Consider the following 230686-nt stretch of genomic DNA (forward strand, 5'->3'; position numbering starts at 1 on the left):
CAACACTTACAACTCATTTCAGATGCTACGCCATGTGGACGGCACGCAGTGGTTATTGTTGATCGCGCAAGCTGGCATATGGGTAATGTTGGTGAAGGGATTAAAAATGTGTCGGTGATACCGTTGCCTCCTTATTCACCAGAACTTAATCCGGTTGAGCAAGTATGGGCATGGATGCGAAACAGAGAGTTATCTAATCGTACTTTTTCAGATTATGACGACATTGTGGAGCAAGTAAGTAGAGCGTGGAATGTGTTTCGTTCAAATATTACTAACGTTAAGCATATGTGCTTTAGAGCATGGACAAATTTGATCACTTAATAAATAGTATTGGTATCAGTATGGTCAGCCAGTAGCGATACTAGTTGCGCATCACTGTAGCCGGTTAACCAGAAAATAATACGGTCTACTTCCTCTTTACTTCGGCCTTTTCGTCGAGCTTTGTTAATATATAAAGGATACACCTTGGCAAACGCCATTTTATAAATTTTCTGATTTTGCATGCTATTCGCCTTTTCCTGAACTGCCATTGTAACTATCCCATACATTAGCTTGCTTGTGCTAGTGTGTTTGTTTGATAATTGCGCTTTGCTGCGCTACTGTTTTGGGTAAATTGGACATATTTGTTGGCATCAGTGGTAAAATGTCAGCGCGTAATTCCTCAGCTAAAAATAAGCTAGGCGGTTGATGAATAAAGAACAAAAGCTCATCACTAATGAAGTGGTTAAAGAGAAGCTTGCAACTATATACCGTGACGAAGGGCGGCGCATATATGCAACTTTGATCCGTTCATTAGGAGACTTTGAGCTTGCTGAGGAAGCGTTACATGATGCTTTTAGCGCTGCGCTTAGCAAGTGGCAATCGCAGGGCATTCCTGAGAAACCGGCGAACTGGCTTGTCTCTACTGGTCGGTTTCAGGCAATCGATCAGTTACGACGCCAACACCGCCATAGAGAAATTGTGGCGCAATTAGCAAACGAAAGTTCTACTAAGGTTGAAATTAGTGATGAGTTTGCTTTATCAAATAGTGTTGATGATGAGTTGATCAGCGATGATCAACTGCGATTGATTTTTACCTGTTGTCACCCGGCAATCGATATTAAAGTTCAAGTGGCACTCACCTTACGTGAAGTCTGTGGCTTAACAACACAAGAGATTGCCAGTGCGTTTTTAACATCTGCATCGACCATGGCGCAACGAATTGTTCGCGGTAAACAAAAAATTCGTGATGCTAATATTCCTTTTCAACTGCCCTCTACAGAACAGTTACACAGCAGAGTTGACGCTGTGCTATCTGTTATTTACTTGGTGTATAACGAAGGTTATTCAGCCTCCTTTGGTGACAGCGTAACCCGTACTGAATTAACCGTTGAAGCCATTCGTTTAGCCCGGCTGCTACAGTCATTAGTAGCTGACACAGAAATAACGGGCTTGCTTGCGTTAATGTTACTTAACGGATCTCGCCATAATGCGCGAACGAATAAAGATGGCGATATCATTATTTTAGCAGAGCAAGACCGCAGTCTATGGGACCAAGCGCTGATCCAAGAGGGAATAGCGTTAGTGCAAAGTGCCACCGCTAAAAGTGAATATGGTTTTTATACGATTCAAGCGGCCATTGCTGCAGTGCATGCTCAGGCGTCAGATGCAAACAATACCGACTGGGAGCAGATTTTGGCTTGGTATTCTTTGTTATTACACGTAGCCCCTTCACCCGTTATTGAGCTTAATAGGACTGTTGCGGTGGCTATGCACCATGGCCCTGAGGCAGCCTTAGTGTTAGTCGAGCAGCTATTACAGCAAAAAGTAATGCAAAAATATCATCTTTGTTATGCCACTTATGCCGAATTTTTAACTCGGGTAGGGCGTAAAAAGGAGGCGCGTGCTGCGCTTGAGCATGCTTTAACGCTTACCAAACAAATCCCTGAGCAGCGAATATTAAAACGTAAATTAGCGGCCTTATAAAATAGTTATAAAATTTTTAAATACCTGTCGATTTTATGTTTTGCCATTCGATTACTACATGAAGTGCTATTTTTATTCATGTAAGAACACAAGGAGTATGCAAAATGAAAGTTATGGTGATAGTTAAAGCAAGCAACAGTTCAGAAAATGGTGAATTACCCGATAAAGCGCTGCTAAGTGCTATGGGTGATTATAATGAGCAGCTCGTTGCGGCGGGGATCATGGCCTCAGGTGATGGCTTAAAACCAAGCAAAGAAGGGGTTCGTGTACGTTTTAGTAATACTGAGCGGATTGTGACCAAAGGACCCTTTGCCGAGACTAATGAACTCGTTGCTGGTTACTGGGTATGGAATGTGGCCTCCATGGATGAAGCGATAGCTTGGGTTAAAAAGTGTCCTAACCCGATGAGTGAAGAGTCAGATATTGAGATCCGACCTTTTTATGAAATGGCTGATTTCGCAGTAGTAGACACCGATGGCAATATTGCTGAGCAAGCGCATAAATTACAACAAAACATTGTAATGCAACAGGCCAAAGCAAGTTGTTATCTGTTTTTTTCAGGGCGATGTGAAGAAGCATTAACTTATTATCAGACCCACCTTAATGCAAAAATAGCTATGATGTTTCGTTTCAGTGATAGCCCAGAGCCTATTCCTGAGGGCGCAATTCCCGCTAATTTTGACGATAAGATAATGCACAGCGAATTTACTGTTGCGGGTATGAAAGTATTGGCAACTGACGGCTGTATCGAGAATCAAGATGATGGGGTTAATTATTCCGGCTTTAATTTAACTCTAACAATTGATTCGGAGCAAACCTTGCGCAGTGTATTTGCTGCTTTAGCCGATGGCGGTCAGGTAAGGATGCCATTGGAGGAGACTTTCTGGTCACCTTTGTATGGTCAAGTCACAGATAAATTCGGTATTGGTTGGATGCTAATGTTACCAAGCCCTGATGGTAACTAATTGATATTAATTTATAAAATAAGCAGGTATTGATATGAAATATGTGGCACTGGTTTATTACGATGAAGCAACAATGCAAAAATTATCGCAACAGCAGTGGGATGCATTGAATCAAGAATGTATTGCCTGTGGTGATTCATTGCGTGAACGCAATTATATGCTGGGAGGGCAGGCGTTACAGCCAACAACAATTGCAACCACATTACGAGTTCGCAGTGGCCAAGTAGAAATAACCGATGGCCCTTTTGCTGAAACTAAAGAGCAACTCGCTGGTTTTTATTTATTAGATGTGAAAGACCTTAATGAAGCGATACACGTTGCCAGTAAAATACCTCCCGCTCGCTATGGCAGTATTGAAATAAGGCCCGTTAGAGAGCTGCAAACAACTGATAATCAGCATAGGTAAACATAAAAGGAGAATTAAAATGAGTTATATTGATGGATTTGTGTGTGCAGTCCCCACACATAGACAAGCTGAATATGCCGAGCATGCTGATAAAGCGGCACAGGTGTTTAAACAATGCGGTGCAATTGAAGTAATTGAAGCTTGGGTATACTTTCTCATCTATGGCAGTTTTAAGGCGATTGTTACACGCTAATTCGCTAATTGAGTGTGCAAAATAAAAAGGGCGCTTAAATAGCGCCCTAATTTTTATGGTTTTTTCTCTTCATCAGGTAATGTGACGTTGAGTTCTAATACCGCTAGGTCATCTTCGTTTTGATCGAATTGAACTTGTACCGCATCAGTATTGATGTTTACGTATTTACGAATAACATCAAGAATATCTTGCTTTAATTGTGGTAAATAATCTGGTGTACCACGCTGTGAGCGCTCATGCGCAACAATGATCTGCAATCGCTCTTTTGCTAGTGACGCAGTGTTTTTCTTTTCTGAGCGGAAGTAGTCAAGTAGTGACACGTTAACCTCCAAATATCCGTTTGAATAAACCTTTCTTCTCTACATCCAAGAAGCGAAAATCAACTGTTTCGCCTAATAAACGATTGATCGCATCAGCATAGGCTTGGCCTGCATCAGATTCAGTGTCAAGAATAACGGGCTGACCTGAGTTTGATGCACTTAACACCGCTTGTGATTCAGGAATAACCCCAAGTAACGGTATAGAAAGAATATCTTGTACATCTTCTACTGATAGCATTTCACCACGTGATACGCGATCTGGGTTGTAGCGAGTCAGTAATAAATGCTCTTTAATATTTTCAAGGCCTTCTTCAGCGCGTTTAGATTTGCTATGCAAAATACCTAAAATGCGGTCTGAATCGCGTACTGAAGAAACTTCAGGATTGGTCGTTACAATTGCTTCATCAGCAAAGTACATTGCCATCATCGCACCGGCTTCAATACCAGCAGGAGAATCACAAACAATGTAATCAAAGTCTTTTTTCAGCTCGTTTAATACACGCTCAACACCTTCACGGGTAAGTGCATCTTTATCACGGGTTTGTGAAGCTGGCAGTAAGAATAACTTTTCAACACGCTTGTCTTTGATCAGTGCTTGATTAAGATTTGCTTCACCATTAATGACGTTAACAAAATCATAAACTACACGACGCTCACAACCCATGATCAAATCAAGGTTACGTAGCCCAATATCAAAGTCAATAATGACTGTTTTATAGCCTTTTAGAGCTAAACCTGTGCCAATAGCAGCACTCGATGTAGTTTTGCCTACACCACCTTTACCTGACGTAACGACAATTACTTTTGCCATAAGATTTATCCTTTAACCAAAGCTGAAATTTCTAATGATTCATTTTTTTGTTGGATTTGTGCCGCGTTGCCCCAGAACTCGCCTTGCAGGGAGTCGCTGATCCAGTAATTGCCATTGATAGAAACAAGTTCCGCTTCTAGTTTTTGACAAAAAATGCGGGCTTCGTTATAACCTTGCGCGCCTGCAATTGCACGGCCGCGTAATGTGCCATAAATATGTACATTGCCATCCGCAATTACTTCTGCACCATGACTTACCGCACCAAAGACAATTAAGTCGCGATCTTTTGCATATACTTGCTGACCAGAGCGCACTGTGCCATTAATCACTTGGGCTGGTAAGTAAACTGTTTTCTCAACAACAGAGGTATTACTTTGTTGTATAACTTGTTCACTCTTAACGTCTTGTGAATAATTTAAAACAGATAGCCCAGCGGCCTTAGCTTGCGCATGTTGCTCATCAGAGCCGTTACATACACCAACAGCATTAAAATTCATTCGTTCTATTAATGATTTTAAGTGCACAAAATCAACAAGACTGTTTTTTATCTCAATTAAATTTACAACAATAGGCGCACCTTCAAAAAAACGAGGGGCTTGGGCTATTTTTGTATAGAGTTGTTCTGCCAAAAGGTTAATATCAGTACTGTAAAGATGTAAAACTGATAACGTAAAAAGATTCCCTTTTAGCTCAAAAGTTTGGTCCGACATACACGCTCTATTGAATTGTATGATCAGAAATCAATTTTAGATAAACGCAGGCTGAATAAGGCCTTAATTGAAATTTCCAATCTAATTTTTCTAACTTATTATAAGTCTCATGTTATAGTGTGCAGCACTGTTAAGCAAGATTTTAAAGGGTCAAAATGCTGACTGCGGTATATAAAAGTAAGAAAAAAGCGGATACCTTCCTTTTTGTAGAAAAAAGAGATGATTTTAGTAAGGTTCCGGAACCTTTAATGGCAATGTTTGGTAAACCACAGTATGTGATGCTAATAAATTTGGCTAAGCGTGTGCAATTAGGCGTGGCTGATTTAGATCAAGTTAAGCAAGCGTTAACAGATAATGGGTTTTACTTGCAATTACCACCACCACAAACAAACTTATTAGCTGAGCACAGAAAACAAAATGGAGTTGATAGTGACTAAACATATAATGACAAAATTGGCTGCAATTTTATGCAGTGCCTGTATTAGTACATCGGCACTGGCCAAGACTCAAGCACAGTTTGATGAATATGTAGCAGGCTTAAAACAAGAAGCCGCGCAAAAAGGCTATGATAGCCAATTAATTGAAGATGCCTTTGCTACAGCACACTTTAAAGAAAAAGTGATTTCAGCAGATAAAAATCAGCCTGAAGTAAAAGAAACCCTCGAAACCTACTTACCTAAACGGGTGCCGCAATGGAAAATTGACCGCGCGCGTAAGCTATACGCTGAAAATAAAGAAATCTTAGAACAAGTGGCTGCTGAGTTTGGTGTACAAGCACGTTTTATTGTTGCTTTGTGGGGCCTTGAAAGTAACTTTGGTAAAATTCAAGGTGGTCACAATGTTATTGCGTCAGTGGTTACACTCGCGTTTGATGGTCGTCGTGAAACCATGTACAAAAATCAATTATGGGCCGCATTGGATATCCTCAAAGAAGGGCATATCACCTTAGACAAATTTAAAGGCTCGTGGGCCGGTGCGATGGGGCAAACGCAATTTATGCCTACCTCATTTAACGCCTACGCGGTTGATTACGACAAAGACGGCCGCAAAGATATTTGGACCACCCAAGCTGATGCCTTTGCATCGATTGCTAATTATTTAAAACAGGCTGGTTGGAATGACGAGCTAACGTGGGGCCGTCAGGTGCAATTACCGGATGGGTTTGATCAAAGCTATGTATTACAACGTGGCACAAAAACACGCACTCAGTGGCTTGAGTATTGGGCTAAATCAGAGCGTTCATTAGCTGATTGGCAGGCACTTGGCCTTCGTAAAATGGACGGCACTGATTTACCTAATGTTGACGTCACAGCAGCGTTAGTTATGCCTGATGACATGGGCGGACGTATGTACTTAGCGTATGACAACTACAAAGCGCTAATGCATTGGAACCGTTCATACTACTTCGCTACCAGTGTTGGTTATTTGTCTGATCGCATTGGTTATCCAGCGATTTAATAGGTGACTAGGCGCTAGGGGAGTTTACTGTAAGCGCGAGTTTATCTCGCGCTTTTGTTTGTTAAACATTAGTGTAAAAGAGCTTTAAGAGAATTATTCACAACGGAGTTTTTCAAGTTAGTTGTCGCCTCAAGTTAAATTTTATGCCGCCCGCATTTCTTCTTTTTTCTCAGGATTCAAATTTACTTCGTTTATCATTGACCAATCTCGTGACTTTCCTGACCAACGACTTGGGTTATTCAATTTAGCAGCATCGTTTACCTGCTGACGCTTGGCTAATATCTCTTTATCTAAACCTGAATGACGTTGATTTGGCGTCACAAATTTTATACCACTGTGTAGGTGCTCATTATTGTACCAATCAACGAATCCGCTTACCCATTCTCTTGCTGCGCTTATATCTTCAAATGCCTTTTCTGGGTATTCTGGGCGATACTTTAACGTTTTAAATAACGACTCAGAGTACGGGTTGTCATTACTTACTGACGGTCGGCTAAATGATGGCACAATGCCTAGCTCCTGTAATGTTGCCAACAATGTCGCGCCTTTCATTGGGCTGCCATTATCTGAGTGCAACGTAACTTGCTCTCGCTTTATTTGCTCTCGACTGCAAATATCCTTCATTAAATCTGCGGCTAATTCACTTAATTGTGTGTCGTGAATTTGCCAACCGACAACCTTTCGACTAAAAATGTCCATCACTAAATATAAGTATAAAAATTGCCCTTTTACGCTCGTTGGTAAATAGGTGATATCCCAGGTATACACTTCATTTGCACGCACTGCCTTCAATGCTCTTGGCTTTTTCATCGGCTTTGCCGGCTTTACTTTTTCTCTATGTGTTAATAAGTTATGTGCCTTCATGACACGATAAAATGAACTTTCAGACGCTATCCATATGCCGTTATCAAGCAGCTTAGGGACTATTTTACTGGCCGGTAAATGCCCATACTCAGTTGAGTTAACCGTATTAATAATACGCTGTCGCTCTAACTCTGTGAGACGGTTTGGTGGCCGTTTTATCGTACTTGTTCGCTTGTCAGTCATATTGTCAGCTTCAATCCAACGTTGAACGGTTCTTACCGTCAGCCCAAGTAACTCACATGCTTTTTCTTTCCTTGCCCCAGAATCCTGCGCGTTTGTAATAAGCTTTATTAATTCATGTCGCTCAGCCAGTGTTGTTAATCGTCCTCGTTGAAACCCCAGAGTGCATCCGCTTTTTTTTTGAGAACAAGCAGAGCGGCTGTTTCAGCTAAGGCCTTATCTTTACGATTCAGTTCTTTTTGCAGCTGTTTTATCTCTTGCTTAAGCTGTTTACTGTCTGATTTAGCTAGTTTCGTTGTAGGTCCTTGGGCAAAATCTTGCTTCCACTGCTTAATATGATGCGGGTAAAGCCCTTTATTACGACAGTATTCATTAATGGCTGTTTCATCTAAATGACCACAGTCAATAATCGCGCTGAGTCTTTCTTCTAAACTCCAGTCTTGTGGTCGTTTTTCTGCTGTCATTTGGCTACCCGTCTGGTGTGTTTCAAGTTGATGTTTTTTTGCGAGTGCTATCCAACGCTGTAACGTTGAATAACCGACACCTAAATCATCTGCAATATCTTCTAAGCGAACATCATCACATTGAGATAATGCTTTTTCAACCGCTTGAACTTTAAATTCTTGTGTAAATCGACGTCTCATTATATCTGCCTCTATTAAAAGTTAGAGGCGACAACTATCCTGACACAGGGGGATGGTGATGTAAGGTTATAGGTAAATATAATCGACTCTCTGTCTTCTTCTGTTAAGTCAATTTCTACTAACTTAGCTGAAGCTTTATCAATCACAGATTTTATATTATTAGATAAACCTTTTATTTGCTCAAAATCTGACTTTTTAACGTATCGATTATGAGCAACTTTATTTCTTAACTTATAAAGCCTTTTCCATTTATCTTTTAGGCTATCTTCCTTTTCATCAATGAGGTCAGAAAAATATTTTTCCCAATTTGATCTAGGGATATATTTTTTAATTAAATCTTGGTCTTTTTCATCAAATTTAGTTTTCGACAAGATTTTGTCCAAATCATCCAAAGAAATATCTCTTTTTTATCAAATAAAACTTGATTCAAATGAATAAAATCAAGCTTGTATAGATCATTTAAATATGGATCAGCCTCATCATAGTTTTCAATTTTTTTCATAAGATCTGGTATCATGGCATCTTCAGACCAATTTACGCCTACATTAATTAGCATGAACTTTGAAATTAATTTACGCATGAGGTTCTCAACCTCATTTATTATTGGGTATGCTTTTTCTGCATAATGCCTTCCGACATCGTCCCAAATTGTATTAACTTTGGTTTTTCCAGGAGAAATTCATTCAACGATACTTTTTACTCTTTCGGATAGCTCTGAGAATTCATCAATTTTTTGGTCATCATCTGATTCTATTGCCAACAAGAAGTATCTTTCGTTTTTGGTACTAACATTATTAGTTTCTACTTTGTATTTAGCAGAAATAATATCTTTTGATCGTGGGGTTCTTTTATAAGCAATCTTCCTACCCGAAATTGTAAGGAGAGCATCGACCTTTAAAAAACTATCGAATGCACTTTTTGAACAACAAAACTGCTCATCATCAGGTACTAGAATCAATACTTCAGTTTTCATTTATTTTCCTAAGTTCTAACAATTTTATAGTGCGCGAAGGGCGGATCTTTCTGCTCAGACCACACTCATATTTATACTTTATATATTTTTAACAAATTAACTAAGATATTACTATCATTAAGTTTTCTAATATCTTTTAAACAAAGCTAAGTGGAATAATATACGCGCGTCGCTTATATCCTTGAATATCTGAGCAAACAACGTTTGACTACTTAATTAGCTATTATCAATAGCCGGGTATTGCTCACAGTCGAACTTAGTTAGAGAACTATGAGTTCAACTAGGCTTTGCTCTGAATATCAAATTTGACACTAACCAAAATAAATCTACATACTGATGCGAATTATTGTGCTGATTTGAGTCAGAAAGTTCTCTTTTCAACCTTTGTTGAAAAAATGTCTTAGAACTGAACTAGCTGGCGTAGTCATTCCAGCACAGAAAAAGCGACTAATAATATCTTTTTTACCGTTTCAGGGGTCACACCTCGAGCTAGTTGTGTCGATGCATTGCTTAGCTGCGCGTCAATATAAGTAGCAACAAATTCCGATGACATGTCCACAGAAAACTCTCCCTTAGTCTTTGAACGCTCTACCCATTTCTTGAAAAAAACTAATCCCTGCTTTTCAAGAAAATCTATTTGCGCTTGTGTTTCTTTTCCCAAATGTACTCGTGATTCGCGCATTTTTATAAAAAGACAGCCATTGGGAGATTCATCATGACAATTAACTGAAGTGGCAAACGATATAAGGTTATCAAGGGCCTCTTTAAATGGAACGTCACTATTTAGCATCTGCTGCACAGGCTCTAACACTTGCTCCTGATACCTAATCAGGACAGCTTTCATCAAGCCATCTTCATTAGAAAATTCACGGTAAAGACCAGGTTTAGATACACCCGATCTTCTGCAAATTTCATTAAGGGATAAATTACCTATATTGTCTTTCCAGTAAGAATCCATTGCCACATCTAAAACATGATCGCGATCTAAGGTCTTTGGACTCCTTCTAACGGGCTTAACTGTATTTGAAATCATTTTGTACCACTCGGTATTTTAATTTGACAGGCTGTTCTTTACGGTTTTTTGTACCGGCTGGTATTTAATTAGGCAAAGCAAATAGGAAAGAATAATGAACGAAACACAAAAAAGCATCGTTATCACAGGTAGTAGCAGTGGATTTGGTCAAAAGTCAGTAAAAGATTTTGCTGATAAAGGCTATCTAGTGTTCGCTACTATGCGCGGCCCTGAAGGCAAAAACGCTGCAGTTAAAGCCGAATTAGAAGCGTATAGCGATTCTATTCAGGTTGTTGATATGGATGTTACTAACGACGATTCTGTCAAAACCGCCATTGCGAGTGTGCTAGATAAAGCGGGAAAAATTGATGTGTTACTAAACAATGCTGGCGTAATGTATCTTGGCATTACAGAAGCATTTAGCATTGATCAAGCTCGCGAGCAGATGGAAACCAACTACTATGGCGCTATGCGTACTATTCTGGCAGTTTTGCCTGCGATGCGTGAAGCTAAGTCTGGCCTGATCATCAATACCTCATCAATGGTTGGCCAAATTTCAGCGCCGTATTTCTCTACTTACGCAGCGACAAAACATGCTTTAGAAGGCTACCTCCAAGGTTTACGCTACGAAGTAGCACCATTCGGCATCGATGTCGCCATCGTACAACCAGGGCCATTCCCTACAGGTCTAAGTGCTTCAGGACAACAACCATCACGCACAGACATACTGGACAGCTACGGTGAATTGGCAAACATTCCTACTGCTATGTTCGAGGAATTCGGTAAATTTATGCAGAGCGATCAAGCGCCTAATCCACAAATGGTGGTAGATGCCTATTTAGCGCTAGCAGACATGCCTAAAGGTAAACGCCCAACACGCACAGCAGTTGGTTTAGTTTGGGGTGTAGATGAAATAAACGCAGCTAAACAACCTATCCAAGATCGTGTTTTGACAGAAATGCAACTAGACAAGGTGCTAGGTGGTGTTGACGTATAATTTTAGTCATCAGGGGGCAAGTTGTTTTGCCCCTTTGCTTATCAAGTTACAATTAAATGTACGATTAAATGAATTATTTATCTGCGAGCTTACAGGAACAACTTATCTATTTATTCACCACAGAGAACACAAAGACGCTTCGCGCTGCACAGAGTAAGAATTTTTGAACTCTTATTCACTTCTTCAATATCTTGTCTTTAAAGTCGAGTACTTTACCGATACCTGAGCCTAGTTTCATTAAGCTTTGCAGTTGTTCAGGGCTTAAGCGTTGTAGTTCTGAAGACCATTTAGTGACAGTTTCGAGTAGATCATGAATTTCATGCATTTGTTGTTGCGCAAACTTTTCATCGTCGTTGGTTGCAGGCTCAAGCAAATTATCTCTGAGTAAACTGAGAGTAGGGTCGATTTCACGCTTTTTACGTTCCTCGAATACGCGGTTTGCCATATCCCAAATAGTACCGGCTGGCGCATAATATTCTTTTCTGTCACCAGGAATATGATGCACTTTTATCAAACGCCACGATTGCAGTTCTTTGATCCCCATGCTGACATTACCACGAGAGATGCTTAAGGCATCGGCTATTTCATTTGCTGTCATAGGCTCTTTAGTGATGATCAATAGCCCACACATTTGCCCTATAGTACGATTGAAGCCCCAACGGCTACCCATCTCACCACAGTGCATTACAAAAGCAAAATTCTTATCTGATAATGTCATTGCTGCTCAAGTTTCAATAAATAATGAAAGCTATGCTAGCACGCTGGAACGCGATAGCAAGATTTTAGAGTAGGATTAACCATTAAGATCTACCGAGGCATAAAATTTTACTACCAAAGTTTGATGTAGATTAATATTTGCTCAGTTATATTAGAGTAAGTTGTATCTTAAACAACAGTGAATACCCCCGATTCTTAATGATAAGACTCTCTCACCAACGAAGGAATAAATATGAAAGCTGCAATTAATACTCAATACAAAGGCCGTTTAGAAATTACAGATTTACCCATCCCAACTGTAGGGGCGAATGATGTGCTGGTAAAAATTGCCGCATGTGGTGTGTGCCACACGGATTTACATGCCTGTCATGGTGATTGGCCAGTAAAGCCTAAAATGCCCTTAGTGCCGGGCCATGAGGGCGTAGGAGTAATCGAACAACTAGGTAGCAATATCACTCATTTACAAGTTGGAGATCGTGTTGGTATCCCGTGGCTATATAGTGCGTGTGGTCATTGTGAATTTTGTTTAGATGGCAAAGAAACCTTATGTCTTTCACAGCATAATACCGGTTATTCAGTTGATGGTGGTTATGCAGAGTATTGCTTAGCGCATGGTGATTATGTGGTTAAAATTCCTGATGGTTTAGGTTTTGCAGAGGCCGCGCCGTTATTTTGTGCTGGTGTTACAACTTATAAGGCTTTAAAAGTATCAGGCGCTAAACCGGGGCAGTGGGTTGCCATTGTTGGCGTAGGTGGTCTTGGTCACTTAGCAGTGCAATATGCAAAAGCCATGGGCTTAAATGTGATTGCCGTTGATACTGGCAAAGAGAAACTAGCTCTAGCAACAGAGTTAGGTGCTGATATCACACTGGACTTTAAAGAATGCGTGCCGAGTGAGGCTATCTTTGAGCAAGTAGGTGGCGCCCATGCCGTGGTGTGTACTGCGGTGTCTAAAGCGGGATTTGAGCAAGCATATAAAAGTGTTCGCCGTGGTGGCAAGTGTGTATTAGTGGGTCTACCCTCAGAGGATATGCCGTTGCCTATTTTTGATACTGTGCTAAATGGCGTGTCAGTCGTGGGTTCTATTGTTGGCACTCGTAAAGACTTACAAGAATGCTTAGAGTTTGCAGCCCAAGGTAAGGTTAAAGCAATAATTGAAGAAAAGCACTTAGAGGATATTAATGACATTTTTGACGATATGCTCAAAGGTGAGATCAATGGCCGTATAGTCGTCACTATGTAAACGTAAAAAAGCGCACAAGCATTTTGTGCGCTTTATTTCATTACTTTAAAGCTTATAACTTAAGGTTAATTTTGCATTGCGTTCTTCGCCTGGCATACCACCCAAAAACATGGCTTTTGAATAATACACTTTATTAAACAGGTTGTTTAAGTTGAGCTGTATACCCCATTTATCGGTGTTGTAACTCAGTGCTGCATCATAAATGGTATAGCTTGGTACATAACCATCAGGAATGCCGAATGATGATGAGTTTGTACTGCGATCATCCACGTATTTAACACCGGCACTTATTTTTAGTGGCTGGGCTAGTTCAAACCACTGAGCACTGTATGTTAACCATGTGCTTGCTGTTACATAAGGCACACCTTTTTGACGTGCAGCAAATGTGCTCACATTTGGATTTTTCTGCTCACGTGCATCTTGATACACACCGTTGATATTGACTTTCCATTGCTCATTTAAATAGGCATTTAAATCAAGCTCTACACCCTTCGTTTTTTCTTCACCATCAAAAAAGCGTTCAGGAATTGTTGGATCGGGTTTTGTGTCATCAAAGGCAGGGTTTGCATACTCTAAGTTAGTTCTTGCGGTATCAAATACAACTAGTGAGGCGAGTAATTGATCGTCAAAGCCTTTCATTCTGATACCTAAGTCAGTGCTGAGTGACTCTGCATCATCGCGGTCGGCCTCATTGCCTGCCACCGAGCCTAAAACGCTATACGCGGTGCGGCCCTTAGAATGGTTAATGAAAATAGACAAGTCATCAGTTGGTTTGTAGGTTGCTCCTAAATTATAGGTTAAGCCGTTATCTGATGTGCTAGCTTGTGGGGTTGCCGCTGCGGCACTGGCACGATATCGCGCATCGACACCTAAGTGTTCATACTTTTGAGTAATTTCGTTATAAGCAACGCCTATTCTCGTCGTAAAAGTATCGTGAATGTAGGCTACATGTTGCAGCCCTAAGCCCCATGCTTGTACTTTCTTATTGTAGTTACTGGTTTTTAGCGGATCGTAATCAGTGAACTGTCCATCACCCCAATTAGGATTACGGATATCTAAAATATAAGGTAAAGCACCTTGATAGCTAATAGCGCCATTTTTATCTTTTAAGGTGTAGTCTTTATCCCAGATAGAGTATTGGGTAAAACGAATATCACGGTCTTCATAGTTGGCATTAACTAAGAATTCGTTTTCTATATCACCTAGGCTAAAGTCATAGCGTAGATCTGCAAAATATTGCCACGACTTTTCATCCGCTTCGACTTGGCGATATTCTTGTCTGCGCGCTGCAAATGGGTAAAGCACATCATCAACTACCAGCGGTGCGCGAGGATCTGCATTGATAACCCCGTTGCGCTGCCAATACACATAGTTATAGGCACCGGTTTGACGGGCAAAACTCGATTCATAATTACGGTATTGTAGTTGTTGATTTAAAAATAAATCATCAGTGAGGTAATAGTTATGAGTCAGCTTAAAGCGCAGCTCTTCACCTTCATTATCTTTTGCCATCGGTGAGATAATACCGCGATGACCAAATTTATACGGGGTTAAGCCATCAGACGCTGCAAGTGAATTAGCGAGTTGTTGGCGCTGTGCATCAGATAATTGCAGCCCTGCAGTGCTTGGATCATTGATTAAATCATCCGCAGTTACTTGGCCGGCGGTTTTACCATTTACCGACTGCGCATTATAAATACGGATAGGGTGGCCAATGGAATCAACTGCAATGGCATCCTTGATATAAGCGGCTGAGATCATGATATCTTGGTGGTCATTGAACACATATTTTAATGCGGTGTAGATTTCATCACGGTCATCTTTTAAATCGCGGTAGCCGTCACTGCGAGCGGTTTTAGCGTTAACTCTATAAGCTAGGTTATCGGTGATTGCATCGTAAGCGCGTAATTAGCCCCACATACCAATGTTAATGGCACCTATGCATAATTTACTCAGCATATTAACCTGAGGTAATTATGAATAAACAGCAAAAAATAAAACACTGGCAAGGCATTTTTGAGCAGCAAAAATCGAGTGGTTTAGCCACCATTCAATTTTGTCGTGATAACAACATTAACGCATCGACTTTCTATGTTTGGCGTAAACGCCTTTCTGATGAAACGGTAAGGGTTAAAAAGCAACAGGTGATCCCGTTTGTTATTCATGAGCAAGCCTTTACGCAACCTTCAATCATTAAACTCACCACACCAAACGGCTATCAAATAGACTTCGAGTCGACATTAGCTAACCAAACGCTAGCCAAATTATTGAGCGTACTGTGACACCTTGCACACACCAAGTTTACTTGGTCACGGGGTTCACCGACATGCGCAAATCAATCAATGGCCTAAGTATTATTGTCAGCGATACCCTATCTCTCGATCCTTTAAGCCAAGCGTGGTTCGTTTTTTGTAATAAACAACGCGATAAATTAAAGATTTTATTTTGGGATACCAACGGTTTTTGGCTCTATTATCGTCGTTTAGAACAAGGACGATTTCAGTGGCCAAAACAGACTAATGAACACACGGCTATGGGCATCGAGCAACGCCAATTACAGTGGTTGCTATCAGGGTTACCGGTCAGTAATCAAACACGGCACCCGACTTTATCGGGGTTATCGGTGATGTAAATTAATCAGATCGTTTTTTTTACTTGAACGATCTTTCCCATGTGTCATGCTATTAAAATGCCAGACACTATTCTCATCACCGAACTACAAAATCAGCTTGCACTTATGCAGGCTAAGCTTGATGCTTTACAAGAAGATAAGGTTGAAATGCAATCGCGGATTGACCACTTGCTTGCTGAGCTTAAGTTAAGTAAATCCCAAAAATACGGTAAAAAAAGTGAAAAAGCCCCACGGGGCACCTTCAATGAAGCGGAGCAGCATAAAACGACTGAGCCGCCTAAACACCATAAGAAAGGCAAACAAACGCTGGCTGAGCACTTTGAACGAGAAGAGGTTGAGCACACCTTAACCGAGTTAACGTGTCAGTGTTGCGGTGAGCAACTACATCAATGTGGTAGTGAAGACAGCGAACAAGTTAAAATTATTCCGGCGAAAGTCAGCGTCATTAAGCACAAACAATTTAAATATGCTTGCAGACATTGCGAGCATGAACAATTGACCAGTAAAATCATCACCGCGCCTAAACCTAAACAACCGATACCGGGGAGTATTGCCAGTCCCGAGGCATTAGCGGCGGTTGTGACAGGCAAATACTGCGATGCCTTACCGCTTTATCGTTTCGTTGAAATACTGGGCCGTGGCGGCCTTGAACTATCGCGCGGAACATTAGCTAATTGGTGTATTAAAGCGGGCCTGCTAATCAGCCCCTTAGTGGCAGCCATGCAACGTCACTTGCTTAATGAGCACAGTTTATGTGCCGATGAAACCCGTACACAAGTCTTAGATGAAGGTGACAATCCTAGCAGCAATTCCTACATGTGGGTTTATCGCAGCAATGAGGTTAGCCATGAGCCTGTCGTGATTTACGATTACCAAGCAGGTCGAAGTCGCGCTTGCGCAAAAGAATTTCTTGCCGGTTATCAAGGCTATTTACAGTGCGACGGTTACCGTGTTTATGACGGTATTGAAGGCATTACCCCTGTTGGTTGTTGGGCACACGCTAGACGCAAATATAACGATGCCTTAAAAGCAGAGTCGAAAAACAAAGGTCGAGCGCATAAAGCCATCAGCTTTATCAGCCAATTATATAAACTGGAAACCCAGGCTAAAAACAAACAGTTATCCCCTCAAGCGCGGTATCAGTTACGACAAGAAAAAGCCTTACCCATATTAATGCACTTTAAAGCGTGGCTTGATGAAGCCGAAGGTAAAGTAACGGCGGGGAGTTATATTGGCAAAGCGATAAAATACACACTTAATCAATGGCCGAAATTAATGCGATATAGTGAAGATGGCGAACTAGGGATTGATAATAATATTACTGAGCGAGATATTCGGCCGTTTACCACTGGTAGGAAAAACTGGCTATTCTCAAAGTCAATTAATGGTGCCCAAGCAAGCGCCACACTCTATAGTATTGTGATGACGTGTCGTGCCAATGACATCAATCCTTATTACTACTTTGTGCATTTATTTAAAACGTTGCCGAATCGAGATGAGGGTGATGATGATTTTACCGACCTAATGCCGTGGAATGTGCAGCTAGACTTCGATTATAGCTAAGCGCACTGCTTAAATGCGCGCTTACATTGCATCTGTACTATCAAATGAAAGCGAGTAGCTGTTCCATTGGCCGACTTCTGCTTGAACTGTGTGCTTGGCATCGAACTGTGGTTTCTTTTCAATTAGATTTATTACACCACCCGCGCTACCCATGCCATATAAACCTGTGGCAGGGCCTTTGAGAACTTCCACAGCTTCAACATTGGTTAGTGAACGAGTTGGATTGAATGTGTTACCAAGTCCTGCACCGCCATACATACCATCATAAGTATAATTTGCACCTAGGCCACGGATCACTAAGTTATCACCAATACCATAGTTATTTCCGGCTTGCGTTACGCCACTAATGTTACGGGCTAAATCTTGTAAGTTATCTACACCTTGTGAATTTATCAGTTCTTGGTCAACCACCACGATTGGTGCCGGTGTTTCCATTAACGACATATCAGACTTAGTGGCTAAACCTGAATTTAGTACAACATGGTTTTGTTTTTGGTAAACCGAGATATGTTCCATGTCAGCTTGCTCTGCAGCTAAAGAGCTGTAAGACGTTAAGCAGGCGAGGGTAAGTAGTGAAAGTTTATGCGTTGTCATAATCGTTATCATTGAATTGTTTTTCGAAATGATAATGTGTTGCATTTGTATTTCAGGTGTTAATTACCTAATAAAGGCAAATTATTAATTTTACTATATATTGCTAACCTTTTGTTTTCACTTGATTCACATTGATGGGCTGTGCAACTTAAGCTTAGTGAGGGGGCATCAGCCCCTCTCAATAATTATTTATAAGTTGTTCCAGCTTTCATGACAAATTCAACATTTTCTAAAAGCGTAATATTCTCTAAAGGGTTGCCTTTAACTGCGATGATATCTGCTGCAAATCCTGGTTTAATTTGCCCTAGTTGGTTTTCAACTTTTAACAGTTTTGCGCCATTGATCGTGGCTGCTTGAATAGCTTGCAATGGTGTCATGCCAAATTCAACCATCCGAGCAAACTGTTTTGCATTATCACCATGGGGGTAAATGGCGGCATCGGTACCAAACACCATATTTACGCCCGCTTTTACTGCGCGGCTAAAGCTATCACGTTGCTTTTTAGAAACTTGGCGCTCTTTTGCGAGGTTTTCTTCAGCAACGCCATTTTGCTCGCCATAGGTTAAGGTATATTCCGTGTTATAAATATCCATTGAAAACCAAGTGCCTTTTTCTTTGGCAAGCTTGATTGCTTCATCATCAACAAAACTAACATGCTCAACACTATCTACACCGGCGACAATCGCTGCTTTTATGCCACTGGTGCCATGTGCATGAGCTGCAACGGTTAAGCCGCGCATATGGGCTTCATCAACAATCGCATTCATTTCGTCTTGGCTATATTGTTGAATACCGACTTTTGTGCCCTTTGAGAACACGCCACCTGTGGCACAAAACTTAATAACATTGGCACCGTATTTGATGTTTTCACGGACTTTTTCGCGCACTGCCCAAGGACCATTGGCAACACCTTCAGCGGTATATTTCATTTCAGGGGGCAGGCGGTTATTATCACAGTGTCCACCAGTGACCCCTAGTGATGGACCGGCAGCCCAAATACGTGGGCCAATAATGTCGCCGGATTCGATACCATCACGCACTGCAATTACGCTATAACCTTCAGCTCCCACGTTACGTAATGTAGTAAATCCAGCCATCAGGGTTTTTTCGGCAAAGTAAGCTGCTTTAATTGCTTTGCGTGGAATTGATTGACCAATGCGCTCGCTGCGCGGTACGGTCGGATCGCTGGTTAAATGCACATGCATATCCATTAAGCCCGGCACAAGCGTAAGCTCGGGAAGTTCAATATGGTGATCACCAGCTTGCAGCTGCGGTGCTTTACCTTTCGTTATTTTAGTAATAATACCTTCATCGATTTGAATCAGTGGAGCATTAATTATCTTGCCATTATTCACATCAAGCATAGCTTTGGCACTAATGTATGTGGTTGCATGGGCGTTAAAAGCACTGACAAATGCTAAGCTGACAGCAGTAGCTAATGATAATTTATTCATTGTTTTTCTAATTGTTGATTATTTAATATGGCAATGTAGCAAGCAGTTTTTCGGCTGTAAACAAAACGCGCTAACTGGCGTATTTTCTTTATTTAAGCAATGGAAAGTCGCATAATCCCTTCACTACTTACACTCAGGGAAAATTATGAATAAATTTAAGGTAACCTTGCTTGTTGCTGGTGTACTCAGCGCATTAGCTGGATGTTCAAATACAACTAATAACAATGAACTTAAGCAATCAGCAGTAACTACGCAAGCGACACAAAACGCAAACCAACAACTAAATACATTGGTAGAGCAGTATTTTGTTGAGTCACTGCAATTTTCCCCACTGTTTGCTACATATATTGGTTACAGTCAATATGACAATCAATTTATAGCACCGATCAGTGAACAAAACAGAGCCACACAACAGGCTTTTTATAAAGATTATCAACAACGTTTAGCTAGTATAAATAAGCAGCAATTAACGGGACAAGCGTTATTGAGTTACGAAATACTCGAACGAGATTTAGCCCTGACAATCGAAGGCTTTCAATTTCCAAGTTATTTACTTCCTATTGATCAAATGTCTGGAGCGCATAATGATTTTGCCGGTTTAGGCTCAGCACAAAGCGCACAACCATTTGAAACTTTTCAAGACTATGAAAACTTCATTAGCCGTGCCCAAGGTTTTGTAACTTGGTTATCATCAGTGCAAGAGGCAATGCGTCAAGGTATAGAGCAGGGGATTGTATTACCAAAAGCACTTGCAGAAAAATTATTACCACAGTTTCAAGCGCACATAGTTACCAGTGCAGAACAATCACTTTTTTATAGCCCGATAAAGCAGCTGCCTGCTAATTTTAGTGCTGAACAAAAACAACAACTCACTAAGCAGTACAGTGCGCTTATCATGGAACAACTAGTACCTGCGTATGCAAAAATGAGTGAGTTTTTAGCCACGACGTATATTCCTAATAGTCGTGAAACAGTCGGCTATAGTGATTTACCTAATGGTAAGGCATGGTATGAATACCAAATAAAGCAAAACACCACCTTGAGTTTATCTGCAGATGAAATTCATGAAATTGGTCTAAAGGAAGTATCGCGTATCCTTAATGAGATGAAAACAGTAAAGGAAACGGTAGGCTTTAAAGGCGATTTAAGCGAATTTTTCACTCATTTACGTGATTCTGATGAGTTTTATTTTGATACGCCAGAGCAATTAATTGCGGCCTATGAAGCCGTAAAGTTAAAGATTGACGCACGTGTGCCTAAATTGTTTAACATAGTGCCAAAAGCTGATTATATTGTGAAGGCGGTGGAAGATTTTCGAGCTGAATCAGCCGCTGGAGCGTCGTATCAATCACCTGCGCCAGATGGCTCTCGACCTGGTATTTTTTATATCAATACCTTCAATTTAAAAGCGCAGCCAAAATTTTTACTCGAAACACTCTCTATTCATGAAGCAGCGCCTGGGCATCATTTTCAAATTGCCTTGCAGCAAGAAGTCGAATCATTACCTGAGTTTCGTAAATTTGGTGGTTACACTGTATTTGCCGAAGGCTGGGCTTTATATGCCGAAAGTTTAGGTAAAGAGTTGGGCTTATTTACCGATCCGTATATGTGGTATGGCCGTTTATCTGATGAACAATTGCGTGCTATGCGCTTAGTGCTTGATACTGGCTTTCATGCCAAAGGTTGGACTCGTCAGCAAGGGATTGACTATATGCTTGCTAATTCCTCAATGGCTTTGAGTGATGTTACCGCAGAAGTTGAGCGTTATATTGCTTGGCCTGGCCAAGCACTGTCTTACAAATTAGGGCAATTTAAAATTCAAGAATTGCGCGATTACTGCAAACAAGTGTTGGGCGATAAATTCGATATTAAAGAATTTCATACGCAAATACTGATTGACGGTGCACTGCCAATGCCAATTCTAGAAGCAAAGATCAAACGTTGGGTTGAAAAGCAGCAATAAGTAGTTAAAACGGCGCGTATTGCTATTGTGCTTTGCGCGCCGTTGTTGATTACGTTAAAATGCGCGCTCAATGGGGCGCTGAGTTTAACTATGTTAGAAAACCAATTTTGGCTTAAAAAATCACTCGAGCAAATGTCACAAAATGAATGGGAAGCCATTTGTGATGGCTGCGGTAAATGTTGTTTGAATACATTAATTGACAGTGAATATGATGATGAATTCACTGTAACAGAGCAACTGCGCGAAGGTGAAGAGCTGCTTTTTACTAGCATTGCTTGCCAGTATTTAGACGAGCAAAGCTGTGGCTGTAGTGATTATGCAAATCGTCAAACTCTGGTGCCAAGTTGTGTCAAATTAACCAAAGAGAACTTAGCAAGTATTTTCTTTATGCCGCCAAGTTGTAGTTATCGACGCTTACATGAAGGGCGAGGGCTGGCCTCATGGCACCCGTTACTTAATAATGGTAGTAAAGAAAAAATGCATCAGCTTGATATTTCAGTGCAAGGTAAAACTGTAAAAGATTGTGATGTAGATTTTGATGACTTTGACTTATATGTTGCTCAATGGCCAATGAAGGATTGCGATTAATGACAGCAAAAATTGGTTTGATCAATCCTAAAAGCCCAAGCAATGTGGGAGCCGTACTGCGTGCCGCTGGATGTTATGGCGCTGAGCAAGTGTTCTTCACTGGTACGCGATATTTAAATGCCCAAAAATTTCATACTGATACTAAAAATGTAGTCCAACGTATTCCTTTAACGAGTGTGACCGACCTAGCATTAGCTAAGCCTGAAGGTGCGACCGTAGTGGTGATTGAATTAATTGAAGGGGCTACGCCATTACCTGAGTTTGTTCATCCTGAAAATGCATTTTATATTTTTGGCCCAGAAGATGGCTCGATCAGTAAAGATGTCCTGAAATGGTGTGATGAAGTTGTCTATATTCCAACTATTGGCTGTATGAATTTAGCTGCAACTTGTAATGTGGTGCTCTATGACCGCCTTGCAAAACTTGGTGGTATAGCAAGCTGTGATGCAACTATCATTCAAAGCCGTGATACAAATAATAAAATGAAGTGGCAAAAAGTGTCGCAATGACACTTTTATGCTGACGGTTAAAATTGATAACTGGCACTGATGATCGGCCCATGGGTGATTGTTTTGTAACTAAAGTAACTGTGATCTGCTTCATCTCCAGTGTTGTAGTCAACATACGTACCTTTGTATAACAAGGAGGCATCCCATTCATCGCTTATATGGTAACTAACACCTAATTTTAAGCTACCGGTTAATTTAGCTGCCAGACCAAAGCCGCCAATATCCCCAGAGGTGCTAAACAGCCAGTTGTTATTAATGGGTTTATCAATTTTAAAACCCAGAATAATATCGATCCAGTCTTCATCTCTATCTACAAGTGCTGTTTGTGGAAAATTGTTTGGTTCAAGGTCAAATTGATATGTATTATCCCAGCGACGAAGGCCTACGTAATTTATCCACTGCCCAACACTTGGACTTGATTGTTTATGAGCGAGAGCCACTTCAAGCACACCTTGCCTAACCCGCGCATTGAATACACCGAGTTTGGCTTGTTGGTGCGACTTACTTAAATCCATATACGCCCAGTCAGCCATGACTCCCCAATTAGATTGGTGAAACGCTTCAAATCGTAGCATAAAGGCGCTATCGAGATTATTTAAAATGGTGACAAAATCTACTGCCAAGGGTGCGTCTACTGTACCAATACTTTAGTCGCCATCAATACTCGTCAACATCAAATAAGGTTCAATTTTATACTGCCACTGATCTGCATAACTATAACTGCTAAACACACATACTATTGCAAACAGCGGGGCAAGTAATTTTTGCTTCATACGAGTTCCTATCTCAAAACACAATTGGCGAATTAAATTATAGCAACCATTTTGCAGCTTGCAGAAAAGAGAACTAATTAATCTAAATTCATTGTCGTGAAAGCAAACTAATAGTGAATTATCACGGGTGTAAATACTTATTCAGGGCTTTAGTATGTAATTATATTCGTGGAACGATCCAAGTAATAATATGTGATCTTCTTTTTAGAGTGTGTAAAATCAATTGCAACTTGTTAATGGAGTGAAAATCACGTGAGTGAAATAAATATAAATAAAAGCTTTGTCACCGAACAGTCGCAGCAAAATAAAAATTACCTGTTACCTTTAACTGCAATGACGACCCTGTTTTTCCTATGGGGATTTATTACCGTTTTAAATGATGTGCTGATCCCACGCTTAAAAGGGGTATTTGAGTTAAGTTATACAGAGGCGATGCTAGTACAGTTTTGCTTCTTTGGGGCTTACTTTATAGTGTCACTTCCTGCTGGCATATTAGTGAATAAATTTGGTTATAAAAATGGGGTACTGAGCGGTCTTATTGTTGCTTCTATCGGTTGTATGTTGTTTTACCCTGCGGTTGTTGTGCATGAGTATTGGTTGTTTTTAACTGCTTTATTTGTACTTGCTGGTGGTATTACCGTTTTGCAAGTCTCTGCTAATCCCTATGTTGCCGCCCTTGGTCCTGAAAAAACAGCGTCCTCACGTTTAAATCTAGCTCAAGCGCTTAATTCATTAGGCACAACAGTTGGTCCATACGTTGGGGGGATTTTATTTTTTGGCGCAGCGGGCTCGCTTACAGCCACCGCAGCCACAGCTGATTCCGTGAAGGTTCCGTATTTAATTTTAGCCGCTGCGTTATTAACCATTGCAGTGGTTTTCGCCTTTTTAAAATTACCGGAAATTAAATCACATAAAGAAGAACTTGATTGTAAAGCAAAAGGGCACTCATTAACCCAAGCACCACATTTAGTGATGGGGGTTGTGGGAATTTTTTGTTATGTAGGTGGCGAAGTGGCCATAGGTAGTTTTTTAGTTAACTTTTTTGGAGAAGCCCATATCGCCGGTTTAGAAGAGCATGCAGCCGCTGCTTTAATTGCTTATTATTGGGGCGGCGCAATGGTAGGGCGGTTTATCGGTTCAGCCTTGTTGCAAAAAATAGCCCCTTCAAAAGCCATTGCATTTAACGCGATTGCGGTCATTGTTTTACTGCTAGTGACTATTTTCACCCAAGGTAATATTGCATTGTATGCGGTGCTATCTATTGGTTTATTTAATTCAATATTATTCCCTACGATCTTCTCAGTGGCAATCCAAGGATTAGGATCATTGACGAGTAAAGGCTCTGGTTGGTTGTGTTTAGCTATAGTGGGTGGAGCATTAATACCGTTAATTCAAGGCGTGGTTGCGGATGTTGTGAATATTCAGATCAGCTTTATCGTGCCAGCATTGTGTTATATTTTTATCGCGTGGTATGGGCTGAATGTTGTCAAGCTTACTAATAAGTGGCAACAAATAGTAAATTAATTGACTGTCAGTTCTATTGCAAAACGCATTTACGATACTGTTAATGCGTTTTGCTGTTTCACTTCCCGCCAACAATTCCCCAGAGTTTAAAGTTAATTCCTGATTTTTCATAAATACAGTAATTTAGCTATTTGCTTCTGAATACGTATTCAATAGCGCGATATTATAAACCTGATGGAACGATCCAGTTTGTCACAGTTTTGTGCGATAAGGTTTTAAATTGATTTTTGTTTTTGATGGTCATAAAGACACATTTTGCAGATTAACCTGCACTGATCAGTCGCGTGTATATTATTCAGTTTTGCAGGATTTATCATGCTTTTGTCGTGTTTTTGTCCGTAATATAGCGACTATTACCGAATAAATAAGACAAAGAGCCTTATTTTTGCTAAAAGTAACTTGCTAACAATAATAAAAAAATAGGTATGTAATGCAAAGCTCGCTTAAATTTACCACTAAGGTAACTATTGCTGCGTCAGTTGTACTTGTGTTGGTGCTCGGGTTATTTACAGTCAATAACTTTATTTCAATGCGCACACAAACACAGCAGCAACTGTCTTTGGTATTACAAGAAAGTTCGCAATCAGTTTCTCAAAATATTGCTAATTGGCTCAACAATAAACTCGCCATAGTGAAGTCGGTGGCGAAAACCCATCAACAAAATGATACTAAGGTTTTAACGCTCAGCCAGCTAAACACGGCAGAAATGGCGGGCGAGTTTAAAAATACCTACATAGGCAAGCCTGATGGAACATTTGTACTTAATGACCAAACTCCAAACTGTGGTGCTACCTGCTGATTACGATGCAACAACCCGGCCTTGGTATAAATTAGTTGAAAACAAAACCACCACAGCTTTTACCACCCCTTACATTGATGTAACCACCAATGAACTGACTATCTCTGCGGTCGCGCCGATTTTAAATAATGGCAGTTTTAGTGGTGTCGCGGGGGCTGATATTGATATGGAAACAATCACTAAAATAGTCAATGAGATTGATTTTTTAGGGTTTGGTTATGGGTTTTTACTCGACAGTAATGGCCGTATCTTAAGTCACCCTAATACTGATTTTAATGATAAGAACATGGCGAGTTTGTTTGGTAAAAGTTTGCCATTAAAGCCTGAGTTCGTTGAGCTTGAATTTAACAACGATGACCATTTAGTCTCATTCACGCGTATTAAAGGTATTGAGAATGTTGATTGGTATTTAGGGGTTGTGATCAACAAAGATATTGCGTTTTCATCGGTAGCTTCATTTCGAAATATGGCTGCAATCTATATGTTGATAGGGATTATCGCGATTATTCTGATGATGCAATTTTCACTACGTTACTTAATGCGGCCAATGCAGCGTTTAAGCGATGCAATTAAAGATATTGCAGAAGGTGAAGGGGACTTAACTCGTCGTTTAGACATTGAAAATAATGACGAATTTGGTGAGCTATCACGCTATTTTAATGCTTTTATAGATAAAATTCACACCTCTATCGACCAGGTTAAAACCACTACCGTGGAACTAGAGCGTTCAGTGGAAAGTTTAGTTGAGCAAACGCAGTCAACATTAAGTATGTATAGCGATCAAACAAAACGTACAGACAGTGTTGCCACAGCCATTAATGAGTTGTCATCCAGTGCAGTGGAAATTTCCAGCAGCGCGAGCCATGCATCCTCGCTTGCAACCGATGCCAATACACAGTCGGAGCAAAGCCAAGGCTCGTTAAACGATAATATTAATGCCATCGGTGTGCTTTCTAAAAATATGCGCCAAGCACAGGACATTATTAGTCATGTCGCTGAGCACTCGGCAAGTATCGGCCAGGTACTTGAGGTGATCAAAGGAGTGAGTGAACAAACTAATTTACTTGCACTAAATGCTGCGATTGAAGCTGCACGTGCGGGAGAAGCTGGGCGCGGGTTTGCCGTCGTTGCAGATGAAGTAAGGCAACTGGCTCATCGTACTCAACAATCAACACAAGAGATTGAAAACACAGTCAGTCAATTACAACAGGGCTCTGCCAGTGCTGTTAAGGTGATGAAAGACAGTTTAGTAGAAAGCGACAATAGCGTAAAACAAGCACATGTCGCTGGCGATAAAATGGCGGCAGTAACAACGGCAATTAAAGCCATTGATGACGTAAATCATGGTGTTGCCAATGCAACGACAGAGCAGAATGAGGTTATTCAATCATTAGATAACGATATTCATACAATAAGTGAGTTATCACAACAAGGTCAGCTAAACTTAAACAATACCTTGGCAGAATGTACGCGCTTAAAACAGCAATTTGATGAGCTTGAGAAAATGGTACTACGCTTTAAAGTATAAATGATAACTATGGCCATGATTTTGGCCATCAAATACTTATATTACGCCTAATGAAAGGGCTAGTATACGCTGTTTTGAGTAATGACTAATAGGTGAATAAATGAATAATAACACTCAGCTTATCTATGTTTATGACCCAATGTGTAGCTGGTGTTGAGGCTTTAAAGCATGTTGGCAAAGAATTCAAGCGGCGTTAGCTGATGAGCTTGAGATCATTTATAAAGTTGGTGGGCTTGCCGCTGATTCAGATCAGCCAATGCCGGAAGATATGCAACTCTTTTTACAGAAAACTTGGCGGCGTATTGCCGCTGAAACAGGGGCTGATTTTAATTTTGATTTTTGGACTCATTGCCAGCCTCGTCGCAGCACATACCCTGCTTGTAGGGCGGTGATCGCCGCGCGACAATATAATAAAGAACAAGCAATGTTTGAAGCCATTCAAAAGGGCTATTACTTGCAGGCACAAAATCCTTCCGATATAAGTACGCTGGTACGTTTTGCGCAGCAACTGGATATAGACAGCAGCGCATTTTTAAGCTTGTTGCAAAGTGCACAACTTGAACAGCAGTTTCAACAAGAGCTAGTGTATGTACAGCAACTTCCAGCGCAAGGTTTTCCTTCATTAATACTGCTACATAAGCAGCAGTATTATGCTATTGCTATAAATTATACTGATGCGGAACAGGTCATAGCTCGCATTCGTAGTGTACTTGCCTTGTAAAAATCCCCCTAATTACCTCATCAGATAGTACTTTCAGCTCTGCCAACTTACCTAGCTAACACTGCTTTATACTTTGCAATTGGTGTTATTTATTGCCTTTGTCATAAAACAGACTTTTTAGCGCAACACCTTTGTCATTTTTCACCTATAGAATCTCGGTCATTGATAAAAGCAACTAGCAAATCCGCTAATTTAACGAGTAAAGGTGTATGCGATGAAAGGCGTTAAACCATTGATATTAGCTAGTATTGTTGCCATGAGTGCGACAGTGCAAGCAAATGATCTAAATAAGGTTATCGATAAAAGCAGTGAAATTAATCAATCAGCTGCGCAATCACAAACAAAAATAGACAAGATTGCAGATTCAATGCAAGGGCGTTTACAACAGTTTAAAACTCTCAATAAAGAAATTGATGGTTTAACTGTTTATAACGCGCAACTAAGCAAACAGCTTAGTAATCAAATCAGTGAAATGGAAGCTATTAACCAATCAATGGATCAGGTTTCTATTATTGAGCGTCAAATTACCCCATTAATGTTACGCATGATCACTGGCCTTGAGCAATTTGTTGCGCTTGATGTGCCATTTTTAACGGACGAGCGTGAAAAGCGTATCGCATCTTTAAAAGACATGATGAATCGTGCTGACATTAATTCAAGTGAAAAATTCCGCCGTGTTTTAGAAGCCTATCAAGTTGAAGTTGATTACGGCCGCACTATCGAAGCGTATACCGCGTTATTAAATGTTGATGGTAAAGAGCGTGAAGTAGACTTTTTACGCATTGGTCGTTTAGAGCTAATTTACCTTACTCGCGATGGTAAAAAAGCGGGCACATGGGACGCAACCAGCAAACAGTTTGTTGCCCTTGATGATTCAACCATCAGCCAAATTAGTAAAGGTTTACGTATTGCACGTAAGCAACTTGCCCCAGATATGTTAACACTGCCAGTACACGCTGCGGAATAAGAGGTTAAAATGAAACTTTTCACAAAAATGACCAAAATTGCTTTATTAAGCGCCACACTGGGCTTTGTTGGTAATAGCGTTGCCGCAGATGCAATGGATTTAGACTCACTATTAAAAACCCTTGAGCAAGGCAAATCAGCGCAATCTGCACAAAACAAACAACGTGAGCAAGAATTTGCAGCTCGTCAAAATGAACAAGTCCAGACTCTAAAAGACACGCAAGCTAAGCGCAATCAAATGCTTAGCGAGTCAGAGCGGTTAGAAACTCAATTTGAAGAAAACGAGATCAAACTGGCTAACCTGACTGATACATTATCTAAGCGCATGGGCTCATTAAAAGAGTTATTTGGTGTGCTACAGCAAGTGGCTGGTGATTCAAGTAATAAATTTGCTACCTCAGTGGTGTCTGCACAGATACCAGGACGTGGTGCATTTATGGATGACTTGGCGCAAAAAATGGGTTCGACGTCGCAACTTGCGTCAATCGAAGACATCGAGAAAGTGTGGTTTGAATTACAACGTGAAATGACTGAGCAAGGCAAAGTATCACGCTTTACTACCGATGTGATTGTTGAAGGCGGTAACAAAGCGAAGCAGGAAGTGGTTCGTGTTGGTGCGTTTAACCTAATTTCACAAGGTAAATACCTTGAGTACAACACCACAACAAACACAATTAGTGAACTGACTCGTCAGCCGGTTGGTCGTTACACGTCAACAGCCAGTGATTTACAACAGGCAAGTTCTGGTACGGTGCAATTTGCACTTGACCCAACCGGTGGCTCTATCCTTGGTTTATTAGTTCAAGCTCCTGATACTACAGAGCAAGTTCATCAAGGTGGCGCAGTAGGTTATGTGATTTTAGGTGTTGGTTTACTGGCATTACTTATCGCAATTGAGCGCTTTATCTCACTGATGTTGATGGGAGGCAAAATTCGTCGTCAACTTAAAGATGCTGTGCCGCGTGATGACAACCCACTTGGTCGTGTAATGAAAGTCAAAGATCAATATACAGATGTCGCTTATGACACGCTTGAACTTAAATTAAGCGAAGCGATTTTACGTGAAATGCCAAAAATCACGCGTAACTTAACGCTTATCAAAATTATCTCAGTGGTTGCCCCGCTGCTCGGTCTACTGGGTACAGTGACCGGTATGATCAATACCTTCCAAGCAATTACTCTATTTGGTACTGGTGACCCTAAATTAATGGCTGGTGGTATTTCGCAAGCACTTGTAACAACGGTTCTAGGTCTGGTTGTGGCTATACCGACGGTATTTTTATACACCTTACTTAATACTCGTTCAAAGAACTTACTGCTTATTTTACAAGAGCAAAGTGCGGGTATTATCGCTGAGCGTAGCGAAAAGGGAGCGTAACCCATGGTGCTATTGATTGACTCAATCAATGCTATCCGTGATTTTCTCGACACTGGTGGCCAAGTTCTCTTGGTCATCGGAGTGTTAATCTTCGCGATGTGGTTATTGATACTCGAGCGATTTATTTATTTCTTTAATGGTTTTCGTCGTTACAAACATGCAGTGAAAAGTAGTTGGACTTCTCGAGCAGAGCGTAATAGCTGGAATGCCGAGCAAATTCGCCAAGCGACGATTTCTCGCGCTGGGATGAAGTTAAATAGCAATTTAGCGTTGATCAATGTGATGGTTGCTTTATGTCCTTTGCTTGGTCTACTCGGTACGGTAACAGGGATGATAGAAGTATTTGATGTGATGGCAATTACTGGAACGGGCAGTGCACGTTCAATGGCATCAGGTGTATCTAAAGCGACTATTCCAACTATGGCCGGTATGGTCGGTGCGCTATCGGGTGTATTTGCTTCAACTTACTTACAGCGTAAAGCGAAACGTGAAGTGGCATTACTTGAAGACAGCATGGTTTTAGACCATTAAACAACAATTTTAGTATGTGGCGACAGCCACATACAATTAGGAGAATAAAATGAGAGCCCCATTAGGAAGCCTTTTTCAAGAAGATGAAGCAGAAGAAATTAACATGACGCCTATGCTTGATGTTGTCTTCATTATGCTTATTTTCTTCATCGTTACAGCCTCTTTTGTAAAAGAAGCAGGTATTGATGTGAACCGCCCTGAAGCCGCAACCGCGGTTAAAAAAGAACGCGCTAATATTTTAGTGGCGATCTCTGACAAAGGGGAAATTTGGATCAACAAACGTCAAATAGATGTACGTGCAGTACAAGCGAATATTGAGCGTTTAAAAGCAGAGAACCCGCAAGGTAGTGTGGTTATCCAAGCGGATAAAAAAGCCACTACAGACACCTTAATCAAAGTAATGGATGCTGCACGCGCTGCGGGTGTGTTTGATGTGTCTATTGCGGCTCAAGAAGCGTAAGGGTTAACAATGCGTTATTTAGTAGCATTAATTGTAGCCGGTGTCGTCACCTTTATGCTGTTTTTAGGCATGCAGGCGCTGATCACCGGCGGTGAAGGGGCAATGACAGAGCCTGCTAAAGGTAATGTGCTTGATTTTGTACGTCTGAAAAAAGAAGAAACTGTACAAAAGAAAGAACGTAAACCACAAAAGCCACCAACACCAAAAGAGCCGCCACCGCCAATGGAGTCACCGCAAATGCAAAACAGTGATCCTAATGCAGCAGCGTCTAATTTTGACTTTGGTGCCAGTGTGGATGCGGATGTAAGTCTCAGTGGCGGGCTGGCACTTGATTCAAGTGATGGTGAATACCTACCGATTGTGAAGGTCGCGCCAGTTTACCCGCGCAGAGCTTTATCGCGTGGTATTGAAGGGTATGTGATTGTTGAGTTCACAGTAACCAAGCAAGGCACAGTGCGTGACGCCAAAGTGGTGAGAGCTGAACCTGAATCATTGTTTGACCAAGCCGCTATTGATGCAGCACTTAAATTTAAATATAAACCACGCGTGATCGATGGTGAAGCCGTTGAAGTTGCGGGTGTACAGAATAAAATTTCTTTCCAAATTAACGGCTAGAAACAGAGGAGTGCGATTATGAAATTATTAAAAACAGCATTAGTGTGTACTTTTGCTATAGGCACCAGTGTTGCGCTGCCAAGTTTAGTCTCTATGTTGCCTGGTGTCACTCTTGCGAGCGTTTATGCGCAAGAGCAAAAAACCACCAAGGTACCGGCACTGCGTGAAAAAGTGTATAGCCAATTAGCTCGCGCACAAAAGTTAGCTGATGATGGCGACGCTAAAGCAGGGCTTGAGGCGCTTGATAGCATCAAAGAACGTTCTTCTAGTATGAATTCCTATGAAATCGCCATGATGCATAATTTTTATGGCTTCATTTATTACAACGAAAATGATTTGTCTAAGGCGATTGCAGCATTTGAGAAAGTGATAGCAGAAGAGGGTATTCCTGAAACGTTACGTTTAAGTACCACCTTTAGCTTAGCGCAACTTGCGATGGCTAATAGTGACTATAATAAAGTTATTGATTTTTTAGCACAGTGGGATGCTATCAACACTAAGCCTAAAACTGATGCGTATTATGTACTTAAATCGCAAGCGTATTATCAGTTAAAAGATTACCAAAAAGGCATTGATAATATTAATTTAGCGATTGCCCAAAGCGATAGCGAAGGCAAACAGCCAAAAGAAAACTGGTTAGTATTACAGCGTGCTATGTATTACTCGCTTAACCAGACCGACAATGTTGTTGCTGTGTTAGAACGTATGGTTAAGCTTTATAACAAGCCAGAATACTGGGTGCAACTTGGTGGTATGTATGGTGAAACAGGGAAAGAAAAACAACAGTTAGCAGTACTTGAAGCCGCTTATCAGCAAGGTTTTTTGACCTCTAAATCAGATTTACGCCAACTTGCCCAAGTGTATTTATATAACGGTTTAGCGTTTAAAGCGGCTGATGTGATGAGTAAAGCGATTGAGGCAGGCGTTGCGGAAAAGTCAGCGAAAAATTACGCTTTTATCGCTGAAGCCATGATACAAGCAAAAGAAGATGAAAAATCTGTTAGTTATTTTGCAAAAGCGGCCGATCTTTCCAGCCATGGCAAGTATGAACAGCGTATGGCCGAAGTGTATGTGAATCTTGAAAAGTACGAAGATGCAGCAGATGCTGCGCGTAAAGCGCTTGATAAAGGCTCGCTTGATTTTGAATCAAACGCCTATGTTGCATTAGGCATGGCACAGTATAGTTTACAAAATTTTGATGCGTCTATTTTAGCATTCGAACAAGCTGAGAAACATAAAAAATCACAGCGACTCGCCGAGCAATGGATCAAATATGTGAAGCGTGAAAAGTTACACGCTGAAACATTGCGTACCGCATTGTTATAAGTAAATGTGGGGCTAAAAAGCGCCATATTAACTGCAACGATTTAATTACAAAACCCGTTTTATAATCGCAACACCAAAACCGCCCTAGGGCGGTTTTTTTCGTTTAAATTTATCCTAACAGTTTGTTATTTAAATAAATTAGATTGTCATGTTATGTTTATTAAAATGTAACTGTATTGTCATACACCTCCCGTATTGTAGTCCTCGTTGAAAAACTCAAGTGACCTTAAAGCATGGCTTGCGTGTTTTAAGGTGACTTGGGTTTTTACTTAATGCGCTAATAAAATAATTAAATATCTTAACGGAGTGAACAATGAAATTATCTGGTTTATTTAAGATCAGCCTTTTGGCTTCTGCAATTACACTCGCTGGTTGTGGCGGTGGTGATATTAATATTAATGTTGAAGAAACAGTAGCACCACCTACACCACCAGTGCCAACTGATCTTCCAGGTGAATATAGTCAAAGTCTTTCTACTGAAGCTTCAGCTGCCTTGGGTCGTGAAGTAAAAGTGCAAGTGCTTTCAGGTGAAATCACTGAAGATACGACATTAACGACGGATGCATTTTGGGCATTAGATGGCGCTGTGTTTGTAGGTAAAGATAAAGCAGATAGCGCAACCCTTACCATTGAACCTGGAGCCGTTATTTTTGGTAACAATGGGTCTGATTACTTAGTCGTAAGCCGTGATTCTAAAATTGAAGCGACAGGGACCAAAAGCGACCCTATCATTTTCACATCAAAACAAGATGTAATGGGCGAAACAACAGCCTCTGGACAATGGGGCGGCATGGTTTTACTTGGGAATGGTATTTCAAATAAATGCCCTGCTGAAGGTGATTGTGCACTGCAAGTTGAAGGTGTGGAAGCAGGTGCGGTATTTGGCGGTACTGATAATGCGGATAGCTCTGGTACGTTAAAATATGTTGTTGTTAAAAACGCTGGTTACGAGCTTTCAACCGGTAATGAGCTAAACGGTATTACCTTTGGTGCCGTAGGTTCAGGTACTACCGTTGATTACTTGCAAGTACATAATAACTCTGATGACGGTGTTGAGTTTTTCGGTGGTGCAGTTAACTTAAAGCATGTTGTTTTAACGAGCATCGACGATGACAGTATTGATTGGGATAACGGTTATCAAGGTAAAATGCAGTTTGTGTATGTTGAGCAAGATAAAAATTCGACTGATGCTAACCGCGGTATTGAAGCCGATAACGATGGTAAAACGCCATCAAAAGAGCCTAAGTCTTTGCCTATTATTTCAAACTTAACCATTATTGGTAATAACTTTAAAGGTGAAGATGAAGCCGAAGGCATTTACCTGCGTGAAGGTACCGGCTTACATTTATATAATTCAGTGATCACAGGCTCTGATGAAATGGGCGAGTGCTTAGAATTAGAAGGTATTGCGCTGGATGATAACGGAGATGCATTATTCTCTGATAGTGAAACCGTTAATAATGCTAATGATGGCACTATTTTGATGCAAAACACCTTTATGTCATGTACCAATGGTGAGAATTTTAAAGATCCAAAAGGTGCTGACGGTTCTACGTTGCTTGCGCTTGAGTCTTGGTTTAGTCAACAAACAGGTAATGTGATCAACGACAAGCCTATGCTTGGTGTGAATGGTCAACCAATTGCTGGTTCGCCACTACTAGGTGCAGGACAAGATGTTGCTAATACGGTTGATGCCTTCTTTGATACGGTTGATTTTGTCGGTGCTCTAAATGATTCTGACGATTGGCGTGAAGGTTGGGCATTTGGTTATGGTGGTGGAGAAGTGACAGCACCTGCTGCAGTTGCTGGTTGTCCTGCAGGTACTACTTCAATTTCACCAGCGGATAACGTAACGACAACATGTGAAATATCTGGCCGTATAACGTCAGACTTAACATTAACAGCGGGTAACTTATACGCAGTTGATGGCGCTGTTTTTGTTGGTAATGATAATGCTGACTCTGCAACTCTAACTGTCGAGCCTGGCGTTACTGTTTATGGTCGTAACGGTAAAGATTATATTGTCATTAGCCGTGGCTCTAAAATTGAAGCCAACGGTACTAAAGATAAGCCTATTTCATTTACTTCAAGTCAAGATGTTGCTGGTCAAGCAACGGCAGCAGGTCAATGGGGCGGTTTAGTACTACTAGGTAATGCGCCATCTAATAAATGTCCAGAAACAGGCGAGTGTGCGCTACAAGTTGAAGGTGTTGAAGCCGGTGCTGTTTTTGGTGGTACTGACACTGCAGATAATTCTGGAACATTACGTTATGTTCGCGTTATGAATGGCGGCTACTTACTGTCACCTGGTAATGAAATTAACGGTATTACGTTTGGTGCTGTGGGTTCTGGTACTACTGTAGAGTATTTACAAGTTCATCAAAATGCTGATGACGGTGTTGAGTTCTTTGGTGGTAATGTGCAGGCTAAATACCTTGTGCTAACTAGTATTCAAGATGACAGCATCGATTGGGATAATGGTTTCCAAGGTAAGCTTCAGCACATCCTTGTTAAGCAAGCTGCAGATAACTCAGATGCTAACCGTGGTATAGAAGCCGATAATGACGGTAAAACACCATCTAAAATGCCTAAATCAAATCCAATGATTGCTAACTTAACCATTATTGGTAATACCTTTAAAGGTGAAGATGACGGTGAAGGCATGTACTTCCGTGAGGGAACGGGTGCGCAAATCTATAACACGATTGTAACAGGCCCAGTAGGCATGGGTGAGTGTCTAGAGGTTGAAGGTATTCCAGTAGATGAAAATGGTGCACCAATATTTACTGAAAGTGAAACAGTTAAAAATGCACAAGATGGCACCTTAACGATTAAGTCATCGGTTATCGCCTGTTCTGAGAACTTCAAAGACCCAAGTGGTGTTGATTTTAGCGTAGAAAACTGGTGGACAGCGACGTTAGGTAACTTAGTAGCATCAGGACAAACTGACGTAGTTAATGGTATCTATACTATTGATATAACAACTCCTACAGATGTAAACGCTGTAGATAGCTTCTTCGATACTACATCACATATTGGTGCTGTATCGAGTGATAATGACTGGACAGCTGGCTGGACAGTAGGTCTGGAATAACACAGTAAGAATGGGTGCTAGCACATAGTACTAGCACCTTTTTTAACACTTTCTGTAACTTATTTCAGATAGAGGTAAACATGAAACAGTTTTCTAAAAAGTTTTGCTTATCCACACTTTCCGCAGCAATTTTATGTAGTTTAAGCGTTTCAGCACATGCTGCTGAAGCCGAAGATGAGGCTGTACTTGAGGAGGTTGTGGTTAGCGCAAGTCGTTTAAAAGGCACTGCAACAGCCGTGCTTGAAGAGCGAAAACAACAAGCATTTGTTGCCGATATTATGGGTGCTGACCAAATATCCCGTAGTGGCGATAGTGATGCGGCATCTGCGTTACGCCGTGTAACGGGTTTAACTTTAGTCGATGGTAAATTTATTTATGTACGTGGTTTAGGTGAGCGCTATTCAAGTACTCAGTTAAATGGTGCAGCAGTGCCAAGTCCTGATCCGACCCGCTCAGTCACCCCGCTTGATTTATTTCCATCAGGAATTATTGAAAGTTTGTCTGTGCAAAAGTCTTATTCTCCTTCTATGCCAGCCTCTTTTGGTGGTGGTAATGTGGATATACGCTTAAAAAGCATTCCAGACCAATTTGTTTTTGATGTATCAGGTCAGCTTGGTTATAACACCAATAACTTTGATGATGGCATTGAGTACAATGGCGGCTCGAATGACTGGTATGGTGTTGATGATGGCACCCGTGAAATACCAGATTCAATCATGGATATTTATAACTCTGGGCAATCATTAGATGATCTCACACCAGAGCAAAGTCGTGCTTTAGCACTTGATTTAAACCGTGATTATGACCCGCAAGCAACAAGTGTAAACCCCAATACTAAGTTTACAGCAACACTGGGTAATAGTTTTGAGTCAGGTGATTGGCGTTACGGCTTTTTATCAGCGGTTAGCTATGATAACAAATATTTTGTTGGCGAAGAGTACCAAGGCGAAGACTTCCGTTTAGGTGAGAACAGTGCTGCTATGGTGCGTGGTTACGATAAAATCATTGCCACTGAGCATAATGTGAAAATGTCTGGAATGGTAAACTTTGGTATTGAGTATAATAATGCTCATCGCATTGACCTTAGTACGCTGATTTTACGCGACACCGAAGATAAAATTCGTGATCGTCTAGGTATTGATGAGAATAATAACCAGTCTGATAATAAGCGTATTCGTTCTTACGATGTAAGGTATGAAGAGAGAGAGTTAATAGTAAACCAAATCAAAGGCATGCATACATTCGATTTTCTTAACTATGCAGGTTTTGATTGGAAATACTCAAACGGCCGCTCAAACCGTTATGCACCAGGAAATATGCAGACGCGGTTCATTGTAAATGATGCAAACGAAGATGGTAATTATGATTTAGTTAATGAAATCGCATTAACCAATGCCACAACGGCTGCTCGTTATACATTCCAAGACCTTAATGATGAAGTAGAAAACTACGGGTTTAATTTTACTTTTCCAATCATGTTAGATGGTTTGGATATAGAATTAAAATCAGGTGCTGATTATGTCTCTAAAGAGCGCTCGGCTTCGAATCGTCGCTTTGACATAAACACTCGCGCATTTAAAGACCTTGATTTAAATGGCAATGAGCTGAATACGATTCTTTCTGATGATGCAATAGCTAACGCAGAACTAAATCTACCCATACTTAATGATACAACGTTTGCAGGTGATGATTACCGCTCAGCACAAAAAACAGATGCTTATTATTTTGAAGCTGATTTTTTCTTCAATAATAAATGGCGTTTGACAGGTGGCTTACGTTGGGAAGATTTCAGGCAAGTGTCAGTGCCACTTGACCCGTTTACTGGTGGCTTAGACCCTTCAATCGATTATGATGATTTAGGTAACTTAGCGTTTCAAGAAGATGATATTTATGGTGCGCTTGCATTCACTTATATTCAGGACGACCAAACACAATGGCGTTTAAGCTACGGTGAAACGGTTGTACGTCCTGATTTACGTGAGATATCTGAATCTACTTACATTGATCCGTTAACTGAATATCCTGTTGGCGGTACGCCTGGATTACGTACAACGCAAATCAAAAATTACGATTTCCGCTGGGAAAACTACTTTGATACTGGTGAAAACTTCTCTGTTGGTCTGTTTTATAAAGACATGATCGATCCAATTGAGTCGGTGCAATCTCCTTCTCAAGATGGACCGCCACTTGTACGTATTGCCAATGCTGAAGATGGCTATGTTGCCGGCGTTGAGTTTGATTATCTTAAAGATTTCACTTTCTTAGGTGGTTTTTGGCAAGATGTATTTATGAGTGGTAATGTTACACTCAGTGATTCTGAGATAAACCTAGACCGTCAAGCTATTGTTGATCAAACTGGTGTATCTGCGGCGATCACTAATACTAAACGTCGTTTAACGGGACATTCTAAATATGTTGTGAATATGCAGCTTGGCTATGATGCACCATCAGGTGAACATGCTGCAACATTGGTTTATAACGTATTTGGTGAGCGTATTATTATCCCTGGTATAGAAGGGCAAGATGATTGGATGGAACAGCCATTCCACTCAGTTGATTTGAATTATACTTACTACCCTGATTTTAACTCAAGTATTAAGTTTAAAGTGCTTAATATTTTGGGGCAAAAATCAGAAATTGAATCTGCTGGTACGCTAACTCGCTCAAAAGAAAAAGGGACTGAGTTCTCTGTTGAGTACAAATATCAGTTCTAATTCAAAATAGCCTAGGAAGGCGAATATAAAAACTTACAATAATTGCCCTACCTTGTGTAGGGCTTTTTTTGTGCCGTTATTAATTTCAGAATTAAAAAAAGCATATGAAATAATTTTAAGTTAGCTGTTATTGACTAGTTTTGCAGGGTATAGGGTGCTAGATTAACTGTTCTAAAAATTAAATCTCACGCAATGAATTTTAATTTTTAATGAATTAGGTATTTCTTATGACTCAAACAGTGGAACAAACAATGAAAAAAGTAGGATTAGTCGGATGGCGGGGCATGGTTGGCTCTGTATTACTAGAGCGTATGCAACAAGAAAATGATTTTGCTCATATCGACACCACTTTTTTTACCACCTCGCAAACAGGTCAGCTTGGCCCCGATTTAGCAGGTCCTGCAAAGCCATTACTAGATGCAATGGATTTTGACTCACTGGCAAAAATGGACATTATCATTACTTGTCAAGGTGGGGATTACACCAAAGCTGTGTACCCACAATTACGTGAAGCAGGTTGGGACGGCTATTGGATTGATGCAGCGTCTGCTCTTCGTATGAGCGACGACAGTATTATTGTACTAGACCCTGTCAATAAAGATGTGATTGAACAAGGCCTTGAGCAAGGCGTTAAAACGTATGTGGGTGGTAACTGCACAGTTTCATTGATGTTATTAGCGCTGGGTGGTTTATTTGAGCAAGATTTGATTGAGTGGGTTAGCCCAATGACTTATCAAGCAGCCTCAGGTGCCGGTGCTCGCAATATGAAAGAGCTGATCGCGCAAATGGGCTCTATCCACGCAAGTGTGGCTGACAAATTAGCCGATCCGCAAGCGGCTATTTTAGAAATTGATAAACTCGTCACACAGCAAATAGCGTCAAGCGATTTACCACAAGATCAATTTGGCGTGCCACTTGCGGGCAGCTTGATCCCTTGGATTGATGTACCAATGCCATCAGGTCAATCAAAAGAAGAATGGAAAGCGCAAGTTGAAGCAAATAAAATTTTAGGTTCATCTAAACAGCCGGTGCCAATTGATGGTTTATGTGTGCGTATTGGCGCAATGCGTTGTCACTCACAAGCGATGACCATTAAACTACGTGAAGATATCAGTGTTGAAAAAATTGAACAAATCTTAGCGTCACACAATGAGTGGGTTAAAGTTATCCCGAATGAGCGTGATATTACGGCTACAGATTTAACTCCAGTTAAAGTCACTGGCACGTTAAGTATTCCGGTAGGGCGTATTCGTAAATTAGCAATGGGCCCTAAATACATTAGTGCGTTCACCGTTGGTGACCAATTATTATGGGGTGCTGCAGAGCCACTTCGCCGCATGTTACGTATTATTGTTGACGGCCAAGGTTAAGATTTTTTGATTATTAAAGCGGGTGTTATGAGTTTATAGCGCTCATAAAACTGTTTTGAGTTTATAAAAGCACTGAATGCGATTGCGTTTAGTGCTTTTTTTTATTGATTGGCTGTCTTAGCTTGGTAACTGCACCGCTACAAAGTGATTTTACTCGGCGACTGTAAGCACATCACAAATACCTGATCCAAAGGGGGTTTAAGGATTTTAGTGGTTTTGAAATCATTTTCTTGCTGCCAATGCTTTTCGCGCCTATATTAATAGAAAAGTTGGGGCGTACTGAATGAATATTTCAAGAAAACTTAAGTTATCGTTTGCGTTAGCAATCGTGTTACCACTATTAATTATTGCTTCACTGGTTATTACTCAAACTCGAAATCAAGCACTCGATAACTTTGAAATGCTCAGCGACCGCGAAGCAAGTCAAGTTGATAATGCTATGCAGATGTTTTTCTCTGAGATTGAAAAAAACGTCGACTTTTTAGCCTCTCATCCAGATGTTGTATCCGCACAAAAAGATGTCAAAACCTATGTTTCATCGAATTCAGCTACGCAGCTTATGCATACTCAAGGCACTAGCACGGAAGCTAATGCTTATCAGCTATTTAATCACTTTGGTGAAACTCACTCTGGGCTTGCTTATATTTATATGGGCAATGAGCAAGGCGGCTATATTCAGTGGCCAGAGGGGGAAGTAAATGCCAAGTATGATCCTCGCCAAAGACCTTGGTACACGGCTGCTAAGCAAGCCAATGGCAATGCTATTCGCACCAACGCCTATTATTGGGAAATAGATGACACTGTCATTGTCTCAACAGTCAAAGCAATTAAAAATAACGGGCAAATAGTGGGTGTGCAGGGCATGGATGTGTCTTTGCAAGGACTTACCGATATTATCGCAAATATAAAACTTGGCGAAACCGGTTATCTGATGCTGGCAGAAGACAGTGGCAATATTTTAGTTGACCCTAAACACGACAATTATCGCTTTAAACAGTTAGGTGAAGTTGCAAATGGCACATACAAAGTATTGGCAAATAACCGCGATGGCCAATTTGAACTTAATTTAAATGACACCGTTTATTTAGTAAATATTTTCAGCTCGAATAAACTTGGCTGGAAATACATTGCCTTGGTTGAAAAATCTGAAGTGATGGGACCAGTTAACACGATGACATAGACCATTTTGGGGCTCAGCCTATTATTGATTGTGGTTTTTATCGCGATTGCCAGTTACATCTCTAAATTAATTGCCGGTCCAATCGTTGAAGTGAGCGATGGCCTAACTGAAATTTCACAAGGTGGCGGTGATTTAACCAAGCGATTAGTGATCAAAACCAAAGATGAAACGGCAAAACTTGCCAATAGTTTTAATTTATTTTTAAACCTGATTGCGGAGCTGGTTACGCAAATCAACGAGTGCGCTAAAGATGTCTCTGATGCATCGCAGCAGACCTCGTCACAAGCAGGGCAGTTAACAGGGGCAACTTCACAACAGCAACAAGCACTGGAAATGGCTGCCACGGCAATTAACGAAATGGCTGCGACCGCCAATGAAGTGTCGGCAAGTTGTGCTAATGCTGCTGATCTTGCAATGCAAACGCAACAAGCGTCAGAGCTTGGTCAATCGGTGATCACACAAACAGTGCAAAGTGTTGAGCAACTTTCTGTGGTGATCACCAAAGCCAGTGCTGATATTTCGCAGCTTGACGCTGAAAGTGAAAACATCATGTCGATTTTGAATGTTATTCGCGGTATTTCAGAACAAACAAACTTACTTGCGCTCAATGCCGCCATTGAAGCTGCAAGGGCTGGAGAGCATGGCAGAGGCTTTGCAGTTGTAGCCGATGAAGTACGCGCATTATCGCAACGTACTGCTGAATCAACGCAAGAGATTGCATCACAACTTGATAAGCTACGTAGTATGTCTGCGCAAGTGTCCAATGAAATGAACCGCAGTCTTGAAAGCACCCATAAAACAGTGGAGCTATCGCACTCGGCGCAGCAACAGTTTGCTGAGATCACCACATCGATTGCAACTATCAGTGATTTAAACACACAAATAGCGACCGCAGCTGAAGAGCAACAACATGTCGCGGAAGACATTAATCGTAATGTTACAGAGATAAAAAATGTTGCTGATGATGTCAGTGATATTGCTAATGCGACTCATGAAAATGGCGATAAAATGAATCGACTTTCGTCAGTATTAACCGAGTTGGTAGGCAGATTTAAAGTGTAACTAATAGGCCAGCTAAGCTGGCCTATTTTTAGTGACTTATGAACGTTGATTTTTAATCAATTGTGTAAGCTCTGTAACTTGCGCTTTGAGCTCATTAATTTGCCCTTGGGTTGCGGGCAGAGAATCAATATCAGCTTGCTCTTCTCGGGCATTGCGATGCTCTTCTGACATCACCTCAAGAATTGCACCTACCATCATGTTTAAAAACACAAACGCTGTTAAGAATATAAATGTAAGATAGTAAATCCAGCTCAGTTTATAGACCGCCATGGTTTCGTACATGACATCGGTCCAATCCTCAAAGGTTGCAATCCTAAACAAAGTCAGCATTGAGATTGATACATCACCCCATAGAAATGGGTTTATATCAGCAAATAACATACTGCCCATCGCGGCATAAATATAGAAGATCACAAACATTAACAAGGCGATATAACCCATTTGTGGAATGGCTTTTAATAATGAGTTAACCAGTAAACGCAGTTCTGGGATCATCGAGACTAATCGTAGTACACGGAATATACGCAGTAAGCGAGCTATAAATATGGTTGATCCCGCAGCAGGGTATAAGCTACCTACAACGATAATGAAATCAAAAATATTCCAGCCTTTGCTAAAAAAGTCTTTGAGACCTTTGCTTGCTACATAGCGAATAATAAGTTCGATTAAGAAAAACACGGTTATGCCAACATCCATCCAATGCAACGCAAACTCTACAGTTGGGTGTAATGAATAGGTATGCGCACCAACGGTCAGTGCTGAGACAACAATAACGGCAATAACAAATGATTGAAATATTTTACTTTTATCGATACGCTGGAACAGCTCTTGTAACTGCGACAACATCATAATGAGCCCTTAACGGTTAGTGATATAAAACGTCTGCAATATACAGTAAAATCACCAAGGATGAATTACTTTTCCAGTTAAAAATGTAAGGAATTTTTAATGCTTTTTAATAAGCTAAAATATGTCATCGGTGCTGTGATAGCACTTTTCTTAACCGCTTGTAGTACCGATGCGCGATATCACGAAATTCAATCTGCCCGACTAGGAGAATGTAGTTACATGGCAGATAAAGAGTACCATGAATGCGTAAAACGCCAGCAAGATAGCTACGACGAATATAAAAAGAGCAGAACAACTGAGCACGCAGAAAAAAATGACTAAAACAGAAAAGCAATTGGACAAAGCACTTCGTAAAGCTCTAACCATAGCTTGTGAAAATATAAAAGATCAGTGTACTGGTTTTAGTCACTTGACCCATGCCGTTAATCTAAAAAAAATACATGACAGCTTGCATGTGAGTTGTTTTTTTATCGATGAACTATCACTGTCAGAGGCGACTGAACAGCAACAATTACCCGCTATTGAAAATGAGATCAAAGCACAGCTTTCAGCCATTAACATTAAGTCACCGACAATAAGCTTTTGAGCGAACTTACTTATGATTAGCGTATTTTCAAATTTATCTAACAAGCAGAAACAATACAGTTTAATTGCTGACAATTACCTTAGCTGCATATTAGATGGTAATGGTCAAGGGTTTGATTTTCAGATATCGGGTAGTGCCAGTGAGATAAATACGCATCTAGTATCAATTTTAACTACTAATGAACGACAAGCTATTGTTATTAGCTTTGTTTGATTTGGTATAGCGTTCACATGCAGCTATAATCCAACAAAATAGTAAAAGAGATCCATTATGGCAGTACCTACTCGTTCGCAAATTACTCCGGGCACCGAAGTCAACATTGTTTTAAAAGAAGATCAACGTAGCGGCACATTAACACAGGGAGTTGTTGAGCGCCTTTTGACTAAATCACCTAATCACCCCCATGGCATTAAAGTGCAATTAGAAGACGGCCAAGTAGGGCGAGTGAAAGAGATCCTGTCATGAGCGCACTTTCATCTAGCGAGTTTTGGCAATTAGTAACGGTGGAAGATCGAACCGCGGAGCCTGAGTCGGTAAGCGAACGATTAAAAGCGTTATTAAGCGACTTGACTGACGAGCAGCTGATTGAGTTTGATAAGCAATTTAGCCTTTGTATGCGCCAAAGTTATACCTGGGAATTATTTGGTGCGGCATTTGTAATGGCTGGCTGTAATGATGATTATGGCTTTTCAGAATTTCGCTGTTGGTTGATTTCTCGTGGTGAGGCCGCTTTTAAAGCCGCACTTGATAATGCCGATTCTCTAGCTGATTGTACTCCTGTTTATCATTTAAATGAGCAGCCTTATCCGTATTTAGATGAATACGACTTAATCGCGGGTTTATTGTACGAAGAGCGAAACGAAGACGAATTGCCGTTTGTACCGTCAGGCCTTGAACAGCCACAAGGTAAACGCTTTAAAGATAAGCCTAAATTTTTAAAGTTGGCTTACCCGCAACTTTTTGCTAAGTATTGGCAGTAATACGTGATTTTATTCAATAGCTTAGATAAGTGTTTAGGTTATTGATGTTATTTTAATTATTGTAGTTATGCTATGCTGATGTTACACACCATGAATAGTTAGGTTTTTAATGCGTTATAGTGAAGTACTATTGTATGCCGTTTGCTTATGTATGAGCGCGTTAGGCAACGCTAAAACTGAGTTGCCCAGTAATAAAAGTCAGTTTATTTCTTTGTTGAATAGCAAAGTGGGCAACTATCAATTAGTGGCCGGTGCTGCGGAGCAATGCGCGCCTGGGTCGCTGGCATGGCTTGATGACAGTAATCCTGATCTGGGCTTTAAACTTGGCAATAGCATCATCTTTAATGCCCTGCATAATGGTACGCAAACCAATAAAGTGGCAAACTTTTGTTTAGTGACCACTAAATATAAATATACAACGCAAAGCATCATTTTATCGCTGCGCCATACGCGTTGTGAAAACGACAGCGATAACCTTGATACGAGTCAGACCCTGCGATTTATTGCTGATAGCCGCCTACACTATAGCGTAGAAGACAGCGATACCGTTTGTCAGTTTGAGTTACAGCGCTAGCAACACGCTATCTTCGGCAAGTGTTGCCAGCGGGTTGTATAGTGGGGCGATAAAAAAGTGCGCTTCATATGCCATTGGTTAGTTTGTTGCTGACTGGCAAGCGTTAAGCTATCTGTACCGTAACGTTTGTTGACCGCATCTAAACAGGTCATCAAGTTAATATTATCTGTTTTTTGATTAAATAAATCTTGTTGCTGAAACTGCGCAGTGCTTATCTCTAATGCCCCAACCCCACATTTATAATACCGTACACCCACTTGATACAGTTGCTCGAAAATAGCGGTTACGGCATTAGCAAAAATAGTACTGTCGGCACTCGCGTGAGGGAGTTCATAAATAAGCGATTGCTTTGTGTAATGTTGCTCATGGGGTGAGCTGGCAATAAACAGCAATAATCGCTTAGTGACTGAGTGTTGGGCGCGTAGCTTACGTGCAACAATCATGGCATGACTCACTAACGCTGTTTTTAAAGCAATAGGGCAGCTTAACCTAGTTGCAAAACTGCGGGTTGAAAATATCTCCCGCTTATTGTGCTTCACGTCATCCCAGTTTAAGGTTGGGCGGCCATTTAACTCATCAACTGTACGGGCAAGTACCACACTAAATAAGCGCTTCATATGGGATGGGGATTGCTGGGCTAAATCGAGTGCACTGTTAATATTCATTAGTTTTAATTTTTTAGCCAAACGCCTCCCAACTCCCCAAATATCGCCTACATCCATGGCTGCTAATATTGTCGTACGCGATTGTTCGTCATCAATCACGGCCACCCCATTAAAGCCACTGAGTTTTTTTGCGGCATGATTTGCGGCTTTAGCCAATGTTGGCGTAGGACCGAAGCCAACTCCAACGGGTAGTTTAGTTTCGCGCCACACAGTACGGCGAATTAACTGGCCGTACTGGTGCCAGTCATTAATGAGTGGGGTAAAGCCGTTAAAGTGCAAAAACGCTTCATCAATCGAGTACACAAACTGATTATCACAAAAGCGACTGATGATATTCATCATTTTATCGCTCAAGTCGGCATACAGCTCATAGTTAGATGAGCAAATAACCACATTATGTTTGGCTAATAAATGTTTAACCTTAAAATAAGGCTGAAACTTAGGGATATTGAGCCGTCGTGCAATAGGGCATATTGCACAGATACAGCCGTCGTTGTTAGTTAGTACCACAACCGGCTTAGTACGCAAAGCAGGGTTAAACACTTTCTCGGCGCTGGCATAAAATGCCACTGCATCCACTAAGGCATACATTGATGTAACTCAGGATTTGCACGGTGTAACCGGATAGAAAGGGTGACAACGCCTTCTAGTTGAAATTCATCTTCTTGGGTTAATTGCACTGGACCATATAAGGGGGATGCCGACAGTAAGCGTGCATTGGTTTTATCAAGCAGTTTACAGACAAATAAACCATTTAAATTAGCCACGATCACATCATTATTTTTGGCATCGACAGCGCGATCGACCAAGAGTAAGTCACCGTCAAAAATCCCTACACCTTGCATTGACTCACCAGAGGCAACCCCAATAAAGGTGGCATCGGGGTGTTTAATCAATAATTGGTCGAGGGATAACCCCAGCTCTTTGTACTGCGCGGCAGGTGATTCAAAGCCACAAATACCCGCTTCGATATAAATAGGAATAACAAGCATAAATAATTAACCAAACATATACACTGTATAAGTGTACAGTATATGTGTTTTAGTTAACTTATGCCAAGTAATGGATCTGCGATCACTGCATATTTTTAATCATTTTTTGAGCTGTATCTAAAAAGTCATTGATTTGTTGAGGATTTAAGTTTTTGCACATTTGCTCATTCACATGCTGTTCGGCGTTTAATAGTTTGTCATAAAGAGCATGACCTTCAGCGGTAAACGATAAGATAAAGCATCGCTTATCGTGCTCACTGGCATCTTTGTCAATCAGTTTTAATGTAATTAGCTCTTTAACTAAGCGTGCTATTTGCGCCTTGTCGCGCTGGGTTTGATTCACAATATCGTTAGCAGTGCAGTGAGTTGTCGCAGCAATAATATGCAGGCAACGCACATGCATCGCGTTTAACCCAAGCTCACCTGCATTAATGGCTTCGCGTATGGTAACGCGATAATTTTGCATTAAAGCAAATAATGTATTGGCCAATGAAGAGTTCATAATAAATCCATAATGGTTGACAATGTCAATTAAATTGCCATAGTTGATTTTATCAACCAATGGGGCGTTGTGCAATTAAACAATGAATTAATCGTATGAGGAGACAAAAATGACGAGAAGAGTACGTCGTGCAACTGTGATCAGCATAGCAGATATAGCCCCGCATTTAAGACGTTTGGTGGTTGGATCTGATGAGTTTTATGATTTTCCAGCGGATCAACTCGGTGCTTATGTAAAAGTATTACTGCCGCATTATGGTAAAGATGAGGTCGAAATTGACCTTAAAGCTACTAATCCTGCACCTAAACGCTCATATACGATTAGAGCGATAGATAATATTAACCATACAATTACCCTTGATTTTGTGGTTAATCAACATAAGGGTATAGCAACTAATTGGGCTAAACAGGCCAAACCTGGCGATAAGTTAGCTATTGCAGGACCGGGTCCTAAAAAGTTAACTGATTTTAGTCAGTCTCAGTATTTAATGATTGCTGACTTAACCTCTGTGAACGCAATTAATGGGTATTTGCAGCAACTACCGGCAAGTGCCGCTGTTGATGTGATCATCCATGTTGCTGACTCACAAGATATCATCACACTAGATACCATAGAGGCACATACTAAGCACCGTATTAAGTGGCTGGTTACAACCAAGCCACAAATAGCGTTAGTGGAACAAGTCACGGATTATTTAAATCAGTACACTGACACGCCATTAATTTTTATGGGGCTTGAAGGTTCACTGGTGCGCACAATCCAAAGTATTGCAAAAGAGCAGTTTGCTGTGCCGAGTGCAAAAATAGTGTGTTCTGCGTATTGGAAGCGTGGCATTGATGCGGATGGTAAACCAGCGCCTTAGTGATAACGCTAATAAGTTGCGATGACTACCGTGATGAATTCGAGTGCATACCCATGAGAGGAAGTATACTTAAACAAAATAAGCGTCTCACAGCATTTATTTTAAATAAGTATACTTAGGTATGCACTCAGGTTTGGTTATCGAGCGTTAAAGAGTGTTATAACTTAAACGGCTCGCTTGTAAATTTATGGTTTTGTGTTTCTTTTTGAAGCTCTTTTTGCAGCTCTGCAAGCACTTTAGTTGGCTGCCAGTTACCTTTAAACACCCATTGCTCTAATGAGGGTTCTGTAAACTGTGTGTGTTGAGCTTGGGTTATATTGGTTGCTAGCCAAGGAAACTTGATTGGGCTCTGGTTGGCATAAAAGTAATAACGGGCGCCATAATAGTTGGCACGATTACGTGAGACATCGTCATAGGTTTTCTTAAAAATAGCCTTATCAGCCATACGCTCAGAAAACTGATTGTTGAATAAATAAAACTGCGCATCATAGTGATGACGACCAAGCCAAAAGTTTTCTACACCGTCAAATGTACTGCTTGCGACCACTAGTTTTTGTTCCGAGTCCAGTTCACCGTCATGCCACAAGGTTGCCGTTTGTTTCAGGTTGAAAAACGTTGAGTGCTCGATAAGCGCTGCACCACGTGGGCAAACCATATCCGTTGCCCCAGTGAATGAGCAATAAGAGTGGTAATAAAGGCCATTTTCTTTATTCCATAAGCTTAACGTATCAGCACCATCGGCGGTAATATCACATTGATGCAATATGATCCGTGTGGCGTTTTCAAAACCGCGAATAGCAAACTGATGATCATGGGTGTTATGTAAGCGACCATAATTATTGGTAACACTAAGATTAACAATATTAATATCGCTACCTGCTATATTGATCACTGCCGCGCCCCAATCACTGTCGTGATTTTCACGCCAGTTGTTACGCAGCTGCGCATATTCGATACGGGTATCGCTAAGCGAACTGCCAACTAAACTGAGGTTATTACGGGTGATGTACAGTTTTTCTTGGTATAACCCTGGAGCAATCAAGATAATTACAGATTTAAATTGGCTGCTGGCATCAATAGCACTTTGAATTGTTTTAAACGCTGTTGGCTGTTTTTTATCTACATACAAGATGTTGCTTGATTCAGTGCCAATGGGTGGCGTTGCCGCTATTGCTGCTGTCACTAAGTGAGCGCAGGCAATCATTAAACTAAGATACACAATAAACTGTTTTCTCATCGTCAAAGCTAACCCTTTATTGTCTGTTTGATTGTTGCAGTGTCAATTTCGACAATAGCCCCACGCTTTTGGATCACTTGGGCAGCCAGTAAATTACCCGCTTGCGCACATTGTGCTATGGACTTATCTGTGAGCCACTGCGCTAAAAAACCAGCATTAAATGAATCACCCGCAGCAGTGGTATCAACGACGTTTGCTATTTTTACAGTGCTAAACAGCTCAACTGAAATAGAGTTATCTGGGTGTTTTTTACTGTACTGACAACCATCTTCCCCGAGTTTTACAATGACTTCATGAGCGCCTTGTTGGTGCAAACGTTCGGTACATTGTGCAACACTGCTGTCTCCCCATAATTGTGCTTCGTCATCAAAGGTCACTAATGCTAAATCTGCCAGCGCATAGGCTTTATTATTAGCAAGGTGGCAGTGCATTTTGCTTGTCCATAGTGATGGGCGGTAGTTGCTGTCATAAATAATCATGATCCCTTGCTGTTTTAGCTGTGCTAGATGGCTGAGCAAGGTATGGCAATCTTGCTCAGGTAAAATTGCTAATGAGATCCCTGATAAATAAATAGCGTCAACTTCAGCAAGGTTAGTAAGTACTTTAGTAAAGTCAGCATGTTGCACTAAGTATTTAGCCGCTGAGTCACTGCGCCAATACTGAAAAGTTCGCTCGCCAGAAGCATCATTTTGGATCATATACAAACCCGGTTGTTTGTTATGACTGAGCAGCACATTATCGGTATTAATATGATGAGCTTGCCATTTATCGATTAATGCGCGGCTTAAGGGATCAGTACCCATAGCACTGACGTAATTGACATTTACCTCATTGGCTGCGAGTTTTTTTAAGTAAATGGCGGTATTCATGCTATCGCCGCCATAATTTTGTTGCATAGCAGTAAATGGTTGGCCGCTTAGCTCAACCATACACTCGCCAATAATTGCGATGGACTTAGGGGTCATTTATAAGGTCACTCCTTTTTTCCAAATCGCGACTTCACGAATATCGTTTATTTCATTGCAAGTTGGTTTACCGTTAACAATATCAACTAATAACTGCACGAATTCGCCGTGCACTTGTTCCATTGTGACATCGTTAATTAATACACCTGCATCAAAGTCAATCCAGCGCTTTTTCTTATTAGCAAGCTCTGAATTTGTGGCAATTTTTAACGTTGGCACAAAGCCACCATAAGGCGTACCGCGGCCAGTGGTAAATAACACCATATGACAACCAGCCGCACCGAGCGCGCTGGTGGCGATAGGGTCGTTACCTGGCGCATCCAAGAGGTTTAACCCTGGCACTTGTAAGCGCTCGCCATAATGTAATACCGCTTGTACTTTGCTGGTGCCAGCTTTTTGCGTACAACCCAATGATTTATCTTCTAAGGTGGTGATACCGCCTTTTTTATTGCCCGGTGATGGGTTTTCATAAATAGGTTGATTATGCGCTTTGTAATAACCTTTAAAGTTATTCACCATGCTAACTAATTTATTAAAGGTCTCTTCGTCTTTACAACGCGACATTAATAGGGTTTCAGCACCAAACATTTCAGGTACTTCGGTCAGTACTGTGGTACCACCTTGGGCAATTAAATAATCAGAAAAATAACCTAACATGGGGTTAGCAGTGATCCCCGATAGGCCATCACTACCACCACATTCAAGGCCAAATTTCACCTCTGATAATGTGCCTGGTTGGCGTTTATCTTGTTTTACTTGCGCATAAATTTGTTCAAGTAAAGCCACGCCTTCTTCAATTTCATCGTCAGCTTGTTGGGTGATCAAAAATTTAATTCGGCTGTCATCGTAATCACCTAAACCATCACGAAAGGCAGGTAATTGGTTGTTTTCACAGCCTAAGCCAACGACTAAAGCACCACCGGCATTAGGGTGCAGTGCCATGTTTTGTAGCAGTATCCGTGTTGTGTCTAAATCATCGCCTAGTTGAGAGCAGCCAAATTGGTGAGGGAACGCATAAATGCCATCTATCTCTAACTGCGGGTTACGTTGTTTAAACTCTTTGATCATTTGATTGATCATGCCATTAACGCAGCCTACTGTAGGGATCAACCAAATTTCATTACGAATACCGACTTCGCCATTTTGACGACGGTAAATATTAACAGCAGGTGAGGGCGTTGCTTCACTTTGCTCAATAAACTCAGGAATATATTGATAATCTAACTCATCATTAAGCGTGGTTTTAACGCAGTGGGTATGCACCCAACCGCCTTTTTGTATATTCTCTAGAGCAAAGCCTATCGGCGCACCGTATTTAATAACGTTTTCTTGTTTATTAATATCACGTAGCGCTACTTTATGGCCTTTATCGATGTTCTCATTGACTAAGAGCTCTTCGTTATCAACGGGCAGTATTTCACCGGCACTGATATTGCGCATTGCAATAGCAACATCATCGGTTGGATGTAATTTTATTAGTGCTTTCATGTTATTGGCCTAATTGTTTAGTAAGCGTAGCGGCAACACCGTCGGTGAGCATAGTACGTAGGTGAGTTGTAACGGTGGCAGTTAATTCAGGAAGTTCATTTAAATCACTTTCCCAATGCCATTTTGCACCTAACACTTGTTCTACAAGGGCTGTTAATGACAATGCATTGTTATCAAAGTCATGCCAAAGGGTATTAAATAATTCTAACCATTGTGGTGCGTCACTCAATTCAATCGGTTGGTCATTACGTAGGCCTTTATACATTAAAATTTGCCCTGCAATAGCCAATGCCATCATATTTGGCACCGCGTTATTAGTTGCTACATAAGTGTGTAACTGCGGCAAAATACGAGTTTTAAACTTAGTCATACTGTTAAGCGAAATAGACAGTAATAAATGGCAAATATACGGATTTCTAAAACGGTTTAGTACATCATTGGCAAAGCGCTTTAATTCATCTTCCGGTAAATCAAGAGTAGGAATAATCTCTGCAAAAATTAACTGGGTTAAGTATTTTTCAAACAAAGGATCAGCCAGCGCCTCGCCCACTGAATCGATGTTTGCCATATAAGCCAGCGGCACTAGTGCGGTATGAGCACCATTTAAAATCCCCACTTTTTGTTGTTTATAGGGTGATATATCATCAACAATTTTTATATTTAGGTCACTGTCTTGTAAGCAGAGTAATTCTGCTAGATGCTGCGGCCCTTGAATAACAAATAAATGGAAGTACTCAGCAGTCACCATAAAGTTATCTAAATAACCGAGTGACTCTTGCAGTTGTTGATGCTCATCACGTGGAAATCCAGTGACAATGCGGTCAACTAAGCTTGAACAAAAGTGGTTAGCCTCACTAAGCCAGTTTGAAAACGCTTCAGGTAGTTGCCAAAGCTGGCAGTATTGAAATACGATTTCTTTGAGTTTCTCGCCGTTATAGTCAATTAGCTCGCAAGGGATGATCACCATGCCGCTGTCTGTTGAGCCATTAAAATGATTAAAGCGATGAAACAACCATTGGGTTAATTTAGCTGGAAATGCTTTAGCAGGTGAGTCATTGAGTTTATCTGTATCAATGTACTCAATACCGGCTTCCGTGGTATTTGAAAAAATAATTTTCAGATCAGGATTTTCTGCCAACGCCATATAACGAGGGAAGTCTTTATAAACTGGAATTTCTTCATTGATTGAGCTGATAATACGGTGATCTGCTACGGTTTCACCTTGCTCATTTAAGCCGCGAATAATGGTGGTATACAAGCCATCTTGAACATTAAGTAAAGGAATTGCGTCGTAATCGATAGGACGAATAACTGCAACACCGGCATTTAGATCACTTGTTTCATTGAGTTTATCAATTTGCCAATCGATAAATGCACGCAAGAAATTTCCTTCACCGTATTGCATTATTTTTGTTGGGTATTTGTTTTTATTAAAGTTTTTTCTATTTAGTGCTTGCATAATATGAACCTATAAACGTGATATGGGCTGATTGATTTTTACATCTTAGCTATATTTGCCACCGGTGGCAAATAATATTTGACAAATTGCCACCGGTAGCGAAGAATGGGTGTTAACAAGTTTGGTTAATTCGATTTACATTGAATTAGTAATTAAGCAATAAATAAATTTACAGGAACTTAAAATGACAGCCACTTTATTTGATCTTACTTCAAAAACAGCGTTGGTGACCGGTGCAAGCCGTGGACTAGGGCAACAAATCGCAGTGGGCTTAGCAGCTGCTGGCGCCAAGGTTATTTGCAGTAGTAGTAAAGAGCACGGCTGCCAAGCAACGTGTCATATGATCAAAGAGCGCGGTGGTGAGGCGTATGATTATGCAGCAGATTTAAGTAATGCGGATTCAGTGAATGCCTTAGCAGCTACAGCCTTAGCTAATCATGGCGGTATTGATATTTTGGTTAATGTTGGCGGCACAATATTTCGCAGCCCTGCGGTAGATTATCCGTATGATCAATGGCAGAACGTGATGAAAGTAAATCTCGATGCTAGCTTTTTATTAGCACAAGCTGTAGCGCCAAATATGATCAAACAAGGCTTTGGCAAAATAGTTAATATTGCTTCAATGCTTTCATACAGCGGCGGTATGACAGTGCCAGCTTATACAGCAAGCAAACATGCGGTAGCGGGTTTAACTAAAGCATTAGCAAATGAGTGGGCTCAGCACAATATTCAAGTTAATGCTATTGCCCCTGGTTATTTTAGAACCGATAACACCCAAGCCTTACAAGATGATGCCACCCGTAATAGCGAAATTGAAAAACGCATTCCTGCAGGGCGTTGGGGTGAAGCAGAAGACTTAATTGGTTCAGCCATCTTTTTATCATCAACAGCCAGTGACTATGTCAATGGCCATATTCTTGCTGTTGATGGTGGCTGGTTAGCACGATAATTTTTAATTTTAGGTAGCAAGTTATGAGTACAGAAATAGAGTCACGTTACGCTGTCGGGCCAAATGAAGTTAAAGGCTATGACACACAACAATTAAGAGATGAGTTTTTGGTCGAGAAACTCATGCAAGAGAATAAAGTTTATTGGCTATACACTCATTATGAGCGGTTTATGGTCGGCAGCGCAGTACCAACAAGTACGCCTCTGACACTAGAGACGGTAGATAATTTAAAAGCCGCAAACTTTTTAGCTGGCCGTGAACTTGGGGTCATTAATGTCGGTGGCAGTGGCACTGTAACTGCCGATGGCCAACAGTTTGAGCTTGGCTATAAAGATGCCTTGTATTTAGGTAAAGATACCAATGATGTGGTATTTAAAAGTGATGACAGTAATCATCCAGCGAAATTTTACCTTAATTCTGCACCAGCTCATCACAAATACCCAAACAAGTTAGTAACTCGCGATGATGCCAATGTATTGCATTTAGGTGCGCTTGAAACCTCCAATGAGCGCGATATTAATCAAATGCTGATCAATACCGTGGTGCAAACATGCCAATTGCAAATGGGCTTAACCGAGTTAAAGCCGGGGAGTGTCTGGAATACCATGCCTGCTCATCAGCATGATCGTCGTAACGAAGTGTATTTTTACTTTGAACTTCCGAAGCAGCAAGCTGTGTGTCACTTTATGGGCGAACCGAGTGAAACTCGCCACCTCTGGGTACATAACGAGCAAGCCGTGGTGTCGCCGCCATGGTCAATTCACTCTGGTGCTGGCACACAAAACTATAGCTTTATCTGGGGTATGGCAGGTGAAAACCTTGACTACGACGATATGGATAAATATCAACCGAGCGAGCTGAGATAATCAGCTCATTTGAGATCAAATAGCGATAAGAAGAAATAATAATGAATAGAAATCTTCTCATAAAGATAATGCTGGTTTTTTCGTTATTTTTGCTTAGTAGCTGTAGCGATGATAAAAAAACGCTGCGACTGACCATGGCGCATACACTCGATACTCGCCATGTGGTGCATCAAGCAATGGAATATATGGCCGAACGTTTGGCGTTTTATTCAAATGGCACAATGGAAATTGTTATTTATCCAGGTGGCCAACTAGGATCAGAGCGTGAACTTATTGAATTACTGCAAATAGGCAGTTTATCCATCACTAAAGTATCGGCAAGTCCACTCGAGGGCTTTGTACCAGAGATGAAAGTATTTGGTATTCCGTATTTGTTTCGTGATAGCGAGCATTTTTGGCGGGTGCTAAAAAGTGACTTGGGCACTGAGTTACTTAATAAAGTAGCTACAGCAAGGCTCAAAGGCTTAGGTTATTACGATGCGGGCAGTCGTAGTTTTTACACTACCAATGGTGCGATTAATACCCCGGATGATTTAATCGGTAAAAAAATACGGGTATTAAATAGCCCAACAGCAGTCGCTACAGTACAAGCGTTAGGCGGCGCAGCTGCACCGATTGCATGGGGTGAATTATATGCCGCATTGCAACAAGGGGTCGTGGATGGCGCAGAGAATAATCCGCCAAGCTATTACCTATCTCGTCATTATGAAATTGCTAAATATTATTCACTGGACGAACACACTTTCGTGCCAGACGTTATTTTAGCAAGTCTAGATGTGTGGAATTCGCTCAATAGTGAACAACAGCAGTGGTTAACCCAAGCCATGGCTGATTCTGTAGAGTATCAACGTTCACTGTGGCAAAACGCATCCGATGAAGCACTTAAAGCGGTGATTGCTGAGGGCGTACAGGTGACCTACCCAGATAAGCAAGCGTTTCAAGATAAAGTGGCTGATTTTCATGCTTCGTTCGCTAATACAGCGGTTGCAGAGCATATTAAAAAAATAAAAAGCATGTAGAGGCACACAATGCGACAACTAAACACACACTTAAATCGCATCATCGAGCGATTACTGATTTTAGCCATGGTAGCGATTGTAACCGTTGTCTGTTGGCAAGTATTTTCACGGTTTATTTTACGTGCACCCAGCTCATACACAGAAGAGTTAGCCCGCTTTTTACTGATTTGGATCGGAGTGTTAGGCGCGTCCTATGCGTATCGCACCAAAGCCCATTTAGGGCTTGATCTTTTTTATCAGAAAATGATCCCATCACTTAGGTATAAATGCTCCTTTGTGATTGAAATTTGCGTGTTATTCACTGCATTGAGCATCTTGGTTTATGGTGGTAGTCGTTTAATGATGTTGAGCTTTGAGTTAGAACAAACGTCAGCAGCATTAGGTATTAACATGGGTTACGTGTATATCGTGTTACCGCTAAGTGGGGTGCTGATTGTAATAAACTGCATCGAAAACTTAGTTAATTACACACAGCAAACATTCAAGGAGCAAGCATAATGGATTTAACTGCAATTGTATTAATCGTTTGTTTTTTTGTATTGTTATTTATCAATGTGCCTATTTCTTTGTGTATTGCGCTGTCAACTTTAGCGGCGCTGTTAATGCATATCGATTTCACACCAGCCACCACTACCATCGCCCAACAAATGGCAGGGGGTATTGATAGCTTTGCATTACTCGCCATTCCGTTTTTTATTCTATCAGGTTTGATAATGGGCCAAGGCGGCATTGCTAAACGGCTAATTGAATGTGCGATGGCGATGATCGGCTTTTTACCTGGCGGTTTAGCACTGGTGAATGTTATGTCGTGTATGTTATTTGGGGCAATTTCAGGCTCGGCCGTTGCGGCAACCTCAGCGATTGGTAGCTTTATGGTGCCTGAAATGAAAAAACATGGCTACAGTGCCAGTTTTGCGGCGGCAGTGACTGCCAGTGCAGCCACCACAGGTATGCTAATACCACCGAGTAATATTCTAATTATCTATGCAATTGCCAGCGGTGGGGTGTCGATTGCTGCTTTGTTTATTGCCGGTTACTTACCGGGGATTTTAGTCGGGCTGGCACTGATGATTGTTTGTGCAATCTACTCGATTAAAAATAATTACCCAGTAACCGCACGTTTACCATTTAAGATTGTGCTTGAAAAAATACTCGCTGCTTTACCGAGTTTATTGCTTATTTTTATTGTTATTGGCGGCATTATTGGTGGCGTATTTACGGCAACCGAAGCCGGGGCTATTGCGGTTATTTATGCGTTAGTGCTGTCGGTGTTTATTTATCGTGAAATAAACCCTGCTGAGTTACCAGCTTTGCTTTTAAAAGCATGTGAAACAACGGCCATCGTTATGTTGATTATTGCGGCATCGTCGGGCATGTCATGGTTATTGTCATACACGCACATTCCGCAACTGGTCAGTGAGTTCTTTTTAACGCTCAGTGATAATCCATTATTAATTTTACTGCTGATCAACCTGATATTGATTTTGGTTGGGGCGTTTATTGATATGACACCTGCTGTGTTGATATTTACGCCGATATTTTTACCGGTAGCTGAGCAGTTTGGTATGTCACCAATTCAATTTGGTATTATGATTGTGCTTAACTTATCAATTGGCTTAGTGTCGCCGCCGGTAGGCAGTGTATTGTTTGTCAGTTGTGCGGTGGCAAAAACATCACTGCATAAAATCATCAAGCCAATGTTACCACTGTATGGCGTGATGTTTTTGGTGTTAATGCTGGTGACCTATGTGCCGGCAATTAGTGAAACGTTACCTCGCTTATTTGGGCTAATAGAGTAACATTAACTGAAATTGAAAACGGCACTAAATGGAACTAAATTAGTTCCATTTTACTTTTATAATCAGACTATTCTTATTCCTTAACCGGAACACTGTTAAGGGATTAACTATCTAGATGTACAGGTTATTTACTTTCATTGAGAGAACCGCTGACTAGAGACTTTTATGAACCTAGGGTTAGTGTTAAACTTTGATTACATCCTAAAACAGGAACTTTTATGTCAGTAACGATTAATGATGTGGCGAAATTGTCCGGTGTGTCGAAACGCACTGTATCGCGCGTGATCAACCGCTCTGGGGCAGTTGGCGAGGCTACCCGTGAGCGGGTTTTACAAATAATAAAAGAAGTTGGCTTCTCACCAGATAAACAAGCGCGTGGCTTAGCATCTAGTCGTTCTTACTTATTAGGTTTGATCTACGATAACCCCGATGCACTGTACATTGACCAAGTTCAACGTGGTGCATTAAGTGTGTGCTCCGAGTTGGGGTATGAGCTGGTTGTACATCCAAGTTACTCTAAAAGCGCTGAATTTATTGATGATTGTTTGTCATTTATCTCGCGTTCTAAACTCGATGGTGTCATTATTTTGCCACCGGTATCAGAAAATAAAGAACTTGCCGCTGCTATTCGCGATGCGGGTTGTCCTTATGTGCGTTTAGCATCCGTTGATTTAGATGATGCTGACAACATTGTTGTCTCTGATGAGCGCGCGGCGATGAAAGAAATGGCCAGCTACTTAGTTGAGCTTGGTCATAAAGACATTGGTTTTATCTCTGGTCCGCAAGTGTATCGTTCATCAATTGAGCGTTTGGCGGGCTTTTTGGCCGAGTTACAAGTGTGCAATGTGCAATTGCCCGCGCATCGTATTGTCGAAGGTAAAAACAGTTACGAAAGTGGTATTGAGTGTGCTATGAGTTTATTAAGCACCGAGCCGCGCCCAACAGCCATTGTTGCTAATAATGATGAAATGGCCGCAGGGGTGTTACGTGTTGCTAATAACCTGAATATCAAAGTACCGGATGAGCTTTCGGTTGCAGGCTTTGATGATAACATTTTGGCTTCACGGATTATTCCATCGTTAACCACCATTCGCAGGCCTGTGCAGAATATGGCGTGCTTAGCGGTGCAAAAGTTAATTAATAAAAGTCAGTCAACTCAAAGCGAACGTGTAAAGCTTGATGAAGTGATCACTCCCTATTTAGTGAAGCGCGAATCTACTAATAGATGCGTTAAATAGCATAGATAAACCCCCTTAACCTCTTGCTTGCAGAGATACAATACGCCTTACTGACAGTAGGGCGTTTACTTTTTGTAATGTCTCGGACACATTTTGAGTGGTGCAAGTCCTGCCACGTTTGACTCTAATATCAATTCAAAAACTTTAACTTTATGATGCCTTCAATCTGATGTTCATTGTTTAAAAGTTAGGACAATGAGATGGATAAAAAAATACCCTTGCTGTGCGGGGCAAGGGTATTGGTAACTATCAAATTGTTTCAAAGCAGCACTTGGCTGCTCTCATTACAATTATTGAATGGTAATTTCATCCAATGTGATAGTGGCTTCACTTTCCGTTCTGATAGTGATGAATGAAGTATCAGTGGCTACCAATCCATCGACTGTATAAGTTTGACCAGGGATGAGTTCTTCAAGTTTTACTGAATAAAACTTTGATGATCCGCCATGGATTGAATTTGCGCTGCCAGAGGTATTATTATCAACATATATCTGGAAGCTCTTGGCGGTATTACCTGTTACATCTGCCACTGTAAAGCTCACTTGATAGCTGTTACTCAAATCAAGTAAGCCCGTCGTGCTTGCATCTGCTGAGGTTGTACTTACAGTTGGTGTAGTATTCGCAATACTAATACGCGCACCGGTCATGGTTAATTGCCCTGCAGATACTTCCACAGTGCCAGTAACACGGTGGAAAAGTGGGGTACCTGAGCCTGCTACGCCAGATAAATCACGGTAACTATTGCTAAAAAATTCGTCAGTATTCGCTGCTGAGAAGTTTTCAGTAAATGGTAAACCAAGAGGCTGTTGTACTGGCGGCCTAAGGGATCCCCAGAAATAATCATTAAGTTTCAATTACATCACTCACATCCATATTTTTCCAATCGAGTTGCACTACCACCTGTACGAAATAGGCTAGTCCTGCCAAATAATCTCGCCGTCGCAGTTTAATGGACTGTTTTTTGAAGTATCGCAGCCCAACAAATGCCCATGACACTACTCGTCTTTTTTTGGTTGAATTAGCTTGAAAAGCGCCTGTCTTTCCTGCTTTGTCTATCACTGCCCCCAGCATCATTGAGAACCAATGAGCCAGTGTGGCAAGCAGCAACAGTATGTCTAATCGATAGAGTTTGTTTGTCCTGTGCAGATCTGAGCCTAAGCCGAACCTAACACTTTTTTGATCTCGAAATCCTGCTTCTATCTGCATTCTCATACCATATAATTTGAGTACTTTTTCGAGAAAGTGGTGCCTCTTTGGAAGAGAAGAAACGAGTAGCCAAGGCTCCTTATAACCACGTTTTTTATCTCTTTTTAATAACTTATGTCCCTTGCCAACCAGCACTGCATGAGTTTGATATTTTGCACTTTTGGTCAACTCGGTCGCGCCAAGATACTGGCTCTTACGTTGATTGCTCTTGAATAGTGACTGGCATGGAACAAACTCATCGCTGCCCTGCGTTTTCAAATGTGCCGTACCTCGAACCCGGCTGATATAATGCCAGCTATTGTTCCGCACGGCTTTGAGCCAGGGAACTTTAAAGCCCGCATCCGTCACAATGACGGGGCGGCAATCACTCGGCAAGATCAGTTTGAGCATCTTTAAGAACCGTTTTTGAACTTTTGGGCAATGATACTGAAAACTGAATGCACTTTCCTGATACAGGGTCAAAGAACGACCTTCACTGGCAATGCTGGCACGCAGAATACAGTATTTGGTTTGTGTATCTGCATGACTCCAATCAACCAAAATGACGGGATGCTTTTCAGTGACCACAAAACGGCTTAAGCGAACATAAACCGATGTCGACTCACGCAAAAGCTCGTGGTTATTGAGTAGTCGATCAATACGTTTAATATCATGTTTTTCAGTTGTTTTTGAATCCAAATTGCGACCAATAGATGTCAAGGTGCATTGCTGACAGTGCAAAAGAGATTTAACGGCAGCGACTAGAGTATTAAATCTGGCTTTATGAATAGAGTTAGGGGTGACAGCGCGGAGCATATTGTGCAAAATAGTAGACGCATTCATGGTGTTTAGTTCTGTTGTTTTTAAGCGATTCATAAGATCACAAAACACCATGAATGTTCCCTCACTACCCATATTTTTTAACACTATTAGTTCATTGATATATAAAGGCTAATTTTGGGGATACTTTAGACTGGCGGCTCAGTTGGCGTATCAATCTCTGGAATATCCAAATTGCTTTGATCAATTTTACCAATACCTGCATGGGCAATCACATGGGCTTTAACATCCATAACTGGCGTCAAAGTATACTCATAAGGTGCTTGGTAAGAGCTGGTTGGCGTTATGCCCGAAGCTGTTACTTCTGCTGCCACATCACCATCAGCCACATCGCCCCAGCTCACGCCTTCACCTAAGTAATTACCCGAAGTATTCCAATAACCAATTACTTTTGAGTAAAAAGATACCACAGGGTTTTTAGTATTTTCAAAGTAGTTATTCTCAATATGTAGCTCTGCACCCATTCGAGAGTTAATCGCGCTAGAGGTGATATTGTTATAATAGTTGTTGAAGAGATGACCTTGACCAAATCTAAATAACGGAACTCGCGATACAATGTTTTCAAACCGGTTATGGTGAAAGGTAATATGGCGATTCTTGTTGCTACTTGAGTCATCATCACTGTGACCATGTAGCGATGTTTTCCAACTATCATGTAAATAGTTATACGAGATAGTGATGTTTTCAGCTCCTGATTTAGAATCGATTAAACCATCGTAATAGTCTTGATCAACATTTAACGATGAATAGAGCTCGTTATGATCGATCCAGATATTCGCGGTTGGTTTATTTTCATCACCTTCTATCGAAATACCATCTTTACCGCCGGTAAGTACTTCGTGGATTTTTAAGTTTTGAATAATGATGTTATTAGCACGGCGAATAGCAATGCCGATACCACTTAGCTCACCACGATCTGCTACACCGATGATGGAGATATTATCCATATCTTTAATTTCGATGGAAGAATTGTCACCGCCGCTGTTCGCATCAGTAATGACACCATCCACATAAATAGTCACTGGAACACCAGATGATTTTGCTTGTGCTAAAGCCGATTTAAGCGCTGTGCCATTATCGACCGTTACCACAGTGCCTCCTGCGCCACCGGTTAGGTTAAAATTATAACCAGCAAAACCCAGGTTATTATTCACCGGTGTTATTGCAACTGGCTCATCGGGTAATACTGGGATGGCAAGTGGTTCAGGTGTCCAACCTTGGCCATCGTTAAAGCTGGCAAAAATAGCGTTACGGTCAAGTAAGTTAATCACGTCGCCGTCTTGCATAATGTAACCGCCAACACGAGCACTTAAATCAAGGGCATTACCTGCTAAGTCCATGCTGCCATACTCGCGCCAGCCACTGGTAGCAGTTGCAACTTCAGGGTTTGGAGCCGGTTGATCATTCACCCCTTGCACTGCCCAACCTGAGGTTGCAATGTGAGTGTCAAACTTATTATTGATAAGCGTAATGTTATCAAAATATGTATCGCTGCCACCACTGCGTGCAATATAGGTTGAGTTATCAAGCACATCATTACCAATTGGGCCTGGGCCATGGGTAAAACTACTGTTTAAGAAGATAAACCCAGGATCAGTCGCCACTGGTACGCGTGCTTGTAATACATAACCTCCAGAGGTGTCTTTTGTTGGATCATTATCTTTAGAGTCACCAATAGTGCGAATTTCGCTATTTTCAAATAACGCAGTAACTGGATAGCCCCAAATAAAGTCAACATTACCAGCGACTAAGCTGTTATAGAACCAGCTATAACCTTTCAGTAATAGGGTATCTTGTTCGCTGATAAAGCTGGCATTATTAGCCACTAAACGACCATTACTATTAAAGTAAATCGTTTCAGCTTGGTTTGAATCAACCTTGTTACGCAAGTGAGTATTTTTTAATGTTAGGTTGTTGAGGGTCAACATATCGGCACCTTCAACTAAAAATACACCACGACCGCCACCCGGTGTGCCAGAACCTACAGGCGCACTGCCACCAGAACCACCATTAAGTGTTTCGTAGTTTTCGTACTGAATAACAGTATTGTCTTGGCTTTGCCCTTGTATGGTTACGTTATTTTTATTGCGTAAGAACAGCAACTCATTATAGATACCATCTTTTATAGAAATAGTGGTTTGTTCGTCTTTGCCAAGGCTTGCCATCGCAAAGTTGAGGGCACCTTGCACGGTTCTAAAGTCAGCAACACCATCGTCATCAACCAATAGTTGGTTGCCCGCTGGTGCATTGACTTTAGTGGTGAACGTCCATTGGCTATTATCACCTAAGCCGACAAAGTCAGTTCCGTTTAATTGTGCGCCTATTACCACATCATCACCAATGACAACACGATAGGTATGGCCATATTCAAGTACATTATTATGTGGCTTGATCGTTAAAGTATTACCTTCAAGGCTAAGCGGGAAGTAATACACAAAGCGCAGTCTATCTTGGCCTGTGTAGCCAATTACATCGACATTTTTACCCACTTTGAGGGTATCAACTAGGGTGTTGTCGTTTTGTTTATAAATACGTACTTCACCTAAACTGCCAAAGGTAGGGGCATTATCAAAAGTGATAGATAACTGAGTGTCAACAAATTGATTATCGCTAGCAATCGCTGGCATTACTTTAGTTGTTAAGTCACCGTAGACAGTAGTTGGCATTACAAAGCCTTCTGCAACAGATACTTTAATAGTACGCGTAATACTTGGATCTGAATCTGATACAAACGTGACTATTGCGTCACCTGCAGCAATCGGCGTTAGGGTGATTATATTCGCATCGATGCTTACACTTAGCACTGCATCATTACTTGACGTGACAGTGTAGGTATCAGCTGTGATGCCATCGTTTTTGATTGCTGTGACATTGATCACAAGTGGGTCCATAGTGGTACTGGTATCCCAAGCTGGCTCTTTATAATCAAGGGTTAGCTGAATTGGTTTGATGCTTGGGTCGCCCACTTTTACATCATCAATTTCAAACGATCGATTGTTCGTAAACACCCCAATCAAACCACGCGCGGTATAGCTGGTATCACTAGCAGTGCCCATTATTTCACCGTTTAAGTATACGGTTAGTTGATCATCAATCATCTCAAAGCGAGTGGTGTACCAAACGCCATCTTCTGTAGCACCTTTTTCACCGAGTAAAATGGGTGATTTTGTTTGCACTGGACGCGCAATTGAGCCTTCGCTACTCACGGCAACTTCCACTTGGGTACTGCTTGATGAGTTTTGCACATTTAAGCCACCAGCGTACCAGTTACCGGCATTTAAATAGCGTGCCATTAAGTAAATTTGCTTATTGGCCGTGGTGCTATTTTGGCGTGGACGGATTTTCGCTTCAACAAAGTAGTTACCTGTAGTCGGCACGTTAGCCATCGCTTCTTCAGTGGCTAAAATCAGCTCACCACCAGCACCACCTGCTGTGTAACGCATCATGCTATTGCCCATAATGTCGAGTACATCAAACTCACCCATTGGGGCTTCAGTGTTATCTGGCTTGGCTAAAATTTGCCAATTAGTTAAATCACCATTGGCAAAGTCATCACAAAAATACAGCTCTGGCGCATCTGCGCAGCTAAATACTGATGGATCTTTAACATACTCAACTCTGAGGTTATTGATAACCACAGTGCCACCTGTTTCAGTACGTAGCTGTAAAAATGAATTTTTAGTCGCAAGTTGACCTGGGACTGTTAAAGTTTGGCCAGCAGTAAGCGAGTTGATTAATTCATTATAAAAGCGAGAGTCATTACCATGGATTGATTTAGAGCTGCTTGATGAGTTGTTATCCACATAGATTTGGAATTTATTATCCCCTTCAGGGTCGCTCACACTGACGATATCCATCACCACTTGATACGGACGAGACAAATCTAAAGCACCACTGGTGGTGGTATCTGTTGCGGCGGTTTCAATACCTGGCGTAGTATTACCTAATGTGAAACGACCACCATCGAGCTCTAAACCGGTATCAATCACAGTGACTGAGCCACCCGTTTTGCTAAACATGGGTATTTCATCGCCGTTAGCATCAATAATTTTTTGATGATCAACAGAGAAAATATCCGCAGTAAGCGCGGTAAAGTCAGTGGTGATTGGTAATTCTACTGTTGGGATCTCACCCTCTACAGGAGGGTCAATGGGTGGCTCAACAGGTGGTTCAACATCTGGCACATCCGTAGCGACAGTTTCAATGGTTAAGTTATCAATGACAATCATTGCCGCTGAATCAGTGCGTATTTGGAAATATGAATTTTTAATCTCAGGATTTAAAATACCGCGGGCATCGACATGAGTCAGATCTGGGCCAGTATTTACATCTTCGCCTGGAATGTAGGTATATGAAAACCGTTGACCTGCAGGGGTGTTGGTTTCGTTTATGTCTTTACCATAAAACTTTGAAGCACCGCCATGCACTGAATTACTTTGGCTGGCGGTATTATTATCAACATACAACGAAAGGCCACCGGCTCCATTGTGAGAAATAACATCAAAGCTGATGGTAAATCCTTCGCTTAAATTATAAATCCCCACACCTGAGGTATCAGCCGCTGTTGATTCTTTACCAGGCAGGGTATTACCGATGGTAATACGGTCGCCTTCGAGAATTAGTTGGCCTGCAATGTCGTCAATTTCTGCGCTACCACCGCTTTTAAAATACAATGGGCTGCTGCCTTGCTCATCAGATAAGCTTTTATAGCTTGATGAGAAAAAAGTTTCAGTGTCAGTATCAAATTCTTCAATTAGGGCTAAGCCTGCTTGCTCTGCGAGATCGTTAAGCTTTATGAGCTCTTCTTGCGCTTGCTGCTCGGAGAACACTAAAATATTGTTTTTAGCATCATCATTACTATCACAAGTAAGCACCAGTGTTGCCAATTCTGCCGGATCGCTGGTGGCACAAACGCTGTAAGTATTATTAACCGTATTGTGGGAGCGAGAAATAATATACTCAGTGGTAGCAGACTCACCTTCACCAGATGTTAATGCAAGTACACGATTACCGAATAAAAATGTATAACTACCGGTTGTAGTCTCACTGCCATCTACAACATGACTAAAAATACCTGCAAGGTTTGCTTCATCGTCTGGTGTTAACACTAACTGTGCAATGCTTGCTTCACTGCCTTGTACTAGTGGGTTGTAAATGGTGCCGGTAAAATCAGCAGTATTAAATGCTAAAGGCTGAGTGCTGTTGTATTGCTTAAAAATAAAATCGACAAAGTGCACAATAGCTTGATCAGCTGGAATTAAAGTACTGTTGGCTGAGCCTGCATCAGCGAGCCATGCATTAACGTTAGCCTCAAATTCATCGCTGCTGAAATAATCAGTCACTGTTTGACCTTCACTAAGCGTCATTTGAGCTGCCTGCGCAGCTTGCGCGCTAATGGTGATGCCATTACTAGGATCGCCATCAACATCGAGTGACTGCAATAAACGTAAGCTATTTATAACAGCAGGGTGAAACACGGTATCTGTTGAAAATAAAGCCAGTGGAGTAAGTACGTTGGCAGCGGAAACTGTAGGGAAGGTAAGTGCACCGATAGAGAAATCGATAGCTTCACCTCTAAAATAATCGAACTGACCTTCAGCATTCGTTACACCATTGCTGACCGACGGACTATTGTAAGTTAAACCGGCAACTGGACTGTCAACAAACACCCCTTGAATAGGTGGCAACGGTGCTTCTTTGACATTAACTGAACTTTCTTCACCGCAGCCTGCTAAGATCAAGCTGATCAGCAAACACGATGGTATTTTTATTGTATTATTCATGCATCCCTCCAAGGATGAAAGCGTGTTTTCTACGCGTTAATTGTGTGTGGTATTAATAAGTTAGTTTTTTATTATTAGTAAAATTTATAGTTCATACCCAACTGGAACGTACGGCCATAATCTTCTCGTTGGTAGAGAATTTCACCACCGGCTAAATCATTCCCTTTGAAGTAACGTAAATCCGCTTCATCGGTTAAGTTAATCGCGTCAAAGTACACGCTGAGGCTGTTCGTAAAGTCATATTTCACTTTCATATCAAAGGTTAAGATATCGTCTTGGTATATATCAGCCCATGACTTACAGGTGTGGGGGTCTGATACGGAAGCTGATACGGGACAAGAGCCAACCTCTTCAAGAATATCTGAGCGATAATTACTAATTAGGCGGAACGAGAAAGTCTCATTTTCCCAACCAACAGCAACATTACCGGTGATATCTGCTTGGCCAGGTAACTGCATTTTGTCTTGACGAATAGTGGCGTCGAGTTCGGCTTCGCTTTTTACAAAGGTCATATTACTTTGCCAAAATAAGCCATTTTCGAAGAATTGGTTGTAACTGAGCTCTACACCGTACACAGTGGCTTTATCACCATTGAGGGTGATATCAACCTGATTGAGAGCTAGATCTTGAGGAATAGCAAAATCAGACACTTGGTTTACAGGTAAAGTAAGCGGTAGCTCATCGATGCTCATTTGAATACCGGTGACATCCACGATGAAGTTATCAATATTTTTATAAAATACCGCCGCTTCCATAAATAACTCTTTGGATGGATACCAGCCAAATGAGGCATCAAAGTTATCTGAGGTCATGGCCACTAAATTTGGGTTACCTACTTGTAGCGCATTGTCAGGCCCTAAAATATAGCCTTGTAAATCAATGGCACTTTGCCCGTCAGGAGTGCTGTAGCATTCGTTGGTTGTTGGATCACATAAGCTAATATCACTATCAAAACGTGCAAAACCACGGGCTTGTTTAAATGAAGGGCGAGTATAACTAGTCCAAAGTGACGTACGCACTAACATTTCAGGATTCGGTTCGTAGCGTATATGCATACTTGGAAAAAATTCACTGTAGGTAATGGATGCTTCTGGTAAAGGCACCGAAATATCTAAGGTGTGATCTCCGCCAAAATTCCAATCATCATTTGATAATGACATATAACCGGTTGATGAAAATTCGGTATGTGCATAGCGAACACCGGTAATAACACTTACCTGCTCTGATAGCTGCAGCTCAGCCATAATATAGGCTGCGTAGGTATCTTCGTATAAGGTATAGTCTTCTTTAGTGCTGTCGATTGACACCTCGCCACCGGTGGCACTGTCGCGTGTAATTTTTGTTGAGTCAACCATGTACTCAAGGTCTTCGTTGCTAACAAAAGGGTAGGTAAATAAGCCACCCTCAGGCACCGCGAAGTTATAATCAGTCACATTTGAGTTGGCGACGGTAATACAGGTTTCATCTGTGCCACAGTCCAGTGGATTTATTGCATAGCTCCAGCGATCTTTATCACGAAAGTGTTCGCGTTCGTTATAAGTGCCACCAATTTTAATGAAATTCAGGTACTCAAAATCAAAGTCTTTTTGTAAGTTTAACTTGATACTCGTGACTTCGTCTGTTCGGACACTGTCTTCCATAAATAAGTTGTCGTATTCCATATTTGATAAATCGCTGATATCACCATCGGCTTCACCGGCAAAAACATCATTATCTGGATCTAACGCAAAACCACCTAAGGCAGCTGCTTCTTCAGGAGTAAGCACTTTCGCAACAATATTATTTTTACTACCTTGACCGTAGACAATATTTTCGCGCTCACGAAATTGCACGCGGCGATCACCCACAGATTTATCATCTGTTTTAGAATACGCGTATTCATAATCTACACGTAAAGTATCGGTAATATAGTTTTCACCACCGATGCTGTAATTGGTTGTAGTCGTTTCACCTTCTTGAATGAAAAATTGGTTGTAAATATCGATATCAGACAGTGCAAACTCTTTTGTATCAGCATTTACATAGATAATCTCATCTGCTTGGTCGCCATTATAAAAGTTATAAAACTCTCTTTGGGCAACGTCATTATCGGTGTAATTTGAGTAGTTACCACGAATGTAATAAAAACTGTCTGCGGTTGGTTTAAACTCAACATTAAGTGTTGCAGTGGTACGTTCTCTGTCGGCTATTTCACGGCGGTTTTCGAGTTGCGCGGGGATCAAAATTTCTGGCGCGACACTGAGTTCTTCTTCGCTTAGACCAATTCCCCCTTGTAAAAAGTTTAATTCGCGAGTGCTATGATGGCGTACTTCATCTACTTGGGTTTTTCTATCTTCATAGGATAGAGCAAAACCAACCCCTATTTTCTCGTCTAAAAATAGTTGTGTGCCATCAATGCTAAATTTAGGCGATTGCTCTTCACGTAATTCACTGTATGAATCTTGAAGCTTCATTTTTAATGTGTTTTTGCCACGATCATACGCAGAGATGGCTTTTACGTTGACTGCACCACCAATTGAATTGAGGTTCATATCTGGGGTAAGGGTTTTAAATACTTCAATGGCACCGAGTGAATCACTGGTGATGCCATCAAGGCCAATTTTACGGTCATCACCTGCGCCAGACAGTTCTGCACCATTCATGCTCACTGATACGAATTTAGGGCCTAAACCACGCACGGCAATGTATTTTCCTTCACCTTCACTGCGTTCAAGTGTCACACCTGGGATTCGACGCAGTGATTCTGCAACATTTTGGTCAACAAAGTTTCCCATGTCATCCGTGGCAATCACTGAGCTAAATGCTTTTGCATCGCGCTCCATAGCACGTGCTTTTAAATCTGCTTGATAAACGCCTGTTACAGCAATGATTTCAATATCATCTTCAGCTTCTACGTTTTTTTTATCTGCTGTTATTTCGGCGTTTGTTGTTGGTTTGTCACTTTCTAGCTTTGGCTGTACAGGATCAGCTGTTTGCGCATAAAGTGGCATAGCTACCATTAATGCTGCTGCGATCGTGCTTAATCTCATGCTCTTCATCTTTGTTCCTTTTCCAGGCTTTTAATTGTGTGTGCAAGATATGCGATTCCCGTTGATTCAAACCCCAGTTTGCCACCGGTGGCAAAATGGGATAACATGAAGTTAACACTGTATTAATGAAACTGTCAATTTACATATTGACAATTTTTATTTTAACCAGCATTAAAAACGAAATAGCCAAGGAACATTATGCAAGTTCTGAAGAATAATAATTTAAACTATCTCAATATCGTATTAATAAGCATCATTACTGTGTTGACGATTTTTGTTTCGACTAATTTATACGCTGTACAAGTTAACACGCCATTGGCTTTTCCAACTGCAAAAGGATTTGGTAAATACGCGACCGGCGGCGTTGATGGCACCGTTTATAGAGTGACTACATTAGAAGATAACGTTGAAAAGCCACAACCAGGCAGCCTTCGCTATGCAATTGTGCAAAAGCATCCTCGCACTGTCGTATTTGCGGTATCGGGTGTGATCAAATTGGCAGGGGAGCTTAAAATATCACACGGTAATATAACCATCGCTGGGCAAAGCTCGCCAGGTGGGATTGCTATTGTCGGGGCTCCGGTTACGGTATCTGCCGCTGATAATGTGATTATTCGTTATTTGCGCTTTCGCTTAGGTACATTTGGTTATGCTGATGATTCATTAACGGTGCGTAACAGTGAGAATGTCATTATTGACCATTGTTCATTGAGTTGGTCCGTGGATGAAACTGCGAGCTTTTATAATAATCGTAATTTCACACTACAAAACTCAATGATTTCGCACAGTTTAAGCCATTCAATTCACCCAAAAGGGGATCATGGTTATGGTGGTATTTGGGGCGGCGTAAATGCCAGCTTTATTAATAATATAATTGCCAATCATGCCAGTAGAACACCAAGGATCAATGGTCATCGGCTTAAATCACCGTACCCACAAAATGAAGAGTTTGTTGAGCTTATCAATAATATTATTTTTAACTGGGGGCATAATAATGTGTATGGATCTGAAAATGGTCGTTTTAACCTGATCAATAATTACTACAAGCCAGGTAAAGCAAGTAAGAGAATGCAGTTTGCTGATATTTGGTACTCACCACAGATCAAAGAAAATCAAGCCTATATTATGGGGAATGTACTTGAGAACAATCCACAACTTACTGAGCATAATTACTTAGGTGTAAATTATCGCAAAGCAGTTAAAGCAAAACGCACCATCAGTAATGAGAATAGTCAGTGGTTAAGTGATAAAGCAATCATTACATCACCTATGCAAACAACGCTGGTTTATGTTAGTGCTGAGCAGGCATTTACTGATGCCATTAAGGGGCAAGATATAGGTGCAAGTCGCAATGCACATGGTTATTTCCATGACAGTATTGATACGCTTGTTTATCAACAGCTCACTGATAGTGTCGCGATAAAGAAAAATGGTTTGATTGATCATGAGTTTGAGCTAATTGGTAATTGGGATGCATATAAACAGGAATTTACAGGTGCTCCCGCAATCGTTGATGCTAATGAAGATGGTGTTGCGGATGATTGGTTCAAACAGCATCAGGTGCAATTAAAAAATGCAACTACAGCGCAGGTTTTGCAGCAGTACTTAAATTCGCTTAGCGACTAACAAAGAAAGCCTTGATGACTTAAAATAACCATTAACTCATCAAGGCTTTAATTTTAACAACAATAATGATCAACGAGTTTTAGCTAATTGTGCTGTTAAAAAGTCATCAATAACACTGGTCGTAGGCGTTAACCACGGCTGGAATAACCAAAATGAATGCGGCGCATCATCGAACTGGTAAACTTCACTGGGTATATGCAACGCTTGTAACTTTTGTATTGCGCTGTCTCGACCTGCACGAAAGCGTGGCACTGAGCTATTAATGAAAAGTGTCGCAGGCGCGTTTTTATCAATATAGAAAATAGGCGATGCGTCGCGCCAACGCTGTGGGATAGTTTCATACCTACCTCCCAACCACTTGCTGGCTGATGTGACGGCCTTGGCTGGGTTGTTTTCAAAGGGCAGTGCTTCAGGGGACGTGAAGTCACTTAAGCCATCTATATTGATCAGCGCTTGGACCTTAAATCGCTTGGAGTTAGTGTCTCTGCTATCAACAATTCCGCCGCTGTAGGCTAACAGCGCGGCTAATTGGCCACCTGCAGAGCCGCCCGATAAAGCAATCTTAGTGCTGTCTATATTATACTGATCAGCATTATTTTTAAGCCAATAAAACGCATCAACTAAATCCTCAACTGCTGTAGGATAAGGCGCTTCCTCGCTGAGGCGGTAACTGGGCGCAGCAACAATATAACCACGGTCTACCAGCGCAATTGCAAGTGCTGTCATTAATGCGGGGGTGCCTGATTGCCAACCACCCCCGTGGATCAATATGATCAAAGGCGCTGTTTGCGTTTGCTGCTTTTGCTGATAAATATCTAAAGTCTGTGCACTGGTTTTAGTTTGCTTGTAAACCAGTGCTTTATGAGCGATGACAGAGTCAGGAAGTGTCGTTGCGGGCACCTGCATGTGTGGATAGTGTTTGATTAGTTTTTTATAAGTATTTTCAACGGTGTAATCAGCTGCTATGCATGGCTGAACACATAGCAATAATACGGCAAAAAAGTTCAACTTTTGATATTTAAACATATTCATTTAATCCAAGGTGTCGTAACGGGCATAGTCAAAATCGGCATAGCTGCTAGCGCCAGGAGTGTGCGACAGGCTAAATAAGCCTAACTTAGCACCTACCCAGCGGCCTTTTTTAGCTTGGAAGTGTTCACCAATAATTTGAAACTCAGCACTTGCAGCGGTTCTATAACTAAAAATGGCTGTGGCGCCTGGTTGTAGAACGACTTTTAGTTCAAGATAGGGTTGTGTCAGTGGTTGTTGCTCTACGATACTTTCTTTACAGCCTTTTCTCGCATTAAAACAGTGCACATAGACTAGCTGTTGTTCGCCAGTAGAAGATGTTTTGATACCCATCCATGCATAGTCTTCACCAAATAAAATTAGCCCTGAGGAACTAGCTAAGCTTGTTTTGTTGACCTGCAATGTGGTCGTAAAAGCAAATTGCTCTGCGGGAATTTTTTGTAGTAACAAAGAAGGCGTTGACCATAAATTAGTACTATTTTGGGCTGTAATTGGCTGCGAGTATAAGCGTAAAAACCCGGGGTTGTCTGTCAGTGAATACCAGCTGCTACTTGGATTTGCATTCCATTGCCATAACAAATTTAATTCAGGGCTGTTGAATTCATCATTTTTCACTATGCTGGTGGGCTGTGGGTTAATTTTGCTTCTAGGTTTAGTGTGCTGTAAAACCGGTTGCCCAGTTCCATTACCATTTTTATCTATGCCTATGATTGGCCAATCATTGTCCCAGCGCATAGGTTGTAAATGGGTGATTCGACCATACGCTTGTTTGCTTTGAAAGTGAATAAACCAGTCCTCATCAAATTGGGTGTGAACCCACGCACCTTGATGAGGACCGTTGATCACTGAATTACCTTGCGCCATTACTACTTTGGCTTCATAGGGACCGGTAATTTTTTTTGCTCTAAATACCGATTGCCAACCTAAATCTACCCCACCCGCAGGCGCAAAAATATAGTAGTAACCGTTACGTTTATAAAATTTAGGACCTTCAATGGTGCGATATCCAGGGTAATTTTTACCATCGACAATGTGTGTAAATTTATCACTGACCCAACTTGCGTCATCTTTCATTTCACGCAGCGTTAGTACATTATTAAAGCCAGCACGGCTTTTTGCCCATGCATGTACTAAGTACGCTTTGCCGTTGTCATCCCATAAAGGTGCCGGGTCGATCAATCCTTTACCCGCTAAAATAAGCTGTGGGGTTGACCAAGTTCCAGCAGGATCATCTGTTGTGGTTACATAAATACCAAAATCAGGATCAGGGTAAAAAATCCAAAATTTATTATCATGAAAACGGATTGTCGGCGCCCATACTCCATTGCCATGTTGTACTTGTGCAAAGTGCTCTTGTGGCAGTTGTATCGGCAGCGCATAATTTATTAATTGCCAGTTTACTAAATCGGTAGAGTGTAAAATAGGCAAGCCAGGTGCAGAGTTGAAGCTAGATGCTGTCATGTAATAATCGCCATTAACAGCGACTACATCCGGGTCGGAATAATCGGCATGCAAGATTGGGTTTTTATATTCGCCATTACCAAGATCTGCTTGCCACGGGCTTTGAGTGTGTGTTGACGATAGTAATTTCGACTCTTTTGCATAACCTAGGCTGCTACTTAAGCAAGCGAGAAAAAGTGCTAAATAGAAATAGTATTTGTTGCTTAGCATCGGTTATTTCTCCATTTCTAAACTAGCAAGAATAAAAGGGCCGACTGCTTTAGGATCGTTCGCGCGTACATTTTCACTGATGTAATAAGCAAAGCTGCCATCTCGATATGGATTTGCGCCAAGTCCTGCTACTTCACATACTTGTTGGATTGATAAGGTATTATCTTTTTCACGTTTAATAAAGTTGCTAACTACAGCATTAAAGGTATTTTTTGCAATCACTTGGTAGCTATCAGACAAGTAACCTTGATTAACAGCTCTTGCAATCGCATAGCTGAGCATAGCACTGCCTGACGACTCTAAATAATTGCCGCGTAATTCACCTTTATCTGTAACTTGATACCATACACCGGAGTCAGAACGCAGCTTTAACATGTTATCTATCAATGTATTAAAGCGCTGTGATAGCCACGCTTTTTTAGGCTGATCATTCGGTAGTTGATCTAATACATCAACCATTGCCATGGCGTACCAACCGATAGAGCGCGACCAATGATTAGGTGATTGTCCGGTTTTTTTATCAGCCCAACGCTGTTGTTTAGATTCATCCCAGCCATGTACAGGTAGAGAGGTGTCACTGCGATAAGTATGTTGTTCAATTAATTCAAACTGTTTTATAACATCATCATACTGATCTACTGTCCCAAAGCGGCGGATATATTCGGCATAAAAGGGGGCTGCCATATATAAACCATCAAGCCACATTTGCGAGGTATAGCGTTTTTTATGCCAAAAGCCACCATCAATTGTGCGAGGTTGTAATTTGAACTGTGCATATAAAGTATCGAGAGCAAGGCGATATTTACGGTCTTTTGTTTCATCAAACATAAAAAACAGTAACTTGCCGGCATTGAGCATGTCGAGATTATATTTACTCATTACGTAGGTTTTAATACTGCCATCTTCCATTACTAAAGCGTCTACATATTCTTTAATGTAATTGAAATAGCGTTGCTTTGGTTGATGCTGATAGAGCTTGGCAAATGACATTAACACTAAGCCATGGGTGTAGTCCCAGCGCGGTTCAGTGCGCCAATCAATGGTGTACGCCTGTGGATTACGAGTCATCTCAGAGTTAGCCATTTGCACGGCATAGCTCGGTGAGTTGTTATTATTTTGTGCAGACACATTCATTATTGAGCAGAGTAAGCAGCAGATAAAAAATGAAAAAATATTTTTATTTGCGCTGTTTTTATTGGTGTTAAGTATACGCATCATAAATCCTTATGAGCTAGTGTGCTGATGTTGTTGAAGGGAAGTGAGTGTTAGCCGGTAAGCAAAAATGCGCTGGACCTTGCTTACCGGCAGGCTGTTCTATGACTGGTTAGTTGTTACCAGCTAGAAGCTTAGCTACTTCAAGGCTTGCTAGAATGAAGGGACCATTTCCTTTAGGATCATTTTTGCTGACCGGCTCGCTCATATAATAGTGATAACTACCATCACGGCCAAAACCAAGGCCTGCAACATAGCATTGGTTAGTCATACTTACCGTGCCATCACTATGTACTAATGTAAATTGGTTAAGTAAACCTTGATACGCTGCAAGCGCGGTGTCTTGATAATCAGCATCGATATAGCCATTATTAAGTGCTTTTGCATAAAAGTAAGCGAACATTGCTGTTGCAGTTGACTCTTGGTAGTTACCTAAAGACGTTGGTTTGTCTAAAACTTGCCACCATGTGCCGGTATCAGTATCTTGAACTTTGGCGATATCAGTGGCCAACTCTTTTACCATGGCGAGTAAGGTATCGCGTTGCTCTGTGTTTTTTGCTGGGATGTAATCGAGTACATCAACCACCGCCATAGCGAGCCAACCCATACCACGGCCCCAAAACTCTGCGGAAACACCGGTTTGTTTATTCGCCCATGTTTGCTGTTTAGATTCATCCCAACCGTGATAGTACAACCCTGTTTTTGGATCGCGTAGTGCTTCCCGAGTGAGCTTAAATTCGTTTACCACCTCAGCGAAGGTTTCTTGTTGCTGGTGGCCTGTTTCAAATAAGCTGGCATATTGGGCTAAAAAAGGCATACCCATATAAACTCCATCTAGCCACACTTGATGTTGATATTTGTTTTTGTGCCAAAATGCGCCTTGTGATGTTCGTGGCTGTAACTGTAATTGTGCGCGCAAAGCTTTTGCAGCCAATAAGTATTGTTGCTGCTGGGTATCTTGGTATAGCTGAATAAGGTTGCGACCGGGTGGAATATTATCAATATTAAAATTGCTTTGTTTATAGGCGCTGATTTTCCCTTGCTGATCAATAAAGCTGCCAGTAACTTGGGCAATTACATCCTTATAAGCTTGCTCATCAGTTGCCAGCCCCAATTGATAATAGGCATAAGGTTGTAAACCAATAATGTCGTATTCAAACTTTGGGCTGCGCTTACGGTTAGCATCCCAGCCATTGGCATGGTAGCCTAGTGTTTTTCTTTTCAGCTCTGAATCGGCAAGGGCGCGGGCCCATTCAAGGGCTAATTTATCATTAAGCGGTTGCGTCGTTTTTTTTGCTGTAACTGTGGTGTGCAAAGTAATGCGTGGTTTAATTGTCAACCTTTCAGCTTGTTGATCAAGGTACTCAATAAAGCTTTCTTTATCGTTGATACCACTTTCCGGCTGCCACACTGAGGCAAAATAGTAATCTGCATGTTGTATACTTTGCCCTTTTGGTTTTAGTACTGCAAGGTAGTTATTTTTATCTTGGCGTACGTCAATAACATCGCCTTTTTTAAAGAAAACCGCCATACCTAAAGCTGATTTATCTAAACTTTGATTGCCCCAACTGGCAATATAACTGTAGCCATAATTACTCATTGCATCGAGATCACCTTGAATAAACTCAGTCTCAGGGTGTTTGACCACACCGGCCACTAAATTAGACAAGTCTTTATCAGTGCTCAGTTCTACATGTGCTAAACGTGAGCCGCCATGCATACTAATGTTTGCGGTTAAATCTTGCTGTTGGTAACTGTTTTGCCAGCCTTGATACTCAATTTGAATACTGGCGCGTAAATCACCATTTTCAATAATCCGTGCTGTGCGCTGGGTCACATCAGCGACATGTTCCAGCTCATCATTACTACCTAGCAAACCAAATCCGCCTGCACCTAAAGACTTGCCCACTTTGAGAATGTCCATTCCCCAATCTTGTTTGTCATGATAAGAGTCATAACCATCAAGGCCAACAGTATGTAAAACAGGGGCTGCGGTTAATTTACCAAAAATGTCAAAGCCATTGCGCCAATCAAGGTAAAAACGATAACCCACTTTATCTGACTCAATACCTGGGCCTTCGTAACGGATCCAATTTGAATGATCGGTGTAATAATCTGGTGGCGTTAACTCATCAACATTTTTAAATTCACCGCCTACATACTCTTTTTTACCTGTGCCAACTTGGTGTTTTGGCGGACGAGAATGAGGCTGCCATTGACCACCTTGTTTATGGGCAAGATCAGCTTGAACACGTTTTGTTTGTGCTGTGATTACTGGTTTACTTTGCTGTGTTATGGTGACTTCAATCGGTGTATCATTTAAATCGACAATAAAATACACACCATCAAGTTTACCGTCTGAGTTAATATCTACTGCTTGGCTAGGTAACACTTGCTGCGCTGTTTTTACAGTTAAAGCCGCGGTTTGGCTAAGGCCTAAATCGTAATAGCTAAGATAGATTGGCTCATCAGGGCGCTTAAATGAAGATGGATTAACAATGTCTACTTTAGCAACTAGTGCGCTACTGAGTGAATTTGTCTCACTTGCTTGCAATGGTGTTTTAAGGTCAGCTTGTTCTTGGCAGGCAGCCAGTAAAAGGCTAGAGCCTAGAGCTGTTCCCATCATAATGCGCTTTGATAACAGTGATGTTTTTAAAGTCATGGTGTGTCCTCAATGGTTGAGCCACTTAAATTAAGTGGCTCTATTATTGTTATTTATCGAGATTATATGCTTTTTTCACTAGCCCATAGGTTAGTTGATAAGCCAGTGTCTGCGCAGTACTTTCACTAATTTGATGATTAGCTACCAATTCAGCCAAGTAACGGCAGTCAACGCGGCGTGCAACATCATGGCGAGCGGGGATAGATAAAAATGCACGGGTATCGTCATTAAAACCAACTGTATTGTAAAAACCTGCTGTTTCCGTTGTTTGTTGTCTAAAACGTAGCATACCTGCTGGGCTGTCATGGAACCACCAAGCTGGGCCTAATTTAAGGCTAGGGTAGTGACCTGCTAGTGGCGCAAGTTCACGACTATAGGTAGTTTCATCTAACGTAAATAAGATGATTTTAAGATCCGGGTGATTCCCGTATTTACTTAATAGTGGTTTTAACGCATTAACGTATTCAGTTTGGCTTGGAATATCACAGCCTTTATCACGGCCAAATTGATCAAATACCGCTTGGTTATGATTACGATGGGCACCAGGGTGAATTTGCATCACTAAGCCGTCTTTAATGCTCATACCTGCAAGCTCAGTAAGCATTTGGCCTCGGAATAACTCTTGCTCTTGCTCAGATGAATTGCCTATTCGGCATTTTTCAAATAATGCTTCACACTCAGCTGTAGATAAGTCAGCAGTTAATGCAGTAGGGTGGCCATGATCGGTTGCCGTTGCACGCCCTTCAACACGGAAGTAATCACGACGTATTTGAATTGCTGCTAAATAACCTTGCCAAGTTGATGTATCTTGGCCGGTTATCTCACCAAGTTTAATTACGTTGTCGATAAAATCTTCGCGGCTAGCATCAACAACATCATCAGGTCTAAAGGTGGTGATCACACGTTTTGCCATTGCAGAGCCTGCAATTGCGCGGTGATGTGGTAACTGATCTAGCGCACCTTCAGTTGTGGCTATTAGTTCAATATTAAAGCGGTCCATCAATGCATGCGGCGTAAACTCGGGTGTTGCTAATGCGGCAGTAATTTTTTGATAGTAGTGTTGTGCATTTTCAGCGCATAGTTTTTCAGTAAAACCAAATACATCACTAAATACCGCATCAAGCCAATAGCCGCTTGGCGTGCCAGCATAGAGATGATAGTTATCAGCAAAAATTTGCCATACTTTTTCAGGCTTAGCTGCTTTAGAGCGAGCCATATCGCCTTGCAGACCATGCTCTGGCACGCCTAAATCAGTCATTGGGATACCTTGACTGTAGAGCATTCTAAACACATAGTGATCGGGTTTTATAAATAGCTCGGTGGCATTGCCGAAGTTTTCATTTTCATTAAACCAACGAGGATCAGTGTGACCGTGCGGACTAATAATCGGTAAGTCTTTAATTGATTCGTATAACTTTCTAGCGATTGCAACGACGCTAGGATCGCTTGAAAACAAACGATCTGGGTGCAATTCTAAAGGTTCAATATTGCTAGACATGGAAGGTTCCTTAACTGTTCTTTTTACTGTTAGCCACCGGTGGCATTTAAAGGTGAATTACACTGACATCGCGTGGCAGTCAATATATGTATTAGTTGCTATTAAGAACCTGAAGACAGGCTTGGGTTATTTTTTCATAGTCTTTATTTTGCACCCATTGTGGTTGTGCAACCCAAGTTCCACCCACCGCCATCACATTATTAAGCGCTAAATAGTCTTTGAAATTTTGCTCATTAATCCCGCCTGTTGGGCAAAAGCGAATATCAGCAAATACGCTGCTTACTGCTTTTAAAAACTGCTCACCACCACACAAAGAAGCAGGAAACAATTTTTGCTCAGTAAAGCCATATTCTTTAGCAAGTAAAATATCTGCGGTGTTTGAAACACCCGGCACAACAGGCACAGAGGATTGACAAAGAGCATCGAGTAACCGTGGTGATATAGCAGGCGTAACAATAAAATCACTGCCTGCGGCAAGACTTTTTGCAAGTAACGCTTGATCAGTAATCGTGCCGGCACCAACGCATAAATCGGGTAGTGCTTTTTTAATCGCGATTAATGCGTCAAGTGACGCTGGCGTGCGCAGCACAACTTCCACTAATTGGATACCCGCCTTATGCATCGCGGTCGCAATAGCGACACCTTCTTCACTACTATTTGCTTGTATTATAGGCAGTATTGGTTGCGTGCCTAATAATGTTGAAAACGCGTTCATACATCGGTTCCTATCATGATTGCTGTAATTGCGCCATTGTCAGTGGCTGCTTGTTTAAAGTGACATTATCTAAACTCATATTATTTACATGAGCTACGATTGACTGACTGCCTACTTGGTCAAAATGGCAGTTTTTAAAATGAATATCGTTAATTGGTGCGCGTTCAAAGCCATTAAGATAAAACGCTTTACTAAGCACATTTTTACAATGTAAATTTTCAATTTGAATATCACGAACTGTCGGATCGAATTGTCCCGCATCGCCTTCTTCATAATAGAAGTTGATCACAACAGCGTTTTTAACGGTACCAACGTCAACATTACGAATGCGGATATGCTCGATCAAACCGCCACGTACTGAGTTAGTTTTGATACGAATAGCGCGCTCTAGATGCGGGCTGTCCATAGTGCAATTTTGCACAAAGACATTGTTTACACCACCTGATATTTCGCTACCAATAACCACTCCACCGTGGCCTTCTTTCATATGGCAGTTTTCAATAACAATGTTTTGTGAGGGGATACCGACACGTCTTCCGTCTGCATTTCGCCCTGATTTAATTGCGATACAGTCATCACCGGTATCAAATACACAGTTTTTAATATGTACATGATCGCAGCTCTCAGGGTCACAACCATCAGAGTTTGGCCCGTGGCTTGAAAAATTAACCTTATCAACCGTAACACTTTGGCATAAAACCGGATTCACTAACCAAAATGGCGAGTTTTTAATTGTTACACCTTGGATTAAAATATTTTTACATTTATACGGTTGAATAAAAGGGGGGCGTAAATAGGCGCCGGTACTGTATATACGTTCGCTTACCGGCACACCAGCTTCGGCATCAACCATCAACTTATTACGTGCTTCACGCTGGTGCAATACTTTACCTTGGCTATCTTTAATTAAATCCCAATGGCCTTCTTTGTGTGGACCTTTCCAAGGCCACCATGTTTGGTTATCGCCATTACCTTGTAGTGTTCCTTTACCTGTGATGGCAATGTTTTCTTGCTCATAAGCATAAATCAGTGGTGAGTATCCCATCATTTCTAAGCCTTCCCAGCGAGTAAATACTTCGGGTAAGTAATGAGTAGGATCAGTACTGAAACTTAATATTGCATTATCAGCCAAGTGTAAATTTACGTTAGAAAGTAAATGAATGGCACCGGTCAAGTAGGTACCATTTGGAATATAGACCTGACCACCTCCTTGTGCGTGGCAGGCTTCAATGGCGCCTTTAATTGCTTGCGTACAATCATATTGTCCATTTTCTTTAGCGCCAAAGTCTTTAATATTAAATTGCTTAGCAGGGAAGGTCGGGACCACAATGTTGGCTTTTATTTGTTCAGCCATTTGCCAATCATCTGCGCTAATTGGCGCTTCAAATACATTGAGTAAAGGTGCTGACTGACAGCCCATTAAAGTTGCTGTTACCAAAGTGCTAGAAGCTAAGGCTTTGAGAAAATAGCGTCGTTGATTATTCATCTTGTATCCTGCTGCTGTAAATTGGAATTATTATAATAAGCTAACATTAGCAGTTTTTGCCACCGGTGGCAATGGGGTTTTGAATTTTTTAATCGATATTTTATTTCCTAAATTCGGATAATAAGTGCAATTTCTCAGATTAGATGGCCAGCTGTTATAATTCGGCCATTTTCTCGCCAAAGGAAATTGCTTTAATGAAATATAAACAGCTGACACAAGAAGAAAGATACCAGATTTACGCGTTAATAAAAGCAGGAAATAACCAAAAGCAGATAGCTGAAGAACTAACTCGTTCACCGTCATCTATTTCTAGAGAGCTAAAACGCAATAAAGGACTTAAAGGCTATCGGCCTAACCAAGCCAATAACTTTGCTGAACAAAGACGTAAGTCATCTTTCAAAGCAAGTAAGTTAACAGAGGACGTCACTCACTGGATTAATAAATTGTTGCATGACGGACTTTCCCCTGAGCAAGTGGCAGGCCGCTTAGCTTTAGAGAAACAGGTCGTTTTACATCATGAAACAATTTATCAATATATTTACAGAGACAAGGCTCGTGGTGGCAAGCTACATAAGACACTCACTCGTGCATGTAAAAAGTATAAAAAACGCTATGGAAGCTATGATAAACGTGGACAGATAGTTAATCGAGTCAGCATTGATGAACGCCCAAGTATTGTGGATTCAAAGTCTAGGATTGGTGATTGGGAGGGCGATACAGTGATAGGTAAAGGGCGTAAAAATGCGCTTGTCACAATGGTTGAACGTAAAACGTTATATACAGTCGTTCACAGAATTGAAAGCAAGCATGCGAAAATAACAGCCGATGCGCTGATCACGTGTATGACACCATATAAAGGTAAGGTTATTACCGTGACGTTAGATAATGGAAAAGAGTTTGCTCACCATGAGCATGTTGCACAAAAATTAGAAGCTGATGTGTATTTCGCTCATCCCTATTCATCATGGGAGCGGGGCATAAATGAGAATACCAACGGCTTACTTAGACGCTTCTTCCCCAAGGGAACTGACTTTATGGCGCTAAGTGAAGCAGAGATACAGGCGGCAGTTGATAAGCTCAACCATCGGCCAAGAAAAACAAGAGGGTATAAAACCCCTCATGAATTATTTACGGGGCAATCAGAAGTTCTGGTGGCTGCATAATGATTGCACTTAATACTTGAATTCAAGTTTAAGTGATAGATGCACATTATCGAAAATAATCGGTGGTAAAAACCACCGATTATACAGGGAGGGGAGTATTGAAAAACAAAAAGAGTTACTAGAACGAGCCTCTTAATCCAAATATAAACTGACGGCCAGTTGAATCGCCCCGTGTTTGCCAGAGACTCAATAACTTGAGAAACTGGAACTATGAAAAAATCAAATCGCTATACATCAGAATTTCGTGAACGTGCAATTAGGCTTGTTACCACACAACAGCATGAATACCCTTCTCTTTGGGCTGCGCTAGTATCGATTTCAGATAAACTGGGATGTACCCCAGAAACACTTAGAGCATGGGTCAAGAAATCTCAAGCTCAACCGTCTAAACCCTCTTCTAATACGCAATCAACTGAAGAACGCCTTGCCGTCTTAGAGCGCGAGAATAAAGAGCTCAAGCGAACGAATGATATCCTGAGGCAAGCTGCCGCTTTTTTCGCCCAAGCGGAGCTCGACCGCAAACAGAAGTAATAGTGGATTTTATTGATGCTTGCAGAGAGCATTACGGTGTCGAGTCAATTTGCAAGGAATTGCCGATTGCACCATCAACGTATTATTCTCATAAACAGATACAAAGAGAGCCTGAGCGACTGTCTAACCGCAAAAAGCGTGATGCTGAGCTGATAATACTCATTCGCGAAGTGTGGGAGGATAATATGTCAGTTTATGGTGCAAGAAAAATATGGAAGCAGCTACAGCTTGACGACCATCAAGTCGCCCGCTGTACAGTCGAACGATTGATGCGAGTTATGGGAATTCAAGGTGTTCGTCGGGGTAAAGCACATAAGACAACGATACCTGACGAGCAACAAGATAAGCCACTTGATTTAGTTAATCGTCAATTTACTGCTGAGCAGCCAAATCAACTTTGGGTAGCTGACATCACCTATGTTGCCACATGGAGTGGGTTTGTTTATGTCGCTTTCGTGATAGATGTTTTTTCACGATACATTGTAGGTTGGCGTGTATCAACGACAATGCACACAGAGCTTATTCTTGATGCGTTAGAGCAAGCTATTTGGCATCGTGGCAACCCCGAAGGGTTAATTCACCACAGCGACAGAGGCAGCCAATATTTGTCTATACGATACACTGAGCGACTTGCTGAAGCTGGAATTCAAGCGTCTGTAGGCAGTGTGGGTGACTCTTATGACAATGCATTGGCTGAAACAATAAATGGATTATTTAAAACAGAGATTATTCGCAGAAATGGCCCGTGGAAGAATGTTGATGCTGTTGAATACGCAACGTTAGAGTGGGTCAATTGGTTTAATAATCAACGCTTATTATCTTCAATTGGGTATATTTCACCAGCTCAATATGAAACAGACTACTATGATAATTTAAACGAGTCAGGTAAAGTGGCCTGACTTAAACAAACTGGTCTCCGATGAACTCGGGGCGATTCAAGTTGATAAGTTTTCATAAGGGCGTTTAGTGTAAATATCATTCCATTGGTCCTGTGATGCGTCTGTTAAATTTACAGCTTCAAAGTTGATGCTTAAATTTTCACTTATGTTATATCTGCTTGAGAAGTTCAGCTTAGCTTTAGCGTCGTAACCTCGAATAAAAGTTGATTCATCAGCATATTCACTGAGGTACTGTTTATTATACTCGCCTCTGCAATTATATGAGAAGCGGGCAGACCATTTATCGACCTCGTAGTACAGTGTCAAATTATAGGTATTTTTAGATGTTTCTTCTTCAACAAGGTTAAGTTGTGTGCCATAGAAGGGATCTTCTATATCACGAGTATAATCAATGTAAGTATAATTAGCTTGCAGGCCTAAATTATCAAACGGTTCAGGCAAAAAGCTAAATGGTTGTTGGTAGATAAATTCAGCCCCCCACATGTTTTCAGGTGGAGTATTGGTAAGCTGTGTTACTTGCCAAGTGATAGTGCTTGGATCTTGTTCACCAATATCTATGCCTAACTCATCAAGTTGTGCTTGTGTTAGCACTTGATCTGAAGACTCTTTTGTTAAGCCAGAAATATCTTTAAAGAAAAATGAGGCTCCAAGTAATGACTCTTCATCAAAATACCATTCTAAACCAACATCATATTGTTTTGATTTATAAGGTTCTAATGTTGGTCCTGCGCCCATTTTTATTTCCGCACTTGGGTCTTCAGCATCCGGTACGTTAACACTAATTGCTGAACTTAAATCTGACAGTTTAGGTCGCGTAATTGCATGAGAGTAACTAAAACGTGCAATTAAATCTTCAGTTAAGTCATAAGCTAAATTTAAAGATGGTAAGAAATCATCGCCTTTACTGACAGTTGTCCGCCAGCCATAACCATTGTCATAGTTAGCGCCATCACCAAACCCTGCAGTGTAACCATCTTTATAAATATGATCTAAATTAACAATTTTGCTGGTGTTTTTATTATCTATATAGCGTACACCGATATTACCGCGTAATTCTCGGGCAAAAATTTCATTTATAAAATCAAGTTGTAAATATGCAGATGTTACTTCTTCTTTAATATAATATGCACGTTTATATTCTTCTTTTGCTTCAAAAAATGAAGCGTTACCAAATGCACTCATCGCAGCATTATAATCTGGGGTTAGCCATGTATTCGTGCCTAAAGTTGAGCTACCTGGTACGTCAACATTATTTCCAAATGCGACTCCCAGCTGGTCTAAATCAGTAGCAAATAAGCTACCATTTGTAAGAGCGGGATCTAAATCTACAACTTGTGTTTCAGCACTTTTACCACTGGTTTTATTTGTTTCTTTATCTAAAGTTTTCCATGCATTTCTAAAATCATGTTGCTCTGTAATGAATGAGCGTTTACCAACACCAAATTTAAGTGTCATCTCAGAACTAAATTGGTACGCCAAGTCGACTTTAAAAGAACTATTTTCACTGTCAATAGTTTGCGCACGATTACGTGTTAACCCCATAGAGTAATTATTTGCATCCATCATTTGTTGTTGAATTTGCTCTTTGCTGTATGTACCACCAGGTGATTGGCCAGCTGCGAAAGCAAATGACGGCATATTTGAAGTTATACTGCCATTACCAATGGCAACGCCACCGGTATTGTTTATAAGTGATAAAGGATCAATATTAGCATCATAGCTGTAAGCAACTGTTGAGCCCTCACTATCTAAAGCAAAAGTACGTGTGTAAGGAATGTCTAGGGTTGATTTTCCTTTACCTGCTAAGAAAGTAAGGGTCAACTCGTCGTTAATAAACCAATCGCCAGTTAACGTAATTTGATCAAATTGAGATTCAGATTTATCTTCCCTGGCTTCTGAACGGATCACTGCATTAGAAAATGAACCTGCAACAATGGTATTATTTTCATCTGTATAAATGTTTTCAGGCACAATGTTTTTTTGATCTCGTAATAAAACAGAGTACTGATACTCTTCCATAGTAGTATCTAAATCGGCATGAAGAACATCTAAATTAAACGATAAATTATCAGTTGGTGCATATTGAAATGCCGCCGTTGCGCCTAAACGCTTTTGATCTTTAGAAAATACAGAGTAACGTGGGATACGCGGTAAGTATAAGCCATCCAGATTATCGTCAGTATAGTTACCATTTTCCATGAGGATAGTTTTTGGGCTAGCAGTTAAATAATTAGTTCCGCCGGGTTGATTAACGGGTAGTCCATCAGCCGAATATTTCGGATTATTTACTGTCCAACGCACAGTTGTAGGACCTTCGCTTTGTACAGTCCCTCCTGAATATGCAACAGAGAATAATGCACCGAAAGTATTATCCCAATTTTGGCTTACCATAAAAGACGCGCGTGGCGCTAAATCTTCAGAAATCTCGTTGTAACGCCCATTTACACTATAAGCGCCTTTAAAACCGTCATATTGAAAAGGTCGTGCTGTTTGTAAATTTACATTACCTGCGATACCACCATCTTCCAGTTCAGCTGCTGCTGTTTTATTAATATCTATTTGTGTGAATAATTCAGATGCGAACACATTGTAATCAAAAGCACGTGAGGTATTAGAGCCACCAGCACCATCTGTTGCTGCGCCTGCTGAAGCTGATTCCATACCGTTAATTGTGGTTTTAACATAGCGGGCACCTAAACCTCGTACTGTGATCTGTCGGCCTTCACCGGCATCTTCTTCAATTGAGATGCCAGGTACACGAGCAAGAGAGTCAGCTACATTTAAATCAGGGAATTTACCAATGTCTTCTGCAATGATGGTTTCACGGGTGCCTACGGCTTCACGCTTAGACATCAACGCAGCATTGATACTGCCTCGGTAACCTTTAACTTCGATTACTTCAAGTTGGTCGTCTGAATTTGTTTCTTGTTGTGGCGCTGCGTATGCGATAGCACTGCTAAATGCACCACCTAGAATTAAATAGGACATTAATTTGTTGAGTTTAAAATTGTGTGTGCTGGTTGTCATAGTGGTTCCACATTCTACTTATTGTTATGCAGTTAACATGACTGAAAATCTTGTTTTTGTCATGCACTTGTTTCTCGATTCTAATTGTACCTAAGCTCATAATCCATAATGGGAAAAACAACGAGTGAAGCAGTAGAAAAATAGTGACGAATTATTTTGCTACCGGTGGCACGAATGAAAAAATATAGTGTTCCTAGGTCAATGTCAAACTAAAAAAATAACATTAATCACCTTTATTTTACATTTTCAGCTAAGCCAAAAGCATTGTTTGGTGCAACTTGATAGATAAGTGTATTGATTTAAAAGGTTATTTGCCACCGGTGGCAAGTGGGATTTAAAAGAAAAATATTTTTTGTTTTTTTAGCAAATAAAAAAAACAGCTTAATCAAATAAAGTGATTAAGCTGTTAACCTTAGGGGGCTGTCTCTTGATCACAAGTCGAGTTCCTTCATAAAAGCATAGGACTCGACTAAAAATACCAACTTCACCCAGCCGTCCCACATGGCTTTTGTGCCAACACGCCCTGTTCGTTTACTATCGTGCCAACCTCCCAATTTGGCTATCGCATAATATGCCCACTTTAACGACGGGGCTTTCTTCGGCAGTGCAGCCTGCTGATTTGTCGCTTTAAAGAGTAATTTCCAACTTAATGTGTCTAAATAGACTTCGCAGCTGATTTTTTCTGCTTCTTCTCTATTTTGAGCAAGCTCCCTTAATTGTAAGAGTCTGACCGCTATAAATGCCTCTATTACTGCTGCCTTTTTTAGATTGTCTAAATGCTGCATGCGTAATTTCTCGACTTCTGTTCCTTCCGTTTTCCAAATCTTATGGAACTCTTCTATACGCCACCGTAACTCGTAATAACGCGCTATTTTTCTTGCTTCTACTGCATTTGTAACCGACTCTGTTGTATACAGTAACCACTGTAATTTATTCTTGTTGTCGTTATTTTGTTCCGTGCATACCACGAGGGTCAGCGGGGCTTCTTTTTCACCTTTTGCTCTTTGTGGTTTTTTCAATTTAATCGATGTAAAGCTTACATCTATATGGGCTGTTCGTGCTTTTCTCCCGCCTCTTTGTTGAATATCTATTTCATACTGACCTGCGGGAGTGAGTGTCGGTAAAATATCTTCTAATTTATGATATTCACCTACAAGACGACGATTGTCTTTTGCTCTGACAATAAAGCGGTGTTCATTTTGTATTTGGTAATCAAGGTATTCATACATGTCCGCTTCGCGGTCACATACGTCTATTACATTACTTAAATCACCAAGGCGCTCTTTAACTTCTTCAACATTATTTTGCCATTTGTAGCTTTCTTTTAGCTCTCTATCACGGCATTGCAGCGTATTTTGTTTACCCGTTTGTTTCTTCTCTCTATACCAGTAATGTTGGTATGCAAGCCCTATTGCTTTTTCTTCATTTGCATCGAGCATCAGTGTTGAGTGAGCGTATAAAGTGCGACCTTTAGAGCTGCGCTTTTCATCAGATGCCGAATTGACCTCACCTAATTCATCACATACTGAATGTTTATAGCTCAGCCCTGTTGTATCTTGAAGAGCGAGCACGAGTGGTCGCTCTCTAACGATATTGTCAGTATGGGCAAACCCAGCTTGCGCAATGTCATCAGCAGAAATATTATCGTTACGGATAAAGCGATATGCGCCTTCAATACTTGCAGGGTCTGGACAAGATGACATTAAGGACTTACCGGCATTACTTGCCAAAGAAGCGGCTATCTTTACAAGGCGTTTAGTTCGGCGAGGATCGTTAAGCTTAGCTTTACTGAAAATAAGTTGCGCCCATTCGAGAGATTCATTGCTTACCATATTCATGACCTAATTTTTTTGTTTATTAGATCATGAATATAAGAAAATAGAAACTTCTGTATAAGAGACAGCCTTAGGGGGAATTAGCATTGAAAAGAGTTTTATAGGTTATAGCGGATACCCAAGAAGAACTGGCGGCCGGTATGGTTATATTCACGCGGTAAATCTAACGTACCATCGCCTGTGGTATAAAGGCGTTCATATTCATCTGTGAGATTTATTGCTTCAAATGTCATAGTGACATTCTCATTGATGTTATAAAAAGCCGATAGATCGAAGTGCGTTGGTCCTGTTGTTGCTTCTTCTGCGTTACCATTGTTACCTGTGTAATCAGTAATATAGTTATCACGAGTATTCATTGAGGCACGTATGCCATAGTCTTCTACTTCATAATACAAGGTGAAGTTATATGAATTTTCAGACAACCCTGTAATTTCTCCTGCAGAAACATAGGTATAGTTAGATACAAGGCCGGTATTTTTCAAGAACCCAGGTAAGAACGAAAAAGGCTGTTGGTAAATAAGCTCAAGCCCTTTAATAACGGTACCATCACCATTAACCGGTACATAATGAGTGTATGGGGTAGTGCGTGGATCTAATGCACTTGATGGGTCATACTGCGGATCATTATCTATAAAGGGTAAGTAGGCTGGATCGACTAACTTTTCTTCTGTGTCACTGGTTATAAACGAGCCAATGTCTTTATAAAACACAGTTGCTGCAAGTAATGACTCTTCCTCAAAATACCATTCAACACCAAAGTCTGTATTGGTAGAGGTAAATGGGTCTAAAAATGGGTTACCTGCACTCACAGTACCATTTAAATAAGAAAACGAAGGATTGCCGGGATTGAGCGAACTTAAACTTGGCCGTGTCATGGTTTTAGACAAACCGAGCCTTACAATCACATCGTCTGTTGCATCAAGGGCTAAATTCAGTACTGGTAGAACATTATCGTAGCTATTTTCGATTGTTACTGGATCTGTTTGAATAAAACCTGTTGATGTTGTTTCAGTTTTAACATAACGCACACCGGCATTGGTGCGTAACAACATATCAGAAATTTCATATTCAAAATTTGTCTCGATATACGCTGCCATGGTTTCTTCTTCAACTTTCCAGCTTTGTGCGCTGCGCGGTATCCATTCTTTTACTAACAATTGTGAGTTTATGGCATCAAAATCAGCGACTAGAAACGGCGATAATGTACCATCGTAACCTGTGCCAAAATCATCATATGGCATAAGTTGAGAAAATCCAGCTGCGGAATCTTGATCAGGAAAGCCATTTATTTGGGACTCATCATAGCTAACAGTTCTATCATTATAAGCAATACCGCCTTTTATATTCATCATGTCCATTTGATATGACAAATCAACCTTCGCTGTATCGTTTTCTCTTAATACGTCGGTGGCACGCAAGCGGCCATCCGCTAAATCAAACGAATTTGCATCTAAGGTGTCGTAATCATAATCCATAACGGCAGTATTATTTGCGGTACCAAAATCCATCGACACTCTATGTGGCGTGTTGTTAGTCATGTTATAACGATATTGCTCAGAGCGGGCATCAGATTCAGCTGTGCCGACCATGGCATCTAAGGTTAGGTAGTCAGATAAATGATACTTGCCTGAGAGGACATATTGTTGGAACTTTGTTTTTGAAATCTGTTGACGGCTTTCTACGCGAGATTTTACACCATTAAATGTCGCTGCTTGGATTTGTTTACCGTTATCAGCAACTGTAATTGATTCAGGGGTAATTTCGCTGAATGTATTTCTAAACATCTCGAAAAAGTTGTACATGGTACGGTCATTATCGAGTGTCGAATGTAATGTATCTAAGGTAAGAACGAGATCATCATTTGGGGCATATTGTAAAGATCCGGTAAAACCTAAGCGGTCTTGTTCATTCCCAAAAAAATCAGGACGAGGCAGGCGAGGGGTATATAAACAGTTTACTGGATCTACGCTTTGCCCTTCAAATTCACAATTACCGGTGTTGGGTGTGCCAATTACTTCAGTATTAGCAGTATCTGCGTATATACCGCCACCATCAAGTACCGGCGTAGTCCAGCGTACCGTACCAAAACCTTCTTGACGTACGGTTCGTTCAGATTTGGCAACAGAAAATAAAGCGCCAATAGTATCATCAGCAAATGTGTTACTGACCATAAACACCATGCGTGGGTCTACTTGTTCTGTTAGGTCGTTGTAACCTGCTTGCGCGGATGCTGCAACATGAAAACCGGTTGAATCAAAAGGCCGTGCAGAATACATATCAACAGTACCGGCAATGCCGCCTTCTTCGGTAGCCGCGGTTGGCGTTTTTTGAATATCAACACGATTAAATAATTCAGAAGCAAATATATTAAAGTCAAAAGCACGACCCCCATTTACACCACCGCCAGAATCTGTGCCATCAGTACTTGCGGGCACTTCCATACCGTTTAAAGTCGTACGTGTAAATGCAGGACCTAAACCACGTAAGGTAATTTGGCGTCCTTCGCCACCTTCGCGGGAAATAGCAACACCAGGAATACGCTGTAATGATTCAGCAATATTCAGATCAGGAAACTTACCAATATCTTCGGCAGCAATAGACTCTGTGGTATTTACTTCAAAACGCTTAGTAGCGAGAGACTTGTTTAGCGATGATCTAAAACCGGTTACTTGAATTAACTCAATGTCAGTTTCGGCTTTAGTTGTTGCATTTTCTTGTTCATCAGCCGCCATTGCATAAGAGGTAGTGCCCAACAGTAGTGCGCTGATCAAGCAATTGAGGGGCTTTAAAGCGAATTTATTTGTTGTCTTCATTGTGTGTGTTCCTCGATATTACAGTCATGTTGTTCTGTTAATGTCAGTGCTGTTTTTATTTTTAACGCTAATTTTTTGTTTGCTTGTATTCATCAAATTATTGCTAGCTCCTGCTGTATAGCTGCACCATAGAGGCCAAAAGTATTCCTTTAAACAATGACGCTGGTTGCTCGCTTTTATAGTTCGTTTTATTTAACTAGCTTGATGATTGCTAAAGCCAAAATTGCGTTTTAATAAATACGCGATTAATTTCTTTATTCTCCATTTCATAAAAATTCTGCTGATACAGCAACGTATCGTTAATCTAAAGTAATGAAATAAAAATAACTTTAACCATCTGAATTTAATCATTAAAAGTTAAATTACAACATCCTGTTTATTTTATTACATTACTTTGCTACCGGTGGCATAAATTTCAAGTTAGCTGTTCTAAATTACAATGTCAAACATTAAAAGTTACATATTTAATGTATTTTTTACATATTCATTGGTGAAAAAAGAGACGAGCTTAAAGCTTAAAATTTAATTAACGTTGATTTATATAACGTTATTGCCACCGGTGGCGGTTGGTGTTATGTTTAAAAAATGGCTAGCTCTACCGATATTTATTTCTAATAAAAAATATAACCGATGACTAGCTAACCGTTAATTATTCAAACACAATAGAGCGATAGATATGGCTAAATTATTAATAACAATACTTATCATGGTGAGTTTTTCGTGTATGTCGGCTACAGATAAAACACAGGTTTTTATGGCAGGGGATTCAACCATGTCAATTAAAGAAATTAAAGATTACCCAGAAACTGGCTGGGGAATGCCGTTTAGCATCTTTTTCAATGAATCAGTAAGCGTGATTAATTTAGCTAAAAATGGCCGTAGCACAGGGACATTTATTAAAGAAGGGCTATGGCAACAGATCACAACAGACCTAAAAGTGGGTGATTACGTTATTATCCAGTTTGGCCATAATGACCAGTCAAAAGAAAAAGGCGATCGCTATACGCCTCCACAGCAATATAAACAAAATTTGCTGAATTTTATTGCTGATGTACGCGCTAAAAAAGCCAAAGCGATCTTAATGACGCCAGTAACAAGACGTTATTTTGACGATGCTGGCAATATTAAAGAAACTCACCCAATTTACTCTGATTTAGTTCGTGAAGTAGCGGCACAAAGTGGCGTTGATTTCATTGATATGGATCGGGTAACCCAGCAGTACTTTCAAAGCCTTGGTGAGCTCAACTCCCGCTTACGTTTTATGCAACTTGAGGAAAATGCACACCCTAATTATCCAAAAGGTGTAAATGATAATACCCATTTTAATGAGCTTGGTGCGCGTGAAGTTGCGCAACTGGTTTTAGCTGAACTACGTAAGCTCAATCACCCATTAGTAAATATGTTACGTACTCCAGATCCTAAACATTTAAGATAACAAACTTCCCTTAAACTTTAGCCACCATTTACGCTTAGTGAACTGGTGGTATTTTTGTTTCTTTGCGACTTATTTATAGCCTTTATTAACAATCTCTATTTATAGCCAACTAATTTCGTATAACATATTCTTCTATTAGCTGAATCTAGCATTGAATTGTGCCTCGTGGAGTCCCATAACTAAGTGATGATTTAAATAAATTTATCAGACTCTGATAGGAGTATGTATGGCTGAGTTATCTGCAATTCCTTTTTCTTTACTTGAGCTAAGCCCAATGAAAGAACACCAAAGCGTGTCACAAACACTCGCTAACAGCGTAGCATATGCTCAAAAAGCAGATGAGTTAGGTTTCAAGCGTTTTTGGATGGCAGAGCACCATAATATGCTAGGTATTGTTTGCGCCGCTACGTCAGTATTAATCGGCCATATAGCTGGGAAAACAAATAATATTCGCGTTGGTGCTGGCGGAGTCATGTTACCCAATCATCCGCCATTGGTCGTTGCTGAACAATTTGGTACATTAGAAAGCCTTTACCCTGGGCGCATTGATTTAGGGCTGGGTCGTGCACCGGGTAGTGATCATATTACCAGTCGTGCACTAAGGCGGGATGAACGTCGCGCTGAAAACTTTGCTGATGAAGTGACAGAGCTACAAACGTTACTTGGCCCTTATGATGGTAGCTACCCGGTTCGGGCGATCCCAGGTGAAAACACCAATGTACCAATATGGTTATTAGGTTCAAGCTTATACAGTGCAAAGCTTGCGGCAGAAAGAGGCTTACCTTATGCCTTTGCAGGGCACTTTGCGCCGCGTTTTGTTTATGATGCGATTGCATTGTATCGTCGTGAATTTAAACCATCTAAAGTGTTAGCTAAGCCACATGTCATGTTAGGACTCCCTGTTGTAACAGCAGATACTGATGAACACGCACAATTTTTAGCAACCACCTCAAAACAACGTATTTTAGCCTTATTACGTGGTGATCCCTTATGGTTAAAACCACCTGTGCAAACAATGGATGGCTTGTGGAGTGCGCAAGAGCAAGCACAGGTTGAAAACTTTTTAGGACTGTCGGTAATCGGTAGCCCAATCACAGTTGCCCATAAACTTAGTATGATTGCTAAAGAGCTAAACGTAGATGAATTTATCTTTACCAATGATTTATATGAAAGTGAAGATAGACATCGTGCCCTTGAAATCCTAATGGCGATAAAATAAATGTTCATTCAAAAAAGTTGCTCTCGTTAACTAAAATTAAGCAACGGCTCATATTGCTATTGCTATCCTACCTTTACCAACTAGAGCAAACGCTCTAGTTGGGTGCTATATTTTTAAAGACCCTATAGAAATAGACAACTTAATTAATTAAGTTAATTCGTCGTTTTTGTTCGGTTTTATTAATCACTGTGATTTATACAATCAATTTTAACGTTTGAATAAAATTCATTAAAATAAAGGCATAAACCCAGTTACTCATCAAAAGGAAGGCCGGCAATGAAACCTCAAGACTCAACAACCACGCAATCTTTCAATAAAACGGCATTGATTGCAGAGGGTGGGGGGCAACGAGGAATATTTACAGCGGGTGTACTGGATGCATGGCTTGAACACAATTATGATCCATTCGATTTATTTATTGGCACCTCAGCCGGCTCGCAAAATTTAACCAGTTTTTTAGCACGACAAAAAGGTTATGCAAAACGCCTTATAAGAGGCTTATCAAGGCATAAACGATTTTTTCAATTAGGCAGAGGTCTACTTGGAAAAAGTATTGTTGATCTTGATTGGTACTTTGATAAAACCACCGAGTTTAATCGTGCTATTGATTTCAAAACGGCTAAAACAAGTTTAGGTGCAAGAGAGTTATTGATCACAGCGACTAATGCAAGAGATAGAAAGCCTTACTTTTTAACGCCAACTGGTGAAGATAAACAATGGCGAGCATTATTAAAAGCCTCAAGTGCATTACCGTTTTTATATAAGCAAGGTGTTAGCTTAACGCCTTGGCTTGATAAAGTTGCTGCCAATGAAGAGTTTGCGAGCCTACAAAGTACAGCTGTAACAGATGATTTCTTTCTAGATGGTGGCCTTGCTGCACCTCTGCCTGTTATTGAGGCTTATAATCGTGGTGCGCGAAAAATTGTCGTTATTCGTACAGTTGATGCCTGCCTACCCATTCAATCTGCTTGGGTTAATAAGCTAAAAGCGTTTGTGTGTGCATCAGGTTATTGCCCTAAAACTATTGACTATTTACTACAGCATGAGCAAGCATATTTAGATGAATTAAACTTTATGGCAAACCCACCAGAGGATCTTGAACTAATCCAAATATTTGCGGGCAGCAAACTACATAGCAAATTATTAGGCAGCACAGACAGTGACTTACGCCATGATTATAAATTAGGCTTGGCGGCAGGTAATAGCTATTTAACCCAGCAATATTCGTCTCATCAAACAACTCAACCGTGTTACGGATAATAAAGCCGTAACACAATGGTTAACGGGCGCTTTCTACGATTTCAGCGCGCCGATAATTACTAATTGCAGCACCTGCTAAAACAAATACCAGAGCAACAACAACAGACCACGAAAAACTAATTTGTTCAGCAAAAACCAACATGACTGTAGAGAGTAACGGCGTTAAAAAGCTTAATGACGCAAGTAGTGATTTATTACCTCGTTTTAATGCACTATCCCATAAGTAAAATGCGCCGCCTACAGGGCCCATTCCTAGTAGTATAACGCCGATACTTTCAGCACTTGAAAAATTCAACTGAGTTGGCTCAAAATACAAGTGTGCTAACAACGCCAAGAGTGCTACATAAAGTGAAAGCCAGCCTATATCGTCCACATGATTATCAAAGCGTGTCATCAAAAATGAATAGCTTGACCACAATAGTGCGCAACTAGCCGCGAATAAATAGCCTAATGAGTTTTGGCTACTAATGTTGATCCCGCTGCCATAGGTTATCAACAATACAATGCCAATAAAACCGACGAACCCTCCGATGATTGCATTTATTCTAGAGCATGAGTTAGCAATAAACACACCTAGTAGCAACGGCCATAAATACACAATTAGGCTAACTTCAATAAGTGGAGCATATTTTAACGCCATAAAATAGCAAAAGTGAAAACCAAATAGACCAATAATACCTATGATTGTTTGTGTTTTACTCAGTGAGGGAGGGGTAAAAAGAGGCTGCTTAGTGAGTACCCTCTTTATAAATAACAATAAAAACGACACAGCAAAGCACATAAACAGTAGCTGAAAAGCAGGTATCGACTTTGTTAAATTCCCCAGTAGTGCTAATGCACCCCATAAAAAAATAGCTAATACACCAAAAGTTGTTGCCATCACGCATATATCAGTTAAAGAGCAGGGAATTAGTATATCAAGCTATTGCCTGTTAATTTGTGATAAATAGCATTTTTGCAACTTAAATAGAGATTTAATACAGCCAACCCTTGCTAATTTATATCAGCTAGATAAAGTAGTGACTAAATAATTATTCTAAATTTAAGAATTAGTATTCTCTCTATATTTAACAACAATAAAAGGGCAAACATGTTTGATTTGATCGTAGGCAGGATAAATAATCTGCTTTGGGGCGAAGGGCAAATACTGATCTACATTTTACTATTCACCGGTATTTGGTTTTCAGTACGTTTAAAACTAATTCAAATTTTTAAATTTAAACACATGTTCAGTCTGCTCAAAGGCAGTAGCCAATGTGATAAAAACGACATTAGTTCGTTTCAAGCATTGTGTACCGGATTAAGTGCTCGGGTTGGCACGGGTAATTTAGCTGGCGTTGCTGTGGCAATATCATTAGGTGGCAGCGGCGCGATATTTTGGATGTGGGTGATTGCCATATTAGGCATGGCCACAGGGTTTGCCGAAAGCGTACTTGGCCAAGTGTATAAAGTACGCGATAGCCAAGGCGAATTTAGAGGCGGCCCCGCTTATTATATTCAACAAGGAATAGGCAGTCGCAGCCTCGCTATCGCCTTCGCTCTATGCTTATTTTTAGGATATGGCTTTACGTTCAGCGCAATGCAAACCAACACCATAACCGATGCGCTTAATTTCGCTTTTGAAATACTGTAGTGGTCAACTAATTTAGGACACCTGATAAGAGGTTTTTGTTAAAGTAGCGTTTCTCTTTTTCTAGCGGTGTTAAATAATCATTAAAACGGTGTGGTCTCACTGACTGATAATAGCCCCAAATATAATCAATAATGGCAGTCCGAGCTTCAGCAATATTCTCATAACCGCCCTTTGGCATCCATTCTGTTTTAAAGCTCCTGAAGAACCTTTCAGTTGGCGCGTTGTCCCAACAGTTACCTTTTCGGCTCATGCTCTGCTTCATGCCATTACAACTTGCCACGGATTCAGCAAACTTCTTGCTAGTGTAATGGGTGCCTTGATCAGAGTGAAACAACACCCCACTTGGCTTTAAGCGCGACTGATACGCCATCTGCAGCGCTTTGGTTGTCAGCATACTGTCAGGCGAATCTGATACAGCAAAGCCAACAATACGACGAGCATATAAATCTAAAACGATAGCTAGGTAGCACCAGCCGCCTTTAATGCGAACATAAGTGACATCACCTGTCCAGACATGATTGGGCGATGTGGGGCTAAAGTTACGGTTCAGTATGTTGTCATGAGCTTTGTGTTCTTCATCACAGTGCTTGTATTTATGCGTCTTTAACTGACAGCTTTTAAGCCCCATGCTGCTCATAAGTTTACCTACCATATAACGGGTCAGCTTGATGCCGTGTTCATTCATTAGTATAGCGGCAATGCTGCGAGCGCCTGCTGAGCGCTTTGAGTCGTTAAATATTTGGCGGACTAATGCTTTAGTTTTGACGGCTTCAAGGCTGATGGGCTTGGGCTTTAGTCCATAGTAGTAACTGCTCCTCAATACCCCAAACAACTTGCATAAAAGGCTTTTACTGGCCTGTTTGTCTTGCTCTGCAAGCTTGCTTATCAGCGATAGCCGTTCAGGCTGTCCAAGGCCAGCAGAGCAGAAGCCTTTTTTAATATGTCGCGCTCCATAGTCAGCCGCTTAACCTGCTTACGCAATTCTTGAAGCTCGCGCTGTTCATCCGTTAAAGCGTTGCCGACTTTAGGCGCTTGGCCACTCATTTCTTGACGGTACTGACTTAGCCATTTCTGCAGGGTAGATTTGCCAATACCCAGTGAGCTTGCCACATCAGGTATGGTGCGGTTGTGATCAGTGACTAAGCTAATCGCTTCTAATTTAAATTCTCGGGTATATTGGTTGCGTTTGTTGGTCATACTATTTTCCTTCTTTGGGTTAGTATAGCCTCTTAGCAGTTGTCCAATTTAATTATGCCACTACATACCGACATTTTATTCAGGAATAGTAATCACTGTTCTTGCAGGTTCAATTATTCTTGGCGGCTTTAAAGCGATAGCCCGCTTTGCTGAGCGAGTGGTGCCTATTATGGGCATTATATTTGTACTGGCTGCAGTGATTATTACCTTGATTAACGTCACCCAAGTACCCGCTATGTTAAAGGATATATTCTTATCTGCTTTTGGCCTGCAAGAGGCGGGAGCTGGCGCAATGGGCGCAGCGATAAAAAATGGTATTCAACGTGGCCTTTATTCAAATGAGGCTGGCGCGGGCAGTGTACCGCATGCATCAGCCAGTGCGTCGCCTATTCCAAATCACCCAGTTACTCAAGGGTATATTCAAATGCTTGGGGTGTTTTTTGATACCATCGTGTTGTGTAGTTGTACCGCGGTGATCATCTTACTGGCTGATGTAGATATTAGCGGTGAGATGGAAGGCATTCGTTTAACACAAGCGGCAATGACCGCGCATTTAGCACAAGGTGGTGTGTATTTTGTTGCCGCAGCTATCAGCTTATTTGCTTTTACTTCAGTGGTTGCCAACTATGCCTACGCCGAAAGTAATCTACATTTGTTTAAGCTCGATAATAAACTAGGGCGTGGTATTTACACACTTTTATACTTATCAATGATGATGTGGGGCGCATCTGCCACATTAAAAGAAGTATGGGACTTAGCCGATATTGCCCTTGGTTTAATGACAGTCGTCAATGTAATTGCCATAATATTGCTCACCCCGACTATTTTAAATGTCACAGACGATTATAATAGGCAACGAGCCCAAGGGATTGAACCTGAATTTAATGCAAAAAATGTGCTTGTGCAAGGTAAAACCGAGCAGGGAATTTGGCACTAAATATAACGATTAAAGTGAATGTTTTTGCATAAATATTCACTTTGCCAATGATTAAAAATAATGAAGTATTTTCATGATTGATATTTATGCAGGTAACACTGCAGCAAAAATAATAACTGAGCAGGGCTTTACCCCCGACCTTTTTAGCAGCTTTTTAGGGGCATCCGGTGGCCCTAAATGGTTTACTTTATTTGGTTTAGATAAGTATATTTTTGGTGAGTTTTTTAAACACCGATCATCACCACTGAATTTGATCGGCTCGTCGGCGGGAGCATTTAGAGCAGCGTGTTTTTCACAACATGATCCCGTTGCCGCCATTTCACGTTTAGCTAAATCGTATAGTGAAACGCGTTACTCGAGTAATAAACCAACACCGCAAGAAATAACCACTAAAGCCCGTGCGTTACTCGAAGAGGTGTTTGGCAATAATGGCGTGACAGAGATAATCAACAACCCCATTTTTAAAGCACATTTTATTGTCGCAAAATCAAATGGCTTAGTAGCAAGTGAACTCAAAGCATTACAGCTATTGGGCCTGAGCAAAAGTTATTTAACCAATCGCGTAAACCGGCGCTTTTTAAATAAACAATACGAACGCTTTATTTTTCAAGCGCCTAATAGTGATTTAGCCCTTGAAGACAGCTATCAATTTAAAACTACACAGCTAGATTTAAACAAAGATAATTTAAAAGATGCGTTATTAGCCTCTGGCTCAATCCCGCTAGTTATGCAAGGTATAAAAAATATTACCGGCGCGCCAGCGGGCATGTATCGCGATGGCGGCATTGTTGATTACCATTTTGATTTAAAAATTAACAACCCAGGTTTAATTTTATACCCGCATTTTAATAGCGAACCAAAAGCAGGGTGGTTTGATAAAAGCTTAAAACGTAAAGTCGCTTCACAAAACTACGACAACGTAGTAATGATCACCCCATCAAAACAATTCATCGCCGGCTTACCTTACGGAAAAATCCCCGACAGAAACGACTTCACTGATCTCGACGCCGACACGCGAATTAAATATTGGCGAACCGTGTTTAGCGAAACTGAAAAATTAGCTGACGCGTTTGATAAAAACTTATCAAACCAGAAAATTGATTTGAAAATAATTGACAGTTTAAGGATATGAATTATTTTTTATTACGGCTTACTGTAACAACCCATAAATTACGTTATGTTAAATGGTGTGAAATAAATTAAAGTGGGCGTAATCACACGAACTAGCCCACTTATAGAAGGTTTTTTAGGGTTAATTTAGCTCAGAATCTACCCAGAATTTAGTGCCTTTTAACACGGCCTGCAGTGCGAGGCCACTTTCGGTTAAAGAATAAACGGTTACTTGATCGGCAATGGCTTCGGCAACTACGGCGCCACCTTTATCTTGATACTTTGCAGCGGCATCGGCATTACCACCGAAGGCCCAACCATGTTCAATAAAACGGTTTAACGCGGCTTGATTATGAAAAACCATCACTACATTAAAATCTTTAACGCCTAATCCTAACCCTAAACCGGCTTCACCCATATTCATATAGGTCGATTTACCGGTTAAGTTATTTTTTACCACACCATAGCCGCCGCCAAAGCTGGCTAAAACAACATTGACATTGGCATTATCAAATACGGCATAGCCTGCAGAATTAGCAATTTGTTGTTTAACATCTGGTTTTTCTTTGTATAATTTACTCAGTGTATCCGCTCGCATATTTTGCACTAGATTACGCTTTTCAGTTGGCGAAGCACTACCTGTTGTAGCACAACCAGACAGTACTAATGTGAGTGCGACTAAACTTAAAACAATTAATTTTTTCATATGCTTTCCTTAAACCAACAACATTGCTTTGCTATTATCTAATTAGCTTCACAATTATAGAACCGCTAAGTCCAATACTAGACAGTATCGGACTTTATAGTTAAACTGTAACTACTTTATTTTATTAGAAATAACTATATTATGCTTGTTGCTTTGGTCGATACATTAAAACAATTACGGTATCAAATTGCCCATCTTGAAGATGATACATTGCAATCAGAATACCCAGAACTTGCCTCCTTTATACAGCAAGTTGGCTTGACTGTCGCTGAATCTAAGCAAGAATTAGTATTTTTGTACCAATTTTTATATGTATATGGTCGAAAATCAGAAGCAACCTATAACCGTTTCCGTAACGAACTCGAGCGCTTTTATTTATGGTCTTGGTTAGTTGCTGAAAAGTCAGTATTTGAATTAAAGCGTGAAGACATCGAAGCCTATGTTGATTTTATGGTTGAACCCGATAAACGCTGGACCATGACTTCGGTGCAATGGCGTTATAAAGATGAGCAAGGGATCCGTAGATTAAACGAAAATTGGCGCCCTTTTATGCTCAAAGAATCGATTGCCAGCCAGCAAACTTTAGCAGCTATGTTCACAGCACTTAATGTTTTTTATAAGTTTGCTATTTTAGAAGAAAAAACCTTTGCTAACTTTGTACCGGTTGTTAAAAAGAACAGCCCTTATTTAGTTGTGCAATCACAAATAAAAATTCCTGATACCTTAAGCGATATTCAATGGGAATATGTATTTGGTGTCACCCGTGATAAATGTGAGCAAGTTCCAGATCTAGAACGTAATTTATTTACTTTAGCCTGTTTAAAAGGCCTTTATTTACGGATCTCAGAACTATCAGAGCGGCCACAATGGTCGCCTGTTATGTCTCATTTTTGGCAAGATAATGATGGCTTTTGGTTTTTAAGGATCATGGGTAAAGGAAATAAATTACGCGATGTCACACTCAGTGAAGATTTTGTAACTTATTTAAAACGTTATAGATTATATCGAGGGTTGCCAGCCCTGCCCCGTGTTGATGAGGCTGAACCATTGGTACATAAAATTCGCGGCCAAGGTGGTATGACTGTTCGACAAATTCGCCGTTTAGTACAACAAAGTTTTGATTTAGCAAAACAATCTTTACTTGATGATGGTTTTACGGATGATGCCGAGCAACTAGAATCCGCGACTGCGCATTGGCTAAGACATACTGGTGCAACCCATGATGCACAAACTCGCCCTTTAAAACATTTATCGGAAGATTTAGGGCATGCAAAAATTGCCACTACCGATCAAATATATATTCAAACCAATATCAAAGAGCGTGCAAAATCTGGGCTTAAAAGGAAAGTTTAAATGGAATATATTGTATTAGCCGTTGTGGGTTTAGCATTTTTAATTTACTCATTATCTATGCATCAACTCGAGCGAGCAGAAATTACCGGACCTATGTTTTTTGTTATTATCGGTGCGTTGCTCGGGATTTTTCTCCCAAGTAAAACGGCTCATTTAACCAGAGACTTAGATCATTTATTACCTTTAATAGAATTAACACTGAGCATATTTTTATTTACTGATGCTGCAAAAACCAAACTGACGGTTTTAAAACACAGCTTTCAATACCCTAGCCTATTACTTTTTGTTGCTTTACCACTTACCTTGTTTGCTGGAATTATTATTGCGAGTTTAATGTTTACACAGCTCACACTTATTCAAGCAGCACTGGTGGCAATAATATTAACGCCGACAGATGCGGCGCTTAGTAAAGGATTATTAAATAGCAGTGCGGTGCCTGAAAAAATTCGCGAAGGGATCAATACTGAAAGTGGCTTAAACGATGGTTTATGTGTGCCGATATTTTTAGTCTTGATGTTGTTAGCAAAAGAGCCGGCATCTGCATTTTCGGTTTATGATACTATCCTTGTTTTTGCACGTGAATTAGGCGTGGCTATTCTGGTTGCAATTGCTGCGATGGGATTGATCATTCCCGCGATTAAATTTGCAATGCAACGTCATTATTTCTCAAATAACACGAGCCCATTTTTAGTGGTTGGCATGGCAATGGCCATTTTTTCGATTGCACAAAGTTTACATAGCAGTGGTTTTATTGCGGTGTTTGTTGCTGGATTAATTTTTGATAGATTTACTGATCTGACTTTACGCTTAAAACTCGTTGAAGATAGTGAGCACATAGCTGACTTTACTGGTTTGTTGATCTGGTGTTTATTTGGTTTTGTGTGCAGCTATTTAGTTCTGCCAGAATTGTCATGGGCACTTGTTGTATTTGCATTACTCAGTACAACGCTGATTAGAATTATCCCTGTGATGTTGTCATTACAATTTACTAAATTAAAAATGAAAGAACGTTTTACTTTTGCATGGTTTGGTCCGCGAGGTTTAGCGTCAATCGTGTTTACTTTGATGGTGATCGATAGCAGCATCGAAAATAAATACCTTATAGCTACAATTGCTATGACCACTATTTTATTTAGTGTTTTTATTCATGGTATGAGTACTAAGCCTATTGCTGATAGTTATTTAAAATAAAAATCACATTCTAAAAAAATGCCGCACTTCTTTTTAAAAGAGTACGGCATTTTTATTTATATTAAATTAACTGTTATGAGATCAGCTTATCGGCTAGCAGTTCTATCGGGTGTTTAGGTTTGAATTTCTCATAGCGTTTAACTTGGCTACGACAAGAAAATCCTGTTGCTAATAATTGCTCAGGTTTATTTTTTTCTACAACACCCTGCCAACTCATTTCATATAATGCCCGCGAGTTATTTTGGTTTTGCGCTTCATGGCCATAAGTACCCGCCATGCCACAACAACCGGTTGCCGTAGTATTAAGTGTTAAACCTAAATCTGAAAAAATTGTTTGCCAAACATTTGCCGCTTTTGGTAATGCGGTTGTTTCAGTACAGTGGCTTAACAAAGTAAACGTTGCATCGCTAGTTACTTTATCTGCCAGCGGTTTAAACGATTGTGTTGCTAACCATTCATGGGCAAGTAACACTTCAAACTCACCACGGTCATTTTCTAATATAGAATTATATTCATCTCGGTAACACATGACTAATGATGCATCTAAACCTACCAAAGGGGCATTTATTTCTGACAATGAATTTAAAAACGCAGCGGCATTTTTAGCGGTAATTTTAAATTCATGCAAAAAGCCTTTTACGTGTTGCGGCTTCCCGTTTGGTAAAAATGGTAATAGAATTGGCTTTTTACCCAGAGCGGAAATGACCTGTATAAAACTTTCTACCAATTCAGCTTCGTAAAAACTGGTAAACGGATCTTGCACAATCAACACATAATCATTTTGTTGTTCGGGTGTAAGTGCGCGTAGTTGTTGAAAATTAAATTGATGTTGTTTCTTGATACGCTTTTTAAGTGAAGGCGTACTAAGCAGTGGTGTATCAACATAGCCAACCGTTTTTTTGATCAACGCGCCAACAATTTTAGTCTTGACTATTGGGTTTATTATTTTTGAAAACTTTGCCATAACAGGTGCGCTGTTTTCAATATTACCGACTAAATAATCTTTTAGTGGACGTGCATAATAACTGTGATAATAATTTAAAAAGCGTGAGCGAAAAGTTGGTACATCTACTTTAATTGGGCAGGCTGTTGTACATGCTTTACATGCCAAGCATTCATCCATAGATTCTTTTACTTCGTGAGAAAAATCGTATATGCCTTTTTTCTTATCGCGGCTGTGTTGGTAACGCTCCCACCAGGTGATCACTTCACCTTTGTTGAGTTCTTTTTCTACATCTAATAAATCTATATTTTTAGTTTGTTGTAAACGTAACCATTCGCGCATTAAACTCGCGCGGCCTTTTGGTGAATAGCGGCGATCACCCGTGACTTTATAAGATGGACACATTGGTGATTTTTCGTCGTAGTTAAAGCAAATACCATTACCATTACAGGTCATTGCATTGTTAAAACTGGTTTTTATATCGACTGAGATTTGCTTATCAAACCACGCACGCTTTTGATCATCAACGCTAACTAGTGAGTCATCACTATCGATAGGTGTACATATTTTACCTGGGTTGATGCGATTGTTTGGATCAAATGCAGCCTTTATACGGCGTAATTGATTGAACAAATGCTCCCCAAAAAACTCAGGGCCGTATTCGCTACGATAGCCTTTACCATGTTCACCCCACATTAGGCCGCCGTATTTAGCCGTCAGTTTTACAACGGAATCGGAGATCACACGCAATAATTTTTCTTGTTCTGGGTCGCACATATCCAGTGCTGGGCGTACATGTAATACGCCTGCATCAACATGGCCAAACATACCATATTGCAAGTTATGGCTATCGAGTAAGGCTCTAAATTCAACGATGAAATCAGCAAGATTTTCCGGAGGAACTGCGGTGTCTTCCGCAAACGCCAGTGGTTTTTGTGTGCCTTTTACATTACCTAATAAGCCAACTGACTTTTTACGCATGCCGTAAATTTTTAAGATGTCTGCTTTATCGCTGGTAAGCTGATAGCCAATCACGCCATTTTTTTGTTGTGCTACGCAATCATCGAGTAATTTACATAAGCTTTCAACTTTGTCTTTTATGTCGTCAACTGACACCGCATTAAACTCAACCATATTGAGCCCTTGCATGTCTTTATTTGCAACATCGGTTATTAAGTCCGATACTGAATGCCAAACGATATCTTGGCGTGCAAGGTTAAGCACTTTACTATCAACGGTTTCAACAGACGTTGCCCGTGCAACAACTAAAAATGGTGAATGGCGCAGTGCAGAATCAAAGCTATCGTACTTAATATTGATCAAGGTTTTAAATTCAGCAATAGGCGTAATATTAAGTTTTGCTTCGGTGACGATACCAAGTGAGCCTTCTGAGCCTGTTATTAGCCGACTCATATCAAAAGTTTGTAAGTCTTCACTTAGTGTGTGTTCTAGGTCATAGCCCGTTAAGAACCGATTTAAACGTGGAAACTTGGCTAAAATCGCATCTCGATCTGATAAGCAAATATCTAAAACCGTAGCGTATAGTTTTCCGATTGTGGTGTCTTGCTCGGCGATGAGTTTGGCTTTTTCAATCTCAATCGGGCTGGTCGACATTGGTGTACCATCAATTAAGTAGGTTGTTAGGCCTAAAACATGGTCACTGGTTTTGCCATACACTAATGAACCTTGCCCGGATGCATCTGTATTAACCATGCCACCAATGGTTGCGCGGTTACTGGTTGATAAGTCAGGTGCAAAAAAGAAACCGTACGGGCGTAAAAAGTCATTAAGTTGATCTTTAATAACCCCTGTTTGTACACGAACCCAGCCTTCTTCAGCGTTTATTTCGAGAATTTCTCGCATGTAACGCGATAAATCAACAACAATACCCGGTGTTAAAGACTGACCGTTGGTTCCGGTACCACCGCCGCGAGGGCCAAAAGTTAACGATAAAAAAGGGTCTTGAGCTGCAGTTTGCAGGGCAATTTGAATGTCTTTTTCGGTTCTTGGAAAAATAACACCTTGCGGTAATTGTTGGTAAATACTGTTGTCGGTTGATGCGGTTAGACGAGTGCCGTAACTTGCATCTGTATCGCCAGTAAACCCTTGTTTAGTTATTGTTTTTAGGTAACTTGCGACTAACTCGGTCGCGGCATCTTGTTGGCTTATTGTTGCTATCATGACGGTGATAAATTAAGGCATTTGTTAGATTATATCATGCTAAAGCGCAATAGAAATTGAAGATTTCACAGTTTGTAACACTCTTTTTGTCGTAATAAGAACCAGATTATCTATACTGATGTTAGTAAGCTTAATTGCACGGAACTTTTAAAATGAAAAAATGTTTATTATTATTTATTGGCAGCCTATGTATGTTGCTGGGATTATTTTTTGCGCTTGTGCCTGGTCCGTCACTGATATTTTTTATTGCGGGGTTAATGTGCTTTTCATTTTATTATCCAAAAGCACGCTATTATCTGGCACTATGTCAAAAAGCCTTGACTAAATCATGTGCATTTTTAGATAAAAAACTCGCCCGCTAAACTTGTTTAAAATTAATTGCGTAAACAAAAATGCCAGCAAATAAGCTGGCATTTTTCATCTTAATCGTGGCTTGTTACTTTGCTAATTTTTTAGCAAGGTATAACCATGTTTCGATTACTGTATCTGGATTTAGTGAAACAGAATCAATGCCCTGCTCTACTAACCAGGCTGCAAAGTCTTCATGATCTGAAGGACCTTGACCACAAATACCTACATACTTTCCTTTGGCTTTGGCTGTTTGAATAGCCATAGAAAGTAACTTTTTGATCGCAGGGTTACGTTCATCAAATAAATGAGCGATTAAACCGGAGTCACGATCAAGACCGAGTGTTAACTGAGTTAAATCGTTTGAACCAATTGAGAAGCCATCAAAGTACTCTAAGAACTCTTCTGCAAGTAGTGCATTTGATGGCAGTTCACACATCATGATTACTTTTAAGCCGTTGTCGCCACGTTTAAGGCCATGCTCTTCAAGTAATTCAATAACGCGTTTACCTTCTTCAAGGGTACGTACGAACGGGATCATGATCTCAATGTTGGTCATATCCATTTGGTTACGTACGCGTTTTATTGCTTCACACTCAAGCGCGAAACAATCACGGAAATCTTCCGAGATATAACGTGCAGCACCACGGAAACCAATCATTGGGTTTTCTTCTTCTGGCTCATATTGTTGGCCGCCAACTAAGTTAGCGTATTCGTTTGATTTAAAATCAGACATACGAACAATAACGCGCTCAGGCGCAAATGCACAACCGAGTGTTGCAATACCTTCAACCAGTTTTGAAATATAGAACTCAACCGGTGATTCGTAACCGGCCATCATTTCTGTGATCTCTGCTTTTAATGCATCAGTTTGTGCATCAAAATTTAATAATGCTTTAGGATGCACACCAATCATACGGTTGATGATAAATTCAACACGGGCTAAACCAACACCTGCGTGTGGTAAACGTGCAAAATCAAACGCGCGATCAGGGTTACCCACGTTCATCATAACTTTCATTGGTAGTTCAGGCATTTTATCTACACGAGAAGTGAGGATTTCAAAGTCTAGAATACCTTCGTAAATGAAACCGGTATCGCCTTCGGCACATGATACGGTAACTTCTTGGCCAGCTTTAATTAAATCAGTTGCGTTGCCACAACCAACTACCGCCGGAATGCCTAATTCACGGGCAATGATTGCTGCGTGACATGTACGACCACCACGATTAGTAACAATCGCTGCAGCGCGTTTCATGATAGGCTCCCAATCTGGATCTGTCATATCAGTAACTAAGATATCGCCAACTTGAACTTGGTCCATTTCACTGATCGAATTAAGTACACGTACTGTACCTGAACCAATCTTGTGACCAATCGCGCGACCTTCGACAACAACATTACTGCTGCCATTTAATTGGAAGCGTTCCATAACATTGGTATCTTCGTTTGAGCGAACTGTTTCTGGGCGTGCTTGTACGATGTAAAGTTTGCCATCGTTACCGTCTTTCGCCCATTCGATATCCATGGCACGGCCATAGTGTTTTTCGATGATCACAGCTTGCTTAGCAAGTTCTTCAACTTCTGCATCTGTGATTGAGAATTTGTTAGAAAGCGCAGTGTCCACATCCACAATTTCAACTTGTTTACCATGTGCTTCATCAGCTGAGTAAATCATTTGAATAGCTTTAGAGCCAATATTGCGACGTACTACCGACGGCTTACCTTTTGCAAGTGTTGGTTTATGAACATAAAATTCATCAGGGTTAACCGCACCCTGTACAACCATTTCACCTAGTCCATAGCTTGATGTAACAAATACCACATCTTCAAAGCCTGATTCAGTATCGATACTGAACATTACCCCTGATGCTGATTTGTCAGAGCGAACCATACGCTGAATACCCGCAGATAATGCAACACCACGGTGATCATAACCTTGGTGTACGCGGTATGAAATTGCGCGGTCGTTAAATAATGAAGCGAATACATGTTTGATGGCAACCATGACAGAGTCAATACCACGAACATTTAGGAAGGTTTCTTGCTGACCTGCAAACGATGCATCTGGCATGTCTTCAGCAGTTGCTGATGAACGAACGGCGAATGATACATCAGCTGTTGCATCACCGTGGAGTTGGCTGTATGCATCGCGGATTGCTTGATCTAAATTAGGTTGGAATGGTGTGTCGATGATCCATTGGCGGATATCAGCACCTACTTTGGCTAGTGTGTTTACATCATCAACATCAAGAGTGTCGAGAATGTCATGAATTTTTGCATTGAGTCCTGATTGATCTAGAAACTCATTAAAGGCGTCGGCGGTTGTAGCAAAACCACCTGGCACTTGTACACCAGCGTTAGCTAGGTTAGAAATCATTTCACCAAGTGAGGCATTCTTGCCACCAACTCGTGGAACATCTTGCATACCAAGCTCTTGATACCAGAGAACGTATTCTTGCACGGGTCTTTCTCCAAAAAACAAATTGTCGTATTAACTGTGAGAGTTAAGAAAGAAAACCTTCTAAAAAGGTCACCTTCATTCTACACTGGTAACAGACCTTACGTAAACCGTAAGGACCCCATTTTACTCTATAACGTAATAAAAAGGTTAATATGAGAACTGCATTTTATATTTCTGACGGTACTGCCATTACTTCTGAAGTATTTGGCCATGCGACTTTGTCTTTATTTCCCGTCGAATTTAACCATAAAACTATTCCATTTGTTGAAACTGAAGCAAAAGCTAACGAAGTAAAAGCATTGATCAATGCAACATCACAACGTGAAGGTGAAAAACCATTGGTTTTTTTTACGTTTGTTAATCATAGCCTAAGTGAAATCATTCGCTCATCTAATGCTGTGAGTTATGATTTTTTGACCACTTTTAGTGATAAAATCCAAGACGAGCTTAAAGTTGCACCGGTACCTAAAGTACACCGAACACATTCAATGCATGAGAAAAGTTATGATTTTAGAATTGATGCGGTTAACTATGCATTGACAAATGATGACGGTGCAAACATCAAAAATTACGCAGAGGCTGATATTATTTTAGTGGGTGTAAGTCGCAGTGGTAAAACACCGACGAGTTTATACCTTGCTTTACAATACGGTATTAAAGCAGCTAATTATCCGCTTACAGAAGATGACCTAGAAACGGGCAAGTTACCTGCTTGTTTAACTTCATATAAGCAAAAACTATTTGGCCTGACAATTGACCCACTACGGCTGGCTGATATTCGCCAACGTCGTATGGCAAACTCTAAATATGCATCGCTAAAACAGTGCCGTATTGAAGTACGTGAAGTTGAAATGCTGTATAAAAAACATAAACTCCCTTACTTAAATTCAACACACCATTCTGTTGAAGAAATTTCAGCAAAAATCATTTCTGATACAGGTTTAGAGCGCCGTAAGTACTAACTTCTGCTGTTTTTAAATAATATCGGACATTAAAAAAGCCGCAGTTGCGGCTTTTTATTAATGCGGGTTACTTATTTACTTACGTGCGTCTTTTAATAAGTCTGCCACTAAGAAGCCAAGCTCTAATACTTGGTCTGCATTTAAGCGTGGGTCACACTGCGTGCGGTAACGTTGTGCTAAATCATCGTCTGACAACCCATAAGCACCACCGGTACATTCAGTGACATGTTGACCAGTCATTTCTAAATGTACACCACCGGCGTATGAACCCTCGGCTTTATGTACAGCAAAAAACTGACTGATCTCACGTAGAATATTGTCAAAGCTACGGGTTTTATATCCTGAAGTGGCTTTTTCAGTATTACCGTGCATTGGATCAGAGCTCCAAATTACTTTACGGCCTTCCTGTTGTACTTTTCGTACTAGCGCTGGTAGCTTTTCTGGCAATACATCAGCACCCATGCGTGTAATTAACGTTAAACGACCAGGGATGTTATCTGGGTTTACTGCATCAATTAAACGAATTAGTTCGTCTGGGTCCATACCTGGGCCAACTTTAACCCCTATTGGGTTTTTAATGCCTTTGAAAAACTCAATGTGGGCATGATCAAGCTGACGAGTACGTTCACCAATCCAAACAAAGTGCGCAGAACAATCATACCAATCACCCGATAAGTGGTCTCGACGTGTTAGTGCTTCTTCATAACCGAGTAATAAAGCTTCGTGAGAAGTATATAGATCAGTTTCTTTCAAGCTTGGCGCAATTGTCGAGTTGATCCCGCACACTTCCATAAACTCTAGGGCGTCTTGAATTTTGTCAGCTAACTGCTGGTATTTCTCTTTTAGTGGATTTGCAGCCACAAAGCCCATATTCCAACGGTTAACTTGGTGTAAATCAGCAAGTCCCCCTTGTGCAAATGCACGCAATAAGTTTAATGTTGCAGCACTGTGATGATACGCTGTCATTAAACGTTGAGGATCTGGAATACGCGCTTCTTCAGTAAATTCAAAGCTGTTTACAATATCGCCGCGATATGAAGGCAATGAAACGCCATCAATCGTTTCCAAATCTGCTGAGCGCGGTTTTGCATATTGGCCAGCCATTCGCGCAATCTTAACGACAGGACACTTACCGCCATAGGTAAGTACAACCGCCATTTGTAAAATGGTTTTAAAGGTGTCACGAATATTAGCAGCATTAAAGTCACTAAATGATTCAGCACAATCGCCACCTTGAAGTAAAAATGCACGCCCTTCGCACACATCTTCAAGTTGTTTAAACAAACTACGTGTCTCTTCAGCAAAAACTAAAGGTGGCGCACTTTTTAATTGGCTTTCTACGCTTTTAAGCGCTTGTTGATCTGGGTACTGTGGTTGCTGAAGTATTGGGAGCTCTCTCCAGCTATTTGGGTTCCACGACTGCATGTTCTTTCCTCATTCCTACGTTTACCTGTTAGGTGAAAATTAACGTATGCGGCCCCCCTGTTCAAGGACTATATTCGCTAATTATCAATTATTTAGTTATGAGATAAATATTATTGAAATTCGCTGATCAGTAATCTGTTTTTATCATTTTATTTCCAGTTGGAAATTACTTATAAATCATTAATTTTAAACAGATAAACTACTTTCCCTGATTATACAGAGCATGCCTTACCAAGCATGCATCATTACACACATGTGAAGAACACATCATACTTGAATAATTGAAAGGTGTACCCTAAACTTTACAGTTAATTATAAAAATTATAAGTTATCAAGTAGCTTGTTTTTATTTTATGTGCTAAGAGCTAGCGTTAAGTATCCTCAGGGCAAACTCTTTTGCTAAGGAGGTACTTAATTAATGAACGGAATATTTGGTTAGAGCATAGCTAACAGATGATCTAAAATGGAGTTAGCCATAATTGTTGTTTGACATAGCAGCACTTTTAAACCTCCCCTAATTGCCGTTAAATTTTTAATCATCGTTCCAACTTAGTTATGCTGTAGGTCAGAACTTAATAAACTAAAGAATGAATATGATCTTCATCCATCCCAAATTGTAATAATTAGATTTTGTAATGTTTCTATTTGGTACTAAATTTCTGTTACTACCCTAGCAACTCTTAAATTACAAACTGCTCTTGGATATTTTGCAGGGAGCAGTGATAAAGTAAAGCTGTTACATTGTGTCTTTAGTCGTAGTAATTCGCTCATCACTATACTCAAGTGCCAGGAATAAGCCCGAAGATACTTTAAGTTATAGAGGCTATGTAACTTAATATAATTTCGCAAGACCGTTTTAATTGATTGGTAGAGGTTTTACATCCAATGTGTCATTTAATTACCTTAGCTAATGCCAAAACACTAGAGATTTGCTTAATGTGCAATGCACTTAACTCAAAAGAAGAACAAATTAATACGCCTACAAACTATAGAAACAAACACATAAAAGAACACATCATACTTTATATACTTATAGTTTAAACTTAGCCCCGAGATAAAATTAGCTAAATATAGCCAAAAGGATGTGCGGTGATTAAATATAGAAAATATTTTTCACTATGGTAGACTAGCTGTATCAAATTAGTATGATGTGTTCTTATGGTAACTAAAGTACAAATTCGCAGTCAGTTCGACTTACTTAGTGATTTAACAAACTTATTTATTGATGATCTTAAATCCTGTGGCTACAAAAAGGCTGAATATTATCAATTACCTGATATTGAAAGTCGGGATGAAAAAGTGATTCCCCAATCTATCAGTGTTAAAAAAATAACTGGCGATGAAGCCCACAGAGCAATATTAAATTCGTTTACAGATATATATAAAAAAACTGACCTCAGTAGTCGTGTTTTAAAGCGCCACCCAGGTCTATTGGTTATTGATAATGCAGATCAAAGACAACTCGTTGCGCGGATTCAACAATTAAATAAAGCAAAAGCTTCATTTAAAGATTGTATTTTAGCAATCGATAATAATGATGCTCGCTTTGAAGCTGTACACAATGCGATTCCAAATTTAATAACACTAGCAGCATATCGCAAAGTGCACTTTGAAATTGACTCCCCTTTTTCAGTTCGCTTTACTTGGATGCATAAGCATGCGACCAAAACGCTGACTAAAAAAATGGCTCTCGCCATGCTCGAAAAATCCGCAGGTTACTCTAATCCTCGGATGATAGACCAACACAGCTGGCAAGCCCTTGTTGCTCAAGAACAATCAAGAGTTGCAAGTTTAGGTGATAAAGAAAAGTTAAGAATTCGCCGGCCAACTCGCGTAAGCCCTCAAGTGAATGTTAGATATACAGCACAAAACCGTTATCATGTAAGTGCAGCATTGCCCTTTATTTTGATTAATCCTGAACCAGATGTAAAACTCGGCACTTTGTCAGATTATCAAAAACCTGAAAGCCACCCGCGAAAACGTGAATATGATTTTCTTGTTGATAGGCTTTATTTAGAACAAGTTGATAAGTGATTATGTTAAAAAGGCCGCTATATAGCGGCCTTTTGGTAAATTATACTAGCGTGAATTAAAATCAATCTTCTACAATAGCTTCAATTTTATCTTCATCAATTAAGACAGCATTCTCAACAATACGTTTTCCACCTTGGATCTCAATTCGTTTGTTATGCTTGTTCAACGTTAGTATTTCATCGCAGAACTGATCAGATGGATGCATTTCATAGGTATAGTCAACAATGTTACCTGTTTTATCATCTTTAACATTAGTGATGCTGTATTCTGAAATTGCACCTTTCTCAATTAAATCTTTCATTGTTGTTGTCATATCACGACGCAGTGCTTTTAATTTATTTTCTGTAATATCATCGGTCGAATATATTGAACCATATTTTTCCATAATAGAAAGTAATCTAAAATGATATGTTTTACCTGGTGCAGCATAGCGCCATAAATGATAAAGGCGAAGCATCATCCAACGAGATAATCCGCGTTTTAATTCTTGTGCACTATTGAAGTAATAACCTTTGTATTCAAGATTATCGATCATGTTATGCACAAACGCATTCAAACATGCCACACATTTTACGTTCCCGCCCTGCCCTTTCTTCCCACTAAAGTGAAGAGATGACAAAAAGTTCATGTTTGATTCGTAAAATGAATCATCGATATCTGTATTTTTTGTATCTGTCGCAGAATATTTAAAAGATAACTTCGAACCTTGTAATGCTTCTAATGCTTCTTTGATTTGCGGGTAAGGCATCGATTGCCCAACAGCCTTAAGTTCCTGAGCTAATTCGTTCATCGAAAAAACCACAGCATATTGAATACCGGACTTAAAATTAATTTTTACGATTTTACCTTTTGATGCTAAACGAATAAGAGCACGTTCAACTTTTTCTTCGCGATCTGATGGCCAAACTAAATATTCAACATCCTCACCATCTTTGCGGCTACTGACTACAGCAGGTGTAATTTTAATTTCACCATCATATAAAATTCCATCAACTTTCTCTGATATTTTCCGAGTGATGATGGTTTTTTTTGGTGCTTCTTCTAAAGGTAATTTTTTATGACCTGAGCGAACAAAGCGTCCCCATAAATCATAATGATTAAATGTATTTGAATAGGCTCGTAAACCATGCGCTGCATTTTCTATTGATACACGTACATCTTTATTATCTGTAAATAATGCGAGACTTTCGTTATCAATTGCACTTTCCACCCCGTGGATCTGGCCCCGTAATGTATCGGGCAAGTTATCTACCGAGATGTTGACCTTTCGGTTCATTGTTCTTATTTCCAAATTTGTTGCGACAGTTAATAACAACACATTAAACTGTAAAAGTTAAATGTTTAAGTTAGTATAAACTTGATCTGAGTTTAAAATATATTTTCAGATCACTTTTTTACTAACATAGCATGATCTTTGACGTTTTGAGATCACTTTTTTACTAACTGAGGGGTTATAAGTCTAATTTTTACTAACTCAACTAAAATATTGTCCGTCTTTTTTCATTTTTTACGATTAAACACACGACATAATTATGTTTTTTCTTACTAGGCTGTGGATAATCAGCAGATCAGTTAGCATAGATCTGATCTATACCTACTACAGATCAGATCTATACTAATTAAAGCCACTATATTTACAGATAGATGGTGGATAACATCTTAATTTACTTAGTAAAAAACTGATCTAAACGACACTTTTTGTGCATAATACTGTGCTCAAGCTGTGTATAACTCAATTATTAAATTTCCGGTAAGTAAAATAGTGATCTGCCAGTAACTAAAGATCTGATCTTAACCAAGTATAAACCTGATCCACTTTTTTTACTATTGTTTATATATTTCATGAGGTTATATTCATATTTTAGCCCCTTAACCTTTACTACCTTATATATCTAACCACCTTTAAACTTCTTTATTTATACTAAGCGATATTAAGTCTTCAATAGGTTTTTTTAATGTCTTGTTATTAAAAGTGATGTCGTCATAAATAGTTGTTTACAGTAATTTGAATGGACATTATACTAAATGCCTAACTTTGAGGAAGAAAGTATGTCAATTCATAATAATGCGCTCTCCACCTATCGGCTTTTAAAAGCAACTGCAGAAGTAGCAGAAAAATCATTAGCAGGACGTATTCAGCATTATCGTGCCCATTTAAAATCAGAAGAAAAAGAACTACGCACCTATACCCAAAAGGCAGCAGCTGATCTGTTAGGCTGTAACAACCGCACTTTAAAACGCCGACATGACAATGGCGATTTTGACGAGTTAAATATCAAACGCGGTGCTAATGGTCATTATGCGTATACCCTAGTTAATATCTTTGCAATGGCAGATATCATGGATATTCAGCCAGATCATCGCAATGTTGACGATAAATTACAGGTTATTGTGATCAATTCGTTAAAAGGCGGCTGTGGTAAAACCACCAGTATGGTAAATATTGCAGCTGCGTTAGCAACTACAAATATTAAGCGTTACCGCATCGGTATTATCGATTTAGATCCACAAGGCTCTTCTTCAAGTTTTTTCCCACCTAGCGAACCTGAACCAATTACGGTTGGTGATTTAATGCGTGATTGTATTGATTTAGATGCGGATGAAACCTGGCAACAACTTGTTACGAATGCTTTTTTACCTACGCATATTCCAAATATCCGAATATTACCTTCTGGTATGGATGATTTTTATTTTGAGCATGAAACAGCGACCTTGTTAAAAGATAGCTCAAGTTATGATGTTACTTGTCATTATCATAAATTACTCGAAAAAGTCATTGAGCCCGTCAAAGACCAATTTGATATTATCTTAATTGATACAGCTCCTTCTCTTAACTTCATGTTTTATAACGCTTTAATGGCTTCTACTGCCATGCTAATTCCTGTTCATCCAGAAGCTGTAGACTTTGATGCGAACAATAAATATCTTAAACGCTTAGGTGAAATTTATCACACAGTGGCTTCTTTAGGCCATGAAGGCTGGGACTTTATGCAGTTTTTAGTCACTAATTACGTTAAAGGTAACCACTCACAACGTGACATTGTTAAAGATGTTCGTAGTGCATTTGGTCGTCAAGTGATGAGTTACCCTATTAACCATAGTTCAGCTATTACAGCCAGTTCATCATCATTTAACACCATATTTGATCAAAAAACATCGGATAGTCTTGCCAGTCGTGAGTCTTTACTGCGCGCACAAGAAAATATTAAGGATGTTGTCGATGAACTTGAAATGTTGATCCGCTCAAATTGGCTTTCAACCCAATCTCAATTGAATGAACCTAAGTAAGGTAGTTAACAAAAAATGGCTAAAAAACGTAAAAATGACACCAGCTTAGATCCTTTTGCAACTTCAATTGGTAGTAGTAGCTTAGATGAATTACTGGAGCAAGCCAGTGCTGGTGATGTGATCAAAATGCCTGCACCGAGTGATCCAACTCGCCAGATCACCCTTATTTGTAAAGTGATCCCTCATGCAGAAATTGAAAGTAGTACGAAGGTCTATGCTAAAAATCGTCGTGTTCAAATATTACTGAATGAAAAATCAGTTGCTGATATCCTTCCTGCTATCAGCGAGGATGGACGCAACCAACACCCTGCCCTGTGTTGGGATAAAGGTGACGAAACACTCGTACTGGCAGGCTCACGTCGCCGTATGGCCTGTATTTTAGGTCAAGCTGATTATATGGTGTTGAGTTCAACTGATTTCACCGAGCAAGATGCTAAGATTTTAGCTATTTCATCGGATCAATATATCGCTCCAAGCTTATGGGAACTCGGCCAAGCTTACCAACAGACTAAAGATGAGTTAGTTGAGCAAGGCAAAAAAGGCTCTTACCGCGAAGTAGCTGCGATTGAAGGCGTATCTCATACAGCCATTGCCGATGCAATTAAAGCGTACGAGAAGCTTCCTGCAACAGTGCTTTCGCTCTACCCAACCGCGAACCATGTTGGCCGTGAAGTTGCTAAAAAATTGATTGCAGCTAAAGAGCGAGACGAACATGCCTTTAATCAGCTGGTTAATCATTTAACGCATGATCAAAGTTTAGAAGAAATTACTGGCGATGATAAGCGTGCAATGGCGATCACTAAGCTACTTACTGCTGAGCCACAATCAGCACAACGCCGCGAAGCATTGTTAGAAAATGACTATATCAGCGTACAACGCAACTTAAAAAGTGGTGATGTTTCCATTAAAATTGACAATAAAGTGATGACTGACAAGCGCTTAGAGCAGTTAACTAAGCTTTTGAATGCTTTTAATTAGTTGATAAAAATCTGATCTAAGGGTGCTATCAAGTTAGTAATAATCTGATCTCAACCCTCATTTTGTTAGTAAAATAATGATCTGAAATGTTTAAAGCAGAGCGTTTTTAACGTGCAGATCATTTTTTTACTAACTTACTCCCCTTATTTTCGCTTTTTGCAAGTTGATAGCTCTTTGCTTAGTAAAAATATGATCTGTAAAGCCCCCTTATTTCTAGTGAGTTGTTTATAACTTGTGTGTTAGTTGTTGGTTAATTGTGATTAACTACAAATCTACTCAGTTATCTATGCCGAGATCATTTTTTTACTAAGCTGGCAGCTCCAACCAGTCCGATTAAACATATTAATGCTTTAGCTCAGTGAAGATAAATCATATACTGGTAAAATTATTTTTGATTTTTACTGCCTTGAGCAATATGTCTGCTAACTTATCTAAGAATGACTTACTCGCTATTTTTGAAGAGATAAAACAAGAACAAGCGACTCAATTCCCTTTATCTGAACGGTTTATTAAGCAACTGTTTAAACCGCATGTGCTCAGTAAAGCAAAAGAGTATGTTGCGAACGGTCAGATTAATTGGTTAGAACATAATCATGATTTTTCCGTGATTGATGCGTCGATGTTCGGTAACCAAGGCAGCACGTTTACCCAGCATATTGAAATCAGAAAATTAGCTAATGGCTTTGCAGTTGACCGCCATTGCTCATGTGATGCCAAAACTAATTGCCGTCATTTAGCTGCAGTGCTATTGAAGCTGAAAATAGATCACTCAGGTGATTATGGCCAAGATTACATAATGAATGATTGGTTTGAAGAGCTAACAACACTTAAGCAAACCCAGTCAGCAGAAGCTAAAAATGTACTATTATTTGTACTTGATGTAGAAAACAATCGGGTTATCTTAACACCTAAAATTGCCGCATTTTCTATTGACCATAATTATACCCTTGGCCGCAATTTAACTGACCAACAGCTCAATAGCTTTGTTACCCCAACAGATTTGCTTGAAACGGATTTTCGTTTGTACAGTTGGATTCGTTCGCAAAATGCTCTAGGTAACTTAGAGCTTAAAGGGCAATGGGGTTTTAATGCATTACAACAGTTACTGAGTTCTCAGCGTTTATTCTTTGGCCGCTCTCGTCAAGCAATTAAAGCTGATAGCGCAGAGGATCTTAGTTTTTCATGGTCGCATAAAAACGATCTTACGCAATTAAATGTTCGCATAAGTAGCAGAGAATCATGGTTGTTACTGAAAACCACCCCGCCTACTTATCTTGATACTGAACAATTGCGGATCGGTCGTTTACGTACACCATTGAGCGGCGAAGAAGTTGCGCATATACGTTCTATTCCTGCAATTCATACCGCCAACTTTGACCGAGTGTATAAACAATTAGCGGCTAATTTTGGCGATGGCGTTATCCCTCATTATCAACAATCAGAACGAAAAAGAATAAAGCGTGTTGCCGATGCATCAGCTGTTGTTGAAGTTAGTAATAGTAATAATGATTTAAAACTAATACTTAACTTCAATTATCAAGATCAGCATTATGCTCCTAATGCGGCTCCTGCGCATCTGCTTAATGCCTCGCTTGAGAATACAGTGAATACTGAGCTTACAAACTTAGGTTTTACGCTATGTAAAGGGGCTTTACAGAATGAGTTTATATTTAATAAACAATCAGTTATTCATCAGCATTGGTTTAAATATGAAGTTATTCCAAGCCTTAAACAGCGTGGTTGGAAAGTAACAGACAAAAAATTAGTCGTTAAAAAAGCAATCAGTAGCGTTAATTTAGAGGTTAAGCGCGGTAAAGGCCATCAAATAGTTAGTAAAATATTGATCCCAGGAGTCAAGGCTGCATCAGTACTTGCTAACGATAATCCTGAGTTTGAATCGTTAAATCGCCAAAGCGAGCACTTTTACTATTATGCCAATGGTAAAAATTTTGCTGTGATCAGCAAAGCTGCTTTTGATGCCTTAGTCGATTTTAAGCAACGCTTTGAGTTTGTGAAAACCCGCGACGAATTGTTAATGCCGCTATCTTTCTTAGTGCATTTAATTGATTACAGTAGTTTAGAAGTTACCTTAGTTGATGATAACTTAGAATCTTACCTCGCGGAGCTGACTAGCGATAATAATACAGAGGTTACGCAGTTACATGGCTTAAATGACGGTGTGCAATTGCGTGAATACCAACAGCAAGGTGTGCAGTGGTTGCAGTTTTTAAAGCGTCATCAACTGGGGGGGATTTTGGCTGATGATATGGGGTTAGGTAAAACCCTGCAAGTAATTGCATTTTTAGCAAATGCACGACAACGGGAACAAGTTGGCCCTACTTTAATAGTCTGCCCGACGAGTCTTGTTAGTAATTGGCAAAATGAAATGAACAAATTTGCCAGTAGTATTAAAGTTACCACTATTTTTGGTTCTGCCCGTGTGGAGCAATTACAGCATCTAGCTCAGGCTGATTGTATTTTGACAACTTACCCACTGTTAAAGCGTGATATTGCTTATTATGCGCCGTTATACTTTGAAAACATTATTCTTGATGAAGCACAATATATTAAGAACGACAGCGCGCAAGTAACCCGTTTAGTTAAACGTTTAAACGCACAATTTAATCTTTGTTTAAGCGGTACACCAATTGAAAATAACTTGTTTGAGTTAAAATCATTGCTTGATTTTGCTATGCCTTCATTACTTGGCTCGCAAACTCACTTTAAAGAACATTTTCAAACACCGATTGAGCGAGATGCTGATGTACAGCGCGCTAATGAACTTAAATCATTAATTTTACCTTTTATTTTGCGTCGCACTAAAGCCGAAGTTGCCCAGGAACTGCCTCCTAAAACGGAGTTAATCAAAGAGTTTGAATTTGAAGCCGAGCAGAAAGAGCTTTATCAAAGCATTACTCACTCCCTAGAAGAGAAAATGGTTGATTTGTTTGCCTCGCAAGGCGCGCAAAAAAGCAAGCTAATGTTTTTAGAAGCACTCCTGAAATTACGACAAATATGCTGTCATCCACGTTTAATTGATGAAACTACAGCGGCCAGAAGTGCAAAGCTTGATTGGTTAAGTAAGCATTTACCGGTAATGTTAGATGAAGATCGTAATATCATTATTTTTAGCCAGTTTACTTCAGCCCTCGATATTATTGCTGAACAATTAACTGAACTAGATATCAACTTCAGCCTATTGACTGGGCAAACAAGGCATCGCGATAAAGTGATAGCTGAATTTACTAGTGGTCAAACTTCTGTATTTTTGATCAGCTTAAAAGCCGGTGGAACAGGTCTTAACCTGACCCAAGCTGATACCGTGATCCATTTTGATCCGTGGTGGAACCCCGCAGTTGAAAAACAAGCCACAGATCGCGCATATCGCATTGGTCAAACTAACCCCGTGTTTGTTTATAAATTAATTATGGCAAATTCAATCGAGCAAAAAGTATTTAAAATGCAGCAACATAAGCAAGCCCTTGTAGATGCATTATTTACTGAAAAATCAATGACTTTCACTAAGTTTGATGAAGAGCAAATGCTATCTTTAATTAAAAATTAGAATAATCTGTAAAAAAATCTATTTCTTTTTGAACTAAATTTAATTACCTACGTCTATTATTATGCTTGTTGTTAAATTGCAGTTTGCACAGGCATCATGTTGATTTCCCATTTGGTTACTAAATTTAGTAATGATTGAGCCAGCCCACTTTGAGCTGGCTTTTTTTATACCTACAAAAAAAATGATCTTTTTTGAAATTATTTTTGAACTAAATTAAATCACCCACGTCTACTAATATGCTTGTTGTTAAATTGCAGTTTGCACAGGCATCATGTTGATTTCCCATTTGATTGCTAAATTTAGTAATGATTGAGCCAGCTCACTTTGAGCTGGCTTTTTTTATGCCCGCAAAAAATGATCTTTTTTGAAATTATTTTTGAACTAAATTTAATTCCCCGCGTCTACTATTATGCTTGTTGTTAAATTGCAGTTTTCACAAGCATCATGTTGATTTCCCATTTGGTTACTAAATTTAGTAATGATTGAGCCAGCCCACTTTGAGCTGGCTTTTTTATGCCTGCCTTGTAATAACACGTAATATTTATTTAATCATTTTGTCGCTAAAATACTATTGTCAGTAGTAATAATTGCTTATCTGCTTGTTTTGCAAAATAAATGTTAATTTTTTGTGTTTTTTCTTCTTTTGTTTGTGTCTATTGTTATAAAATCATAGTAATATCAACGATTAGACATGTACCTAATTATTTAAGGGTATTGAAAATGGCTTATTTATTAAATAAAGATTCAAATGAATGTTGCTTTTTATATGCGCACCATAGCTTTGGCCGTTTTCAGTACTCGGTTGATACTTTAGTTAATGATCTGAGTGTATCTAAAATCCACGCCATCATTGAATGGCTAAACGGGAAATGGTACATCAGGGATTTAAGCCTCAATGGGACTTGGTTAAATCATAAGCGATTGCAAAAAGATAGTGCTGAAGAATTACACATCGGCGACAAAATTTATTTTGCAGGTAACTCTCAAGTTACTTATGTGGTTAAGGACTTAAGCGCGCCCGTTGATCAACTGGTCAAATTGGACGCTCAGCAAAAAAAAACCACAGAAACTATCGTACTTAATAATTATCACTTATTACCGGCTGAGCAACCTGAATGGGCCATTATTTATCAGCCAAACAGTGGCCAGTGGTATCTTGAATCATTGCATGATGATGAATTTACCACGCGTGAAATGCTCCAAGATAATAGTGTAATTAGCGTTGCTAATGAACAATGGGTTTTTCTTTCCAGCCATTTGGAAGTTGACACCCAAGTGAGCAGTGTGCCGCAGCTGTATATTAATGAGTTAGATTTCATTTTTAATTTAAGCTTAGATGAAGAAACCTCAGAGCTAAAAATCCATCATCATAATAAGGACGTTGATTTACATGTTCGCTGTCATCATTACCTGACCTTAAACTTGGCCAGATACCGTGCTGCGGATGCTAAAAAAGGCGTGTTGCCGGCGAATCAAGGCTGGGTCAATACAGAGCAATTAGTGAAAGATTTAGGTGTTGATATGCGCTATTTAAATATTCAAATCCATCGCGCTAGAAAGCAATTTTCAGAGGTTTTGACTAATGTTCATGATGCTGAAAATATAATTGAAAGGCAACTGCGAAAAGTGCGTTTTGCTGGCGCATCCTTTATGATCTATAAAGGGTGCGAATTAGAGAGTACCTCGGATGTCGCTAGAACAAGAAAAAACAGTATTACAATTTAACAAAGTAACAGCCAACTACAAATTAATAAAGTTACTTAGTCAAGGAGGAATGGGATGTGTTTATTTAGCTGAAGACATCCGTTTAAAACGCTATGTGGCGATCAAGTTCTTAAAATTAACTGAGTCTACAGCACAGCTTAGCGATCCTTTAGTTGAAGCTCAGCTACTTGCTCGGCTCAATCACCCTAATATAGTGCAAATTCATGATGTATTGCTGTACGACAAGCAAATTTGCATTGTCATGGAATATTTAAAAGGCAAAACCTTACAACAATTTCAGCATCAACATATTACGACCTTATCTGAAAAGCTAGCTCTACTGGCGCAATTATGTGATGGCTTAGTACATGCTCATTCAGAGGGAGTGATGCATTGTGATTTAAAGCCTGCAAATATCTTAATAGATAAGCAAAAACTAAAAATTACCGACTTTGGCATAGCGACACTACAAAGTGACCCTGCTAATCAGCAAACTGAGATACCAAGTTTTGGCAGTGCCAGTGCGATGTCGCCAGAGCTGCTAAATAAACAACCATTAGATTTTCGCAGTGATCTATTCTCTTTTGGCATGCTTGCTTTTCAATTTATCAGTGGCCGTCATCCATTTGGAAATGGCTCATCACAAGCTATCGCACACAACATTAGCAATACTAAAGCTATGGATGCCTACGAGATCACGCCTAAGTTACCTAATGAGCTATGTGATTTGCTTAATCAGTTATTGCAGCGTAAAAAAGAGCGTCGCCCTGCTGATGCCGCCACAACTGCCCGTAAACTGAAAAATGTGATAATAGCGCTAACACAGCAAGAAATTTTGGCACAAGCCACGCTACCAATTGAACAGCTAGCCAAACCGAAAAAAACAGCTATCTAGCGGGTTTTATATTCGCTATGATAAGTTGTCTTTTTGTTATTGAGTTTTATTTATGTCTATACAGTTACTTACCAATATTGATTGGCTCAATGTTGGTATCGGATTTTTAGTAGGTGGGACATTTTTAGGAATTGCTTTTAGCCAAACACGTGCACGCCTGACTCGGCAATTAAATGAGCTAGAGCAGCAACAAACTCTGTTACAAACGCAATTAACCCAGCAGCAACAACAGCATATGTCACTTATAGATGAACACGACCTACTAGTGCAAAGCTATCAAGAGCAACGCGACGAAACTCAGCATTTTAAAACCCGCTTTAGCGAACAAGAAAAGCAAAGCCAGCAATATAATCACTATTGGCGTAAGTCTGAAGCTGAGTTAACTTCATTACGTGCTGAGTTCAATGCTCGAGATGTTGAACTCAGTAGTATGCGTACTATGCTTGAGCAAAAGCAAGCACATTATGAGCAGCAGTTACAGCATATTAAAGAAAGCAAAGAGCAGCTTAAAAAAGAGTTTGAAAATCTTGCGAATCAAATTCTCGAAGAAAAATCGCAAAAATTTAAAACGTTAAATCAAGAAAGCATCGAGCAGTTATTAAAACCAGTGCAAGGTGAGCTAAAAGGCTTTCGCGATAAAATGGAATCAATCCACGTTGAAGATCTAAAACAACGTGCGGCTCTAAAAACTGAATTACTGCATTTGCAAGCGAAAAGCCAAGCAATCACCGAACAAGCTGACAAGCTCAGTAATGCACTACAAGGGCAAAAGAAAACCCAAGGTAATTGGGGCGAATTAATGCTTGAAAACGTGTTAGACAGCGCTGGACTGCGTGCTGGTAGTGATTACAAACGTGAGGTGTCGTTCAACACCGAAGATGGTCGCTTGCGTCCCGATGTGGTGGTGTATTTACCACAAGGTCGCCACTTAGTGATTGATGCAAAAACTTCGCTAAACGCTTACACTCGTTACGTAAATGCCGATAATGAACTAGAGGCTCAACAAGCCATTAAAGAGCACGTTGATGCCGTAAAAGCACGTATTAATGAACTGGCGAGTAAATCATATGATCGCTTACCTGGGCTTAACAGCCCTGAAGTGGTGATCATGTTTGTACCGATAGAATCCGCTTTTGTCGAAGCCCTTAAATACCAAAGCGATATTTACCAACAAGCGATAGAGAAGAACATTTTGGTGGCCACACCTACTACCCTCTTAACCAGCTTGAACATTGTTAAACAGTTATGGCGCTTTGAAGAGCAGACTAAATACTCAAAAGAGTTGGCTAATCGCGCGGAGCGTTTTTATAGCAAGCTCAACGGCTTTTTAACCAGTATGGAAGGCGTTGGTAAGCAGTTAGATAAAGCCAAAGAAAGTTACGATAAAGCGTTTTCGCAGTTATATCGCGGTAAAGGCAACCTAATAAAACAAGCCTCAGAGTTTAAAGAGTTGGGTGTATCAGTACAAAAAGAACTACCCGCCGAAACGTTAGAACGGGCGCAATTAGAGTTAGATGAATAAGGAAATTGTATGCAGATCATTCGTGGTAAAGAGTTCACCGCAGCAAAAGCGTGGGGAGCAAAAGATATTGCTAATATGAATGGCATCACTACCCGCTTACATTGGACTGATAAACCTTATAAGTGGCATATCAATGATGGCGAAGAAGTGTTTGTGGTGCTTGATGGAGCCGTTGAAATGTTTTACAAACAGGATGGCGAGACGCATTCAGCGGTATTGCAAAGTGGTGATATATTTTATGCCTCGGTCGGCACTGAGCACGTAGCTCATCCTGTTGGTGAAGCCCGTATTTTAGTGATTGAAACGCAAGGCAGTGTTTAAGGAAAACACATTATGAACATTGCTATTTATATTTACGATGATGCCGAAGTGCTGGATTTTTCAGGCCCATTTGAAGTGTTTAGCACGGCAAAGCGCTTAGCAGACAATAATTGGCAGGTATTTTTTGTGGCAGAGCATGCCGGGCCGATAATTGCACGTGCAGGTTTTAGTGTAAACCCCCATTATAGTTTTGCTGATCACCCCGCGATTGATTTACTCATTGTTGTCGGTGGTATACATACACATGAGCTTGAAAAACCAGCCGTAATAAACTGGATCCGAGAAACCGCTGGTGCCGCTAGTAAAGTTGCCTCGGTGTGTACTGGCGCTTTTTTACTGGCCAAAGCGGGTTTACTCGATGGTTTAACAGTGACTACGCATTGGGAAGATCAAGCCGATCTTGCTGCAATGTTCCCAAGTCTAAATGTGATCGCGAATAAGCGTTGGCTGTCACAAGGTAAACTTACCACCTCTGGCGGTATTTCTGCGGGAATTGATATGAGCTTAGCGCTAGTTGCAGAACTAATAAGCCCAGCACACGCAGAGCTTACAGCAAAGCAAATGGAATATCAGTGGCATAAAAATGCTTAAAGCCGCTGTTGAATAAATTCGTGCATGTAATCACGTAAACAAACCGCTTTTTTACTAAGTAAACGGCCGCTTGGCCAGATAGCATAAATTTCGCGGTTATGGCTTTGCCATTGTGGCAGCACCCTGACAAATTCTCCCGTTGCCAGTTCGTTTATAATTTCAAATCGAGGTAATAAGCCGACCCCTTGGTGATCAGCGACTTGGTATTTTACAAAGCTTGTGTCGTTATAAATACTATTAAAGCGGCACATATGTGTATAACTTGCGCGTGTTTTTATATTGGTTAATGGCCATTTATTTCTCAGCGTTGTACCAATTAAACGATGTTGTTTAAGATCGCTTGGCTCATTGAGCACAGAGGCATTGGTTAAATAGCTTGGGGTAGCCACTAAAATAGAATCGGCTTGTCCGAGCTTCTTTTGTTGCAATAGTGAATCTGCTTGTGGGCCTATTCTTAATGCTAAATCCGCTTGGCTTTTAATAATGTCTTCAAGCTGGTTATTTAAAATCAGCTCTAGTTGTATATCAGGGTATTGTTTGCAAAACGACAACCACATTGGCTTTAAAAAACCATGGCAAATATTAAGTGGCGCAAGTACTTTGAGTTTTCCGCTCAGTTGCTCTTTTTGCTGATTGAGTTGATGGCTGGTTTGTTCAAATTGCTCAACTAAGTTTGCGTAACTTTGATAGTAAACCTGCCCTTGCTGGGTGAGTGTGCATTGGCGCGCCGAGCGGTGTAGTAACTTTTCGCCAAGGCGTGACTCCAGACGCTGTAAGCGCCGCGTAACGGTTGCCGCAGGCAAAGATAAATACTCCCCCGCTTGAGATAAGCCACCTTGTTGCACTATATGCACAAACAACACGATATCATCTAACATAATTCCACTTTTGTAATTTAAGTTTGATTAAAGCTTTGTATTTAACGTTTTTGTAAGTCTATATCATAGTCGCTAGGTTTTCAGTAAAGGGTGACAATATGTTTTCAGCACTAGATTGGCTAGCAGCGATTGTGATTGGAATTGGCGCAACCGCGATACTTGATTTATGGGCACTACTACTAGGCAAGTTTGGTATTAGCTCTTTAAACTTTTGCATGGTAGGACGCTGGCTATGCTTTATGCGCTATGGCAAGTGGCAACACCTTGCTATTAATAAAGCCGCTGCGCAACCGAATGAATGCGCAATTGGTTGGTTTAGTCATTATTTTATCGGGGTTATTTTTGCCCTGCTATTTTTATTACTGATGCCAAGTAGCTGGTTAGCTGCGCCGAGCTTAGCCCCAGCCCTGTTGTTTGGACTGCTGAGTGTTGCTATGCCCTTTTTTGTTATGCAGCCTGCCCTTGGGCTTGGCATTGCTGCGGCTAAAACGCTCGCACCAATGGCTGCACGCGTAAAAAGTATTTTATCGCATGCTGTGTTTGGCGTGGGGTTGTATCTCAGTGCAATGGTGTTATTACAGTTTTAAGGAGGCGCTATGCATGCAGAATATTGGTTAAACCGTTGGCAAAGCAATGACATTGGTTTTCATGACGGTAAAGTAAACCCTAGTTTAGATCGTTATTTTACTAACTTAAATTTACCAGTCAGTAGTCGTGTGTTTGTTCCTTTGTGTGGCAAAACAGTTGACATTCACTATTTGCTTAATAAGGACATGTACGTTGTGGGTGTTGAGCTCAGCGAGCTGGCTATTCGGCAGTTATTTATTGAGTTAGCGCTTACACCAAAAGTAACCAAGCACGGTTTGCTCACTGCGTATCAGGCTCAGGGGATCTGTATTTGGGTAGGAGATGTCTTTGCTTTAACTGCAGATCATTTAGGTCATATTGATGCAATTTATGCTCGCGGAGCATTAGTGGCGCTGCCCTTCGCTATTCGTAATCAATATGCCCAGCACATAATTACCTTAAGTAATGCTGCGCCGCAATTATTAATCACCTGTGTGTATGACCAATCGCAGCGCAGTGGCACACCTTATAGTGTTCCTGCTGCTGAGGTACAAGGTATTTATGCAAAGCACTACAGCTTAAACATGCTCAGCTGTGAAAAATTAAGCCAAGGTATTAAAGGCGTTACCCCTGCAAGCATTGTGGTTTGGCTGATGAACCCTAGCCCTTAATAAATGCACTTTAGCTGTGCATTTTTGTGGCTAGTTAATTGCGATTTGTGCATGCATTATAATAACCACGTAGATCAATTAAGGGTTATTATGTTGCAAAAACCAAATGTTTTCTTTTTATCCCATGGCGGTGGGCCATTACCGCTGCTTGGTGAACCAAGCCATAAAGAGATGGTGACTTGTTTGCAATCAGTCGCGGCTAAAATCACTAAGCCTAGTGCGATTTTAATGATCAGTGCTCATTTTGAAGCAGATCCTATTGCAATTACAGCCTCAGCAACACCAAAGTTGATTTATGATTACTATGGCTTTCCCGAGCAGGCGTATCAACTTACTTACCCGTGCGCTGGCGAACCAAAGCTTGCTGAACAAGTACAGCAGGCCTTACAAAGTAACGGTATTACTGCAAACCTTGATACCCAGCGTGGCTTTGATCATGGCATGTTTGTACCATTAAAAATCATGTTTCCTGAGGCCGATATTCCATGTGTACAAATTTCGTTAAACTCGAGCCTTGATCCCGCAATGCACCTTAAAATTGGCCAAGTGTTGCAACAAATAGACTATGAAAATTTATTGATCATTGGCTCCGGTTTTACCTTTCATAATATGCAGGCTTTTTTTGCTAAACAAACAACCGCTATGCAAAAGCTCAACCAAAGCTTTGAGCAATGGTTAATTGATACTTTAGCAAATCCTAAGCTTGCAGAGCCTGAGCGCACGCAACGTTTAACTAACTGGAAACTAGCGTCAGGGGCACAATTTTGTCACCCTCGGGAAGAGCATTTACTGCCTTTGCATGTATGTTACGGCGCGGCACAACGCCGATGCGAAAGCGTATACGAGCTAGAAATTTCAGGCAAAAAGGCCAGTATGTACCTGTGGCAGTAACTTTACTTGTAGGGTTTTGGGTTTAACCCTATGCTTATTGCGACAAACGTTCAGATCTTAAAAGTAATTTTTGCTAAAGTGTTGCTAATGCGACCTGTAAATAAATACACGCTCGCTAACCCCTTTTAGGATCACTACATGAAATTACTTAAAACCTCTGGGCTGGTTTTGTCGGTACTGGCTGGGCTGTCACTGTTTGGCTGCTCTGTAACACCTGATTCTACGGCTACTACAACAATGACACAAATTAGCAATCCACTGTCGCTTGAACAAATCTATAAAGATAAATATTTCAAGGCACAGCGTAGCACTTACTTTAAATGGCTTGATGATGGCACCGGCTATACAGTGCTTGAAGAGCGTAAAAGCGAAAAAAATAAAGAAGACGATGCTGAAAAAACCAAAGCTGATGACGAAAAAGAGCACGGTGTAAAAGGCAACGATATCGTATTTTACAACGCTGATGGCACGGGCCGTAAAGTACTGGTTGAGTTTGAAAAACTACTGCCAGAAGGCGCAGACGAGCCATTTGCAATTGAAAGCTACCAATGGTCGAAAGACGGCAAATGGTTAATGGTATTTACCAATAGTGAGCAAGTATGGCGTTCACGTAGTCGCGGTGATTTTTGGTTACTTAATCTTGAAACCAATCAACTACAGCAACTTGGTGGTAGCGATGTTGAAGCTAAAAAGCTGATGTTTGCTAAGTTCTCGCCAGACAGCTCAAAAATTGCCTACGTGCTTGACAACAACATATATATGCAATCGGTTGGCAGCAACACAGTAACAGCACTGACAACCGATGGCAGCGCTACTATTGTTAACGGCAATTTTGATTGGGTGTACGAAGAAGAATTCACTATTGCAGATGGCTTTCGTTGGAGCCCTGATAATAAATCAATTGCCTATTGGCAGCTTGATACTAGTGGCGTTAAATACTTCACTATGATCAACAATACCGATGATCTTTACCCTACTTTAAAAGAGTTTCCTTACCCAAAAGCCGGTGAAACTAACTCAGCAGTACGTGTTGGTGTGGTAAGCATAGCCGACAAACAAACGCGCTGGGCTGCGCTTGAAGGCGATAACCGTGATCGTTATATTCCTCGTATTAGCTGGGCAGGTACCGGTAAGGAATTAATGATCCAAGACCTAAACCGCCCGCAAAACCATAACAAGGTTTGGTTATTCGATTGGCAAAAACAGCAATTAACTAAAATTCTAGAAGATAAAGACGACGCCTTTATCGAATGGTTTTATAAAGCTAACTGGTCAAAAGACGGCAAATTCTTTATTTGGCACAGCGAGCGCGATGGCTGGCGTCATCTTTATCGTGTATCGCGCGATGGCAAAACCATTATCGATTTAACCCCAGGCGATTATGATATTGTAGATATGCTGGCGTTAAACGAAGATAAAAACGTGATGTACTTTACCGCCTCTCCTGAAAACCCGGGCCAGCGCTATTTATACAGCACCCCGCTTGATGGCAGCAGCAAGCCTGTACGTGTAACACCTGAAGAATTTGAAGGCTCAAACAGCTATTACATGTCTAAAGATACCTCTTGGGCAATGCACACTTACTCTAAGTTCGGTATGCCAGCAAGCAAAGAGATCATTAAAGTGAGCAGCCACAGTAATGTTAAAACCTTAGTTGAAAATAACGAGCTGAAAGAAAAGCTGGCTGAGCAAAGCTTACCTAGCCATGAGTTTTTTAAAGTGAATGCGAGCGACGGCACCGAGCTTGATGGCTACATTATGTTCCCTAAAAACATGGATAAAAGTAAAAAATACCCGATTGTTTTTTACGTATACGGTGAACCGTGGGGCTCAACGGTACAAGACCGCTGGGAAGGTAACAGTTACTTGTATAAATCATTGCTAACACAAAAAGGCTTTATTGTGGCATCGGTTGATAACCGAGGCACACGCGCACCAAAAGGCCGTGATTGGCGCAAATCGATTTATAAAAAAATTGGCTCTATCACAGTGCAAGACCAAGTCGATGCACTAGATGCCATGGCAAAACGTTGGGATGTAATAGACACCGACCGCGTAGGCGTGTGGGGCCACTCAGGGGGCGGCAGCTCAACCCTTAATTTATTGTTCCGCCATGGTGATAAATTTAAAGTGGGTATTGCTTCTGCACCGGTGCCAGATATTCGTTTATACGACACTATTTACCAAGAACGTTATGCGGGTAACCCCAATACCGACCCTGAGAGCTACGATAATACCTCGCCGATTACCTTTGCTAAAAACCTAACCGGTAAGCTATTGCTTATTCATGGCACGGGGGATGATAACGTGCATTACCAAGGCTCAGAGCGTTTAATTGACGAGCTGGTTAAACACAACAAACAGTTCGAGTTTTTCTCCTACCCGAATCGCTCACACAGCCTACGTGAAGGCAAAGGCACCGCCCTGCACTATCACACTATGATGGCCGAGTTTTTTGAGAAGAACTTATTGAATAAGTAATCATTCAAAAAATGAAGTTAGATACTAAAAAGCCACACGTTAGCCGTTGTTAGCGTGTGGCTTTTTTAATCAAAATGTAAGAGGGGTTTACAAAAACTAGTTGAAAGGGAAAAGGCTCAAGGGGAAAGGTTTTGAGCCAGTACAAGTAGTTAATCCCAAGCACCCCTTTAACTTTCTAGGTTTCATTTTTAAATGATTTTATTTTGCACTGACTAAGAATTTCATCAACAGTATCCATTATTACATTAGTAGGCACCAATTCATCCTGTCCATTAGAAGCTTTTAGTGCATTTAATGAAATTGTGAACAGCCCCTCGTCGCTAGCTGATGACCAAAAGCCTATTAAGTTATCATGCTCATTAAACGTAGCTTTCCAAAGTGATAACTTTGCAGCGCGTTGCTCCCAAATATGGTTTTTAGAGTGTAATAAAGCAACTGTATGATGAAGCTCCTCTTCCCACATTTTTTCATATTTTTTGTGTGAGTATTCCACAATTTCAATCTTCGATGCTTCTTTAGCTGGGGTTTTAAATAAAATAGAGTTGTGCTCAGGCCTTATAACCCCCGCAGTAACGGTTATTATTTTATGCTCATCTATAAGCTGAAAATCATACTTGATGTCATTATTATATTTTTTCTCATTGATTGTGACTTCTTGGCCCCCTATAGACGATATTTCGCAAAACATTGTTGATTGGGTACGACCATAAACAGTCAATGGAGTCAGCAATAAAATTAAACTAATAAAACTACATTTTGAAATATTGTGTATCACTAAACTATCCTTTTAAACACTTAGCATAAAGCTAAAGTTGAAATAAGCTATAAAGCTGACGTTTATCTTAATTATTACCTAAAACTATACGGAAAGAACACCGCGTTTAATCGATTTTTTACTCCAATTTCTATAAAAGCTTTCACATTTCCTTCTAGATAAATTTATAAATGGATTACAGGGCTCTTTAACAAGAACGTTATGCGGATAACCCCAATAACGACCCATTGACGAGCTGGTTAAACACAACAAACAGTTCGAGTTTTTCTCATACCCGAATCGCTCACACAGCCTACGTGAAGGCAAAGGCACCGCCCTGCACTACCACACTATGATGGCCGAGTTTTTTGAAAAGAACTTATTGAGTCAGTAGTTTGATTAGTTAGTTTGTAAGCGTCTAGCAAAATGCACCTGCCAGTCACTCGTCAAAATGATTAAGCTATTTCCGAATTTCAATGAGGAGATAGCCATGAGAAAAACACGCAGCCTTGAACAATGGCGCAGTATTATTGAAGAACAACAAGCCAGCGATTTAACTATCACTGACTATTGCCAGCAACATGTTTTATCAAAAACAAGCTTCTATGCCGCACGAAGTAAGCTTAATGAATCATCAGGCAGCTTTGTTCGCGCTAAAGTAGCTAAACACGTTGACGTCACCGAACACCAACTGTCGATTACCCTCGAAGTCGGAAAAGTAAACGTCAGTTTGCCTCCCACAACGCCTGCATCTTATCTAGGCCAATTACTACGCGAGCTTGCCTGATGAAAATGTTTGTTGAACCAAAGTGTATTTACTTACACCGCGATGCTGTGGATTTTCGAAAATCCATTGATGGTCTGGTCGCAATCGTTGAGGGTGAGCTTGAACGTGATGCCTATACTGGCGCTTTATTTTTATTTTGCAACAAAGCGAAGGATAAACTCAAGCTGGTTTACTGGGATAAAACGGGGTTTGCTTTGTGGTACAAGCGATTAGGTGCGACAAGAAGTCGCTTTGTTTACTGTTGAACTTTGATTCAACCCTTCGTATTGCCGAAGGTTTCCTATTTCGATATGCGTCACTAGCAATGGTGGGGTGTGAAGCTCGAAAGACAATGTAGCCTTAAGTTCAATAGTGATGTTGAACAAACTGCAAGCATCATGCGGTTGGGCCCTAGGAATTAATGGTATGTGTAATTAACTGAACAGTTGTAACTGTCGTCATTGTAAACAAGCTAAAGATGCTGACAAGCTTGAACCAAAAGGTGTGGTGGACAAGTTAACATGCTCTAGTCTCATGTTACGCAATTTAATGTGCCCCCGGCGGATTGACTGACACTAACCCATTATGTGAATAAAGCGGAACTTGGTAAGCCCGTATGCTCCCTCGTTGAGGTAGTTTCTTCGTAAGAATGAATGACGGGCATGCGGGTAAAGGACGATGGAGAAAGCGAATGCCTTGCTGTAATGGCAAAGATAGATGTATTGATGTAATGGTCAACAAATTCTGTAGAGATTCTAAGCGGCATTTTTTAATTCATTATATTTCTGATGTGGCGTCATATAATTAAGCGTAGAATGCCTACGTTTGTAATTGTAAAACTGAATATAATTGTCCACCTCACTTATAACTGAATGATGATTTATAAATGACAGGCGATTCAGTCGCTCTGTTTTTAAACTTCTAAAAAATCGCTCCATTACTGCATTATCCCAACAATTACCTCGACGACTCATACTTTGCGTTATAGTTAGTTGTGATAACCGAGCTCTAAACGAGGCCGCAGAATACTGACACCCCTGATCGGAATGAAACATCAGTTGATTAAGAACCGGCTGTTGACGCTTAATAGCATTATTCAATGCTGCTATAGCCAATTCAGCATTTGGGCTTGTTGATAAGGCATACCCTACAACTTCCCTCGTTGATAAGTCTAACACACAGGCCAAGTAGCTCCACCCTTGATGGTTCCTGATATAGGTAATATCACCGACCCAATGCGTGTTATGTGAATCAGGGTTAAACTCTCGTTTTAAGAGGTTCTGTGCGTACTTATGTTCATCACCTGAGTTAGGGTAGTAATGTTTTTTCTTCGGCCTGATGGCTTTTATATTCAACTTTTTCATCAGTGCCGCTGTTTTATATATTCCAATCGTATGATTTAACGCATTCAGTTCAACGTTCACTCTGCGTCTACCATACGTATAACCAGAATCGTCAGCGATAGATTTAATTAACTCCAGCAGTGCCTGCTCTGACTTATTTGGCGCGACGGGCGCATAGTAATAACTACTTGTACTGACTTCTAAAGCACGACACAACTCAGATACCGTATAGCTTGGGGTCGCTTTCTTCAACGCTTTAATTACTTTAAATTTTGATTGTCGCGAATGAAGAAAGCGGTGGCTTTTTTTAATATATCATTATCCCTTAAAGCTCGCTGTAGCTGCTTCTCTAGCAATTGAATACGTTGCTGTTCTGGTGTGAGTGCTTGTACATTTCCCGGGCTCTTACCATCTAGCTCAGATAGATATTGTTGCTTCCAACGTGATACTGCTGACTTTCCTGCGCCAGACATCTCTTCAATTTGCTTATTGGTATAACCTTCTTCTACCATTAATTTGGCATATTCAAGTTTTTGTTGTGCACTGAGTGTTACTTTTGATTTTCTGGTCATAGTGATACCTTTTGGGTTTAGCTCATTTTACGCTATAAACCTGTCCAGTTTCATTAGACCATTACATGAACGTGACATCATGCGAAAGCATAGCCCACTTCCATCGAGTGGTTAATCACAAGAAATTTGTAATAAGATTTTAGCTTAGGAATGCAAATGAATTGCTCTTATGAACAATGTGCACCTATAAACGAAGCGCAATGCTGGTCTAACATCGATTGGAAGGCTGCAAAGCGCTACGTAGGATCATTGCAAGCGCGTATTGTGAAAGCAGTAAAGCAAGGGAGAAAAGGGAAAGTTAAAAGCCTGCAATGGTTATTGACTCATTCCTTTTATGCGAAAGCCCTTGCGGTTAAACAAGTAACGGAGAACAAAGGGCGTAAAACGTCTGGTGTTGATGGCGAAACATGGCAAAGTGCTACTAAAAAATGGCGAGCAATCTCATCGCTCAAACGCTCTGGATACAAGGCAAGTCCATTAAGGCGAGTCTTTATTCCAAAGTCGAATGGGCAGAAAAGACCTCTCGGTATCCCCACAATGCTGGATCGTGGGATGCAAGCACTATATTTGCTAGCCGTTGAGCCAGAAGTGGAGACAAACAGTGACGGCAATTCTTTTGGTTTTCGAAAACAAAGGTCTTGTGCTGATGCGATCGAACAATGCTTCAAAGTATTGTGTCGCAAACGTGCGGGAGAATGGGTGCTTGATGCGGACATTAAAGGTTGCTTCGATAATATCAGCCATGAGTGGATGCTAAAGCACTTAAACATCGACAAACCAATCCTTTCACAGTGGCTGAATGCTGGCTTTATGGAGTCTGGTAAGGTATATCCAACACTTGCAGGAACACCGCAAGGAGGAATAATCTCGCCGACGTTAATGAATATGGTATTGAATCAACTGCAAGGAACAATTGAAGAAGCTTCTGGTGTTAAAAGAGGTAAGCACCGTGAAATTCGTTCTAATGTTAAGAGAGTCTCTGTAATCAGATATGCCGATGATTTTGTTGTAACGGCTCATTCTCAAGCGTTTTTGGTAGATACAATATTGCCTTGTATTAATGAATTTATGTCCCAACGTGGTTTGGCATTATCGCCAGAAAAAACGCACGTTAGGCATATATCAGAGGGTTTTGATTTTCTTGGTCAAAATCTCAGAAAGTATAATGGCAAATTATTGGTCAAACCCAGTAGCAAAAGCGTTCTACATCTGATGAATAAGTTGAGACTTACGATCACCAAATATCGCTCTAGTCGACAAGACAGGCTAATCTTTCAGCTTAATCCAATATTAAGAGGTTGGTGCAATTATCACCGACACAGTGTCGCAAAGGAAGTATTTTGCAAGATTGACTCTGATATATGGTTGCTACTCTGGAAATGGGCATGTCGTAGACATCCTAGAAAAGGAAAATACTGGATTAGGGCTAGATACTTCCACTCTGTTGGGGCGCGTAATTGGACATTCTGCACCGGTGATAAACAAATAGGCTTATTTCGGTTAGCAGCAATGCCGATTGTGCGACATCCAAAGATCAATTCCGATGCAAACCCTTACGATCCGACACATGAAACTTACTTTGAATCTCGGCTTGATGTGTTAGTAAATTCTCGCAACAAAGAACGTCTGCATAGATTATTATCACGTCAAAATGGTGAGTGTTTGTATTGCAAAGAAAAAATAACGGCTAAAACTGGTTGGAATATTCACCGCCTAGTACCTTTATATTTAGGTGGTGATAATAAAGCGAGTAATACCGTGGTTGTTCATCCTTATTGCCATAACAGCATTCATAGGAGTCAAAATACTGCTGCGCCATCCTACATGGCGTTATAACGACTTGAGCGGTATGCGGGGAAACTCGCACGTACCGTTCTTAGAGGGCTGGGCTCGAGTAATCGGGTCTGGCTACTCGACAAAAGCAAACGTTCAAATGGCCAACCAAAGCCAGTCTGCAAGAATTTGAGCTCAGTCCAGAGCAACTGGATTGGTTGTTGTCGGGATATGATGTGCTTGGTCATGAAGAGTTGCGGTATAAATCGATGATCTAATCGATCATATTGGCAGTAAATGATCGTTGCCACACCGTTTGTTTTATCTTTGCGTCAAGCAAGAAAACACCGTCAAATTCTGTTAAATTGCGAACATGAAAATTGATGCACACTCACTTCCTGACGACCCAGAACAACTCAAGCGCATGTTGCTTGAGTTGCAACAGCATATGGATGAAAAGTTAGCTGAAAAAGACGCGCAAATTCACGAATTGCTACAAGCTTATAACGCGAAATTAGCCAAAGAGTACGCCAAAAAATCTGAAAAGATGCCGGGTGCAGGCGAAGTATTCAATGAAGCAGAAGATATTCTCGATGAACATGATAAAGCGCTATTGGCCACATCGGCCTCAGTAAAGAAAGAAAAAGCCAAACCGAAACGCCGGCCACTGCCAGCGCAGTTGCCGCGAATTGAGGTGGTTGTTGACCTCGAAGAGGATGACAAAATGTGTGATTGCTGTCAAAGCCCCCTTCACAAAATGGGTGAAAGCAGCAGTGAAGCACTCGAGTTTGTGCCAGCGCATATCAAAGTAATCAAAACCATTCGCCCTAAATATACGTGCCGTCACTGTGAGCGTGAAGGCATTGAAAGTGTGGTAAAAACCGCCCTTATGCCCGCAACAGCCATTCCAAAAAGCATCGCAACGCCCAGCTTGCTGAGCCAAATAATCATGTGTAAATACCAGTTTGGCTTACCACTTTATCGCCAAGAAACCATGTTAGGCGATATTGGTATTGAGTTGAGCAGACAAACCATGTCGAGCTGGATGTTGCGCTGCGCAGACCTGTTGTCCCCTCTGTATCAACGCTTAAAAGACGTGTTGCTATCTCAACCGGTTATTCACGGCGATGAAACCCCGTTAAACGTCATTAATGCAGATAAAGCAACCAGCTATATGTGGCTGTATTGTTGCGGCGATGATAAACCGAGTAAAGGCACCAATATTGTCTTGTTTGATTACCATAACAGTCGCGCAGGCCAATGTGCGGTTGATTTCCTTGATGGTTACGAAGGCTACATGCACGTCGACGGCTACAAGGCTTACGAGCAAACGAATGCAACACTGGTTGCGTGCTTAGCCCATATGCGCCGTAAATTCATCGAGGCTAAAGGCAATAATAAAAAAACCGTCAAAGCAGATGTAGCACTAAACCTTATTCGCAAGCTCTACGGTATTGAGCAAGCCATCAAAGATAAATCGCACGATGAAAAATTCAAGATTAGGCAGAGAAAAGCCAAACCAATCGTTGATGAATTGTATCAATGGTTACTCAAGCATAAAGATAAAATCCCACCAAAAATGGCGTTAGGTGAAGCAATTACCTATGCGATAAATCAGTTTGAGAAATTCAGGCGTTACCTTGATGATGGCAGGCTCAGTATTGATAATAACCGTGCAGAGCGAGCTATAAAACCGTTCGTAATAGGGCGAAAAAACTGGTTGTTCTCAAATACCTGCAATGGTGCTCATGCCAGCGCTATACTTTATAGTCTTGTTGAAACCGCAAAGGCAAATGACCTTGTGGTGCATGACTATATCTCTACTTGCTTACAGCGCCTTGCTGAGCAGCCAGATAACCTTGAGCCACTGTTACCTTGGAATATTAAGCAAAGCTAGGTGTCGTTAGCTATACGCTTACGTTAGTTTAAATACTAAAAAGCCACAGACTAACAAATAGTCTGTGGCTTTTTTAATCAAAATGTAACGGGGTGAATCGCCCCGTGTTTGCCAGAGACTCAATAACTTGAGAAACTGGAACTATGAAAAAATCAAATCGCTATACATCAGAATTTCGTGAACGTGCAATTAGGCTTGTTACCACACAACAGCATGAATACCCTTCTCTTTGGGCTGCGCTAGTATCGATTTCAGATAAACTGGGATGTACCCCAGAAACACTTAGAGCATGGGTCAAGAAATCTCAAGCTCAACCGTCTAAACCCTCTTCTAATACGCAATCAACTGAAGAACGCCTTGCCGTCTTAGAGCGCGAGAATAAAGAGCTCAAGCGAACGAATGATATCCTGAGGCAAGCTGCCGCTTTTTTCGCCCAAGCGGAGCTCGACCGCAAACAGAAGTAATAGTGGATTTTATTGATGCTTGCAGAGAGCATTACGGTGTCGAGTCAATTTGCAAGGAATTGCCGATTGCACCATCAACGTATTATTCTCATAAACAGATACAAAGAGAGCCTGAGCGACTGTCTAACCGCAAAAAGCGTGATGCTGAGCTGATAATACTCATTCGCGAAGTGTGGGAGGATAATATGTCAGTTTATGGTGCAAGAAAAATATGGAAGCAGCTACAGCTTGACGACCATCAAGTCGCCCGCTGTACAGTCGAACGATTGATGCGAGTTATGGGAATTCAAGGTGTTCGTCGGGGTAAAGCACATAAGACAACGATACCTGACGAGCAACAAGATAAGCCACTTGATTTAGTTAATCGTCAATTTACTGCTGAGCAGCCAAATCAACTTTGGGTAGCTGACATCACCTATGTTGCCACATGGAGTGGGTTTGTTTATGTCGCTTTCGTGATAGATGTTTTTTCACGATACATTGTAGGTTGGCGTGTATCAACGACAATGCACACAGAGCTTATTCTTGATGCGTTAGAGCAAGCTATTTGGCATCGTGGCAACCCCGAAGGGTTAATTCACCACAGCGACAGAGGCAGCCAATATTTGTCTATACGATACACTGAGCGACTTGCTGAAGCTGGAATTCAAGCGTCTGTAGGCAGTGTGGGTGACTCTTATGACAATGCATTGGCTGAAACAATAAATGGATTATTTAAAACAGAGATTATTCGCAGAAATGGCCCGTGGAAGAATGTTGATGCTGTTGAATACGCAACGTTAGAGTGGGTCAATTGGTTTAATAATCAACGCTTATTATCTTCAATTGGGTATATTTCACCAGCTCAATATGAAACAGACTACTATGATAATTTAAACGAGTCAGGTAAAGTGGCCTGACTTAAACAAACTGGTCTCCGATGAACTCGGGGCGATTCAGGGGTTTACAGCTGGGTTTAAAGGATAACCTTGAGAAAGGAAGTCTCATGTCCTTATACTAAACCTAAATAACAAGAACCTGAGTAAAATTTACTGGAAGATGACTTTGGTCTTTTGCTTTCTTAAGTAGTATTAATTTAGCTATCAGCAGAGCTATTTAATAATTTACTATCCTCTTTTAGACTTTCTATATGCTTAAGCATAATACCTTCCATTAAAGGGGTTATAGCTGCATTAGCGTCTTTGTACCAAGGTTTATCATTTTGAGACATATTTAGATCGAATGTAAAATTAGCCATAAGATAATATTTTTCATTCAATTGCGTTGCAAAAACGTATTTTTTCTTTGTTTCGTTAGAACGAATCTCTGTATATTTTATCCACTCAATATTATTAAATGTACATTCATCAAATTGAGATATTTCAGGGAAACCTGAATTTAATAAGTTAGACTCTATGTGATGTTGCTTTTCTTCGTCTGAAAATGGTGTAGCTCGGCGAGCAGAATGAGCTTCTATTTCATTGATGAGCTCAGTATTATGCCCTTTAAAATATTTACCTATTGAAGAGGAATTATAATAGTCGTTATATTCTTTTAGAATGGCATGGCCGAGTTCTTTAGCGCTAGTGACTGGAGATGCGAGCTTTCCAATAGTAATATTGAGCCGCAGGCTTCCCAACTCATCTGACATCGGAGTTCGCATTAGAGGCCAATAAAACCAATAGGACTCATGAATTGGAATATATTTAGAATGTCGAATCTGACTGTAGTTAGTTTCAAACCAATTTGCTGCTGTAAAAGGATAATTTACAATTTTTGTTTTAGGTTGTTTCAACGGATTACAAACTGGAAGAGCAACGGTCAATTTAAGCTCTTCGTCTAGGTAATAATGCTCTTTTTGAATATTGTTAAAATCAGGGCCCCCGCGATAACCGCGGAGTATTTTTTTCATTAGCATTTAAGTATCCTTCTCAATACAACCACTCTAAGTATTTTTTTCTATATAATTTAGTACGTCTTGTGCTCTTCGATGATTACCAGCTAAACGCAATTGAGTATGGTAAGACTCTAGTCCCAAATAAGGTAATGTATGGGGGCTGGTTAATTCTGTTCCTAAAAACGTTAGGCCCATAAACTTTAAGCTGCGTATTAAACTACTGGGAGATAGATTATTTTGTCCCGCCATATTAGGTACTACATCAAAGGGGTTACTATTAGCTTGATGTACCAACATTCCCAATCGCGCAGCTGCGGATTTTAATCGCGGAAGGTATGCTCCAGGTGAGTGAACGGCTACTTGTTGAGAAGTTAGTCTAATAGTATGAGTTCTAGCAAACTCTTCAAGTGCCGCAGTAAAAATAATAGCACCTTGGCTGTGTACTACCCATTTTATTTTCTTTCCTTGTTGCTGAGATTGAAAAAAGATGGCCGCTAAATGTTGTGCATTTTGTGATTTAGTTCCTTTGCGTTTATCAAATATGCATTCAACAACGTCATACAGCATGCGATCAGTCGGATTGTGGAATAAAGTGTATGTATCAAAACTATCTTTAGGGTAAGCCACATCTAAGTGAGCGCCCATTAACCAAGCCGCTTTATTTAGATTATTCTGCATCCCATTCACAGCTGCATGATGATTAGAAACCTGAGTGGCTCCAGAACCTGATAATCCCCATGAGTCTTTATTCTGCTGTAACTCATCACTATCCCAAGCCCCATTAAACCGACCACCTTGGCGTTTTACATTGTATAACATGTTTCGTTCTAGGCTTGCTCTTGGCTTTGGTCCAGTGGCACTAACATCGAAATATATATCGTGAATTACCACTTGGTTATCTGCTGTAATTTTAAAGTCTATTAGATAATGATATGACTTGAATTGGTCTCTAGAACGAAATAAGCGCTTAAATGGCAGCGTGCTGTGCTTAACTGAACTACAACTATTTGGGTTTTTGCAAACAAAAGTAATTTCTTTAATCACTTTTTGTTGGTCAAATTGATTTAAATTAGCCAGCATAGCTAAGGCTTGTTGCGTGATCAAAATTCGAGTACTTTTTAGATCTACTGGGTCATAAGCTAAGTTATTTGAGCTATCGTCTCGTCTAGCCCAATATGGTTAAAAGCGGATGCTTTTCCGGAATGTTTCCAAGTCATAATGTTCTTCCTTTTACATTTATCGGGACGGATGATATCTATTCGAAAGCTTTTAGTCTAGTGTGTTTTTAGGATAATATATTTACCAAGAACGTTATGCGGGTAACCTAAATACCGATACTGAGATTTACGATAATACCTCGCCGATTATTACCTTTGCTAAAAACCTAACCGGTAAGCTATTGCTTATTCACGGCACAGGCGATGATAACGTGCATTACCAAGGCTCAAAACGCTTAATTGACGAGCTTGTAAAGCATAGCAATTTTCTCATACCCTAACCGCTCACATAGCTTACGTGAAGGCAAAGGCACCACCTTGCATTACCATACTATGATGGCAGAGTTTTTTGAAAAGCACTTATTAAGCCAATAGCTCAGTAAGTTAGTTTAGAGACTAAAAAGCCACATACTAACAAATAGTCTGTGGCTTTTTTAATCAAAATGTAACGGGGGTTTACATAACGCAATTGCGAGAGAAAAGTTCCAAGGTAAAACTATTGTAGGCGTAAGCTAGTTCGGGCGAATTTAAAATTATGATGCTTTGTAAAGTGCGCCAGCTTCGGCGCACTTAATTAGTCTTATCGCCTTAGATTTTAGCGCGAATACCAAATGCAACACTTCGTCCAGGTAATGGGGTTAGTTGTCGCAAGAAGCTTTGATGAGGACGAGCGTCTTCATCAGTAAGGTTATCAATATTAATATATACTTCACTTTCGTAGCCTAATAGATTTTGGGTCACTGAAAAATAAGCGCCTAATAAGTGATATTGTTGGGAAGCAAATTCACCTTTTGCGACTTTATCTTGTGCACCATGATGCACATAATCTAATGAAGCTGATAGCTGATCATACTGCCAATGCACCGCTAACCCTTGGCTATCGGCTGGCGTGCGCGGCATACTATCACCTTCTAAGTTACGTCGATAATATTCGGCTTCTTGATCAGGTTTTGGGTCAAAAAAGTTTTCTATAGTAAAAGGGTCATAGGTACCATCAAATTGATACACAGGGGTATTTTCTGTTGCATCGGCAAAAGCGCTAAAGGTGAAATCCCCTGCGGTTTTGGTCGCTAATGTATAACTTAATTCCACCTCAAAACCGGTGTTTTCTGTATCTGCTTGGCGCCACTCTTTTACAAACACACCACCACGATTGACCCCTGTATTACCTAAGTAAATGAAGTTCTCGTATTGATTTTCATACCAATTAGCTGTTATAGAAAAATCAGCAAAGCTAATCCCAGTACCAAATTCAGTTGCTTTATTTACTTCCATTTCAAGTTGAGCATTGCCTTGCTCTTCAATCAATAAGGCAAAATGTGGATTGCTAGCATATAGCTCGTTTACCGCAGGAGCACGCTCTGCATGAGTGTAACTGCTTGATACCCACCAACCCGTTAGAATATCAAAGCGCATAGAGGCGACATAATTGTGTAAATTAAATTCTCTGTCTGCGATAGCTGATCCCTGGCCGCGTCCTGGCTCATAGGTAGCTGGAAAGCTTGGTTCATATTCCACTTTTTCGTAACGGGCGCCAAGTTGAGCTGATAACGGCCCATAATTAGCATTTTGTAAAATATAAGCCGCACGTCGATCGCTGTTTATATCGGGTAAGTAATTATCTACGCCCCCGCCTTGGTGTTTACTGCCTTCTAATGCTAGCCCTATCATGCCAGTTAATTCAGATGAAGATTGATAATTAAGTGTAGGATTGAGTTGCCAATTAGAGAGCTCAAATGTATTAACAGATCGCTCTGCTAAGCTTTCATCATCTAATTGATTAGTATAACGGGCTGTGATCTCACCATGGTTTAAAAAGGAGTTATTTTTAAACTCTTTTGAGTAAAGTGCATCAAAACGATATTGATCAGAGTTAATTCTAATTTTTCCCGTTTCTGCCAGCTGATCAGTACCTTTTGAAGTTAAGTGCATAAAGCCGGGAATACCACGATTTGCACGTGTATAACCAAATGAAAAACCAAGCAACTGCTCGTTTGCAAATACTTGACTGCCGCCAAAAGTAAAGCTTGTTTGGTAATTACTTGAGTTCTCTACTTTTCCTTGCAAATTATCAGAACGGTGTTCAATAATTTGCTGATCTAAAGGCGTTACATCAACATATTTAGTGCCGTTATATTCCCATTGTGGTTGACCTAATACCACTTGGCATTGCGCTTGTAATTGACTACTTAAAACTAACTCTGACCAATCATTACATGCTGGATCTTTGGCGTTTTTAGGGACCTTAAAATCCCCTCTTTCACGATGCAGTAAATTTACATTATAAGCAAAGCCTTGCTCTTGTCCTTGAAAGCGGCCTAGTAATGCCGTGCCTGTATTATAACCAGACTGTATTTCTATTTGATCGGTATAATTATGTGCACTATGCTGTAAAGGAATGCGGCCATCATCCACATCAACCAGTCCAGCCATCGCTTCGCCGCCATAAGCAACTGTTGCAGCTGCACCTTTTAATACAGTAATTCGATCAGCAAAAAAAGGCTCTATCGGCACTAGTTGGTCATCACTTACAGATGACATATCTCGAACAGGTAAACCGTTAGAGCTTATCATTACCCGCTGTCCGCCTAGACCGCGAATTTGTGGGCGCCCAGCTGATGCGCCAAAATAACTACTACTGACACCCGATATCTGCGATAAGGTATCACCTAAGGTGGGTGCCTTTTGTTGTTGGAGTAACTCTCCGGTTAACTCTGTTTTACTCATTTGCAGTGTATTTACAGGAGAATATTGTTTTGTTAATGGATTAACTTCAATTCGTTCAATCTCATTAGCATTAACACATGTACCGATAGCTAACGGCAGTAAAGCAATTTTTAAATTTCATACCTTTCATCTTCATTATGTTACAACATAACAATTATAGCGAGAGAAACGTTCCTAAAACAATACTTACTGTTGAATAAATTGCATTAAATCAATTTGAAAATTTAACCGCTGAAAAAATGCCTTTAAAATTAAAGAGTAAATTTAGCAGAGCAAGTGTTTAATAAAAAATTAAATGAGAGTTTATGACAGCTTTAACTGCAAGGTGTAAAGTGAACTAATCCAACCCTGCCAGACTTACTCGAGCAATAAAACCGTTCGTAATAGGAATAAAATTATGATCTCTATGTTTTTAGAGCTATTTACTGTTAATTCTTATGATTGGTAGCTCTTTTGAGCCACCAATCGTCGTGCTAAGCATTAAATTTTAAATGCACCAACAGATTTTAGTAGCTCAGAAGCTTGCTCTGCTAGTGAATCAATTTGCGCGGTATTTTCACTGATCCGAGCCAGTGATGACTGCGAAAGTTCCTCTGTTGCGGTTAAGTTTCTGGTTATATCCTTAGTTACACTTGATTGTTCTTGTGAAGCGGTCGCTATTTGTATTGCCATTTGTGTTGTCACATCAATAGACTGTCCACTTTGCTCAAGTAGGCTGGCTAGTTGGTATACTTTTTCAATTGTTGTCGCAGAGATTTCACTGCAGCTATCAATGTTATTTACCGCCGTAGTGGTGAGTTTTTGTAAATCAACAATAGTAGTGCGAATGCCTTCTGTTGATTTTTGGGTTTTCATTGATAATTCACGCACTTCATCAGCTACAACAGCAAAGCCTCGGCCTTGCTCCCCTGCCCTAGCGGCTTCAATCGCTGCATTTAAGGCTAATAGGTTGGTTTGCTCTGCAATAGCTTCAATGGCGTTAATAATGTCGTCAATCTGCTGGCTCTGTTGCTTTAAGGTAGCCATGATCTTATTGCTTTGGGTCAACTGATCATTCAATGAACTCATTGATTCGCTTGCACCTGAAGATAAAGCCATTGCTTGCGAAACAGAATCTTTGGTTAACTCTGATTGTTCACTACTTTTTTGGGTGTTATTTGATATTTCGTCAGAGCTGTAAGTAAACTCTGTTGCAGCTGTAACCGCTTGCTCAAGTTCGTTAGCTTGTTTACGAATATCATTACCTGTTTGAGTTATTTCTATATTGGCTGATTGCGCTAAGTCTACCAATTGATTGGTTCTTGATTTAATATTTTGCATTAACGCCTGCAAAATACTCACAAACTGATTAAAGCTTTCAGACACTTGGCCTACTTCATCATGGCTATGAATTGTTAAACGCTGAGTTAAATCGGCATCACCTTTTGCAATATTATTCAAAGCTTTGGCAACATCAGCGAGTGGTTTTAATAAATAATGGCCAAGCCAAATAATCAGTAAAATACTCACAACTATGGCCATTAAGCTCAGTGCTAACTGTGTTCCGATCAGTTCGTAAATTGGTTTATTTAATTGTGCGCGTTTAATGACGCTTACGGTATAAAGCTGTGTTTTTGGAATTTTTTCTGACCAAACTACAATAGGCTCTTTTAAATCTAGCTCTTTAGCACTCACTGACGCAGAAGTTATACGCTGTACAACTTTAGATGTTAAGCCTTCGTCGGTCGCAGGTTGGTTAAGTTTTGCAATATTTTTATGGGCAAAAAAGTTTCCTTGTTCATTAATAATAAAGGCTTCACCTTGATTAGGTAACTTAAGTCGCTTGAGGTTATTAAGGATATCAGTCATTTCTATATCAGCGCCAAGCACTACTTGCTCGCCTAAAAATGTTGTCACAACACCTAGAGATACCACTGTTTTACCGGTTGCGGCTGCGACTGATGGGTTAGCCATAAAAATATCACCGGGTTGTAGTGTTGCGTTTTTGTACCAACCCCATACACGAGGGTCATTATTACCTTCAGGTAAAGTGACTCGGTCAGCATTGATTTGCGAGCCATCTTTAAATGCGATAAAAACATTGTCAAACACGCCACCTTGTTTCATTTGATTTAAAGCAGAGTAGGCCTCCTCTTGTGTTTTTACTTGCTCAATCGATTTGAGAATACTTTCTTTTGTTTCCAACCAATCGGTGACGTATTGGTTATAGGCATCAGTTGCTGATAGTACTCGTTCATTAACGGCTTTTTCCATACTGTTAAAACTTAATAGCATGGAAATAAACACGATTAACAAGCAGCTTAGCGTTAGTGTAACACCAGTAAATAAAGCAAATTTTTTATTCAGAGAGAGCGATTTAAACATATTTAGGTACAACTTGTTGTGTTGATTTTAGGTATATTTTTATTTAATAGTTAGACTACCTTATGGGTTACCTACAATAATGCGCGTTGCACTAAAATACAACATTAATTCTACCTGAATGGCTTCAGTCGGCCAATGAATTAAACAATTATTGCTGCTTGTTTATCCCGTAATGTGACTTTAAATTTCAATTCTAAATTCTAAATAAGCTGGGAATATAAGCTATTTAAAAAACGTAAAACTCTTAACTCAACAACCTTTCTACCCACTTTAAAACTAGGCGTGTATCTCGGGTTTGAAAGCGCTGTTTATTGGGTATGTAGTAGCAAAACTCAGATTCAACTGTTTGAGTATTAAAGCTTTTAAGTAATTCAGTATTTAATAGCCGTTGCACAAGAGTGACTGAGCAAAATACCAGTCCTGAGCCTGCCATGGCTTCTTGAATGCCAAACAGCTCTTGGTCAAAGGTTTTGATAATAAATAACGCAGGATCTAAGTTGTTTTGAGTAAGCCATTGTTTAAGTGGTGGCTCGCTCAGGGCGTTGTTTTTCCATTTTGTGGTATACAGCGTAACAGGGCCATTTTGCCAAGGGGTATCTGCTGCTTTGTATGAGCCGAATACGTTAAATTGCTCAGTTTTTATAATGTCGTCGGCGTTTATATTGTGCTGCTGGCCAAAGCGAATAGGTAAGGTGTGCAATTGTTTATCAACGGCTTCACTGGTTGATATATCTACCTCAAGATTAGGCTGGTTTATAGATAATTCCTGCAATGCGGGAATTAAGCGCAGGGCGGCCAGTGACGAGGTGGTGGTTATTTTAACGGTTGCGCCTGTGGCTTCAACTTGAGCCAGCGCTTGCTCGATGCGGTTAAAGCCGTCACTTGTGGCCGCACTTAAATACTCACCGGTTGGCGTGAGGGTTATTTTTCTAACTTGGCGGTAAAACAAATCCACATTTAAACGGTTTTCAAGGTTATTTATATGGTGCGAAATCGCGGTTGGTGTGATCGATAGTTCATCGGCCGCGGCTTTAAAACTGCCTAAACGCGCCGCCGATTCAAAGGCTTTAAGCGTTTGTAGTGATACTTGCATAAAGTAGCATTCGCAACTAATAAGAATAATTATAGATGAGTATAACTTATTTATAGTTGAGGTTAACTCGTTTGTGAAAAGCTATTGTTAGTTAGATGATTGCCTCACATTCACTACGAGGATAAACATCATGACACCCTACTGCATATAGATGCAAGCGTAAGAGCCGCAAAAAACGACAACCCAAGCCACGATTCAATCTCTAAAAATATTGCTAAGTGTTTTATAGAGAGCGTTACGCAGCACCAAGCTATAGATGAGTATATTTATCGCGATGTAGGTGTGAACCCGCCGCCTTTTATTACCCAAGACTGGATAGGCGCGGTATTTACCCCAGAGAATAAAAAAACTGCAGAGCAAAAACAGTTACTGGCCCTGTCAGACACATTAATCGCTGAAATTGCAGCCGCTGATATTATTGTGATTTCCTCGCCTATGTATAACTACGGTATGCCAGCGCAGCTAAAGGCGTGGTTTGATCAAGTAGTGAGGGTCAATAAAACCTTTGATTTTGATCTTTCCCGTGGTGACTTTCCGCTACAGCCTTTGCTCAGTTGTAAAACATTGGTTGTGATCACCTCAACTGGTGAGTTTGGTTTTGAGCAAGGCGGCATACGTGAGCATATGAGTCACTTAGTGCCGCATTTACGCACTTTAAGCAAATATTTAGGCGTGAGTACAATTTATGAAATTGCCTCCGAGTATCAAGAGTTTGCTGATGCTCGCCATCAACAATCACTGGAAAATGCTTATAGGCAAGCGGCAGAGCTTGCTGAGCACCTTAGCTCTGTTACTTAACGGCTCCCTGAAATTGCGCTAAATCTAGTTTTGTTACGGCTATATCTTCTTTATTAACTGCGTAGCTTATCCATAAGCTGTTTTGCCAAATATAGCTTTTTGGGTAGCTGTAACCAATACGTTTATATTTACCTTGGTATTGCATGGCCGGTAGAGTGTGTTGGTCTCGTAATATATAAGCGTGGTCAAAGGTGTAGCCGTCTTGGCTTAAGCTTACAACTAACGGTAGGCGGGTTTTATTACCGGTTGGATTATTAACTATATAGGCCATGCCATTTGGCAAATTACCTGCACTTTGTTTTGCTCTTGAGTCTGGTATATTGGTGGTGATTGCATCTGTCCACGTGGCTCCTTGGTCATGGCTACTGGCGGCTAAAATTTTATAACTGCCGCCTTGATCTCGAAAGGTCATAACCACATCGTTTGCTTTATTAACAAACCAGCTAGGCTCTAGCTCATCGCTAACGTGTTTACTAAAAGGTCGGTTGTTAAACTTACCTGCTTGCCAACCCGAAATCGCCAATGGATCATCAGTATAAAAAGGGCTTGCCACCAATCCTGGTTGATGGTGAACCGCTGTGATAACTCGGCCGCTGGGTAAGGCTTTTAAATCTTGTTCAATAACGCCTTTTAGCGGTGTGCCTGCTTTATTTAAAACCGGTTTAAAGTCACTCCAATTAATACCATCTTGGCTTAAAGCGTATTCAACATAGCCTACTTTTGGGCTAGCATCTTTAGGCCAAACATTGATAAAGGCGACTAAGGTTTTTGAATCACTCCACCACCCGCCACTAGTGACTATTGCATTTTCTCGTGTTGGTGCGAGTAATTGAGCTGTTTGCCAAGCTTGGCCATCTTCACTTTGGCTATATAAAACATGAGTATTTGGGCCATCTTCGTCTTTTTTTGAGGATTGCCATTGGCAATATAAGCGCCCTTTAAATGCAAATAGCACTGCGCCATGGTTGTACTGAGCCTTGCCTTTTATGGCTTTAAATACCTCAAAGTGCTCAGTATTGTTAGCTTTTGAAAGTCCCAGCGTAGAGGGCTTAGTGATATCGATTAATCCCTCTTCCATTTTAAAGGCGGGAGCCGTTGAATTATCGGTTGCTATCACTGAGTGCGACAAACCGCTTAGTATCAATACGGCTGTACACTTTACAAAATAGGGAGTCATATCAAAGTACCTAAAGGCTAAGTTATCGTTATTATGAGGTAATTATCGTTTTGTATTATTTTTTATACTAGCAAGTCCTCAACTGCGCGGCTACTGGGTTTGCATAAACAGAGTTTAGACATTAGTCGGTTGTATTGTTTTTATTCAAAACGTAATGGGGGTTTACAAAAGTGAGTTTAGTTTGCGTGTTGCAAATGCAAAAATTTATATTTTTAATGATAAGCTAACAACCACGCGGCGGCCGAATTCTTCTGCTTTGAGTAATGAACTGGCGTCGTCAGTTTTTGCTGTACGGGTCAGGGTTTCGTTGGTGGCATTAAATAGATCTAAGCGAAGGCTGGCATTTGCTGAGTAAAACCAGCTAAAGCTTAAATCTGTGCTGGTGTAGTCTTCAACATAACTACTGGCATTATTACTAATGTCGCGTTGCTCCAAAAAGTCACTACGGTAATTAATATTAAATGCAGCTTGCCATTTTTTATCACTGACTAAAAAGCGCAGGTTACCTGTCCAGTCAGAGACTCCTTCTACTTTAAAGTGATTACCAGCTGAGGTGCTTACATCTGCTTTGTTGATATGGGTGATGCTTGCTGATAATTGGCTTTGTAGAAACCATCGGCTATATATCGGTAACTGCCACTGACTACTGGCTTGTAAGCCTTTTATCTTGGCTTTGCCATCGTTAGTACGTTGCAATGAGTTATATTGCAGGCCTTGATAATTTAAGCTTGCTGTTTGCTCAACAATAAAGTTATTCATGTGGTGATTAAAGCCCAGCAATTGTGCGCTTACGCTTTGTTGTTGCCAGTTAACAGAGAGCGTACTGGTATTGGCTATAACCGGTTGCAAATTGGGGTTACCAAGCTCTGCATAAGGTAAACCACCTGAGTTTATATGCAGTTTTGGGTTTAAATCTGAGTAATTTGGCCGATTTAAAGCGCGGTTAAAGCCCGCCCGCCATTGCCAAAATTGCGAAGGCTGCCATTTTAAATTAACGGACGGTAACCAAGTGTTATCTTTATTGCTGCTATTGATGGGCGCTAATTCCCCTGTTGTTGCAAGCTGTGAGCCTTTTGTTTCACTTAATGTATTGCTGTATCGCAAGCCTGTGCTTAACGTTACTTGCTCAAATTGCCACTTTGAAGAGATGTATCCTTCCTTTGATACAAAGCTTACTTTGTAACTATTTAATCGGTCACTATCGCTCATTTCAGCGAACGATAAATCAATATCATAAAGTTGAAAAAGGTCACTTTTTGGGATTAGCCAAGGCTGTAAATCTGCGTTCATAAACTCAGCTGAAAATTTATTAGTGATTGGTTCAAGCCAACGACCATCTAGATCTGGTAGTTGCTCTAAAGCTAAGGGCGATAAACTTATATCTTTGCGGGTGTAGTCATAATGTTGGGTTGAATGTAAAAAGCCGATATCCAGCGCTTGTAAGCCCCAATAATTTTCACGACTCCAATGACTATCAATGCCCCACTCGTCCACTTCATTAAGCACATTAATAGTGCGTTTGCTCATTTGATTAATATGTGAGTAGCTACTTACCAACCCTAGGTTGCCTGCAAAATTAAAGCTATCAACCGATGTATTTTGTAAAACAACGTCTGCCTGCATAGGCGAAATAGCCCCATGAACGCGAGAGATAGGTTCTTTGGTTTTACTGTTTGCTGTACTGCTACTGTAAAATGGCGAAAGCGTTAAGGGTAAATGCGCACTTGGTTGCCAGTTAGCATCAACTTGTATGGTTTGGTTGGCATAATATAAGTTGGATTCTTCACGGCTAGTTTTGGCATTTACATCGTTAAATACAAATTGGTTTAGGCTATTATTTCCATCGTTAACCTGTGCTTGAGCTGACTGACTTTGTGGGTTAATTGAAATACGGTGCTCATCAAACGAAAAGTCAGTATCTGATCTAAACCACAGAGTATTAAGCTTTAAACGCTCAGTAGCTTGCCAGGCTAAAGCGCCATAATATGTTGCGCGAGTGCGATCTTCGTTTTCTATGGTCAGTGCTAAGCCATCTGTAGGCACCAAGATGTTTTTATTAATATCAGGCCATTGGTAAGGCTGCGGTGCGCCGCCATTTTCTCCCCAGTGCCAGGTTTCAAACTGAAACTGACGTTGCAGACGGTTTTCATAGTTCATTTTTACCATCACAGCTAAGTCACCATCTGCTGTTTTGGCATTGCCTGTTAATCCAAAGCTTGGTTGAAGGTTTTGTTCACCTTCAAGCGCAGCGGTGGTGAGCATAACTTGTAGGTTATTGTCTTGATAAGCAAGGGGGTCATCGCTGAGCAAGTTAACTGTAGCGCCTACTGCACCACTAGGAAGGCTTGAGTTTGTGGTTTTATACACCGCGATATTTGAAAATAACCCTGCGCTAAATATATCAAAGCGATGTTGTTGCCCATATTGGTTTGAATTTCGAACGTTTTCGGTATTTGCAAGGCGATGACCATTAAATAGCGTTAATTGATACTCAGCACCCAATCCCATCGCATTAATATTGAGGGCTTCACCGCGATCGCGGGTAATGCTTATGCCGGGTACTGCTTGTAGTGCCTCGGCAAGATTTTCAGCTGGCAGTTGATTGAGCATTGCGCCTATTGCTATTTCGCTTTGCCCTACATAGTTACTCTTTATTTGTTGGGCGTAGTTAATTGCTTGTTGGTAATTGTGGTTATAGGCATCACCATTGGATGGTGTAGGTAATGACTCGGTTACTATTACTTCTTCAAGCACTGGAGTATTGTTAGTTTCGGGTATTGATATTGCCGGTGCTGGTACTGATGTTGCGGTTTGAAAAATAACGATGCCAGAAGCGGTTTTTTGCCAGCTTAATTGCCTAGGAGTCAGCCATAAATCAAGAGTTTGCTCAAGTGTGGTTTGAGTACTGGGCTCAACGGTTAAGCCTGCTAGTAATGAGGTATTGTATATTATCGCAGTTGAAAACCGTTTAGATAGGTCAGTTAATTGTTGTATCAAACTGGCTTGTGCGGCCTGTGTAGGAATAGAAAAAATAAAAAGTGCTACACATAAAAAACTGCTTATACGTAACATTTATGAACAGCCCTGCTATTTTATTAAAACTATAGTGTGCAGAATATAAATGAATAATTTATGACAAAGCCTGTTAACTGCAAAAATATGTTTAAGCTAGTTTGTCTCTGTTTTTTGGGGGGCTTGATTAGGGCGAAGCATTAACCTTCATTTTTTGTTTGAAACCGAGTAAATAAAGGACATTTAAATGCTCTTGGAGAAAACCAGATATATGCTCACCTCCTCTCCTATTGTTGGGGGAAACGGCTAGTTAAGTATTTTAATAAAATGGTTTGTGACAATAAGTTATTAATTGATTCTCTGAACAGGCAAGGCATGCACGTCAGATAAATGCTTATGAGAATGTACTTTTTGCATATTTTTCCAATGTGTAGGTGTACAGCCTACCATTCGACTAAACGCCGCTGAAAATTTACTTGGGTTACTATACCCCATTTTTCCTGCTACATGTGTTACGGGAAAACCTTTTGATAGAAGTTGCTTGGCTTCGCCCATTTTCATTTTCAGTAAATATTTATAAGGTGTGAGCCCTGTACTATTCTCTAATGCTTTGGAGAACCGCCGAATTCCCATGCCAAGTAAATCAGCTAATTGCTCAGTTTTAATATCATTTTTAACTTGTTTTTTTATATAGTTATCTAAGTAATTAATCTGGCGGTGACTAAGGCATAGCTCCTGTCGTGTCTTGAAGGTATTAACCGATAGTTCAACAATTCGCTTGAGAATTATAGCAACACCTTCATGGATGAATTTTGAGCACTTCGCTTCGTTTTGCACACATTGCCAAAGAGCAAGTATCACTGAGGTTATCATTTCATCTTCTACAACATTAGAACGATAAATTTGATTCTCTGGCTGACAAAAATGACAGAATCGCTCTGTATCGATAGCGATGCCTAGCATTTTTACATCTGGAGAGCTAAATGTACCACTCTCATGAGGCGCAGTTATAAGAACTTCTCCTTGTTTCCAGCGCCAAGAAAGTTTTCCATATTTCACTATACCACCACCATTAAGACAAATAGCTATCTTGAGGTACGTACCTGTAATCATTTCCCCCGTCATAGCATGAAATGATGAACACATAAAAATAATACTGTCATCATCAACGCTAACAGTAGATGGCAAAGCTGCATTCTCTGAAAGGCTTGCCAATATTTTACTTCCGGTATTCATAACACCTCGTTTGAAAGAATAATATATTTCCCAAAATGGAGCTAAAAAACATTTTGGAGCGGTATTTATTTGGTTGGTATTTAGAATTTGTCTCATTCTTATTAAATACGAGTAACCTAACTATGCCATACAAGTTATCGCGCAGTACTTTTTTATTTCGAACAACGGCATTGGGAATGATGTTTACCTCTTCATTAGCCATGGCCGCAGCCCAAGAATATGATATAGACACAATAAAAAAGCAACAGCACCAAAACAAAGCTTCAGAGCCGTCGATGGAAAACATCGTTGTTACAGGAACTAAACGCAATACAAACTTATTAAAAACTGACGTTTCAGTCACACTTATTGATTCGACAATAATTGATGAAGCCCGAGTCCGTGATTTTACTCGTATCGATGATTTAGTTCCTAATGTACAGTTTAGTGAGTCAGGTCAAACAGGTAGTGTATACATCACTATTCGAGGTGTTGAGTCTAACCCGTTCATAGTTAACCGCGCTGCTGTTTACATTGATGGTATTCCATTTAGAGAGTTGAGCAATTCTGTATTGAGTCAAGTGAACTCTATAGAAGTGCTTCGAGGACCTCAAGGAACACTTTACGGTGCAAACTCTGAGTCCGGTCTTATTATTGTCAATACAAAAACCCCATCAGAAGTTGTCGAGCAGAATTATCGTGTGTCGATGTTAGATTATTCATCAGGGCAGGGCTACAAAGGAACGGGCTTCATTGGTGGACCGCTAGTTCAGGGGGAATTAAATGGTTCACTTTCATTCAGTACGTCGTCTGAAGACGCATATATAAAGAACATCGCGACCTCGACGGGAGAAAGCGGCAGTATCAGAGAAGACTTTGTGCAAGGGCGCATTAATTGGACGCCATCTGACACACTGACAGTTAATGCAACGACTTACTTGTTAGAGGAAGATGCGCCCGGCTTGTTTGTACAGCAATATGTACCGTTAAACATAAGTTTATACAATAAGCTATATGCGGACAGTATGAATGGGGGACGCCGACTCGATGAATGGACCACATTTGAAGATTCGCCTAAGTATACTTCGTCTGATGAGTTCGTTGTAGGGGTTAGTGTGACTAACAATACTGATATCGGAGCTATAGATTTAGCTGCTTCATATCGCTCCAGAAAAGAAGATTCAAAAGGGTTAGATTTCGACTTTACAGCAGCTCCCTATGTCTCTGGGCGAGAAGAAAAAAACGAGGACTATAACAATATTGAACTTCGCTTTACCTCTTTGGAAAATGGCACCTTTGATTACATTGTAGGTATCTCATATTATGAGGAATCTGTAGAAAATACCAAATCTACTTTTATGGGCAGTGGCGATTTAAACAGTTATCTGGCTGCACCAATGCAATACAAAGAAGGTAAAGATAAAAGTATCTTTGGATCAGTTAATTGGTATGTCACAGATAAATTAAAGTTTGGTGCCGGTATACGTTATGATAATGCTCAGCGCTCGGCAGTGCAGACAGCTGGGTATCTTGATCTTGGTTTAGGCACTATTACGCATTACCAAGATGCTGATTTAACGAAAAGTTTCAACAACTGGTTGCCCAGACTATCAGCTCTTTATCAGCTCAACCCGCATTTGTCATTTCATGCATCTGTATCTAAAGGTTACATTCCGGGAGGGTTTAATCTTACAGCTATTCAGGACGATATTGTGGATGACAGTGTTTTGTCATATGAAAGTGAAACGCTTACCAGTCACGAATTGGGTTATAAATGGCTATCTGGAGATAGAAACTGGCGATCGTCTGGTGCTGTCTTTTATATCTCGTCTGATAATTGGCAGGAACTGCAAGTAGCAACTGATGCAAATGGCCGTCCTGTGAGTTCAGACTATATAGGTTCAGAAGCATCAATTACCAGTAAAGGAGTTGAGTTCGAAGTAAGCTGGCATCCTAGTGAGGCATTTTCTCTCAATAGTCATTTGGGGTATGTCGATGCAGAGTATGACGATCTTCAGACTAGTGAAACATTTAATGCAGCAGGTCTTGCTGTTCAATTTGTACCCCAATACGACGCAGGTCTTGCTGCTCGTTATAGTTGGGAAAACGATTTCTATATCAGAGCAGAAGCCAATTTCACTGGCAAAACGTCACTACGAGCTAAGGGCGATATTATTCAAGGGGCTGTTACAACATTAGGGTTCCAGCTTGGTTATGATAATGGCAAGATGGCGCTGCGTGTGTTTGGCGAAAACCTTACTGGTGAAAGGCGAGCAAGTGGGTTGGCAGTTGAAAATATGGCATTTGGTACAGACGGCCTATTTTACAGCCCCTTGGATAAACCACGTATAATAGGATTAGAAGCTGAGATTTGGTTTTAAGTTTTTAATATTATTTTGTATTTGCTGACGGAGTTTAAGTAAATGTGCGCAGTTATTTTTATATGTCTTTAGGGGGAGTTGCTGTAAATTCTTTTGCTTTGAATTTTTTGGATATTCAAAGCAAATTTTTCAATTATTAACCGTAAAAAGAATACGTTCCAGTTATTATAAGAAGTATGAAGCTAGATTTATCAGAAAATAAAGTGAAATCTCTCTGCGATTATTCTATTTAAATTCCAGCTTTGGATCAGCTGACAATACAATACTGTCGTTATATTGATTGAGTTCAAGTTGATTCAACTGTGCTATTAAAGACGCTGCTCCAAGCACATCCGCAGTTTTAAAGCGACCGCTGACGCGCAGGTCCGCATCCACATTACTCAGAACTAGTGGTTTGTCGGTATAGCGATTAAGTTGAAAAATAGCATCGTTAATGGTCACATTCTCTAAATCAAGCCAGCCTAATTGCCAATCTGGTTGCTGTTCTTTAAAAGTCGTTACAATAATTTGCTTGGCATCAACGCGGGCGCGCTGTCCTTTTACTAATTCTACTCGTTGTGAGTTATCGCGGGTGGTTACCGCCACTTTGCCATGAAATACATCAATCGTTGTTCCACTTAGGGTTTTGTCAATATTAAACGCGGTGCCTAGCACGCTAACTGTTGCGTTACCGGTATCAATGGTAAATGGGCGTTGCTCATCGCGCTGCACTGCAAAGTAGGCCTCTCCTTTGCTTAAGATGGCTTGTCTGGTTTTATCATTTTCATGAAATTGCAGGTTAGTGTGCGTATTTAATGCAACTTCAGAGCCGTCCGACAAGGTAATATCGGTTGCTTTGGTCGCTGTAAATTGCTGTGTGGCAATGAAAGTTGCTGTTGTTGGGCTAACCTCAGGACTTAATGTTGCCACCCCGACTACCGCCATGATTATACTCGCCGCAAGCGCGCTGCCCCAGAGCCAAAAGTTAGTATGGGTGTTGGCTTTTATGTGTGTTGGCGCTGCGATTTTAGTGGACGTATCTAGCATTTTAAGTGCTTCGGTAAGTGCTGCATCTTGCCAAATCGCTTGCTTGAGTGGATCTTTATTTTCATCGTCATGTTTGGATGAGGTGACCATGTTATTTCTCTATCTATCTCTATTATTAATATAACGACTTAACGTTCATTAAGGGGACAATTAGTCGGCAATAAATTCGCTGATTGCGTCTTTGAGCATATCCATCGCGCGGGAAATATGCTTTTTTACCGCCTCTTCTGATAACCCTAAGCTTTGCGCTATTTGTTGACGGCTTTCGCCATGTAAGCGGCGACGAATAAACACATCACGGCGCAGTGCTGACATTTGCGTGAGCACTTGCTGGTATAAGCGCAAACGTTGTTCCTGCTCAAGTAAATTCTCAAGTGACAGCGCATTACTTTCAGGTTCGTGCTCTAAGCTCTCGGGAGATTTATTTTGCTCTCGATGATGATCAATCACTAAATGTTTTGCCATGCGATAGCCATACGCTAACGGGTTATCAATATGCGCCGAACATTCAATTTTTAATGCTTTCATCAGCAATTTTTGAAATAAATCATCGGCATCGGCCTGCTCACCGACAGCCCGACGAAAAAAGCTTTTTAGTGCATCTTGGTTGGCAATAAAGCACTTAACGAGGGGTCTATTTTGTTGACCTTGTGCGTTTATTAGCGATGGCGGCGTTTGAGTTTGAGGCATCAGTTCTCATCATTATCTATAACATTACATTTTTAATAGACGCTCATACTAGAGCAAAGGTGACACCTTTTTTATGATGATTTAATGACACTTTTATGATTGCAGTGTCGCAAAACCGACACAAAAACTTCATCGAATAAATACGTCCCCTATTAATTTTTTGCAGCGTCATTAGGAGCGAAATCAATTTAAAGTCGTAATACATACAACAGGAACAACATGATGACTAAGCGAATTTTTACCCTATCACCTTTAGCATTGGCACTAAGTGCGTTATTTGTCGCGCCAAGTTACGCGCAAGACGCTGAAAATGAAGAGCAAGCGATGGAGCAAATCGTCGTAACGGGTAGTTATATTAAAAGTTTAGAAAAAGCGATTGACCTAAAGCGGACAAACATTGGTTTTTCAGATTCGATTGTCGCTTCAGACATCGCTGATTTTCCTGAACAAAACCTTGCTGAAGCATTGCAGCGTATGCCTGGTGTGACGATTGAGCGAAATAAAGGCTTAGGTCAAAAGGTGAATGTACGTAGTTTGCCGAGTGAGTTTACTTTTGTATCGATTAATAACCTTGCTACGGCATCCGGTAGTGGCGGTCGTGATGTTGAATTTGATATTTTTGCGTCGGAAATTATTCAAAGTGTTACGGTAAAAAAATCCCCCACTGCTGCGGATGAAGAAGGCGGTATTGCAGGCTCGGTTGCGATTACCACAGCACGACCATTTGATTATGAAGGACGTAAGTTAGTCACATCAGTTGAAGGGGCTTATAATGATATTTCTGAGCAGACTGATCCTAAATTAGCATTTTTAGCCAGTGACACATTGGGTGATTGGGGCGCACTTGCCTCTTTTGCTTATTCGCAGCGCACTAACCGTACCGATAGTAATTCTGGCATTAACTTTCGTCCGCTTTCTCGTTGGTTAGAAAAGTCAGGCTCATCACAATGGCAAGCCGATCAAGCGGCAGACGTTTTAGAGCGTGATACAGGTATTAGCATTAACGATCGTTTGGATAGCGATGAAACTAGCCGCGTAGTGTTTATAGATAAAGTGGGCGACCGTGCTTATCTTACCGAGCAAGAAAAATGGGGAGCAACGTTATCATTGCAATATAAACCAAGCAGTGAGTTTAGTTTAACGTTTGATGGTTTATTAGGTAACTTTGATGATCACGAAGATGAATACGATGCGGCGGCTTATACAGCATCAAGTATTAGTTCGTTAGAGCGTGTTAATCAATACGACAGTTCAACCCTTAGCGATTACGGCATCACTGTATTAACTGACGTTGATTATGCGGCTACACAGCATGAATTTTTAAGTAAAGAAAACAGCAGTGATACTGACTATCAGCAATTTAGCATTGCGATGGACTGGTTAGTGGGTGAGTGGGATGTGTATGGTTTAATCGGCTACAGTGGCGCAGATAAAACAACCGAGACGACCAACTTAAAGCACACGGCTTATCGTGCAACACGTTCACGTTATACCAGTACCGGCGCAGAAACTATCCCAAGTGATAACCCAGATACTTTTGATATGTATAACTCACCAGAGGCTTATTTATTTGATTATAACGAAGTAAACCTTGAGGCTATTTCTGATGATAAATACGCAGCGCAATTGGATTTTTCACGTCAGTTAAATTTAGAGTTTTTCCCTGCGTTAAGTAAAGTACAGTTTGGTGCTCGTTATACAGATAAGTCAAAACAACGCGACTACGGTACAAACCGCGTAACGGGCCCATCAGCGGGCGACTCGTCTTGGGTCGGCACGCGTACCCTTGCTGACAGCCAGCTTAGCAGTATTTCAGATCTTGTTAATGGCGGTGAGTACTTGTCTGAGGTGTCTTCTAAGCAAGATTGGAGTCAAATTTCAAATAGCTATGCCCGCGACCAACTGAGATATACAGGTTTTGCCGTTGATTTTGAACCCGATCAATACTACCAAGTAGAAGAAAAAACCACGGCCATTTACGCTATGGCTGATTTTGCGTTTGATATCGGTGATATGCCAGCAACCTTGAATACCGGTGTACGCTACATCGAGACGGACGTAAATTCATCGGGCTATCACCAAGTACAAAATGATGATGGTTCAACGGATTACACCTCAGCGCCAGTATCAAAAAGTGGTAACTACTCGGATGTATTACCTAGTGTTAACTTTACCCTTGAGCTTAACGATGACTTAGTACTGCGTGCTGCGGCTTCAGAAACATTAATGCGCCCTGCCCTTACCGATATTGCTTATAAACGCACAGTGAGCTTAAACGAGTTTAAATACCGCGATGGTAATCCAGACTTAAAACCCACTTATGCTGAACAATGGGAAGTGGGCCTAGAGTGGTATTTAGAAGAAGGCGGTTTATTGGCGGTTTCTTATTTTGAAAAAGAAATTGAAGGCGTAGTACGTGAGTCACTTACCGGCGTTGTGGAAGGCGTAACAAAATACAACGATAACGGCACGGTGGATGGTGTGTACGACTTTGATGTTTATCAAAAAGTGAATGCTGAAGGGTCGTATGATGTTAGCGGTATTGAATTTATTGCGCAAATCCCATTTGTTCGTTTTAGTAGTATGTTAGAAGGTTTTGGTGTTAACGCTAACTACACTACGTTAGATAACTCATTAACTGGAGCTTCTGATTTAGGCATTCCAACGCCGCCAGAAGGTCTTGCCGATGAAACTTACAATCTGACTTTTTATTATGAGAATGAAAGCTTTGATGCGCGTATTTCATATAACTACAAAGATAAATACGTAGAGTACATTGAGCGTGATATGTACCCAGTTTACCGTGATGCCTACGGCCAAACAGATGTATCACTGGGCTACAATATTAATGATTCAGTAAAAGTGACGCTTGAGGGCATTAATATCACTGGCGAAGAAACCAAAGGCTATACTTTAGATCCTGCATTCCCGACTATGTATGAGTTTTCAGGACGTCGAGTATCGCTAGGTTTAAGAGCTATTTTTTAACGGGTTCAATGTATAAAAACCGGAAGCTTAATGCTTTCGGTTTTTTTGTTTTAAATGTGATAACAGGGCATTTCTATGAAGTTATTTCTACCTTTAATACTGTGTATATTTAGTACAACATTACATGCTGATCCACTAAGTAATACGCAAATTGCCTTTGTCCCCGACATTCATTTTCATGATATTTATGGCGATTTTTCAGCTGAAGGATTTAACGGTATTGAGCTTAATAAAGGGGCTAAGCCCGTTAGTATTCGTAGCATGCAGGCGCAAATTCACTCCACGCGATTATTTAATGAAAACTATTTTGCATTAATAGCCACTTTAGATGATATTGCCGCCAAAGGAGTAAAGTTAGTTGCTCTACCCGGTGATTTTACCGATGACGGTCAGGGCGTTCATTTAAATGGTTTAAAAGTTATTTTAGCGGATTACGCTAAAAAATATGACATGCGATTTTTTGCTACCCCCGGTAATCATGATCCGGTTAGGCCATTTAAAAGTGCTGGCGGAAAGTCGGACTTTTTGGGCTCTGACGGGCAACAAGTGGGGATTTATTCAACCGATCATCCACGTTGTAAAGAGGATGCTAAAGATAATGATGCGTTAGTATGCAGCGATAAAATCGCTCATGCTGGTTATCAAGAAATTGTAGATATAATGGCGCCATTTGGTTTGCAGCCAGATAACCGCGATTTGCTGTGGGAAACACCATTTGGCAAGCAGGCGTTGCTCACTGATCGCAGTTATACCCAATGCTCGCAGAATGACCAATCACGTTGTAAGCAAGTACCCGATACCAGCTATTTAGTTGAACCTGTTGCAGGACTTTGGTTATTGGCTATTGATGCGAACGTGTATATCCCAAAACTGGAAAATGGCCATTTGATCTTTCAAGGCTCGGGCAATGCAGGCTATAACAAAGTGCTGACTGAAAAGCCTTATTTATTAAAGTGGATCACACAAGTAGTGCAAAGGGCAAAAGCACAAGGTAAAACCTTGGTTGCGTTTAGCCATTTTCCGATGGGAGAGTTTTACGATGGCCAAACGCAGTCGATTAAATCACTGTTTGGTGATACGGCTTTTCAGTTAGCTAGAGAGCCTAGTCGTGATACTCGAAAATTACTCGCTGAAACTGGTTTGAAACTGCACATTGGCGGGCATATGCACATGAACGACACATCGGTCATTGAGAGCGAGCATAACACCCTATTTAATATTCAAGCACCTTCTATCGCGGCATACCGCCCTGCTTATAAGTTAGTCACACTTAATAAACAGTTAGCAAAGGTGGATACGATTACGATTGATAACGTTGCCCAGTTTGACCAACTGTTTAGCGCCTATCAAAAAGAGTATGACTATCTAAACAAAAATGCCCCAGAGCAGCTGTGGAATAACCGTATTTTGACAGCCAAAAGCTACCACAGTTACAGCAAAATGCACTTACAAGCTTTGGCGAAGTGGCGGTTTATTCCTCGTGAGTGGCCACAAGGCTTTCGTGAGCAAGTATTGAATATGTCGTTATTAGAGATCACGGCTCTGTTTAACAATGATAGCCAGCTATCTAAAGTACAGCGCCAAGGCTTAAAGGCTAAAACAGTGCTCGATTTTATCGCTGACTTTTACTTAGTGCGCAATGCTGGCTCACTTGCCTTTACTGATATTACAAACAAAACCCAGCAAACATATCAAGCTATGGCTAAGTTATTAAATAACAATACAAAGTGCGCAGCTAGCAACGACAATAAAGGTAAAAACATTTGTCAGCTAAAATCAGCCCTAACTCAAGCATTCAGTATCTACGATAATCTCAGTCATGCCCTGCCCGATCAGTGCTTGATTATTGATATGTCAGAAAATAAGTCGTTGCAAAACTGTGCTACGGATACTGTATCGCCATAACTCCGGTTTTAATCATTTGTATTATGTAATGGGGGTTTACAGTTAAATGGTTAGGTGTAAAGTTATTAAAGGAGGTGTGTGTCGATTTTGGTGAAATTGTGTCGGCTCAGCCAAATATTAATGCATAGCGTAATTTAAAGCGCTAAATTTCATATCAACAGTTCTGAATCTAAGTGTTGATAAGGAGTTTAAAATGAAAGTAATAAAAAAACATTCATTGCATTAAGTTTATTAAACCAGAACACGGTCGTAGCCTTGCACATGATGATAAACTAAAGCCGCTGTTAAAAATTTAGATAGTTAAATACTTTTTTATTTGAATTCAATAGTGAACATTCAAGAGTGAATAAGCTTTAACTTGATATGACAGATTCGATAATTAACGAGCTCGTTCATTCATAGTCTACTTTGATGTAAACCTATGGTGCACACAAAATCAGGGAACCTTTCGAGAACAGCTAAGCATAAGTATCTACACTTTTGGTCAATGCAGGGTTCATGGCTTTGCCTTGTAATTTTTGTAAGTCGGTCAGTACATCGCGAAAATTTTCTGTCGACTGGCCTGTACTTTCTCGATAGGCAATTCTATTTTGGTAATAGTCGATGAAATTTATTTTTTCATCCTGCACAGCTTCCATCTGCGCCTTAGTATTTGATGTTAGATCAATACCATCAGCTGGGAACACAATATAGCCTAAGGGAACCTCCCCTGCTTTCACCAATTGATTATATTCTCGGCGCGACATATTGGTAAAATCGTAAACGTTGTTGGTGTCTTGCTCGTTTGTAGCTTGAAGCGCTGCGGGGAGTTGCTGCGCTTTATTGCCGCTGCTTGGCAATTCATTGCCTGAGGTGCTAACACGTTTATTCTCGCTAAGTGGCGCTAACGCTGAATTTGATTGGACTTGCATTATGACTCCCTGGTGTCTATCCGTGATTTTTCAGTTTGTATCTATAGCAAAGCAAGGGGTATGCCAGTGACGCAGTAACGTTGATTTCTTGATGTTACACAACGCAAGGTAATTCAACAAAATATGAAAAATAATCGCGCCTAAGTGTGCCTATAAAAAAGCGCGAGAATATTAACCCTCGCGCTTAAGTTATACATTATTTTTGCTTTAATTAAATATCAAAGCGGTCGGCGTTCATTACTTTAACCCATGCATTTACAAAGTCTTGCACAAAACGCTGTTTGTTATCGTCTTGAGCGTAAAACTCGGCAAGGGGTCGTAAAATAGAGTTAGAGCCAAATACTAAATCTACGCGGGTTGCGGTCCATTTAGTATTACCAGAGCTGCGTTCAACTATATTGTAGGTACTTTTGCTTGCCGGTTCCCAGCGATAGTTCATATCCGTAAGGTTAACAAAAAAGTCATTTGTTAAAGCACCTACATTGTCGGTGAACACACCATGTTGGCTACTTGCATGATTAGTGCCTAGCACACGCATGCCGCCAAGCAGTACGGTAACTTCGGGTGCAGTTAAGCCCATTAATTGGCTGCGCTCTAAAAGTAACTCTTCGGCTGATACAACATAGTCTTGCTTTTGCCAATTTCTAAAACCGTCATGAATTGGTTCAAGTACATCGAACGACTCTGCATCGGTCATTTCGTCCGTTGCATCACCGCGCCCTGGTGCAAATGGAACTGTTATATCAACGCCTGCCACTTTTGCAGCCTGCTCAACGGCTGCAGTACCACCAAGGACGATTAAATCGGCTAAACTAACTGGTTTGCTTAAGCCTGCTTGAACTGTTTCAAGTGCGCTTAATACTTTTGCCAAGCGCTCAGGCTCGTTACCTTGCCAATCTTTTTGTGGGGCTAGACGAATGCGTGCGCCATTGGCACCACCACGGTGATCTGAACCACGATAAGTACGCGCGCTGTCCCATGCGGTGCTGATCAAATCACTGGCGCTGACGCCACAATTCAATAGCTTAGCTTTTAGCTCACTAATTTCAGAGTCAGATAAGGTGTAATCTACGCTTGGGATCGGATCTTGCCAGATCAGATCTTCGCTTGGTATATCTGCACCTAAATAACGTGATTTAGGGCCTAAATCGCGGTGCGTAAGCTTAAACCAAGCGCGCGCAAAGACATCACTAAAATATTCAAAGTCATTATAAAAACGTTCGATAATTTTGCGATAGCTTGGGTCCATCTTCATTGCCATATCGGCATCGGTCATAATCGGGTTTAAGCGAATTGATGGATCTTCAACATCAACCGGTTTATCTTCCTCTTTAATGTTTACCGGTTCCCACTGGTTTGCACCCGCTGGACTTTTGGTAAGCTCCCATTCGTAATTAAGCAAAAGGTGGCAATAGCCGTTATCCCACTTAGTTGGGTGGGTTGTCCACGCGCCTTCAATGCCTGATGTCATAGTATCGCGGCCGATACCGCGCGTTTTATGGTTGTTCCAGCCAAGGCCTTGCTCGGAGACGTCTGCTGCTTCTGGCTCAGGGCCTAAGTTCTCTTCGCTACCATTACCATGGGTTTTACCTACAGTGTGACCACCTACCGTCAGTGCTGCGGTTTCTTCGTCATCCATCGCCATACGGGCAAAAGTTTCGCGTACTTGTGCTGCGGTTTTTAGTGGATCTGGCTGGCCGTTCACGCCTTCCGGGTTAACGTAAATTAAGCCCATTTGCACTGCAGCTAACGGGTTTTCCATGGTGTCTGGTTTTGCTACGTTGTCATAGCGTTCATCACTTGGCGCAAGCCATTGTTTTTCAGCGCCCCAATAAACGTCTTTTTCTGGATGCCAAATATCTTCGCGACCGCCGGCAAAACCAAAGGTTTTTAGCCCCATGGATTCATATGCCATATTGCCAGCTAAAATGATTAAATCAGCCCACGATAATTTGTTGCCGTATTTTTTCTTGATTGGCCAAAGTAAGCGGCGTGCTTTATCGAGGTTGGCGTTATCTGGCCATGAATTTAGCGGAGCAAAACGTTGGTTGCCTGTACCGCCACCACCACGTCCATCGGCTAATCGGTAAGAACCTGCTGAGTGCCAAGCCATGCGGATCATCAAGCCACCATAATGACCCCAGTCAGCAGGCCACCAATCTTGACTCGACGTCATCAGGTTTTTTAAATCGGTTTTGACTGCTTCAAGGTCTAACTTTTTAAACTCTTCAGCGTAATTAAAGTCATCGCCGTACGGATTAGTTTTTGTGTCGTGTTGATGAAGAATGTCGAAATTTAACGCATTCGGCCACCAATCAGTATTTGATTTAGACGATTGTGTGTTACTACCGTGCATAATTGGGCATTTACCCACACCTGAATTGCTCATTTTTAGCTCCTTTATCGGAATATAAAACTCGGTCTATAAATCGCTATGTTGAAAAGCTTAGTTCATAACAATTAACTTACTACTGAATGTAATACTTTGATTGATAAACCTTGTTGAAGTTCATCCCTTGTACCAATATAGAATATTAACGATAAAAAACTAGATCTAGATCAATACTTTAAAACGATTGCAGCTATCAATAAATCAGATGCCCCCTTTAAAAACTGTAAAAAAGGTACACATCAAATGAGTCGCCTAGGCTCTTTATTATTAATGAAGTTAGTTTATTTTTTGTAAGCAAAGTAACAAATTAATATTCGAAATTTTTTCATAAAGCTACTAAAAAGGCTAAATTCACCTTTTATTTGAATCAATTATCTAAGCAGTGTGGCCTATAACCTACGGTTATGATCAGGCTCTTTTTTGTTAATTGTCTTATTAACTTTTATTGTGCACTGTGTGAAATGCAATCAACTTACAAACTATAACCATTAAAAACATAAGTCGTTAGGGGAATAATATGTATGCATTTCATCAAACAAAATATCAGTTAAATAAAATTAGTTTATGTTTATTATCTGCGTTAAGCGTTATGTCTTTACCAGCAGTTGCTGAGCAAGGTAATCAGGTAAATGTGAAAGAAACTGAGGCTTCAAACCAACGTACTAAAGTAGATGAGGATGTTGAAGTAATTAGTGTCGTAGGCTCTATGATTAAGGGAGCTGATATCAGTGGGGCATTACCCGTTTCTATTATTGATTCTAAAGATATTGATGCAATTGGTGCAACTTCAGGGAGTGAATTATTTGCATCGATCCCTAGTAACGGCACAGTTAGTTTTAATGGTAATGATGTTGTTAGTGGTGTTTACGCCTCTCGTGGTGATGTTGCGTCAATAAATTTACGCAGCATTGGTACGGGAAATACCTTAGTGCTTTTAAATGGTCGTCGTTTGGTTCAGCATCCAGGTTCTCAAACTGAAAATTCAGTACCTGTTACTACCGTTAATGTAAACTCTATTCCAGTTATGGGAGTTGGTGCCGTTGAGGTTTTACATGACGGGGCTGCTGCTATTTATGGATCTGATGCTGTTGCTGGTGTTGTAAATACACAAATGCGTGAAGATTTTAGTGGTTTTCAATTTGATATGCAGTATGGCCAAGCTGAAAATACAGAGCGTGAAAAACTCAATCTTAATGGTTTAGCTGGGTGGGATTTAAATGATGGCATGACCAATGTAACGGCTTCGGTTAATTATTATTACGGCTCAGAGGTAATGGCGTCAGAGACTAAGTACTCGGCTAATTCTGATCTGCGCCCTTTTCTTGATGGAACTCGTTGGGAAGGCGATTCAAATTTTCGCAATTCATCGACAACAACTCCTTGGGGGCGCTTTGATGCGAGTCAATCTGTAGATGATTTGACTAGTTCGGCTGGGCGTTTTCATATCGAAGGCGTTGATGCCAGTGACTCTGATCAGCAGTGTGTATTATCTAATGGTTTATGCGTCGATAGTGGGGCGATATCAAGTGACACACAATCATATAATACGAATGCCAGCCGTACTTTGATCCCTGAAACCGAACGTCTTAACTCATTTATATTTATTAATCACGATTTAGGAAATGATACTGAGTTATACAGTGAGCTTGGTTATTATAAAGCAGAATCAAACTCTCAACGTGGTGAGACTGCGACACTAACCTCAGCCCCTGTTACAATTTCAAGTTCTGCATATTGGAATCCATTAGGTTCAGGAGTTAATCAGCTAAGCGGTTACGATATTCCAAGTGAAGGTCTTGACGTTGTTATCGATGCATATCGCGTTGTTGACGCGGGAGTGCGAAAAATTAATGTAGAAAATACTTCATATCGCTTTCTAGGAGGTGCACGAGGTGATATTGATAATTGGAGTTGGGATAGTGCCGCTTTATATTCTGCAGCTAAAACAGTTGATAACACTGGTAATCGTATTAGTTTAAGTTTGTTTCAGGATAGCGTAAACAAACAGGATAGCACGGCGTATAACCCATTCTGTAATGCGCAGTGTAACTCACAAGAAACAGCTTTTTAATCGATACCTCACGTACAGGTGAAACAGAATTAGGCCTTATTGATTTTAAAATATCAACACCTGCTTTATTTTCTTTACCGGGTGGAGATGTTGGTATTGCAATGGGGGCTGAATGGCGCTACGAAAGTTTTGAAAATAAGTATGATGATCGATTAAATGGTGCCATAACATACACCGATGATATAACAGGCGCTAACTATGCGTCAGATATCATGGGCTCCAGTGGTCAACCTAATTCCGATGGTTCACGCAATGTAGCTTCAGCATTTGTAGAATTTGCGGGAGCGTTGATCAGTCCTGAAATGGATATTCCACTTGTTGAGCGCTTAGACTTTCAAATTGCAGGTCGTTTTGAGCAATATAATGATGTAGGTAGTGTCTTTAAACCTAAAGCTGTTTTAAGTTGGTATCCGGTTAACAGTTTACATTTTAGGGCATCATATTCTGAAGGTTTTCGCGCTCCTAACTTAGAGCAGCTCCACACTGCGAGCACAACTCGAGTAAATTATCCTACTGATTACTATCGTTGCCAAGCGCAAATTAACAAAGGTGAATTAAGTAGCTTAAGTGAATGCAGCGGTAATGATAGCGTATCTAATATTCGTTATGGTAATCCTGATTTGAAGCCTGAAAACGATTATAACTATGGTTTAGGTCTGGTTTATTCTCCAGAAATGATTGATAACCTTACCTTAACTGCCGATTATTGGCGTATTGAGCAAGAAGATTTAATCGGTATTCGTTCGTATCAGAATATTGCAGATCTTGACTATTACTACCGTTTAAATGGTAGCAGTAACGAAAATGTGATCCGATCTGCTGCGACGGCCGATGATGTGGCATTCTTCAGCGGTTCAGGACTTGAAGCTGTAGGTGATATGACCGAAGTAATAGGTTTATTTGAGAATCTAGATTCACGTGTTACGGAAGGGCTTGATTTAAGTGTTAATTACCGAATTTATGATACGCAATTTGGTGATTTCGATTTTAAATTAAACGCTGCAAAATTGCTTAAAGCGTACCAAAGTGTTGATGAAGAGTCAGCTAAGTTAGCAGAACTTGGGCTTGCATTAGAGGATGTAGGTGATTTGATGCAAATGGATGGTAGGCCTGAATGGCAAGCAACAGGCACGCTTTCTTGGAGTTACGAAAATTGGGGAGCAGGATTATATGGTAAGTATGTTGGGGATTTTTATGATACCAGTGCAATACAGAATGAGACTGGCGAATTTTGGCATGTAAACAGCTGGACGACATTCAACCTTTATGGTCAATACACCTATGATTCAGGTTCGTTAGAGGGAACGAGAGTACGTCTAGGAATGCGTAATCTCTTTGACAAAGAGCCACCACTTGCAGATGAAACATATGGCTACAATGCGAGCTTACATGATGCTGAAGGGCGTTATGTATATGTTAGTTTAAGTATGAACTTTGATTAAATAATCATTAGTGAATTTTATTCTGAGCAGCTTAGGTTGCTCTGCTTTTTTTATACAAAGTAGGATTGAGTAATGCCAATTACTAAATTAACAGCACTTGTAGTTGTTGTGGCAGCCCTTGTTGGCTGTAGTCGTGAAAGTACATCGATAGATCTAATGATCACCGGCAATACTATTTACCAAGGTGCAAGCCAAGCCCCAATTAAGGGCGTGATTGGCATTGATAATGGTAAGATTGTATTTATTGGTGAGCAAGCACCAGTAAATATAAGAGCAGAAAAAGTGATTGATGCTCAGGATCTTATAGTTGCCCCTGGATTTATTGACCCACACACACACGCTTGTAGTGATTTTGCAGATGATGGCGTACTTAATTTAAACGCCAATTATACAACGCAAGGTGTGAGCACTGTTTTTTGTAATGTAGATGGCGGTGGTGATATTGACGTTGCGAATACTTTTGCGCAATACGAAGAGCAAGGTATAGGAACCAATGTGGGATTATATATTGGCCATGGTTCAGTGCGTACTGCAGTGATGGGCCGTACAAATCGTGCGCCAACGTCTGCAGAGCTTTCACAAATGAAGGGTATAGTTGAGCAAGCTATGTTAGCGGGCGCACTTGGTTTGTCTACAGGGCTTTATTATGTGCCGGGTAATTACGCAACAACGAATGAAGTGATCGAACTTGCAAAGGTGGCAGCCCGTTATGGAGGTGTTTATGACAGCCACATTCGTGATGAAAGCTCTTATAGTGTTGGTTTAGTTGGGGCGATCAAAGAAGTGATCACCATCGGTGAGCAAGCAAAACTTCCAGTGCATGTTGCTCATATTAAAGCCCTTGGTGTTGATGTTTGGGGGGAAAGTACGCAAGTTATTAATTTGATTAATAAAGCCCGCGACAACGGTATTGATGTTACTGCTGATCAATACCCTTGGCGTGCTTCGGGTACCAGTATTGCGGGTAGCTTAATGCCGCGTGAAACGTTAGCAGGAACAAAAGCTGAGTATATTGCGCGGATACAAGACGAGGGTCAATGGCCGTTACTCAAAGCCGCAATGCAAGAGAACTTACGTCGTCGCGGTGGTGCTGATTCATTATTAATAAGCGATCCTACCCGCCCAGAATTACGCGGTAAAACATTATTAGAAATAGCCACTATGTGGGGTATATCACCTATTGATGCAGCACGCAAAATTGTCATTTCTGGGAATGCACGGGTGGCTAGTTTTAATATGTCAGAACAAGATATTCAGGCTTATATGTTACAGCCTTGGGTAATGACATCTTCTGATGGAAGTCCTGGTCATCCACGAAAATATGCGTCGTTTCCGAAAAAGTACCATGAGTTTGTAAAACAAAAAAAATGGTTAACAACAGGAGAGTTTATTAATAGTAGTAGCACTTTAACCGCAAAAACCTTTGGTTTAACTGATCGAGGTGAACTCAACGTTGACTATATCGCCGATATTGTTATTTTTGATGAGAACAAATTTACACCAAAAGCAGATTACATTCATCCTGAAGAGCTAAGCGAAGGTGTACGTTGGATGGTTGTTAACGGTGAACTGGTTATTTCCGATGGTAAGTTGACTAATACTCTTCCTGGTCAAGCGATCCGTCATTCTCAAGCAAAGGCAAGTAAGTAATGAAAACCCTTCTTTTATCTTTTAAACATTGTTTTTTCTGTGTTGTCTCATTGTTCAGCATTGCAGTGGATGCAGCGCCTCAAGTAGACACCATTTTTGATACATCAGTAACATTTGATCCAACAATTACTGAACCTGAAAGTTTCTTAGGCCATCGCCTTGGTGACCAAATGACACGTAATGACCGTATGATTGCATATTTTCAAGAGCTCGCTGCTCAGTCAGATCGCGTAAAATATGAAGTGATAGCGTATAGTAACGAACGTCGACCTATTGTTACTCTTACTATTACATCGGCTAATAATCATAAAAATTTAGCCCAGCTACAAATGCGACATATGAGCTTACAACAAGGTGCAACTCCCGAACTTACAGATATGCCAGTGGTTAGCTGGATCAATTTTGGTGTTCACGGTGGTGAAGTGAGTTCAAACGACTCTGCGTTGCCTATTGCCTATCATTTAGCTGCAGCACAGGGTGAAAAAATTGATAAGTTATTAGATAATAGTGTAATTTTACTTACTGCTAGTATGAATCCAGACGGTAATAGCCGTGAGGCAACATGGAATCTTAAATATTCTTCACAAATCAGTGTGAGTGACCCTAACCATGCACTGCATGGATCACCATGGCCCTCAGGAAGAACAAATCATTATTGGTTTGATTTAAATCGCCAGTGGATGTTGCAACAACAACCAGAGCCTGTTGGTTGGGTAAATAAGTTTCATCAGTGGCGGCCAAACATAGTGGCTGATTTTCATGAAATGCGTTCATATAAATCATTTTATTTCCATCCAGGTGCCCCAGACCGTGTTCACCCGATTATAAATAAACAGGCAATGACGCTGTTAAGTGAAGTTGTACAAGGCCCTCGAGACTTTTTGGATAGCGAAGCTCGTGCTTATTTTAACGAAGAAGCCTACGATAATTTTTATTTGGGTAAAGGTGCAACCTATCCGCACTTATACGGTAGTTTAGGTATCCTGTTTGAACAAGCAAGTTCGGCTGGTTTGCTTTCTACACCGCGTGGCATTCTGTCGTTTCGTGATAATATTCGCACTTACTATCATGTGGGTTTAGCTTTATTAAATAATGCAGTTGATAAAAAAACTGAGTTACTTAGCTTTCAACAGCGCTTTTTTTCTCAGACTAAAGAGCAAGCAGAGGATGATAAAGTAAAAGCGTACGTTTTTGCGGCACCTGAAGATCCTGCACGGATGTTCCATTTCTTACAGTTACTTGAGCGAAACAAAATTAGTGTTAGGTCATTACAAAAAGACTTAAAAGCCAACGGTACGCAATTTTTTGCTGATAAAGCGTATATCGTAGAAACAGCGCAAGCTAGTTACCCTATGGTGAAAGGATTATTTTCAAAAGTTACAGAATTTGAAAATAATACTTTTTATGATGTATCTGGCTGGACTATGCCACTTGCTTTTGGTTTGAAATATGAGCCACTTACGCGTCGAAATTATAAAGTAGGCAACCCTATTAAAGTTACTTTCCCTAGTCAACCTGATGTCCCTATAGCTAAAGTGGCTTATGTGTTTGAATGGAGCAACTACTATGCGCCAAAAGTGTTATACCAACTATTAACACAAGGTTATCGCCCTCGAATTGCAAATAATGAATTCCAAGCCAATACAGATCAGGGCCTGCAAACTTTTCAACGTGGTAGTGTAGTGGTATCAACTGGTTGGCAAGGGGGGGGCAATAATACTGAGCTACACCAAATAATGAATAATGCAGCAAAAAATGAGGGGATTCCTGTATTTACCTTAAACAGTGCTAATACGCAAAGTACTGGCATGGACTTGGGCAGCAATAATATTGAATCTGTTAGTTTACCTAAAATATTATTAGTTGTAGGTCCTGGCATGTCTCAGTACCAAGCCGGTGAAGTATGGCACTTGCTTGATCAGCGTATGGGCATGCCCGTTGTATTACTTGAAAAGTGGCGTTTAAACAGTGTTAAATTATCTGATTATACGCACTTAGTAATGGCTGATGGTACGTATTCAGACATGACTGCAGGACTTACAGAAAAAGTAACAACATGGGTTAAATCGGGTGGCACATTTGTTGGTATAGGCGATGGTGCTAAATGGGCTGGTAAAAAATTACTCAACCTGAATACCGTAACCATGAAGAAAGGTAAAAGCTCTGCTCAATCACGAATTGATTACGCGTCAAAAGCACATGTTGAAGCGCAAGATATTATTGGTGGCGCGATAATGGCCGGTGATCTCGATATCACTCACCCATTAGGCTATGGTTATAGTCGTCGAGAAATTGCTAGTCATCGCAGTGGGTTACTTGCCTTCGAACCACCAAAAAATCCCTATGCAACAATAATTAAAATTGCTAAACAACCTTTATTAACAGGTTTCACATCTGCTGAAAATCAACAGCAACTAGCAGGTAATGCAATGCTAGTTGGGCAACGTTTAGGGCAAGGAAGTGTCATAGTGTTTACTGATGACCCTAATTTTAGAGGTTATTTTTACGGTACAGAAAAGCTATTTATGAATAGTCTTTTTTTCTCAAAATTATTTACTAACCCGCGCTCGTTAGCGGCAGAATAAAAATAAATGCCTCATTAATATATTCCATTAGTGGGGCTTTTTTGTGTTGTAGCAGGTAATTCCTGACCTTCCTTATAGCAAATGTAAATTAAAAAGATTACACACTATGATAATTAATAAAAATGTCTTGGCGTTTGGTATCTTACTTTGCGGCTTATGTATGGCTTTGTATGTCAATTTGTTTACGCAGCAAACTTGGTTAGAACAATCTTATTTATACGATACTTATAGCACTGAATCTGGACAAAGTGCTTATATCTATAAAGGGAAAGAGATAGTAATAAAAAATGTAGTTCCATATGCTGAATCCCCAATAAATCAGGCCTCATTATCAAAAAGTCAAGGTACGCCAAGTTTATCTGAGCAGTGGGTTAAAAAAAATGATGGGCAACTTTTATTACTTAAGCCGGCTTTTCATTATGGTTTTTGGTCATTGTTACCGGCATTAATTACTATTATTTTATGTTTGTTAACCAAAGAACCTTTGACTGCTTTATTTAGCGGAATTGTTGTTGGTGCGTTTATGTTAGGTGAATATGACCTTACCGATAAAGTGCTGATCCCAAACCTTGCGAGTGAAGGAGCAGCAGCTTTATTGTTACTTTATTTGTGGTTATTAGGCGGATTACTTGGTATTTGGTCCAAAACAGGGGCAGCACAAGCTTTTGCAAATTTTATGACTCGTTATTTTGTTAGAGGGCAACGTTCGGCAAAGTTTATATCATGGTTCTTAGGTGTGTTGTTTTTTCAAGGTGGCACTATGAGTACAACACTTGTAGGCACCACAGTACGGCCGTTGGCAGATAAAGCAAAAGTTAGTCATGAAGAAATGAGTTATATTGTTGATTCTACGGCCTCCCCTATTGCATCTATTCTAGCATTTAACGCTTGGCCGGCTTATGTTCAGGCACTTATTTTTGTCCCTGGGGTATCATTTTTAGCCACTGAATCAGATAGAATTAAGTTTTTCTTTAGCAGTATTCCATTAAGCTTTTACAGTATTCTAGCCGTACTTGGTACTTTATTGTTGAGCCTAAATATAACTCGTTTTTCAGGTAAACGAATTCGTCAAGCTCATCTGCGAGCACAAGAAACCGGTCAATTAGATGCCCCTGAAGCCAAACCATTAAGTGCAAAAGAACTACGCGGTACAAATATACCTGATGGTTATAAACCTCATGTTTTAGAGTTTTTACTTCCTTTATTGACTTTGATCACAATAGCGGTGATGACATTTATTTATTCTGGTACTCCAGAGGTTAATTGGGCATTTGGTGTGGCGTTGTTAATGTCGGCGTTGATAGCTTTAGCTAAAGGAATGTCCCTTGATAATTTAATAGAGGGCCTAGGAACTGGCTTAAAAGGGGTTGTGGTTGCATCGGTTATTTTAATGTTAGCAGTCATTATTGGCAGTATAAGCAAGCAAATAGGTGGTGGTTTATATTTAGTTTCATTGTTGGGTGAGCAGTTACCGTTTTGGTTATTACCTGTTATTTTACAACTTATTACCGTCATTATTGCATTTTCAACTGGGACAAGTTGGGGAACATACGCTATTGCATTTCCACTGGCAATGCCGCTGGCATGGGCTATGTGCCAATCACAAGAGCTAGCTAATCCGGAATTATTTATGATGGTGTGCTTCGCGGCAGTGCTCAATGGCAGCGTATATGGAGATCAATGTTCGCCTATTTCAGACACGACTATCCTAAGTGCAATGACAACTGGCTGTGACTTAATGGATCACGTTAAGTCTCAGCTTGTACCTGCATCTTTGGCTGCGGGAGCTGCAGCAATTATGTGGACTGCACTTGTTTATTTTGCCGCCTAAACTTTGTCATTGAAGAGTTGTTGAACTATGCGCTTACGACATATTGAAATATTTCATGCGATTTACACCACTGGCTCAATTACCAACGCAGCAAAAATACTGCATGTTTCTCAACCATCAGTTAGTAAAGTGCTATCACATGCTGAGATGCAATTAGGCTTTAAGTTATTTGAACGAATAAAAGGACGACTGATCCCAACTGATGAAGCAAACATGCTGTTTGATGAAGTAAATAAAATTTATTTGCAGATGCGAACGATAAAAAGTACCGCTGAAAACATCAAAAAGTCGGAGTTTGGCAATATTAATCTCAGTGTCACTCCTGCGCTCGGTTTTGAAGCTCTGCCTAGTGCGATTGCTCTGTATCATAGCTGTTACCCCAACGTAAACTTTAATGTGCAAACAGTGCATAATAATGAAGTATTACAAGCATTACTAGAGCATAAATGCGATATCGCTGTGTTGTTTTCTCCCAGTAAGTTGCCCGGTGTAAAGTCCATCGAGTTGGCTCGATCAGAACTTGTTATTGTCTACCCCAAAACTCGTTTCCCTGATGCCCCTGCCCAACTTGCTTTTGACGACTTAATCGATTATGAATTTATAGATATTAGTGATAGTGGCCCATTAGCTAATTTGCTGTGGGGCCGTATGATGGAAGAAAACATCATATTAAACTCAACTATAAAGGTGCACACCTACTTTATTGCAGTAAGGCTGGTAGCGCAAGGTGTTGGAATTTGTATTGTTGATAAGTATACGGCAATGGGTAACTTGTCTGATAATGTTGCTATTGCTTCATTTGATCCTCCGCTTTATTTTAATGTTAATGCTCTGCACTTAGAAAATAGAACATTATCGAATCCAGCAAGTATCTTTTTAGAGCAATTAACGCTATGTATTTAAAGTGATTTAGCTTTTCATATAGCCTCAGGTTATAGGCTTTCTAATTCTTCTTACTATCTTTGTAGTGTTGATCTTATATGCTCAGTGAAACCTTATTATTCTTTGAATCTTAGTGAGCTATTATGAAAATTACCCCTCCTTATTTGTTATTTATTGGTGATGCTACAGATCAGCTATCAATCAAAATGGCGCAAAGCGCTGCATATTGGCGACCTAAATTGTGCATTGGCGAGATGAGTGTCGCTGGATGTACAGTGACCACAGGATTAACGCAGCATACCATTAGCGATGCGGCTAAATTGGGTGCAAAAACATTTGTTTTAGGATTTGCTAATAGCGGTGGAATACTTGATAAAAAGTGGTTGCCGTTTATTTTAGAAGCACTAGAGCAAGGTATGGACATTGTAAGCGGTTTGCATGAAAAACTAATCAATTTCGATGAAATTGTTAGCAAAGCAAAACAATGTAATCGCCAACTTTTTGATATTCGACATCCTACCAGTCAGTTTGCAACAGGTACTGGACGTAAACGTTCTGGGAAACGGTTATTAACGGTTGGTACCGATTGCTCTGTTGGTAAAATGTACACAACATTGAGCCTTGAGCAAGCAATGTTAGAAAAAGGTATGGATGTTAATTTTCGAGCAACTGGGCAGTGTGGTATTTTAGTTGCTGGTACTGGAATTGCAATTGACTGTGTGGTTGCAGATTTTATTTCAGGGGCTGTAGAGACATTATCCCCCGACGCTGATGAACAACATTGGGATGTTATTGAGGGGCAAGGGTCATTATCACATCCTGCGTTTGCGGGGGTGAGTTTAGGTCTGTTGCATGGCTCTCAACCTGATGCTTTGGTAATTTGCCATGCGTTAAACCGCAGCCATATGCGTGGATTGCCAAATACCTCTTTTCCAAGCATAGAAACAACTATAGAGCTGAATTTAGCCGCAGCAAAGTTAACTAACCCTAATGCTCGTATAGTTGGAATTTCAGTTAATACTTCTAGCGTGAGTGTTACTAGAGGGCGTGAAATTTGTGCACAATTAAGCGAGCAATTTGGTTTACCTTGTGTTGACCCTGTGCGTGATGGTACAGCATTGATAGTGGAAAACTTATAATGGCTAACGGTTTCTTACCTGTAACAGAACGGATAGAGCTTGTTAAAGTTTTTCATCAGCCATTACCGTTAAAAGCGATTTTTCGTATCGCTCGCGGTGCAAAAACACAAGCGGATGTTGTTACTGTGTTACTCAGTGACGGCCTGAACTATGGGTGGTCTGAAGCCGTCCCCTATTCTCGTTATAATGAATCGGTGAGCAGTGTGATTTTGCAAATAGAACAGCTTGCAAACTATCAAAGCACTGATTTTGTAAATCACGTGATGAGCATGCCTGCAGGTGCTGCGCGAAATGCATTAGACTGTGCACTATGGGATCTAAAAGCAAAACAACAAAACAAGACCGTCGCAGAGTTATTACAAAAAAATACGACCCCTTGCGTATGTGCGCAAACCTTGAGTATTGATACTCCTCAGGCAATGGCTGATGCAGTAAAAGCCTTGAACAATCCTCCATTAGTGAAGGTGAAGTTAGATAATCAGGATATCCTGAAAAAAATGGCTGCAATATCAAATGCAGCTCCACACAGCCAATTTATTGTTGATGCTAATGAAGGCTGGAGTTTTCAAGATCTTGTAAGCTGTTGTGAGCAACTCAAACAATTAAATGTCGTCTTAATTGAACAGCCTTTACCTGTTGGAGAAGATCACAATTTGCTAAATTTTGACTCTCCAATACCTTTATGTGCAGATGAGTCGTGTCATACTCGTGCTGATTTGCCTTATCTTAAAGGCCGTTATCAGGTAATTAATATTAAGCTAGACAAAACAGGGGGGCTCACTGAGGCTAATAATTTAGCAAAAGAGGCTAAGCAGCATGGCTTTGAGCTAATGTTAGGTTGTATGGTGGGTAGCTCTTTAGCTATGGCCCCGTTATCACTCTTGAGCGGCGAAGCAAAATATGTTGATTTAGATGGCCCGCTGTTAATAAAAACGGATCGAGCCGGTGGTTTTGAATTTAATGCAGGTATTATGCAGCCGTTAAATCTTCAATTATGGGGAGGAAAAAACAATAAAACATTAGATTCAATATTAAGCCAGATGAAATAATTTTTTAAACTGTAAAGGGACTTTACAGTTTAATTATTCCTCTCGAAGTACTGCAACTTCACTTCAATAAGATATTCTGAATATATGTTAATTCGTGTAGGAATTGCATGAATTAGACCTAAGTGTGGGAATAATAAATAAATTTAGCTATGTATTAAATAGCGTTGTTTATATATGCTACTGTTCTCAGTTAACGCTAAGGAAGCACGCTATGTACAAACTATTTTATTACCCGCTTAACGCCAGTATGGCGCCGCACTTTATTCTTGAAGAACTGCAAACCGATTTTGAATTAATTTTAGTGGATAGAAAAAACGAGGCTCATAAAGCAGCCAGTTATTTATCCTTGAACCCCGCTGGGCGAATACCTACATTATTGGACGCTCAACAAGTCGTTTTTGAAAGTGCCGCTATCTGTATTCATCTTGCTGAAGCACATCCTGCTAAGATGCTTATTCCGCAAATAGGTGAGCATAATCGAGCTGCGTGCTTGCAATGGATGATGTATCTAACGAATACCTTGCAAGCTGAGCTCATGGTGTACTTTTATCCGCAGCGCCATAGTATCGATAGCAGTCATATCAGTGCCATTGTCGCTGCACAAGAAAAGCGAATTACCGACATATTTGCTTTACTGGATGCCCAGCTGGAAAATCAAACATTCTTAGTTGGTGAGCAACTTAGCATCTGCGATTTTTACTTGTTTATGCTTGCGATATGGGCGGATGAACTAAAACTACCACCGCTTTCTTTTGAGTACCTCAATAAGTATTTACGCCGCTTAGCTAAGCGAGAGTCGATTATTAAGGTGTGTAAAAAAGAAAATCTCAGTTTGGTTGATTATCAATAATAGGAATTACAATGAAAGTTTATGGAAGAACAACCTCGTTTAATGTGCAAAAAGTACTCTGGTTTCTGGATGAGCTGGGCATGAGTTATCAGCATATTGAAGTGGGTGGTCGTTTTGGTGGTCTTGATAGCGATGACTTTTTAGCATTGAACCCGTTGCAAAAAGTGCCGGTACTTGTGGATGGCGATAATGTTATTTGGGAGTCACACAGCATATTGCGCTATTTGGCGGCAAGTTATGGTACTACAGACTGGTATTATGCATCGGCCTATCAGCGTTCGTTATATGAGCGTTGGATGGATTGGTCACAGGTGATTTTTCAACCTGCTTTCATGGCCACATTTTGGGGCTATTACCGCAAAGCGCAAAACAACCGTTGTATGGAGCAAATCACTCAGGACTTACAAACCTGTGAACAATGCTTACAGATAATTGAGCAGCAACTAAGCCATGCTCCCTATCTTGCCGGTGGTAAAATCACTTTGGCTGATATTTGTGTAGGAGCAATTTTGTATCGTCTAACATCTCAGGGATTAGCAATAACATTGCCGGAGCGAGTGACTCAGTGGTTTGAATTACTAAAAACCAGAGCGGGCTATCAAAAATGGATTATGAGTGATTTTACTGAGCTCCAAGGTCGTGAAGATTTTTAGTGCAGCATTTAAAGCTGTCAATTAGAACAAAAATTAAATAAGGATTAGGGTGAAATATTTACTACTGATAGCGGCGTTATTTTTTACGTTTAGCAGCGTTGCTGAGCAGCCGTTTAAAATCCCCAGAAGCTCTGTGGTTAAACTTACCGATCAACAAAGCAAACTTAGCTACCCAGTATTTATTAAACTACCGCGCAGTTACAGCCGTAATAAAGATAAAACATACCCAGTGGTTTACTTACTTGATGGCTCTTATGCGTTTCAAGTAGCATCGGGGGCTACTCGTTTTGCTATGAACAGTGGCGCCATGGACGAAGCAATACTCGTTGCTATTGGTTATTCGCAAGGCTCTAAAGGTTCATCAAGCCGTATTAGAGATTACACCCCAAGTAAAGCAAAAGATTGGCAGCTCGAGACAGGAAAAGCCGCGCAACATATCGCTTTTATTGCTGATGTGGTGTTTGAACATATCAAAGCTAACTACCGAATTAACCCAAAACAACGTACTTTAGTGGGAAACTCTCTTGGCGGTTTATTTGCGGCTCATGTGCTTTTTACTCAACCCAATATGTTTGAAAGTTACATTATTGGTAGCCCGTCGGTGTGGTTTGATAATGAGCGCATACTATCTCAGCCGATTACCACAGCTAAACAAGACGTTAGGGTTTACTTATCAGTAGGTAGCAAAGAAACCCCTGAATTTGGCGAAGGGCAAGATATGGTAACGGGTGCGAACAAACTTGCTGAAAAAATACGGCAAAGTAATGATGAGCAGGTGCAGTTGGAGTTTTCTATAATTGATGGCGCAAAACATGCGACGGCATTTCCAACCACGCTGATCCAAGGTTTAGATTGGCTTTATGCAAAATAGCGCAGACATTAAAAAGCCCACTGATAAATTAATATCAGTGGGCTTTTAATACGTTAAAACGTATTAACTAAAACAATCGTTTAGATACAAACGATGTTTTCAGCTTGTGGGCCTTTTTGACCTTGAGTAACAGTAAACTGTACACGTTGGCCTTCAGCTAGCGTTTTGAAGCCGTCACCGCTGATAGCGCTGAAATGAGCGAAAACGTCAGGACCTGACTCTTGCTCGATAAAACCAAAACCTTTAGCTTCGTTGAAAAATTTAACTGTACCAGTTGTAGTAGTAGACATAATAGATATCCTAGATATTAATAAAAGTGTGCCTAAAATCAGGCGGTTTAGCTGAAAAAACAAGTATTTAACTGAGGATAACGCGATGAATTATTACTAATAACAACGTGGTACGTACAAATAAACAGAATTTCTTTCAAACTTATAGTGCATTAACGGGTTATTACTAACCCATTAATTAAAAATTAGATGCAAACGATATTTTCAGCTTGCGGGCCTTTTTGACCTTGAGTAACAGTAAACTGTACACGTTGGCCTTCTGCTAGCGTTTTGAAGCCGTCACCGCTGATAGCGCTGAAATGAGCGAAAACGTCAGCGCCAGACTCTTGTTCAATAAAACCAAAACCTTTAGCTTCGTTAAACCATTTTACTGAACCAGTTGTTGTAGTAGACATAATAAAATCCTAATAATTAATAAAAAATTCGCCTTTAAATAGGCAATTTAGCAGGAAGAAAACAAGTATTTAACTGAGGATAACGCGAAGGATTATTACTAATAACAACGTGGTACGTACAAATAAACAGGGCTTTCTATCAACCCGATGCCGAGCAGGATAACAGTAAGCTAAACAGGATAACAAGCTTTATTTATTTTTCTTTTTTACACAAGCATCGCTAAGCGTAGTTTAAAGTAAGATTTAAATTAGTGTGGTTATATTGAAACGCGACTTACAATGCAAGGCTCGCAGCTTAGTATTCAGGCTGCGAACCTTGTAATAAACGCGGTATGTTTACTCAGCAATAGCGATGGCTATTTCTACCTCATTAGCATTTTTATAGTACTCAAAATCGCTGGTATAAGTTCGCGTGTAACGACAATCATCTGAGCTGAAGTATTGCCAAATTTCGCCCCATAAATCAATTATGGCATCGGGCATTTCACCCTCACCAGTAAAAACTAAGTAACGTCCAGCAGTTGTTGTAACCTTAACTGCATCACGTGTATGAGTTGATTGAGCATCAGAACAGGCAATCACATCAAAATCACCTGTTACATCGCTTTCATAATTGGTGTATACGCCATACACATGGCTGTTTTTAGTGAGCTCTGCGGTGTATTTATCAGCAAACCGTTGCCAAAGATCTGCGATTTTTGCTGTGCCAGTATTCATTTCATTGGCATTGCAGGTTCTTACTTTTAAACCGGTTAAAGTCTTACTTGCTAGCTGTTTTACTTCCATAGTGACTGCCCTCTTATTTATGACCGCTACTAACTTAACAGAAAAACGAGCAACAACTAAATACAATGTGCTTCTTAACGCTGTGAAGTAACTAAATATTGCTTTAACTAGCCTATTAGGTAGCCACGATGTTGAGCATCTAGCAAGCTTACTATTCATTTTCTGTAATGCCGTGTAATGAATATGTTTGTTGATGAAGTGGTAGTTTTATTAGCGACAGTAGAATTTTTGACAGGTTATATCGGGTACTTCATTGATGCCGCCTGTCAGCTGTGGCTGAGCTGCAAATATCACAATCAATACTGAAAAGGATAAACAGATGTCAAATTTTAAAAGTCGTGCTGATTTTCTTCGCAACAACCCTAGTGCAAGTGCATTTGCTGCATTAGCCGATGCAACTAAACAACAAAAAAATGTCACTGATAGCGCCATAACGCTCAAGCCTGGCCAATTAGCGGGGAAAAAAGTAGTGGTGATTGGCTCCGGGGTTGGTGGTTTAACTGCGGCGTATGAAATATTGGCGCAACAATCGGGTGCAACCGTAACGGTGCTTGAAGCATTAAATCGTACGGGAGGGCGCTGTTTAAGTTTACGCACCGGCGATGTTTTAACCGAAGATGCAGATAGTGATTTGTTTAATTCAACCCCAGGTGAATCACAGGTGGTTAGGTTTAAACGTCCTATTGGTGATAGCGAACCTTACCTCAATGCAGGGCCTGGCCGTATTCCGAGTAGCCATAAACGGTTGTTATCATATTTGAAAAAGTTTTCGGTCGATGTCGAAGTCTATGTGATGAACAGTCAATCCAATCTAGTGCAAAAAGACAGCAGCTTTAATGGCAGCTCTGTTGTTTATCGTCGCCTTGATAATAATACTCGCGGTTGGTTAGCTGAAATGGTGTATGCCAATGCAGAAGAGCTGTTAAAAAAACCGAGTCTAAATATTAATCCTGATCAGTTTGAAGAGCGGGTCGATGCATTAAAAAGTTTAATGATTGATTTTGGTGAACTTGATATCGCAGGTAATTATCAAGTTACGCCTGGCAGCGAAGGATTTGAAAATGGTAAAACTCGCGCTGGCTACAGCGTATTACCGGGGGTTGCAGCAGGTAATACGCTGAGGCGTTGAGTTTTGATAGCTTGCTGGAGGCACGCTTTTGGGAAGGCACCCGGTTTTATCAACCCGCTGACTTCTTATGGCAACCAACCTTGTTTCAGCCTGTAGGGGGCATGGATCAAGTGCAGCACGCTTTTGCACAACACGTTGCAGCGCTTGGTGGAGACATTCACTTAAATAGCCCTGTTAAGTCTATTGATTGGGACGAGGCAACAAAACAATTCAAAATTACCGTATCGCAAGTGGGCACGGAGGCATTAATTGAATACCAAGCAGATTATTGTATTTGCAATGCGGCAATGCCATTTTTGAGTAAGATGCTGACTGACAAATTGCAAAATAATAGTGCCAGTAGTGGTTTTGAAAGCCGCTTTAAAGATGCCCTAAACGCCGTGTTTGTTGGCCAGTTTGAGCCTACTCAAGCACCCGGTTATACCCCTAGTGAGAATGGCTATATATCACATTTTCTTGCAAGTACTTCGAAAGTAGGCTGGCAAGCAGATCGCAATTTGTGGCAAGGAAGCCCAATTACTACCGTCCATGATGACGACTTACAGACGAAAGTGATGGCCGTACCAAGCTCGGAGCAAGGTGTAGTTCCCATCTTTGGTGGCATCTCTTGGACAAATGATGAAATTCAGCAAATTTGGTATCCATCTACCGGCTATCAAGATGAAAAAGGAGTGCTAACGGGGGCATATAACTTTGACAAAGTAGCCTCTGATTGGGGCAAGTTGTCAGTAACAGAGCGTTTAGCTAAAGCCCGTAATGGTGCTGCAAAGTTTAACCAGCAATTTGCAGAGGGGCTGCAAGACGGGTTAGCAATTGCTTGGCAAAACATGCCCCATATAAAAGGCGGCTGGGCATATTGGCAAGCGGTTGGCGATGCTGATTATGCAACCAAACAATTTAATGCGATAGCGCAAGGCTCTGGAGTTTACCTTGGCGATGGCACTCTCAGTGATGCTTGCTTCTTTGTGGTTGGCGATCAGATCTCGTCGCTGCCAGGCTGGCAAGAAGGTGCGATTGCTGCGGCATTAAATGCAATTAGCCGGATCGCCAGACCTGATGTCGAAATAGCGCACTTAGCTAACTTACCTGATACTCGTTTAATGGTGCAGGGTATTTAAGAGGTTATTATTTTGGGGAGTTAGCACTCCCCTATTCCATTGCTTATAAAGAGGAGCCAATTACAGCCCTGCTTTTATCACTTCAAGCACGTTACTGATCCGCTTTGTTAAAGGGCGATTACGATGCTGGCAAACATAAATAGATTCGCTGATCGGGTGTTGTAATGAATGAACGCTGATCAAGTGTGGTTTACTAAATGCGCGCACCGCATGCGCAGGTAACACCGTAAAACCTAAACCAAGGCTTACAGGCTCAAGAATTAAATTTATCTGATTTGAAAAACCAGTGCGTTGTATCTGATTAATGTGTTCAAACTCAGGGTAGTTTTCACTGAGTAATAGCTGCGCGTGGTGGTTTGCATCTGGGTGAGCAATAAAACCTAGCTTACATAGTGTTTGCCAATCTGGTGTATCGCTGTCTTTTGGAGTGATGAGTAACAGTGCTTCTTGGCCGATCTTATGGCTGACAACCTCATTGAGCGTTGGAGCTTGAGTTAAAAATCCTAAATCAGCATTATGACTTGCCACTGCTTGCTCAACACTGTGATTGGGAGCAAACCGATAATCAATTGTCAGTGCTTGGTGTTGGGCTTGTAAGTTAAGTAACTGCTCATAGAATTTAAGCCCACAACTACCTGGTGATTGTACTTTTACGATACCGCTATATGGAGAATCGTTCTGCAATTCTTGCTCTAAAAACTGCCACTGTTTAAGTAGTTGGCTGCCATTTTGATACAAGCTTTGCCCTTGCGCAGTGAGCGTAAATTGTTTGCCGTGGCGCTCTAATAGTGGTTTGCCAAGTTGTTGCTCCAGTTTTTTGATATGTTGGCTAACCCCTGATTGGGTCATAAACAAACGTTCACTAGTACGGGTAAAGTGATTTACTTCAACTAACGTGCAAAAAGTGTTTAGCCAAACGGGATTATCATAACAAAGTGTACTCATTATCATATTTAATGATAATTTTACTTAATGCATTGTTGTTCGTAAAGTGGCCACTCTAATAAATATTGGTGAGTAGGAGCATAGGTTATGAGCAACGTTTATCCACGTAATTTTTCACACATTGGTATTTCAGTGCCAAATCTTGAAAAAGCCGTTGAGTTTTATTCTCAAGTTTTAGGTTGGTATGTAATTATGAAACCAACCGAAATAGTTGAAGACGATAGCGCAATTGGGCAAATGTGTACTGACGTATTTGGTGCCAACTGGGATAAATTTCGGATCGCGCATTTATCAACTGGCGACCGAATTGGTGTGGAGCTGTTTGAATTTAAAAACCAACAAAGTCCAGACGATAACTTTGAGTATTGGAAAACCGGCGTGTTCCACTTCTGTGTGCAAGACCCTCATCTAGAAGAACTTGCTGAGCGCATTGTTGCAGCCGGTGGTAAAAAGCGTATGGCAGAGCCGCGTTATTATTACCCAGACGAAAAGCCCTACCGCATGATTTATATGGAAGACCCGTTTGGCAATATCCTAGAGATATACAGTCACAGTTATGAGCTTATTTATAGCGAAGGTGCGTACTAAGCTCTACCGTCAAATAAACGTCTGGGCACGCAGTCGTTAATACCGCGTGCACAATTAGAACTTTATTGATTTTAGTCGACATGATAATAACGGCGTTGATGCTCATCTCTACGCCCTTTTGAAAATGCCGATACGCGCTTTAAATAACCAATCACGCGGGTGCCGTGATCTATATTATCACTATGGCATTGTTCGCACTGTAAGCGAGTAACTTTATCTATGTGTTCGCAATCATTACAAATAGTGCATTTAACGTTAATGCAAAAATAGTTACACCCAGTATTTGCGGCTACATTCAGTAGCTTTTCGTATTGCTGTGCATCCAATGATTCGCTAAGGTTTAAGTGCAGTGCTGAGCCACCATCAAGGTATTGAATAATTTCTTTGCCATGTAATATAAACTTATCTAAGTGATTGATGTTGTCATCCTCAACAACATAGAAATATGAATTATAGCAATCGCGGTTTACTTGGTAGCCATCATCTTTATCCCATTTCGCGTTTTTTATACCGAGATTTTCAGCAGGCACAAATTCGGTGTTAAATAAATAACCATACTGCTTTTTGGCCTTTTTATTTAAACTGTATATAGTATGTAGGCGTTCACTTACAAATTTTTTATAAACTGTATTATTACCTACAGTTATACCTCTAAATTCAGCGGCTTCTGCCATGCCATTAATACCAATGGTTAAAAATTGCTTATCCATATTAATAAAACCGGCATCGTAGACACTTAAAATATGGCTGTCTAAATAGTCTTGCATGAGTGCGCGATAGGCGACTTGATAGCGTTGGATTTTTTCTATTTCTTGCGCTAGATCTCGGCTATCTTGCTCTAGTCGGTTCATATTTAAGGTGATCACATTAATTGAACCCGTTGAGATCCCGCCTGCTCCTAGCGTATATGAAAATTGATTGTCACTCATCTCATTACGTAATCTGCAGCATGATGCGAGTGAATCAGGGTCATCACTCACATACATGAAAAATGAATTTCCTTTACTTAGTTGAGCTGCGCAAAATTGTTTAAATTGAGGATCTTGAAATTGTTGATTTTGAGTAAGTAATGCGGCTGTTACTACCGGGAACGTCAGTACGGCTTTTTCGCGCTCTGCGCCAAACCAATCCATAAAATAGCTTTGTAACGCATTGATACTATTATAGGCAGGGCGAGTACCATCAGGGAACACAAAGTCACCAAATAAAGCCGAAAAATATGGCTGGTCGTACAATGAAATATTCCAAAAAACACTTTGATAACCTCGTGCAGCGGCTGGCTGGTTAAGGGCATACACAACATGTTGCAAGTGATTAGCGATCTCTTTTGGATACTCAGTCAAGTAATTATCGCCGTAGTCACGACGAGCAAAATGATCAAAGTAAGTTAAGAATTCAACGGTGGCAATAGCGCCTGCAAATTGTGCGCTAACGGCAAAAACTAAATTGACAAATGAACCGCAAAATGACGACAGATGTTTAGGCGCTTTTGACTCTCCGCCTAGCTGGGTTAGACCATCAAGTAAAAAAGGATACAGTGTGATTGAGGCGCAGTATGGCTTTAGGCTAGTTTCATCATGTACGTAAATCTCATGTTCATTGATCTGACGCTGATACTCGTGCGCGAGTTGTTGACCAAATAATGAGGTTATTTTGTCAGTCATGACTTGGCGATTAATTTGGATCAACATATCTTTGCTGATCTCGGCCTCTAAGGTGGCGATATTTTTACTGCTTACATTTGCATTACTATCGAATATTGAACCATCGGCAGCATTAGCTGCATTTAGATAATTGTGTATAAATGATACTTTTTGTTGTAACTGCAGTGGGGTTAATTTCAACATGATTAATCCTTAATAAATAAATGGTTAAGTTGTTCTTTAGACGCAATGTCAATGAAGCGTTGATTACTGTTGCGACTTGCTAATCCACCTACTTCGCTGCGCCATGGGCCGGTTTTTAAATAATCTAGGTGTGCTTTGATGGTATCGCTAACATCTTCTTCACCCGTGTATAAACAGGTTTTAAAGCCTGCTGTCTGGCATTGAGACAATAACAAGCAAAGTTGTTGGGGCTGCCACTCACCACCAAAAAACACCACACAGGTAATTAAGGTTTCATACTGATCAAGCAACTCGGCTAGCCTTGTTGCTGTTAAGGGCATACCGTGTTGTGGGTTCCAAATATATGGGCTGTGACAGCCTTTGCAGCCTATTTGACAGCCAGTTACCGTTAGCGCCAGAGATATTTCCTCAGGCACTTCTTGAAACACAATATCGGGTGGTAAAATATTAAACATACTATATATGGTGTTTTTTTGGTTAGTTGTGTCAATATATGGTATTTTGGTGTTTTTGAACAATACCACTGAGGGGGTATTTTGTAGGCAAAGTGCGTCTAAATAGATAAACCAGTCTGATAATTTTTGGCTAGAAACGAGGGATTGATAATGTTCAATTCGCGGTATGTTAAAAGCTCTAGGGCGTGTTGACCTTTCATGATTAATTTTACAGCAGTATGTTTGATATTTAGACAAGGTAGAGCCTATGTAACGCAGTATAAATTCCAAACATGCGCTGCCCAAAGGGTTCTTCCTAGGGGCGATTAACTCTTTGTTGCCTACATGGATGTAGGTAAGGGGCGTGAGCAGGACGCGGAAGCTTTGCTCGATTTTTACTTAGCCGACTAGGTTACAAACCTCGCGCCGCGATTAAATCGGCCCTAGATTGAACAAATTTCAATCTACAAAGGTCAACACGCCCTAGTGAAAAGAGTTTTGGAAAAATAAAAACCGACTCAGTTGAGTCGGTTTGTTACTTGGGAAGCTTTAAAGTTAGTTTGGTAGTAATTCAATCGGGTTATCTTGGCGATCGAACACCACATAACGGGCAATATTTTGACCAGAAGTAACATCATTGGTCATTTTATTTAAGTAAGGGTCGGCATCTTCAGTGCTAGGTGGTTGGCCTTTTACACCAGAAAGGCTTGAAATAAATACAAAATCCCATTCTTTTGAGATGTTGTCTGCTTCCTTTATTAGCGACTCATAACTGACGATTTCGTTAGGCAATTTATCCACACACATGGTAGGAGTAATCGTGCCTTTGGCATTTTTTTTGCTTTTATTTGGGTTTGATAATTCAGTTTTAGCAAATAAAAACAATAACCGCTGTGGATCTGGCTGTTCTTTAGCGTAACTAAGTAAATCTTTAAATTGGGTGATCATAACGGCTCCAATATTTGGGTTATACACCTATTGTATGGGTATTAGGTATGCTTACTATCCCTCTAAATAGGTAGTTATAGCAAAAAGTTACATACAGCCACCGCAACTTCCACAGCGCCAATCTTGCTCGTCAATTGCTTGATAAAACCAGCGCATATTTTCCTCTGTAACGGCTATATTATGATTAACAAACACTTCAGCTAACCAGTCTGCATTAGCGATGATCCAGTCATCTTCGGCTTTGCCTTCGCAATATTCGGGATCATCATCAAAAATAGGATCGTAAACTCCCCAGGTGCCCATATCATTATTGAGTTGCTTATCGGGTAAGATAATAGCTGTGTCTTGGTAGCTAACGATCCAATGACCAAGGCACAATGAGTGGCCCTGCTTACTCCATTTGGCTTGAAAAGGATTACTCATTAGCTGCCTCCATTATTGAATAAGCGGTGACTCATTCGCTTTAAAGGTAAAACCTTTAATACAGGCTTCGTCGGCAAGTAATTGTATATATTGCGCAATCGCTTTGTGCCGTACCTTTTCGTTTAGATAATCAGTAATTTTTTGTTGTACGTATTCATAGGGTAGCGCTTCACCCTCTATTTTCCGAGCAATCTTCACGATGTGGTGGCCGTAGCGTGTTTCAACAGGGTAGTTAATAAGGCCTTGCTTGGCTGCAAAAATAGCGCGTTCAAACTCTGGTACTGTTTGACCTGAACTAATTTGCCCTAAATTGCCGCCTTGCTCTTTTGATGGACAGGCTGATAATGATTTTACAAATTGGCTAAATTGGCTCGGGTTTTCTGCCAGTTGTAATAGCACCTGTTTAGCCTGCTCTTTACTTTCTTCTCGTTGCTCTAAATCTTTTGGATCAGAGGCAATTAAAATATGGTTCACCTCAACAATTGGACTTGAATGAAACTTTTGTTGGTTTGCGCTAAAGTAGCGACGACACTCTTCATTACTGGCTTTGGGAATTGCGACTTCTAAATCGATTAAACGAGCGATGTACTCTTCGTTTTCATCATTTGCCTCGATTATGTTCAGTTCACTGGCTCGTTGTTTAAAAAGTTCAGCGATGATCAGTGCTTCAGTGGCTTGGATCATCGCTTCGCGGCGGGTTGCGGCTGGATGATATTGAATTTCAGCATCGATTAATTGAGTTGGAATTTTTACTTTATTAACTAAAACATCTGGTGTATTTAATAAGCTCATAAAAGGCCCCTTAAAGTGCACATAAACACGATTTATGAAAAGTAAGATAGAACCGTTTAAGCGCTCTATCTTACAATTTATGGCTATTATTTGTTTCGAACCACTTGATAGTTACGTTTTATATATCCTACCGGTACACTCCAAATATGCACTAAGCGACTGAAAGGAAATATAATTAGTAGGGTAAGCCCGAAAAATATGTGTGCTTTATAAATAAAGCCAACTGAGGATATTGCTGCAGTTGCTTGTTGCAGATCAAAAGTGACAATATTTTGCGCCCAGCTCATCATTTTTAGCATTTCGCTGCCATCTAAGTGTGAGAATGAGAACAAAATACTGATCAAGCCTAAGATTAGCTGAATATAAAGGCCAACTAAAATTAGGATATCCATAGTTGAGCTGCTTGCTCTTACCCGAGGGTTTGTTAAACGACGAATAAGTAAAATGGTTAAGCCATAAAAACAAACTAAGCCGAAAAAGCCACCTAAACCCATCGCAATTTTTTGCTTTAATGCTGCTGTGACATTTAAAAAGTCCCACACTTGGTGAGGTGTTAAGAGTCCCACAAAATGGCCCATGAGCACCATGATGATACCAATATGAAAAGGCCTTGAACCTTTTTTCAGCTGTTTACTTTCTAGCAATTGACTGGAGCCTGTTTTCCACGTGTACTGCTCACGGTCATAACGAACCAAGCAGCCTATAAATAAAACGGCGGCGGCAATATAGGGATAGATCCCAAATAAAAGTGTGTCTAAGTAGCTCATAAATTACCCCTTATTTGGTTATGTGGATTACTGTTGGCTGCTGCATCAACAAACGAAATAGGCAGCTCATTGCTACGATTTTGCTCAACGGATGGACGATTTTGTGTGGTTGGGCAACCACCATTGACAGCATCGCCGCCAAAGGTTACCGCTTCCTCTTCCCACACTTTATCAATAGCTTCTTTGGTGTCATCGCGTTTTTCATCGGCAATCTGCTGATGTATTTCTGTTAATTCCACTTCAACACCGCTAAGCGCGAGAACTGCAGAAAATACTGCTTGGTAGTTGTTTTCACGCTTTTGTAAGCGAGCGGTTAACAATGCCATGATATGAGCAACATCTTGCAACCAGCCCGCTTGAGTATCTACAGGCTGAGTGGCAACAAACTCTAAATATAAAGGCACATAGTCAGGGAGTTCACGTACGCTAATATTTAAGCCAGCAAGTTTATATTGGGCAATTAAGTCAATCATTGCTTGACCTCGATCGCGAGACTCACCATGAACATGCTCAAAAAATAATAGAGAAAGTGAACGGCCACGTTCAAATAAGCCGTCATACTCTGCTTGCCAATCAAGTAAGTCCATTGATAAACGGGTCTCAATAAAATCTCTTAACTGTGCTTTTATATCCTCTGGTAAACGATTTTCATCTGCAACTAGGGCTAAAAAATCAGCTTTGTGCTCATGTAATTGCTCACTGGGATAATCTATGAATCGTGATAATAATCGTAAAATCATAATATTAATCCTGTACTTCAATAGGAATGACTTGGCGAACGCCTTGGCTTTTAGCGCCAAATAAGTTGCTTTCACTACTGCCATTACTACAGCCATTACCAAAGGTGAAACCGCAACTATTCTTCATGTCGTAGGCATCAGCAGCATAGGCTTTATGGCTGGTTGGGATCACAAAACGATCTTCGTAGTTAGCTAGTGCCATAATTTGGTACATGTCTTCCACTTGTGCTTGTGTTAGACCGACTTGTTTAAGTACGGCTAAGTCTTCCACACCGTCCACTTGCTCTGAACGTTTGTATGCACGCATTGCAAGCATACGTTCAAGGGCCGTTATAACGGGTGCTTCTTCACCTGCGGTGAGTAAGTTTGCTAAGTACTTAATAGGAATTCGCAACGATTTAAGATCAGGGATCACGCCATTTACACCAATATGCCCTTGTGTTGCAGCACTTTGGATTGGGCTAAGGGGTGGGATATACCACACCATAGGTAGTGTTCTGTATTCAGGATGCAGTGGGAGTGCCACTTTCCATTGCATCGCCATTTTGTAAATTGGCGACTGCATTGCAGAATCTAACCAGTTTTGTGGGATCCCTTCTTTACGTGCCGCGGCTTGTACATCAGGATCATGTGGATCAAGAAAAATGTCGCACTGAGCTTGATATAAGTCTTGTTCGTTTTCAACCGATGCGGCTTCTTCAATCCGGTCTGCGTCATACAGCATGACCCCAAGGTAACGTATACGGCCTACACAGGTTTCTGAACACACCGTTGGCTGACCACTTTCGATACGTGGATAACAGAAAATACATTTTTCTGATTTGCCAGTTTTCCAGTTGTAGTAGATTTTTTTGTAAGGACAACCACTGACACACATCCGCCAGCCGCGGCATTTGTCTTGGTCAATCAGTACGATGCCATCTTCTTCACGTTTGTAAATTGCACCACTTGGGCACGATGCAACACATGCGGGGTTTAAGCAATGTTCACATAAACGAGGCAGATACATCATGAAGGTTTTTTCAAACTGACCATAAATATCAGCTTGAATATTGTCGAAGTTTTTATCGCGACGACGCTCTTCAAATTCAGTCCCTAAGATCTCCTCCCAGTTTGGACCCCAGTTTATTTTTTCCATCCGCTGACCCGTTATTAACGAGCGTGGACGTGCCACTGGCTGATGTTTACTTTCACCTGCGGTGTGCAGGTGTTGATAATCAAAATCAAATGGTTCGTAGTAATCATCTATTTCTGGCAAATCTGGGTTGGCAAAAATATTGGCTAAAATACGGTGCTTTCCGCCTTGCTTTGGAGTTATTTTACCGCTTTTATGCCGCTGCCAACCGCCATTCCACTTCTCTTGGTTTTCCCATTCTTTTGGATAACCTACCCCAGGTTTACTTTCAACATTATTAAACCAAGCATATTCAACCCCTTCACGCGAGGTCCAAACGTTTTTACAGGTGACTGAGCAAGTGTGACAACCGATACATTTATCAAGGTTTAACACCATGCCTATTTGCGCTCTTACTTTCATACTGTGCCCCTTACTCGGTATCTAACCAATCAACTTTGCTCATTTTACGAATAACAACAAACTCATCACGATTACAGCCGACGGTACCGTAATAGTTAAAACCATAAGATTGCTGCGCGTAACCACCTATCATATGAGTCGGTTTCATGACTGCACGAGTCACTGAGTTATGAATACCACCTCGGGTTTGCGTTGTCTCAGCTCCAGGAATATTAACGATCCGCTCTTGAGCGTGATACATCATACTCATACCTTCTGGTACTCGTTGTGATACAACGGCACGTGCGACAAGCGCACCATTAACATTAAAAGCTTCGATCCAATCGTTATCTTTAATATCCGCTTTTTTAGCATCCGTTTCTGATATCCATACAATGGGTCCACCGCGAGACAGTGTTAGCATCAAGAGGTTGTCAGAGTAAGTACTATGAATACCCCACTTTTGGTGTGGTGTGATCCAGTTCAGTGCAATTTCTTTATTACCATTTGGCTTTTTATTCATAATCGGCTGAACGGTTTTTAAGTTAATCGGGGGTTTGTACACACACATTGACTCGCCAAAATCGCGCATCCATTCATGGTCTTGATAAAACTGCTGACGACCCGTCACAGTGCGCCATGGGATCTGCTCATGAACATTGGTATACCCTGCGTTATAAGATACATGCTCATCTTCAAGACCAGACCAAGTCGGTGACGAAATAATTTTGCGCGGCTGCGCTTGAATGTCACGAAAACGAATTTTCTCTTCTTCTTTCGGACGGGCTAAATGAGTGTGGTCAATACCAGTAAACTCGCCCAGTGCTTGCCATGCTTTTACAGCTACTTGGCCGTTAGTTTCAGGCGCTAACGATAAGATAACTTCAGCGGCATCAATGGCAGTTTGAATTTTTGGACGAGCATTGGCATCGCCATCAGTACGTGCGCGTTTATTTAACTCACCCAAGAATGCAACTTCGTTTTTAGTATCCCAGTTAATACCTTTACCGCCATTACCTTGTTTTTCAAGAAGTGGTCCTAAAGAGGTAAAACGTTCGTACAAGTTTGGGTAATCACGTTCAACTTCAACAAAGTTTGGTGCGGTTTGACCCGGTATTAACTCACACTCACCTTTCCACCACTGTTTTACACCAAATGGTTGGGCAATTTCGGCTGGCGTGTCATGCAATATGGGTACTGAAACAAGGTCTTTTTCTTTCCCTAAATGGCCATCACATAGTTTTGAGAACGCATCTGCAATCCCTTTGAAAATATCCCAGTCAGAACGTGCTTCCCAAGCCGGATCAACGGCTTTTGACAGCGGGTGAATAAATGGGTGCATATCTGAGGTGTTCATATCATCTTTTTCATACCAAGTTGCCGTTGGTAGAACGATGTCTGAATATAAGCAAGTAGTCGACATTCTGAAGTCAAGGGTTACCACTAAATCAAGTTTGCCCTCAACTGCTTCATCTTGCCATTTTACATCCTCAGGTTTAATGCCATCACTTTCGCCTAAATCTTTACCGAGTAGTCCGTGTTTAGTGCCTAGTAAGTGACGTAGCATGTACTCATGCCCTTTACCTGATGAACCCAATAAGTTTGAACGCCAAATAAACATATTACGCGGGAAATTTTCTGGCTCGTCAGGCTCTTCACAGGCAAATTTTAAAGCTCCTGATTTGAGGTTTTTCACTACATAATCTTTCGCAGATAACCCTTCTTTAGCCGCCGTTTTACATAACTCTAACGGGTTAACGTTAAATTGTGGTGCTGATGGTAGCCAGCCCATTTTCTCTGCGCGAACGTTAAAATCAATAATGGAACCTTGCCATTTTTCTTTGTTGGCTACAGGCGATAAGATTTCATCCATACGTAGTTTTTCATAACGCCACTGGTTTGAGTGGTTATAAAAGAACGACGTCCCGTTCATATGACGAGGTGGCTTTTGCCAATCAAGGCCAAATGCTAATGGTTGCCAGCCTGTCTGCGGACGTAACTTTTCTTGGCCTACATAGTGAGCCCAGCCGCCGCCAGATTGCCCGATACAACCGCACATCATCAGCATGTTAATGATGCCGCGATAGCTCATGTCCATGTGATACCAGTGATTTAAGCCTGCGCCCACAATGATCATTGAACGACCACGGGTTTTATCTGCAGTTTGTGCAAACTCACGAGCAATTTGAATCACATCACCGCGAGGAACGCCGGTAATTTGTTCTTGCCAAGCTGGTGTATAAGGAATGTCATCATCGTAACTGGTTGCCACGTTTGGATCGTCATAACCGTTGTCTACTCCGTAATTTGCTACGGTTAAGTCATATACGGTGGTCACGAGTACTTGGCTGCCATTTTTTAACGTGATACGTTTGGCTGGTACTTTACGTGGTAAGATATCGTCATGGCTGGTATTTTGGAAATATCCAAACTCATGCTCACCCCCCCCAAAATATGGGAAGTTAACCGCAACTATTTCGTCATGATTGGTTTTTAAACTGACTTGCAGTTTAACATCAGCACCTGAATGACCATCAAGCTGTTTGATATTCCATTTACCCTTTTCACCCCAACGATAGCCTACAGAGCCCGTTGGTGATACCAATTGGTTATCAATTTCATTAAGCGCAATGGTTTTCCATTCAGGATTATTTTCTTGTTGTAAGTCATCGGCTAAATCTGAGGCACGTAAAAAACGACCTTGATTTAATTGACCTTGCTCGTTTTCATCAAGCATAACCAACATGGGGAAGTCAGTGGTGGTGCGCACATACTCACTGAAGTAGTCGCTGTGGCCGTCAACATGGAACTCTTTTAAAATAACATGCGCAAAGGCCATTGCCAGTGCTGAGTCAGTGCCTTGCTTAGGCGATAACCAGTGATCGGTCAGTTTTGACAACTCAGAGTAATCTGAAGTAATAGCAACTACTTTCGTGCCTTTATAACGTACTTCCGTTAAAAAGTGAGCATCCGGTGTTCTTGTTTGTGGAACGTTTGAGCCCCAGGCTAAAATATAATTTGAATTATACCAATCGGCTGATTCAGGTACGTCGGTTTGTTCACCCCAAATTTGTGGTGATGCCGGTGGTAAGTCGCAATACCAATCATAGAAACTCAGGCAGTTGCCACCCATTAATGATAAGTAACGTGCGCCTGCTGCGTACGACACCATTGACATCGCTGGAATTGGGGAAAAACCAACGACTCTATCTGGGCCGTGTTTCTTCGTGGTATAAATATTGGCAGCGGCGATAATTTCGTTTACTTCTTGCCAGTCAGCGCGAACAAAGCCACCTAAGCCACGTTGCTGCTTATATTCTTGAGTTTTTGTTGAGTCTTCAACAATTGATGCCCATGCAAGTACTGGGTCGCTATGTTGTTGTTTGGCAGCGCGCCAAAGTCTGATTAAACGTTTACGTACTTTTGGATGTTTGAGTCGATTCGCACTATAAATATACCAAGAGTAGCTTGCGCCACGCGGACAGCCACGAGGTTCATGATTTGGTAAATCTGGGCGGGTACGCGGGTAATCGGTTTGTTGGGTTTCCCAAGTAACTAGGCCATCTTTTACGTAGATTTTCCAGCTACAACTACCGGTACAGTTAACCCCATGCGTTGAACGGACTATTTTATCGTATTGCCAGCGGCGGCGATAACTGTCTTCCCATTTGCGATCTTCATTGGTGGTAACCCCATGGTTGCCTGCAAAGGCTTTTTTTTCAGTTTTGAAAAACTGTAATTTATCTAAAAAGTGACTCATTTTTCACTCCAACATTGCAATTTCGTAGGCTATTTAGCTCGGTGACGATGAGCCAAAAGTACGTTCGTTTTAAAACGATAATAAGCAGTGTAAGGAATTAATTGTTGATATGGATCAAGGTAGAAAAGTTACAGGCTGGCCAAGGGATTAGCTAATACCTACAATGAGGTATATCGGTATTGTTCATGCCCTTTATACTGGCTGGGTAGCGCTTTGTAGGTCAGTAAAAAAGTTGTTTTTAATGCATTAAAGATATTTTTGGGTAGTTACTAATTTTGGGTGTCGCAATGTTTAAAAAAGTAAGTCGGTCAGTCGTTTTTCGTATTTCAGTGATGATGATAAGCGTTATTCTGATGGCATTCACCAGTATTTTTTCATCTATGTATATGTCACAGCTCAGTGAATTTGATGGCGCCGCAATAAACTTATCTGGCTCAATGCGGATGAAAAGCTACCAGCTGACTACAGAAGTGGCTTTGTATCAGCAAACTAAACAACAGAACCATCACCAAACAGTGTTAACTTTGATTGATGAGTTTGAACACTCGTTTAATAACCCTTTATTACAAAAAGACTTTTCATCAGATCAACTCACAGAACAAAAGTATGATTACAGCCAAATAAAGGCGCAATGGCAAACAATTGTCAAACCTTTGATACTGAACTCATTAACGCAAGAGAGTGTTAGTCCGGTGATTGCTCCATTGACAAACTTTGTCACGTCTTTGGATAATTTAGTGCTGGGTTATCAAAGCATTTTTGAAAAACGCTTGACAACATTAAGGTTGATTCAAATATCGACATTATTTGTCACGTTATTATTTGTTTGTTTATCTTTATATTCGATACATCAACATATCGCATTGCCTTTAAAAGAGCTGACCGATGTGGCGCGTAAATCATCAAGGGGAGATTTAACCCAGCGTTTTACTGTTATTTGTGAAGATGAGTTGGGATTGTTGGCAACTACTTTTAATAATTATAACCAGCGTATTGCTCGTATTTATGGTGATTTGGAGCAACGGGTTGAAAGAAAAACCCAAGAGCTCAAACGCAGTAATCAAATACTTACTTTACTCTATCAGGTTGCCCAAGAAGTGAATGAATCCCGTGCGGGAGAGTTAAATTATAATCGCGTGATCCATCAAGTAAGCGAAGTAAGTGGTTTAAGTAATATTGATTTATGTTTACTGACTCCCGAAGGTGATGTGCCTTATCAACACATACTCACTGAAACTGGCCGTACTCAGTCGCAAAATTGTGAACATAAAGAGTGTGGTGAGTGTTTATCGGGAGAAACTGCAATTGTTACTTTAGTAGATCAACATCAAGTACTACAGCATCGGTATGTTATTGAGAAAAGTGGCTTACATTATGGAATCATTGTGGTCACTCTTGAACCAGAATCAAAAATACAATTGTGGCAACAGCAGTTATTAAAAAGTGTCGCTGAACAACTTGCGTTGGCATTGAGTATGCGTAATCAAAGAGATCAACAACGTCGTATTACTTTACTTAACGAGCGCTCAATTATTGCTCGTGAATTGCATGATTCACTCGCGCAGTCGTTATCTTATTTAAAAATCCAAGTAACTTGTATTCAACGAGCAATTAACGACTATCCTGAAGACGCTAAACTCACATCCCCAGTCACAGAGCTCAAAGAAGGGCTAAACTCCGCCTATCGTCAACTACGTGAGTTGTTAACTACTTTTAGATTACATATTGACAGTGAAGGATTAGAGTGCGCAGTTTTACAAACAATCCAAACATTAGCAAAACGCAGTGATATTGATATTAGTTTAAATTATAAAACAGCGCATATCCCGTTTACACCTAATGAAGAAATTCACTTATTACAGATCACTAAAGAGGCATTACAAAATGCTATCACTCACTCACAGGGTACTGAGATATTTATTCATTTTATTGAACAAGACGATCAGCAAGTGAAAGTTGTGATTGCTGATAATGGAATTGGAATAGATGATAAACAACAAGAATTGAATCATTATGGCACGATAATTATGCAAGAGCGAAGTCACTCTCTCGGTGGTGAATTCTTATTAGTTAATCGTCCTGAGGGGGGCGCACAAGTTACATTTAGCTTTTACCCTCAGTATCTCAATAAAGCAGAGCGAAAAATGCCAAGTGAGGTATGACTTGGCAGTTTTGTCGTGCAGTGAATTTGACCTGACTAGAGATTAAAGTGGTTTTAAGGATTGTAAAACTCGCCTTCTTTACGCAGATAAAACCACCAGTTTATAAATAAACATACTGTATAGAAAATAGTAAAACTAATCAGTGCGGCTTCAGGTGTGGTTGCACTTATTTGTTCACCTAAAACGCTTGGAATGTAAAATGCGCCGTAAGCCGCTATTGCCGAAGTCCAACTTAATACGTGGCCTGCTTGCTCTTTAGGGAAGACCACTGCAATTGTTTTAAATGTTGAGCCATTAGCAATTCCAGTTGCTGAAAATAAGATTAGAAATAGGCTGAAAAATTCTAAAAAATATTCTTCAGGGTTAGCGCTGTGAAAAGCCAGTTGCATGTAATGAGACGCGCCCAATGTACTTAGCACCATAACGATACAACAAGCTTGGGTCACAAAAGCTCCACCAAATTGATCGCCTAACCAACCACCCAGTGGGCGAATAAGCGCGCCAATAAAAGCCCCCATCCATGCATACATCAAAGCACTTGGGCCGTTTGTATTAACTGTAGTGTGCGTCATTACGCCATCAACCATGATGTGTTGATAGCCAAAAATCACTTTAATCGCGAATGGAAATGCAGCCGCAAAGCCAATAAATGAGCCAAAGGTCATAGTATATATAATACCCATTACCCAAGTATGTTTGTTGTTAAAAATAGTGTACTGCTTGCTTAAGCTGCGATTTACTGTACCTGGAAGTGATTTTAAACAAAATAAAGTGGCTAAAATTACAAATGTCAACACAATTTCTTTAGGAATATCTATATCTGCACCGTTGGCGTGAGCTGGCAGTATGAGCCATAAGCCCCAAGCAGCCCAAAAAAGACTGATCAACAACATGAGGGAAATTAGACTAAATGCTTTGAGCGGGCTAGCTAAATATGGCGATACATCTTTGCTATTAATGTCAGTCATTCCAAACCAACATAAAAATGTTATCGGCACTAAAAAAAGCACCCAAATATAGCTCGCATTTTGAATATACGTATCGCTACCTTCGGGCAGTTTACCAAGCAATGTGCCTGAGGCATTTATTAACTGTAGCGGTTCACCTGCAAACACCGCACTACTCATAACCAATGGTACTATGAGTTGCATTGCCGTCACGCCAAAATTACTTAACCCTGCATTTAAACCCAGTGCTAAACCTTGCCGTTTTTTAGGAAAGAAAAAGCTGATATTGGACATTGATGACGTGAAGTTACCACCGCCAATTCCCGATAATAATGCCATCAATTGAAATACCCACAGCGATGTGTTTTTATCTTGTAACGCCACTCCAGTGCCGATAGCAGGTATTATTAATAATGCCGTGGTAAAAAAAATTGTGTAGCGGCCACCGCATAATTGGATAAAAAAGCTACTGGGAATTCTTAGCGTCGCGCCGCTAAAACCAGCAATAGCGATTAAACTAAACAGTTGCTCATAACTAAAATAAAAGCCTAAATTGAGCATCTGAACAGTAATAACGCCCCAATACATCCACACTGAAAAACCACAAAATAAACTACTTATAGAGATCCATAAGTTTCTATTTGCTATTTTTTCTCCATTTTGGCGCCAAAAGGAGTCATCTTCAGGGTCCCACTTGTCTATATCACGCATTATAGAGTCGCTGTATGCTAAATTAGTTATGGCAAAATATCGCTTTTAAGCGGTACATTCACAATAGACTCAATGCAGTAGCTAAAAGTACCTATAAATATAGATGTTGAAGCTATATATGAACGATGTATTAATTTATATTATTAATTAATTACTTACGTTGTTTATCAACGCCACAGGCTACCCATTAGTGAGTAGCTTGTGGCGTTGAGCAGAAATAGTGAAGAACTGTTAAGCTATCATTTTATGATATACATCAACTAAGCTGAGTGATTTAATCGTCATCATTCACAATACTTAGCCGAGTTAGTAAAGGAGCAAGATGAATACTTCTATCGCACAAGAAAATGTGACTACAGTGATGTTAGTGGACGATCATCCATTATTTCGCAAAGGGTTGAACCAATTAATTGAGCTGGAAGATGAGCTGCAAGTAATAAGCGAACACAGTAATGGTAAAGATGCCATAACTGCAGCGTTGGAACTTGATCCTGACATTATTATTTTAGATTTGAATATGCAAGGCATGGATGGTCTTGAAACAGTAAAGGAGCTTCGAAACCAAGGTGTTAGCTCTCGTGTTATTATGTTAAGTGTGTCAGATAATGACGAAGATGTGATCTCTGCTATTACTAATGGTGCCGATGGTTATCTGCTTAAAGATATGGAACCTGAAGACATTGTTGAGCATATTAAGCAAGCAGCCACTGGGCGAATGGCTATTAGTGAATGTTTAACTCATACACTCGCTACCGCACTTAGAAAACCAAATCGCAAACCTGAGAACCCCTTGTCGGGACTAACAAGCAGAGAGCTCGAGATTTTAAAACTGATCGCTAAAGGGTTAAGCAATAAATTAATAGCGCGGGAGCTGGATATTTCTGATGGCACAGTAAAAGTACATGTGAAGCATTTATTGAAAAAACTCAATTTCCGTTCACGGGTAGAAGCTGCCGTGTGGATGGTTGATCAACAACATTAGAGGTGAGTATGGATTGTGGTTGTGATGCATTAAAAACACCGCTTTTAGCATTTGACGATGCACTAGCAAAATTATTAGCAACGGCAACAGCTGTAGCTGAACAACAAACTATAAAAGTGCAAGATGCATTGGGACGAGTATTGGCCGCTGACGTGGTATCAAATTTTAATATTCCTCCTTACGCTAATTCGGCGATGGACGGCTATGCATGCAATCATCAAGACCTGAATGATTTTAATCAACTAGAAGTCGTCACTACCTCATTAGCTGGACACCCAAGTAAACAAGCACTTAGCACTGGTCAATGTGCTCGTATCATGACGGGTGCAATGATGCCCAAAGGTGCCGACACTGTCATAATGCAAGAGCAAGTAAATCGAGATGGTGAGTACATTAGTTTACAAGCTCAAGTAAAAGCAGGGGCTAATGTACGTGTGCAAGGCGAAGATATTGCCGCTGGTAATGTGGTGCTTAGTAAAGGTCATGTAATACAAGCGCGCGATATTGGTTTGTTGTGCGCTATTGGCGTGCCTAAAGTCAGCGTGTTACGTCAACTTAAAGTCGCACTTATTTCAACCGGGGATGAGCTAGTTGAACCGGGTAATGCGCTTAAAGAGGGGCAAATTTTTGATTCAAACCGCCAGTTAGTTATGGCGATGTTAGCTCCAATGGGGGTGGATATCCGCGATTTTGGCATTATCGCTGATCAGCGTGAAGCTATTGCCAATGCGATTACTCAAGCGACAGAATGGGCCGATGTATTGATCACCTCAGGTGGTGTATCGGTCGGTGATGCTGATTATGTAAAGGAGATCCTCAGTGAATTGGGGGATATAAACTTTTGGAAACTTGCTATAAAACCGGGTAAACCGTTTGCCTTTGGGCAAGTTGGTAAGTGTGCCTTTTTAGGCTTGCCAGGTAATCCTGTATCTGCGGCTATTACCTTTGACCGATTAGGTATTCCTTTTATTAAGCTACGCCAAGGGCATCAGATTATGGGTGAAATAGCGATTAAAGCTATTGCACAAGCGGACTTTAAAAAGCGCCCTGGACGCACTGAATTTCAACGCGGTATTGCTACGCAAACGGCTGATGGACAATGGTATGTTGAAAGCGCTGGGTTGCAAGGCTCGGGTATTTTATCGGCATTAAGCCGTGCAAATTGTCATGTCATTCTACCAGCTGAAAGTGACGGTGTATTGGCCTCGCAGCAGGTTGAAATTATTCATTATAAGTATTTGTAACTGTCGACAGCACATACGTTTACGCATGTGCTTGGTTTGAATTTATTAACGTAGTAAACGGTTTGTGTTTGAGGTTTAAATTAATAATTCCATCGCTAATTTTTTGTAATTCATCATCAAGATGTGACACATAAATCATCGGTATCGCATACTCATGTTTTAACTCTGCTAAGTAATTTAAAATAACCACTTTGTGATTATGATCTATGCCGGTCAGTGGTTCGTCAAACATCAGATAACGCGGCTGGCTACTGAGTGCTCGTGCAATAGCCACTCGTTGTTTTTCTCCTCCTGATAAGTTGGCCGGTCGGCGACTCAGTAAATGGCCAACATCTAAGGTTTCGATTACTCGCTCAAATTCAAATCCTGGTAAAGCGCGTTTGTTACCTTTAAATTGAATGTTTTGCGCGACGCTTAAATGGGCAAATAATCGTGCATCTTGAAATACGAAGCCAATATTACGCTCGCTGGCGTGGACAAACTTTTTTTGTTGGCTGTGTTGCCATTGTTGCTGGGCAAATTCAACATTGCCGTGGACATGTTGCTCAAGCCCCGCAATGATCCGCAGTAAGGTGGTTTTACCGCAACCCGAATCGCCTTTGATCCCTAAACAGGTGATTCCGTCAGGCGTTTTGAGCTGATAACTCAAGGTCTGCACTGGCAAGGTGAGTTGGCAATCAACATTTAGCATAATCTTGCTCTTTACGTTTGAGAATATTGATCATCACCAAGGTGATTACCGCAAATATTAGCAGCGCTGCAGAAAGGTTATAGGCTTTGGCATAATCCATAGTCTCTACTGCGTCAAAAATAGCCACAGACAACACTTGGGTTTCGCCTGGGATGTTACCGCCGATCATTAAAATAACTCCAAACTCACCTACCGTATGTGCAAAACACAATAACGCTGCACTGATAATACCGTGCTTACATAAAGGTAATGTTACCTGAAAAAATGCCTGTGCGGGGCTTGCTCCCAAAGAATGAGCGGCATCGAGAACTTTATTATCAAACTGTGCAAACGCGGTTTGCAGTGGCTGCATTGCAAACGGTAATGAATAAAACAGTGAACCTAATAAAATACCAGAAAACGAAAAGGCCAGTTGCTGACCAGTTAAAACTTCAAATTGATGGCCAAGAATAGTTGTTGGCGCAAAAGCTATTAATAAATAAAAGCCTAATACTGTGGGTGGCAACACTATAGGCAGTGTGACCAAAGACTCAATCAACCGTGATACTAAAGAGCGACTATTATTAAGCCACCATGCTAGAGGGATGCAGAGCACCATAAGTATACTGCTGGTTAACAGCGCCAGTTTAAAAGTGATCCAAAAGGCCATCAGCTCGGTACTGCCAAAACTCATTGGCTAACCCCTTGATAACCTGCCTGGCTAATGATCAGTTGCGCATTGGGCGTTGCTAAATAACGCATAAATACGAGTGCGGCGTCGCTCTGTTGCTGGCGGTTTAATACCGCAACAGCCTGAGCGACTTGGTAACGCTCATCCAGTAGCTGAAATTGCGCCGCAGGAATATGTTGTTCAAGTATATGACTATACGCAACAATGCCTAAATCGACAGTTTGTAATCGGGTAAACTGAAAGGCTTGAGCGATATTACTCCCTTTTATTTGCTGGCAGTGACTCAAAGCTTGTTGATCTGCAATCACTTCTTTCGCAGCAATACCATATGGCGCATAGGCTGGATTAGCAATCGCGATACGGCATTTACTTGGCAACGTTGTTAGCTGATGGGCGTAACTAGGATCTGTTTTGGCACTATAAAACGCGACTCTACCATAGGCGTACAGCTCGCTACTGCTGGCAATCCCCTGCTCTAGCAATTGTTGTGGGCGTAATTGGTCTGCGGCAAAAAACAAATCAAACGGCGCACCTTTGATAATTTGTTGATAAAGCACTCCCGTTGATGCACTCGAAACTGTTATTGAGTAGGTGTGTTGGCGCTTAAAATCGTCAACAAGGGTCGCTAAAGTCGTTTTAAAATTACTGGCCACAGCAAGACGTAGCGGTTGTTCTTGGCTATAAACAAGGTAACTTGGAAAACTAATTAGTAGGCAACAAAGCCACAACATCGCTTTGTTCATTATTGTTCCCAACGCGCTTTAGCGGCAACATCGCTTGGATTTGCATCAAGCCAAACTTGTTGGCCGTTTTGGTTTTCTTTTTTCCAAAATGGCGCTTCACTTTTTAAGTAGTCCATTACATATTCGCAGCAGCTAAACGCATCGCCTCGGTGTATAGCACTGACGCCAACATAAACAATTTGGCTGTTTAAGCCGAGCTCACCAACACGGTGGATCACGTCAATATGATCCACTGCAAATCGAGTTTTAGCACGGCTGCAAATATCCGCTAAGATCTTTTCGGTCATCGCAGGGTAATGTTCTAAAAATAGCTTACTGACATTTTGCCCGTGATTAATGTCGCGCACTAAGCCAACAAAGTTAACAATTGCCCCGCTTTGTGGGCTTTTTTGTCGTAATTGATTGGTAAGCTCACCTAGATCAAAGTCTTCAGTGCATACTTTGATCATTCTAACCTCCCGTAACCGGCGGAAAAAAAGCGACTTCATCGCCTTCATTGATAGATGCTTGTTCTTGCGCCATGGCTTGGTTTACGGCAACTAAGGCATGTTGGGTTGTTAAAAACTCTTGCCAGTTAGCGCCTTTTTCAGCCAATAATTGGCGTAAACTGGCAACATCAAGTGGATTATTAATGGCTAATTGCAATCGTCGGCAGTCTAACAACTCTGCTAAACGGCCAAAAAATAGTAAAGTGATCATAGCTACTCCAAAACACCTTACACTTCACATATTGATCGCTGCTGCAAAGTGCTGGTGTACATATTATTAATGGTCTGTATTGATGAAATGACCTGATTTTCCGCCTTGTTTTTCAATTACTTGAATATTGCCAATGTGCATGCGAGAGTCTACTGCTTTGCACATATCAAAAATGGTTAATGCTGCAATTGAAGCCGCAGTTAACGCTTCCATTTCGACCCCTGTTTGGCCAGTGAGTTTTGCTAATGCAGTTATATCAACGCGACAGGCTTGTTCATCTAAACTAAAGTCTATCGCTACTTTTGATAACATTAATGGATGACAAAGAGGAATTAAATCAGCACATTTTTTTGCCGCTTGAATACCCGCAATTCGTGCTACTTGCAGTACGTCACCTTTTTTGTGCTCATTATTCTTTAACAACTCAAATGCCGCAGTCGACATAGTAATACTTGCATTAGCAACGGCTTGGCGACAGCTGGCTGGTTTATCACTAACATCAATCATGCTTGCTTTGCCATGTTGATCAACATGAGTAAGCATTAGGCGCTCCTTGTTGTGCATTTATCAGCGAGTGATTTTTTTACATGAGGAACAAAGTTACATGGCCCGTGGAGACAATTTAATTGTTCTTTTAAAATACCTTCCCACGCTGTTTTACAGGCATTGGTTGAGCCTGGCATAGCAAAGATAATGACTTGATTAGCAAGCCCTGCCAATGCTCTTGATTGAATGGTGGAAGTACCTATTTGTTCATAGGAAATGGCTCTAAATAATTCACCAAACCCTGCAACTTCTTTATCAAATAGTGGTGTAAGAGCCTCTGGCGTTGAATCGCGTTGAGTAAACCCAGTGCCGCCAGTAACTAAAATGGCTTGTACATCATCGCTGGCAATCCACTTTGAGACAATAGCGCGAATTTTATAGACATCATCAATTACAATGGCTTTATCAGCTAGATGGTGGCCGCTTTGAGTTAGTCCTTCTACTAAAGCTTGGCCAGAGGTATCGGTTTCTTCTGTACGGGTATCCGATACAGTTAAAACCGCAATATTAAGAGGGGTAAATACTTTGTCTTTTAAGTGGGACATACGAGCTCCGAGAATATGTGATAACGGTTAACGCACTGCATGCGTGTGATTATTTGTTACTGTGTTAATAACGGCATCCCATTGTTGTGGGGTGTTGGTATTGCACAAACGATTTGGTTCAGGATGGAGCAGTTGTTCGGCTTCAATAAAACATAGCATACCTTTGATTGAGTAATTTCCATCACTGCTAAGTTGTTGTTCAATATAAGTCCTTAATGAATTGTTAACAACAATAATGCAAGGTAAAAAAGACTGCGAGTAATACACCGAGCGTCTTGTGTTGGCTGCATAAGTCTGTAAGTGGATTATTGCTGCACTCTCTAGTAACGGCATATCAACGGGGATAACCGTCAATAAACAGTGTTCAGGAAGTTGTTGTAATACAGCATCAATGCCTGCTAAGGGGCCTTTATGCTTGAATCGATCGTTAATACCTTGATGATGATTACGACTGATCAACACATGTTGACATAGGCTTGCCCGTAAACGCTGTAGCATGTGCTGTAACAACGTATGTTGATGCCACATCAAGTCGGCTTTATCTACGCCCATACGGGAAGATTGCCCGCCAGCTAAAACGACGCCAAAATGTTCCATATTAGCCTCCTAGCATGGCTAGATCAGTGGTTGCTCCTGAATAACCTTGATGTAGAAAATGTGAGCCTGTTTTATGCGTTAAAAACTGACTAATGGCGTCATCGAGATGTTGTTCATTATTAGCATCAATAAATGGGCGTAACCCATAGCCTGTATCACCAAATAAGCATAAATGTAGTTTTCCCTGTGAGGAAACGCGTAGCCGATTGCAGGTGGCGCAAAAGTCTTTGCTATAGGGGGCAATAAAACCGACCTTGCCAATGGCTTGACTGTGACTAAATTCACGTGCAGGACCAGCATTTTTTGCTCGTAGAGTTTCAACCCAGCCAGCAGATAATAAACCTCTGCCAACTTCTTCGGCGCTGACATGGTTAACATTAAAATAATCACCGTTGTCGGCCGTTTGCATTAGTTCAATAAATCTAAGAGTAAGAGGTTTGTGCTTAGCCCAATTTATTAACTGCTCAAGCTGCTGATAATTATATTGTTTAAGTAAAACTGTGTTGACTTTAACCTGTTTTATACCGATGCTGATTGCATCATCTATGCCTTGCAAGATGGCATCGAGATTATTACGGCCGATAATGGCTTGCATCATCCGTGGATCTAAACTATCGCAGCTGACGTTAATGGTATCAAGCCCTGCTGATTGCCAACTTTTTATATGTCGTGATAACTGATAGCCGTTGGTGGTAAGCGCGACTTTATCAATACCTGGGGTGTTTTTTACCAACTCAATAATTTCACTTAGATCACGTCGTAACGCAGGCTCTCCACCCGTAATTCGTACTTTATTTACGCCGTGCCGAGCAAATGATTTAACAATTGCGGCAATTTCATCTAATGATAAATAATGTGCCTTATGGTCACACTTAAAGCCATCAGGCAGGCAATAGTTACAACGATAGTTGCATAAATCTGTGATTGATAGGCGTAAATAGCTAAAGCTACGCCCTTGAGGGTCTAGTAACATTGTCAACACCTTTCCAAATAGAGGGAGGCTTAAAAATTTCTTTTTAAACCCGGTGGCTCAGCCACGGCTTATTTACCATGTTATCAACGAAGGCAAACGAGCTCGGAGTTGTCTTAATAGTTAAAATAATATGAGGCTTAGCTTAAATACACTATACAACTGGGTGAGTAGCTTGATACTGCACGACTACCTATATTGAGGTATTTTTATTTTATAGTATTGATCTTTATTACTATTTTAGTATTTTTGAGACGTGATAAAAACTTAACAAAATAGCGAAAGAATGATCAACATCAATAATTACTAGATCGTATTACAAGGTGTATTGAATTTATAAATAAACAGCCGTATAACCCAATTGAATTATCTATAATGAGTCTTACCATGACTAAACAGCACACTGGATCTGCCAAGCAACTTGATGATGCACAAACATTACGCTATTGCCGCCATATTTTATTGCCGCAAATTGATTTTGCTGGCCAAGAAGCGCTCTTAAACGCAAAAATATTGATAGTTGGTTTAGGCGGCCTTGGTAGTAGTTGTGTACCCTACTTAGCCAGTTCTGGCGTTGGCCAGTTAACTTTAGTTGATTTTGATACGATTGAAGTCACTAATTTACAACGCCAAGTGATTTATCAAGAATCGCAATTGCAGCAAAATAAAGCTTTGGCAGCCAAAGCATTTATTGCAGGCTTAAATAGTCAGTGCCAAGTTAATGCGATTGCTCGTAAACTCACGGATGATGAGCGTGAAGAGTTCGTTAAAAGTCATGATGTGGTGATCGATTGCACTGATAACTTAACCATTCGTCAGCAACTTAATCAAAGCTGTTTTAATCATAAAACCCCTTTAGTGTCTGGTGCTGCTATTCGCTTTGAAGGTCAAGTTACCAGCTTTAATTATGCGCCAAATACTCCATGTTACAGCTGTTATGCTCGAGGGTTTGGTGAACAACAGTTGAGTTGTGTTGAAGCGGGAATTTTTGCCCCTGTGGTGGGGGTTGTTGGCGCGATGCAAGCGCTGGAAGCACTGAAAATTATAACTGCAGTGGGCGAGCCATTATTTGGTATATTGCTCTTCATTGATGGCCTTACATCGCAGCAGCAACAGTTTTATTATCATCATGATAAAAATTGTCCAGTATGTGGCTGATTAAATAACTCGTTCAAGCTTACATAATGTAAGCTTGAACGAGTTATGAAGCTTAAAAAAATTACATGCTTTGCATACCTGCAATTTGATGCCAGTAGCCATTACACTCTTTAGCGTTATCTAGGGCCATAGGGTAATGGCCGTCTTCATTAGCGCGAAAACGGTCAATCATAATCAAGGTTTGCTCTGATTCAGGGCTGAGTCTTACTACATCAACTAAGCCTTGCATTGCTGGCTGTTCATTAATTAAATTATATCTTTGCCCTGATTGTGTTTGAATCCCATTGACGACAAATATTTGTTGCTGATCTTGGGTGGTTACTTGGCGGCCTGTAGGGTAATCGATGCAGCATAGTTGGCAATCATCTTTTGCTCTATCAAGGGAGCGAGCTGTAAAACACCGAGATGAGTAGGCCAAAGGTAAATGACCATAGCTAAATACTTCAATCTCTAATGGTAAGTTTTTGACTAATTCACTGCGTCGAATTGTGGCCAGCCAGTCTCTAGATAACTCCACGGGCATAACCCAACGTTTCATTCCTAAGTTATGCAGCAATGCCACTGTTTCTCCGTTATAGCAGTTAATGGCTGCACCGGTTACAAATGGCACTTGGTGTTTTGATAAATGTTCAACAGCAGCAAGATCATTTGCTTCAACAGTAAAACCTAAATTATCGCAATAGCGCCTAAGCATAAATAAGTCAGATTGTGTTTCTAATAAGGTCATCGTTGATAGGCATACTTCTTTACCTGCTTTTTTTAACTGATGAGCAATATGTAGCCAATCTTTTAATTTTAACTCGCGGCGTTTTGCGCACACTGTTTCGCCTAAATAAATAATATCTGCGCTGCTATCGGCGGCTTGTTCGTAAAATGCCTCTACTTTTGCTTTCGGCCAATAGTATAGAATAGGCCCTAGTGCATATTTCATCTTCTCGCTCCTACTTCCATTTTTTATGATAGGCACCCAGAGTAGTCTGCGAGCCTTCACTGTATGATGTTAAGCATTGACGCATTGCATCATTGGCTGAAAATTCCGTCGGTTGGCGGATACAATTATCAATTGCACTTCGCCAAGTCTTGCTAATATCGCGAACATAAGTGGGGCTACGTTGGCGTCCTTCAATTTTGATTGCTTTAATACCTAAGCTGTATAACTCAGGCAATAATTCCATACTATTTAAACTAGTTGGCTCTTCAAGCACGTGATAAAGATCATCATCAACACTAAAACGCCCTTTACATAATGTGGGATAACCAGCATTTTCATTTTCAGCAAAGCGGTCGATTAGCACCCCATTCAAACGGCTTTCTAAGACCGTTTCTTGCTGATGTTGAAGAGTTTGATAATCAACAAACTTTGCTGGAGAGCAAACGCCGGCTGTATTGGGTGATTCGCCAGTTAAGTAAGAAGATAAATAACAACGCCCTTCAGCCATAATACATAAGCAAATACTTCAAGCTCCACATCGCAGCTGCGTGCGAGCTGCCTGATCTGATGAATCGATAGCACCCGTGGCAATACAACTCGGGTAACATTAAATTGATTTTTTAAAAATGCGATAGCACCCACGTTAGTAGCAGATACTTGCACAGATGCATGTAGTTCCTTATCTGGATAATATTTTGCACAGTAGGCCAGTACTGATAGATCGGCAACGATTAACACATCAGCGCCTAGCTGCACCGCTTTATCAACAGCGCTTTGCCAGCGTTGTGATTGTTCTGGGTGAGCAAAAGTATTAATCGCAATGTGCAAACGTTTATGCCGACTGTGCACATATTCAACGGCAGCGTGCAGTTGCTGGTCTGAAAAGTTTAAACCTGCAAAATTGCGTGCATTAGTTTGGTCGTTAAACCCTATGTACACCGCATCGGCACCATTATCTATAGCTGTTTTCAGCGATTTTAAACTCCCCGCAGGGCATAAAAGTTCCATTGGCAGCTCCTTTGAAAATGAATGCTAAGCATAGTTTTAGATGTTAAAAAAACTTTGATCTAGATTAATTTTTACAACATGATGCCACCCCTTACCTAGCAATTGTCATTTCACAAAAAAATGATATCCCAAAAGAAATAGCACTAAGAATCTTAGTGGTAATTTTGCATTAGCAGAGCATTAATTGATTTAGAATAAAGTGAAACGTCTGAAGCAGCGCTAATTTAGCAGTACTTAGTATAAGGATTAAATAATGATCATGTATTTCAATAAGTATAAGGAACAGGCAATAACAACAGTTGTTAGCAATATACCCCGCTGTGCCGCTCACCTTTTAAAGCTATTACCTAGCTCCCTTACGAATACTAGCTTAACGCAATTACTCAATCGCATCTTTAGAGACGAGTTAGCCAATGGCCAGCTTGATTACTTACAAAAAAAATGGCTCAAGCTTGAGATCAGTGATTTACAACATTGCTGGTTTATTAGTCGCAATCAACAGGGCTTTATTGTGCAATCTCAAGCACAACAGAGTGTCACCTTTACTGGAAAATTTAATGATTTTAGTTTGCTAGCCGCAGGTGAAGCAGATCCAGATATGTTGTTCTTTAATCGTCGTTTGCACATAAGTGGTGAAACGGAACTAGGCTTATTGATCAAGTCAACTCTGGAAAACCTTGAAGTTGAGCGACTACCAATAGCAATAAACTTTATTAATCAACAGCACAGTCGTTTATTGCAAAAATATGGCGGACTCAATAAACTTAAAAACCGCTAGGTATATATACTCACTCTTGGTACCAAGTAAAAATATTGCATAACCACATAGTGAATAGATGGTTATGCATAAAGATTCACAGCCTATTTACTGACATGAACCACAGCAAAAATCTTTACCATGTGCTGGTGTCTCGGTTTTTCGCTCAACAAACAATACATTATTTTCTAAATGAATATGCTCATGTAAATCGTCTTGTAACTCTTTTAATCCACTGTAGAGTAATCTCCACGTACCGCAAACGCCCTCAGGTAAGTTTAAATTGTTGGTCAGCTCATTTATTTTGTTAATTTCATTTTCATGTTGCTGGTGCTCTTCTTCCATAACTGAAATAGGGCCGCTAGGATAAATGCCTTGCGATAACATAGGAAAAAGAATTTGTTCTTCCTTCATCATATGGCTTTCAAGCTCTTGCAGCATATTATCAAGGTGGATAGCTAAACCAGTAGGGACATTTTCGTGATCACTATGAGCCTCTTCAACACGCATCGCTAAATGTTTTAATTCAGGTAGTTGCTCGCGATGGCGCTGATGAAAGCGTGTGTAAATGTGTTCTATCAATTCTTGGGGAGACGCATCTCGCCATTGCTGTTCAGCAAGGTGTACACGTTCGTTTAAATTATTCATAAGGTAACTCCTATTAACTAACTTCAAACTAACCATCGTTATGTCACGGTTAATACTTTTACTGTTGTTGCTAACTGCAACAACTAAGCCAAGTTCTACCCCCTTGTGATTATTGACTCTGCAAGGTGACAAGGTACTATCAACCCAATTAATTAAGGGTATTTTTAACCCATAAAGTCAATTTAACCATGTTACAAGAAAGCCTTTTAGCAGATATGCTCACCGAGCAGCCTGCAGCAATTCGTTTGCAAAATGTAGTTAACACATTGCGCCGTCATTTTCATTGCGGTGCAGTGGTGTTACTGAAATTAGATAATGACGCACTTCAACCGATAGCTATGCAAGGACTGGTTAAAGAAGCGCTTGGCCGTCGTTTCATGGTCACTCAACATCCACGATTAGCCTCTTTATTGGCTTCGCGTAGCGCTATCAGATTTGCATATGACTCTTCATTACCCGATCCCTATGATGGTCTTCTTTTCGAGAAACCAGGTAACGCGCTAGCAGTTCATGACTGTATGGGGATTAGCCTGTATTTAGAAAATAAATGCTGGGGCGTACTGACATTAGATGCACTACAGCCTGGAACCTTTAGCGACGATGCAATACTTGAGTTACAGACGTTCAGTTTATTTGTTGAAACCGCTATTCGTATTGGCCAGTTAGAACAAAATGTCAGAGCATTACGACAAGGGCAGCAACATGTTATACCTCAAGCGGGAAGATGCGAAGGCAATGACTCAGAAATTATAGGCCAAAGTAAAGTCATTAACGATGTATTGAAAGAGTTGCGAGTCGTTGCAAGTGCCGATTTACCAGTGCTATTACTAGGTGAAACCGGTGTCGGTAAAGAGCTGTTTGCTCGCCAATTGCATTTGTTATCCCAGCGCAGCGATAAAGCGCTTATTTATGTTAACTGTGCAGCGTTACCTGAGTCACTCGCTGAAAGTGAGCTTTTTGGCCATGTAAAAGGCGCCTTTTCCGGTGCAACTGGAGACCGTGCTGGACGTTTTGAAGCTGCTCATGGCGGTACTTTGTTTTTAGATGAGGTAGGAGAATTACCTTTATCCATACAGGCTAAACTGCTTCGTGTATTACAAAATGGTGAAATTCAACGACTAGGTTCAGACAAATACCGTAAAGTGGATGTACGATTAATCACAGCAACTAACCGTAACTTGCGTCAACAGGTTGGTAATGAAACCTTCAGGGCTGATTTATATCACCGTCTGTCAGTATATCCCTTACTAATCCCACCACTGCGTGAACGCGATGAAGATATCTCTATTTTGGCAGGTTACTTTCTTGAGCTTAACCGGACTCGTTTAGGGCTTCGCGCACTGCGTTTATCGCCAGAGTCAGAACTCGCCATACAACAATATCAGTGGCCAGGTAATGTGCGTGAATTAGAGCATGCAATAAGCCGTGCCGCAATAAAACTGCTTAGTCATGGCGTTGAGAAAACAGATATCGCAACGATTGAACCGCAAATGTTAGATTTAGATGTACAATTACCACTTTCCAATGCTGCAACAATCAATGAGACTGACGTTGTCAATGCGTTAACTACACGCCATATTTCAATGAAAGAAGCGGTGAACTATACACAACGAAAAATGATCACCGCCGCATTAAGTCGTCATAATAATCGCTGGAGCAAAGCTGCTAAAGATTTGCAATTAGACGCTAGCAATTTACACAAAATGGCAGATCGACTCGGGATGAAATAATGACTGCTTTGCTGAGGACCTTGTTTTGGCGCATACTCGCATTACTGTTTATATTATTAGCAATTATCGGTATAGTTTTACCTGTTATGCCAACGGTTCCGTTTCTAATTGCTGCTCTATGGGCTGCTAATAAAGGTTGGCCACAACTTGAGAGCTACTTAATAAATCACCCTAAATATGGAGCAGACATAAAAGCCTGGCGTGATAATAAAGTGATCAAGCCTCGCTCTAAAATAATCGCTTTAACAATGATAGCAACTGGCTATGGCGCGTTATGGTGGTTTTTTCCGCAATTGCCATATTGGTTAAAAGGAGGAGTTGCTGGCATATTAATAATTGTCAGCGGTTGGTTAGTAACACGCCCTAGTTTTGTAACTAACGATAATAAAAGCCCCTCATGATAACTTATGCTTTAACTGCTGACTCATTTTATGTGCCCAGCCAGCAGCTAAATATTATCTCCTAACTTAACCTGGGTTACCGTCTGCACGTGGTGTAGTTAATACATTAAAATAAACAACCACATAAATACCATAAGCCAAAACCCAAGTTAATGTGCTAAACATAAGCCATTGACTGGTCATCTCGGGAACTAACCAAGTTAAGAGTACGCGCATTAACACAGCTAAAATAACCAATAAAAAAGCACCCGACATAATTAATTTAGGCTGAAGTGGACGACCACTGTGCCCCAAAGATACACGAGCTATCATACTGAGGATCATACCGCCCATAGCGCCCACTGTTAGTGCGTGCATAGCAATACTTTGGGTCAATTGAAATCCGGCATAATGCAGTGCAAATAACGCCATACCAATCGGAATAAACCAGTAAGCGATATGCAGTGACCATAATAAAGGAACCCGCCAAGTGACCCATATTTTCCACCGCGCTCCTCGAATACCAGCCGCTAATGCAGCAACAGCAAATAAAAATGCCATAACCGAGTTAGGTAAATGAATATGAAGATTCAAAAAGTGAACGACAAAAATAAACCATAAACTCATTAGCGCGATACGCTCTAGCCATAAAATAGGCTGCACTTTAGCGGTCATGGTGCCATTGGCAGTAAACATTGGCATCACTCGCCCGCCAATAATTGCCATTAATATAGTTACCAAAAATACCGTATTATAAGCACCCAGCAGTTGCATATTATAGTGTTGAAAATGTAAACCATAATGCATTTGCAAGTTACAAACAGTCAGTAACAATAAAATTGGTATAAAGAATAAATTTCGAGTTTGCTTTACCTTCAATACCATGCGTCCAAATAAAAAAGCGGCAACAGGTAAAAGACTGATATCAACTGCAACAACTAACCACCAAGGCAGTTGACTACCAAACAAAAAGCAAAGTCTCGCTGCTGCCCATAAAACACACAAGATCAATAAGGTGTTACCATGGGGTGCTCTAAGTCCAGTCCAGTTTTGCACGGCGGTAAGTAAAAACCCCAATACAATAGCAACCACAAAGCCAAATAACATTTCATGACTGTGCCAAAATATACTATTGCCATACACCGGTAAGCTGATTTTTCCAGCGAGTGTTAAACCCCACAACAAAATAGCTAATGCACTAAAGCCTGCCCCCAATAAAAACAGCGGTCTAAAAGCTTGACGTAAGATAGGAGTTAACTGATCTTCTTTTTGTCTGTCTGTGATTTGCATCGTGGTTACTACTTAATTATCAACGTATCTCTTTGCAATATATCTTGTCTTTACTGGAAAATCGACTCATTTTGCTTCGCAAACAAGCTATTACCTCTTCGTTGTTACTATTGTTTTTTAACTGCAAATAATTACTCATTAATTGGTAGACCCCTCCCCTTTACAAGGCTTTTCACAGCCATAAACACTACCCTTAAAGTGGCATTATCTAGGTGTTTTCGTAATTTATAGCCTCCTGATAGTAAAGCATTTTATTACGCATAATAGTAAAGTTTGCCTATCTGATTTAATAGATCTAACTGGAGGTCTTTCATGAATAAACCCCTGTCTGTTACAGGTGGTCAACGCAACCGGGCACTTGTTGCTTCAACATTGGCATTCACGCTGTGTTTTGCGGTTTGGACCATATTTTCAATCATCGGTATTCAAATAAAGGTTGATTTTAACTTAACGGATACTCAATTAGGTTTATTGATGGCAACACCGATATTAACGGGTTCTATTAGTCGACTATTCTTAGGTATTTGGACTGACCGCTATGGCGGCCGTAAAGTGTTGGGTATTTTGATGCTGCTAACCGCAGTGTGCGTATATTTACTCACATTTGCTAATAGCTACATTATGTTGCTAATAGCTGCACTGGGGATTGGCCTTGCCGGTGGCTCATTTATTGTTGGTGTTACTTATACTGCCGCTTGGTTTAGTGATGCAAAAGAAAAACAGGGTACAGCATTGGGCATTTTCGGTGCTGGTAATGTTGGCTCCGCTATTACCAATTTTTGTGCACCGTTTTTATTAATTGCCTTAGGTTGGCAAGGGACCGCACAAATATATGCCACCGTATTAGCTATTGCTGGGGCTATGTTTCTGGTTCTTGCAAAAGAAGATCCATTAAAAGAAAACCGTAAACAGCTACAACAACAAGGTTTTTGGGAGCAGTTATCCCCGCTGGGCGATATTCGCGTTTGGCGCTTCTCACTTTATTACTTTTTTGTGTTTGGTGCTTTTGTGTCACTCGCCTTATGGCTGCCACATTACCTTATCGGGGTGTACGATCTTGATATAAAAACCGCCGGTATGATCGCGGCATTATATACAATCCCAGCTTCATTGTTTCGTATTTTAGGCGGTTGGATGTCTGATAAATACGGCGCTCGTAAAGTGATGTATTGGACATTTATAGCATCAGTTATTTGTACTTTCTTACTCAGTTATCCAAGTACAGAATATGCAGTTAAAGGTGTGCACCAAACTTATAACTTCCATTTAGAAATAACCTTGGCTGGATTTGTCTTTCTTACTTTTGCCTTAGGCTTTTTCATGTCCTTAGGTAAAGCCGCTGTCTTCAAACATATTCCTGTTTATTATCCTAAAAATGTCGGAGCAGTCGGTGGTGTTGTTGGTATGATCGGCGGTATTGGTGGATTCTTACTACCTTTAACGTTCGGTATGCTTAATGATGTTATAGGTGTGTGGCAAAGTAGCTTTATGTTGTTATTTGTGATTTCTGTCACTGCGCTTGCGTGGATGCACTTTGCTATTGTGAAGGCTGAACGAGTTGAATACCGCGAAGACAGACAAGAGCGAGATTTACCTGAATTTTCTACTCCGAACTCAATGGTATTGGATGATTGGCGTCCTGAAGATAAAAGCTTTTGGGATGCAAAAGGTAAGCGCATTGCAACACGTAATCTTTGGATTTCGATTCCGTGTTTATTCTTAGCATTTGCGGTGTGGACCATCTGGAGTATTTTAGTGGTTAAAATGCCTAGCCTTGGTTTCCCTTATAGTTCCAATGAATTGTTTTGGTTAGCAGCCTTACCTGCGTTATCTGGTGCTACTTTTAGAATATTCTACAGCTTTATGGTGCCGATATTCGGTGGCCGCCGCTGGACGGCAATCTCAACAGCATCACTATTATTGCCGTGTATTTGGATTGGTTTCGCAGTGCAAGATACTAATACATCTTATATGGTGATGTTGATCCTTGCATTATTATGTGGTTTTGGTGGTGGTAACTTCTCATCAAGCATGTCTAACATTAGCTTCTTTTATCCGCAAAAAGAGAAAGGTGGTGCATTAGGAATGAATGCAGGCCTTGGTAACTTAGGTGTTTCGGGTATGCAATTATTGGCACCTTTGATCATCGCTGCGAGTGCTTTTGGTGGTATGGGAGGTGATCCTCTGGTTATTCAAGAGGGCGCGAATGCAGGCCAGCAAGTGTGGTTGCAAAATGCAGCTTTCCTGTGGATCCCATTTATTATCATCGCTTCCGTAGCTGCTTGGTTTGGAATGAATGATATTTCATCAGCAAAAGCCTCATTTAGTGATCAAGCCATTATTTTCAAGCGCCCTCATAACTGGATCATGTGTATTCTCTATCTAGGCACTTTTGGTAGTTTTATCGGTTTTGCGGCAGGTTTTCCTTTGTTATCAGGTATGCTATTTCCGCAAGTTGACCCTACCGCTTATGCCTTCCTTGGGCCGTTAGTTGGCGCATTGACGCGTCCCGTTGGTGGCATTGTTGCTGATAAATTAGGTGGCGCAAGAGTTACTTTTTGGAACTTCCTACTGATGATTATCGGTGTTGTTGGCGTCATGTATTTCTTACCTGAGGCCGGCTCTGAGGGGGACTTTTGGGGCTTCTTTGGTGCATTTATATTGCTGTTTATTGCAACTGGTATTGGCAATGGCTCGACCTTCAGAATGGTCCCAGTGATTTTCTTAAACCAACGTAAACGTGAACTTGGTGATACCGATGAAGCAATCAAGCAGGGCAATAAAGAATCGGCAGCAGTTATTGGATTTATTTCAGCTTTTGCAGCCTATGGTGGATTCTTTATCCCGAAAGCATACGGTTCGTCTATTAGTATGACAGGTAGTGTTTCAGCGGCGCTGATTGCTTTTATTGTTTTTTATGCTGTTTGCAGCGTCATTACATGGTGGTTCTACTCACGCAGCAAAGCACTAGATCCTTGTTAAATGCCATTTAACAAATCTACCAAATCCCGGTTATGCATCAATGCTAATCGGGATTTTTATTTTTACAATCGTACATCACACAATCTGTAAATGCCCTTTACAGTATAAAAGCTGGCCAGTTTTTATTCATCACGATAAGATGAGTTTACTTAAAATAATAAGAACTAAAATGAATGTTAACTTGAATTCAAGTATTAAGTGCAATCATTATGCAGCCACCAGAACTTCTGATTGCCCCGTAAATAATTCATGAGGGGTTTTATACCCTCTTGTTTTTCTTGGCCGATGGTTGAGCTTATCAACTGCCGCCTGTATCTCTGCTTCACTTAGCGCCATAAAGTCAGTTCCCTTGGGGAAGAAGCGTCTAAGTAAGCCGTTGGTATTCTCATTTATGCCCCGCTCTGTAATGGTCTAATGAAACTGGACAGGTTTATAGCGTAAAATGAGCTAAACCCAAAAGGTATCACTATGACCAGAAAATCAAAAGTAACACTCAGTGCACAACAAAAACTTGAATATGCCAAATTAATGGTAGAAGAAGGTTATACCAATAAGCAAATTGAAGAGATGTCTGGCGCAGGAAAGTCAGCAGTATCACGTTGGAAGCAACAATATCTATCTGAGCTAGATGGTAAGAGCCCGGGAAATGTACAAGCACTCACACCAGAACAGCAACGTATTCAATTGCTAGAGAAGCAGCTACAGCGAGCTTTAAGGGATAATGATATATTAAAAAAAGCCACCGCTTTCTTCATTCGCGACAATCAAAATTTAAAGTAATTAAAGCGTTGAAGAAAGCGACCCCAAGCTATACGGTATCTGAGTTGTGTCGTGCTTTAGAAGTCAGTACAAGTAGTTATTACTATGCGCCCGTCGCGCCAAATAAGTCAGAGCAGGCACTGCTGGAGTTAATTAAATCTATCGCTGACGATTCTGGTTATACGTATGGTAGACGCAGAGTGAACGTTGAACTGAATGCGTTAAATCATACGATTGGAATATATAAAACAGCGGCACTGATGAAAAAGTTGAATATAAAAGCCATCAGGCCGAAGAAAAAACATTACTACCCTAACTCAGGTGATGAACATAAGTACGCACAGAACCTCTTAAAACGAGAGTTTAACCCTGATTCACATAACACGCATTGGGTCGGTGATATTACCTATATCAGGAACCATCAAGGGTGGAGCTACTTGGCCTGTGTGTTAGACTTATCAACGAGGGAAGTTGTAGGGTATGCCTTATCAACAAGCCCAAATGCTGAATTGGCTATAGCAGCATTGAATAATGCTATTAAGCGTCAACAGCCGGTTCTTAATCAACTGATGTTTCATTCCGATCAGGGGTGTCAGTATTCTGCGGCCTCGTTTAGAGCTCGGTTATCACAACTAACTATAACGCAAAGTATGAGTCGTCGAGGTAATTGTTGGGATAATGCAGTAATGGAGCGATTTTTTAGAAGTTTAAAAACAGAGCGACTGAATCGCCTGTCATTTATAAATCATCATTCAGTTATAAGTGAGGTGGACAATTATATTCAGTTTTACAATTACAAACGTAGGCATTCTACGCTTAATTATATGACGCCACATCAGAAATATAATGAATTAAAAAATGCCGCTTAGAATCTCTACAGAATTTGTTGACCATTACACTCCCATGATGAATAGGGATGAGCGAAATACACATCAGCTTCTAATTTTTGTGCAACATGCTCATGGTGAGCAAACTCTTTTCCATTATCTAACGTCACGGTAATAACCTTACCTTTATATGGTGTCATACACGTGATCAGCGCATCGGCTGTTATTTTCGCATGCTTGCTTTCAATTCTGTGAACGACTGTATATAACGTTTTACGTTCAACCATTGTGACAAGCGCATTTTTACGCCCTTTACCTATCACTGTATCGCCCTCCCAATCACCAATCCTAGACTTTGAATCCACAATACTTGGGCGTTCATCAATGCTGACTCGATTAACTATCTGTCCACGTTTATCATAGCTTCCATAGCGTTTTTTATACTTTTTACATGCACGAGTGAGTGTCTTATGTAGCTTGCCACCACGAGCCTTGTCTCTGTAAATATATTGATAAATTGTTTCATGATGTAAAACGACCTGTTTCTCTAAAGCTAAGCGGCCTGCCACTTGCTCAGGGGAAAGTCCGTCATGCAACAATTTATTAATCCAGTGAGTGACGTCCTCTGTTAACTTACTTGCTTTGAAAGATGACTTACGTCTTTGTTCAGCAAAGTTATTGGCTTGGTTAGGCCGATAGCCTTTAAGTCCTTTATTGCGTTTTAGCTCTCTAGAAATAGATGACGGTGAACGAGTTAGTTCTTCAGCTATCTGCTTTTGGTTATTTCCTGCTTTTATTAACGCGTAAATCTGGTATCTTTCTTCTTGTGTCAGCTGTTTATATTTCATTAAAGCAATTTCCTTTGGCGAGAAAATGGCCGAATTATAACAGCTGGCCATCTAATCTGAGAAATTGCACTTATTATCCGAATTTAGGTAAATAAAACCAACGCATTAATTTATTTTTTAGCCTTTAGCAGCGGCTTTAGTATCATGGGTATTGAACTGTTAGGTGGGCGAATTTTAGCGCCATTTTTTGGCAGTAGTGTGCATATTTGGGGCAGTATTATTACGGTGTTTATGCTTAGTTTATCGTTTGGCTATCTGCTTGGTGGTAAGTTATCAATTAAACGCCCTTCGTTAACTAAATACGGCTTAATATTTTTATTGGCGAGTGTTATGGTGGTGCCCATTGCATTGTTTGCAGAGCCGATAATGGCGTTTATTTTTACTCACATTGAAGATAGCCGCTATGGCTCATTGCTAGCTTCTACCGCGTTATTTTTTATTCCAACGATCATCCTTGGCATGATCTCTCCTTATTCAGTACGTTTATTAGTGACCGATAGCGAACACAGCGGCCAAGTTGCGGGTGGTTTATATTTTGTCAGCACCTTAGGCAGTGCGCTCGGCACTATTATTACCTCGTTTTATATGGTGCTCGCGTTTGATGTGAATACCATTATTTTAGGCTTCGCCACTACCTTGGGGTTCCTAGGTTTGCTGGCGATTGTAGTCAATCAATTAACTAACAAGGAGAGTAAACATGTTTAAGTGGGTTATGGCTGTCTTATTGTTAACGGCTTTTAGTGCTTACGCTGACGTTATTCACCAAGAGCGTTCGCTTTATCGTAATATTTTGGTGGAAGAAAACGGTGATTTACGTTGTTTAAAGTTTGACGAAAAAACCCGTAGCAGTAGCCAAAGCTGCATGTATAAAAGCAAGCCTCAAAAGTTAGTGTTTAACTATACTAAGCTTACCTTTGCCAGTTTGTTGATGATAGATAATCCGCAAAATGTACTGATTATAGGCCTTGGCGGTGGCTCTTTATCAAATATGATCCATGAGCTATACCCTGCTGCTAACATTGAAAATGTTGAAATAGACCCTGCGGTGATCAAGGTCGCGCGTGATTATTTTGATTTTAAAGAAACTGATAAAGTGACTTCAAAAGTTCAAGATGGGCGTATTTTTATAAAACGCGCCGCACTTAAGCAGCAGCAATATGATTGGATTATTCTCGATGCCTTTAATGGTGATTACATCCCAGAGCACTTACTGACGAAAGAGTTTTTTGAGGAAGTAAAAAGCGTGCTCTCGCCTAATGGTATTGTGGCCGCTAATACGTTTTCATCAAGTAAGCTGTATGAACATGAATCGGCAACTTATCATGCTGTATTTGGTGACTTCATTAATGTTATCACTGAAAAAAACAGTAACCGCATTATTTTGGCTGGCTTTGATAACATGCCAACAGAGCAAAGTATTACTGAGCGTGTAAAAAAATTACGTCCGTTATTGTCCCCTTATGATGTGGATATTAAAGCGATTAGTAAAGGTATGCAGTCCACCAAAAATAATCAAGACTGGCCAAGTGACACTAAAATTCTGACTGATCAATACTCTCCTGCTAACCTACTTAATTTTTAAATTCGCTACTTAATGGCCAGCTTGCTGGCTATTAAAAATCCAAGAAAAATTTATTTAAATCAAATTATTATATATTACATGCCTGCTTAGAACGGCCCCTTTTGGAAAGTAAGTACATAAACGCAATATTTACTTAGCATGCTAACTACTGTAAACTAGTTAGCATGCTAAATAAATGGAATATGTTATGACTTCACCAATGCCTTTTCATGAAACGTTAGATTTAACCCTATGCGGCAATATGGGCCGCGTACATCGTTTGTGCCGAGAAGCGATCACTGCAGCAGTTGAGCCATTAGGTTTAACACAATCGCGTTGGATTGCGATGATCCACATAAACCATCTGTCAGAGGGGGCAACGCAACAACAGTTAGCCCACAGTTTAGGGATTGAAATGCCTTCACTAACTCGCACGGTTAAACAGCTTGAGCAGCAACAGCTAATTACTCGACGCGTAGATGAGGACGATAAACGCAGTAGAAAAATTTATTTTACTGAGCAAGGTCAGCAATTGCTGAGTACACTTAAAGTGTTGATCGTCGATGTTAAGCAGCAACTGTATGCGGGACTGACCACAGCGCAATTAGATACGATGGCGTATGGACTAGTACAAATGGAAGAGAATGCGCGCCGTTGTTTAACACTTTTAAGCCAAGAGAAATAAAGAATGACACCAGATCAAAAATTTGCCCGCTATGTAAAAATATCATTAGTTGGGTTTATCTTATTATTTGCCTATTTTGTAGTGGCTGATATGTATTTACCGGTGACGCCACAAGCGCGAGTTTATCACCCGGTTGTACAAGTAACGCCGCAAGTTAGTGGCCGTGTTAATCAAGTGTTGGTGAACAATAATCAAGCGGTAAACAAAGGCGAGAGATTATTTTTAATTGAAGCGGCACCATTTCAATTAGCGGTTGAGCAAGCACAACTGGCTTTTGCCGATGCGCAGTTACAAAACCAGCGCTTAGATAGCAGTGTTAAGGCGATCGAAGCACAGCTGGCTGCGGGTAATGCCAAATTACATGAGCAAACGTTGTTATTTGATCGCAGTGAATCCTTATTGAAAAAACGCTCTATATCAGAGCAAGAATATGAAACCATCAGTGCTAATTTTCAATCGAGCAAAGCAAATGTGGCGGCGATCGAGGCGCAATTAACCGAGGCAAAATTAGCACGAGGTCAATTAGGAGATGACAACCTTGCGCTGCGTCATGCGCGGAATCAATTGGCCCAAGCGGAGCTTAATTTATCGTACAGCACAGTCACTGCAGATACCGATGGTAAAGTAGCAAACTTGCAAGTTAGCACGGGGACTTTTGCTAGTAAAGGCCAGCCACTGTTAGCCATTGTGGCAAACAAAGCCGATTTAGTGGCTGATTTTCGTGAAAAATCATTAGCAAATTTTGCCTTAGGTAGCCGAGCTAAAGTCACATTTGATGCACTTCCTGGGCAGGTTTTTGACGCCAATATTGGCTCATTTGAAGCGGGTGTAAGTGATGGTCAACTTAGTGCGAATGGTTTACTTAGCAGCACCGAAAATAGCAATCGTTGGGTGAGGGATGCGCAGCGTCAACGTATTCATATTAATTTAGAGCAGCCGCAATTACTGAGTAAGTTACCCAGTGGGGCACGGGCTACAGTGCAATTATTACCTGAATCTACAATAGGCCAATGGTGTGCCAGTGCACAAATTCGTTTGATCAGCTTACTGCATTTTATTTATTAAGGGGACGTCATGTCAGCACCATATGTCCTTGATAAAAATGGCCTTCGTCAAGCACTTCGTATCGCCGGTGGCAGTGCCCTAGGCTTTAGTTTGTGTAAGTTAATGAATTGGCCTAATGGGATTTTCTTTACCGTTTATCCTATGTTGTTACTTGGTTTAGTGCCGATTTTAAATGCGCATATTATTCGTCAGTTTTTTGCCAGTGCCGCATTTAGCGCATTATTTGTGTTGATTGTGCAAGGGTTGTTTTCGCATTTACCTGTGATTATGACCATGTTGAGCTTTTTAGCATTTACGTTTTTATTTTATCAAATGAGCCGTGGATCTAACTTTTTATTTGGTGCTTTGAGTGTGGTGAGTTTATCTATTCAATTGCACTTTGCCAGTTATGTCGGCAATGGCACCAGTATTTATCCGCTAATTATAAGCAATGGTTTAGCGGTTGTAGTCACGGTACTGACCGCGGTATTAATGCACTTTATGTTTCCTGATGTTGCCCCGCGCCAAGCTCGCGTAATGCCAACTAAAGCAAAAGAGAGCATTCGCCATGAAGTACTGTTATGTGCAACTGTTGCGACGCTGTCATTTGTACTGTTTCAGGTGTTTGATTTGCAAGACTCAATATCAGCGCAAGCAGCCTCGATTTTAATTTTGTTTCCGTTGTGTTGGAAAGCGGCTGGTATGGCTGGCTGGCAACGAGCAATCGGCACTCTAATTGGCTGTAACTTAGCGTTGGTGTCGCAGTTATTTTTATATAACCACACTGACATTTTGCTTTTTCCAGCGCTGATATTGTGGATTTTGACCTTTATATTTAGCCGTTATCATATTATCGGCGGCGGGATCCCAGGTGTTGGTTTTGGTATCATAACCACCTTTGGAATTTTATTTGGTCAGTCACTTGGGCCTGGACAAGACTTGATTTACAGTGCGCTGTATCGATTTTCATCGGTTTCTGTGGCAATCATAGTTAGCTTATGTGCGGTGTATATTATGCACCATATTCTTAATCGGTTTAGTGTGACGCGTCACCATACTTTTGAATAGTTGAATAATAACCGCCTTAGTCAGTTCCTTATGCACTAGGGCGGTTATTATCTTGTTATACTAAGTGTGTTTAAATAATGATCACTGTGGCGTGAGTTCATAAACCACTAATTAGCACAATGGCTACTCAACGATGCGCAAAGCTGGTTTATTACGAGTGTTATTTTCGTGGGATCAGCCATAAAGTCAGCCCGCCTGCGAGTATGCCCCAAAATGCAGAGCCAACAGAGAACAGAGTAAGATCAGAAGCCGTCACTAAAAAGGTGATCATCGCCGCTTCCGTATAATAACTGTCTGACAACGCTTGCTGTAAGCTCGAGGCAATGGTGGTAAATAAGGCGATACCAGCGAGAGCTAAAATTAGCGCTTGCGGCAAACTTGCCACTAAACCCACTAGAGTCGCTGCTCCAATCGCCATCAGGATATAAAAGCCACCGCCCGCGATACTTGCCCAGTAACGCTTTTTAGGGTCGCTGTCGGCATCTTCACTCATGCAAATTGCCGCAGTAATAGCTGCTAAATTAATGGCATAGCCACCAAAGGGGGCGATCAAAATATTAGTAAGGCCAGTCACGTTGAGCGCCGCAGAAACAGGTGCAGGGTAGTTATGGGCTTTTAACACCGCAATACCGGGTAAGTTCTGTGAGGTCATAGTGACAATATAAAGTGGAATACCCACGCTAATCATTGCTTGTAAATTAAATTCAGGGCTAATAAACGCAAACTCACTCATTTTCCATTGCCAGTTGCTGGTATCAATTTGCCCTGTGACGCCCGCCATCACAAAGCCTGCAATTAGCACCATGAGCATAGTAAAACGTGGCATGAGTCGTTTACAGATCAAATAGACCAATACCATGACCCCGATGAGTAACGGTTTTTCACTCATAAAGTTAAATACATCAATGCCAAATGTCACCAGCACACCCGCTAGCATAGCGCAGGCAATTTGGCTGGGAATACGCTCCATTATTTTTGCAAACCAGCCAGTAATACCGGAAATAAACACTAATAAGGCGCTAAACATAAATGCGCCCACCGCTTGGTTTAAACTATAGCCTTGGGCACTGGTGAT

At 40.6% G+C, this 230686-nt stretch carries 188 protein-coding genes, 7 pseudogenes, 1 riboswitch and 2 other annotated features (2 of these 198 running past the window's edge); of the genes and pseudogenes, 105 read left to right on the top strand and 90 right to left on the bottom strand.

All coding sequences use genetic code 11. From position 1 onward, the window contains the following. On the top strand, positions 1-321 hold the 3' portion of the coding sequence (locus tag NDQ71_RS21080; RefSeq protein ID WP_301561659.1) for an IS630 family transposase. Its footprint begins 213 nt before the window's first position; the window shows 321 of its 534 coding nt (coding positions 214-534); its start codon lies beyond the left edge, outside the window; its stop codon occupies positions 319-321. Here the strand turns inward: NDQ71_RS21080 and NDQ71_RS21085 are convergent. Then, entirely contained in the window at positions 318-503 is a 186-nt protein-coding gene (locus tag NDQ71_RS21085; protein ID WP_192543140.1) for a DUF2200 family protein, read from the bottom strand. The genes NDQ71_RS21080 and NDQ71_RS21085 overlap by 4 nt on opposite strands. A 184-nt stretch (positions 504-687) precedes the next feature. Between NDQ71_RS21085 and NDQ71_RS21090 the strand changes: the two genes are divergently transcribed. The 4 genes from NDQ71_RS21090 (at position 688) to NDQ71_RS21105 (ending at position 3529) form a co-directional block, all read left to right on the top strand. Beyond that, entirely contained in the window at positions 688-1965 is a 1278-nt protein-coding gene (locus NDQ71_RS21090; protein WP_192543139.1) for an RNA polymerase sigma factor, read from the top strand. Between the two features lie 104 nt (positions 1966-2069). Continuing rightward, the gene (locus tag NDQ71_RS21095) at positions 2070-2930 is read left to right on the top strand and encodes a YciI family protein (protein WP_192543138.1); all 861 of its coding nucleotides are present in this window, start codon (positions 2070-2072) and stop codon (positions 2928-2930) included. A gap of 34 nt (positions 2931-2964) precedes the next feature. After that, positions 2965-3336: a YciI family protein gene (locus NDQ71_RS21100; RefSeq protein ID WP_192543137.1), complete on the top strand. Its 372-nt coding sequence runs from the start codon at positions 2965-2967 to the stop codon at positions 3334-3336. A 19-nt stretch (positions 3337-3355) separates the two neighbouring features. Further along, positions 3356-3529, top strand: a complete 174-nt coding sequence (locus tag NDQ71_RS21105; RefSeq protein WP_301563091.1) for a DUF1428 family protein — start codon at positions 3356-3358, stop codon at positions 3527-3529. Positions 3530-3582: 53 nt separating this feature from the next. Here NDQ71_RS21105 and minE read toward each other — a convergent pair whose 3' ends face one another. From minE to minC, 3 genes are read right to left on the bottom strand one after another with little or no spacing between them, the layout of a single operon-like run. Further along, complete coding sequence (minE, locus tag NDQ71_RS21110; RefSeq protein ID WP_016706620.1) at positions 3583-3849, bottom strand: cell division topological specificity factor MinE; 267 nt, start codon at positions 3847-3849, stop codon at positions 3583-3585. A 1-nt stretch (position 3850) separates the two neighbouring features. Continuing rightward, positions 3851-4660: a septum site-determining protein MinD gene (minD, locus tag NDQ71_RS21115; protein ID WP_064664930.1), complete on the bottom strand. Its 810-nt coding sequence runs from the start codon at positions 4658-4660 to the stop codon at positions 3851-3853. A 5-nt stretch (positions 4661-4665) separates the two neighbouring features. Beyond that, complete coding sequence (gene minC / locus NDQ71_RS21120) at positions 4666-5370, bottom strand: septum site-determining protein MinC (protein WP_192543135.1); 705 nt, start codon at positions 5368-5370, stop codon at positions 4666-4668. A 155-nt stretch (positions 5371-5525) separates the two neighbouring features. Here minC and NDQ71_RS21125 point away from each other — a divergent pair, with 155 nt between their 5' ends. Then, entirely contained in the window at positions 5526-5807 is a 282-nt protein-coding gene (locus NDQ71_RS21125) for a YcgL domain-containing protein (protein ID WP_064664928.1), read from the top strand. A gap of 4 nt (positions 5808-5811) precedes the next feature. Beyond that, positions 5812-6828, top strand: coding sequence for a lytic transglycosylase domain-containing protein (locus tag NDQ71_RS21130; protein ID WP_192543141.1), 1017 nt, complete (start codon positions 5812-5814; stop codon positions 6826-6828). Between the two features lie 141 nt (positions 6829-6969). Here the strand turns inward: NDQ71_RS21130 and NDQ71_RS21135 are convergent. The 5 genes from NDQ71_RS21135 to NDQ71_RS21155 all read right to left on the bottom strand — a co-directional run bounded on the left by NDQ71_RS21135 (position 6970) and on the right by NDQ71_RS21155 (position 10522). Next, positions 6970-8516, bottom strand: a protein-coding gene (locus tag NDQ71_RS21135; protein ID WP_301562789.1) for an IS3 family transposase whose coding sequence is annotated in 2 segments (ribosomal slippage) — positions 6970-8036 and positions 8036-8516 — 1548 coding nt in all. Because the reading frame shifts where the segments join, the coding sequence is not laid out codon by codon here. Positions 8517-8530: 14 nt separating this feature from the next. Beyond that, entirely contained in the window at positions 8531-8887 is a 357-nt protein-coding gene (locus NDQ71_RS21140; RefSeq protein WP_192541018.1) for a HEPN domain-containing protein, read from the bottom strand. Further along, complete coding sequence (locus NDQ71_RS21145; RefSeq protein WP_192541019.1) at positions 8848-9096, bottom strand: hypothetical protein; 249 nt, start codon at positions 9094-9096, stop codon at positions 8848-8850. Before NDQ71_RS21145 ends, NDQ71_RS21140 begins: the two co-directional genes overlap by 40 nt. A 99-nt stretch (positions 9097-9195) precedes the next feature. Continuing rightward, complete coding sequence (locus NDQ71_RS21150; protein ID WP_192541020.1) at positions 9196-9489, bottom strand: hypothetical protein; 294 nt, start codon at positions 9487-9489, stop codon at positions 9196-9198. Positions 9490-9913: 424 nt separating this feature from the next. Then, positions 9914-10522 carry a TetR/AcrR family transcriptional regulator gene (locus NDQ71_RS21155; RefSeq protein ID WP_192541021.1) on the bottom strand — a complete coding sequence of 203 codons (609 nt, stop codon included), beginning with the start codon at positions 10520-10522 and terminating at the stop codon, positions 9914-9916. A 94-nt stretch (positions 10523-10616) separates the two neighbouring features. Between NDQ71_RS21155 and NDQ71_RS21160 the strand changes: the two genes are divergently transcribed. Next, positions 10617-11498, top strand: coding sequence for an SDR family oxidoreductase (locus tag NDQ71_RS21160; protein ID WP_145235631.1), 882 nt, complete (start codon positions 10617-10619; stop codon positions 11496-11498). Between the two features lie 175 nt (positions 11499-11673). On the opposite strand, the gene NDQ71_RS21165 is transcribed toward NDQ71_RS21160, so the two are convergent. Then, a complete protein-coding gene (locus NDQ71_RS21165; protein ID WP_192541022.1) occupies positions 11674-12216 on the bottom strand; it encodes a MarR family transcriptional regulator in 543 nt (180 codons plus the stop codon). 231 nt (positions 12217-12447) lie between these two features. On the opposite strand from NDQ71_RS21165, the gene adhP reads away from it, so the two are divergent. After that, positions 12448-13458: an alcohol dehydrogenase AdhP gene (gene adhP / locus NDQ71_RS21170; protein ID WP_192541023.1), complete on the top strand. Its 1011-nt coding sequence runs from the start codon at positions 12448-12450 to the stop codon at positions 13456-13458. A gap of 45 nt (positions 13459-13503) precedes the next feature. On the opposite strand, the gene NDQ71_RS21175 is transcribed toward adhP, so the two are convergent. Next, a complete protein-coding gene (locus NDQ71_RS21175) occupies positions 13504-15219 on the bottom strand; it encodes a TonB-dependent siderophore receptor (protein ID WP_301562692.1) in 1716 nt (571 codons plus the stop codon). A gap of 215 nt (positions 15220-15434) precedes the next feature. Between NDQ71_RS21175 and NDQ71_RS21180 the strand changes: the two genes are divergently transcribed. The 3 genes from NDQ71_RS21180 to NDQ71_RS21190 are packed head-to-tail and all read left to right on the top strand — an operon-like array spanning position 15435 to position 17653. After that, positions 15435-15740 (top strand): IS66 family insertion sequence element accessory protein TnpB, encoded by a 306-nt coding sequence (locus NDQ71_RS21180; protein ID WP_179808177.1) that lies wholly within the window; start codon positions 15435-15437, stop codon positions 15738-15740. 44 nt (positions 15741-15784) lie between these two features. Next, a complete protein-coding gene (tnpB, locus tag NDQ71_RS21185) occupies positions 15785-16090 on the top strand; it encodes an IS66 family insertion sequence element accessory protein TnpB (RefSeq protein WP_179808175.1) in 306 nt (101 codons plus the stop codon). A gap of 57 nt (positions 16091-16147) precedes the next feature. Continuing rightward, positions 16148-17653 carry an IS66 family transposase gene (locus NDQ71_RS21190; RefSeq protein WP_244453981.1) on the top strand — a complete coding sequence of 502 codons (1506 nt, stop codon included), beginning with the start codon at positions 16148-16150 and terminating at the stop codon, positions 17651-17653. Between the two features lie 24 nt (positions 17654-17677). On the opposite strand, the pseudogene NDQ71_RS21195 reads toward NDQ71_RS21190, so the two are convergent. Continuing rightward, positions 17678-18247, bottom strand: a pseudogene (locus NDQ71_RS21195) (TonB-dependent receptor plug domain-containing protein); the annotation flags it as partial. A gap of 185 nt (positions 18248-18432) precedes the next feature. Beyond that, positions 18433-19701: an amidohydrolase family protein gene (locus tag NDQ71_RS21200; RefSeq protein WP_192541025.1), complete on the bottom strand. Its 1269-nt coding sequence runs from the start codon at positions 19699-19701 to the stop codon at positions 18433-18435. Between the two features lie 145 nt (positions 19702-19846). Between NDQ71_RS21200 and NDQ71_RS21205 the strand changes: the two genes are divergently transcribed. The 3 genes from NDQ71_RS21205 (at position 19847) to NDQ71_RS21215 (ending at position 22761) form a co-directional block, all read left to right on the top strand. Further along, positions 19847-21664: a DUF885 family protein gene (locus NDQ71_RS21205; protein ID WP_192541026.1), complete on the top strand. Its 1818-nt coding sequence runs from the start codon at positions 19847-19849 to the stop codon at positions 21662-21664. A gap of 90 nt (positions 21665-21754) precedes the next feature. Beyond that, entirely contained in the window at positions 21755-22252 is a 498-nt protein-coding gene (locus NDQ71_RS21210) for a YcgN family cysteine cluster protein (RefSeq protein ID WP_192541027.1), read from the top strand. Continuing rightward, positions 22252-22761, top strand: coding sequence for an RNA methyltransferase (locus NDQ71_RS21215; RefSeq protein WP_192541028.1), 510 nt, complete (start codon positions 22252-22254; stop codon positions 22759-22761). The genes NDQ71_RS21210 and NDQ71_RS21215 overlap by 1 nt, the downstream gene beginning before the upstream one ends. Positions 22762-22778: 17 nt before the next feature. Here the strand turns inward: NDQ71_RS21215 and NDQ71_RS21220 are convergent, their stop codons facing one another. Together NDQ71_RS21220 and NDQ71_RS21225 are read right to left on the bottom strand one after the other, a co-directional pair. Continuing rightward, the gene (locus NDQ71_RS21220) at positions 22779-23384 is read right to left on the bottom strand and encodes a hypothetical protein (RefSeq protein ID WP_192541029.1); all 606 of its coding nucleotides are present in this window, start codon (positions 23382-23384) and stop codon (positions 22779-22781) included. 24 nt (positions 23385-23408) lie between these two features. Beyond that, positions 23409-23534: a hypothetical protein gene (locus NDQ71_RS21225; RefSeq protein ID WP_263973416.1), complete on the bottom strand. Its 126-nt coding sequence runs from the start codon at positions 23532-23534 to the stop codon at positions 23409-23411. Positions 23535-23786: 252 nt separating this feature from the next. Here NDQ71_RS21225 and NDQ71_RS21230 point away from each other — a divergent pair, with 252 nt between their 5' ends. The 14 genes and pseudogenes from NDQ71_RS21230 (at position 23787) to NDQ71_RS21295 (ending at position 42802) form a co-directional block, all read left to right on the top strand. Next, entirely contained in the window at positions 23787-25058 is a 1272-nt protein-coding gene (locus NDQ71_RS21230) for a sugar MFS transporter (protein ID WP_192541030.1), read from the top strand. Between the two features lie 430 nt (positions 25059-25488). After that, positions 25489-27385: pseudogene (locus NDQ71_RS21235) on the top strand (methyl-accepting chemotaxis protein). 256 nt (positions 27386-27641) lie between these two features. Further along, the gene (locus tag NDQ71_RS21240; RefSeq protein ID WP_367318016.1) at positions 27642-28106 is read left to right on the top strand and encodes a DsbA family protein; all 465 of its coding nucleotides are present in this window, start codon (positions 27642-27644) and stop codon (positions 28104-28106) included. Positions 28107-28320: 214 nt separating this feature from the next. Beyond that, positions 28321-29073 (top strand): DUF3450 domain-containing protein, encoded by a 753-nt coding sequence (locus NDQ71_RS21245; RefSeq protein WP_192541031.1) that lies wholly within the window; start codon positions 28321-28323, stop codon positions 29071-29073. 9 nt (positions 29074-29082) lie between these two features. Continuing rightward, on the top strand, positions 29083-30450 hold the full coding sequence (locus tag NDQ71_RS21250; RefSeq protein ID WP_192541032.1) for a MotA/TolQ/ExbB proton channel family protein: 1368 nt from the start codon (positions 29083-29085) through the stop codon (positions 30448-30450). A 3-nt stretch (positions 30451-30453) separates the two neighbouring features. Continuing rightward, positions 30454-30981, top strand: a complete 528-nt coding sequence (locus NDQ71_RS21255; protein ID WP_064664909.1) for a MotA/TolQ/ExbB proton channel family protein — start codon at positions 30454-30456, stop codon at positions 30979-30981. 49 nt (positions 30982-31030) lie between these two features. Continuing rightward, positions 31031-31441: a biopolymer transporter ExbD gene (locus NDQ71_RS21260; protein ID WP_064664908.1), complete on the top strand. Its 411-nt coding sequence runs from the start codon at positions 31031-31033 to the stop codon at positions 31439-31441. 9 nt (positions 31442-31450) lie between these two features. Further along, positions 31451-32056 (top strand): energy transducer TonB, encoded by a 606-nt coding sequence (locus NDQ71_RS21265; RefSeq protein ID WP_192541033.1) that lies wholly within the window; start codon positions 31451-31453, stop codon positions 32054-32056. Between the two features lie 18 nt (positions 32057-32074). Beyond that, complete coding sequence (locus NDQ71_RS21270) at positions 32075-33382, top strand: lipopolysaccharide assembly protein LapB (protein WP_301562693.1); 1308 nt, start codon at positions 32075-32077, stop codon at positions 33380-33382. Positions 33383-33695: 313 nt separating this feature from the next. Then, positions 33696-36476 (top strand): hypothetical protein, encoded by a 2781-nt coding sequence (locus tag NDQ71_RS21275; protein ID WP_301562694.1) that lies wholly within the window; start codon positions 33696-33698, stop codon positions 36474-36476. 80 nt (positions 36477-36556) lie between these two features. Next, positions 36557-39190: a TonB-dependent receptor gene (locus NDQ71_RS21280; protein ID WP_301562695.1), complete on the top strand. Its 2634-nt coding sequence runs from the start codon at positions 36557-36559 to the stop codon at positions 39188-39190. Positions 39191-39417: 227 nt separating this feature from the next. Continuing rightward, on the top strand, positions 39418-40560 hold the full coding sequence (asd, locus tag NDQ71_RS21285; RefSeq protein ID WP_192541035.1) for an aspartate-semialdehyde dehydrogenase: 1143 nt from the start codon (positions 39418-39420) through the stop codon (positions 40558-40560). Positions 40561-40843: 283 nt separating this feature from the next. Next, positions 40844-41740 carry a cache domain-containing protein gene (locus tag NDQ71_RS21290; protein WP_225736507.1) on the top strand — a complete coding sequence of 299 codons (897 nt, stop codon included), beginning with the start codon at positions 40844-40846 and terminating at the stop codon, positions 41738-41740. A gap of 6 nt (positions 41741-41746) precedes the next feature. Further along, positions 41747-42802 (top strand): methyl-accepting chemotaxis protein, encoded by a 1056-nt coding sequence (locus NDQ71_RS21295; RefSeq protein WP_225736508.1) that lies wholly within the window; start codon positions 41747-41749, stop codon positions 42800-42802. Between the two features lie 36 nt (positions 42803-42838). Here NDQ71_RS21295 and NDQ71_RS21300 read toward each other — a convergent pair whose 3' ends face one another. Continuing rightward, a complete protein-coding gene (locus NDQ71_RS21300; RefSeq protein WP_192541055.1) occupies positions 42839-43648 on the bottom strand; it encodes an ion transporter in 810 nt (269 codons plus the stop codon). A 102-nt stretch (positions 43649-43750) separates the two neighbouring features. Here NDQ71_RS21300 and NDQ71_RS21305 point away from each other — a divergent pair, with 102 nt between their 5' ends. The 5 genes from NDQ71_RS21305 (at position 43751) to NDQ71_RS21325 (ending at position 45791) form a co-directional block, all read left to right on the top strand. After that, positions 43751-43972: a hypothetical protein gene (locus NDQ71_RS21305; protein ID WP_064664900.1), complete on the top strand. Its 222-nt coding sequence runs from the start codon at positions 43751-43753 to the stop codon at positions 43970-43972. Next, the gene (locus tag NDQ71_RS21310) at positions 43965-44237 is read left to right on the top strand and encodes a hypothetical protein (RefSeq protein ID WP_064664899.1); all 273 of its coding nucleotides are present in this window, start codon (positions 43965-43967) and stop codon (positions 44235-44237) included. The genes NDQ71_RS21305 and NDQ71_RS21310 overlap by 8 nt, the downstream gene beginning before the upstream one ends. 270 nt (positions 44238-44507) lie before the next feature. Beyond that, complete coding sequence (locus NDQ71_RS21315; protein ID WP_064664897.1) at positions 44508-44702, top strand: YwbE family protein; 195 nt, start codon at positions 44508-44510, stop codon at positions 44700-44702. Then, positions 44699-45217 (top strand): DUF4240 domain-containing protein, encoded by a 519-nt coding sequence (locus NDQ71_RS21320; protein WP_064664896.1) that lies wholly within the window; start codon positions 44699-44701, stop codon positions 45215-45217. The genes NDQ71_RS21315 and NDQ71_RS21320 overlap by 4 nt, the downstream gene beginning before the upstream one ends. A 109-nt stretch (positions 45218-45326) precedes the next feature. Then, positions 45327-45791, top strand: coding sequence for a hypothetical protein (locus tag NDQ71_RS21325; protein ID WP_064664895.1), 465 nt, complete (start codon positions 45327-45329; stop codon positions 45789-45791). Here NDQ71_RS21325 and NDQ71_RS21330 read toward each other — a convergent pair. The 3 genes from NDQ71_RS21330 to NDQ71_RS21340 form a co-directional block, all read right to left on the bottom strand. Then, positions 45788-47047, bottom strand: a complete 1260-nt coding sequence (locus NDQ71_RS21330) for a Y-family DNA polymerase (RefSeq protein WP_192541036.1) — start codon at positions 47045-47047, stop codon at positions 45788-45790. The two genes, NDQ71_RS21325 and NDQ71_RS21330, sit on opposite strands and share 4 nt — an antisense overlap. Next, positions 47035-47448, bottom strand: a complete 414-nt coding sequence (locus tag NDQ71_RS21335) for a LexA family transcriptional regulator (RefSeq protein ID WP_064664888.1) — start codon at positions 47446-47448, stop codon at positions 47035-47037. Before NDQ71_RS21335 ends, NDQ71_RS21330 begins: the two co-directional genes overlap by 13 nt. A gap of 82 nt (positions 47449-47530) precedes the next feature. Beyond that, positions 47531-47950 (bottom strand): MarR family winged helix-turn-helix transcriptional regulator, encoded by a 420-nt coding sequence (locus NDQ71_RS21340; protein ID WP_192541037.1) that lies wholly within the window; start codon positions 47948-47950, stop codon positions 47531-47533. A 109-nt stretch (positions 47951-48059) separates the two neighbouring features. On the opposite strand from NDQ71_RS21340, the gene NDQ71_RS21345 reads away from it, so the two are divergent. Then, positions 48060-48812 (top strand): siderophore-interacting protein, encoded by a 753-nt coding sequence (locus NDQ71_RS21345; protein WP_192541038.1) that lies wholly within the window; start codon positions 48060-48062, stop codon positions 48810-48812. A 157-nt stretch (positions 48813-48969) separates the two neighbouring features. On the opposite strand, the gene NDQ71_RS21350 is transcribed toward NDQ71_RS21345, so the two are convergent. From NDQ71_RS21350 to NDQ71_RS21365, 4 genes are read right to left on the bottom strand one after another with little or no spacing between them, the layout of a single operon-like run. After that, positions 48970-50049, bottom strand: a complete 1080-nt coding sequence (locus tag NDQ71_RS21350) for a pectinesterase family protein (protein ID WP_301562696.1) — start codon at positions 50047-50049, stop codon at positions 48970-48972. Between the two features lie 8 nt (positions 50050-50057). Next, positions 50058-51014 (bottom strand): sugar kinase, encoded by a 957-nt coding sequence (locus tag NDQ71_RS21355; protein ID WP_192541039.1) that lies wholly within the window; start codon positions 51012-51014, stop codon positions 50058-50060. Beyond that, on the bottom strand, positions 51015-52502 hold the full coding sequence (locus tag NDQ71_RS21360; protein WP_192541040.1) for a UxaA family hydrolase: 1488 nt from the start codon (positions 52500-52502) through the stop codon (positions 51015-51017). 1 nt (position 52503) lies between these two features. Continuing rightward, the gene (locus NDQ71_RS21365; protein WP_064664883.1) at positions 52504-53961 is read right to left on the bottom strand and encodes a tagaturonate reductase; all 1458 of its coding nucleotides are present in this window, start codon (positions 53959-53961) and stop codon (positions 52504-52506) included. 184 nt (positions 53962-54145) lie between these two features. Between NDQ71_RS21365 and NDQ71_RS21370 the strand changes: the two genes are divergently transcribed. The 6 genes from NDQ71_RS21370 (at position 54146) to NDQ71_RS21395 (ending at position 59832) form a co-directional block, all read left to right on the top strand. Beyond that, complete coding sequence (locus NDQ71_RS21370) at positions 54146-54910, top strand: SDR family oxidoreductase (RefSeq protein ID WP_192541041.1); 765 nt, start codon at positions 54146-54148, stop codon at positions 54908-54910. A 23-nt stretch (positions 54911-54933) separates the two neighbouring features. After that, positions 54934-55776: a 5-dehydro-4-deoxy-D-glucuronate isomerase gene (kduI, locus tag NDQ71_RS21375; protein WP_086999156.1), complete on the top strand. Its 843-nt coding sequence runs from the start codon at positions 54934-54936 to the stop codon at positions 55774-55776. A 41-nt stretch (positions 55777-55817) separates the two neighbouring features. Then, on the top strand, positions 55818-56795 hold the full coding sequence (locus tag NDQ71_RS21380; RefSeq protein WP_225736510.1) for a TRAP transporter substrate-binding protein: 978 nt from the start codon (positions 55818-55820) through the stop codon (positions 56793-56795). A gap of 9 nt (positions 56796-56804) precedes the next feature. After that, entirely contained in the window at positions 56805-57293 is a 489-nt protein-coding gene (locus tag NDQ71_RS21385) for a TRAP transporter small permease (protein WP_192541042.1), read from the top strand. After that, positions 57293-58594: a TRAP transporter large permease gene (locus NDQ71_RS21390; RefSeq protein WP_086999165.1), complete on the top strand. Its 1302-nt coding sequence runs from the start codon at positions 57293-57295 to the stop codon at positions 58592-58594. The genes NDQ71_RS21385 and NDQ71_RS21390 overlap by 1 nt, the downstream gene beginning before the upstream one ends. 218 nt (positions 58595-58812) lie before the next feature. Beyond that, positions 58813-59832: a LacI family DNA-binding transcriptional regulator gene (locus tag NDQ71_RS21395; protein ID WP_086999168.1), complete on the top strand. Its 1020-nt coding sequence runs from the start codon at positions 58813-58815 to the stop codon at positions 59830-59832. 290 nt (positions 59833-60122) lie between these two features. On the opposite strand, the gene NDQ71_RS21400 is transcribed toward NDQ71_RS21395, so the two are convergent. The 4 genes from NDQ71_RS21400 to NDQ71_RS21415 all read right to left on the bottom strand — a co-directional run bounded on the left by NDQ71_RS21400 (position 60123) and on the right by NDQ71_RS21415 (position 70678). Continuing rightward, positions 60123-60686, bottom strand: a complete 564-nt coding sequence (locus NDQ71_RS21400; RefSeq protein ID WP_301562697.1) for a hypothetical protein — start codon at positions 60684-60686, stop codon at positions 60123-60125. Continuing rightward, complete coding sequence (locus NDQ71_RS21405; RefSeq protein ID WP_301562645.1) at positions 60676-61893, bottom strand: IS4 family transposase; 1218 nt, start codon at positions 61891-61893, stop codon at positions 60676-60678. The genes NDQ71_RS21400 and NDQ71_RS21405 overlap by 11 nt, the downstream gene beginning before the upstream one ends. A 92-nt stretch (positions 61894-61985) precedes the next feature. Then, positions 61986-67640, bottom strand: a complete 5655-nt coding sequence (locus NDQ71_RS21410; protein ID WP_301562698.1) for a pectinesterase family protein — start codon at positions 67638-67640, stop codon at positions 61986-61988. A gap of 74 nt (positions 67641-67714) precedes the next feature. Beyond that, positions 67715-70678: a TonB-dependent receptor gene (locus NDQ71_RS21415; protein ID WP_192541044.1), complete on the bottom strand. Its 2964-nt coding sequence runs from the start codon at positions 70676-70678 to the stop codon at positions 67715-67717. 189 nt (positions 70679-70867) lie between these two features. On the opposite strand from NDQ71_RS21415, the gene NDQ71_RS21420 reads away from it, so the two are divergent. Further along, positions 70868-72295 carry a polysaccharide lyase family 1 protein gene (locus NDQ71_RS21420; RefSeq protein ID WP_192541045.1) on the top strand — a complete coding sequence of 476 codons (1428 nt, stop codon included), beginning with the start codon at positions 70868-70870 and terminating at the stop codon, positions 72293-72295. Positions 72296-72364: 69 nt separating this feature from the next. Here NDQ71_RS21420 and NDQ71_RS21425 read toward each other — a convergent pair whose 3' ends face one another. The 7 genes from NDQ71_RS21425 to NDQ71_RS21455 form a co-directional block, all read right to left on the bottom strand. Continuing rightward, on the bottom strand, positions 72365-73327 hold the full coding sequence (locus NDQ71_RS21425) for an alpha/beta hydrolase (RefSeq protein WP_225736511.1): 963 nt from the start codon (positions 73325-73327) through the stop codon (positions 72365-72367). After that, complete coding sequence (locus NDQ71_RS21430; protein ID WP_192541046.1) at positions 73328-74995, bottom strand: glycoside hydrolase 43 family protein; 1668 nt, start codon at positions 74993-74995, stop codon at positions 73328-73330. A 3-nt stretch (positions 74996-74998) separates the two neighbouring features. Then, positions 74999-76213: a glycoside hydrolase family 105 protein gene (locus NDQ71_RS21435; RefSeq protein WP_301562699.1), complete on the bottom strand. Its 1215-nt coding sequence runs from the start codon at positions 76211-76213 to the stop codon at positions 74999-75001. Positions 76214-76319: 106 nt separating this feature from the next. Beyond that, positions 76320-78869, bottom strand: a complete 2550-nt coding sequence (locus NDQ71_RS21440) for a glycoside hydrolase family 88 protein (protein WP_086995264.1) — start codon at positions 78867-78869, stop codon at positions 76320-76322. Positions 78870-78918: 49 nt separating this feature from the next. Then, positions 78919-80367: a glucuronate isomerase gene (gene uxaC, locus NDQ71_RS21445; RefSeq protein ID WP_192541048.1), complete on the bottom strand. Its 1449-nt coding sequence runs from the start codon at positions 80365-80367 to the stop codon at positions 78919-78921. 91 nt (positions 80368-80458) lie between these two features. After that, on the bottom strand, positions 80459-81082 hold the full coding sequence (eda, locus tag NDQ71_RS21450) for a bifunctional 4-hydroxy-2-oxoglutarate aldolase/2-dehydro-3-deoxy-phosphogluconate aldolase (protein ID WP_086995258.1): 624 nt from the start codon (positions 81080-81082) through the stop codon (positions 80459-80461). Between the two features lie 13 nt (positions 81083-81095). After that, a complete protein-coding gene (locus tag NDQ71_RS21455; protein WP_192541049.1) occupies positions 81096-82568 on the bottom strand; it encodes a glycoside hydrolase family 28 protein in 1473 nt (490 codons plus the stop codon). Positions 82569-82762: 194 nt separating this feature from the next. Here NDQ71_RS21455 and NDQ71_RS21460 point away from each other — a divergent pair, with 194 nt between their 5' ends. Together NDQ71_RS21460 and NDQ71_RS21465 are read left to right on the top strand one after the other, a co-directional pair. Beyond that, a complete protein-coding gene (locus NDQ71_RS21460; protein WP_086959932.1) occupies positions 82763-83731 on the top strand; it encodes an IS30 family transposase in 969 nt (322 codons plus the stop codon). A 210-nt stretch (positions 83732-83941) separates the two neighbouring features. Further along, positions 83942-85161, top strand: a protein-coding gene (locus NDQ71_RS21465) for an IS3 family transposase (protein WP_223230517.1) whose coding sequence is annotated in 2 segments (ribosomal slippage) — positions 83942-84230 and positions 84230-85161 — 1221 coding nt in all. Because the reading frame shifts where the segments join, the coding sequence is not laid out codon by codon here. Beyond that, positions 84220-84336, top strand: a sequence feature (AL1L pseudoknot). Its footprint overlaps the gene before it by 117 nt. A 36-nt stretch (positions 85162-85197) precedes the next feature. Here the strand turns inward: NDQ71_RS21465 and NDQ71_RS21470 are convergent. The 3 genes from NDQ71_RS21470 to NDQ71_RS21480 form a co-directional block, all read right to left on the bottom strand. Continuing rightward, positions 85198-88188, bottom strand: coding sequence for a TonB-dependent receptor (locus tag NDQ71_RS21470; protein WP_301562700.1), 2991 nt, complete (start codon positions 88186-88188; stop codon positions 85198-85200). A gap of 431 nt (positions 88189-88619) precedes the next feature. Then, on the bottom strand, positions 88620-90020 hold the full coding sequence (locus NDQ71_RS21475) for an IS4 family transposase (RefSeq protein ID WP_301562701.1): 1401 nt from the start codon (positions 90018-90020) through the stop codon (positions 88620-88622). A 101-nt stretch (positions 90021-90121) separates the two neighbouring features. Continuing rightward, the gene (locus NDQ71_RS21480; RefSeq protein ID WP_192541051.1) at positions 90122-92836 is read right to left on the bottom strand and encodes a TonB-dependent receptor; all 2715 of its coding nucleotides are present in this window, start codon (positions 92834-92836) and stop codon (positions 90122-90124) included. A 676-nt stretch (positions 92837-93512) separates the two neighbouring features. Here NDQ71_RS21480 and NDQ71_RS21485 point away from each other — a divergent pair. The 3 genes from NDQ71_RS21485 (at position 93513) to NDQ71_RS21495 (ending at position 96750) form a co-directional block, all read left to right on the top strand. After that, entirely contained in the window at positions 93513-94271 is a 759-nt protein-coding gene (locus NDQ71_RS21485; RefSeq protein ID WP_192541052.1) for a rhamnogalacturonan acetylesterase, read from the top strand. 226 nt (positions 94272-94497) lie between these two features. Continuing rightward, complete coding sequence (locus tag NDQ71_RS21490; protein WP_192541053.1) at positions 94498-95490, top strand: LLM class flavin-dependent oxidoreductase; 993 nt, start codon at positions 94498-94500, stop codon at positions 95488-95490. 276 nt (positions 95491-95766) lie between these two features. Then, a complete protein-coding gene (locus NDQ71_RS21495) occupies positions 95767-96750 on the top strand; it encodes a patatin family protein (protein ID WP_192541054.1) in 984 nt (327 codons plus the stop codon). A gap of 19 nt (positions 96751-96769) precedes the next feature. Here NDQ71_RS21495 and NDQ71_RS21500 read toward each other — a convergent pair whose 3' ends face one another. Continuing rightward, on the bottom strand, positions 96770-97630 hold the full coding sequence (locus NDQ71_RS21500; protein WP_301562702.1) for an EamA family transporter: 861 nt from the start codon (positions 97628-97630) through the stop codon (positions 96770-96772). Positions 97631-97840: 210 nt separating this feature from the next. Between NDQ71_RS21500 and NDQ71_RS21505 the strand changes: the two are divergent. After that, a pseudogene (locus tag NDQ71_RS21505) lies at positions 97841-98377 on the top strand (alanine:cation symporter family protein); the annotation flags it as partial. Positions 98378-98390: 13 nt separating this feature from the next. Here NDQ71_RS21505 and NDQ71_RS21510 read toward each other — a convergent pair. Further along, positions 98391-99323, bottom strand: a complete 933-nt coding sequence (locus tag NDQ71_RS21510) for an IS3 family transposase (RefSeq protein ID WP_201608432.1) — start codon at positions 99321-99323, stop codon at positions 98391-98393. Continuing rightward, positions 99269-99580, bottom strand: coding sequence for a transposase (locus tag NDQ71_RS21515; RefSeq protein ID WP_201608430.1), 312 nt, complete (start codon positions 99578-99580; stop codon positions 99269-99271). The genes NDQ71_RS21510 and NDQ71_RS21515 overlap by 55 nt, the downstream gene beginning before the upstream one ends. Positions 99581-99644: 64 nt before the next feature. On the opposite strand from NDQ71_RS21515, the pseudogene NDQ71_RS21520 reads away from it, so the two are divergent. Continuing rightward, positions 99645-100517, top strand: a pseudogene (locus NDQ71_RS21520) (alanine:cation symporter family protein); the annotation flags it as partial. Between the two features lie 73 nt (positions 100518-100590). Then, positions 100591-101649 carry a patatin-like phospholipase family protein gene (locus NDQ71_RS21525; protein ID WP_301562703.1) on the top strand — a complete coding sequence of 353 codons (1059 nt, stop codon included), beginning with the start codon at positions 100591-100593 and terminating at the stop codon, positions 101647-101649. A gap of 120 nt (positions 101650-101769) precedes the next feature. Here the strand turns inward: NDQ71_RS21525 and NDQ71_RS21530 are convergent, their stop codons facing one another. Beyond that, positions 101770-102333: a YSC84-related protein gene (locus NDQ71_RS21530; RefSeq protein ID WP_064664858.1), complete on the bottom strand. Its 564-nt coding sequence runs from the start codon at positions 102331-102333 to the stop codon at positions 101770-101772. Between the two features lie 141 nt (positions 102334-102474). On the opposite strand from NDQ71_RS21530, the gene NDQ71_RS21535 reads away from it, so the two are divergent. Together NDQ71_RS21535 and NDQ71_RS21540 are read left to right on the top strand one after the other, a co-directional pair. After that, positions 102475-103686, top strand: coding sequence for a tyrosine-type recombinase/integrase (locus NDQ71_RS21535; RefSeq protein WP_192540129.1), 1212 nt, complete (start codon positions 102475-102477; stop codon positions 103684-103686). Beyond that, on the top strand, positions 103687-104877 hold the full coding sequence (locus tag NDQ71_RS21540; protein WP_301562704.1) for a cation:proton antiporter: 1191 nt from the start codon (positions 103687-103689) through the stop codon (positions 104875-104877). A 73-nt stretch (positions 104878-104950) separates the two neighbouring features. Here the strand turns inward: NDQ71_RS21540 and NDQ71_RS21545 are convergent, their stop codons facing one another. Continuing rightward, on the bottom strand, positions 104951-108001 hold the full coding sequence (locus NDQ71_RS21545; protein WP_301562705.1) for an FAD-binding and (Fe-S)-binding domain-containing protein: 3051 nt from the start codon (positions 107999-108001) through the stop codon (positions 104951-104953). Between the two features lie 152 nt (positions 108002-108153). On the opposite strand from NDQ71_RS21545, the gene NDQ71_RS21550 reads away from it, so the two are divergent. Then, positions 108154-108363: a hypothetical protein gene (locus tag NDQ71_RS21550; RefSeq protein WP_064664854.1), complete on the top strand. Its 210-nt coding sequence runs from the start codon at positions 108154-108156 to the stop codon at positions 108361-108363. Between the two features lie 74 nt (positions 108364-108437). On the opposite strand, the gene ppsA is transcribed toward NDQ71_RS21550, so the two are convergent. After that, positions 108438-110813, bottom strand: a complete 2376-nt coding sequence (ppsA, locus tag NDQ71_RS21555) for a phosphoenolpyruvate synthase (protein WP_064664853.1) — start codon at positions 110811-110813, stop codon at positions 108438-108440. Between the two features lie 152 nt (positions 110814-110965). On the opposite strand from ppsA, the gene NDQ71_RS21560 reads away from it, so the two are divergent. Continuing rightward, positions 110966-111775, top strand: coding sequence for a pyruvate, water dikinase regulatory protein (locus NDQ71_RS21560; protein ID WP_064664852.1), 810 nt, complete (start codon positions 110966-110968; stop codon positions 111773-111775). Between the two features lie 75 nt (positions 111776-111850). Here NDQ71_RS21560 and NDQ71_RS21565 read toward each other — a convergent pair whose 3' ends face one another. After that, positions 111851-113200: a class II 3-deoxy-7-phosphoheptulonate synthase gene (locus tag NDQ71_RS21565; RefSeq protein WP_192540132.1), complete on the bottom strand. Its 1350-nt coding sequence runs from the start codon at positions 113198-113200 to the stop codon at positions 111851-111853. 1158 nt (positions 113201-114358) lie between these two features. Here NDQ71_RS21565 and NDQ71_RS21570 point away from each other — a divergent pair. Then, positions 114359-115234, top strand: a complete 876-nt coding sequence (locus tag NDQ71_RS21570) for a DNA replication terminus site-binding protein (RefSeq protein ID WP_064664850.1) — start codon at positions 114359-114361, stop codon at positions 115232-115234. Between the two features lie 61 nt (positions 115235-115295). Here the strand turns inward: NDQ71_RS21570 and NDQ71_RS21575 are convergent, their stop codons facing one another. Continuing rightward, on the bottom strand, positions 115296-116510 hold the full coding sequence (locus tag NDQ71_RS21575; protein WP_064664849.1) for a hypothetical protein: 1215 nt from the start codon (positions 116508-116510) through the stop codon (positions 115296-115298). 773 nt (positions 116511-117283) lie between these two features. On the opposite strand from NDQ71_RS21575, the gene NDQ71_RS21580 reads away from it, so the two are divergent. From NDQ71_RS21580 to NDQ71_RS21615, 8 genes are all read left to right on the top strand, one after another. Further along, positions 117284-118522, top strand: coding sequence for an AAA family ATPase (locus NDQ71_RS21580; RefSeq protein WP_301562706.1), 1239 nt, complete (start codon positions 117284-117286; stop codon positions 118520-118522). 15 nt (positions 118523-118537) lie between these two features. Next, complete coding sequence (locus tag NDQ71_RS21585; protein ID WP_064664848.1) at positions 118538-119500, top strand: hypothetical protein; 963 nt, start codon at positions 118538-118540, stop codon at positions 119498-119500. Between the two features lie 415 nt (positions 119501-119915). After that, a complete protein-coding gene (locus NDQ71_RS21590; RefSeq protein WP_192540134.1) occupies positions 119916-123065 on the top strand; it encodes a DEAD/DEAH box helicase in 3150 nt (1049 codons plus the stop codon). 720 nt (positions 123066-123785) lie between these two features. Continuing rightward, positions 123786-124790 carry an FHA domain-containing protein gene (locus NDQ71_RS21595; RefSeq protein WP_192540135.1) on the top strand — a complete coding sequence of 335 codons (1005 nt, stop codon included), beginning with the start codon at positions 123786-123788 and terminating at the stop codon, positions 124788-124790. Continuing rightward, positions 124753-125664 carry a serine/threonine-protein kinase gene (locus NDQ71_RS21600; protein ID WP_192540136.1) on the top strand — a complete coding sequence of 304 codons (912 nt, stop codon included), beginning with the start codon at positions 124753-124755 and terminating at the stop codon, positions 125662-125664. The genes NDQ71_RS21595 and NDQ71_RS21600 overlap by 38 nt, the downstream gene beginning before the upstream one ends. Positions 125665-125716: 52 nt before the next feature. Next, on the top strand, positions 125717-127186 hold the full coding sequence (gene rmuC, locus NDQ71_RS21605) for a DNA recombination protein RmuC (RefSeq protein WP_192540137.1): 1470 nt from the start codon (positions 125717-125719) through the stop codon (positions 127184-127186). Positions 127187-127195: 9 nt separating this feature from the next. Next, complete coding sequence (locus NDQ71_RS21610) at positions 127196-127507, top strand: cupin (protein ID WP_192540138.1); 312 nt, start codon at positions 127196-127198, stop codon at positions 127505-127507. 12 nt (positions 127508-127519) lie between these two features. After that, a complete protein-coding gene (locus tag NDQ71_RS21615; protein WP_192540139.1) occupies positions 127520-128098 on the top strand; it encodes a DJ-1/PfpI family protein in 579 nt (192 codons plus the stop codon). Here NDQ71_RS21615 and NDQ71_RS21620 read toward each other — a convergent pair. Beyond that, positions 128095-128976, bottom strand: a complete 882-nt coding sequence (locus tag NDQ71_RS21620; protein WP_192540140.1) for a LysR family transcriptional regulator — start codon at positions 128974-128976, stop codon at positions 128095-128097. The two genes, NDQ71_RS21615 and NDQ71_RS21620, sit on opposite strands and share 4 nt — an antisense overlap. A 98-nt stretch (positions 128977-129074) precedes the next feature. Here NDQ71_RS21620 and NDQ71_RS21625 point away from each other — a divergent pair, with 98 nt between their 5' ends. The 4 genes from NDQ71_RS21625 to NDQ71_RS21640 all read left to right on the top strand — a co-directional run bounded on the left by NDQ71_RS21625 (position 129075) and on the right by NDQ71_RS21640 (position 133586). Next, complete coding sequence (locus NDQ71_RS21625) at positions 129075-129563, top strand: DUF2938 domain-containing protein (protein ID WP_301562707.1); 489 nt, start codon at positions 129075-129077, stop codon at positions 129561-129563. 9 nt (positions 129564-129572) lie between these two features. After that, entirely contained in the window at positions 129573-130214 is a 642-nt protein-coding gene (gene tmpT / locus NDQ71_RS21630) for a thiopurine S-methyltransferase (RefSeq protein WP_192540142.1), read from the top strand. 90 nt (positions 130215-130304) lie between these two features. Next, positions 130305-131105: a class III extradiol ring-cleavage dioxygenase gene (locus NDQ71_RS21635; RefSeq protein WP_192540143.1), complete on the top strand. Its 801-nt coding sequence runs from the start codon at positions 130305-130307 to the stop codon at positions 131103-131105. Between the two features lie 138 nt (positions 131106-131243). Beyond that, positions 131244-133586: a S9 family peptidase gene (locus NDQ71_RS21640; RefSeq protein ID WP_301562708.1), complete on the top strand. Its 2343-nt coding sequence runs from the start codon at positions 131244-131246 to the stop codon at positions 133584-133586. A 175-nt stretch (positions 133587-133761) separates the two neighbouring features. Here NDQ71_RS21640 and NDQ71_RS21645 read toward each other — a convergent pair whose 3' ends face one another. Beyond that, positions 133762-134361, bottom strand: coding sequence for a hypothetical protein (locus tag NDQ71_RS21645; RefSeq protein ID WP_301562709.1), 600 nt, complete (start codon positions 134359-134361; stop codon positions 133762-133764). A 469-nt stretch (positions 134362-134830) separates the two neighbouring features. Here NDQ71_RS21645 and NDQ71_RS21650 point away from each other — a divergent pair, with 469 nt between their 5' ends. Together NDQ71_RS21650 and tnpB (NDQ71_RS21655) are read left to right on the top strand one after the other, a co-directional pair. After that, complete coding sequence (locus tag NDQ71_RS21650) at positions 134831-135127, top strand: IS66 family insertion sequence element accessory protein TnpB (protein ID WP_301562710.1); 297 nt, start codon at positions 134831-134833, stop codon at positions 135125-135127. Then, a complete protein-coding gene (tnpB, locus tag NDQ71_RS21655) occupies positions 135127-135372 on the top strand; it encodes an IS66 family insertion sequence element accessory protein TnpB (RefSeq protein ID WP_192540579.1) in 246 nt (81 codons plus the stop codon). Before NDQ71_RS21650 ends, tnpB (NDQ71_RS21655) begins: the two co-directional genes overlap by 1 nt. Before the next feature lie 489 nt (positions 135373-135861). Here tnpB (NDQ71_RS21655) and NDQ71_RS21660 read toward each other — a convergent pair. Further along, a protein-coding gene (locus NDQ71_RS21660) for an IS3 family transposase (protein ID WP_086962489.1) occupies positions 135862-137021 on the bottom strand; the annotation gives its coding sequence in 2 pieces (ribosomal slippage) (positions 135862-136748 and positions 136748-137021; 1161 coding nt in all). Positions 137022-137177: 156 nt separating this feature from the next. On the opposite strand from NDQ71_RS21660, the gene ltrA reads away from it, so the two are divergent. From ltrA to NDQ71_RS21675, 3 genes are all read left to right on the top strand, one after another. After that, on the top strand, positions 137178-138857 hold the full coding sequence (ltrA, locus tag NDQ71_RS21665) for a group II intron reverse transcriptase/maturase (protein ID WP_301561760.1): 1680 nt from the start codon (positions 137178-137180) through the stop codon (positions 138855-138857). A 310-nt stretch (positions 138858-139167) separates the two neighbouring features. Then, positions 139168-140691, top strand: a complete 1524-nt coding sequence (locus NDQ71_RS21670; RefSeq protein ID WP_301561759.1) for an IS66 family transposase — start codon at positions 139168-139170, stop codon at positions 140689-140691. 143 nt (positions 140692-140834) lie between these two features. After that, positions 140835-142054, top strand: a protein-coding gene (locus tag NDQ71_RS21675) for an IS3 family transposase (RefSeq protein WP_223230517.1) whose coding sequence is annotated in 2 segments (ribosomal slippage) — positions 140835-141123 and positions 141123-142054 — 1221 coding nt in all. Because the reading frame shifts where the segments join, the coding sequence is not laid out codon by codon here. Then, positions 141113-141229 (top strand) — a sequence feature (AL1L pseudoknot). Its footprint overlaps the gene before it by 117 nt. 176 nt (positions 142055-142230) lie before the next feature. On the opposite strand, the gene NDQ71_RS21680 is transcribed toward NDQ71_RS21675, so the two are convergent. Together NDQ71_RS21680 and NDQ71_RS21685 are read right to left on the bottom strand one after the other, a co-directional pair. Next, positions 142231-143052, bottom strand: a complete 822-nt coding sequence (locus NDQ71_RS21680; RefSeq protein ID WP_301562711.1) for a hypothetical protein — start codon at positions 143050-143052, stop codon at positions 142231-142233. 27 nt (positions 143053-143079) lie between these two features. Further along, complete coding sequence (locus tag NDQ71_RS21685) at positions 143080-144135, bottom strand: hypothetical protein (protein ID WP_301562712.1); 1056 nt, start codon at positions 144133-144135, stop codon at positions 143080-143082. Positions 144136-144328: 193 nt separating this feature from the next. On the opposite strand from NDQ71_RS21685, the pseudogene NDQ71_RS21690 reads away from it, so the two are divergent. After that, positions 144329-144623, top strand: a pseudogene (locus tag NDQ71_RS21690) (alpha/beta hydrolase family protein); the annotation flags it as partial. A 213-nt stretch (positions 144624-144836) separates the two neighbouring features. Here the strand turns inward: NDQ71_RS21690 and NDQ71_RS21695 are convergent. The 3 genes from NDQ71_RS21695 to NDQ71_RS21705 all read right to left on the bottom strand — a co-directional run bounded on the left by NDQ71_RS21695 (position 144837) and on the right by NDQ71_RS21705 (position 150432). Continuing rightward, positions 144837-146975, bottom strand: a complete 2139-nt coding sequence (locus NDQ71_RS21695) for a TonB-dependent receptor (RefSeq protein ID WP_192540145.1) — start codon at positions 146973-146975, stop codon at positions 144837-144839. A gap of 480 nt (positions 146976-147455) precedes the next feature. Then, entirely contained in the window at positions 147456-149339 is a 1884-nt protein-coding gene (locus NDQ71_RS21700) for a methyl-accepting chemotaxis protein (protein WP_192540146.1), read from the bottom strand. Between the two features lie 244 nt (positions 149340-149583). Next, positions 149584-150432, bottom strand: coding sequence for a LysR family transcriptional regulator (locus tag NDQ71_RS21705; protein WP_192540147.1), 849 nt, complete (start codon positions 150430-150432; stop codon positions 149584-149586). A 108-nt stretch (positions 150433-150540) separates the two neighbouring features. Between NDQ71_RS21705 and NDQ71_RS21710 the strand changes: the two genes are divergently transcribed. Continuing rightward, entirely contained in the window at positions 150541-151230 is a 690-nt protein-coding gene (locus tag NDQ71_RS21710) for an FMN-dependent NADH-azoreductase (protein ID WP_192540230.1), read from the top strand. On the opposite strand, the gene NDQ71_RS21715 is transcribed toward NDQ71_RS21710, so the two are convergent. The 3 genes from NDQ71_RS21715 to NDQ71_RS21725 form a co-directional block, all read right to left on the bottom strand. Further along, positions 151223-152407 carry a sialidase family protein gene (locus NDQ71_RS21715; RefSeq protein ID WP_301562713.1) on the bottom strand — a complete coding sequence of 395 codons (1185 nt, stop codon included), beginning with the start codon at positions 152405-152407 and terminating at the stop codon, positions 151223-151225. The genes NDQ71_RS21710 and NDQ71_RS21715 overlap by 8 nt on opposite strands. A gap of 204 nt (positions 152408-152611) precedes the next feature. Next, complete coding sequence (locus NDQ71_RS21720) at positions 152612-155479, bottom strand: TonB-dependent receptor (RefSeq protein WP_301562714.1); 2868 nt, start codon at positions 155477-155479, stop codon at positions 152612-152614. 288 nt (positions 155480-155767) lie between these two features. After that, entirely contained in the window at positions 155768-156655 is an 888-nt protein-coding gene (locus NDQ71_RS21725) for an AraC family transcriptional regulator (protein ID WP_192540150.1), read from the bottom strand. Positions 156656-156690: 35 nt separating this feature from the next. On the opposite strand from NDQ71_RS21725, the gene NDQ71_RS21730 reads away from it, so the two are divergent. Then, entirely contained in the window at positions 156691-159015 is a 2325-nt protein-coding gene (locus tag NDQ71_RS21730) for a TonB-dependent receptor (protein ID WP_301562715.1), read from the top strand. 225 nt (positions 159016-159240) lie between these two features. On the opposite strand, the gene NDQ71_RS21735 is transcribed toward NDQ71_RS21730, so the two are convergent. Both NDQ71_RS21735 and NDQ71_RS21740 read right to left on the bottom strand, forming a co-directional pair. Beyond that, positions 159241-160131, bottom strand: a complete 891-nt coding sequence (locus NDQ71_RS21735) for a FecR family protein (protein WP_301562716.1) — start codon at positions 160129-160131, stop codon at positions 159241-159243. Positions 160132-160191: 60 nt separating this feature from the next. Next, positions 160192-160731 (bottom strand): sigma-70 family RNA polymerase sigma factor, encoded by a 540-nt coding sequence (locus NDQ71_RS21740; RefSeq protein WP_301562717.1) that lies wholly within the window; start codon positions 160729-160731, stop codon positions 160192-160194. 219 nt (positions 160732-160950) lie between these two features. On the opposite strand from NDQ71_RS21740, the gene NDQ71_RS21745 reads away from it, so the two are divergent. Then, positions 160951-163719: a TonB-dependent receptor gene (locus NDQ71_RS21745; protein ID WP_301562718.1), complete on the top strand. Its 2769-nt coding sequence runs from the start codon at positions 160951-160953 to the stop codon at positions 163717-163719. Between the two features lie 75 nt (positions 163720-163794). Then, entirely contained in the window at positions 163795-165624 is a 1830-nt protein-coding gene (locus NDQ71_RS21750) for a metallophosphoesterase family protein (protein WP_301562719.1), read from the top strand. Between the two features lie 458 nt (positions 165625-166082). Here the strand turns inward: NDQ71_RS21750 and NDQ71_RS21755 are convergent, their stop codons facing one another. Next, on the bottom strand, positions 166083-166535 hold the full coding sequence (locus NDQ71_RS21755; protein WP_192540156.1) for a hypothetical protein: 453 nt from the start codon (positions 166533-166535) through the stop codon (positions 166083-166085). A 211-nt stretch (positions 166536-166746) separates the two neighbouring features. Continuing rightward, a complete protein-coding gene (gene katG, locus NDQ71_RS21760; RefSeq protein WP_301562720.1) occupies positions 166747-168924 on the bottom strand; it encodes a catalase/peroxidase HPI in 2178 nt (725 codons plus the stop codon). A gap of 520 nt (positions 168925-169444) precedes the next feature. Between katG and NDQ71_RS21765 the strand changes: the two genes are divergently transcribed. From NDQ71_RS21765 to NDQ71_RS21815, 11 genes are all read left to right on the top strand, one after another. Beyond that, entirely contained in the window at positions 169445-170998 is a 1554-nt protein-coding gene (locus NDQ71_RS21765) for a TonB-dependent receptor (protein WP_301562721.1), read from the top strand. Between the two features lie 101 nt (positions 170999-171099). Further along, positions 171100-172440 (top strand): TonB-dependent receptor, encoded by a 1341-nt coding sequence (locus tag NDQ71_RS21770; protein WP_301562722.1) that lies wholly within the window; start codon positions 171100-171102, stop codon positions 172438-172440. 72 nt (positions 172441-172512) lie between these two features. After that, a complete protein-coding gene (locus NDQ71_RS21775; protein ID WP_301562723.1) occupies positions 172513-174090 on the top strand; it encodes an amidohydrolase family protein in 1578 nt (525 codons plus the stop codon). Next, positions 174090-176675, top strand: a complete 2586-nt coding sequence (locus NDQ71_RS21780; RefSeq protein ID WP_301562724.1) for a M14 family zinc carboxypeptidase — start codon at positions 174090-174092, stop codon at positions 176673-176675. The genes NDQ71_RS21775 and NDQ71_RS21780 overlap by 1 nt, the downstream gene beginning before the upstream one ends. A 106-nt stretch (positions 176676-176781) precedes the next feature. Further along, positions 176782-178506: a Na+/H+ antiporter NhaC family protein gene (locus NDQ71_RS21785; protein ID WP_301562725.1), complete on the top strand. Its 1725-nt coding sequence runs from the start codon at positions 176782-176784 to the stop codon at positions 178504-178506. Positions 178507-178533: 27 nt separating this feature from the next. Then, a complete protein-coding gene (locus tag NDQ71_RS21790; RefSeq protein ID WP_301562726.1) occupies positions 178534-179409 on the top strand; it encodes a LysR family transcriptional regulator in 876 nt (291 codons plus the stop codon). Between the two features lie 122 nt (positions 179410-179531). Then, positions 179532-180527: an N-acetyltransferase DgcN gene (dgcN, locus tag NDQ71_RS21795; protein ID WP_301562727.1), complete on the top strand. Its 996-nt coding sequence runs from the start codon at positions 179532-179534 to the stop codon at positions 180525-180527. Further along, on the top strand, positions 180527-181576 hold the full coding sequence (gene dgcA / locus NDQ71_RS21800; RefSeq protein WP_301562728.1) for an N-acetyl-D-Glu racemase DgcA: 1050 nt from the start codon (positions 180527-180529) through the stop codon (positions 181574-181576). The genes dgcN and dgcA overlap by 1 nt, the downstream gene beginning before the upstream one ends. Before the next feature lie 211 nt (positions 181577-181787). Then, on the top strand, positions 181788-182426 hold the full coding sequence (locus NDQ71_RS21805; RefSeq protein ID WP_301562729.1) for a glutathione S-transferase family protein: 639 nt from the start codon (positions 181788-181790) through the stop codon (positions 182424-182426). Positions 182427-182437: 11 nt separating this feature from the next. Continuing rightward, positions 182438-183079, top strand: coding sequence for a glutathione S-transferase family protein (locus NDQ71_RS21810; RefSeq protein WP_301562730.1), 642 nt, complete (start codon positions 182438-182440; stop codon positions 183077-183079). 49 nt (positions 183080-183128) lie between these two features. Beyond that, on the top strand, positions 183129-183950 hold the full coding sequence (locus tag NDQ71_RS21815; protein WP_301562731.1) for an alpha/beta hydrolase: 822 nt from the start codon (positions 183129-183131) through the stop codon (positions 183948-183950). An 80-nt stretch (positions 183951-184030) separates the two neighbouring features. Here the strand turns inward: NDQ71_RS21815 and NDQ71_RS21820 are convergent, their stop codons facing one another. From NDQ71_RS21820 to NDQ71_RS21830, 3 genes are all read right to left on the bottom strand, one after another. Further along, positions 184031-184240, bottom strand: a complete 210-nt coding sequence (locus NDQ71_RS21820; protein WP_016706518.1) for a cold-shock protein — start codon at positions 184238-184240, stop codon at positions 184031-184033. A 185-nt stretch (positions 184241-184425) separates the two neighbouring features. Further along, positions 184426-184635, bottom strand: a complete 210-nt coding sequence (locus tag NDQ71_RS21825; RefSeq protein ID WP_064664818.1) for a cold-shock protein — start codon at positions 184633-184635, stop codon at positions 184426-184428. Between the two features lie 336 nt (positions 184636-184971). Next, positions 184972-185421 carry a GyrI-like domain-containing protein gene (locus NDQ71_RS21830; RefSeq protein WP_301562732.1) on the bottom strand — a complete coding sequence of 150 codons (450 nt, stop codon included), beginning with the start codon at positions 185419-185421 and terminating at the stop codon, positions 184972-184974. A gap of 319 nt (positions 185422-185740) precedes the next feature. Between NDQ71_RS21830 and NDQ71_RS21835 the strand changes: the two genes are divergently transcribed. Further along, positions 185741-186550, top strand: coding sequence for an NAD(P)-binding protein (locus NDQ71_RS21835; protein ID WP_301562733.1), 810 nt, complete (start codon positions 185741-185743; stop codon positions 186548-186550). Next, complete coding sequence (locus NDQ71_RS21840) at positions 186547-187668, top strand: FAD-dependent oxidoreductase (protein WP_301562734.1); 1122 nt, start codon at positions 186547-186549, stop codon at positions 187666-187668. Before NDQ71_RS21835 ends, NDQ71_RS21840 begins: the two co-directional genes overlap by 4 nt. A gap of 60 nt (positions 187669-187728) precedes the next feature. Here NDQ71_RS21840 and NDQ71_RS21845 read toward each other — a convergent pair whose 3' ends face one another. Beyond that, positions 187729-188613, bottom strand: a complete 885-nt coding sequence (locus NDQ71_RS21845; RefSeq protein WP_301562735.1) for a LysR family transcriptional regulator — start codon at positions 188611-188613, stop codon at positions 187729-187731. An 87-nt stretch (positions 188614-188700) separates the two neighbouring features. On the opposite strand from NDQ71_RS21845, the gene NDQ71_RS21850 reads away from it, so the two are divergent. Further along, positions 188701-189201 carry a lactoylglutathione lyase family protein gene (locus NDQ71_RS21850; RefSeq protein ID WP_301562736.1) on the top strand — a complete coding sequence of 167 codons (501 nt, stop codon included), beginning with the start codon at positions 188701-188703 and terminating at the stop codon, positions 189199-189201. Between the two features lie 71 nt (positions 189202-189272). On the opposite strand, the gene nrdD is transcribed toward NDQ71_RS21850, so the two are convergent. The 9 genes from nrdD to NDQ71_RS21895 all read right to left on the bottom strand — a co-directional run bounded on the left by nrdD (position 189273) and on the right by NDQ71_RS21895 (position 200428). After that, on the bottom strand, positions 189273-191048 hold the full coding sequence (nrdD, locus tag NDQ71_RS21855; protein ID WP_301562737.1) for an anaerobic ribonucleoside-triphosphate reductase: 1776 nt from the start codon (positions 191046-191048) through the stop codon (positions 189273-189275). Between the two features lie 2 nt (positions 191049-191050). After that, positions 191051-191503 (bottom strand): anaerobic ribonucleoside-triphosphate reductase activating protein, encoded by a 453-nt coding sequence (nrdG, locus tag NDQ71_RS21860; protein WP_257324086.1) that lies wholly within the window; start codon positions 191501-191503, stop codon positions 191051-191053. A gap of 534 nt (positions 191504-192037) precedes the next feature. Next, on the bottom strand, positions 192038-192430 hold the full coding sequence (locus tag NDQ71_RS21865) for a ribonucleotide reductase subunit alpha (RefSeq protein ID WP_257324087.1): 393 nt from the start codon (positions 192428-192430) through the stop codon (positions 192038-192040). An 87-nt stretch (positions 192431-192517) separates the two neighbouring features. Then, a complete protein-coding gene (locus tag NDQ71_RS21870; protein WP_257324088.1) occupies positions 192518-192853 on the bottom strand; it encodes a hypothetical protein in 336 nt (111 codons plus the stop codon). Between the two features lie 12 nt (positions 192854-192865). Then, positions 192866-193645, bottom strand: a complete 780-nt coding sequence (locus NDQ71_RS21875; protein WP_301562738.1) for a peptidylprolyl isomerase — start codon at positions 193643-193645, stop codon at positions 192866-192868. An 86-nt stretch (positions 193646-193731) separates the two neighbouring features. Continuing rightward, a complete protein-coding gene (gene narI / locus NDQ71_RS21880) occupies positions 193732-194412 on the bottom strand; it encodes a respiratory nitrate reductase subunit gamma (RefSeq protein ID WP_283708796.1) in 681 nt (226 codons plus the stop codon). After that, complete coding sequence (gene narJ / locus NDQ71_RS21885) at positions 194409-195152, bottom strand: nitrate reductase molybdenum cofactor assembly chaperone (RefSeq protein ID WP_257324091.1); 744 nt, start codon at positions 195150-195152, stop codon at positions 194409-194411. Before narJ ends, narI begins: the two co-directional genes overlap by 4 nt. Before the next feature lie 4 nt (positions 195153-195156). Next, the gene (gene narH / locus NDQ71_RS21890; RefSeq protein ID WP_257324092.1) at positions 195157-196689 is read right to left on the bottom strand and encodes a nitrate reductase subunit beta; all 1533 of its coding nucleotides are present in this window, start codon (positions 196687-196689) and stop codon (positions 195157-195159) included. 10 nt (positions 196690-196699) lie between these two features. Then, positions 196700-200428: a nitrate reductase subunit alpha gene (locus NDQ71_RS21895; protein WP_301562739.1), complete on the bottom strand. Its 3729-nt coding sequence runs from the start codon at positions 200426-200428 to the stop codon at positions 196700-196702. Between the two features lie 287 nt (positions 200429-200715). Here NDQ71_RS21895 and NDQ71_RS21900 point away from each other — a divergent pair, with 287 nt between their 5' ends. Beyond that, entirely contained in the window at positions 200716-202590 is a 1875-nt protein-coding gene (locus tag NDQ71_RS21900) for a histidine kinase (protein ID WP_301562740.1), read from the top strand. Positions 202591-202643: 53 nt separating this feature from the next. On the opposite strand, the gene NDQ71_RS21905 is transcribed toward NDQ71_RS21900, so the two are convergent. Next, positions 202644-204248 carry an MFS transporter gene (locus NDQ71_RS21905; protein WP_301562741.1) on the bottom strand — a complete coding sequence of 535 codons (1605 nt, stop codon included), beginning with the start codon at positions 204246-204248 and terminating at the stop codon, positions 202644-202646. 322 nt (positions 204249-204570) lie between these two features. Between NDQ71_RS21905 and narL the strand changes: the two genes are divergently transcribed. Next, positions 204571-205230 (top strand): two-component system response regulator NarL, encoded by a 660-nt coding sequence (narL, locus tag NDQ71_RS21910; protein WP_301562742.1) that lies wholly within the window; start codon positions 204571-204573, stop codon positions 205228-205230. Positions 205231-205238: 8 nt separating this feature from the next. After that, entirely contained in the window at positions 205239-206474 is a 1236-nt protein-coding gene (gene glp / locus NDQ71_RS21915; RefSeq protein ID WP_257324105.1) for a gephyrin-like molybdotransferase Glp, read from the top strand. Between the two features lie 19 nt (positions 206475-206493). On the opposite strand, the gene NDQ71_RS21920 is transcribed toward glp, so the two are convergent. The 9 genes from NDQ71_RS21920 to moaA form a co-directional block, all read right to left on the bottom strand. After that, complete coding sequence (locus NDQ71_RS21920; protein ID WP_257324108.1) at positions 206494-207165, bottom strand: ATP-binding cassette domain-containing protein; 672 nt, start codon at positions 207163-207165, stop codon at positions 206494-206496. Beyond that, the gene (gene modB, locus NDQ71_RS21925) at positions 207152-207838 is read right to left on the bottom strand and encodes a molybdate ABC transporter permease subunit (RefSeq protein WP_301562743.1); all 687 of its coding nucleotides are present in this window, start codon (positions 207836-207838) and stop codon (positions 207152-207154) included. The genes NDQ71_RS21920 and modB overlap by 14 nt, the downstream gene beginning before the upstream one ends. Continuing rightward, positions 207835-208578: a molybdate ABC transporter substrate-binding protein gene (gene modA, locus NDQ71_RS21930; RefSeq protein ID WP_257324110.1), complete on the bottom strand. Its 744-nt coding sequence runs from the start codon at positions 208576-208578 to the stop codon at positions 207835-207837. The genes modB and modA overlap by 4 nt, the downstream gene beginning before the upstream one ends. Next, complete coding sequence (locus NDQ71_RS21935) at positions 208578-209027, bottom strand: molybdenum cofactor biosynthesis protein MoaE (protein WP_257324111.1); 450 nt, start codon at positions 209025-209027, stop codon at positions 208578-208580. Before NDQ71_RS21935 ends, modA begins: the two co-directional genes overlap by 1 nt. 1 nt (position 209028) lies before the next feature. Beyond that, the gene (gene moaD / locus NDQ71_RS21940) at positions 209029-209277 is read right to left on the bottom strand and encodes a molybdopterin converting factor subunit 1 (RefSeq protein WP_257324112.1); all 249 of its coding nucleotides are present in this window, start codon (positions 209275-209277) and stop codon (positions 209029-209031) included. A 66-nt stretch (positions 209278-209343) separates the two neighbouring features. Further along, on the bottom strand, positions 209344-209820 hold the full coding sequence (gene moaC, locus NDQ71_RS21945; protein ID WP_257324113.1) for a cyclic pyranopterin monophosphate synthase MoaC: 477 nt from the start codon (positions 209818-209820) through the stop codon (positions 209344-209346). After that, positions 209820-210368 (bottom strand): molybdenum cofactor biosynthesis protein B, encoded by a 549-nt coding sequence (moaB, locus tag NDQ71_RS21950; protein ID WP_257324114.1) that lies wholly within the window; start codon positions 210366-210368, stop codon positions 209820-209822. Before moaB ends, moaC begins: the two co-directional genes overlap by 1 nt. A gap of 27 nt (positions 210369-210395) precedes the next feature. Further along, positions 210396-210965 carry a molybdenum cofactor guanylyltransferase gene (locus NDQ71_RS21955; RefSeq protein ID WP_257324115.1) on the bottom strand — a complete coding sequence of 190 codons (570 nt, stop codon included), beginning with the start codon at positions 210963-210965 and terminating at the stop codon, positions 210396-210398. Between the two features lies 1 nt (position 210966). Next, on the bottom strand, positions 210967-211938 hold the full coding sequence (gene moaA, locus NDQ71_RS21960; protein ID WP_301562744.1) for a GTP 3',8-cyclase MoaA: 972 nt from the start codon (positions 211936-211938) through the stop codon (positions 210967-210969). Beyond that, a riboswitch (molybdenum cofactor riboswitch) is annotated at positions 211929-212058 on the bottom strand. Its footprint overlaps the gene before it by 10 nt. A 264-nt stretch (positions 212059-212322) precedes the next feature. Between moaA and moeB the strand changes: the two genes are divergently transcribed. Further along, positions 212323-213093 carry a molybdopterin-synthase adenylyltransferase MoeB gene (gene moeB, locus NDQ71_RS21965; protein WP_257324117.1) on the top strand — a complete coding sequence of 257 codons (771 nt, stop codon included), beginning with the start codon at positions 212323-212325 and terminating at the stop codon, positions 213091-213093. A 61-nt stretch (positions 213094-213154) separates the two neighbouring features. Here the strand turns inward: moeB and NDQ71_RS21970 are convergent, their stop codons facing one another. Both NDQ71_RS21970 and NDQ71_RS21975 read right to left on the bottom strand, forming a co-directional pair. Continuing rightward, a complete protein-coding gene (locus NDQ71_RS21970) occupies positions 213155-214024 on the bottom strand; it encodes a U32 family peptidase (protein WP_283708804.1) in 870 nt (289 codons plus the stop codon). A 10-nt stretch (positions 214025-214034) separates the two neighbouring features. After that, positions 214035-215032 (bottom strand): annotated as a pseudogene (locus NDQ71_RS21975) (peptidase U32 family protein). A gap of 253 nt (positions 215033-215285) precedes the next feature. On the opposite strand from NDQ71_RS21975, the gene NDQ71_RS21980 reads away from it, so the two are divergent. Then, the gene (locus NDQ71_RS21980; protein ID WP_257324120.1) at positions 215286-215810 is read left to right on the top strand and encodes an SCP2 domain-containing protein; all 525 of its coding nucleotides are present in this window, start codon (positions 215286-215288) and stop codon (positions 215808-215810) included. A gap of 87 nt (positions 215811-215897) precedes the next feature. Here the strand turns inward: NDQ71_RS21980 and NDQ71_RS21985 are convergent, their stop codons facing one another. Then, complete coding sequence (locus tag NDQ71_RS21985) at positions 215898-216437, bottom strand: hemerythrin domain-containing protein (protein WP_283708805.1); 540 nt, start codon at positions 216435-216437, stop codon at positions 215898-215900. A gap of 188 nt (positions 216438-216625) precedes the next feature. Between NDQ71_RS21985 and norR the strand changes: the two genes are divergently transcribed. Continuing rightward, on the top strand, positions 216626-218167 hold the full coding sequence (gene norR, locus NDQ71_RS21990; protein WP_301562745.1) for a nitric oxide reductase transcriptional regulator NorR: 1542 nt from the start codon (positions 216626-216628) through the stop codon (positions 218165-218167). Next, on the top strand, positions 218167-218568 hold the full coding sequence (locus NDQ71_RS21995) for a YbaN family protein (protein ID WP_283708807.1): 402 nt from the start codon (positions 218167-218169) through the stop codon (positions 218566-218568). Before norR ends, NDQ71_RS21995 begins: the two co-directional genes overlap by 1 nt. A 66-nt stretch (positions 218569-218634) precedes the next feature. Here the strand turns inward: NDQ71_RS21995 and NDQ71_RS22000 are convergent, their stop codons facing one another. Continuing rightward, a complete protein-coding gene (locus tag NDQ71_RS22000) occupies positions 218635-219837 on the bottom strand; it encodes an NnrS family protein (RefSeq protein WP_301562746.1) in 1203 nt (400 codons plus the stop codon). A 312-nt stretch (positions 219838-220149) separates the two neighbouring features. Between NDQ71_RS22000 and NDQ71_RS22005 the strand changes: the two genes are divergently transcribed. Next, the gene (locus tag NDQ71_RS22005) at positions 220150-222819 is read left to right on the top strand and encodes an MFS transporter (RefSeq protein ID WP_301562747.1); all 2670 of its coding nucleotides are present in this window, start codon (positions 220150-220152) and stop codon (positions 222817-222819) included. Between the two features lie 207 nt (positions 222820-223026). On the opposite strand, the pseudogene NDQ71_RS22010 reads toward NDQ71_RS22005, so the two are convergent. Continuing rightward, positions 223027-223221 (bottom strand): annotated as a pseudogene (locus tag NDQ71_RS22010) (transposase); the annotation flags it as partial. A gap of 66 nt (positions 223222-223287) precedes the next feature. Here NDQ71_RS22010 and NDQ71_RS22015 point away from each other — a divergent pair. Next, a protein-coding gene (locus NDQ71_RS22015; RefSeq protein ID WP_086962489.1) for an IS3 family transposase occupies positions 223288-224447 on the top strand; the annotation gives its coding sequence in 2 pieces (ribosomal slippage) (positions 223288-223561 and positions 223561-224447; 1161 coding nt in all). 5 nt (positions 224448-224452) lie between these two features. Here NDQ71_RS22015 and NDQ71_RS22020 read toward each other — a convergent pair. Next, positions 224453-225253: an IS30 family transposase gene (locus tag NDQ71_RS22020; RefSeq protein WP_301562748.1), complete on the bottom strand. Its 801-nt coding sequence runs from the start codon at positions 225251-225253 to the stop codon at positions 224453-224455. A gap of 144 nt (positions 225254-225397) precedes the next feature. Between NDQ71_RS22020 and NDQ71_RS22025 the strand changes: the two genes are divergently transcribed. The 5 genes from NDQ71_RS22025 (at position 225398) to NDQ71_RS22045 (ending at position 229611) form a co-directional block, all read left to right on the top strand. Next, positions 225398-225958: a fused MFS/spermidine synthase gene (locus NDQ71_RS22025; RefSeq protein WP_301562749.1), complete on the top strand. Its 561-nt coding sequence runs from the start codon at positions 225398-225400 to the stop codon at positions 225956-225958. Next, positions 225951-226835, top strand: a complete 885-nt coding sequence (locus NDQ71_RS22030) for a spermidine synthase (protein ID WP_283708811.1) — start codon at positions 225951-225953, stop codon at positions 226833-226835. The genes NDQ71_RS22025 and NDQ71_RS22030 overlap by 8 nt, the downstream gene beginning before the upstream one ends. 187 nt (positions 226836-227022) lie before the next feature. Continuing rightward, positions 227023-227499 carry a MarR family transcriptional regulator gene (locus NDQ71_RS22035; RefSeq protein ID WP_283708812.1) on the top strand — a complete coding sequence of 159 codons (477 nt, stop codon included), beginning with the start codon at positions 227023-227025 and terminating at the stop codon, positions 227497-227499. A 3-nt stretch (positions 227500-227502) separates the two neighbouring features. Beyond that, positions 227503-228564 (top strand): HlyD family secretion protein, encoded by a 1062-nt coding sequence (locus tag NDQ71_RS22040; RefSeq protein WP_283708813.1) that lies wholly within the window; start codon positions 227503-227505, stop codon positions 228562-228564. 9 nt (positions 228565-228573) lie between these two features. Further along, positions 228574-229611, top strand: coding sequence for a DUF2955 domain-containing protein (locus tag NDQ71_RS22045; RefSeq protein ID WP_283708814.1), 1038 nt, complete (start codon positions 228574-228576; stop codon positions 229609-229611). A 160-nt stretch (positions 229612-229771) separates the two neighbouring features. Here NDQ71_RS22045 and NDQ71_RS22050 read toward each other — a convergent pair whose 3' ends face one another. Further along, positions 229772-230686, bottom strand: the 3' portion of a protein-coding gene (locus NDQ71_RS22050; RefSeq protein ID WP_301562750.1) for a benzoate/H(+) symporter BenE family transporter. 243 nt of this gene lie beyond the right edge of the window; 915 of the gene's 1158 nt are visible here — the last part of the coding sequence; its start codon lies beyond the right edge, outside the window; it ends in the stop codon at positions 229772-229774.

It is taken from the genome of Pseudoalteromonas sp. KG3 (assembly GCF_030436385.1).
GTDB lineage: Bacteria > Pseudomonadota > Gammaproteobacteria > Enterobacterales > Alteromonadaceae > Pseudoalteromonas > Pseudoalteromonas prydzensis.

What these genes read in the sequence shown, in the direction of transcription:
- NDQ71_RS21085 (WP_192543140.1), bottom strand. Translation starts at nt 503, where the DNA reads ATGCAAAATCAGAAAATTTATAAAATGGCGTTTGCCAAGGTGTATCCT.
- NDQ71_RS21090 (WP_192543139.1), top strand. Translation starts at nt 688, where the DNA reads ATGAATAAAGAACAAAAGCTCATCACTAATGAAGTGGTTAAAGAGAAG.
- NDQ71_RS21095 (WP_192543138.1), top strand. Translation starts at nt 2,070, where the DNA reads ATGAAAGTTATGGTGATAGTTAAAGCAAGCAACAGTTCAGAAAATGGT.
- NDQ71_RS21100 (WP_192543137.1), top strand. Translation starts at nt 2,965, where the DNA reads ATGAAATATGTGGCACTGGTTTATTACGATGAAGCAACAATGCAAAAA.
- NDQ71_RS21105 (WP_301563091.1), top strand. Translation starts at nt 3,356, where the DNA reads ATGAGTTATATTGATGGATTTGTGTGTGCAGTCCCCACACATAGACAA.
- minD (WP_064664930.1), bottom strand. Translation starts at nt 4,660, where the DNA reads ATGGCAAAAGTAATTGTCGTTACGTCAGGTAAAGGTGGTGTAGGCAAA.
- minC (WP_192543135.1), bottom strand. Translation starts at nt 5,370, where the DNA reads ATGTCGGACCAAACTTTTGAGCTAAAAGGGAATCTTTTTACGTTATCA.
- NDQ71_RS21125 (WP_064664928.1), top strand. Translation starts at nt 5,526, where the DNA reads ATGCTGACTGCGGTATATAAAAGTAAGAAAAAAGCGGATACCTTCCTT.
- NDQ71_RS21145 (WP_192541019.1), bottom strand. Translation starts at nt 9,096, where the DNA reads ATGCGTAAATTAATTTCAAAGTTCATGCTAATTAATGTAGGCGTAAAT.
- NDQ71_RS21150 (WP_192541020.1), bottom strand. Translation starts at nt 9,489, where the DNA reads ATGAAAACTGAAGTATTGATTCTAGTACCTGATGATGAGCAGTTTTGT.
- NDQ71_RS21155 (WP_192541021.1), bottom strand. Translation starts at nt 10,522, where the DNA reads ATGATTTCAAATACAGTTAAGCCCGTTAGAAGGAGTCCAAAGACCTTA.
- NDQ71_RS21160 (WP_145235631.1), top strand. Translation starts at nt 10,617, where the DNA reads ATGAACGAAACACAAAAAAGCATCGTTATCACAGGTAGTAGCAGTGGA.
- NDQ71_RS21165 (WP_192541022.1), bottom strand. Translation starts at nt 12,216, where the DNA reads ATGACATTATCAGATAAGAATTTTGCTTTTGTAATGCACTGTGGTGAG.
- adhP (WP_192541023.1), top strand. Translation starts at nt 12,448, where the DNA reads ATGAAAGCTGCAATTAATACTCAATACAAAGGCCGTTTAGAAATTACA.
- NDQ71_RS21175 (WP_301562692.1), bottom strand. Translation starts at nt 15,219, where the DNA reads ATGATCTCAGCCGCTTATATCAAGGATGCCATTGCAGTTGATTCCATT.
- NDQ71_RS21180 (WP_179808177.1), top strand. Translation starts at nt 15,435, where the DNA reads ATGAATAAACAGCAAAAAATAAAACACTGGCAAGGCATTTTTGAGCAG.
- tnpB (WP_179808175.1), top strand. Translation starts at nt 15,785, where the DNA reads ATGCGCAAATCAATCAATGGCCTAAGTATTATTGTCAGCGATACCCTA.
- NDQ71_RS21190 (WP_244453981.1), top strand. Translation starts at nt 16,148, where the DNA reads ATGCCAGACACTATTCTCATCACCGAACTACAAAATCAGCTTGCACTT.
- NDQ71_RS21200 (WP_192541025.1), bottom strand. Translation starts at nt 19,701, where the DNA reads ATGAATAAATTATCATTAGCTACTGCTGTCAGCTTAGCATTTGTCAGT.
- NDQ71_RS21205 (WP_192541026.1), top strand. Translation starts at nt 19,847, where the DNA reads ATGAATAAATTTAAGGTAACCTTGCTTGTTGCTGGTGTACTCAGCGCA.
- NDQ71_RS21210 (WP_192541027.1), top strand. Translation starts at nt 21,755, where the DNA reads ATGTTAGAAAACCAATTTTGGCTTAAAAAATCACTCGAGCAAATGTCA.
- NDQ71_RS21215 (WP_192541028.1), top strand. Translation starts at nt 22,252, where the DNA reads ATGACAGCAAAAATTGGTTTGATCAATCCTAAAAGCCCAAGCAATGTG.
- NDQ71_RS21225 (WP_263973416.1), bottom strand. Translation starts at nt 23,534, where the DNA reads ATGAAGCAAAAATTACTTGCCCCGCTGTTTGCAATAGTATGTGTGTTT.
- NDQ71_RS21240 (WP_367318016.1), top strand. Translation starts at nt 27,642, where the DNA reads ATGCCGGAAGATATGCAACTCTTTTTACAGAAAACTTGGCGGCGTATT.
- NDQ71_RS21245 (WP_192541031.1), top strand. Translation starts at nt 28,321, where the DNA reads ATGAAAGGCGTTAAACCATTGATATTAGCTAGTATTGTTGCCATGAGT.
- NDQ71_RS21250 (WP_192541032.1), top strand. Translation starts at nt 29,083, where the DNA reads ATGAAACTTTTCACAAAAATGACCAAAATTGCTTTATTAAGCGCCACA.
- NDQ71_RS21255 (WP_064664909.1), top strand. Translation starts at nt 30,454, where the DNA reads ATGGTGCTATTGATTGACTCAATCAATGCTATCCGTGATTTTCTCGAC.
- NDQ71_RS21260 (WP_064664908.1), top strand. Translation starts at nt 31,031, where the DNA reads ATGAGAGCCCCATTAGGAAGCCTTTTTCAAGAAGATGAAGCAGAAGAA.
- NDQ71_RS21265 (WP_192541033.1), top strand. Translation starts at nt 31,451, where the DNA reads ATGCGTTATTTAGTAGCATTAATTGTAGCCGGTGTCGTCACCTTTATG.
- NDQ71_RS21270 (WP_301562693.1), top strand. Translation starts at nt 32,075, where the DNA reads ATGAAATTATTAAAAACAGCATTAGTGTGTACTTTTGCTATAGGCACC.
- NDQ71_RS21275 (WP_301562694.1), top strand. Translation starts at nt 33,696, where the DNA reads ATGAAATTATCTGGTTTATTTAAGATCAGCCTTTTGGCTTCTGCAATT.
- NDQ71_RS21280 (WP_301562695.1), top strand. Translation starts at nt 36,557, where the DNA reads ATGAAACAGTTTTCTAAAAAGTTTTGCTTATCCACACTTTCCGCAGCA.
- asd (WP_192541035.1), top strand. Translation starts at nt 39,418, where the DNA reads ATGACTCAAACAGTGGAACAAACAATGAAAAAAGTAGGATTAGTCGGA.
- NDQ71_RS21290 (WP_225736507.1), top strand. Translation starts at nt 40,844, where the DNA reads ATGAATATTTCAAGAAAACTTAAGTTATCGTTTGCGTTAGCAATCGTG.
- NDQ71_RS21300 (WP_192541055.1), bottom strand. Translation starts at nt 43,648, where the DNA reads ATGTTGTCGCAGTTACAAGAGCTGTTCCAGCGTATCGATAAAAGTAAA.
- NDQ71_RS21305 (WP_064664900.1), top strand. Translation starts at nt 43,751, where the DNA reads ATGCTTTTTAATAAGCTAAAATATGTCATCGGTGCTGTGATAGCACTT.
- NDQ71_RS21310 (WP_064664899.1), top strand. Translation starts at nt 43,965, where the DNA reads ATGACTAAAACAGAAAAGCAATTGGACAAAGCACTTCGTAAAGCTCTA.
- NDQ71_RS21315 (WP_064664897.1), top strand. Translation starts at nt 44,508, where the DNA reads ATGGCAGTACCTACTCGTTCGCAAATTACTCCGGGCACCGAAGTCAAC.
- NDQ71_RS21320 (WP_064664896.1), top strand. Translation starts at nt 44,699, where the DNA reads ATGAGCGCACTTTCATCTAGCGAGTTTTGGCAATTAGTAACGGTGGAA.
- NDQ71_RS21325 (WP_064664895.1), top strand. Translation starts at nt 45,327, where the DNA reads ATGCGTTATAGTGAAGTACTATTGTATGCCGTTTGCTTATGTATGAGC.
- NDQ71_RS21330 (WP_192541036.1), bottom strand. Translation starts at nt 47,047, where the DNA reads ATGTATGCCTTAGTGGATGCAGTGGCATTTTATGCCAGCGCCGAGAAA.
- NDQ71_RS21335 (WP_064664888.1), bottom strand. Translation starts at nt 47,448, where the DNA reads ATGCTTGTTATTCCTATTTATATCGAAGCGGGTATTTGTGGCTTTGAA.
- NDQ71_RS21340 (WP_192541037.1), bottom strand. Translation starts at nt 47,950, where the DNA reads ATGAACTCTTCATTGGCCAATACATTATTTGCTTTAATGCAAAATTAT.
- NDQ71_RS21345 (WP_192541038.1), top strand. Translation starts at nt 48,060, where the DNA reads ATGACGAGAAGAGTACGTCGTGCAACTGTGATCAGCATAGCAGATATA.
- NDQ71_RS21350 (WP_301562696.1), bottom strand. Translation starts at nt 50,049, where the DNA reads ATGAGAAAACAGTTTATTGTGTATCTTAGTTTAATGATTGCCTGCGCT.
- NDQ71_RS21355 (WP_192541039.1), bottom strand. Translation starts at nt 51,014, where the DNA reads ATGACCCCTAAGTCCATCGCAATTATTGGCGAGTGTATGGTTGAGCTA.
- NDQ71_RS21360 (WP_192541040.1), bottom strand. Translation starts at nt 52,502, where the DNA reads ATGAAAGCACTAATAAAATTACATCCAACCGATGATGTTGCTATTGCA.
- NDQ71_RS21365 (WP_064664883.1), bottom strand. Translation starts at nt 53,961, where the DNA reads ATGCAAGCACTAAATAGAAAAAACTTTAATAAAAACAAATACCCAACA.
- NDQ71_RS21370 (WP_192541041.1), top strand. Translation starts at nt 54,146, where the DNA reads ATGACAGCCACTTTATTTGATCTTACTTCAAAAACAGCGTTGGTGACC.
- kduI (WP_086999156.1), top strand. Translation starts at nt 54,934, where the DNA reads ATGAGTACAGAAATAGAGTCACGTTACGCTGTCGGGCCAAATGAAGTT.
- NDQ71_RS21380 (WP_225736510.1), top strand. Translation starts at nt 55,818, where the DNA reads ATGAATAGAAATCTTCTCATAAAGATAATGCTGGTTTTTTCGTTATTT.
- NDQ71_RS21385 (WP_192541042.1), top strand. Translation starts at nt 56,805, where the DNA reads ATGCGACAACTAAACACACACTTAAATCGCATCATCGAGCGATTACTG.
- NDQ71_RS21390 (WP_086999165.1), top strand. Translation starts at nt 57,293, where the DNA reads ATGGATTTAACTGCAATTGTATTAATCGTTTGTTTTTTTGTATTGTTA.
- NDQ71_RS21395 (WP_086999168.1), top strand. Translation starts at nt 58,813, where the DNA reads ATGTCAGTAACGATTAATGATGTGGCGAAATTGTCCGGTGTGTCGAAA.
- NDQ71_RS21405 (WP_301562645.1), bottom strand. Translation starts at nt 61,893, where the DNA reads ATGAATCGCTTAAAAACAACAGAACTAAACACCATGAATGCGTCTACT.
- NDQ71_RS21410 (WP_301562698.1), bottom strand. Translation starts at nt 67,640, where the DNA reads ATGAATAATACAATAAAAATACCATCGTGTTTGCTGATCAGCTTGATC.
- NDQ71_RS21415 (WP_192541044.1), bottom strand. Translation starts at nt 70,678, where the DNA reads ATGAAGAGCATGAGATTAAGCACGATCGCAGCAGCATTAATGGTAGCT.
- NDQ71_RS21420 (WP_192541045.1), top strand. Translation starts at nt 70,868, where the DNA reads ATGCAAGTTCTGAAGAATAATAATTTAAACTATCTCAATATCGTATTA.
- NDQ71_RS21425 (WP_225736511.1), bottom strand. Translation starts at nt 73,327, where the DNA reads ATGAATATGTTTAAATATCAAAAGTTGAACTTTTTTGCCGTATTATTG.
- NDQ71_RS21430 (WP_192541046.1), bottom strand. Translation starts at nt 74,995, where the DNA reads ATGCTAAGCAACAAATACTATTTCTATTTAGCACTTTTTCTCGCTTGC.
- NDQ71_RS21435 (WP_301562699.1), bottom strand. Translation starts at nt 76,213, where the DNA reads ATGATGCGTATACTTAACACCAATAAAAACAGCGCAAATAAAAATATT.
- NDQ71_RS21440 (WP_086995264.1), bottom strand. Translation starts at nt 78,869, where the DNA reads ATGACTTTAAAAACATCACTGTTATCAAAGCGCATTATGATGGGAACA.
- uxaC (WP_192541048.1), bottom strand. Translation starts at nt 80,367, where the DNA reads ATGTCTAGCAATATTGAACCTTTAGAATTGCACCCAGATCGTTTGTTT.
- eda (WP_086995258.1), bottom strand. Translation starts at nt 81,082, where the DNA reads ATGAACGCGTTTTCAACATTATTAGGCACGCAACCAATACTGCCTATA.
- NDQ71_RS21455 (WP_192541049.1), bottom strand. Translation starts at nt 82,568, where the DNA reads ATGAATAATCAACGACGCTATTTTCTCAAAGCCTTAGCTTCTAGCACT.
- NDQ71_RS21460 (WP_086959932.1), top strand. Translation starts at nt 82,763, where the DNA reads ATGAAATATAAACAGCTGACACAAGAAGAAAGATACCAGATTTACGCG.
- NDQ71_RS21470 (WP_301562700.1), bottom strand. Translation starts at nt 88,188, where the DNA reads ATGACAACCAGCACACACAATTTTAAACTCAACAAATTAATGTCCTAT.
- NDQ71_RS21475 (WP_301562701.1), bottom strand. Translation starts at nt 90,020, where the DNA reads ATGGTAAGCAATGAATCTCTCGAATGGGCGCAACTTATTTTCAGTAAA.
- NDQ71_RS21480 (WP_192541051.1), bottom strand. Translation starts at nt 92,836, where the DNA reads ATGAAGACAACAAATAAATTCGCTTTAAAGCCCCTCAATTGCTTGATC.
- NDQ71_RS21485 (WP_192541052.1), top strand. Translation starts at nt 93,513, where the DNA reads ATGGCTAAATTATTAATAACAATACTTATCATGGTGAGTTTTTCGTGT.
- NDQ71_RS21490 (WP_192541053.1), top strand. Translation starts at nt 94,498, where the DNA reads ATGGCTGAGTTATCTGCAATTCCTTTTTCTTTACTTGAGCTAAGCCCA.
- NDQ71_RS21495 (WP_192541054.1), top strand. Translation starts at nt 95,767, where the DNA reads ATGAAACCTCAAGACTCAACAACCACGCAATCTTTCAATAAAACGGCA.
- NDQ71_RS21500 (WP_301562702.1), bottom strand. Translation starts at nt 97,630, where the DNA reads ATGGCAACAACTTTTGGTGTATTAGCTATTTTTTTATGGGGTGCATTA.
- NDQ71_RS21515 (WP_201608430.1), bottom strand. Translation starts at nt 99,580, where the DNA reads ATGACCAACAAACGCAACCAATATACCCGAGAATTTAAATTAGAAGCG.
- NDQ71_RS21525 (WP_301562703.1), top strand. Translation starts at nt 100,591, where the DNA reads ATGATTGATATTTATGCAGGTAACACTGCAGCAAAAATAATAACTGAG.
- NDQ71_RS21530 (WP_064664858.1), bottom strand. Translation starts at nt 102,333, where the DNA reads ATGAAAAAATTAATTGTTTTAAGTTTAGTCGCACTCACATTAGTACTG.
- NDQ71_RS21535 (WP_192540129.1), top strand. Translation starts at nt 102,475, where the DNA reads ATGCTTGTTGCTTTGGTCGATACATTAAAACAATTACGGTATCAAATT.
- NDQ71_RS21540 (WP_301562704.1), top strand. Translation starts at nt 103,687, where the DNA reads ATGGAATATATTGTATTAGCCGTTGTGGGTTTAGCATTTTTAATTTAC.
- NDQ71_RS21545 (WP_301562705.1), bottom strand. Translation starts at nt 108,001, where the DNA reads ATGATAGCAACAATAAGCCAACAAGATGCCGCGACCGAGTTAGTCGCA.
- NDQ71_RS21550 (WP_064664854.1), top strand. Translation starts at nt 108,154, where the DNA reads ATGAAAAAATGTTTATTATTATTTATTGGCAGCCTATGTATGTTGCTG.
- NDQ71_RS21560 (WP_064664852.1), top strand. Translation starts at nt 110,966, where the DNA reads ATGAGAACTGCATTTTATATTTCTGACGGTACTGCCATTACTTCTGAA.
- NDQ71_RS21565 (WP_192540132.1), bottom strand. Translation starts at nt 113,200, where the DNA reads ATGCAGTCGTGGAACCCAAATAGCTGGAGAGAGCTCCCAATACTTCAG.
- NDQ71_RS21570 (WP_064664850.1), top strand. Translation starts at nt 114,359, where the DNA reads ATGGTAACTAAAGTACAAATTCGCAGTCAGTTCGACTTACTTAGTGAT.
- NDQ71_RS21575 (WP_064664849.1), bottom strand. Translation starts at nt 116,510, where the DNA reads ATGAACCGAAAGGTCAACATCTCGGTAGATAACTTGCCCGATACATTA.
- NDQ71_RS21580 (WP_301562706.1), top strand. Translation starts at nt 117,284, where the DNA reads ATGTCAATTCATAATAATGCGCTCTCCACCTATCGGCTTTTAAAAGCA.
- NDQ71_RS21585 (WP_064664848.1), top strand. Translation starts at nt 118,538, where the DNA reads ATGGCTAAAAAACGTAAAAATGACACCAGCTTAGATCCTTTTGCAACT.
- NDQ71_RS21590 (WP_192540134.1), top strand. Translation starts at nt 119,916, where the DNA reads ATGTCTGCTAACTTATCTAAGAATGACTTACTCGCTATTTTTGAAGAG.
- NDQ71_RS21595 (WP_192540135.1), top strand. Translation starts at nt 123,786, where the DNA reads ATGGCTTATTTATTAAATAAAGATTCAAATGAATGTTGCTTTTTATAT.
- NDQ71_RS21600 (WP_192540136.1), top strand. Translation starts at nt 124,753, where the DNA reads ATGTCGCTAGAACAAGAAAAAACAGTATTACAATTTAACAAAGTAACA.
- rmuC (WP_192540137.1), top strand. Translation starts at nt 125,717, where the DNA reads ATGTCTATACAGTTACTTACCAATATTGATTGGCTCAATGTTGGTATC.
- NDQ71_RS21610 (WP_192540138.1), top strand. Translation starts at nt 127,196, where the DNA reads ATGCAGATCATTCGTGGTAAAGAGTTCACCGCAGCAAAAGCGTGGGGA.
- NDQ71_RS21615 (WP_192540139.1), top strand. Translation starts at nt 127,520, where the DNA reads ATGAACATTGCTATTTATATTTACGATGATGCCGAAGTGCTGGATTTT.
- NDQ71_RS21620 (WP_192540140.1), bottom strand. Translation starts at nt 128,976, where the DNA reads ATGTTAGATGATATCGTGTTGTTTGTGCATATAGTGCAACAAGGTGGC.
- NDQ71_RS21625 (WP_301562707.1), top strand. Translation starts at nt 129,075, where the DNA reads ATGTTTTCAGCACTAGATTGGCTAGCAGCGATTGTGATTGGAATTGGC.
- tmpT (WP_192540142.1), top strand. Translation starts at nt 129,573, where the DNA reads ATGCATGCAGAATATTGGTTAAACCGTTGGCAAAGCAATGACATTGGT.
- NDQ71_RS21635 (WP_192540143.1), top strand. Translation starts at nt 130,305, where the DNA reads ATGTTGCAAAAACCAAATGTTTTCTTTTTATCCCATGGCGGTGGGCCA.
- NDQ71_RS21640 (WP_301562708.1), top strand. Translation starts at nt 131,244, where the DNA reads ATGAAATTACTTAAAACCTCTGGGCTGGTTTTGTCGGTACTGGCTGGG.
- NDQ71_RS21650 (WP_301562710.1), top strand. Translation starts at nt 134,831, where the DNA reads ATGAGAAAAACACGCAGCCTTGAACAATGGCGCAGTATTATTGAAGAA.
- tnpB (WP_192540579.1), top strand. Translation starts at nt 135,127, where the DNA reads ATGAAAATGTTTGTTGAACCAAAGTGTATTTACTTACACCGCGATGCT.
- ltrA (WP_301561760.1), top strand. Translation starts at nt 137,178, where the DNA reads ATGAATTGCTCTTATGAACAATGTGCACCTATAAACGAAGCGCAATGC.
- NDQ71_RS21670 (WP_301561759.1), top strand. Translation starts at nt 139,168, where the DNA reads ATGAAAATTGATGCACACTCACTTCCTGACGACCCAGAACAACTCAAG.
- NDQ71_RS21680 (WP_301562711.1), bottom strand. Translation starts at nt 143,052, where the DNA reads ATGCTAATGAAAAAAATACTCCGCGGTTATCGCGGGGGCCCTGATTTT.
- NDQ71_RS21695 (WP_192540145.1), bottom strand. Translation starts at nt 146,975, where the DNA reads ATGAGTAAAACAGAGTTAACCGGAGAGTTACTCCAACAACAAAAGGCA.
- NDQ71_RS21700 (WP_192540146.1), bottom strand. Translation starts at nt 149,339, where the DNA reads ATGTTTAAATCGCTCTCTCTGAATAAAAAATTTGCTTTATTTACTGGT.
- NDQ71_RS21705 (WP_192540147.1), bottom strand. Translation starts at nt 150,432, where the DNA reads ATGCAAGTATCACTACAAACGCTTAAAGCCTTTGAATCGGCGGCGCGT.
- NDQ71_RS21715 (WP_301562713.1), bottom strand. Translation starts at nt 152,407, where the DNA reads ATGACTCCCTATTTTGTAAAGTGTACAGCCGTATTGATACTAAGCGGT.
- NDQ71_RS21720 (WP_301562714.1), bottom strand. Translation starts at nt 155,479, where the DNA reads ATGTTACGTATAAGCAGTTTTTTATGTGTAGCACTTTTTATTTTTTCT.
- NDQ71_RS21725 (WP_192540150.1), bottom strand. Translation starts at nt 156,655, where the DNA reads ATGAATACCGGAAGTAAAATATTGGCAAGCCTTTCAGAGAATGCAGCT.
- NDQ71_RS21730 (WP_301562715.1), top strand. Translation starts at nt 156,691, where the DNA reads ATGGAGCTAAAAAACATTTTGGAGCGGTATTTATTTGGTTGGTATTTA.
- NDQ71_RS21735 (WP_301562716.1), bottom strand. Translation starts at nt 160,131, where the DNA reads ATGGTCACCTCATCCAAACATGACGATGAAAATAAAGATCCACTCAAG.
- NDQ71_RS21740 (WP_301562717.1), bottom strand. Translation starts at nt 160,731, where the DNA reads ATGCCTCAAACTCAAACGCCGCCATCGCTAATAAACGCACAAGGTCAA.
- NDQ71_RS21745 (WP_301562718.1), top strand. Translation starts at nt 160,951, where the DNA reads ATGATGACTAAGCGAATTTTTACCCTATCACCTTTAGCATTGGCACTA.
- NDQ71_RS21750 (WP_301562719.1), top strand. Translation starts at nt 163,795, where the DNA reads ATGAAGTTATTTCTACCTTTAATACTGTGTATATTTAGTACAACATTA.
- NDQ71_RS21755 (WP_192540156.1), bottom strand. Translation starts at nt 166,535, where the DNA reads ATGCAAGTCCAATCAAATTCAGCGTTAGCGCCACTTAGCGAGAATAAA.
- katG (WP_301562720.1), bottom strand. Translation starts at nt 168,924, where the DNA reads ATGAGCAATTCAGGTGTGGGTAAATGCCCAATTATGCACGGTAGTAAC.
- NDQ71_RS21765 (WP_301562721.1), top strand. Translation starts at nt 169,445, where the DNA reads ATGTATGCATTTCATCAAACAAAATATCAGTTAAATAAAATTAGTTTA.
- NDQ71_RS21770 (WP_301562722.1), top strand. Translation starts at nt 171,100, where the DNA reads ATGGGGGCTGAATGGCGCTACGAAAGTTTTGAAAATAAGTATGATGAT.
- NDQ71_RS21775 (WP_301562723.1), top strand. Translation starts at nt 172,513, where the DNA reads ATGCCAATTACTAAATTAACAGCACTTGTAGTTGTTGTGGCAGCCCTT.
- NDQ71_RS21780 (WP_301562724.1), top strand. Translation starts at nt 174,090, where the DNA reads ATGAAAACCCTTCTTTTATCTTTTAAACATTGTTTTTTCTGTGTTGTC.
- NDQ71_RS21785 (WP_301562725.1), top strand. Translation starts at nt 176,782, where the DNA reads ATGATAATTAATAAAAATGTCTTGGCGTTTGGTATCTTACTTTGCGGC.
- NDQ71_RS21790 (WP_301562726.1), top strand. Translation starts at nt 178,534, where the DNA reads ATGCGCTTACGACATATTGAAATATTTCATGCGATTTACACCACTGGC.
- dgcN (WP_301562727.1), top strand. Translation starts at nt 179,532, where the DNA reads ATGAAAATTACCCCTCCTTATTTGTTATTTATTGGTGATGCTACAGAT.
- dgcA (WP_301562728.1), top strand. Translation starts at nt 180,527, where the DNA reads ATGGCTAACGGTTTCTTACCTGTAACAGAACGGATAGAGCTTGTTAAA.
- NDQ71_RS21805 (WP_301562729.1), top strand. Translation starts at nt 181,788, where the DNA reads ATGTACAAACTATTTTATTACCCGCTTAACGCCAGTATGGCGCCGCAC.
- NDQ71_RS21810 (WP_301562730.1), top strand. Translation starts at nt 182,438, where the DNA reads ATGAAAGTTTATGGAAGAACAACCTCGTTTAATGTGCAAAAAGTACTC.
- NDQ71_RS21820 (WP_016706518.1), bottom strand. Translation starts at nt 184,240, where the DNA reads ATGTCTACTACTACAACTGGTACAGTTAAATTTTTCAACGAAGCTAAA.
- NDQ71_RS21825 (WP_064664818.1), bottom strand. Translation starts at nt 184,635, where the DNA reads ATGTCTACTACAACAACTGGTTCAGTAAAATGGTTTAACGAAGCTAAA.
- NDQ71_RS21830 (WP_301562732.1), bottom strand. Translation starts at nt 185,421, where the DNA reads ATGGAAGTAAAACAGCTAGCAAGTAAGACTTTAACCGGTTTAAAAGTA.
- NDQ71_RS21835 (WP_301562733.1), top strand. Translation starts at nt 185,741, where the DNA reads ATGTCAAATTTTAAAAGTCGTGCTGATTTTCTTCGCAACAACCCTAGT.
- NDQ71_RS21845 (WP_301562735.1), bottom strand. Translation starts at nt 188,613, where the DNA reads ATGAGTACACTTTGTTATGATAATCCCGTTTGGCTAAACACTTTTTGC.
- NDQ71_RS21850 (WP_301562736.1), top strand. Translation starts at nt 188,701, where the DNA reads ATGAGCAACGTTTATCCACGTAATTTTTCACACATTGGTATTTCAGTG.
- nrdD (WP_301562737.1), bottom strand. Translation starts at nt 191,048, where the DNA reads ATGTTGAAATTAACCCCACTGCAGTTACAACAAAAAGTATCATTTATA.
- nrdG (WP_257324086.1), bottom strand. Translation starts at nt 191,503, where the DNA reads ATGTTTAATATTTTACCACCCGATATTGTGTTTCAAGAAGTGCCTGAG.
- NDQ71_RS21865 (WP_257324087.1), bottom strand. Translation starts at nt 192,430, where the DNA reads ATGATCACCCAATTTAAAGATTTACTTAGTTACGCTAAAGAACAGCCA.
- NDQ71_RS21870 (WP_257324088.1), bottom strand. Translation starts at nt 192,853, where the DNA reads ATGAGTAATCCTTTTCAAGCCAAATGGAGTAAGCAGGGCCACTCATTG.
- NDQ71_RS21875 (WP_301562738.1), bottom strand. Translation starts at nt 193,645, where the DNA reads ATGAGCTTATTAAATACACCAGATGTTTTAGTTAATAAAGTAAAAATT.
- narI (WP_283708796.1), bottom strand. Translation starts at nt 194,412, where the DNA reads ATGAGCTACTTAGACACACTTTTATTTGGGATCTATCCCTATATTGCC.
- narJ (WP_257324091.1), bottom strand. Translation starts at nt 195,152, where the DNA reads ATGATTTTACGATTATTATCACGATTCATAGATTATCCCAGTGAGCAA.
- narH (WP_257324092.1), bottom strand. Translation starts at nt 196,689, where the DNA reads ATGAAAGTAAGAGCGCAAATAGGCATGGTGTTAAACCTTGATAAATGT.
- NDQ71_RS21895 (WP_301562739.1), bottom strand. Translation starts at nt 200,428, where the DNA reads ATGAGTCACTTTTTAGATAAATTACAGTTTTTCAAAACTGAAAAAAAA.
- NDQ71_RS21900 (WP_301562740.1), top strand. Translation starts at nt 200,716, where the DNA reads ATGTTTAAAAAAGTAAGTCGGTCAGTCGTTTTTCGTATTTCAGTGATG.
- NDQ71_RS21905 (WP_301562741.1), bottom strand. Translation starts at nt 204,248, where the DNA reads ATGCGTGATATAGACAAGTGGGACCCTGAAGATGACTCCTTTTGGCGC.
- narL (WP_301562742.1), top strand. Translation starts at nt 204,571, where the DNA reads ATGAATACTTCTATCGCACAAGAAAATGTGACTACAGTGATGTTAGTG.
- glp (WP_257324105.1), top strand. Translation starts at nt 205,239, where the DNA reads ATGGATTGTGGTTGTGATGCATTAAAAACACCGCTTTTAGCATTTGAC.
- NDQ71_RS21920 (WP_257324108.1), bottom strand. Translation starts at nt 207,165, where the DNA reads ATGCTAAATGTTGATTGCCAACTCACCTTGCCAGTGCAGACCTTGAGT.
- modB (WP_301562743.1), bottom strand. Translation starts at nt 207,838, where the DNA reads ATGAGTTTTGGCAGTACCGAGCTGATGGCCTTTTGGATCACTTTTAAA.
- modA (WP_257324110.1), bottom strand. Translation starts at nt 208,578, where the DNA reads ATGAACAAAGCGATGTTGTGGCTTTGTTGCCTACTAATTAGTTTTCCA.
- NDQ71_RS21935 (WP_257324111.1), bottom strand. Translation starts at nt 209,027, where the DNA reads ATGATCAAAGTATGCACTGAAGACTTTGATCTAGGTGAGCTTACCAAT.
- moaD (WP_257324112.1), bottom strand. Translation starts at nt 209,277, where the DNA reads ATGATCACTTTACTATTTTTTGGCCGTTTAGCAGAGTTGTTAGACTGC.
- moaC (WP_257324113.1), bottom strand. Translation starts at nt 209,820, where the DNA reads ATGCTTACTCATGTTGATCAACATGGCAAAGCAAGCATGATTGATGTT.
- moaB (WP_257324114.1), bottom strand. Translation starts at nt 210,368, where the DNA reads ATGTCCCACTTAAAAGACAAAGTATTTACCCCTCTTAATATTGCGGTT.
- NDQ71_RS21955 (WP_257324115.1), bottom strand. Translation starts at nt 210,965, where the DNA reads ATGGAACATTTTGGCGTCGTTTTAGCTGGCGGGCAATCTTCCCGTATG.
- moaA (WP_301562744.1), bottom strand. Translation starts at nt 211,938, where the DNA reads ATGTTACTAGACCCTCAAGGGCGTAGCTTTAGCTATTTACGCCTATCA.
- moeB (WP_257324117.1), top strand. Translation starts at nt 212,323, where the DNA reads ATGACTAAACAGCACACTGGATCTGCCAAGCAACTTGATGATGCACAA.
- NDQ71_RS21970 (WP_283708804.1), bottom strand. Translation starts at nt 214,024, where the DNA reads ATGAAATATGCACTAGGGCCTATTCTATACTATTGGCCGAAAGCAAAA.
- NDQ71_RS21980 (WP_257324120.1), top strand. Translation starts at nt 215,286, where the DNA reads ATGATCATGTATTTCAATAAGTATAAGGAACAGGCAATAACAACAGTT.
- NDQ71_RS21985 (WP_283708805.1), bottom strand. Translation starts at nt 216,437, where the DNA reads ATGAATAATTTAAACGAACGTGTACACCTTGCTGAACAGCAATGGCGA.
- norR (WP_301562745.1), top strand. Translation starts at nt 216,626, where the DNA reads ATGTTACAAGAAAGCCTTTTAGCAGATATGCTCACCGAGCAGCCTGCA.
- NDQ71_RS21995 (WP_283708807.1), top strand. Translation starts at nt 218,167, where the DNA reads ATGACTGCTTTGCTGAGGACCTTGTTTTGGCGCATACTCGCATTACTG.
- NDQ71_RS22000 (WP_301562746.1), bottom strand. Translation starts at nt 219,837, where the DNA reads ATGCAAATCACAGACAGACAAAAAGAAGATCAGTTAACTCCTATCTTA.
- NDQ71_RS22005 (WP_301562747.1), top strand. Translation starts at nt 220,150, where the DNA reads ATGAATAAACCCCTGTCTGTTACAGGTGGTCAACGCAACCGGGCACTT.
- NDQ71_RS22020 (WP_301562748.1), bottom strand. Translation starts at nt 225,253, where the DNA reads ATGAAATATAAACAGCTGACACAAGAAGAAAGATACCAGATTTACGCG.
- NDQ71_RS22025 (WP_301562749.1), top strand. Translation starts at nt 225,398, where the DNA reads ATGGGTATTGAACTGTTAGGTGGGCGAATTTTAGCGCCATTTTTTGGC.
- NDQ71_RS22030 (WP_283708811.1), top strand. Translation starts at nt 225,951, where the DNA reads ATGTTTAAGTGGGTTATGGCTGTCTTATTGTTAACGGCTTTTAGTGCT.
- NDQ71_RS22035 (WP_283708812.1), top strand. Translation starts at nt 227,023, where the DNA reads ATGACTTCACCAATGCCTTTTCATGAAACGTTAGATTTAACCCTATGC.
- NDQ71_RS22040 (WP_283708813.1), top strand. Translation starts at nt 227,503, where the DNA reads ATGACACCAGATCAAAAATTTGCCCGCTATGTAAAAATATCATTAGTT.
- NDQ71_RS22045 (WP_283708814.1), top strand. Translation starts at nt 228,574, where the DNA reads ATGTCAGCACCATATGTCCTTGATAAAAATGGCCTTCGTCAAGCACTT.